238 protein-coding genes, 1 other RNA gene, 2 pseudogenes and 1 riboswitch (1 of these 242 running past the window's edge) are annotated in these 230,686 nt (G+C 34.9%); of the genes and pseudogenes, 197 read left to right on the forward strand and 44 right to left on the reverse strand.

What is annotated here, in order from left to right; all coding sequences use genetic code 11:
- Positions 1-233: 233 nt before the first annotated feature.
- Complete coding sequence (gene rnc, locus C794_RS08145) at positions 234-920, forward strand: ribonuclease III (RefSeq protein ID WP_017796640.1); 687 nt, start codon at positions 234-236, stop codon at positions 918-920.
- 45 nt (positions 921-965) lie between these two features.
- Here rnc and C794_RS08150 read toward each other — a convergent pair whose 3' ends face one another.
- Positions 966-1,187: a DUF1128 domain-containing protein gene (locus C794_RS08150; protein WP_017796641.1), complete on the reverse strand. Its 222-nt coding sequence runs from the start codon at positions 1,185-1,187 to the stop codon at positions 966-968.
- Between the two features lie 365 nt (positions 1,188-1,552).
- On the opposite strand from C794_RS08150, the gene smc reads away from it, so the two are divergent.
- From smc to hfq, 111 genes are all read left to right on the forward strand, one after another.
- The gene (gene smc / locus C794_RS08155; RefSeq protein WP_017796642.1) at positions 1,553-5,119 is read left to right on the forward strand and encodes a chromosome segregation protein SMC; all 3,567 of its coding nucleotides are present in this window, start codon (positions 1,553-1,555) and stop codon (positions 5,117-5,119) included.
- 13 nt (positions 5,120-5,132) lie between these two features.
- Positions 5,133-6,134: a signal recognition particle-docking protein FtsY gene (gene ftsY, locus C794_RS08160; protein WP_017796643.1), complete on the forward strand. Its 1,002-nt coding sequence runs from the start codon at positions 5,133-5,135 to the stop codon at positions 6,132-6,134.
- An 80-nt stretch (positions 6,135-6,214) separates the two neighbouring features.
- On the forward strand, positions 6,215-6,532 hold the full coding sequence (locus tag C794_RS08165; protein WP_017796644.1) for a putative DNA-binding protein: 318 nt from the start codon (positions 6,215-6,217) through the stop codon (positions 6,530-6,532).
- A 13-nt stretch (positions 6,533-6,545) separates the two neighbouring features.
- On the forward strand, positions 6,546-7,892 hold the full coding sequence (ffh, locus tag C794_RS08170; protein WP_017796645.1) for a signal recognition particle protein: 1,347 nt from the start codon (positions 6,546-6,548) through the stop codon (positions 7,890-7,892).
- Positions 7,893-8,094: 202 nt separating this feature from the next.
- Entirely contained in the window at positions 8,095-8,367 is a 273-nt protein-coding gene (rpsP, locus tag C794_RS08175) for a 30S ribosomal protein S16 (protein WP_011065932.1), read from the forward strand.
- Positions 8,368-8,380: 13 nt separating this feature from the next.
- A complete protein-coding gene (locus tag C794_RS08180) occupies positions 8,381-8,608 on the forward strand; it encodes a KH domain-containing protein (protein WP_017796646.1) in 228 nt (75 codons plus the stop codon).
- A gap of 244 nt (positions 8,609-8,852) precedes the next feature.
- Positions 8,853-9,242, forward strand: a complete 390-nt coding sequence (locus C794_RS08185; protein ID WP_017796647.1) for a YlqD family protein — start codon at positions 8,853-8,855, stop codon at positions 9,240-9,242.
- 15 nt (positions 9,243-9,257) lie between these two features.
- Positions 9,258-9,773: a ribosome maturation factor RimM gene (rimM, locus tag C794_RS08190; RefSeq protein ID WP_017796648.1), complete on the forward strand. Its 516-nt coding sequence runs from the start codon at positions 9,258-9,260 to the stop codon at positions 9,771-9,773.
- A complete protein-coding gene (gene trmD / locus C794_RS08195; RefSeq protein ID WP_017796649.1) occupies positions 9,773-10,513 on the forward strand; it encodes a tRNA (guanosine(37)-N1)-methyltransferase TrmD in 741 nt (246 codons plus the stop codon). The genes rimM and trmD overlap by 1 nt, the downstream gene beginning before the upstream one ends.
- A 128-nt stretch (positions 10,514-10,641) precedes the next feature.
- Positions 10,642-10,986, forward strand: coding sequence for a 50S ribosomal protein L19 (gene rplS / locus C794_RS08200; protein WP_017796650.1), 345 nt, complete (start codon positions 10,642-10,644; stop codon positions 10,984-10,986).
- A 149-nt stretch (positions 10,987-11,135) separates the two neighbouring features.
- Positions 11,136-11,717: a signal peptidase I gene (gene lepB, locus C794_RS08205; RefSeq protein ID WP_017796651.1), complete on the forward strand. Its 582-nt coding sequence runs from the start codon at positions 11,136-11,138 to the stop codon at positions 11,715-11,717.
- A gap of 2 nt (positions 11,718-11,719) precedes the next feature.
- Positions 11,720-12,577, forward strand: a complete 858-nt coding sequence (gene ylqF / locus C794_RS08210; RefSeq protein ID WP_017796652.1) for a ribosome biogenesis GTPase YlqF — start codon at positions 11,720-11,722, stop codon at positions 12,575-12,577.
- Positions 12,578-12,734: 157 nt separating this feature from the next.
- On the forward strand, positions 12,735-13,523 hold the full coding sequence (locus C794_RS08215; RefSeq protein WP_017796653.1) for a ribonuclease HII: 789 nt from the start codon (positions 12,735-12,737) through the stop codon (positions 13,521-13,523).
- Positions 13,524-13,537: 14 nt separating this feature from the next.
- Entirely contained in the window at positions 13,538-15,295 is a 1,758-nt protein-coding gene (locus tag C794_RS08220) for a hypothetical protein (protein ID WP_017796654.1), read from the forward strand.
- Positions 15,292-15,570, forward strand: coding sequence for an EscU/YscU/HrcU family type III secretion system export apparatus switch protein (locus C794_RS08225; RefSeq protein WP_017796655.1), 279 nt, complete (start codon positions 15,292-15,294; stop codon positions 15,568-15,570). Before C794_RS08220 ends, C794_RS08225 begins: the two co-directional genes overlap by 4 nt.
- 145 nt (positions 15,571-15,715) lie before the next feature.
- The gene (sucC, locus tag C794_RS08230; RefSeq protein WP_017796656.1) at positions 15,716-16,876 is read left to right on the forward strand and encodes an ADP-forming succinate--CoA ligase subunit beta; all 1,161 of its coding nucleotides are present in this window, start codon (positions 15,716-15,718) and stop codon (positions 16,874-16,876) included.
- A gap of 45 nt (positions 16,877-16,921) precedes the next feature.
- Positions 16,922-17,824, forward strand: coding sequence for a succinate--CoA ligase subunit alpha (gene sucD / locus C794_RS08235; RefSeq protein ID WP_017796657.1), 903 nt, complete (start codon positions 16,922-16,924; stop codon positions 17,822-17,824).
- 122 nt (positions 17,825-17,946) lie between these two features.
- Positions 17,947-18,831, forward strand: coding sequence for a DNA-processing protein DprA (gene dprA, locus C794_RS08240; protein WP_017796658.1), 885 nt, complete (start codon positions 17,947-17,949; stop codon positions 18,829-18,831).
- Positions 18,832-18,933: 102 nt separating this feature from the next.
- Positions 18,934-21,012: a type I DNA topoisomerase gene (topA, locus tag C794_RS08245; RefSeq protein WP_017796659.1), complete on the forward strand. Its 2,079-nt coding sequence runs from the start codon at positions 18,934-18,936 to the stop codon at positions 21,010-21,012.
- A gap of 113 nt (positions 21,013-21,125) precedes the next feature.
- Positions 21,126-21,446: a hypothetical protein gene (locus tag C794_RS08250; RefSeq protein ID WP_017796660.1), complete on the forward strand. Its 321-nt coding sequence runs from the start codon at positions 21,126-21,128 to the stop codon at positions 21,444-21,446.
- Positions 21,447-21,731: 285 nt separating this feature from the next.
- Complete coding sequence (gene xerC / locus C794_RS08255) at positions 21,732-22,649, forward strand: tyrosine recombinase XerC (protein WP_017796661.1); 918 nt, start codon at positions 21,732-21,734, stop codon at positions 22,647-22,649.
- Positions 22,650-22,659: 10 nt separating this feature from the next.
- Positions 22,660-23,205, forward strand: coding sequence for an ATP-dependent protease subunit HslV (gene hslV / locus C794_RS08260; RefSeq protein ID WP_017796662.1), 546 nt, complete (start codon positions 22,660-22,662; stop codon positions 23,203-23,205).
- Between the two features lie 17 nt (positions 23,206-23,222).
- On the forward strand, positions 23,223-24,620 hold the full coding sequence (hslU, locus tag C794_RS08265) for an ATP-dependent protease ATPase subunit HslU (protein ID WP_017796663.1): 1,398 nt from the start codon (positions 23,223-23,225) through the stop codon (positions 24,618-24,620).
- A 27-nt stretch (positions 24,621-24,647) separates the two neighbouring features.
- Entirely contained in the window at positions 24,648-25,427 is a 780-nt protein-coding gene (codY, locus tag C794_RS08270) for a GTP-sensing pleiotropic transcriptional regulator CodY (protein ID WP_017796664.1), read from the forward strand.
- A gap of 436 nt (positions 25,428-25,863) precedes the next feature.
- Positions 25,864-26,256, forward strand: coding sequence for a flagellar basal body rod protein FlgB (gene flgB / locus C794_RS08275; RefSeq protein WP_017796665.1), 393 nt, complete (start codon positions 25,864-25,866; stop codon positions 26,254-26,256).
- Position 26,257: 1 nt separating this feature from the next.
- Positions 26,258-26,713: a flagellar basal body rod protein FlgC gene (flgC, locus tag C794_RS08280; protein ID WP_017796666.1), complete on the forward strand. Its 456-nt coding sequence runs from the start codon at positions 26,258-26,260 to the stop codon at positions 26,711-26,713.
- A gap of 16 nt (positions 26,714-26,729) precedes the next feature.
- Positions 26,730-27,038, forward strand: coding sequence for a flagellar hook-basal body complex protein FliE (gene fliE / locus C794_RS08285; RefSeq protein WP_017796667.1), 309 nt, complete (start codon positions 26,730-26,732; stop codon positions 27,036-27,038).
- A 54-nt stretch (positions 27,039-27,092) separates the two neighbouring features.
- Complete coding sequence (gene fliF, locus C794_RS08290; RefSeq protein ID WP_017796668.1) at positions 27,093-28,682, forward strand: flagellar basal-body MS-ring/collar protein FliF; 1,590 nt, start codon at positions 27,093-27,095, stop codon at positions 28,680-28,682.
- An 11-nt stretch (positions 28,683-28,693) separates the two neighbouring features.
- Entirely contained in the window at positions 28,694-29,707 is a 1,014-nt protein-coding gene (fliG, locus tag C794_RS08295) for a flagellar motor switch protein FliG (protein ID WP_017796669.1), read from the forward strand.
- Complete coding sequence (gene fliH / locus C794_RS08300) at positions 29,700-30,437, forward strand: flagellar assembly protein FliH (protein WP_017796670.1); 738 nt, start codon at positions 29,700-29,702, stop codon at positions 30,435-30,437. The genes fliG and fliH overlap by 8 nt, the downstream gene beginning before the upstream one ends.
- Positions 30,437-31,756, forward strand: a complete 1,320-nt coding sequence (gene fliI, locus C794_RS08305) for a flagellar protein export ATPase FliI (protein ID WP_017796671.1) — start codon at positions 30,437-30,439, stop codon at positions 31,754-31,756. The genes fliH and fliI overlap by 1 nt, the downstream gene beginning before the upstream one ends.
- A complete protein-coding gene (gene fliJ / locus C794_RS08310) occupies positions 31,756-32,202 on the forward strand; it encodes a flagellar export protein FliJ (RefSeq protein WP_017796672.1) in 447 nt (148 codons plus the stop codon). The genes fliI and fliJ overlap by 1 nt, the downstream gene beginning before the upstream one ends.
- A gap of 5 nt (positions 32,203-32,207) precedes the next feature.
- A complete protein-coding gene (locus C794_RS08315) occupies positions 32,208-32,804 on the forward strand; it encodes a MotE family protein (protein ID WP_017796673.1) in 597 nt (198 codons plus the stop codon).
- Positions 32,805-32,843: 39 nt separating this feature from the next.
- A complete protein-coding gene (locus C794_RS08320; protein WP_230199342.1) occupies positions 32,844-34,142 on the forward strand; it encodes a flagellar hook-length control protein FliK in 1,299 nt (432 codons plus the stop codon).
- 12 nt (positions 34,143-34,154) lie between these two features.
- Entirely contained in the window at positions 34,155-34,646 is a 492-nt protein-coding gene (flgD, locus tag C794_RS08325) for a flagellar hook assembly protein FlgD (protein WP_017796675.1), read from the forward strand.
- Between the two features lie 2 nt (positions 34,647-34,648).
- Positions 34,649-35,017 carry a TIGR02530 family flagellar biosynthesis protein gene (locus tag C794_RS08330; protein WP_017796676.1) on the forward strand — a complete coding sequence of 123 codons (369 nt, stop codon included), beginning with the start codon at positions 34,649-34,651 and terminating at the stop codon, positions 35,015-35,017.
- 73 nt (positions 35,018-35,090) lie between these two features.
- Complete coding sequence (gene flgG, locus C794_RS08335; protein WP_017796677.1) at positions 35,091-35,945, forward strand: flagellar basal body rod protein FlgG; 855 nt, start codon at positions 35,091-35,093, stop codon at positions 35,943-35,945.
- A 48-nt stretch (positions 35,946-35,993) separates the two neighbouring features.
- Positions 35,994-36,212, forward strand: a complete 219-nt coding sequence (locus C794_RS08340; RefSeq protein WP_017796678.1) for a flagellar FlbD family protein — start codon at positions 35,994-35,996, stop codon at positions 36,210-36,212.
- Entirely contained in the window at positions 36,205-36,624 is a 420-nt protein-coding gene (fliL, locus tag C794_RS08345; protein ID WP_017796679.1) for a flagellar basal body-associated protein FliL, read from the forward strand. Before C794_RS08340 ends, fliL begins: the two co-directional genes overlap by 8 nt.
- Positions 36,625-36,657: 33 nt before the next feature.
- Positions 36,658-37,650, forward strand: a complete 993-nt coding sequence (gene fliM / locus C794_RS08350) for a flagellar motor switch protein FliM (protein ID WP_017796680.1) — start codon at positions 36,658-36,660, stop codon at positions 37,648-37,650.
- Positions 37,640-38,812, forward strand: coding sequence for a flagellar motor switch phosphatase FliY (fliY, locus tag C794_RS08355; RefSeq protein ID WP_017796681.1), 1,173 nt, complete (start codon positions 37,640-37,642; stop codon positions 38,810-38,812). Before fliM ends, fliY begins: the two co-directional genes overlap by 11 nt.
- A gap of 22 nt (positions 38,813-38,834) precedes the next feature.
- Positions 38,835-39,197: a response regulator gene (locus C794_RS08360; RefSeq protein WP_017796682.1), complete on the forward strand. Its 363-nt coding sequence runs from the start codon at positions 38,835-38,837 to the stop codon at positions 39,195-39,197.
- Between the two features lie 106 nt (positions 39,198-39,303).
- Positions 39,304-39,882: a flagellar biosynthetic protein FliO gene (locus tag C794_RS08365; protein ID WP_017796683.1), complete on the forward strand. Its 579-nt coding sequence runs from the start codon at positions 39,304-39,306 to the stop codon at positions 39,880-39,882.
- Entirely contained in the window at positions 39,875-40,540 is a 666-nt protein-coding gene (gene fliP / locus C794_RS08370; protein ID WP_017796684.1) for a flagellar type III secretion system pore protein FliP, read from the forward strand. The genes C794_RS08365 and fliP overlap by 8 nt, the downstream gene beginning before the upstream one ends.
- 15 nt (positions 40,541-40,555) lie before the next feature.
- A complete protein-coding gene (gene fliQ / locus C794_RS08375) occupies positions 40,556-40,825 on the forward strand; it encodes a flagellar biosynthesis protein FliQ (RefSeq protein ID WP_017796685.1) in 270 nt (89 codons plus the stop codon).
- Between the two features lie 3 nt (positions 40,826-40,828).
- Positions 40,829-41,608 (forward strand): flagellar biosynthetic protein FliR, encoded by a 780-nt coding sequence (fliR, locus tag C794_RS08380; protein ID WP_017796686.1) that lies wholly within the window; start codon positions 40,829-40,831, stop codon positions 41,606-41,608.
- 1 nt (position 41,609) lies between these two features.
- Positions 41,610-42,689: a flagellar biosynthesis protein FlhB gene (gene flhB / locus C794_RS08385; RefSeq protein WP_017796687.1), complete on the forward strand. Its 1,080-nt coding sequence runs from the start codon at positions 41,610-41,612 to the stop codon at positions 42,687-42,689.
- A gap of 19 nt (positions 42,690-42,708) precedes the next feature.
- Positions 42,709-44,742: a flagellar biosynthesis protein FlhA gene (gene flhA / locus C794_RS08390; RefSeq protein WP_017796688.1), complete on the forward strand. Its 2,034-nt coding sequence runs from the start codon at positions 42,709-42,711 to the stop codon at positions 44,740-44,742.
- A complete protein-coding gene (flhF, locus tag C794_RS08395; protein ID WP_017796689.1) occupies positions 44,739-45,857 on the forward strand; it encodes a flagellar biosynthesis GTPase FlhF in 1,119 nt (372 codons plus the stop codon). The genes flhA and flhF overlap by 4 nt, the downstream gene beginning before the upstream one ends.
- Positions 45,847-46,701, forward strand: coding sequence for a MinD/ParA family protein (locus C794_RS08400; protein ID WP_017796690.1), 855 nt, complete (start codon positions 45,847-45,849; stop codon positions 46,699-46,701). Before flhF ends, C794_RS08400 begins: the two co-directional genes overlap by 11 nt.
- 4 nt (positions 46,702-46,705) lie before the next feature.
- Positions 46,706-47,764: a protein-glutamate methylesterase/protein-glutamine glutaminase gene (locus tag C794_RS08405; protein ID WP_017796691.1), complete on the forward strand. Its 1,059-nt coding sequence runs from the start codon at positions 46,706-46,708 to the stop codon at positions 47,762-47,764.
- A gap of 19 nt (positions 47,765-47,783) precedes the next feature.
- The gene (locus C794_RS08410) at positions 47,784-48,257 is read left to right on the forward strand and encodes a chemotaxis protein CheW (protein WP_017796692.1); all 474 of its coding nucleotides are present in this window, start codon (positions 47,784-47,786) and stop codon (positions 48,255-48,257) included.
- The gene (locus tag C794_RS08415; RefSeq protein WP_017796693.1) at positions 48,254-48,892 is read left to right on the forward strand and encodes a chemotaxis protein CheC; all 639 of its coding nucleotides are present in this window, start codon (positions 48,254-48,256) and stop codon (positions 48,890-48,892) included. Before C794_RS08410 ends, C794_RS08415 begins: the two co-directional genes overlap by 4 nt.
- Positions 48,885-49,385 (forward strand): chemotaxis protein CheD, encoded by a 501-nt coding sequence (locus C794_RS08420; protein ID WP_017796694.1) that lies wholly within the window; start codon positions 48,885-48,887, stop codon positions 49,383-49,385. The genes C794_RS08415 and C794_RS08420 overlap by 8 nt, the downstream gene beginning before the upstream one ends.
- A 33-nt stretch (positions 49,386-49,418) precedes the next feature.
- Positions 49,419-50,195, forward strand: coding sequence for a FliA/WhiG family RNA polymerase sigma factor (locus tag C794_RS08425; protein WP_017796695.1), 777 nt, complete (start codon positions 49,419-49,421; stop codon positions 50,193-50,195).
- Positions 50,196-50,278: 83 nt separating this feature from the next.
- Positions 50,279-51,643: a DUF342 domain-containing protein gene (locus C794_RS08430; RefSeq protein WP_017796696.1), complete on the forward strand. Its 1,365-nt coding sequence runs from the start codon at positions 50,279-50,281 to the stop codon at positions 51,641-51,643.
- A 17-nt stretch (positions 51,644-51,660) separates the two neighbouring features.
- Entirely contained in the window at positions 51,661-51,951 is a 291-nt protein-coding gene (locus C794_RS08435) for a hypothetical protein (RefSeq protein WP_017796697.1), read from the forward strand.
- Between the two features lie 14 nt (positions 51,952-51,965).
- Positions 51,966-52,412 (forward strand): DUF6115 domain-containing protein, encoded by a 447-nt coding sequence (locus C794_RS08440; RefSeq protein ID WP_017796698.1) that lies wholly within the window; start codon positions 51,966-51,968, stop codon positions 52,410-52,412.
- Between the two features lie 178 nt (positions 52,413-52,590).
- Positions 52,591-53,355: a 30S ribosomal protein S2 gene (rpsB, locus tag C794_RS08445; protein WP_017796699.1), complete on the forward strand. Its 765-nt coding sequence runs from the start codon at positions 52,591-52,593 to the stop codon at positions 53,353-53,355.
- A gap of 90 nt (positions 53,356-53,445) precedes the next feature.
- Entirely contained in the window at positions 53,446-54,330 is an 885-nt protein-coding gene (gene tsf, locus C794_RS08450) for a translation elongation factor Ts (protein ID WP_017796700.1), read from the forward strand.
- Positions 54,331-54,493: 163 nt separating this feature from the next.
- Positions 54,494-55,216, forward strand: coding sequence for a UMP kinase (pyrH, locus tag C794_RS08455; RefSeq protein WP_026133765.1), 723 nt, complete (start codon positions 54,494-54,496; stop codon positions 55,214-55,216).
- A gap of 2 nt (positions 55,217-55,218) precedes the next feature.
- A complete protein-coding gene (gene frr, locus C794_RS08460) occupies positions 55,219-55,776 on the forward strand; it encodes a ribosome recycling factor (RefSeq protein ID WP_017796702.1) in 558 nt (185 codons plus the stop codon).
- Between the two features lie 362 nt (positions 55,777-56,138).
- Positions 56,139-56,897: an isoprenyl transferase gene (locus C794_RS08465; RefSeq protein ID WP_017796703.1), complete on the forward strand. Its 759-nt coding sequence runs from the start codon at positions 56,139-56,141 to the stop codon at positions 56,895-56,897.
- Positions 56,898-56,912: 15 nt separating this feature from the next.
- Entirely contained in the window at positions 56,913-57,701 is a 789-nt protein-coding gene (locus tag C794_RS08470) for a phosphatidate cytidylyltransferase (protein ID WP_017796704.1), read from the forward strand.
- 117 nt (positions 57,702-57,818) lie between these two features.
- Positions 57,819-59,093 carry an RIP metalloprotease RseP gene (rseP, locus tag C794_RS08475; protein ID WP_017796705.1) on the forward strand — a complete coding sequence of 425 codons (1,275 nt, stop codon included), beginning with the start codon at positions 57,819-57,821 and terminating at the stop codon, positions 59,091-59,093.
- A gap of 282 nt (positions 59,094-59,375) precedes the next feature.
- On the forward strand, positions 59,376-63,662 hold the full coding sequence (locus tag C794_RS08480) for a PolC-type DNA polymerase III (RefSeq protein ID WP_017796706.1): 4,287 nt from the start codon (positions 59,376-59,378) through the stop codon (positions 63,660-63,662).
- 300 nt (positions 63,663-63,962) lie between these two features.
- Entirely contained in the window at positions 63,963-64,433 is a 471-nt protein-coding gene (gene rimP, locus C794_RS08485) for a ribosome maturation factor RimP (protein WP_017796707.1), read from the forward strand.
- Between the two features lie 20 nt (positions 64,434-64,453).
- A complete protein-coding gene (gene nusA / locus C794_RS08490; protein ID WP_017796708.1) occupies positions 64,454-65,548 on the forward strand; it encodes a transcription termination factor NusA in 1,095 nt (364 codons plus the stop codon).
- Between the two features lie 14 nt (positions 65,549-65,562).
- Positions 65,563-65,844, forward strand: coding sequence for an RNase P modulator RnpM (gene rnpM / locus C794_RS08495; RefSeq protein ID WP_017796709.1), 282 nt, complete (start codon positions 65,563-65,565; stop codon positions 65,842-65,844).
- Positions 65,834-66,136: a YlxQ family RNA-binding protein gene (locus C794_RS08500; protein WP_017796710.1), complete on the forward strand. Its 303-nt coding sequence runs from the start codon at positions 65,834-65,836 to the stop codon at positions 66,134-66,136. The genes rnpM and C794_RS08500 overlap by 11 nt, the downstream gene beginning before the upstream one ends.
- Before the next feature lie 16 nt (positions 66,137-66,152).
- Complete coding sequence (gene infB, locus C794_RS08505) at positions 66,153-68,234, forward strand: translation initiation factor IF-2 (RefSeq protein WP_017796711.1); 2,082 nt, start codon at positions 66,153-66,155, stop codon at positions 68,232-68,234.
- Positions 68,231-68,509: a DUF503 domain-containing protein gene (locus tag C794_RS08510; RefSeq protein WP_017796712.1), complete on the forward strand. Its 279-nt coding sequence runs from the start codon at positions 68,231-68,233 to the stop codon at positions 68,507-68,509. The genes infB and C794_RS08510 overlap by 4 nt, the downstream gene beginning before the upstream one ends.
- 26 nt (positions 68,510-68,535) lie before the next feature.
- Positions 68,536-68,877, forward strand: coding sequence for a 30S ribosome-binding factor RbfA (rbfA, locus tag C794_RS08515; RefSeq protein ID WP_017796713.1), 342 nt, complete (start codon positions 68,536-68,538; stop codon positions 68,875-68,877).
- A gap of 91 nt (positions 68,878-68,968) precedes the next feature.
- The gene (gene truB / locus C794_RS08520; protein WP_017796714.1) at positions 68,969-69,880 is read left to right on the forward strand and encodes a tRNA pseudouridine(55) synthase TruB; all 912 of its coding nucleotides are present in this window, start codon (positions 68,969-68,971) and stop codon (positions 69,878-69,880) included.
- A gap of 9 nt (positions 69,881-69,889) precedes the next feature.
- Entirely contained in the window at positions 69,890-70,831 is a 942-nt protein-coding gene (locus C794_RS08525; RefSeq protein WP_017796715.1) for a bifunctional riboflavin kinase/FAD synthetase, read from the forward strand.
- A gap of 125 nt (positions 70,832-70,956) precedes the next feature.
- Positions 70,957-71,226 (forward strand): 30S ribosomal protein S15, encoded by a 270-nt coding sequence (gene rpsO, locus C794_RS08530; protein ID WP_011066003.1) that lies wholly within the window; start codon positions 70,957-70,959, stop codon positions 71,224-71,226.
- 193 nt (positions 71,227-71,419) lie between these two features.
- Positions 71,420-73,534, forward strand: a complete 2,115-nt coding sequence (gene pnp / locus C794_RS08535) for a polyribonucleotide nucleotidyltransferase (RefSeq protein WP_017796716.1) — start codon at positions 71,420-71,422, stop codon at positions 73,532-73,534.
- Positions 73,535-73,693: 159 nt separating this feature from the next.
- The gene (locus C794_RS08540) at positions 73,694-74,644 is read left to right on the forward strand and encodes a polysaccharide deacetylase family protein (RefSeq protein ID WP_017796717.1); all 951 of its coding nucleotides are present in this window, start codon (positions 73,694-73,696) and stop codon (positions 74,642-74,644) included.
- A 25-nt stretch (positions 74,645-74,669) separates the two neighbouring features.
- On the forward strand, positions 74,670-75,890 hold the full coding sequence (locus C794_RS08545) for a M16 family metallopeptidase (protein ID WP_017796718.1): 1,221 nt from the start codon (positions 74,670-74,672) through the stop codon (positions 75,888-75,890).
- Positions 75,891-76,098: 208 nt separating this feature from the next.
- On the forward strand, positions 76,099-76,344 hold the full coding sequence (locus C794_RS08550) for a YlmC/YmxH family sporulation protein (RefSeq protein WP_026133767.1): 246 nt from the start codon (positions 76,099-76,101) through the stop codon (positions 76,342-76,344).
- Positions 76,345-76,487: 143 nt separating this feature from the next.
- Positions 76,488-77,372, forward strand: a complete 885-nt coding sequence (gene dpaA, locus C794_RS08555) for a dipicolinic acid synthetase subunit A (RefSeq protein WP_017796720.1) — start codon at positions 76,488-76,490, stop codon at positions 77,370-77,372.
- Entirely contained in the window at positions 77,369-77,959 is a 591-nt protein-coding gene (gene dpaB, locus C794_RS08560) for a dipicolinate synthase subunit B (protein ID WP_017796721.1), read from the forward strand. Before dpaA ends, dpaB begins: the two co-directional genes overlap by 4 nt.
- Positions 77,960-78,017: 58 nt before the next feature.
- Positions 78,018-79,070: an aspartate-semialdehyde dehydrogenase gene (asd, locus tag C794_RS08565; protein ID WP_017796722.1), complete on the forward strand. Its 1,053-nt coding sequence runs from the start codon at positions 78,018-78,020 to the stop codon at positions 79,068-79,070.
- Positions 79,071-79,132: 62 nt separating this feature from the next.
- Positions 79,133-80,368: an aspartate kinase gene (gene dapG / locus C794_RS08570; protein ID WP_017796723.1), complete on the forward strand. Its 1,236-nt coding sequence runs from the start codon at positions 79,133-79,135 to the stop codon at positions 80,366-80,368.
- A 273-nt stretch (positions 80,369-80,641) separates the two neighbouring features.
- Complete coding sequence (locus C794_RS08575; protein WP_017796724.1) at positions 80,642-81,376, forward strand: ClpP family protease; 735 nt, start codon at positions 80,642-80,644, stop codon at positions 81,374-81,376.
- Complete coding sequence (locus C794_RS08580) at positions 81,373-81,579, forward strand: YlzJ-like family protein (protein ID WP_017796725.1); 207 nt, start codon at positions 81,373-81,375, stop codon at positions 81,577-81,579. Before C794_RS08575 ends, C794_RS08580 begins: the two co-directional genes overlap by 4 nt.
- A 109-nt stretch (positions 81,580-81,688) precedes the next feature.
- Complete coding sequence (locus C794_RS08585) at positions 81,689-84,028, forward strand: FtsK/SpoIIIE family DNA translocase (RefSeq protein ID WP_017796726.1); 2,340 nt, start codon at positions 81,689-81,691, stop codon at positions 84,026-84,028.
- A gap of 165 nt (positions 84,029-84,193) precedes the next feature.
- Positions 84,194-84,919 (forward strand): GntR family transcriptional regulator, encoded by a 726-nt coding sequence (locus C794_RS08590; protein WP_017796727.1) that lies wholly within the window; start codon positions 84,194-84,196, stop codon positions 84,917-84,919.
- A 369-nt stretch (positions 84,920-85,288) separates the two neighbouring features.
- Positions 85,289-85,843, forward strand: coding sequence for a YkoP family protein (locus tag C794_RS08595; protein ID WP_017796728.1), 555 nt, complete (start codon positions 85,289-85,291; stop codon positions 85,841-85,843).
- 149 nt (positions 85,844-85,992) lie between these two features.
- On the forward strand, positions 85,993-87,102 hold the full coding sequence (locus tag C794_RS08600; protein ID WP_017796729.1) for an MGDG synthase family glycosyltransferase: 1,110 nt from the start codon (positions 85,993-85,995) through the stop codon (positions 87,100-87,102).
- 81 nt (positions 87,103-87,183) lie between these two features.
- On the forward strand, positions 87,184-88,650 hold the full coding sequence (locus tag C794_RS08605; protein WP_017796730.1) for an alkaline phosphatase family protein: 1,467 nt from the start codon (positions 87,184-87,186) through the stop codon (positions 88,648-88,650).
- A 171-nt stretch (positions 88,651-88,821) separates the two neighbouring features.
- On the forward strand, positions 88,822-90,111 hold the full coding sequence (yfmF, locus tag C794_RS08610) for an EF-P 5-aminopentanol modification-associated protein YfmF (RefSeq protein ID WP_017796731.1): 1,290 nt from the start codon (positions 88,822-88,824) through the stop codon (positions 90,109-90,111).
- Positions 90,104-91,387 (forward strand): EF-P 5-aminopentanol modification-associated protein YfmH, encoded by a 1,284-nt coding sequence (gene yfmH / locus C794_RS08615; RefSeq protein WP_017796732.1) that lies wholly within the window; start codon positions 90,104-90,106, stop codon positions 91,385-91,387. Before yfmF ends, yfmH begins: the two co-directional genes overlap by 8 nt.
- A gap of 9 nt (positions 91,388-91,396) precedes the next feature.
- A complete protein-coding gene (ymfI, locus tag C794_RS08620; RefSeq protein WP_017796733.1) occupies positions 91,397-92,113 on the forward strand; it encodes an elongation factor P 5-aminopentanone reductase in 717 nt (238 codons plus the stop codon).
- Positions 92,114-92,193: 80 nt separating this feature from the next.
- Positions 92,194-92,442, forward strand: a complete 249-nt coding sequence (locus C794_RS08625) for a DUF3243 domain-containing protein (protein WP_017796734.1) — start codon at positions 92,194-92,196, stop codon at positions 92,440-92,442.
- A gap of 205 nt (positions 92,443-92,647) precedes the next feature.
- A complete protein-coding gene (locus C794_RS08630; protein WP_017796735.1) occupies positions 92,648-93,433 on the forward strand; it encodes a DUF3388 domain-containing protein in 786 nt (261 codons plus the stop codon).
- Positions 93,434-93,461: 28 nt separating this feature from the next.
- Positions 93,462-94,376 (forward strand): helix-turn-helix domain-containing protein, encoded by a 915-nt coding sequence (locus C794_RS08635; protein ID WP_017796736.1) that lies wholly within the window; start codon positions 93,462-93,464, stop codon positions 94,374-94,376.
- 252 nt (positions 94,377-94,628) lie between these two features.
- A complete protein-coding gene (pgsA, locus tag C794_RS08640; RefSeq protein WP_017796737.1) occupies positions 94,629-95,207 on the forward strand; it encodes a CDP-diacylglycerol--glycerol-3-phosphate 3-phosphatidyltransferase in 579 nt (192 codons plus the stop codon).
- The gene (locus tag C794_RS08645) at positions 95,207-96,469 is read left to right on the forward strand and encodes a competence/damage-inducible protein A (protein ID WP_017796738.1); all 1,263 of its coding nucleotides are present in this window, start codon (positions 95,207-95,209) and stop codon (positions 96,467-96,469) included. Before pgsA ends, C794_RS08645 begins: the two co-directional genes overlap by 1 nt.
- Before the next feature lie 158 nt (positions 96,470-96,627).
- Positions 96,628-97,671, forward strand: coding sequence for a recombinase RecA (gene recA, locus C794_RS08650; RefSeq protein WP_017796739.1), 1,044 nt, complete (start codon positions 96,628-96,630; stop codon positions 97,669-97,671).
- A gap of 320 nt (positions 97,672-97,991) precedes the next feature.
- Positions 97,992-99,554 (forward strand): ribonuclease Y, encoded by a 1,563-nt coding sequence (gene rny, locus C794_RS08655; RefSeq protein WP_017796740.1) that lies wholly within the window; start codon positions 97,992-97,994, stop codon positions 99,552-99,554.
- A gap of 252 nt (positions 99,555-99,806) precedes the next feature.
- Positions 99,807-100,604, forward strand: a complete 798-nt coding sequence (locus tag C794_RS08660; protein ID WP_017796741.1) for a TIGR00282 family metallophosphoesterase — start codon at positions 99,807-99,809, stop codon at positions 100,602-100,604.
- A gap of 91 nt (positions 100,605-100,695) precedes the next feature.
- Positions 100,696-100,956 carry a stage V sporulation protein S gene (locus C794_RS08665; protein ID WP_011066027.1) on the forward strand — a complete coding sequence of 87 codons (261 nt, stop codon included), beginning with the start codon at positions 100,696-100,698 and terminating at the stop codon, positions 100,954-100,956.
- Between the two features lie 136 nt (positions 100,957-101,092).
- Positions 101,093-102,652, forward strand: coding sequence for a tRNA (N6-isopentenyl adenosine(37)-C2)-methylthiotransferase MiaB (miaB, locus tag C794_RS08670; protein ID WP_017796742.1), 1,560 nt, complete (start codon positions 101,093-101,095; stop codon positions 102,650-102,652).
- Position 102,653: 1 nt separating this feature from the next.
- Positions 102,654-103,082: a YlbF/YmcA family competence regulator gene (locus C794_RS08675; RefSeq protein WP_017796743.1), complete on the forward strand. Its 429-nt coding sequence runs from the start codon at positions 102,654-102,656 to the stop codon at positions 103,080-103,082.
- Between the two features lie 440 nt (positions 103,083-103,522).
- Positions 103,523-104,095, forward strand: a complete 573-nt coding sequence (locus C794_RS08680; RefSeq protein ID WP_017796744.1) for an outer spore coat protein CotE — start codon at positions 103,523-103,525, stop codon at positions 104,093-104,095.
- 116 nt (positions 104,096-104,211) lie between these two features.
- Complete coding sequence (gene mutS / locus C794_RS08685; RefSeq protein WP_017796745.1) at positions 104,212-106,812, forward strand: DNA mismatch repair protein MutS; 2,601 nt, start codon at positions 104,212-104,214, stop codon at positions 106,810-106,812.
- Positions 106,813-106,828: 16 nt separating this feature from the next.
- A complete protein-coding gene (mutL, locus tag C794_RS08690; protein ID WP_017796746.1) occupies positions 106,829-108,727 on the forward strand; it encodes a DNA mismatch repair endonuclease MutL in 1,899 nt (632 codons plus the stop codon).
- A 71-nt stretch (positions 108,728-108,798) separates the two neighbouring features.
- Positions 108,799-109,242 (forward strand): Dps family protein, encoded by a 444-nt coding sequence (locus C794_RS08695; protein WP_017796747.1) that lies wholly within the window; start codon positions 108,799-108,801, stop codon positions 109,240-109,242.
- A 23-nt stretch (positions 109,243-109,265) separates the two neighbouring features.
- Entirely contained in the window at positions 109,266-110,207 is a 942-nt protein-coding gene (gene miaA, locus C794_RS08700) for a tRNA (adenosine(37)-N6)-dimethylallyltransferase MiaA (RefSeq protein ID WP_017796748.1), read from the forward strand.
- Positions 110,208-110,240: 33 nt separating this feature from the next.
- The gene (hfq, locus tag C794_RS08705; RefSeq protein ID WP_011066035.1) at positions 110,241-110,465 is read left to right on the forward strand and encodes an RNA chaperone Hfq; all 225 of its coding nucleotides are present in this window, start codon (positions 110,241-110,243) and stop codon (positions 110,463-110,465) included.
- Positions 110,466-110,683: 218 nt separating this feature from the next.
- On the opposite strand, the gene C794_RS08710 is transcribed toward hfq, so the two are convergent.
- The 6 genes from C794_RS08710 to C794_RS08735 all read right to left on the reverse strand — a co-directional run bounded on the left by C794_RS08710 (position 110,684) and on the right by C794_RS08735 (position 117,445).
- On the reverse strand, positions 110,684-111,142 hold the full coding sequence (locus C794_RS08710; protein WP_017796749.1) for a hypothetical protein: 459 nt from the start codon (positions 111,140-111,142) through the stop codon (positions 110,684-110,686).
- Between the two features lie 32 nt (positions 111,143-111,174).
- Positions 111,175-112,878 (reverse strand): sodium:solute symporter family protein, encoded by a 1,704-nt coding sequence (locus C794_RS08715; RefSeq protein ID WP_017796750.1) that lies wholly within the window; start codon positions 112,876-112,878, stop codon positions 111,175-111,177.
- Between the two features lie 19 nt (positions 112,879-112,897).
- Positions 112,898-113,200: a DUF4212 domain-containing protein gene (locus C794_RS08720; protein ID WP_017796751.1), complete on the reverse strand. Its 303-nt coding sequence runs from the start codon at positions 113,198-113,200 to the stop codon at positions 112,898-112,900.
- 209 nt (positions 113,201-113,409) lie between these two features.
- Positions 113,410-114,150, reverse strand: a complete 741-nt coding sequence (locus tag C794_RS08725) for a LytR/AlgR family response regulator transcription factor (RefSeq protein WP_017796752.1) — start codon at positions 114,148-114,150, stop codon at positions 113,410-113,412.
- A 20-nt stretch (positions 114,151-114,170) separates the two neighbouring features.
- Positions 114,171-115,946 carry a LytS/YhcK type 5TM receptor domain-containing protein gene (locus C794_RS08730; RefSeq protein ID WP_017796753.1) on the reverse strand — a complete coding sequence of 592 codons (1,776 nt, stop codon included), beginning with the start codon at positions 115,944-115,946 and terminating at the stop codon, positions 114,171-114,173.
- Complete coding sequence (locus tag C794_RS08735) at positions 115,943-117,445, reverse strand: solute symporter family protein (protein ID WP_017796754.1); 1,503 nt, start codon at positions 117,443-117,445, stop codon at positions 115,943-115,945. Before C794_RS08735 ends, C794_RS08730 begins: the two co-directional genes overlap by 4 nt.
- Positions 117,446-118,083: 638 nt before the next feature.
- On the opposite strand from C794_RS08735, the gene C794_RS08740 reads away from it, so the two are divergent.
- The 7 genes from C794_RS08740 to glnA all read left to right on the forward strand — a co-directional run bounded on the left by C794_RS08740 (position 118,084) and on the right by glnA (position 125,391).
- A complete protein-coding gene (locus tag C794_RS08740) occupies positions 118,084-118,794 on the forward strand; it encodes a DNA alkylation repair protein (protein ID WP_420872747.1) in 711 nt (236 codons plus the stop codon).
- 403 nt (positions 118,795-119,197) lie between these two features.
- On the forward strand, positions 119,198-119,521 hold the full coding sequence (locus C794_RS08745; RefSeq protein WP_017796756.1) for an antibiotic biosynthesis monooxygenase family protein: 324 nt from the start codon (positions 119,198-119,200) through the stop codon (positions 119,519-119,521).
- Between the two features lie 533 nt (positions 119,522-120,054).
- Entirely contained in the window at positions 120,055-120,921 is an 867-nt protein-coding gene (gene spoVK, locus C794_RS08750) for a stage V sporulation protein K (RefSeq protein ID WP_375544843.1), read from the forward strand.
- A 44-nt stretch (positions 120,922-120,965) separates the two neighbouring features.
- Positions 120,966-122,207, forward strand: coding sequence for a GTPase HflX (hflX, locus tag C794_RS08755; protein ID WP_017796758.1), 1,242 nt, complete (start codon positions 120,966-120,968; stop codon positions 122,205-122,207).
- A gap of 5 nt (positions 122,208-122,212) precedes the next feature.
- Positions 122,213-123,451, forward strand: a complete 1,239-nt coding sequence (locus C794_RS08760; protein WP_017796759.1) for a methionine gamma-lyase family protein — start codon at positions 122,213-122,215, stop codon at positions 123,449-123,451.
- A 138-nt stretch (positions 123,452-123,589) separates the two neighbouring features.
- On the forward strand, positions 123,590-123,964 hold the full coding sequence (locus C794_RS08765; protein ID WP_039819771.1) for a MerR family transcriptional regulator: 375 nt from the start codon (positions 123,590-123,592) through the stop codon (positions 123,962-123,964).
- 89 nt (positions 123,965-124,053) lie between these two features.
- Positions 124,054-125,391, forward strand: a complete 1,338-nt coding sequence (gene glnA / locus C794_RS08770) for a type I glutamate--ammonia ligase (RefSeq protein WP_017796761.1) — start codon at positions 124,054-124,056, stop codon at positions 125,389-125,391.
- Between the two features lie 88 nt (positions 125,392-125,479).
- Here glnA and C794_RS08775 read toward each other — a convergent pair.
- A pseudogene (locus C794_RS08775) lies at positions 125,480-125,758 on the reverse strand (tyrosine-type recombinase/integrase); the annotation flags it as partial.
- Positions 125,695-125,943, reverse strand: a complete 249-nt coding sequence (locus C794_RS20680; RefSeq protein WP_139136361.1) for a hypothetical protein — start codon at positions 125,941-125,943, stop codon at positions 125,695-125,697. The pseudogene C794_RS08775 and the gene C794_RS20680, both read right to left, overlap by 64 nt.
- A gap of 571 nt (positions 125,944-126,514) precedes the next feature.
- Between C794_RS20680 and C794_RS19800 the strand changes: the two are divergent.
- Positions 126,515-126,756, forward strand: a pseudogene (locus C794_RS19800) (phage holin).
- 60 nt (positions 126,757-126,816) lie between these two features.
- A complete protein-coding gene (locus tag C794_RS08800) occupies positions 126,817-127,656 on the forward strand; it encodes an N-acetylmuramoyl-L-alanine amidase (RefSeq protein ID WP_017796765.1) in 840 nt (279 codons plus the stop codon).
- A 410-nt stretch (positions 127,657-128,066) separates the two neighbouring features.
- Here the strand turns inward: C794_RS08800 and C794_RS21180 are convergent, their stop codons facing one another.
- A complete protein-coding gene (locus C794_RS21180; protein ID WP_268258096.1) occupies positions 128,067-128,195 on the reverse strand; it encodes a hypothetical protein in 129 nt (42 codons plus the stop codon).
- A gap of 539 nt (positions 128,196-128,734) precedes the next feature.
- Between C794_RS21180 and C794_RS20690 the strand changes: the two genes are divergently transcribed.
- Both C794_RS20690 and C794_RS08805 read left to right on the forward strand, forming a co-directional pair.
- On the forward strand, positions 128,735-128,905 hold the full coding sequence (locus tag C794_RS20690) for a hypothetical protein (RefSeq protein ID WP_154648744.1): 171 nt from the start codon (positions 128,735-128,737) through the stop codon (positions 128,903-128,905).
- Between the two features lie 320 nt (positions 128,906-129,225).
- On the forward strand, positions 129,226-129,807 hold the full coding sequence (locus C794_RS08805; RefSeq protein WP_017796766.1) for a DUF5067 domain-containing protein: 582 nt from the start codon (positions 129,226-129,228) through the stop codon (positions 129,805-129,807).
- Positions 129,808-130,412: 605 nt separating this feature from the next.
- On the opposite strand, the gene C794_RS21285 is transcribed toward C794_RS08805, so the two are convergent.
- Entirely contained in the window at positions 130,413-130,916 is a 504-nt protein-coding gene (locus C794_RS21285; RefSeq protein ID WP_083900524.1) for a M23 family metallopeptidase, read from the reverse strand.
- A gap of 9 nt (positions 130,917-130,925) precedes the next feature.
- A complete protein-coding gene (locus C794_RS08820) occupies positions 130,926-131,354 on the reverse strand; it encodes a hypothetical protein (protein ID WP_017796769.1) in 429 nt (142 codons plus the stop codon).
- Between the two features lie 65 nt (positions 131,355-131,419).
- Between C794_RS08820 and C794_RS20420 the strand changes: the two genes are divergently transcribed.
- The 12 genes from C794_RS20420 (at position 131,420) to C794_RS21240 (ending at position 144,228) form a co-directional block, all read left to right on the forward strand.
- Positions 131,420-131,644 carry a hypothetical protein gene (locus C794_RS20420; RefSeq protein ID WP_230199324.1) on the forward strand — a complete coding sequence of 75 codons (225 nt, stop codon included), beginning with the start codon at positions 131,420-131,422 and terminating at the stop codon, positions 131,642-131,644.
- Between the two features lie 366 nt (positions 131,645-132,010).
- Positions 132,011-132,733 carry a phosphoadenylyl-sulfate reductase gene (locus tag C794_RS08825; protein ID WP_017796770.1) on the forward strand — a complete coding sequence of 241 codons (723 nt, stop codon included), beginning with the start codon at positions 132,011-132,013 and terminating at the stop codon, positions 132,731-132,733.
- Between the two features lie 122 nt (positions 132,734-132,855).
- Complete coding sequence (locus tag C794_RS08830; protein WP_017796771.1) at positions 132,856-134,694, forward strand: assimilatory sulfite reductase (NADPH) flavoprotein subunit; 1,839 nt, start codon at positions 132,856-132,858, stop codon at positions 134,692-134,694.
- Positions 134,695-134,723: 29 nt separating this feature from the next.
- Positions 134,724-136,451, forward strand: a complete 1,728-nt coding sequence (gene cysI / locus C794_RS08835; protein ID WP_017796772.1) for an assimilatory sulfite reductase (NADPH) hemoprotein subunit — start codon at positions 134,724-134,726, stop codon at positions 136,449-136,451.
- Positions 136,452-136,482: 31 nt separating this feature from the next.
- Positions 136,483-137,259 (forward strand): uroporphyrinogen-III C-methyltransferase, encoded by a 777-nt coding sequence (gene cobA, locus C794_RS08840; RefSeq protein ID WP_017796773.1) that lies wholly within the window; start codon positions 136,483-136,485, stop codon positions 137,257-137,259.
- A gap of 15 nt (positions 137,260-137,274) precedes the next feature.
- The gene (locus C794_RS08845; protein WP_017796774.1) at positions 137,275-138,039 is read left to right on the forward strand and encodes a sirohydrochlorin chelatase; all 765 of its coding nucleotides are present in this window, start codon (positions 137,275-137,277) and stop codon (positions 138,037-138,039) included.
- The gene (locus C794_RS08850) at positions 138,039-138,683 is read left to right on the forward strand and encodes an NAD(P)-binding protein (protein WP_017796775.1); all 645 of its coding nucleotides are present in this window, start codon (positions 138,039-138,041) and stop codon (positions 138,681-138,683) included. The genes C794_RS08845 and C794_RS08850 overlap by 1 nt, the downstream gene beginning before the upstream one ends.
- On the forward strand, positions 138,673-139,482 hold the full coding sequence (locus tag C794_RS08855) for a uroporphyrinogen-III synthase (RefSeq protein ID WP_017796776.1): 810 nt from the start codon (positions 138,673-138,675) through the stop codon (positions 139,480-139,482). The genes C794_RS08850 and C794_RS08855 overlap by 11 nt, the downstream gene beginning before the upstream one ends.
- A gap of 19 nt (positions 139,483-139,501) precedes the next feature.
- A complete protein-coding gene (sat, locus tag C794_RS08860) occupies positions 139,502-140,689 on the forward strand; it encodes a sulfate adenylyltransferase (RefSeq protein ID WP_017796777.1) in 1,188 nt (395 codons plus the stop codon).
- A 12-nt stretch (positions 140,690-140,701) separates the two neighbouring features.
- Entirely contained in the window at positions 140,702-142,480 is a 1,779-nt protein-coding gene (locus tag C794_RS08865; RefSeq protein ID WP_017796778.1) for an SLC13 family permease, read from the forward strand.
- A 10-nt stretch (positions 142,481-142,490) separates the two neighbouring features.
- A complete protein-coding gene (gene cysC, locus C794_RS08870) occupies positions 142,491-143,102 on the forward strand; it encodes an adenylyl-sulfate kinase (RefSeq protein ID WP_017796779.1) in 612 nt (203 codons plus the stop codon).
- 286 nt (positions 143,103-143,388) lie between these two features.
- Complete coding sequence (locus C794_RS21240; protein ID WP_017796780.1) at positions 143,389-144,228, forward strand: peptidoglycan DD-metalloendopeptidase family protein; 840 nt, start codon at positions 143,389-143,391, stop codon at positions 144,226-144,228.
- A 90-nt stretch (positions 144,229-144,318) separates the two neighbouring features.
- On the opposite strand, the gene C794_RS08880 is transcribed toward C794_RS21240, so the two are convergent.
- The 3 genes from C794_RS08880 to lexA all read right to left on the reverse strand — a co-directional run bounded on the left by C794_RS08880 (position 144,319) and on the right by lexA (position 146,508).
- Positions 144,319-145,149 carry a manganese catalase gene (locus tag C794_RS08880; RefSeq protein WP_017796781.1) on the reverse strand — a complete coding sequence of 277 codons (831 nt, stop codon included), beginning with the start codon at positions 145,147-145,149 and terminating at the stop codon, positions 144,319-144,321.
- Between the two features lie 344 nt (positions 145,150-145,493).
- Positions 145,494-145,754, reverse strand: a complete 261-nt coding sequence (locus C794_RS08885) for a hypothetical protein (RefSeq protein ID WP_017796782.1) — start codon at positions 145,752-145,754, stop codon at positions 145,494-145,496.
- Between the two features lie 130 nt (positions 145,755-145,884).
- Positions 145,885-146,508: a transcriptional repressor LexA gene (gene lexA / locus C794_RS08890; protein WP_017796783.1), complete on the reverse strand. Its 624-nt coding sequence runs from the start codon at positions 146,506-146,508 to the stop codon at positions 145,885-145,887.
- Between the two features lie 284 nt (positions 146,509-146,792).
- On the opposite strand from lexA, the gene C794_RS08900 reads away from it, so the two are divergent.
- The 9 genes from C794_RS08900 (at position 146,793) to C794_RS08940 (ending at position 154,727) form a co-directional block, all read left to right on the forward strand.
- Positions 146,793-147,431 (forward strand): YneB family resolvase-like protein, encoded by a 639-nt coding sequence (locus tag C794_RS08900; protein WP_017796785.1) that lies wholly within the window; start codon positions 146,793-146,795, stop codon positions 147,429-147,431.
- An 85-nt stretch (positions 147,432-147,516) separates the two neighbouring features.
- Positions 147,517-147,750 (forward strand): DUF896 domain-containing protein, encoded by a 234-nt coding sequence (locus C794_RS08905; protein WP_017796786.1) that lies wholly within the window; start codon positions 147,517-147,519, stop codon positions 147,748-147,750.
- An 83-nt stretch (positions 147,751-147,833) separates the two neighbouring features.
- Complete coding sequence (gene tkt, locus C794_RS08910; protein WP_017796787.1) at positions 147,834-149,834, forward strand: transketolase; 2,001 nt, start codon at positions 147,834-147,836, stop codon at positions 149,832-149,834.
- 156 nt (positions 149,835-149,990) lie between these two features.
- A complete protein-coding gene (gene sirA, locus C794_RS08915; RefSeq protein ID WP_017796788.1) occupies positions 149,991-150,449 on the forward strand; it encodes a sporulation inhibitor of replication protein SirA in 459 nt (152 codons plus the stop codon).
- A 144-nt stretch (positions 150,450-150,593) separates the two neighbouring features.
- Positions 150,594-151,052 (forward strand): DinB family protein, encoded by a 459-nt coding sequence (locus tag C794_RS08920; protein WP_017796789.1) that lies wholly within the window; start codon positions 150,594-150,596, stop codon positions 151,050-151,052.
- A 129-nt stretch (positions 151,053-151,181) separates the two neighbouring features.
- Entirely contained in the window at positions 151,182-152,879 is a 1,698-nt protein-coding gene (locus tag C794_RS08925; protein WP_017796790.1) for a methyl-accepting chemotaxis protein, read from the forward strand.
- A 142-nt stretch (positions 152,880-153,021) separates the two neighbouring features.
- Positions 153,022-153,246 (forward strand): YneF family protein, encoded by a 225-nt coding sequence (locus C794_RS08930; protein WP_011066077.1) that lies wholly within the window; start codon positions 153,022-153,024, stop codon positions 153,244-153,246.
- Positions 153,247-153,477: 231 nt separating this feature from the next.
- Complete coding sequence (locus tag C794_RS08935; RefSeq protein ID WP_017796791.1) at positions 153,478-154,182, forward strand: cytochrome c biogenesis CcdA family protein; 705 nt, start codon at positions 153,478-153,480, stop codon at positions 154,180-154,182.
- 77 nt (positions 154,183-154,259) lie between these two features.
- Complete coding sequence (locus C794_RS08940) at positions 154,260-154,727, forward strand: CcdC family protein (RefSeq protein WP_017796792.1); 468 nt, start codon at positions 154,260-154,262, stop codon at positions 154,725-154,727.
- 19 nt (positions 154,728-154,746) lie between these two features.
- Here the strand turns inward: C794_RS08940 and C794_RS08945 are convergent, their stop codons facing one another.
- Positions 154,747-155,208, reverse strand: a complete 462-nt coding sequence (locus C794_RS08945) for a DUF2621 family protein (RefSeq protein ID WP_077596621.1) — start codon at positions 155,206-155,208, stop codon at positions 154,747-154,749.
- A gap of 226 nt (positions 155,209-155,434) precedes the next feature.
- Here C794_RS08945 and C794_RS08950 point away from each other — a divergent pair, with 226 nt between their 5' ends.
- The 6 genes from C794_RS08950 (at position 155,435) to C794_RS08980 (ending at position 161,379) form a co-directional block, all read left to right on the forward strand.
- A complete protein-coding gene (locus tag C794_RS08950; protein ID WP_017796794.1) occupies positions 155,435-156,529 on the forward strand; it encodes an ATP-binding protein in 1,095 nt (364 codons plus the stop codon).
- A gap of 221 nt (positions 156,530-156,750) precedes the next feature.
- On the forward strand, positions 156,751-159,462 hold the full coding sequence (gene acnA / locus C794_RS08955; RefSeq protein ID WP_017796795.1) for an aconitate hydratase AcnA: 2,712 nt from the start codon (positions 156,751-156,753) through the stop codon (positions 159,460-159,462).
- Between the two features lie 191 nt (positions 159,463-159,653).
- On the forward strand, positions 159,654-160,247 hold the full coding sequence (locus C794_RS08960; RefSeq protein ID WP_017796796.1) for a peroxiredoxin family protein: 594 nt from the start codon (positions 159,654-159,656) through the stop codon (positions 160,245-160,247).
- Positions 160,248-160,305: 58 nt separating this feature from the next.
- Entirely contained in the window at positions 160,306-160,449 is a 144-nt protein-coding gene (locus tag C794_RS20425) for an FbpB family small basic protein (RefSeq protein WP_017796797.1), read from the forward strand.
- Between the two features lie 201 nt (positions 160,450-160,650).
- Positions 160,651-161,073, forward strand: a complete 423-nt coding sequence (locus tag C794_RS08975) for an acyl-CoA thioesterase (RefSeq protein WP_017796799.1) — start codon at positions 160,651-160,653, stop codon at positions 161,071-161,073.
- A gap of 3 nt (positions 161,074-161,076) precedes the next feature.
- Positions 161,077-161,379 (forward strand): hypothetical protein, encoded by a 303-nt coding sequence (locus tag C794_RS08980; protein ID WP_017796800.1) that lies wholly within the window; start codon positions 161,077-161,079, stop codon positions 161,377-161,379.
- Between the two features lie 249 nt (positions 161,380-161,628).
- Here the strand turns inward: C794_RS08980 and C794_RS08985 are convergent, their stop codons facing one another.
- The 4 genes from C794_RS08985 to plsY form a co-directional block, all read right to left on the reverse strand.
- The gene (locus tag C794_RS08985) at positions 161,629-161,922 is read right to left on the reverse strand and encodes a HesB/YadR/YfhF family protein (RefSeq protein ID WP_017796801.1); all 294 of its coding nucleotides are present in this window, start codon (positions 161,920-161,922) and stop codon (positions 161,629-161,631) included.
- On the reverse strand, positions 161,912-162,184 hold the full coding sequence (yidD, locus tag C794_RS08990) for a membrane protein insertion efficiency factor YidD (RefSeq protein ID WP_017796802.1): 273 nt from the start codon (positions 162,182-162,184) through the stop codon (positions 161,912-161,914). Before yidD ends, C794_RS08985 begins: the two co-directional genes overlap by 11 nt.
- A 13-nt stretch (positions 162,185-162,197) precedes the next feature.
- Entirely contained in the window at positions 162,198-163,124 is a 927-nt protein-coding gene (folE2, locus tag C794_RS08995; protein ID WP_017796803.1) for a GTP cyclohydrolase FolE2, read from the reverse strand.
- A 122-nt stretch (positions 163,125-163,246) separates the two neighbouring features.
- Positions 163,247-163,828 carry a glycerol-3-phosphate 1-O-acyltransferase PlsY gene (gene plsY / locus C794_RS09000; RefSeq protein WP_017796804.1) on the reverse strand — a complete coding sequence of 194 codons (582 nt, stop codon included), beginning with the start codon at positions 163,826-163,828 and terminating at the stop codon, positions 163,247-163,249.
- A 160-nt stretch (positions 163,829-163,988) separates the two neighbouring features.
- On the opposite strand from plsY, the gene C794_RS09005 reads away from it, so the two are divergent.
- The 16 genes from C794_RS09005 to C794_RS09080 all read left to right on the forward strand — a co-directional run bounded on the left by C794_RS09005 (position 163,989) and on the right by C794_RS09080 (position 184,526).
- On the forward strand, positions 163,989-165,056 hold the full coding sequence (locus C794_RS09005) for an ABC transporter ATP-binding protein (protein ID WP_017796805.1): 1,068 nt from the start codon (positions 163,989-163,991) through the stop codon (positions 165,054-165,056).
- Positions 165,053-166,579, forward strand: a complete 1,527-nt coding sequence (locus C794_RS09010) for an ABC transporter permease/substrate-binding protein (protein ID WP_017796806.1) — start codon at positions 165,053-165,055, stop codon at positions 166,577-166,579. Before C794_RS09005 ends, C794_RS09010 begins: the two co-directional genes overlap by 4 nt.
- A gap of 17 nt (positions 166,580-166,596) precedes the next feature.
- A complete protein-coding gene (locus tag C794_RS09015; protein WP_017796807.1) occupies positions 166,597-167,013 on the forward strand; it encodes a CoA-binding protein in 417 nt (138 codons plus the stop codon).
- A gap of 229 nt (positions 167,014-167,242) precedes the next feature.
- A complete protein-coding gene (gene parE, locus C794_RS09020; RefSeq protein ID WP_051042511.1) occupies positions 167,243-169,237 on the forward strand; it encodes a DNA topoisomerase IV subunit B in 1,995 nt (664 codons plus the stop codon).
- 58 nt (positions 169,238-169,295) lie between these two features.
- Positions 169,296-171,746: a DNA topoisomerase IV subunit A gene (gene parC / locus C794_RS09025; protein ID WP_017796809.1), complete on the forward strand. Its 2,451-nt coding sequence runs from the start codon at positions 169,296-169,298 to the stop codon at positions 171,744-171,746.
- A gap of 159 nt (positions 171,747-171,905) precedes the next feature.
- Complete coding sequence (locus C794_RS09030; protein ID WP_017796810.1) at positions 171,906-173,048, forward strand: acyl-CoA dehydrogenase family protein; 1,143 nt, start codon at positions 171,906-171,908, stop codon at positions 173,046-173,048.
- Between the two features lie 15 nt (positions 173,049-173,063).
- The gene (locus C794_RS09035; protein WP_017796811.1) at positions 173,064-174,404 is read left to right on the forward strand and encodes an acetyl-CoA carboxylase biotin carboxylase subunit; all 1,341 of its coding nucleotides are present in this window, start codon (positions 173,064-173,066) and stop codon (positions 174,402-174,404) included.
- A 13-nt stretch (positions 174,405-174,417) separates the two neighbouring features.
- Positions 174,418-174,627, forward strand: a complete 210-nt coding sequence (locus tag C794_RS09040) for an acetyl-CoA carboxylase biotin carboxyl carrier protein subunit (RefSeq protein WP_017796812.1) — start codon at positions 174,418-174,420, stop codon at positions 174,625-174,627.
- A gap of 19 nt (positions 174,628-174,646) precedes the next feature.
- Positions 174,647-175,426, forward strand: a complete 780-nt coding sequence (locus C794_RS09045) for an enoyl-CoA hydratase (RefSeq protein ID WP_017796813.1) — start codon at positions 174,647-174,649, stop codon at positions 175,424-175,426.
- Between the two features lie 21 nt (positions 175,427-175,447).
- Positions 175,448-176,977 carry an acyl-CoA carboxylase subunit beta gene (locus C794_RS09050; protein ID WP_017796814.1) on the forward strand — a complete coding sequence of 510 codons (1,530 nt, stop codon included), beginning with the start codon at positions 175,448-175,450 and terminating at the stop codon, positions 176,975-176,977.
- A 260-nt stretch (positions 176,978-177,237) separates the two neighbouring features.
- Positions 177,238-180,873 carry a dynamin family protein gene (locus C794_RS09055; RefSeq protein WP_017796815.1) on the forward strand — a complete coding sequence of 1,212 codons (3,636 nt, stop codon included), beginning with the start codon at positions 177,238-177,240 and terminating at the stop codon, positions 180,871-180,873.
- 6 nt (positions 180,874-180,879) lie between these two features.
- Positions 180,880-181,752 (forward strand): 5'-3' exonuclease, encoded by an 873-nt coding sequence (locus C794_RS09060; RefSeq protein ID WP_017796816.1) that lies wholly within the window; start codon positions 180,880-180,882, stop codon positions 181,750-181,752.
- Between the two features lie 281 nt (positions 181,753-182,033).
- The gene (locus C794_RS09065; protein WP_017796817.1) at positions 182,034-182,459 is read left to right on the forward strand and encodes a PH domain-containing protein; all 426 of its coding nucleotides are present in this window, start codon (positions 182,034-182,036) and stop codon (positions 182,457-182,459) included.
- Positions 182,460-182,468: 9 nt separating this feature from the next.
- Positions 182,469-183,392: a cysteine synthase A gene (gene cysK, locus C794_RS09070; protein WP_017796818.1), complete on the forward strand. Its 924-nt coding sequence runs from the start codon at positions 182,469-182,471 to the stop codon at positions 183,390-183,392.
- Between the two features lie 339 nt (positions 183,393-183,731).
- Complete coding sequence (locus C794_RS09075) at positions 183,732-184,058, forward strand: DUF2254 family protein (protein ID WP_017796819.1); 327 nt, start codon at positions 183,732-183,734, stop codon at positions 184,056-184,058.
- A gap of 42 nt (positions 184,059-184,100) precedes the next feature.
- Positions 184,101-184,526 (forward strand): pyridoxamine 5'-phosphate oxidase family protein, encoded by a 426-nt coding sequence (locus C794_RS09080; RefSeq protein WP_017796820.1) that lies wholly within the window; start codon positions 184,101-184,103, stop codon positions 184,524-184,526.
- A 208-nt stretch (positions 184,527-184,734) separates the two neighbouring features.
- On the opposite strand, the gene C794_RS09085 is transcribed toward C794_RS09080, so the two are convergent.
- Positions 184,735-185,970: an MFS transporter gene (locus C794_RS09085; protein WP_017796821.1), complete on the reverse strand. Its 1,236-nt coding sequence runs from the start codon at positions 185,968-185,970 to the stop codon at positions 184,735-184,737.
- 15 nt (positions 185,971-185,985) lie between these two features.
- Positions 185,986-186,486 carry a DUF3231 family protein gene (locus C794_RS09090; RefSeq protein WP_017796822.1) on the reverse strand — a complete coding sequence of 167 codons (501 nt, stop codon included), beginning with the start codon at positions 186,484-186,486 and terminating at the stop codon, positions 185,986-185,988.
- Between the two features lie 314 nt (positions 186,487-186,800).
- Positions 186,801-186,981, forward strand: a riboswitch (Lysine riboswitch).
- A gap of 102 nt (positions 186,982-187,083) precedes the next feature.
- On the opposite strand from C794_RS09090, the gene dapA reads away from it, so the two are divergent.
- From dapA to C794_RS09155, 13 genes are all read left to right on the forward strand, one after another.
- A complete protein-coding gene (dapA, locus tag C794_RS09095) occupies positions 187,084-187,971 on the forward strand; it encodes a 4-hydroxy-tetrahydrodipicolinate synthase (RefSeq protein WP_017796823.1) in 888 nt (295 codons plus the stop codon).
- 157 nt (positions 187,972-188,128) lie between these two features.
- Positions 188,129-189,355 carry a DUF819 family protein gene (locus C794_RS09100; RefSeq protein ID WP_017796824.1) on the forward strand — a complete coding sequence of 409 codons (1,227 nt, stop codon included), beginning with the start codon at positions 188,129-188,131 and terminating at the stop codon, positions 189,353-189,355.
- A gap of 293 nt (positions 189,356-189,648) precedes the next feature.
- Positions 189,649-191,295 carry an FAD-binding dehydrogenase gene (locus tag C794_RS09105; protein WP_017796825.1) on the forward strand — a complete coding sequence of 549 codons (1,647 nt, stop codon included), beginning with the start codon at positions 189,649-189,651 and terminating at the stop codon, positions 191,293-191,295.
- A gap of 189 nt (positions 191,296-191,484) precedes the next feature.
- Positions 191,485-192,663 carry an amino acid deaminase/aldolase gene (locus C794_RS09110; protein ID WP_026133771.1) on the forward strand — a complete coding sequence of 393 codons (1,179 nt, stop codon included), beginning with the start codon at positions 191,485-191,487 and terminating at the stop codon, positions 192,661-192,663.
- Complete coding sequence (locus C794_RS09115) at positions 192,660-193,982, forward strand: D-arabinono-1,4-lactone oxidase (protein WP_017796827.1); 1,323 nt, start codon at positions 192,660-192,662, stop codon at positions 193,980-193,982. The genes C794_RS09110 and C794_RS09115 overlap by 4 nt, the downstream gene beginning before the upstream one ends.
- 15 nt (positions 193,983-193,997) lie before the next feature.
- On the forward strand, positions 193,998-194,354 hold the full coding sequence (locus C794_RS09120) for a VOC family protein (protein WP_017796828.1): 357 nt from the start codon (positions 193,998-194,000) through the stop codon (positions 194,352-194,354).
- A gap of 73 nt (positions 194,355-194,427) precedes the next feature.
- Entirely contained in the window at positions 194,428-194,784 is a 357-nt protein-coding gene (locus tag C794_RS09125) for a VOC family protein (RefSeq protein WP_017796829.1), read from the forward strand.
- Positions 194,785-194,812: 28 nt separating this feature from the next.
- Positions 194,813-195,451, forward strand: coding sequence for an HAD family hydrolase (locus C794_RS09130; RefSeq protein WP_017796830.1), 639 nt, complete (start codon positions 194,813-194,815; stop codon positions 195,449-195,451).
- Positions 195,452-195,463: 12 nt separating this feature from the next.
- A complete protein-coding gene (locus C794_RS09135; RefSeq protein WP_017796831.1) occupies positions 195,464-196,081 on the forward strand; it encodes an NUDIX hydrolase in 618 nt (205 codons plus the stop codon).
- 112 nt (positions 196,082-196,193) lie between these two features.
- The gene (locus tag C794_RS09140) at positions 196,194-197,117 is read left to right on the forward strand and encodes an ABC transporter ATP-binding protein (protein ID WP_017796832.1); all 924 of its coding nucleotides are present in this window, start codon (positions 196,194-196,196) and stop codon (positions 197,115-197,117) included.
- A complete protein-coding gene (locus tag C794_RS09145) occupies positions 197,110-197,976 on the forward strand; it encodes an ABC transporter permease (RefSeq protein WP_017796833.1) in 867 nt (288 codons plus the stop codon). Before C794_RS09140 ends, C794_RS09145 begins: the two co-directional genes overlap by 8 nt.
- A 119-nt stretch (positions 197,977-198,095) precedes the next feature.
- On the forward strand, positions 198,096-199,220 hold the full coding sequence (locus C794_RS09150) for a serine hydrolase (RefSeq protein ID WP_017796834.1): 1,125 nt from the start codon (positions 198,096-198,098) through the stop codon (positions 199,218-199,220).
- Positions 199,221-199,325: 105 nt separating this feature from the next.
- Positions 199,326-201,341 carry a copper-translocating P-type ATPase gene (locus tag C794_RS09155; protein ID WP_017796835.1) on the forward strand — a complete coding sequence of 672 codons (2,016 nt, stop codon included), beginning with the start codon at positions 199,326-199,328 and terminating at the stop codon, positions 201,339-201,341.
- A 68-nt stretch (positions 201,342-201,409) separates the two neighbouring features.
- On the opposite strand, the gene C794_RS09160 is transcribed toward C794_RS09155, so the two are convergent.
- A complete protein-coding gene (locus C794_RS09160) occupies positions 201,410-202,255 on the reverse strand; it encodes an SDR family oxidoreductase (protein WP_017796836.1) in 846 nt (281 codons plus the stop codon).
- Positions 202,256-202,387: 132 nt separating this feature from the next.
- On the opposite strand from C794_RS09160, the gene C794_RS09165 reads away from it, so the two are divergent.
- The 11 genes from C794_RS09165 to C794_RS09210 all read left to right on the forward strand — a co-directional run bounded on the left by C794_RS09165 (position 202,388) and on the right by C794_RS09210 (position 209,136).
- Positions 202,388-202,831 carry a GNAT family N-acetyltransferase gene (locus tag C794_RS09165; RefSeq protein ID WP_017796837.1) on the forward strand — a complete coding sequence of 148 codons (444 nt, stop codon included), beginning with the start codon at positions 202,388-202,390 and terminating at the stop codon, positions 202,829-202,831.
- 66 nt (positions 202,832-202,897) lie between these two features.
- A complete protein-coding gene (locus C794_RS09170; RefSeq protein WP_017796838.1) occupies positions 202,898-203,278 on the forward strand; it encodes a hypothetical protein in 381 nt (126 codons plus the stop codon).
- Positions 203,279-203,427: 149 nt separating this feature from the next.
- Positions 203,428-203,958, forward strand: coding sequence for a GNAT family N-acetyltransferase (locus tag C794_RS09175; RefSeq protein WP_017796839.1), 531 nt, complete (start codon positions 203,428-203,430; stop codon positions 203,956-203,958).
- 105 nt (positions 203,959-204,063) lie between these two features.
- Complete coding sequence (locus tag C794_RS09180; protein WP_017796840.1) at positions 204,064-204,465, forward strand: hypothetical protein; 402 nt, start codon at positions 204,064-204,066, stop codon at positions 204,463-204,465.
- A 32-nt stretch (positions 204,466-204,497) separates the two neighbouring features.
- Positions 204,498-204,689: a hypothetical protein gene (locus tag C794_RS20695; RefSeq protein ID WP_139136328.1), complete on the forward strand. Its 192-nt coding sequence runs from the start codon at positions 204,498-204,500 to the stop codon at positions 204,687-204,689.
- A gap of 83 nt (positions 204,690-204,772) precedes the next feature.
- Positions 204,773-205,099: a DUF3221 domain-containing protein gene (locus C794_RS09185; RefSeq protein ID WP_017796841.1), complete on the forward strand. Its 327-nt coding sequence runs from the start codon at positions 204,773-204,775 to the stop codon at positions 205,097-205,099.
- A gap of 20 nt (positions 205,100-205,119) precedes the next feature.
- Positions 205,120-205,638 carry a ClbS/DfsB family four-helix bundle protein gene (locus tag C794_RS09190; RefSeq protein WP_017796842.1) on the forward strand — a complete coding sequence of 173 codons (519 nt, stop codon included), beginning with the start codon at positions 205,120-205,122 and terminating at the stop codon, positions 205,636-205,638.
- 68 nt (positions 205,639-205,706) lie between these two features.
- The gene (locus tag C794_RS09195; RefSeq protein WP_017796843.1) at positions 205,707-206,537 is read left to right on the forward strand and encodes a GNAT family N-acetyltransferase; all 831 of its coding nucleotides are present in this window, start codon (positions 205,707-205,709) and stop codon (positions 206,535-206,537) included.
- A 198-nt stretch (positions 206,538-206,735) separates the two neighbouring features.
- Positions 206,736-207,707, forward strand: a complete 972-nt coding sequence (locus tag C794_RS09200) for an SDR family oxidoreductase (protein ID WP_017796844.1) — start codon at positions 206,736-206,738, stop codon at positions 207,705-207,707.
- A 13-nt stretch (positions 207,708-207,720) separates the two neighbouring features.
- Entirely contained in the window at positions 207,721-207,885 is a 165-nt protein-coding gene (locus C794_RS20835) for a hypothetical protein (protein ID WP_017796845.1), read from the forward strand.
- A gap of 183 nt (positions 207,886-208,068) precedes the next feature.
- Positions 208,069-209,136: a saccharopine dehydrogenase NADP-binding domain-containing protein gene (locus tag C794_RS09210; protein ID WP_017796846.1), complete on the forward strand. Its 1,068-nt coding sequence runs from the start codon at positions 208,069-208,071 to the stop codon at positions 209,134-209,136.
- Between the two features lie 584 nt (positions 209,137-209,720).
- Here C794_RS09210 and C794_RS09215 read toward each other — a convergent pair.
- Entirely contained in the window at positions 209,721-211,250 is a 1,530-nt protein-coding gene (locus C794_RS09215; RefSeq protein ID WP_017796847.1) for an FAD-dependent oxidoreductase, read from the reverse strand.
- A gap of 107 nt (positions 211,251-211,357) precedes the next feature.
- A complete protein-coding gene (locus tag C794_RS09220) occupies positions 211,358-211,597 on the reverse strand; it encodes a 4Fe-4S dicluster domain-containing protein (protein ID WP_017796848.1) in 240 nt (79 codons plus the stop codon).
- Positions 211,598-211,730: 133 nt separating this feature from the next.
- Between C794_RS09220 and C794_RS09225 the strand changes: the two genes are divergently transcribed.
- Positions 211,731-212,921 (forward strand): M14 family metallopeptidase, encoded by a 1,191-nt coding sequence (locus tag C794_RS09225; protein WP_017796849.1) that lies wholly within the window; start codon positions 211,731-211,733, stop codon positions 212,919-212,921.
- On the opposite strand, the gene C794_RS09230 is transcribed toward C794_RS09225, so the two are convergent.
- The 9 genes from C794_RS09230 to C794_RS09270 form a co-directional block, all read right to left on the reverse strand.
- A complete protein-coding gene (locus C794_RS09230) occupies positions 212,912-213,463 on the reverse strand; it encodes a histidine phosphatase family protein (protein ID WP_017796850.1) in 552 nt (183 codons plus the stop codon). The genes C794_RS09225 and C794_RS09230 overlap by 10 nt on opposite strands.
- A gap of 132 nt (positions 213,464-213,595) precedes the next feature.
- The gene (locus tag C794_RS09235) at positions 213,596-213,799 is read right to left on the reverse strand and encodes a DUF6501 family protein (protein WP_017796851.1); all 204 of its coding nucleotides are present in this window, start codon (positions 213,797-213,799) and stop codon (positions 213,596-213,598) included.
- 39 nt (positions 213,800-213,838) lie between these two features.
- Positions 213,839-214,798 carry a peptide-methionine (S)-S-oxide reductase MsrA gene (msrA, locus tag C794_RS09240; RefSeq protein WP_017796852.1) on the reverse strand — a complete coding sequence of 320 codons (960 nt, stop codon included), beginning with the start codon at positions 214,796-214,798 and terminating at the stop codon, positions 213,839-213,841.
- A 79-nt stretch (positions 214,799-214,877) separates the two neighbouring features.
- The gene (vrrA, locus tag C794_RS09245) at positions 214,878-215,399 is read right to left on the reverse strand and encodes a VrrA/YqfQ family protein (protein WP_017796853.1); all 522 of its coding nucleotides are present in this window, start codon (positions 215,397-215,399) and stop codon (positions 214,878-214,880) included.
- 218 nt (positions 215,400-215,617) lie between these two features.
- Positions 215,618-215,845 carry a YozE family protein gene (locus C794_RS09250; RefSeq protein WP_017796854.1) on the reverse strand — a complete coding sequence of 76 codons (228 nt, stop codon included), beginning with the start codon at positions 215,843-215,845 and terminating at the stop codon, positions 215,618-215,620.
- Positions 215,846-215,867: 22 nt separating this feature from the next.
- Positions 215,868-216,638 (reverse strand): twin-arginine translocase subunit TatC, encoded by a 771-nt coding sequence (gene tatC / locus C794_RS09255; protein WP_017796855.1) that lies wholly within the window; start codon positions 216,636-216,638, stop codon positions 215,868-215,870.
- Positions 216,639-216,702: 64 nt separating this feature from the next.
- Positions 216,703-216,873, reverse strand: coding sequence for a twin-arginine translocase TatA/TatE family subunit (locus tag C794_RS09260; RefSeq protein WP_017796856.1), 171 nt, complete (start codon positions 216,871-216,873; stop codon positions 216,703-216,705).
- 160 nt (positions 216,874-217,033) lie between these two features.
- Positions 217,034-217,525, reverse strand: coding sequence for a dihydrofolate reductase (locus C794_RS09265; protein ID WP_017796857.1), 492 nt, complete (start codon positions 217,523-217,525; stop codon positions 217,034-217,036).
- Between the two features lie 53 nt (positions 217,526-217,578).
- Positions 217,579-218,532 carry a thymidylate synthase gene (locus tag C794_RS09270; protein ID WP_017796858.1) on the reverse strand — a complete coding sequence of 318 codons (954 nt, stop codon included), beginning with the start codon at positions 218,530-218,532 and terminating at the stop codon, positions 217,579-217,581.
- Between the two features lie 164 nt (positions 218,533-218,696).
- On the opposite strand from C794_RS09270, the gene C794_RS09275 reads away from it, so the two are divergent.
- Positions 218,697-219,731 carry a C40 family peptidase gene (locus tag C794_RS09275; RefSeq protein WP_017796859.1) on the forward strand — a complete coding sequence of 345 codons (1,035 nt, stop codon included), beginning with the start codon at positions 218,697-218,699 and terminating at the stop codon, positions 219,729-219,731.
- A gap of 10 nt (positions 219,732-219,741) precedes the next feature.
- Here C794_RS09275 and C794_RS09280 read toward each other — a convergent pair whose 3' ends face one another.
- Entirely contained in the window at positions 219,742-220,344 is a 603-nt protein-coding gene (locus C794_RS09280; RefSeq protein WP_017796860.1) for an HD domain-containing protein, read from the reverse strand.
- 294 nt (positions 220,345-220,638) lie between these two features.
- Here C794_RS09280 and C794_RS09285 point away from each other — a divergent pair, with 294 nt between their 5' ends.
- The 4 genes from C794_RS09285 (at position 220,639) to C794_RS09300 (ending at position 223,460) form a co-directional block, all read left to right on the forward strand.
- Positions 220,639-220,839 carry a cold-shock protein gene (locus C794_RS09285; protein WP_011066143.1) on the forward strand — a complete coding sequence of 67 codons (201 nt, stop codon included), beginning with the start codon at positions 220,639-220,641 and terminating at the stop codon, positions 220,837-220,839.
- 276 nt (positions 220,840-221,115) lie between these two features.
- The gene (locus C794_RS20430; RefSeq protein WP_017796861.1) at positions 221,116-221,250 is read left to right on the forward strand and encodes a cytochrome c oxidase subunit 2A; all 135 of its coding nucleotides are present in this window, start codon (positions 221,116-221,118) and stop codon (positions 221,248-221,250) included.
- Between the two features lie 18 nt (positions 221,251-221,268).
- On the forward strand, positions 221,269-221,772 hold the full coding sequence (locus C794_RS09295; RefSeq protein WP_017796862.1) for a cytochrome c oxidase subunit II: 504 nt from the start codon (positions 221,269-221,271) through the stop codon (positions 221,770-221,772).
- On the forward strand, positions 221,772-223,460 hold the full coding sequence (locus tag C794_RS09300; protein ID WP_017796863.1) for a b(o/a)3-type cytochrome-c oxidase subunit 1: 1,689 nt from the start codon (positions 221,772-221,774) through the stop codon (positions 223,458-223,460). The genes C794_RS09295 and C794_RS09300 overlap by 1 nt, the downstream gene beginning before the upstream one ends.
- A 395-nt stretch (positions 223,461-223,855) precedes the next feature.
- On the opposite strand, the gene C794_RS09305 is transcribed toward C794_RS09300, so the two are convergent.
- The 9 genes from C794_RS09305 to C794_RS09345 form a co-directional block, all read right to left on the reverse strand.
- Positions 223,856-224,368, reverse strand: a complete 513-nt coding sequence (locus C794_RS09305; RefSeq protein WP_017796864.1) for an isoprenylcysteine carboxyl methyltransferase family protein — start codon at positions 224,366-224,368, stop codon at positions 223,856-223,858.
- The gene (locus C794_RS09310; protein WP_017796865.1) at positions 224,365-225,456 is read right to left on the reverse strand and encodes a type III polyketide synthase; all 1,092 of its coding nucleotides are present in this window, start codon (positions 225,454-225,456) and stop codon (positions 224,365-224,367) included. Before C794_RS09310 ends, C794_RS09305 begins: the two co-directional genes overlap by 4 nt.
- A 162-nt stretch (positions 225,457-225,618) precedes the next feature.
- Positions 225,619-226,746 (reverse strand): THUMP domain-containing class I SAM-dependent RNA methyltransferase, encoded by a 1,128-nt coding sequence (locus C794_RS09315; protein WP_017796866.1) that lies wholly within the window; start codon positions 226,744-226,746, stop codon positions 225,619-225,621.
- Between the two features lie 152 nt (positions 226,747-226,898).
- Positions 226,899-227,283: RNase P RNA component class B (rnpB, locus tag C794_RS20435), an RNA gene on the reverse strand.
- Between the two features lie 62 nt (positions 227,284-227,345).
- Positions 227,346-227,666 carry a cell division regulator GpsB gene (gene gpsB, locus C794_RS09320; protein ID WP_017796867.1) on the reverse strand — a complete coding sequence of 107 codons (321 nt, stop codon included), beginning with the start codon at positions 227,664-227,666 and terminating at the stop codon, positions 227,346-227,348.
- Positions 227,667-227,844: 178 nt separating this feature from the next.
- Positions 227,845-228,249 (reverse strand): cytidine deaminase, encoded by a 405-nt coding sequence (locus C794_RS09325; RefSeq protein ID WP_017796868.1) that lies wholly within the window; start codon positions 228,247-228,249, stop codon positions 227,845-227,847.
- A gap of 65 nt (positions 228,250-228,314) precedes the next feature.
- Positions 228,315-228,668 carry a YppE family protein gene (locus C794_RS09330; RefSeq protein WP_017796869.1) on the reverse strand — a complete coding sequence of 118 codons (354 nt, stop codon included), beginning with the start codon at positions 228,666-228,668 and terminating at the stop codon, positions 228,315-228,317.
- A gap of 56 nt (positions 228,669-228,724) precedes the next feature.
- Positions 228,725-228,946 (reverse strand): hypothetical protein, encoded by a 222-nt coding sequence (locus C794_RS09335; protein WP_017796870.1) that lies wholly within the window; start codon positions 228,944-228,946, stop codon positions 228,725-228,727.
- Between the two features lie 420 nt (positions 228,947-229,366).
- The gene (locus C794_RS09345) at positions 229,367-230,314 is read right to left on the reverse strand and encodes a DUF2515 domain-containing protein (RefSeq protein ID WP_017796872.1); all 948 of its coding nucleotides are present in this window, start codon (positions 230,312-230,314) and stop codon (positions 229,367-229,369) included.
- Between the two features lie 87 nt (positions 230,315-230,401).
- On the opposite strand from C794_RS09345, the gene recU reads away from it, so the two are divergent.
- A protein-coding gene (gene recU / locus C794_RS09350) for a Holliday junction resolvase RecU (protein WP_017796873.1) crosses the window boundary here: on the forward strand, positions 230,402-230,686 show its beginning. The gene runs 306 nt beyond the window's last position; only the first 285 of its 591 coding nucleotides appear in the window; it begins with the start codon at positions 230,402-230,404; the stop codon falls past the right edge of the window.

Below are 230,686 nucleotides of genomic sequence, written 5' to 3' on the forward strand. Positions count from 1 at the left end.
GAAATATACGTTAATCCTTAGAGGAGGGACATGTCTTCTCTAAAGAAAAGCGAAGTATTCTTTAAAAGTTATGTTTTAGTTTACCTTTATTTAAATTCTCTTGTTGTCTCAACCTTTTATCTTTTAATGTAAAAGTTTTTGGGACCACCTAGCTAAAGCTCTAAGTTTCCGACTAGAAGAAAACAAATTCGTCACTTATGTAAGTTTTATTTTATTAATTAGGAGGTGTCTAAATGGATATACGTCCATTAGAGGAGCACTTAGGTATCTCTTTTAAACAAAAAGCATTGTTAAAGGAAGCCTTTACCCATTCATCGTATGTGAATGAGCATCGGAAACAACGACTATCGGATAATGAGCGTCTAGAATTTTTAGGAGACGCAGTTTTGGAATTAGCAGTATCACAGTATTTATATCGTAATAACAAAGATATGCCAGAAGGAGAAATGACTAAGCTTCGAGCGGCAATTGTATGTGAGCCTTCCTTAAAAAACTTTGCAGAAGAGTTGGAATTTGGTAAATTTCTGCGGTTAGGCAAAGGAGAGCAGCAAACTGGAGGAAGAGAAAGACCTGCTATTTTAGCAGATGCTTTTGAAGCATTTCTTGGGGCGCTCTATTTAGATCAAGGCTTTGACAACGTGTTAGATTTCTTAAATATTCATGTGTTTCCTAAATTAACAACGGGTGCTTTTTCGCATGCGATGGATTATAAAAGTCAGTTACAAGAATTTGTTCAGCAACATAAAGATCAAAAAATTGAATACAGAATCATCGAAGAAAAGGGACCATCTCATAATAAAGAGTTTGTTGCGGAAGTTGTTATTCAAGAAAAAGCTGCTGGAAATGGTACTGGTCGTACCAAAAAAGAAGCGGAGCAACGAGCTGCCAAAAATGCGCTTGATGCTATCAATAACAGTTAATAAAAAATCTCAAGGTAAAAGTTATCCTTGAGATTTTTATGTATATTATTTACGTATACTTGATAGTTCTTGAATAAATGCTTGTTTTTCAAATGCGCTTAATTGTCCCTTGCTTTTAACCATTTCATACATCATCTTTAGATCTTCATATTTATCAAGGTTGTAATCTTCCACTTCCATAATAGATCGATTAACAATTTGAAGTTCCTCTGATAGTGTATCCAATATATATTTCATATTTTCAGTGCTAGGTTGATCTAGATTCATCATCTTCCTCCTTCAAATACTTACCTTTTTGTTCTATATCATAACATAGGTTGATCCATTCAAGACTACTATTTTTCAAGAAAATATTAAAAAGCTCTATATGTCTGTCGAAATTAGTGAAATATAGGAACCAATTGGTCTCAACCATATGCGAAATAATGATAATATGGTAAAATAAATTAGTTAAAAACGTATAAATTGGGTATATAATAACTCGTTTACATAGATATTTTTGCTGACTCAGAGATGTTATCTTAAAGTTTAAACAATTGATTCTATTACAAAGTATAAAAGAATCAAATCTAATCCTTTTTGAAAAGGTAACCTAAAGAGAGTACAGCTGGTTTAAAAATAGGAGAATGATAATGTATTTAAAACGTTTAGAAAGTAAGGGATTTAAATCATTTGCAGAGCGAATAAGTGTTGATTTTGTTTCCGGAGTAACAGCGGTAGTAGGTCCAAACGGAAGTGGAAAGAGTAACATTACAGATGCAATACGTTGGGTGCTAGGCGAGCAATCTGCAAAATCATTACGTGGCTCTAAAATGGAAGATATTATATTTCAAGGTAGTGATACGAGAAAAGCATTAAATGTAGCTGAAGTAACACTTGTACTAGATAATCAAGATCAGCGTGTTCCACTAGATTATGAAGAAGTTAGTGTAACAAGACGAGTCTATCGATCTGGAGAAAGTGAGTTCTATATCAATAAACAACCATGTCGTTTAAAAGATATAATTGACTTGTTTATGGACTCAGGCTTAGGGAGAGAAGCTTTCTCGATTATTAGTCAAGGAAAAGTGGAAGAGATACTAAGTTCTAAGGCGGAAGAACGTCGAACAATATTTGAAGAAGCAGCTGGAGTCTTAAAATATAAACAACGAAAGAAAAAAGCGGAATATAAACTTGCAGAAACACAGGAAAACTTAAATCGTGTGGAAGATATCATCTATGAGATTGAACAACAAATAGATCCTATGGAAGAACAAGCTGATCGCGCAAAACGCTATCAACAATTACAAGAACAATTAAGAGATACAGAAGTAGCACTATTAATAACAGAAATAGAACGAATTCATTCTGATTGGCAAATAGTGTTACAAGATTTAGAGTCAGAAAAAGATAATCAAGTAAAGCAGCAGCAGCAAGTGAAGACAATTGAAAATAGATTATTTGAACAAAAACAGGTTTCTTCAACCATTGATGAATCGTTAGAGAAATTACAATCTACGCTATTACAATCGACTGAGCAATTAGAAAAGTATGAAGGAAGAAAACAGTTACTTGATGAACGGTCGAAGCATTTCGGTGAAAATCGAGAAAAGTTAACGCAGCAACTACAAGAAATCGAACAACAAATAGTAGTACTTGCTAACGATTTAAAAACCGAACAAAGTAAATTAACGGATATTCAACAGTCTAAAAAACAAACCAAAGACAATGTGGAATTACTTCAGCAAAAGTTATCTACCAGTCAAGAAAAAATTGCAGACCAAATTGAAGACTTGAAATCCGAATATATTGAGCTTTTAAATCAACAAGCTGCTAAAAGAAATGAACTACAATCCGTATCACAACAAACTGAACAGATTGAACAAAAAAATAAGCATCAATCATCAAAATTCAAGGATCTAATTGCAAAAAGAGAGCAATTACAATCGGAGAAAGAAGAAGTCGAAAAAGTATTAGAAACCATTGATACAGATTTAAAAGCAAAAGAAAAAGAAATGATGACTTTAAAACTCGAACTACAGTCAGAGCGAGGAAATTACGAAGATGCACAATCTAAATTGTACCAAGGTTATCAATACATCGAAAAACTAAAATCTAAAAAAGAAATGCTTGAAGAAATGAAAGAAGATTACCAAGGGTTCTTTCACGGTGTAAAATCCATTTTGAAAGCAAGAGAAGACAAGAAACTTACAGGAATTGAAGGAGCAGTTATCGAATTAATGGAAGTCCCAAAACAGTATGTGACTGCAATGGAGACTGTACTAGGTGGTCAAGCACAGCATATTGTAGTTATGGATGATCAAGCAGCAAGAAAAGCAATTGGCTGGTTAAAACAAACCAATAATGGTCGTGCGACATTTCTTCCTCTAGCTTCTATTCAGGAAAGATTTATTGCAAATGAGTGGTTAGGGAAGATTAGAAAACATGAAGGTTTTGTAGGTGTTGCTGCAGAATTAATTAAAATCGATGACAAATATAAAAAAGTACTTAGTCATTTAATGGGGCATGTAATTATCACGAAAACATTAAAAGACGCGAATGAAATTGCCAAACAAGTGCAACGCCGTTATCGAATTGTTACGTTGGAAGGGGATGTGGTCAACCCTGGAGGATCGATGTCTGGTGGAGCACAAAAAAAATCCAATCAATCTTTATTTACGAGAGAAAAAGACTTACAAGATATTGCTGAGCGATTAGAGGAATATCAACAAAAAGCCCAACAATTTGAACATACAGTAAAGAAACGTAAAGAACTTGTGCAACAACTGGATAACAAACTTTCAGAAGGGGACAAAGACAAGTCTTCATTGCAAGAACGATTACAATCCCAAAGAAACACGATGAATGAATTAGATATAAAATTGACATCTGTTAATGATAATTTATCTATTTATGATATGGATAAACAACAATATGCCCAAGACGTGGATCAATTATCTTCTAGGAAAAATAAATTAACAAATGAGTTAGAATCTATTAAACAGCAGTTGATAAAAATACAATCAGAAATCGATAAGTTAACAGAAGAAGAATCTCTTTGGAAAGAAAATCAAGAAAAACTTCAAGATGAATATCATCATTTACAAGTATTATTAGCAGAGCAAGAAGAGAGACTAAAGCATCAACAGTTAAAAACAAAAGAATTACAAGATCAATATGCAGAAGCAATAGAGCGAAAAGATGATCAGGTTGCTGAATTAATAAATCTAGATGAAATCCATGCCACCGATGAGTCGGAGGAACAAATAGACGAAATTATAGCAATAAATCGAAAGAAGAAACAAGAAGCTTCAACGAAAATAGCTGAGCAACGAGAAAAAAGAATGCAGCAAGTTCAGTATTTAGATCAATTGGATGAACAATTGAAAAAAGAAAACCAACAACTTGAAGAAATAAATGAAAGAAAACAGCAGTCTGAAGTGAAATCCAATCGACTTGATGTAGAATTAGAGAACCGATTAAGTCAATTAGAAAAAGACTATACCACGACGTATGAGAGAGCGTGTGAAGAATTTGACAAGGTAGAAAATATACAACAAACTCAAGTGGAAGTAGACCAGTTAAAAGCGGATATTGAAAGACTTGGCACTGTTAATTTAGGTGCGATTGAAGAATTTGAACGTATTTCCGAACGATATAATTTCTTGTCAGAACAAAAAAATGATCTAGTTGAAGGAAAACAGACATTATACTCCGTTATTAGTGAAATGGATACAGAAATGAAAAATCGTTTTGAAGAAACATTTAATAATATTAAAGAGGAATTCGCAACGGTATTTGTACATTTATTTGGCGGTGGGCATGCAGAACTAAAGCTAACTGATCCAGCCAATTTATTAGAAACCGGAATTGACATTATAGCTCAACCACCTGGAAAGAAACTACAACATCTTGGGTTATTATCCGGCGGTGAACGGGCATTAACAGCAATCGCTTTACTATTTGCGATATTAAGAGTTCGACCAGTACCATTTTGTATTTTAGATGAAGTAGAAGCAGCATTAGACGAAGCAAATGTAGCTAGATTTGCTAAATATGTAAAACAATATAGTAAAGAAACCCAATTTATTGTTATTACTCATCGTAAAGGTACAATGGAAGAGGCAGATGTATTATACGGGGTTACGATGCAAGAGTCGGGAGTATCAAGATTAGTTTCTGTTCGCCTTGAAGATACAAAGGAATTAATTAGTTCATAGGAGGAATGTACTGATGGGATTTATGGATAAGTTTAAGCAAAAATTTAAGCAAGATAATGAAACAAAAGAAGTTACAGAAAAGTATCAAGAAGGAATGAAAAAAACCCGTAGCTCTCTCTCTGGAAAACTCAATAATTTAATTGCTCGTTATCGAAAAGTAGATGAGGACTTTTTTGAAGAATTGGAAGAAGTGCTTATTACAGCAGACGTTGGTGTGACAACTGTCATGGATCTTGTGGAAGAATTGAAGATGGAAGTTAAGCGCCAAAATATAAAAGATTCAGAGCAAATGAAAGACGTTATATCTGAGAAACTTGTTGAGATTTATTATGGGGATGAAGATGAATCGATTGAAAAACTTCAAATAGATGGTGATGGTTTAAAAGTAATATTGGTTGTTGGAGTAAACGGTGCTGGTAAAACAACAAGTATTGGGAAATTGGCTCATCAATTAAAGCAAGAAGGTAAGAATGTAGTGCTAGCTGCAGGAGACACATTCCGTGCAGGTGCAATAGATCAATTAGAAGTGTGGGGAGAACGCGCAGATGTACCTGTAATTAAACAAAACGAAGGTAGTGACCCTGCTGCTGTAATTTATGATGGGATTCAAGCTGCCAAATCTCGTAATGCAGATGTCTTGATTTGCGATACAGCAGGTAGATTGCAAAACAAAGTTAATCTAATGAATGAATTGTCAAAAGTAAAACGTGTGATCGAGCGAGAAATTCCAGATGCACCTCATGAGGTATTGTTAGTATTAGATGCAACAACTGGTCAAAATGCACTTAATCAAGCTCGTACCTTCTCTGAAGCTACAGATGTTTCAGGAATTGTATTAACCAAATTAGATGGAACTGCAAAAGGTGGAATTGTATTAGCCATTCGAAATGAATTACAATTACCAGTGAAATTTGTAGGGTTAGGAGAAAAAATAAACGATCTGCAACAATTTGATGCATCAGCATTTGTCTATGGTCTATTTTCAGATATGGATATTGAAGCAAAAGAAGATTAATCTATTATTTCCTTGACAATAAAACATTCTGTTCGCTATGATGTTCGTAAAGGAAAATCACTTAACAAGAGGTGTTTCCATTGTTAGATAAAACGACACGTATTAATTATTTATTTGATTTTTATCAAGAACTATTGACACCAAAACAACGAAATTATATGGAAATGTATTATCTAGAGGACTATTCCTTAGGAGAAATTTCCGAGTTGTTTCAAGTATCAAGACAAGCGGTTTATGATAATATAAAGCGAACAGAAGCAATGCTTGAATCATATGAAGAAAAACTTCATTTGTATTCAAAGTTTGAACAACGTGTTAAGCTGTTAGACAAGTTGAAATTACTGACAACAGATAACCATGTACATGAATATATTCAAAAACTAAAAGACTTAGATTAGGGGGACACCTTCTATGGCGTTTGAAGGATTGGCTGACCGCCTGCAGAGTACGATTAAGAAGATAACAGGTAAAGGGAAAGTATCTGAGCAAGATGTAAAAGAAATGACAAGAGAAGTTCGTCTAGCTTTATTGGAAGCAGATGTAAACTTTAAGGTAGTTAAACAACTTATAGCACGAATTAAAGAGCGTGCAATTGGACAAGAGGTAATGGAAAGTTTAACTCCTGGCCAACAAGTTATAAAAGTAGTAAAAGATGAACTAACCCAATTAATGGGTGGCGAGCAAAGTAAAATTGCTGTTGCTGATCGTTCTCCTACAGTTATCATGATGGTTGGTTTGCAAGGTGCAGGTAAAACAACAACAACTGGAAAGCTTGCAAATCACCTACGTAAAAAACACAATCGTAATCCACTTCTAGTCGCGTGTGATGTTTACCGACCTGCTGCAATTAAGCAATTAGAAACATTAGGTACTCAGCTAGATATGCCTGTGTTCTCAATGGGAACGGAAGTGAATCCTGTTGATATTGCACATAAAGCGATTGAGCAAGCAAAGGAAGACCATCGTGACTATGTGATTATTGATACAGCTGGACGATTGCATGTAGATGAAAATTTAATGGATGAGTTACAGTCGATTAAAAATGATGTGAAACCTGATGAAATATTTCTTGTTGTCGACTCGATGACAGGTCAAGATGCAGTAAATGTAGCTGAAAGTTTTAATGAACAACTTGATATTACTGGAGTAGTGTTAACAAAACTTGATGGCGATACTCGTGGAGGGGCTGCGCTATCTATTAAGTCGGTTACGGATAAACCAATTAAATTTGCCGGTATGGGAGAGAAACTAGATCAATTAGAAGCTTTCCACCCTGAACGAATGGCTTCCCGTATTTTAGGTATGGGAGACGTATTATCGTTAATTGAAAAAGCACAAACAAATGTGGATGAGAAGCAAGCAAAAGAACTTGAAGAAAAAATGCGTACCATGTCCTTTACATTTGATGATTTCCTAGAACAGATGGGACAAGTAAAGCAAATGGGTCCACTGGATGAATTGATGGACATGATTCCTGGAGCAGGAAAAATGAAAGGATTAAAGAATGCACAATTTGATGAAAAACAACTTGGGCAGGTAGAAGCAATTATTCAATCGATGACAAAAAAAGAACGTCAAGAACCAAGTATTATTAACGGGAGTCGCCGTAAGCGTATCGCAAAAGGTTCAGGTACATCCGTTGCACAAGTGAATCGTTTACTCAAGCAATTCAATGAGATGAAAAAAATGATGAAACAAATGACCAATATGCAAAAAGGGAAAAAAGGAAAAGGCGGATTTAATTTTCCTTTCATGTAACTCTTGATTTATAGACGGTTATATACTAAAATAACCTTGTAATGGAAAAACACTTTACAGACTTTTATATTTCTGATAGAATTTAAACTTGTCAGGATAAAAGTTATTGCCTGTATTAATTACAACTAAGGCACTCGTCATTAAAAGCTGACGATTAAGCTGAGTTTAAAAATGAAAAACAATTTATTGGAGGTGCAAAAGCATGGCAGTAAAAATTCGTTTAAAACGTATGGGATCTAAAAGAAACCCATTTTATCGTATTGTAGTAGCTGATTCACGTTCTCCACGTGATGGTCGTTCCATTGAGCAAATTGGTACGTATAATCCGGTTGTGAATCCAGTAGAAGTTAAAATAGATGAAGAAAAAGCTCTTGATTGGATGTCAAAAGGCGCTAAACCAAGTGATACTGTTCGTAATCTATTCTCAAATGAAGGCATCATGAAAAAATTCCACGAACAAAAAAATTCAAAATAAGTAGTGTGATATCATGAAAGCCCTAATAGAATCGATTGTTGCCTCGTTAGTTGATTATCCGGAAGAAATTGTTATTAATAAGACGGAGGAAGAATCCAAAGTCGTGTATCATTTAACAGTGCACCCGGATGATGTAGGAAAAGTAATTGGTAAGAACGGTCGAATTGCTAAAGCGATTCGAACAGTTGTTTATGCTGCAAAAACGGAAGGTAATAAACGTATTTATTTGGATATTATGTAAAGGGAAAGTTGACCCAAATATTGGGTTCTTCTTTCCCTTTTTACACTTCAGTTTCAGTTCAGTGATTAAAGTAATTGAGTTTATTTCATACTACGTTTAAAATGTTAAGATCAGGATTTCTTACAATATATATTAATATGAATGGATTTGTTTTGCCTATATAATAATGTTTGTACTTATACCTTGTGATAATATTTTGTGAAATAGAAAAATCTATTAGTGTAGGGTAGGAGCTGTAGTTGTTGTGAAAATAGTAAAGAAAATTACAGTAAAACAAGTCGTTACCGAAACAAGTAAACAACGTATATACCAAGGCTTTTATAATCATAAATTGCGTCTTGAACAAGAGTGTCAACAGTTAAAGTTTGAAAAGCGCAAGTTACAGCATAAAGCTTCTGTAAATCCTCAAGAGATAGAAGATCGATTTGAACAAGAAATTAACAATCGAAAAGAAAAGATAAAACTTCTTGATTTTAAAATCGAACAACTTAATGAAATCCAAATTGGAAGTGAAATTATTGAAGATGAGGTTGAAGCTCTTGTTGAGGTCGAAGTTGGTACAAATTGGAGTAAACTAATGAAGGAACAAGCAATTATTATTAAAGATGATAAGGTTATACGTATTGATGAATAAAGCAGGTGATTAAAAATGAGTGAAGGTAAGTTTAACATAGGAAAAATTGTAAATACTCATGGTATACGTGGTGAAGTGAAAGTTGTTCGAATTACAGATTTTGAAGACAGATTCTCCTCAGGTAATACAGTGTATTTACAAGATAATCAGGGGGAATATAAGCCATTAGTAATTGCTACACATCGAGTCCATAAAGGGTTTGATCTTTTACAGTTTAAAGGCTATAAAAATATTAATGAAGTTGAAGCTTTTAAGGGATTGATGTTATCCATTGATGAAGATCAATTAACTGATTTGGAAGAAGGAGCGTACTATTATCATGAAATAGTAGGCTGTAAAGTATTTACAACTGATGGAGAGGAATTAGGAAAAGTAAAAGAAATACTCTCCCCTGGAGCAAATGATGTATGGGTTGTACAACGTATAAATGCGAAAGATTTGTTAATCCCATATATTGAGCAGGTTGTGAAAGAAGTAGATAATGAAAACAAAATAATCAAGATTCAATTAATGGAAGGAATGCTTGATTAATGCATATTGATATATTGACATTATTTCCAGAAATGTTCCATGGCGTATTTCAGTCCTCCATTTTGAATAAAGCAGTAGAACGACAACAATTTACTTACGAACTTGTGAATTTTAGAGAGTATAGCAAGAATAAACATCAAAAAGTGGATGATTACCCCTATGGTGGCGGAGCAGGAATGGTACTGACTCCTCAGCCAATTTTTGATGCGGTTGAGGCAGTAAAAAGTAAGCGAAATTCAAATCCTAGGGTTATTTTAATGTGTCCACAGGGTGAAACATTAACACAACAAAAATCCGAAGAACTAGCAAAAGAAGATCATTTAATTTTTATTTGTGGACATTATGAAGGTTATGATGAGCGGATTAGAGAGCACATCGTTACCGATGAAATATCAATTGGTGATTATGTTCTAACTGGAGGAGAATTAGGGGCGATGGTAGTAGTAGATAGTGTGGTTCGACTATTACCTGATGTACTTGGAAACCAACAATCTGCCCCACAGGATTCGTTTTCTACAGGCCTTTTGGAACATCCTCATTATACAAGACCAGCCGATTTCAGAGGGTATAAAGTACCGGATGTATTACTTTCCGGGAATCATGCTAATATTTCCTCCTGGAGAAGAAAACAATCGCTTCTTCGAACATGGAATCGTCGTAAGGATTTATTGGATAACATGGAATTGACTGATGAAGACAAAAAAACGTTAAAGAATGATAAATCCGATGAAATTTTGTAAATAGCTAGTTGAACAATCTATTTTGTTATGGTATATTAATAATTGTGCTTATGTGCGTATAAGTACGATAAACGATGTTCCGCTGTCCTTACTTGTTCATGAGCATTAGTTTGGAAGGAGTGAAAGTCATGCAACAATTAATCGCTGACATTACAAAAGATCAATTACGTACGGATCATCCTGATTTTCGACCTGGTGATACTTTAAAAGTACACGTAAAGGTTGTTGAGGGTAACCGTGAGCGTATTCAGGTGTTTGAAGGTGTTGTAATTAAACGCCAAAACGGTGGAATTAGCGAAACATTTACAGTAAGAAAGATTTCTTACGGTGTAGGTGTGGAACGTACATTGCCATTACATTCACCAAGAATTGATAAAATTGAAGTTTCTCGTCGCGGTATCGTACGTCGTGCGAAACTTTACTATCTACGTAATCTACGTGGAAAAGCAGCTCGTATTAAAGAACGTCGATAAGAGTCGAGCAAACAAGGATAAACGAAAGAAAGGAGCTTTGCTATTGATAGCAGAAGCTCCTTTTTACATATCTATTATATTTGAGTTGTCTAGAAACACATATTTAGCTTACAATATATAGTAGAAAGATAAGACACGGAGGGGACTGGATGGCTAGGGATAAAGAAAATAAAAAGAAAAACGAATGGTTAGATTGGATTAAAGCACTATTATTAGCTTTTGGACTAGCATTCCTTGTAAGAATGTTCCTATTTGCACCAATAATAGTTGAAGGGCCGTCGATGTTCCCGACGTTGCATGACCGTGATCAAATGATTGTCAATAAGTTATCTTATACAATTGGTGAACCAGAACGGTTTGATATTGTTGTGTTTCACGCACCTACCCAAAAAGATTTTATTAAAAGAATAATCGCTTTACCTGGGGAACATGTAGCTGTAGAAGATAATACGTTGTACATTAATGGAGAAGAAGTAGAAGAGCCATTTCTAAATGAACAAAAAGAGAACTTGCAATCTTACCAAACACTTACAAATGATTTTACGCTGGAACAGCTTCCAGGAAATTATGATGTAGTACCAGAAGGACATGTTTTTGTATTAGGAGATAATCGTAGTAATTCAACCGATTCTCGTATGATAGGTGTTGTACCAATGGAAGAACTGGTGGGAGAAGCAAGCTTTGTTTACTGGCCATTTGATCGAATTCATCTGATAGGAAAAGGAGAATAAAAATGGCTATACAATGGTTTCCAGGCCATATGGCAAAAGCAAAAAGAGAAGTAGAAGAGAAATTAAAATTAGTTGACTTTGTAATTGAATTAGTAGATGCAAGAGCACCTCTTTCATCACAAAATCCAATGCTAAAACAAGTGTTAAATAATAAACCGAAATTAATTGTACTAATGAAAAAAGACCTTGCAGATCAAGAAGTAACAAAACGATGGGTTGAAAAATTTAACCAGGAAGGCATTCAAGCGATTGATGTGAATGTAAATCATAAAGCAGACATACAAAAGGTTATCCAACAAGCAAAATTACTTGGTCAGGAAAAAATAGAGAAATTAAAACGAAAAGGTATACAACCTCGACCTGCACGAGCAATGATTGTGGGAATACCAAATGTTGGAAAATCAACGTTAATTAATCGCTTAGCAAATAAAAAAATAGCTAAAACAGGAGATCGTCCAGGGATAACGAAACAACAGCTTTGGATTAAAGTGAAAAAAGACTTTGAATTATTAGATACTCCCGGAATACTATGGCCCAAGTTTGAGGAAGAAGTGGTAGGATATCGTCTAGCTGCAATTGGAACAATAAAAGATCAATTATTACCACTACCCGATGTGACTGCATTTATTATTCGTTACATGGCAGAGCATTATCCAACTCAATTAAAAGACAGATACCAATTAGAGGAAATGGAAGATATGGTTGAAGTATTCGAATCCATAGGTAGGATTAGAGGCGCTTTGGAAAGCGGCGGCCAAGTAAACTATGATAAAGTAGCTGATATTGTTATCCGTGATTTACGTGTAGGACGATTAGGGACAATAACATTGGAACAACCAGAGGATAGCCCTGTATCATAGCAGATATGATAATAGGAACACGAATAATACATCCATGAATAGTTGGCATTTTGTCATCTTCATGGATGTTTGCGTGTGTATTGGATCGTCCAGGAGAGAAATGAAATTATTTATATGTAATCATAATGAGCCGATAAATAATGAAAGAAGGAAAAATATGAAATCAGCTTCTATTGCAAATATAAAATCACAATTAAACAACGGAGAACTAAATAATAAGGACATAGAAGAATTATACAAAGATAGTAGAAAAGGTGTGCAAGCATTACTAAAACGTTATGAAAAACAACAAGAAAAACAAGTTGCACTAGAACAAGCGTTCATCAAAATGAGTACTTATGAAAATGAAGCTTATCGTAATGGAAATCATTATATTGCTGGTGTGGATGAAGTAGGGCGAGGTCCATTAGCTGGTCCAGTAGTTGCCGCAGCAGTTATCTTACCAAAGGACTTTTACCTTTTGGGTATTAATGATTCAAAGAAATTGTCTGAAGAACAAAGAAATACATATAGTACCTACATTAAACAACATGCAATCGCCTATCAAATTTCATTTGTTGATAATACCATTATTGATGAAATTAATATATATGAAGCATCAAAACAGGCAATGAAACAAGCAATTAGTGGACTAGAACCATACCCAGACCATGCATTAATAGATGCTGTCCCGTTAGAAGGACTAAACTGCACATATGAAGCAATTATTAAAGGCGACGCTGCTAGCGTACATATAGCGGCAGCTAGTATTTTAGCAAAAGTTGCACGTGACAATTGGATGAAAGAGTTACATGAGGAATATCCAGTATATGGATTTAATTCCAATATGGGCTACGGTACTAAGGAACACCTCCAGGCTTTAGAAAACTATGGTGTTACTCCTTATCATCGTTATTCGTTTGCGCCTGTACATAAATATCCATTTACATCATCATTGAAAAAATAATCGGAGGTGATTCTATGAGTATTCATCGTTTATTAGGTGATAAAGCTGTACAACAAGTCCATTTACCATCACATCAACAGTTGAAATCCGGAGATGTTGTTCAAGGAAAGGTAATAAAGCTTTTTCCTGATCATAAAGCAAAAATTAACCTAGCTGGTAAGCAGATGATCGCGCAGTTGGAGACACCTCTAATTATAGGAGAACGATATCATTTTCAAGTAAAACATACGCAGGATCAAATTCTTCATCTCCAAGTATTAGCAAATAACTTCAAAAATAATACAGAGCAATCTGCAATACAATTGATTCAGCAATTAGGATTAAAGCCGACAAAGATATCAGTCGCATTTATGCAGTCCTTAATCAAGCAGCAAATGCCATTTAATCAGAACTCATTTATACAATCTGTTCATTTATTGCAATCAAGAGTGGCTAAAGAAATTCCAATAAAACAACAGTTTGGAGTATTACATAATCTAATGGAAAAAAAGCTGCCTATTTCCCATGCCATATTTCAATCGACAATGAAATTATCTACCGGTGGTATTAGTAATTCGATAGAAGCTTTATTAAAGGAAAGTCGAAATCAAAACATAAGATTTAACCCTCTCTTATATCAACTTGAACAAGTAAATTCAGGGTTTAAAACTGAAAATATGTCGATTATTAAATACATGGCTTCTGATCTAAATAACACTCAAACTAACGGAAATTTATATCATATATTTAAAAATCTCGGTATGATTTCACCATCGATAACTAAAAATCAGTGGAATCAAGCATGGATGTCAATGGTGGAAAATACCCCTAAATCATTGGTAGAAGGTAGAGCTCTTCCTTTTTCTATGGATCATTCAGCGTTAATGAAAGGGATCGACCAATTAACAGCAAATCAATCAAAAATAATCGAGCTTACTCGTTCAATGTTACAAGTGAATGATGGGAGTGTGACGCACTCAAAAAATCTTATTAATTTCCAAAAAATAGCGGATTTATTACCCGAATCAATATCCCTTCGGTTTTCTGAAGCCTTGATGAAAGGACAACCAAGGTCTTTCTTAGAAACATTAAACAATCCTAATACGTACCATGAACTTGATAATATGTTGAAAACATTACAGAATCCTGTACTAAATCATTCACCGCAGTTAGGAAAAATACAGCAATTATTTTTACAACAAGTACAATGGATGAATCAACGTGCGGGGCTAAATTATGAGCACCAGTTAGCACATCAGCAAATAGATATAAATAATGTAAAGGCTCAATTGATACAACTTGTCCAGAGCTCTAGCGGTAGTTTAGCTGAAAAAGCACAACAACTTTTAAATCATATTCAAGGGATTCAAATTAATTCCATAACAGAATCTAACGGATTTTTACAGGCTTTTTTACAAATACCAGCTCAGAAATTAGGTTTAGCAAAAGATATAGATTTACAGTTTGAAAGTAAAAAAACAAAAGATGGAAAGATTGATCCGGAGTATTGTCGTGTTTTATTTTATTTAAGTTTGAATAATTTAAAAGATACAGTAATTGATATGCATGTTCAAAAGAGAAATGTAACAGTTACGATTTATAATGATTTCACCGATCTAGAAAATTTTGTAGGAGCGATGAAAGAAAATTTAAATCAAGGTTTGAAGCAAAATGATTATAGACTATCATCTGTACATATTAAAGCAATGGATAGTTTGAATGAAGGTGATAAAGAACATCGGGAAAAGCGATATCATCCATCATCATATCAAGGAGTTGATTTTAGAGTATGATAGAAAAACGACATAAGGCAGCAGCACTTCGTTATAATCAAGACAATAATATAGCACCAAAAGTTACTGCAACTGGGAAGGGATTAGTCGCTGATGAAATTATAAAGCGAGCAACAGAAAATAATGTTCCAGTTATGAAGGATGAATCTTTAGTAGAAATACTTGCAGAATTAAACATTAATGAATCTATTCCAGATGAGTTATACATGGCAGTTGCGGAAGTGTTTGCATTTGTTTACAAAGCAGATAAAGAATTTAAGAATACTGATTCATAAAGTTAATCTTGACTACATAGGGGACGGTTCGTTCTTCCTTTATCTAATGTTAGTTGAAATTATCAAACGTTATTCGCTAATTCTTGTTAAATTCTCATTTTTTTAATACAATGGTAATGCATTGAATTTGATAGGAGGATGGAAGATGAACATTCACGAGTATCAAGGTAAACAAGTTTTACGGGAATATGGGGTTAAGGTTCCTAACGGCTATGTTGCATATACAGTGGACGAAGCTGTACAAGCTGCGGAAAAGCTTGGCACATCTGTAAACGTTGTCAAAGCACAGATTCATGCTGGTGGCCGTGGTAAAGCAGGTGGAGTTAAAGTTGCAAAAAGTCTTGATGAAGTTCGTACATATGCGGATGAAATATTAGGAAAGACATTAGTAACTCATCAAACTGGACCTGAAGGAAAAGAAGTAAAACGTTTACTTATTGAAGAAGGCTGTGACATTCAAAAGGAATATTATGTTGGGGTAGTATTAGATCGTGCCACTTCTAGAGTTGTTATGATGGCATCAGAAGAAGGTGGAACTGAAATTGAAGAAGTTGCTGAAGCGACTCCAGAAAAAATCTTTAAAGAAGTAATAGATCCAGTTGTTGGATTAACACCTTTCCAAGCTAGAAGACTAGCATTTAATATAAATATTCCAGAAGAATTACTAGGGAAAGCAGTGAAATTTATGTCTGCTTTATATGATGCCTTCGTTGCGAAAGATTGCTCTATTGCTGAAATTAATCCATTAGTAACAACTGGTGATGGTGAAGTGTTAGCGCTCGATGCAAAATTAAACTTTGATGATAATGCTCTTTATCGTCATAAAGATATCCAAGATTTAAGAGATTTTGAAGAAGAAGATGAAAAAGAAATCCAAGCTTCTAAGTATGACTTAAGCTATGTATCCCTTGATGGAAACATTGGTTGTATGGTAAATGGAGCAGGACTTGCTATGTCTACCATGGATATTATTAAACATTATGGCGGAGATCCGGCTAACTTCCTTGATGTAGGGGGCGGTGCTACTGCAGAGAAAGTAACAGAAGCATTTAAGATTATTCTTTCAGATAAAAACGTAAAAGGTATTTTTGTTAATATTTTTGGTGGAATTATGAAGTGTGACGTTATTGCTGAAGGTGTTGTAGAAGCTACAAAACAAATTGGTTTAGAGATTCCACTAGTTGTGCGTCTTGAAGGTACAAACGTTGATGCGGGTAAGAAAATTTTAGATGAATCTGGATTAAATATTACTTCTGCAACATCTATGGCTGATGGGGCAGAGAAAATTGTTGCTGCAGTAAAATAAGCGTATTAAACCGAGAACTTTACGATAAGGAAAGGACGGACGAAAATGAGTGTTTATATTAATAAAGATACAAAAGTGATTGTCCAAGGAATTACTGGCGGAACTGCACGTTTTCATACAAAACAAATGCTAGATTATGGCACTAAAATCGTTGCAGGTGTAACGCCTAAAAAAGCAGGTACAGAAGTTGAAGGAGTACCTGTATATAATACGGTAAAAGATGCTGTCGTTGCTACTGGTGCGACTGCTTCCGTTATTTATGTTCCAGCACCTTTTGCAGCAGATGCAATTATGGAAGCAACAGATGCAGAATTAGATCTTGTCATTTGTATTACGGAACATATTCCAGTATTAGATATGGTCAAAGTAAAACGTTATATGGAAGGTAAGAAGACACGCTTAGTTGGACCAAATTGTCCTGGTGTGATTACTGCAGATGAAACAAAAATTGGTATTATGCCTGGCTACATTCATAAAAAAGGTCATATTGGTGTTGTTTCTCGTTCTGGTACATTAACGTATGAAGCTGTACATCAATTATCAGAAGCCGGTTATGGTCAAACTACAGCAGTCGGTATCGGTGGAGATCCTGTAAATGGTACGAACTTTATCGATGTGTTGGATGCATTCAACCAAGATCCAGAAACAGAAGCAGTAATCATGATTGGTGAAATTGGCGGTACTGCAGAAGAAGAAGCTGCTGAATGGGTGAAAGCTAATATGAATAAACCAGTTGTTGGCTTCATTGGAGGAGCAACTGCACCTCCAGGAAAACGTATGGGACATGCTGGTGCAATCATTTCTGGTGGAAAAGGTACGGCTGATGAAAAAATACGTACGATGGAAGCTGCTGGCATCAAAGTAGCTGATACTCCTGCTGTGATGGGAGAAACGATGATTGAAGTACTAAAAGAAACAGGCTTAGATGAAAAGTGTAAAACACATTAAATAAAAAATAGAGATTGGGATATTCTATACTAAGAAAACGAGCGATTTCAATAAGTCAATTCGTTTGGTTTCTTTTATTTCAATCTCTATTTCCAATATATCTAATTAAAGGAAGTGGTAGCTTGGAATTATTGAAAGCGAAAATTGTCCATCTTTCTAGATGCCGTTCTATTACTCGCTCATTACTACGTAACATTCTTCAACTTGATCCTTCATTAAATAAAACTTATCAATCCTCTGCAAGTCAACTTTCCGGTTGGTTACATATTTCCTTGAAAAAAGCGGAATATATTTATTCTGATCTTCATAATGTAGGTTTACAAAAACAAGTAATTAAAGATATGCAACTTTATCAAACTGTAACCATAGTTGACGAATATTATCCACCTATGTTAAATACTATTAAGGACGCTCCTATCGTTTTATACACGTTAGGTGATGTAGATATTTTAAAGAAATTACCTAGTTTAAGTGTGATCGGAACAAGGAATCCTACATCACAAGCTCAAAGGAAAATGGCTGTTATTTTACCATTAATTCAACAAGGCTGGGTAATTGTAAGTGGTATGGCTAGAGGTATTGATAGTTTTGCTCATCAAATGGCTTTATATCACAATGGAAAAACAATCGCTGTCTTAGGGGGAGGATTTCATCATATATATCCAAGCGAGCACTTACCATTGTTTCATGAAATAACACAAAAGGGATTAGTGATTACAGAATATCCCCCTGACCAACCACCAAAACGTCACCAATTCCCAGAAAGAAATCGTATCATCAGTGGCTTGACGATGGGAACACTTGTTATTGAAGCGATGGAACGAAGTGGTACACTTATTACTGTAGATCAAGCCCTTGATCAAGGAAGAGAAGTATTTGCGATACCAGGAAATCCATGGGTGCAACAAACAAAGGGCTGTCACCAAATGATTCAAGATGGTGCAAAATTAGTCCAAGAAACAAAAGATATTACTATAGAATATGAAGGAATTTTACTTGAAAATTAAAAATGTTTTAACTGAAGTGTTTGACAAAACAGAGATCTATATTTAGTATTAGAAAAGATTTCATTTCGTAAAATTGTCAACCTCATTTTGGGAGGAAGGTACATGTCAGATTATTTAGTTATCGTTGAATCTCCAGCAAAAGCAAAAACGATTGAGCGATATTTAGGAAAAAAATATACAGTAAAGGCTTCCATGGGTCACATCCGTGATTTACCTAAAAGTCAAACAGGTGTAGATGTTGAAAATAATTTTACACCGAAGTATATAACCATTCGTGGTAAAGGTGATATTCTTAAAGAATTACGTAAAGCAGCAAAAAAAGCAAAAAAAATCTATCTTGCTGCCGACCCCGATAGAGAAGGAGAAGCGATTGCATGGCATCTTGCATATATTTTAGGTGTCGATCCCTCCTCTAATTGTCGAGTTGTCTTTAATGAAATTACAAAAGAGGCAATTAAAGAGTCATTCAAAAATCCACGAGCAATTGACTTAGATCTAGTTGATGCCCAACAAGCTAGAAGAGTGTTGGATCGATTGGTTGGTTATAATATTAGTCCATTACTATGGAAGAAAGTAAAAAAAGGACTAAGTGCAGGAAGAGTGCAATCAGTTGCTTTGAAAATGATTATAGACCGTGAAAAAGAAATACAAAATTTTAAGCCAGAAGAGTATTGGTCTATAGATGCAAAATTCCAAAAGGATAAGGAAACATTTGAAGGATCCTTCTATGGAATAAATGGAAAAAAAGTAGCACTAAAAAACGAACAAGATGTAAAAGATATTAAACAACAATTAAATGGGAAAACATTTGCAGTAGATAAAGTGAAGAAAAGGGAAAGAAAGAAAAATCCTGCTCTACCTTTCACTACCTCATCTCTACAACAAGAGGCTGCAAGAAAGCTAAACTTCCGTGCAAAGAAAACGATGATGATTGCGCAACAATTATATGAAGGTATTGACCTAGGTAAAAAATCCGGAGGGATTACTGGTTTAATCACATATATGCGTACTGACTCTACTAGAATATCCAATACCGCAAAAGAAGAAGCAAAGAACTATATTAAAGATAATTATGGAGAGAAGTATTTAGGTAAACAAGGATCAACGAAGAATAAAGAAGGAGCGCAAGATGCGCACGAAGCGATTCGACCAACTTCTGCTGTAAGAGATCCGAAAACTTTAAAGAATACTTTATCTAGAGACCAACTGCGTTTATATAAACTGATTTGGGAACGGTTTGTAGCTAGTCAAATGGCTCCAGCAGTGATGGATACAATGACCGTCCATTTACTAAACAATAACATTGAATTCCGAGCAACTGGATCAAAAATTAAGTTTAAGGGTTTCATGAAAGTTTACGTAGAAGGTAACGATGATAACAAGAAAACAGAAGATAAATTATTACCTGATTTAGAAGAAGGTATGCAGGTTGATTCAAAAGAAATTAAACCGAATCAGCACTTTACACAGCCGCCTCCTCGATACACAGATGCACGTCTCGTACGTACAATGGAAGAGATAGGCATAGGAAGACCATCTACCTATGCTCCTACACTAGACACTATTCAACGTAGGGGTTATGTATCGATGGATAATAAACGCTTTATTCCGACTGAGCTTGGAGAAATTAAATGTGATCTAATGATTGAATTTTTCCCTGAAGTAGTCGATGCAGCTTTTACTGCAAAAATGGAAGATGATTTAGACTCTATTGAAGAAGGAAAGATAGAGTGGAAACAAATTATTGATAGTTTTTACAAAGACTTTAAAGTAAGGCTTGATAAGGCAGAAGACGAGATGGAAAAAGTTGAAATAAGAGATGAACCAGCAGGAATCGATTGTGAGAATTGTGGTCATGAAATGGTTTATAAAATGGGGAGATATGGAAAATTCCTCGCTTGTTCAAACTTTCCAGAGTGTCGTAATACAAAACCAATCTTAAAAGAAATTGGTGTGGATTGTCCAAAATGTAAAGAAGGCAATGTGGTTGAACGAAAATCAAAGAAAAAGCGAACATTCTATGGATGTGACCGCTTCCCTGAATGCGACTTTGTTTCATGGGACAAACCAATTGCTAGAAAATGTCCAAAATGTGAGTCTATGCTAGTAGAGAAAAAGAATAAGAAAGATACACAGGTCCAGTGTACAAATTGTGAATATAAAGAAGTAGCTCAGACTTAAATTGTATGACTTGTAGAGTTGGATTAGCTCCCCTCTATAAGTCTTTTTTTGTTTTAATACGTTTTACTTAAATATGCAATGGGAATACTTACGTATATAAGGAGTGGATTACAGTGGATACTCACAATATATATTATGTAACCATTGATACCAAGGAAATTAGAACCTTCTCTGTTCCAGACAATGAAATTGAATTTGAAATTAAAGCGACGGATGAACAAGTACTGGAAATAAAGGAAATATTCTCTCGTCTTGATAAAGAATCCAAAAATGCAATGAAGTATATTGGTTTTAAACCCTTCGATGAATGGGGTGCTGATGATGAGCGAGATAGTTATAAGGAAGATATAAATAACTTATTCTCGATAATAAAAAAACTGGGAACCAAAGACACACAAAGAAAATTATCTGAAATGGGTATAAATAATTCTTAAATTGGAAATATAGAGACTATGTAGTTCACAGAATATTCAACGATATCGACTTTTTTTATGTTTATAAGATTTGATATTTGACTAGGAGCCATTTTCTTATTATAATCACTCTTTGGTAAGGTAAAATACTTTACACACGACAATCGGCTATTTTGCAATAATATCATTGCAAAGTCATTAAGATTGTATATCATTCTGAATTTTGTTACAATTTAGTTAAGTTCATTGCTTTATCGGTTAGAGTGTGTTATTATTTATTCGCTGTGCAATGAGGTGGACGTAGGTATGAACCCATTAGAAATATATATAGACACATTTGTAGAATTTCTACAAATAGAAAAAAACGCTTCACCTTACACCGTGAAATATTATCGGAATGATCTGGAAATTTTCGCGGATTTCCTTCACTCAGAGGGGATATCTCATATTGCAAATGTAACATATAAAGATGTACGCATTTTTCTAACTTCTTTATATAAGCAAGAACTTAGCCGTAGATCCGTTTCAAGAAAAATATCTACATTAAGAAGTTTTTACAGATTTCTAGAAAGAGAACGATATGTGGAAGGAAACCCTTTTGTACAGTTACATCTACCGAAAACAAGTAAACCGGTTCCTGGTTTTTTGTATCAAGAGGAATTGGATAAATTGTTTGAGGTTAACGATATAACAATTCCATTGGGGCAAAGAGATCAAGCTTTATTAGAGATGTTATATGGAACTGGAATTCGTGTGAGTGAATGTCAAAACCTACGTTTACAAGATATCGACTTTTCAATCGGTACTATTTTTGTTCGAGGGAAAGGACGTAAAGAACGTTACGTACCATTTGGAAGTTTCGCTGAAATAGCGTTAGAGACTTATCTTCAAGAAGGAAGAAACAAGTTATTACAAAAAAGTAATTCAGACACGGAATTTATTTTTTTAAATTCCCGTGGACGTCATCTAACCACTCGAGGAATTCGTACCATTTTAAATAAAATCGTCGAAAGAGCCTCTTTGACTGTACATGTACATCCTCATAAGTTGAGACATACATTTGCAACGCATCTATTAAATGAGGGTGCTGATTTAAGATCCGTACAGGAGTTGCTCGGCCATGAAAGCCTATCCTCGACACAAATATATACACATGTGACAAAAGATCATTTGCGGGAAGCTTATATGAAAAGTCACCCTAGAGCAAATGGGAACAAAAGATGAGGTGAGGGTAATGACAATGGAAATGCATGCAACAACTATTTTTGCTGTGCAACACCTGGGTCAAAGCGCCATGTGTGGAGATGGTCAAGTAACATTAGGTAACTCCGTTGTAATGAAGCACAAGGCGAAAAAAGTTCGAACTCTCTATAATGGAAAAGTTCTTGCAGGGTTTGCTGGTTCGGTAGCGGATGCGTTTACCTTGTTTGAAAAGTTTGAGACCAAGCTACAATCATTTAATGGTAATTTAACAAGAGCTTCGGTAGAACTAGCTCAAGAATGGCGTACAGATAAAGTACTTCGTAAATTAGAAGCAATGTTAATTGTGATGAATAAAGAACATATGTATTTGGTATCTGGAACTGGTGAAGTGATAGAACCTGACGACGGCATATTAGCTATAGGATCAGGTGGGAATTATGCTTTAAGTGCTGGAAGAGCGCTTGTCAGACATGCTGATAATATGTCTGCTGCTGATATAGCTCGTTCTGCATTAGAAGTTGCAGGAGAAATATGTGTGTTCACTAATGATCAAATTACATTAGAAGTACTTGAATAAAAGGAGGCTATCCATTAATGGGAATGGATTATACCCCAAGGCAAATTGTTGAGCAGTTAGACCAGTTTATTGTTGGTCAAAGGCAAGCAAAAAAATCAGTAGCGGTTGCACTTCGTAATCGTTATCGGAGAATGAAATTAGATGAAGGGTTCCGGGATGAAATTGTCCCTAAAAACATTCTCATGATTGGTCCAACCGGTGTAGGAAAAACAGAAATTGCTAGAAGACTTGCGAAATTGGTGGGAGCACCTTTTATAAAAGTTGAGGCAACAAAATTTACTGAGGTTGGGTATGTTGGTAGAGATGTAGAATCCATGGTAAGAGACTTGGTTGAAATGGCAGTGCGTATGGTAAAAGAAGAAAAAATGGCTGGAGTAATGAGTGAAGCGGAGGAAGAAGCTAATAAAAAGTTAGTAAAACTATTAGTTCCTGACTCTAAAAAGAAATCAGCTATGAAAAATCCATTCGAAATGTTATTCCAATCAGATGGATCTGATGGAGAAGATGAAGCGACGGAACAAGATTCACATGATGAAATTCGTTCAAAACGAAAAAGAATCACTCATCAATTATCTCTTGGAGAACTCGAGGATCATCTTGTTTCTGTAGAGATTGATGAAGTTCCTCCATCCATGTTTGATATGTTACAAGGATCGGGTATGGAGCAAATGGGAATGAATATGCAAGATGCTTTTGGTCAGTTTATGCCAAAGAAAAAGAAAAAAAGAAAATTACCAGTATCAGAGGCTCGTAAAGTACTCACACAACAAGAAGCTCAAAAGCTTGTAGATATGGATGAAGTAGCTCAAGAAGCTACTGCTCGTGCAGAAGGATCTGGTATTATCTTTATTGATGAAATTGATAAAGTAGCTGGTAAACAAGAGAATGCAGCAAATGTATCCAGAGAAGGTGTTCAACGAGACATTTTACCAATTGTTGAAGGTTCTACTGTTGTAACAAAACATGGAACTGTAAAAACGGATCATATGTTATTTGTTGCTGCTGGAGCTTTTCATATGTCAAAACCTTCTGATTTGATACCGGAATTACAAGGGAGATTTCCAATTCGGGTAGAACTTGAAAAATTAACAGTGGAAGATTTCAAACGTATTTTAACGGAACCTTCCAATGCTTTAATTAAGCAATATCAGCTTATGCTGCAAACAGAAGGTATAAATGTTGAATTTACTGACGAGGCTATAGAAAGACTAGCAGAAATTGCTTATCAAGTAAATCAAAACACAGATAATATTGGTGCTCGACGATTACATACGATATTAGAAAAACTTTTAGAAGATTTATCGTATGAGGCGCCAGAAGTAACAATGGAAAAAATTGAAATTACGGTTGGTTATGTCGATGATAAACTATCATCTATTGTTCAAGATAAAGATTTAAGCCAATTCATACTATAATTTAAAATATTGAATGGAGGAAATATCATGGATTTATTAAGTAGAGCAAGAAAAATCAATGCAATGTTACAAACAGCAACAGGGAAGTCAGTGAATTTTAACGAAATGTCTGCATCATTACGCGACGTTATTCGTGGGAATGTTTATATTGTAAGTAGACGCGGAAAGCTATTAGGGTTTGCTGTAAATCAAGAGATTGAGAACGAGCGTATGAAATCTATGTTAGAAGAGCGTCAATTCCCAGAAGAATATACAAGAGGATTGCACGATATTCGTGAGACTACGGCTAACTTGGATATCGAAAGTACTCACACAGTGTTTCCGGTAGAAAACAAGGAATTATTTAAAGATGGACTTACAACAATTGTTCCGATTATCGGTGGTGGAGAACGTTTAGGTACGTTAATTTTAGGTAGAGTTAACGAAAGCTTTAGTGATGATGATTTACTATTAGGAGAATATGGTGCAACAGTAGTAGGAATGGAAATTCTGCATGAAAAAACAGAAGAAATAGAAATGGAAGCACGTAGTAAAGCTGTAGTACAAATGGCGATCAGCTCACTTTCTTACAGCGAATTAGAAGCTATTGATCATATCTTCGAAGAACTTAATGGTAAAGAAGGATTACTGGTTGCAAGTAAAATCGCAGATCGAGTAGGAATTACTCGTTCCGTAATTGTAAATGCACTACGTAAATTAGAGAGTGCCGGAGTAATTGAGTCTCGTTCACTAGGTATGAAAGGTACGTATATTAAAGTACTGAACGATAAATTCTTAGTAGAGCTAGAAAAGTTACGTACAAGATAAAGCGAGTTTCTAGTAGGAGAAGTTACAGATGAAGATTTATGTTGGAAATTTGAATATAATGTAAAGTTTTCACAAATATGTAAAGGAGTCGATGAAAATCGACTCTTTTTTTTGTTATACTAAAGATACATTATGTGGGTAATAAAACCCAGTATATTAGACTAACTATATACATAAATTTTCCAATTTACCTTTAAAACTATGATATTATTCCATATATTACCAAAATTAAATAGCGGAAATTGTCGTCTAGTGTATCTAATTACAAAAAAAGGAAATAATTAGGGATAAAAGACCTAGTTAATTATGGTCATTTTTGTTTCAAATGAAGGAAAATGTCGAAAATACATAGACTTTGTAAAACATTTAACTTAAAATGTTCGTATCAGCATAGGAATTTTTGGGTGTTAAAAATAATGAAGGGGTTGATTAAGAGGTGGATTTATTTTCAGGTACTATATCTAAGTTACAACACTCACTAGATTATTCAACAGCGAAGAATAATGCAATTTCTAATAATATTTCAAATGTAGATACGCCCGGGTACAAATCGCAAAATGTTGTTTTTAAAGATACATTAGAAAATACAATGGCTACGATAGATGCAAAAAGAACGAACGATCGTCATTTGTGGTTTAATCAGTCATTCTCATCTCCTTATCGATATGTAACTAATCACTCTACGGCTTATAACCACAATGGGAATAATGTTGATGTTGATAAAGAAATGGCCGAGTTGGCAAAAAATCAAATCTATTATAACGGTTTGATTGATCGAATAAATGGTAAATTTGGAAGTCTGCAAACCGTGATTAGAGGAGGTAACTAGAATGTCCATATTTAATTCTATGAATACGAGTGCTAGTGGATTAACAGCGCAGCGATTAAGGATGGATATCGTTTCTTCAAACGTTGCTAATGCTCAATCTACTAGAGCAACGATAAATGAAGATGGGGAATTTGAGCCATATCGTAGAAAAATGGTTACTTTACAATCAGATCAAACTCAGTTTAAAAATGTTTTAAAACATGCAACATCTTCTGCGTCTACATCTGCGTCTGGTGTAAAAGCAACATCCATTACCGAGGATGATGAACCTTTTAAATTAGTGTTTAATCCTCAGCATCCGGATGCAAATGAACAAGGGTATGTCGAAATGCCTAATGTGGACCCTTTAAAAGAAATGGTTGACTTAATGAGTGCGACTAGGTCCTATGAGGCGAACATTACAGCTTTGAATGCTAGTAAAGGCATGTTAATGAAAGCATTAGAAATTGGTAAATAGATAAGGAGTGATCGATATGACTATTTCAATTATGAGCAATAATGTCACTCCGATTCAATCAAAAGAATTGGTTAATCAAGTTAAACAATCACCTAGTGAAGTGCAAGCGAATTTTGCTTCTACATTAAAAAATGCGATTGAAGACCTAAACCATATTCAATTAGAATCGGATAAAAAGACAGAAGCATTTGCAAGTGGGAAGATTGACGATTTGCATGATGTTATGATTACTGCACAAAAATCGAGTGTAACACTTGAAACTACTGTTCAGATGCAAAAGAAAGTGATTGACGCATATAACGAAGTAATGAGAATGCAAGTATAACTTAGTGGATATCATTAATTCTTTTAATTTATATGTGTTTAGTGGGGGAAGTATATGAAGGAAAAATTTTTAAAAGGGAAGGATTCCTTAACGACATTTTGGGCTTCCCGTTCCAAAGTTCAAAAGGGAAGTTTCATAGGGGGATTTCTTCTAATCATTTTACTAATAGGTGTAATTACTTTTGCATCGACAAACACAAACTATGTACCACTCTATAACAACTTATCAACGCAAGAAGCTGGTCAAATTACTACCGAGTTAGAGTCTCGAGGCGTTCCTTTTGAGTTAGAGAATGGAAGATCAACCATTACAGTTCCGGAAGAGCAGGTTGATACATTATTGTTAGATTTGGCAGCCATGGGACTTCCAAATAGTGGTAGTATTGATTATTCATTTTTTAGTGAAAACACTTCTTGGGGCATTACAGATAATGAGTTTAACGTAATGAAGTTAGATGCCATGCAAACAGAACTTGCGAATTTAATCAAAAGTGTTGAAGGAATTCAAGATGCACAAGTAATGATAAATGTTCCAGAAGAACCAGTGTTTGCTACGGAGGTAACGGGTGAAGCAAGTGCTTCGATCGTCTTAAATACACAACCGGGATATCAGTTTGAAGGGAATCAAGTAGAAGGACTATATCATTTAGTTTCTAAAGCAGTTCCAAATTTACCGGCAGAAAATATTGTTATTATGAATCAATATTTTGAGTATTTTGATCAAAATACTCAACAAGCGGCGAATCAAGATACATATACACATCAACAAACTGTGAAAAAAGAAGTGGAAAGAGATATACAACGAAGATTGCAACAAATGCTAGGAACGATGGTAGGTAATGAAAATATTGTTGTCTCCGTTACAGCAGACATAGATTTTACGCAAGAGAATCGAACAGAAGAATTAGTGGAACCAGTAGACATAGAAAATATGGAAGGATTACCAGTTAGTTTAGAAACTATTCAAGAATCTTACGTTGGTGAAGGTGCAGCAGAGGCTGGAGCAGCAGGTACTGGTGAGGAAGACGTAGCCAACTATCCAGCTGGTGATAATGGAGACGGAGAGTATGAACTAGATAAAGAAACGATTAATTATGAATTTAATCGAATTCGTCGTGATATTGTAGAAAGTCCTTATAAAGTTCGAGATTTAGGTATTCAAGTGGCAGTGAACAATACGAGAAATGTAAATAATGAGGTAGAGTACCTCTCACAACAAGAGCAGACCTCTGTAGAGGAAGGGATAAGTTCCATTTTAAATTCGATTATTACTTCATCTATCGATGGTGAGTACAACCAAGATTTAGTACCTGATGATAAAACCTCAATCGTATTTCAAGAATTTACAGAAACAACTACACCAGGCTCAGAAGGTACAGCTGGTATTCCAACTTGGTTGTATGTTGTAGCAGGAATCTTACTACTCGTTATTATTGTATTATTGTTCTTCTTAATACGAAATCGAAAAACATCCGAAGAAGTAGTCGATGAGTATGAAGAAATAAATGAGCAAACACCGATACCGGACTTGCCAGAAAAAGAAGAATCAGATGCTACCATCAGAAGAAAGCAATTAGAGAAAATAGCAAAAGAAAAACCAGAGGATTTTGCAAAACTATTGCGTAGCTGGATTGGTGAAGATTAGGAGGATGTGAAGTGGCTAGAACAAAAGGTGCGTTAACAGGAAAACAAAAAGCAGCAATTCTTCTAATATCTCTAGGACCAGACGTTTCAGCACAAGTATATAAATATCTATCAGAAGAAGAAATTGAAAAATTAAGTCTTGAAATTTCTTCGGTTAAAAAAGTTGACTCCAATTTAAAAGAAGAGGTATTGGAACAATTTCATCAAATTGCTTTAGCTCAAGATTATATAACTTCTGGAGGTATTGGTTATGCCAAAACGGTATTAGAAAAAGCATTCGGAAAACAGGAAGCATCTAATATCATTAATCGGTTAACATCATCATTGCAAGTTAGACCATTCGATTTTGCAAGGAAAGCAGACCCTCAACAAGTACTTAATTTTATACAGGGAGAGCATCCGCAAACGATTGCACTTATATTATCTTATTTAGATCCTGAACAGGGTGGACAAATTCTTTCCTCTCTACCGCAAGAATTGCAAGCTGATGTTGCTATAAGAATTGCGACGATGGACTCAACATCACCAGAAATAATCAATCAAATTGAACAAGTGCTGGAAAAAAATATCTCTTCGTCTGTAACCGAAGATTACACTCAAACAGGCGGAATTCAAGCAGTTGTAGAAGTGTTAAACGGTGTAGACAGAAGTACAGAACGTACAATATTAGATGCACTTGAAATTCAAGATCCTGACTTAGCTGAAGAAATTAAAAAACGTATGTTTGTCTTTGAAGATATTGTTATTCTTGATAATCGTGCTATACAACGTGTTGTGCGTGAAGTAGATAATGAAGATCTTCGTTTAGCATTAAAAGTAGCTAGTGAAGAAGTGAAAGATATTGTATTTCAAAATATGTCAGAACGAATGGTACAAACCTTTAAAGAAGAAATGGAATTCATGGGACCAGTTCGATTACGAGATGTCGAGGAAGCTCAAACTCGTATCGTAGGGTTGATTCGTAGATTAGAAGATATAGGTGAAATTGTAATTGCAAGAGGTGGAGGAGACGATATCATTGTCTGATCAAACAAAACAAATCTCAATCAGATCAATTGAATCCATTGTTCCAAAGCGATTAGAACCCGAACAAACGGAAGAAGTAATTATCCAAAACTTACAACAAAAGATACAAGAAGAGAAAAAATATTTGCAATCACTTCAAGAGAAACAAAATTCGTTAATTCAGGAAACGAAAGAAAAAATTGCTACAGCGCAAGCACAGTGGCAAGAAGAAAAGAAAAAACTTATGAAAGAAACAAAACAAGTCGGTTATCGAGATGGTTACGAACATGGTAAACAAGAAGGCTATGATTCTTACAAAGAAAAATTAATCGAAGTAAATAATATAGTAGACGCAACAATAAAAGATTATCATAGTGAACTTGATAAAAGTACGGAAACAATATTAGGACTATCCGTATTAGTCGCAGAGCGCATTATAGAGAATCAACTCACTGAGCATCCGAGTCAATTTTTAAATATTGTAAAAGCGGCGGTTCATGATATAAAGGGTCAACCAAAAGTATCGATTATTTTACATCCAACAAATTATGAACTAGTTTCCACTCACAAAACGGAATTACAACGCATAATTGGTAAGGATAGTAAACTGGCTATTTATGTAAATGAAGATTTGAAAGAAACAGATTGCTTAATTGAACATCCTTTTGGACAAATTGAAGCTAATATAGATAGTCAACTGACAAAGATTCGTGAAGCATTAATGGATTTCTTGATGGAGACGAAAGCATAATGATAGATCAATATAGAGAAGTTATAGCTAAAGTAGATACGTATAAACGTTATGGAAAAGTAATCAGAGTTGTAGGATTAATGATTGAATCTGAAGGCCCGACGGCTAATATTGGAGAGGTTTGCTATATAAAAACTTCTCCAAATACGGATCATGCGTTATTAGCAGAAGTTGTCGGATTTCGAAATGAAAAAATAGTATTAATGCCTTATACAGAGGTTACTGAAGTTGGTCCGGGTTGCCTTGTTGAAGCAACAGGAAAACCTTTAACAGTGAAGGTTGGCAGAGGATTAATCGGAAAAGTTCTAAATTCACTAGGAAAACCGTTAAATGAGTCAGAAGAATTACCGAAAGGTTTAGCTAATTTTATGACTGAACAAGCCCCTCCAAATCCACTTGATCGTCCGCCAATTCGAACGCCGTTACAAGTTGGAGTAAAGGCAATTGATTCTTTACTTACCATGGGGGAAGGGCAAAGAGTTGGCTTATTTGCGGGAAGTGGAGTAGGAAAAAGTACACTTCTTGGAATGATTGCCAGAAATAGTAGTGCCGATATAAATGTTATTGCGTTAATAGGCGAACGAGGAAGAGAGGTTCGAGAATTTATTGAAAATGATCTCGGTCCAGAAGGACTAAAGAAATCAATTGTTGTTGTCGCAACTTCTGATCAGCCTGCACTAATGAGAATAAAAGGAGCTTATACAGCTACTGCAATTAGTGAATATTTCCGGGATTTAGGGTACAAAGTTAACCTAATGATGGATTCGGTAACTAGGGTCGCAATGGCACAACGTGAAATTGGACTTGCTGTTGGTGAACCACCAACAACCAAAGGTTATACGCCGTCTGTTTTTTCCATTTTACCTAAACTTTTAGAGCGTACTGGAACGAATGCTAATGGAACAATCACTGGTTTTTACACTGTTTTGGTAGATGGGGATGATATGAATGAGCCGATTGCCGATGCGGTTAGAGGAATTTTGGATGGGCATTTTATTCTTGATAGAAAGTTGGCGGAGCGTGGACAGTTTCCAGCAATAAATGTACTGAAATCAATTAGTAGAGTTATGAATGTTATTGCAGATGAGGAACATAAAGACCTAAGCCAAACATTACGCAAGCTGTTGTCTACCTATGAAGAGAACCAAGAGTTAATCACGATTGGTGCATATAAAAAAGGAACCAATCATGAAATTGATAAAGCTATCAGTTTTCAACCTTATATTCAAGAATTTTTAAAACAAGGTATACACGAAAAACGATCGTTTGTTGAAACAATACAAATGATGAAGAATCTACTACATGGAGGGGTGTCCTGATGGTAGAAGTAGTTGGTTTAAATAGAATAAGAGAAATTAGAGAAAACGAGAAGAAGGTTGCACAATCGGCATACAGTCAGTCAATGGAAACATTCGAAAAAATAGCAACGGAACTTTATAACTTGTTACGAACAAAAGAGAGTGCGGAAGCTTCATTTGAATCGTATATTCAAAATACAACTTCAATTGAAAAAATAAAGGAACAAGCTGCCTATATTGAAAAATTAAATCAGCGTATTCAAAGTGTTCAACTTCTCGTACAACGAGCAAGAAATGACATGGAAATAAAACAAGAAAAACTGTCAAATGCTTATGTTGAAGTGAAGAAGTTTGACAAGATTATTGAATTTAAACAAAAAAATGAAATAGAGGAAGCGAAAAGAAAAGAAGCAAATTGGATGGATGAAATGTCCATGCAACAATATTTAAGCCATAAGTCTAGGTGAATATTATGAACAATAATGAAGAAAAGAAAAAAATGAATCCTTTTATCTTGGTGTTATTTGCTGGTGTCATTCCACTATTCGTTGTTGCTATATTAGCTGTTTTTGTTCTAGAAATGGCTGGGGTGGAAGTGGTTGATTGGGCAAAAGAAAAAACAAGTAATGTACCAATTGTTGGTGAGATGATTAAAGAAGATCAACCTACTGAGGAATCCACACAAAAATTAGAAGCTGCACAAGCAAAATTGCAAGAAAGACAAGATGAGATAACGGAATTAGAAAATTCTATTGGAGATTTAGAATCTACTATAAAGCAATTAGAAGATGAAATTCTTCGCCTTGAACATAGGAATGATTCGAATAATAACACTGAAGAAAATCAAAATCCCGAAGAAGATGTTGCGAATGAAATGATTCAATCATTTACCGAGATGAAAGGAAAGCAAGCTGCTCAAATTCTTGAATCAATTGATGATGATCAATTAGTTGTTCGTATACTTACAGGAATGGAACCCGGAGATCGTGGAGAAATATTACAACGTATGACTAAAGAAAAAGCAGCCAGATATACTGAACTCGTCATGGCAACAATGGAGAATGAATAATTAAATCCACAATTGAAAGGAGGTGAAAAAGTGAATGTCATGATGTTGCAAGCAATGCAATCTATGTCAAGTACGCCAAAGTCTGATTCATCTTTAATAAATAAAAAAGTAGAAAACTTTCACAATTTATTAGCGAATACTGATACAAAAAGCAATGGATTATCGATGGACAAAGAAAATGGATTCACTTTAACTGAAAAACTAGTTAATGAAGAAGTTCCTGAAGAATTATTACAATTTCTTCAAGAGACTGATTTATTTGATTCTTTAATGAACCAAGTTCAATTGATGCTCTCTGAAAGTGTAGAAGAAAATAAATCTTTAGTACAAATTCAAGAGTCGGTTGCTGCATTAAATATTGAACAATTAGCTTATAAAATTATCGCTGATCATGATTACTTTCATGCATATGTGGATAAGTTGGTTTCACCAATTAATCTTAGTTGGACGGAAGATATTGTAGAAGTAGCTGGAAATATGAAATCTTTGACGCCGCAGCAGATACAACTGACTGCAATAGAATTACTACAAAATATTTCGAATAAAGGGGATATTCATACGGTTGCCCCGAAGATAGCATTATTGTTAGAGCAGTGGAATCAGCAGTTAAATAATCAACAGATTAAATTACCAGCAATACAACATACACAGAGTTTTATATCTAATCAGGTGAATACTGTTAATGAATTAGAATTAGAAGGAATTTGGTCGAAGCTCTTGCAAGTAAGTGATCAACACCTTCAACAAAGAAATGGACCAAAAATAACATCAACGGATGTCAGCTTGTGGTTAAACAAGATAATTGATTTCGATAAACCACTTACCTATACATCAATGAATCAGTCAGTTCCGATTTCTAAACTAGAGCAATTTTATATTCATTTAAGTACCAATTCTGTAAACCAGGCTCAAGAACACCAGTTGATCGATAAATTCAAACAAATTATACAATCAAATAAATTGCAAAACTTCTGGAATGGAAGTGGTGGACTATCTATTAAGTTAAGTCCACAACAACTGGGTGATATGACGATAAGAATGGCGCAAGTCAATGGAGAAATGACTGTGAAAATATTGGTCTCTTCTATGGCTGCAAAAGAAATGCTTGATTCGAATTTACATCAATTGAGAAATATCTTCTCACCGCATCAAGTAATGATTGAAAAACAGGATGTATTAATGAGTACAAATAGCTTACAAGAATCTAAAGATAGCACCGAAGAGCAACTTAAAGAACAGACGAATGGTTCTAATCAACAAACTGATGAAGATGAAAAAGATACTGGCACACATGATTTTGAAGAGTTTATGGCAGAATTACTCAATGAACAAATTTAGGTAGGTGAAAAAATGACATCAATTGATTCATCTTTATATTTAAATAATCAACAGAAGGTACGCACACCAAGTCAAGAATTAGGAAAAGAAGAATTTTTAAAATTACTGATGGTTCAGTTGCAAAATCAAGACCCAACTAGCCCAATGGACGATTCTCAATTTATGTCACAGATGGCGACTTTTTCATCCTTAGAACAAATGATGAATATGTCCAATTCTATTGAAATGTTAGTAAACAATTCACTCGTATCTCCTGTTCTTCAATACAGTCACATGATTGGAGAAGAAGTCTCCTATATGACATTTGATGAAGAAACAGGGAAAGAAACAGGCGTGGAAACTAGTAAAGTAGTTGGAGTGACTCAAAACCAAGGATGGGCAGTTTTTGAATTAGAAAATGGTGAACGTATTTATGCAGATGCTGTGGTACAAGTCGGGAAATCAAACATTGACGATGGTGAACAAGGTGATGCGGATCCAGATAATGAAGAGGAAAGTGAATAGTAATGGATCATCGTATTTATCAGACAATACCATTTGTTATACCACCAACAAAAACGAGTCAATCTAAGCAACAATCAACTGTCTCGTTTAAAGATGTCCTGCATGAACAAAATCAATTAAAGATAAGTAAGCATGCTTCGGAAAGAATGCATGAACGCAATATTTCAATAGATGATAAGCAATGGGACTTGATCCAAGGAAAGATGCAAGAAGCAAAAGAAAAAGGAGTAACTGATTCTCTTGTTGTTTTAAATGACGCAACACTTGTTGTAAGTACAAAGAATAATACAGTAGTAACGGCAATGAATCGTGATGAATTTGCAAGTAAGATCTTTACAAATATTAATGGAACGATTTTAATTCAAGATTAAGCTGGACCCCATAGGGAGGCTTAATAAACTGCAGAATGACAGACGCAGAATAAAGAATAAAGGGGAAATAATCATGTTACGGTCAATGTATTCAGGTATTTCTGGAATGAAAAATTCACAAACGAAACTAGATGTTATCGGTAATAATATCGCTAACGTTAATACAACTGGTTATAAAAAAGCAATGGTAAACTTCCAAGATATGATGAGTCAAACAACTTCTGGTGCACAAGGGGCAACAGCAACCCGAGGTGGCGTGAACGCTTCTCAAGTAGGTTTGGGTTCAACGATTGGTGCTATTTCTAACATTCACACACAGGGCTTTCAACAAGTTACAAATAACCCATTAGATTTTGCTATTGAAGGTGATGGTATGTTTGTGCTGGTAGAAGGTGTAGATGCCAATGGAGGAACAACGAATATAGATTTAGACAACGTCACAACTGCGTATTCCCGCGCAGGAAACTTTTTCTTAGACGATAATGGAAACATCGTCAATTCTCAAGGACTATATTTAGTTGGTTTTGTTGGTGATCCGCCACAGGAATCAACAATAAATATTCCAGAGACTGCACAAAGCTTCAGTGTACAGTCCAATGGAACGATCAACTATATTGATGCAAATGGAGATACACAAGTGGCTGGTCAAGTTGCTTTAGCCTCTTTTTCGAATCCATCTGGATTGCAAAAAGCAGGAAATAATTTATATTTAGATTCACCGAATGCAGGACTAGCTGATCAATTATATACACCAGAATCTGAGAATCTAGGTTCTTCCGTTGTCAGTGGTTCATTAGAAATGTCAAATGTAGATTTATCTGAAGAATTTACGGAAATGATTACAGCACAACGTTCTTTTCAAGCGAACACACGAATCATTACTACTTCAGACGAAATATTACAGGAACTTGTAAACCTAAAACGATAAAAGGGAGGTAGGGAGTGACGACATTGCTTCGTTACTCCCGCCAAACAGATGATTCATTTAACGAGATTAAATAATGAAAAATTCGTTTTAAATGCAATTTATATTGAACAGATACAATCACTGCCAGATACAACAATTTCATTGATAAACGGAAAGAAAATTGTTGTAAAGGACAATGCTAGTGAGGTACTTCAACAAGTTACAAGCTATTATCAAACGATTGGCTTACAACAATTATCTTCCAAGGTAGGTGAAATAGATGAGTAAACTTATGAAAACAATGATTACTTCTTTAGTAATTTTACTTGCAGGCGCGATTACAGCATTAGTAATAGTTATAAATATCAGTACACCAGAAAAAGTGAGTGGGGAACAATCGATTGATGACATGGTGGAATATTCATTCGAGTCGCCTGAAGTTACCACGGATTTAGAGGATGGTGCCTTTGTTCGTGTCCAATTTCAAATTATTGCTGACAGTAGTGATGCTAAAAAGGAATTAGAAAAACGAGACTTTCAGTTGAAGAATATTTTAATAAAAGAATTGGCGAAAAAGAATAAAGAAGATTTTCAAGCTGGATTAGGAGATATTGAAGAAGCTCTGAAGAATGAATTAAATAATTTAATGACAGAAGGCAACGTTACTGAAGTCTATACGATAAGTAAGATCCTTCAATAGAAGCTAGCTCCTGCTAGGAGGTGAACGTAATACATGGATGAAGTTTTATCGCAGAATGAAATTGATGCTTTATTGTCCGCTATTTCTTCTGGAGAGATGGATGCAGATGAATTGAAAAAAGAAGAAGAAGAGAAAAAGGTTCGAGTTTATGATTTTAAACGTGCGCTTCGTTTCTCAAAAGATCAAATTCGAAGTATATCTCGGATACATGAAAATTATGCTAGAATGCTAACGACATTTTTTGCTACACAATTACGTAGTTTTGTAAATATTTCTGTTACATCTGTTGATCAAGTACCGTATGAAGAGTTTATTCGCTCGATTCCAAAGAAAACCATCCTTAATTTATATAGTATGGAACCATTAGATGGTAATTTGATTATGGAAATTAATCCTAATATTGCTTACGCGTTACTTGATCGTTTACTGGGTGGAAAAGGAAGCACAATTACAAAAGATGGCAATTTAACAGAGATAGAGAAAACATTACTTATGCAAATGTTTGAAAAAGCAGAAGACGCATTAAAAGATGCATGGAGCTCGGTTGTTGATATCGAACCAGTATTAGAAGAATTTGAAGAGAATCCGCAGTTTATGCAAAAGATTGCACCTAATGAGACAGTAGTTGTCGTATCTCTTACAACGATTATCGGAGAAACAACAGGTATGATTAACATGTGTATACCTCATGTTATTTTAGAACCGATTATTCCGAAACTGTCAGTACATTACTGGATGCAGTCAAAATCGAATAAAGATGAACAAGCTTATGGTAAAATGCAGCAGAATTTGAAGAAGACAGAGGTTGAGTTAAAGGCCATTCTTGGGGCAACAACGATATCAATTCATGATTTTCTCCACTTTCAACAAGGGGACATTATATCGCTTGATCAACCTATTGATGCACCATTACTGTTATCGATATATGATCAACCGAAGTTCTTTGCACAGCCAGGTAAATTCAAAAACAAAATGTCTGTTCAAATTTTAGAAGAAATTAAAGGGGTGAATGAAGATGATGAATGATGGAATGCTTTCTCAAGATGAAATAGATGCTTTACTTAAAGTATCAGAGGATGATTCTGAAACATCAAATGAAGAAACATCACAAGCCTATTTGTCTAGCATCGAGATTGATGCTTTAGGAGAAATTGGGAATATCTCATTTGGTAGTTCTGCTACAACATTATCCACATTATTAAATCAAAAAGTAGAAATTACAACGCCAAATGTAGAAGTAATTGAAAAAGCTGACATTGATAGCGAAGTTACGTTTGAACCTGTCAGTGTACAAGTGAATTACATAGATGGATTTTCTGGTAAGAATGTATTTGTAATAAAAGCGCGTGATGCAGCAATTATTGCTGATATTATGCTAGGTGGAGATGGAACAACTCCAGATGAAACATTGAATGATATTCACTTAAGTGCTGTCCAAGAAACGATGAATCAAATGATGGGGGCGGCTGCAACTAGTATGTCCACTGTCTTTGATATGAAGGTTGATATTTCACCTCCTGAAATTATAAATGGAATTGAAGATAATGCTGATAAGATTGTGTTTGATGAAGATGTATACGTTAAGGTGTTTTTCAGATTAACAGTAGGAGATTTAATAGATTCTAACATGATGCAATTAATTCCATTAAGTTTTGCAAGACAACTTGTGGATCGACTATTACATGCTCCAACAGAAGCTGCTGCTGTATTAGAACTAGAAAAAACAGCTTCAGAAGTTTCACAACCTAAAATGGATCATGGAACCAGGAATGAAGATATAACCCAAACTTACGAAGAACAGCCAATTCAAGAGGAAATAAAAAGAGAAACAAATTATTTAGGTAATTCATCTGTTTCTAGTAATCCAACTGTGCAAGAAGCGGCATTTTCTAATTTTGAAAGTTCTACATTGTCCAAACAAGAACACAGAAATCTAGATATGCTATTAGATGTTCCTTTAAAAGTGACTGTGGAATTGGGGAGAACAAAACAATCAATTAGTGACATTCTTGATTTATCAGCAGGATCGATTATTGAATTAGACAAACTAGCAGGTGAACCAGTCGATATACTAGTGAATGAAAAACTCGTTGCTGAAGGTGAAGTAGTTGTTATTGAAGAAAATTTCGGTGTAAGAGTAACGGATATTATTAGTCCAACCGATCGAATTAAAAACCTAAAAAAATAAAAGATGGAAAGGGAGTTTAAGAATGGGACAACGAATTTTAATAGTGGATGATGCAGCTTTCATGCGAATGATGATTAAAGATATTTTGACAAAAAATGATTTTGAAGTAGTAGATGAGGCACAAGATGGAAACGAAGCAATAGAAAAATTTAAAGAACATAAACCAGATTTAGTAACAATGGATATTACAATGCCAGAAAAAGATGGTATTAGTGCGTTAAAAGAAATTAAACAAATTGATTCAGAAGCAAAGATTATTATGTGTTCTGCAATGGGCCAACAAGCAATGGTAATTGATGCTATTCAAGCAGGAGCAAAAGATTTTATTGTAAAACCATTCCAAGCGGATCGTGTAATTGAAGCTATTCAAAAAGCGTTATCTTAAAAGTGAGTTGAGTAAAGTGAACTTCAATAGAATCTTACTAACATGGGGAGCAGGAATACTTTTTATCTTATGTATACTGCCCCTTCCTGTGGGGGCGGCCCCAAATGTGTCAGATTGCATTAAAAATGATGAAGAATGTTCAGAAGAAGTAAATTTCGAAGAAGAACCTGAAGTGATAAATGAAGATAGTAATAACGGTATGGTCGTTAATGGAGATAATTCCAGTCCGTCATTAGTGTTTGAAATTATTAAAATGTTTTTTGCATTAATACTTGTAATAGGTTTAATTTATGTCGTATTAAAACTTCTTGGAAAACGAAACAAGTTAGGTAGTAACATCAAATCTTTGGAAAATGTCGGCGGAATTTCCGTTGGACAAAATAAGTCGATACAAATTGTACGAATTGGGAATCAGGTTTACATGGTTGGAGTAGGCGACAATGTGGAATTACTTCAAGAAATAACTGATGAAGAGACAATTCAACAAATTCTAAATGATGAACAACAGTCAGAGGATTTCCTTGGAGCCAACTTTATGTCTATGTTGACAAAGAATAAAAAGATAAACACGCGAGAAGATGATTCAGACCAATCATTCGAAAAGCATTTTGAACAAGAACTGAATAACCTTAAATATAATCGAGGTAAAATGATTCAAAAGTATAAGGAAGATTCTCATGAATGAATTTATTGATATTTTTTCCAGTTCCGACCCAACCAACATATCGACTTCTATAAAATTATTATTACTACTAACGATTTTTTCATTGGCGCCAGGAATTTTAATTTTAATGACAAGTTTTACTAGAATTATTATTGTTCTTTCATTTGTGAGGACTTCACTAGCAACACAACAAATGCCTCCTAACCAAGTATTAATAGGAATTGCATTGTTTATGACCTTTTTTATTATGGCTCCTACTTTCTCAGAAGTTTATGAAGAGGGGTTGGCACCACTATTTAATGAGGAAATCACCTTGGATGAAGCATATGAGAATGCTAGTATGCCATTAAAAGAATTTATGGCTCAACATACTAGGCAAAAAGATTTGGATTTGTTTTTAAATTATACTCAAGCTGATCCTCCGGAGACTGTAGAAGATATACCACTCACTACATTAGTACCTGCATTTGCAATTAGTGAGTTGAAAACTGCTTTTCAAATGGGATTTTTGATATTCATTCCCTTTTTAATTATTGATATGGCTGTAGCAAGTATTTTAATGTCTATGGGTATGATGATGCTTCCGCCTGTAATGATTTCACTACCGTTCAAAATATTATTATTTGTACTTGTGGATGGTTGGTATCTTATCACCCAATCATTATTAGGTGGCTTTTAGAAAGGAGCATGTGTCATGAGTAGTGAATTAGTGTTAACGTTAGCTGAACAAGGCGTCGTTACTATCTTATTAATTACCGTTCCATTATTGTTACTTGCCTTAGGAGTTGGTTTACTCGTAAGTATATTTCAAGCAACGACACAAATTCAGGAACAAACATTGGCATTTATTCCAAAGATAATTGCAGTGTTGGTCGGATTAGTATTTTTTGGACCTTGGATGTTAACAACAATTGTGGAATTTACATCAAATTTATATCAGAATTTAAATCAATTTGTAGGTTAAAACATGTTAGAGTATATAGATTTGAATACGTTACCTGCATTTTTATTAATATTTGTCCGAGTCCTAGCATTTTTTGTGATTATGCCGTTATTTTCTTATCGGTCAGTTCCCGTACAATTTAAAATAGGAATTAGTTTTTTTCTAGCAATTATTATGATATCTACTGTTGATACTACAGGAGTAGCTGTTAATAATTTATATGTTTTTTTAATTGTAAAAGAGATACTAATCGGGATATGTATTGGCCTGATTGCTTATATTATTGTTGCCGCTATACAGGTTGCCGGCGGATTTATAGATTTTCAAATGGGATTTGCAATCGCGAATGTGGTTGATCCTCAAACAGGAGCACAAAGTCCATTAACAGGTCAGTATCTTTATATCATTTCATTATTATTTTTATTATCCGTTAATGGACATCACATTATCTTAGATGGAATTTTTAATAGTTATTCTTACATACCTTTAAATCAATTTCTACCTTTTGGAGAAGAGTCGATTGTTCAGTTTGTGATAACGACTTTTAATACGATGTTTTTAATTGCATTTCAAATTGCGATTCCTATCGTTGGATGTTTATTTTTAGTTGATGTTGCTCTTGGGATCATTGCCAGAACTGTTCCACAAATGAATGTGTTTGTTGTTGGATTACCATTGAAAATTCTTGTTAGTTTTGCTGCTATATTAGTATTCCTTGCGCTTTATATGAATCTAGCACAACGCCTTTTTGAGACAATGTATAGAGTTATGAATGGCTTAATGTCATTGTTTGGAGGTGTATAACTTGCTTTTAAAATTAGATTTGCAATTTTTTGCAGGTGAAAAGACAGAGAAGGCAACTCCAAAAAAGAGACTGGATGAACGAAAAAAAGGTCGAGTAGCCAAAAGTCAAGATGTTAACACGGCATTATTGCTTTTGGGATGTTTTATCGGTTTGTTCGTATTTGGAAGCTATATGCTTCAATACATGACTGGATTTTTCGAAAAATCTTTTACTGAGTACATTCATTGGGACATTACAGAAAAAAACGTTCAACTAATGTTTAACAGTGCCTCATTAGATGCAGGGTTGATGTTGGCACCAATAATGATTATTGCGATCATTACTGGAATGGCAGCAAACTTAGTGCAAGTAAGGTTTTTGTTTAGTACAGAGCCATTAAAATTTGATTTGAAAAAGATTGACCCAATTAAAGGTGCAAAGCGTATATTTTCCATTCGAGCTCTAGTAGAGTTTCTAAAATCTATGTTAAAAATTGTGTTTGTTGGTTTAGTAACATTTTCTGTGATTTGGATTTTTAAAGATGACATGTTAATGACAGCATTTCTCGATGCAAAAGGTGCGCTAGGTTTTTTCGCCTCTGTCACAGCAATTATGGGGTTTGCCGCAATTATCTTACTCATCTTTCTTGCGTTATTTGATTATTGGTATCAGAAATTTGATTTTGAAAAAAATATCCGGATGTCTAAACAGGACATAAAAGATGAATATAAAAATGTTGAGGGAGATCCATTAATCAAATCAAAAATTAAAGAAAAGCAACGACAGATGGCAACGAGAAGAATGATGAGTGAAGTACCTAATGCAGACGTCATAATTACCAACCCTACCCATTATGCAATTGCAATTAAATACGATGAAGCGAAAGCAAACGCACCATATATTTTAGCAAAAGGGACAGATCAAATTGCTCAAAAGATTAAAGAGATTGCTAAAAATCACGGTGTAATGATGGTAGAAAATCGCCCTTTAGCACGGGGACTACATGATGCTGTAGAAATTGGTGAATTAATCCCAGAAGCATACTTTCAAGCAGTAGCAGAAGTATTAGCTTATGTTTACAGGGTGGAGAAAAAAGCATAACAAGTTAGGAGAGAGTTGTATGAAAGCGCGAGATATATCAGTACTTCTGGGAGTTATATTAGTAATTATCATGTTAGTGATTCCACTGCCAGGAGCACTTCTTAGCTTTTTTATATTAATTAATATTATCTTAGCGCTAATTGTTATTTTAGTTGCAATGAATACTACAGAACCATTGCAGTTTGGTGTATTCCCAACATTAATCTTATTGTTAACATTATTTCGACTTGCGTTGAATGTATCTACAACTAGATCGATACTTTCTGAAGCAGAAGCTGGTGGAGTCGTTGATACGTTTGGAACGTTTGTTATTGGAGACAATCCATTTGTTGGTTTTGTAGTATTTATCATATTAGTAATTATTAATTTCTTAGTTATTACAAAAGGTTCTGAGCGAGTTTCTGAAGTGGCTGCAAGATTTTCCCTTGATGCTATGCCAGGAAAGCAAATGAGTGTAGATGCTGATTTGAATGCTGGACTTATTTCCGAAGCGCAAGCAAAAGAACGTCGTGAAAAAATTGAAAAAGAAGCAGATTTCCATGGTTCGATGGACGGTGCTAGTAAGTTTGTAAAAGGGGACGCCATTGCTGGAATTATTATTGTTATCATCAATATATTATTTGGATTAATTATCGGAATGGTGCAAATGGGAATGTCCATGGATGAAGCAGTAAATACATTTATGAGATTAACAGTTGGTGATGGATTGGTAAGTCAGATTCCCGCACTTTTAATTTCAACTGCAACAGGTATTGTAGTTACACGTTCTGCAGGTAACAATAACTTAAGTGCTGATGTTATGGATCAATTATTACAGTTTCCGAAGCTACTTTATATTGCAGGAGGAACTATTTTCTTATTAGGTCTAACTCCAATTAATTTTTTCTTAACAACTAGTTTGGCGGCGATTTTAATATTAGGTGGGTATTGGATGCAAAACCGGGCAACCAAAGAGGAAGAACCAACGGTTGAAGAAGAGGAAGAAACCGAATCTACTGCATTAAAACAACCAGAAAATGTAGTCAGTTTATTAAATATGGACCCTATCGAGTTTGAATTTGGTTATGGGTTAATTCCACTAGCTGACACAGCACAGGGTGGGGATTTACTTGATCGTGTGATTATGATACGTCGTCAATTAGCAATTGAGTTAGGATTAGTTATCCCGGTTGTAAGAATTAGAGACAATATCCAATTAAATCCAAATGAATACCGGTTGAAAATTAAAGGCAATGAAGTCGCTAACGGGGAACTAATGTTAGACCATTATCTAGCAATGACTCCAGACTTTGGCGAAGAAGAAATAGAGGGAATTGACACGAAGGAACCCGCTTTTGGACTACCTGCAAAGTGGATTAATGAGGAGATAAAGGATGAGGCGGAATTATCTGGCTTCACGGTGGTTGACCCACCTTCTGTAGTGTCTACACATATCACAGAAGTAATTAAGCGTCATGCACATCAGTTATTGGGTAGAGAAGAAACAAAACAATTAATTGATCACTTGAAGGAAAGTAATCCAATTTTAGTTGAAGAAGTAACACCAGAACCATTATCTACAGGTGATGTACAAAAAGTTCTTGCGAAACTGTTACGTGAAAGTGTCTCTATTCGTAATTTACCGATCATATTTGAAACATTAGCTGATTTTTCTAAAATGACTAATGATACAGAGTTACTCGGGGAATATGTAAGACAATCACTGTCTGCACAAATTACGAAAAATTACGCACAAGATAATAATCAAATGAAAGTTATAACTGTATCAGGAAAAGTAGAAAAAACCATTGCTGATAACATTCAACAAACAGAACATGGAAATTATTTGTCTTTAGACCCAGAAACACAGCAAGAAATAGTAAAATCAATTCATGCCGAAGCAGAAAAGTTATCATTACAAGAAGAAACAACCATTCTTATATGCTCTCCTGCTATAAGAATGTACCTAAAACAGTTACTAGATCGATTTTTACCTCAAGTTGTTGTTCTATCGTACAATGAACTCGAACCAACTGTTGAAGTTCAAAGTGTAGGGGTGGTGAATATTGCATGAAGATAAAAAAATATACAGCACCAACAATGCCAGAAGTGATGAAAGAAGTAAGGAAAGATTTTGGAACAGATGCAGTAATTTTGCAATCCAAAGAAGTAAAAAAGGGTGGTTTCCTTGGTCTGTTTAAAAAGACATTTATTGAAGTTGTAGCTGGAGTAGATCCAGAACCAATTATTAGTAAATCATCCCCTAGTGAGAAACAAGTTACAGAACATACTCAACAAAGTCATAACAGAAAAGTGAAAGAAGAAAATCCACTTCGGGAAGAAATTCTAAATTTACAGCGTTTGATTGAAGTACAAGGAAGAACAAGTAAACAAGAATTTACACCTGTTTATCAATTAGCCTATGAGCACCTATTAGCGCAAGAATTATCGCCATCAATTGCTGGGCAATTAATTAAAGACGTAAAAAATGATGAAACGAATCAAGATAAGTACCATGATCAAGAGACAATTTTAATTAAAGTAAAACAATTAATATCTAACAGACTAGAGCAAGTGGATATCGGGTTTACTTATGATCATCGAATTATTCAATTTGTTGGACCGACAGGGGTTGGGAAAACGACAACCATCGCAAAAATTGCAGCGAAACTTTATTTAGAAGATAAAAAGAAAGTTGCATTTATTACATTAGATACTTACCGTATAGCGGCAGTAGAACAGTTGAAAACTTATGCAAAAATATTACACATCCCCGTAGAGGTGGCATATAGTAAGGAAGATTATCGAAAAGCAGTAGAGAAATTTTCTTCTTTTGATGTAATTTTAGTAGATACTGCAGGTAGGAATTATCGAGATAATCAGTATATGAACGAAATAAAAGAATGGCCAAGTTCTCTTAAAGTGACCAATTATTTAGTGTTATCGATGACCTCTAAGCCTAAAGATATGTTGGATATATATAGGCGATTTCAATTACTCGATGTTCATGGTGTTGTCTTTACAAAATTAGATGAGACGGAACAATACGGGAACATTTTAAACATTTGTTGGAACAATAAAATAAGAATTGGTTATTTGACAAATGGACAAGATGTTCCAGAAGATGTCATACAACCATCTGTCGAAGAAATGTCGCATCTAATTCTAAGTGATAACAATGAAAATTGACCAAGCAGAGGGGTTGCGAAAAAGGCTAAGTGATTCCGTTCACCAAGCGAAAACAGTAGCTGTTGTAAGTGGTAAGGGAGGAGTAGGGAAATCAAATTTTGTTGTTAATTTTTCTCTACAACTGATAAAACGAAATAAAAAAGTATTAATCTTAGATTTAGATATCGGAATGGGCAACATTGATATTCTAATAGGAAATCGTTCTACTTATTCTATTGTTGATTTACTCAAAAACGATATACCACTTAATAGTTTAATAGAAAAGGAATCAAATGGTTTACATTATATTGCCGGTGGTTCGAGTTTATCCCAGTTATTCAAATTAACTGATCTTCAAAAAACTAGATTTTATGAAGCTTTTGATACGCTTATACATCAATATGATTATATTTTTTTTGATATGGGAGCAGGAGCTACTGAAGAGTCCTTATTTTTCACACTATCAGCTGAAGAATGTATTGTTATCACAACGCCAGAGCCGACATCCATTACAGATGCATATGGGATGGTAAAGCATATCGTATCCAGAAATGATCAACTTCCTATTTATGCAGTTTTAAATAGATGGAACAAAAGAAGTGATGGGATAGCCTCATTAAAAAAATTCCAAAATGTTATCCAACAATTTTTATCTGTAGAGGTAAAAGCTCTTGGGGTTATTCCGGATGATGTATTAGTTGTAAAGGGAGTTACCGCACAACAGCCGTATTCTGAAGTTTACCCAAGATCTAAAGCCTCAAAAGCTATAACACATTTAGCAGATGTTTACTTGCAAGAAAAAAGGAAGAGTAATTCCGCAGACACAAGCTTTCTAGGTAGGTTAAAGAACTGGATGGAAGGGTGATCTTATGAAAAAAGTTCGAGCAATAGTGATTGATGACTCGGCATTTATGAGGAAAATAATTTCCGATATTTTAGATAACGACCCAAGAATTGAAGTAGTAGCTGTTGCTTGCAATGGAGAAGATGGACTAAACAAAGTCATACAGTTATCTCCAGATGTGGTAACGCTTGATGTCCATATGCCTAAAATGAATGGCCTGCAAGCTTTACAACGAATTATGAATGAACATCCCGTTCCTGTTGTAATGTTATCCAGTGTTACGAAAGCAGGAGCAGAAAAAACAATTCAAGCCATTTCAAGTGGTGCAGTAGATTTTATCATGAAGCCTTCGGGATCTATTTCATTAGATATTCGAGATGTAGAAGAAGAAATTCGTAAGAAGGTTATATTGGCTTCTACGGTAAAGGTGAATCCTACCCAAGAAACCGCGGAAGATAATATACAATCAACAAAGACCATAGCTAATATAGATAGAAAAAAAAGATATCGAAGAAGTATAGTTGCTATAGGTACTTCTACCGGAGGACCAAAAGCATTACAAAAGGTGTTAATGGAATTGCCTAAAGATATACAAGCTCCAATCGTTATTGTACAGCACATGCCGCCTGGATTTACAAAATCATTAGCTGACCGATTAAATTCGATTTGTGCAATTTCAGTTAAAGAAGCTGTTCACGGAGAAATATTGCAATCTGGAACAGCTTATATCGCACCAGGAGGATTTCATATGAAGGTGGAGAATGTAGGCATGTCCTTAGCAATAGCATTAGATAAATCTCCTCCGTTAAAAGGGCATCGACCGTCTGTAAATAATCTTTTCAGTTCTCTTCAACATATTAAAAACTACAACAAGATTATCTGTATTTTAACAGGAATGGGCAATGATGGAACAGACGGTTTACAGCAATTGAGATTACATGATGCATCTGCTATTTCGTTAGCTGAATCTGTAGAGACTGCGATTGTATATGGCATGCCAAAAGCTGCGGTGAATGCTGGATTAATCGATTATGAAATCTCATTACAGGAAATACCTGGTTTGATTGTAAAACAATTAAGATAAATTATAGGAGGTATACAAAATGGAACAAGGAACAATAAAGAGCATTAAAATGATTGTTTTTGACTTAGATGGTGGGGAATACGCACTTCCTGTTGAATGGATTGGCTCTATAGAGAGTATGATGCCTATTACTCGCATACCTCATAAGGAAGATTATGTGAAAGGAGTCATCAATCTACGCGGAGTGGTTATTCCAGTTATTGATTTACGTCTAAGGTTAGAAAGAACGAAAACAGATATTAATGAAAATAAACGAATTATCATTTCAAGAGTCGGAGATCAAGAAGTAGGATTAATTGTTGATGAAGCAAATGATGTAATAGATATCCCAGTAAATATTATAGAGGATGCTCCTGAAGTTATTGATTCTGTAAAACCAGAATATCTAAGTGGAGTAGCAAAAATAGATGATCGACTATTAATCTTACTAGATATGCATCACGTCTTATCACTAGACTCAGAAGATTCTACTTGGTTGGAAGAAGAGGAATGAGTAGAAAGCGATTAAATGAAGATCAACGTGACGTGTTGAGAGAAATTGGCAATATCGGTGCTGGAAATGCTGCGACTGCCTTATCCCAGTTGCTTAATCAAAAAATTGACATGAAAGTACCGAAGGTAAACGTAGTTGGTTTTGATGAAGTCATGGATTTGATTGGTGGTCCGGAACAAACAATAGTAGGATTAATGTTTCGTATTAATGGAGACATTCCTGGGACAGTGTATGTAATATTACAAATTGAAGAAGCAGAATATCTTGTGCGTAAATTGACAAATAATCCAGATTACTCTTTGTTTGATAATACGGAAAACCAAGAAATTGCAATATCTGCATTAAGTGAGATTGGCAATATTTTGACAGGTACTTATTTATCCGCATTGTCCGATTTTACTACCATGAATTTGCAACCTTCTGTCCCTTATTTAGGCATCGATATGGCAGGTGCAATTTTAACTGTAGGATTAATTGAGATATCTCATACAAGTGATTATGTGATTATTATCGATACAGAAATGCATCAAGATGATAAACAATTTGAAAAAATTAGTGGTAAATTTCTTTTTATACCGGATCCAGAATCTTTCCATAATCTATTTACAAAGTTAGGAATTGACTATAATGACTAGCGTAAAAACCACTGTTGTTAAAGTTGGTATTGCGGATTTGAAAATTATCCAATTTCCCCAATTGATTCGTACATCTGGATTGGGATCTTGTGTTGGGACTGTTATATATGATGAAATAAAAGAAATTGCGGGATTATCGCATGTATTGTTACCGAATTCGCAACAAGGAAAGCAAACAAACACTAACCCCTATAAATATGCAGATACGGCTATTCCTTATCTATATCAAGAACTTATTAAACGAGGAGCAGAAGAATCATCATTAAAAGCTAAATTAGCCGGGGGAGCTCAAATGTTTCAATTACGAACTGGTACTGACATGATGAGAATTGGCCCTAGAAATGTAGAATCCGTAGAGCAGGCATTAACCGAACTTGGTGTACCTATTGTAAGTAAGGATGTTGGTGGTAACGTTGGTAGGACAATTGAGTTTGATCCAAGATCTAAACTACTTGCTGTTCGAAAAATAAATCAAGAATCAATGATGATTTAAATCCAGAAATAAGAATAGAAAGGGGAGCTTCAAGTGAATATGACAAATTCTCCTCTGGAACAAAAACTGTGGGACAAATGGAAAAATGATCAGGACGGGGATGCAGCCAATCAGTTAATTAATAATTATATGTATCTTGTTAACTACCACACTGAACGTATTGCAAGTCATCTTCCAAATAACGTAGTGAAAGATGAAATAAGAAGTTTTGGTATTCTCGGACTTTATGATGCGCTAAAGAAATTTGACCCCTCCAGAGATTTAAAATTTGATACGTATGCTTCTTTTCGGATAAAGGGTTCGATTATGGATGGCTTAAGAAAAGAAGATTGGTTACCTCGATCTATACGGGAAAAGACAAAAAAAGTAGAACAAGCAATTGAAGAATATGAACAAAGCCATCAAAGAGAAGCAAATTCTTCAGAAATTGCTAAACTAACAGGTATGAGCACCGAAGAAGTAGAAACTACGATGAAAGATGCGTTATTTAGTAATATTTTATCCATTGAAGAAAAACCAAAAGGTAACTCCGATCAATTAAAAGAAGGCATTGGATATTCGATTTCTGATGAAAGAGCTATATTGCCAGAAAACCATATTATTAATGAAGAGTTAAAAGAGGAGCTTATTCAAGGAATTAAACTATTAAATGAAAAAGAGCAGTTGGTTGTTAGTTTGTTTTATAATGAAGAACTTACATTTACTGAAATTGGCCAAGTCGTTGGATTAACTACTTCAAGAATCTCACAAATTCATAAACGATCTATCTTTAAATTGAAAAAAACGTTAGAAAAAATACAAGCTATGTAGTAGCTTGTACAAAAGCGATAAAGTGAAACTTCATTCAGTGGGGTTATTACTGCCCGTCATATACGGGAAAAGGGGTAAAAGGGATGAAAGTAGATAATTCGTGGAGAATTTATACGAGTAAAGACAAAATGGCTGCCTATATAGAAATAGAAAAAGAGGCATTATCAGAAGAAGATATAGCATTGTTTCATGAATCAATTGAAAACCAACTTCATGAACATGGAATAGTTCATGGTATCAAGGAAGATATATTAACTAGCATCGATTTAACTGTTATAGAACCTATTCTTATAGCAGAAGGTACGAAGCCAATAAATGGTGAAGACGGTAGGCTAGAAATTCTAGCAAACTTAGACACTTCTATTAATCGAGAGGAGCATTGGGATTATCGAGAAGTTATGCGAATACCGAATGTCACAAAAGGTCAATTGCTTGCCAAATTAATCTTACCTAAAAAAGGTGTAGATGGGGTAGATGTTACAGGAAGAGATTTAAAGGCGAAGGATGGAAAACAGAAGAAGATTCGAGCGGGAAAAAATGTTGTTTGGAAAGAAGATGTTCATTCTTTTTATGCTGTTAGTGATGGACAAATTAGTATTAACAATCAGCAAATTCAAGTATTACCTGTATTTAAGGTGAATGAATCGATATCCATGAAAACAGGGAATTTGGATTTTGTTGGTAACATTGAAATACAAGGGGATGTACCGTCTGGTTTTGAGATTAAAGCAGAAGGTGATATACGTATACAAGGCATGGTAGAAGGGGCAACAATAATAGCTGGTGGATCTGTTTTTATTATGGAAGGTATAGCTGGGAAAAATATCGGAAGTATTCAAGCTGGAAATGATATTGTACTTGGTTATTGTAATCACTCTCATATACAGGCTGGGAATGATTTATATGTAGAAAAATCGATTCTTCATAGTGATTGTACAGCAATCGGGCATGTGTTTTGCAAACTAGGGAATATCATAGGTGGAACAGTATCTGCTGGGAAAACAATGGAAGCGAAAGACATCGGAAACCGATTAGGAATTACGACAGAGATTGCATTTGGAATTAATAAGAATGAATATGAAAAAGAAAAACAATTACTTAATCGAAAAAAGACTTTAGAAGAAGATGTTGAAAAAATACGAAAAGTTGGTGACAGATTACGTAATGGAAGTATAGATAATGACCCGAAATTACGCTTATCATTGTTGCGACAAAGAAAATTATTAAAACAAACAGAAGAAGAACTGCAATTAATTGATCAATCTTTATTCGTAATTCAATCGACAATTGGTTCTGAAAATAAAGCATCTTTAACTGTCCGAAATTTCATTCATCCAAATGTTATTATTTCTTTTGGAAAATATAAAAGAATTATTAAAAGTGCTCACCATTTTGTCAAAATCCAAGTATCAAAGAATGAAATTGAAATTATTCCGTTATTTGAATAATTAAAGGAGATGCTTGTATGGGTTGGAAATCAATTGAGATGCAAGTAGCGTTACCTCGAGTTCAAGATGCAGGAAAGATACAGGATCAAATGGATAAACAAGGACAACATCTTCAGGAATCGCTAGCGCAGTTACAAGCGAAAAAACAAGAACTGAGAAGTAAAAAGGTGAATGAATTGAATCATACATATAAAGTAGATTCAAACAACAAACGTAAACATGAGAGTAAAGATGAAAATAAAGATGACAATCAAGAGCAAAAGTCAGAGCATCCGTTTTTAGGAAGCAAAATTGATTATAATGGATAGTTTAGGGGTGAATTATGTCTTCTCTTTTATGGATTATCAGTTTTTTATTACACATGATTGCCTTATTAGCAATTTATAAATTATTACAACAAATTCAAGTCTTAAAGCAACGACCTGCTTCTGAATCGAATATAGATTCAAAACTAAAACATTACATAGAAGAAATTAGACAAGAGAACCAAAATCTACAAGCGTTAATACAGAAGGGGGCTACTCCTGATCAAAAGCAGCAAAGTAATGGTGTATTAGAAGAATTTAATCTCCAAGAGGAGCCATTTAGTGAACAAATAAAAGAGAACTTCTCAAGTGAAGATGCAGAAGATACAGTTGAGGCATCATTGGAAGCACGAGTATTACAACTTTATAATCAAGGCAAAACAATTGACGAAATTGCAAGTGAATTGGAATGTGGCAAAACAGAAGCTGAGATTATTATAAAGCTTCATCAAAAAAATGTTTGAAATAACTTGCTTCACTAATCATGTTGTGGTATAGTAACTTTTGGTGTAAATAGTCTAGTCATGAACGATTAGAACAAAAAACACACGTATAGGGATTTGTAGGATTGGTGCTGATATGAATCAGTGTTTCTACAAAGAAGATCTATACGGAGGAAAAAACCATTAGGAGGAATGCAACATGGCAGCAATTTCAATGAAACAATTGCTAGAAGCTGGTGTACATTTTGGACACCAAACTCGTCGTTGGAATCCGAAAATGAAGAAATATATCTTCACGGAGCGTAACGGCATTTACATCATCGACTTACAAAAAACAGTTAAAAAAGTGGATGAAGCATACAACTACGTAAAGGAAATCGCATCAAATGGCGGTACAATCCTTTTTGTTGGTACAAAAAAACAAGCACAAGATTCTGTGCGTGATGAAGCAATCCGTTCAGGTATGTACTTTGTAAATCAACGTTGGTTAGGTGGAACATTAACAAACTTCCAAACTATCCGCAAGCGTATTAATCGTTTGAAATCCATTGAGAAAATGGAAGAAGATGGTACATTTGAAGTATTACCTAAAAAAGAAGTTGTAAATCTATTAAAAGAAAAAGAACGTTTAGTGAAATTCCTTGGTGGAATTAAAGAAATGACTAAGCTTCCAGATGCATTATTTGTAATCGATCCTCGTAAAGAGCGTATTGCAATTGCTGAAGCTCATAAACTAAACATTCCAATCATCGGAATTGTAGATACAAACTGTGATCCAGATGAAATTGACTACGTTATTCCAGCTAATGACGACGCTATTCGCGCCGTGAAGCTTTTGACTTCAAAAATGGCAGATGCTATTTTAGAAGTGAAACAAGGGGAAGAAACAGAAGTAGTTGAAGAAGAAGCAAACGAAGCTGTTGCTGAAGAAGAAGCGGCAGAAGAAGTTTCAACTCAAGAGTAATCATTGAAAAGGTGAGGGTGATAAGAGGATAGAAGCCTTTTATCACCCTTTTTTAAAGAATTAAATTATTGATTTTAAGGAGGACCATACATGGCTATTACTGCACAAATGGTAAAAGAACTACGTGAAAAAACTGGTGCTGGAATGATGGATTGTAAGAAAGCACTTCAAGAAACAAATGGTGACATTGGACAAGCAATTGATTTTCTACGTGAAAAAGGAATGGCAAAAGCTGCGAAGAAAGCAGACCGTGTAGCAGCAGAAGGATTAACTCATATTGAAGTTGATGGTAACAAAGCTGCTATTATTGAAGTAAACTGCGAAACTGATTTCGTTACAAAAAATGATCAGTTTAAACAATTATTAACGGATCTTGGAAAACATTTAGTTGCTCACCAACCTGCTTCTGTTGAAGAGGCTCTTCAACAAAAACTGCACGGTGATGGAGATACAATTGATTCTGTAATTACAAATGTTGTTGCAAAAATTGGTGAAAAAATCTCTCTTCGTCGTTTCGAAGTAATTGAGAAAACAGACAATGATGCATTTGGAGCATACTTACACATGGGTGGGCGTATTGGAGTTCTTTCATTACTTGAAGGTACTACAGATGAAGAAGTAGGTAAAGATATTTCCATGCATGTAGCAGCAGTAAATCCTCGTTACGTATCTCGTGATGAAGTAGCTGAAGAAGAAGTGAACCGTGAACGTGAAGTATTAAAAACACAAGCATTAAATGAAGGTAAACCAGAGAAAATTGTTGAAAAGATGGTAGAAGGTCGTCTAGGCAAGTTCTTTGAAGAAATTGTATTATTAGAGCAAAGCTTCGTAAAAGATCCAGACCAAAAAGTGAAAAAATATGTAGCAGATAAAGGTGCTACTGTAAAAACTTTTGTTCGTTATGAAGTGGGCGAAGGAATGGAAAAACGCGAAGACAATTTCGCAGAAGAAGTAATGAGTCAAATTAAAAAATAGTTGCAACAAATTAGGGGACATTAATTTGTTCCCTATTTTGGCAAGTAAGGGTATTTTTAAGCTTTACCATATAAGTGTAACTGGAACTTTAACGTATGGTTTACCAAGCTTATTAATTAGTAAAAGTGATATAATAGTAAAAACTTTTTCTCTGGAGGTTATTATGACGACAGCACGTTACAATAGAGTTGTGTTAAAATTAAGTGGAGAAGCTTTAAGTGGTGATCAAGGATATGGAATCGATCCAAAAGTAATCCAATCTATTTCAAAACAAGTAAAAGAGGTTGCCGACCTTGGTGTTGAAGTTGCCATTGTTGTAGGCGGAGGAAATATTTGGAGAGGTAAAGTCGGTAGTGAAATGGGAATGGATCGTGCATCCGCTGATTACATGGGAATGCTTGCTACGATTATGAACTCTCTTGCATTACAAGATGGTTTGGAAACAATCGATGTTGAAACAAGAGTGCAAACATCCATTGAGATGAGACAAGTTGCAGAACCTTACATAAGAAGAAAAGCTATTCGCCATCTAGAGAAGAAACGTGTTGTCATTTTTGCAGCAGGAACGGGTAATCCATATTTCTCAACAGACACTACTGCCGCATTAAGAGCAGCTGAAATCGAAGCGGAAGTAATTTTAATGGCAAAAAATAATGTTGATGGAGTATATACGGATGATCCTAAGATAAACAAATCAGCTAAGAAATACGAATCGTTATCATATCTTGAAATGTTAAATGAAGGTTTAGGTGTAATGGATTCAACGGCTTCTTCATTATGTATGGATAATAATATTCCATTAATTGTATTCTCAATTATGGAAGAAGGAAATATTAAACGGGTCGTTCAAGGTGAGACGATCGGAACAACAATAAGGGGGAAATAAAAATGTCAGCTTCTGTATTAAAAGAGATGGAACAAAAAATGGATCAAGCGGTACAAGCTTTTTCTAAGAATTTAGCTTCCGTAAGAGCAGGACGTGCTAACCCAAGTATTTTAGATAGTGTGTTTGTAGATTACTACGGTGCTTCTACACCTTTAAACCAATTAGCAACAGTTGGAGCTCCTGAAGCAAGACTCTTAACAATCACTCCATATGACAAAACTGCATTAGGTGATATCGAAAAAGCAATTCAAAAAGCAGACCTCGGTCTATCTCCATCTAGTGATGGTAATATTATTCGAATTAATATTCCTGCACTAACACAAGAGCGACGTAAAGATCTTGTTAAAGTGGTTGGAAAGTACGCAGAAGAATCTAGAGTTCAAATCCGTAATATTCGTAGAGACACAAATGATCTGTTGAAAAAAATGGAGAAAAATGGTGACTTGACGGAAGATGATCTTCGAGGTTTCCAAGATGATGTTCAAACATCTACAAATGATTATATTAATAAAATTGATCAATTAGCTAAAAATAAAGAAAACGAAATTATGGAAGTGTAATTACGGCCTTTTATCCTCAGTTTATTCTGTACAAGTTACTGATTGTAAGAATGAAATAGGATGCTTAATTAATGAATTTCTCTTAAGTTTTAATTACAAATTCCAAAAGGTATTTCACTTTGGTAAATTATTCTATAAAAAAATCGATTTTCTAGATGACAGTTTTCTTCTTACGTAGTAAGATGCCATTAAGCCCTCTTATTAAAGGGGGCTTTTGTATTCTGTTAGGAAAGTCGTTATAATTGGGTAAATGAGAATAGTCATTTACAATATATTCATTTGGCATGGTCATGCCTTTCATACCTTTTTCTTCAAGTTAGAAAGAAAGGTTTGTGAATTAACAACCATTCGGGGGACGGATTATGTCTATCAAAATTCCTTTTTTATCAAAACAAGTAAAAGAAACGGAACTAGAAGATTGGGATAACATTCCCAGTCATGTTGCTATCATTATGGATGGTAACGGTCGTTGGGCACAAAAACGAGGATTACCTAGAATCGCTGGACATAGAGAAGGTGTGTCTACAGTAAATCGAATCGTCAAAGCCGCTGTTAATGCAAATGTAAAAGTATTGACACTTTATACATTTTCTACAGAAAATTGGAAACGACCGAAATCTGAAGTTGATTTTATATTGAAATTACCAAAAGAGTTCCTGCATGTATATTTACCAGGTTTAATAGAAAATAATGTTCGTGTACAAACAATTGGTGATTTTAATGCAGTACCTAAGCATACACAGGATGCGATAGAATATGCCATGGAGAAAACGAAGGACAACGATGGTTTAGTACTTAATTTTGCGCTAAACTATGGAAGTAGGTATGAAATCATACATGCAGTAAAACAAATAGTGCAAGAGACGAAAGCATCTGAATTTGACGTAGAACAATTAGATGAAAGTTATTTCGAGAAACATTTATTTACGAACGGTTTATCTGATCCAGATTTATTGATTCGTACTGGAGGAGAGTACCGTCTGAGTAATTTTATGCTTTGGCAGCTTGCTTATACGGAATTTTGGTTTACCGAAAAACTCTGGCCGGAATTTGATGAAGATACATTTCTTCAAGCGTTGATGGAATATCAACAACGAAAGAGGAGATACGGAGGTATATAAGGTGATGATTTTTTAATGAAGCAAAGAACAATTACAGCATTACTCGCACTATTAATCTTTGTCCCATTCATCCTTATCGGTGGACTTCCATTCATGATATTGATCTATCTAGTAGCTACAATTGGTTTATTAGAGCTATTACGGATGAGGCATATTGGAAATTATATATTTCCTTATATTTTATCAGTTTGTTTAGTTTGGCTAATACTATTACCGACTTACTATGGTGCAATATTTAATTGGTTTACAAGATATGAGCTAATTGCTTTATTAATCTTAATTTTATTAGGTTATACCGTATTAGTGAAGAATCGTTTTACGTTTGACCATGTTGGTTTTGTAATTTTAGCCGCATTCTATGTAGGTCTTGGATTTTATTATCTGTTGGAAACACGAAACGGAGATAATGCATTAAATAATATTTTATTTGCCTTCTTCATTGTTTGGGCAACGGATACTGGAGCTTATCTATTTGGTAAAAAATGGGGAAAACGTAAGCTTTGGCCAACCATTAGTCCAAAGAAAACAGTAGAGGGGGCATTGGGTGGAATACTAACAGCTTGTATCGTAGCAACTGTATTTCATTTGATTTCCCCATTTGAACATACATGGTTAATTGTAATTATTGTAACGATATTGGCATCGATTTTTGGGCAAATTGGTGATTTAGTGGAATCAGCATTTAAACGAAATTATGATGTGAAAGATTCAGGTAATATACTACCTGGTCATGGTGGAATATTAGACCGATTTGATAGTATGTTATTTGTTTTTCCGTTATTACATTTTATACATTTTTTCTAAAATAAATTTAGACGATTTTAGTCGAAAAGGTTAATCTTAACCTTTTCATGAATATAATTAACGGAGAGCTTGTATACTTAATTCGAATGCCTGCTCCACTAAAAGGAAGGTGTTATTATGACAACGGTTGTTGCATTTATACTAATGTTTGGAGTTTTAGTTTCCATTCATGAATGGGGACATTTAATTTTTGCAAAACGAGCAGGTATGCTCGTAAGAGAATTCGCAATCGGTTTTGGGCCTAAAATCTTTTCCTTCACTAAGAATGAAACCTTGTATACGATTCGTTTAATTCCTGCTGGTGGGTACGTTCGTGTAGCTGGTGAAGATCCTGAAATTATTGAATTAAAACCTGGACATCATATTGGTCTTGAATTTAATCAAGATGGTAAAGTGTCTAAAATCATTGTAAATAACAAATCAAAGCATCCTTATGCTAGAGTCATTGAAGTAGAAAATGTAGACCTAGACCATAAATTAATAATTGAAGGATACGAATTAGATGATGATGAAACCCGATTATCTTTCGATGTTGATGAAAAAGCAATGTTTGTAATGGACGAGCGTGAAACACAAATCGCTCCATATAATCGACAGTTTGCTTCCAAGTCTACAGGTAAACGTGCTATGCAATTATTTGCTGGGCCAATGATGAACTTTGTATTAGCGATAGCGATTTTCCTTATTTTAGGGATTATTCAAGGTGTGCCAGTGGAAGAAGCTAAACTTGGTGAAATTCAACCTGATACACCAGCTGAACAGGCTGGTTTCCAACAAGATGACGTTATTACACAAATAGGTGATCAGTCCATTTCTACTTGGGAAGAATTCACTTCCATTGTTCGTGAAAACCCTGGACAAGAATTAGATATGGTGGTTCAACGAAATGGTGAATCACAAGATATATCTGTTGTTCCAGGTGAAGCGGAAGCCGTGAATGAAGTTGGGGATCCTATTACAATTGGGCAAATTGGGGTGTATCAAGGGTTTGAAAAAGACGTATTAGGTACGTTTGTTTATGGAATTGAAAGAACGTATGATACAACCACCATGATTATACAAAACTTATTTATGTTAGTAACAGGGCAAGTTTCTATTGAGCTTTTATCGGGGCCGGTTGGTATTTATGACGCTACAGACCAAGTGGTTCAGACTGGTTTTTCAAACTTCCTTTTATGGACAGCGATGTTAAGTATTAACTTAGGAATAATTAATCTAGTTCCATTACCAGCTTTGGATGGTGGACGTTTGCTCTTTGTAGGGCTCGAAGCTGTTCGCGGGAAGCCGATTGCTCCTGAGAAGGAAGGTATATTCCATTTTGTAGGGTTTGCTTTACTAATGTTACTAATGATTGTAGTTACATGGAATGACATTCAGCGATTATTCTTGTAAAATATATTAAGAGAAACTAGAGGTTGGGACTAAATAAAAAGTTTTGTTCAAAAGACGAACGGATATTTTGAATTAGTGTAAGAAATATACTTAGACTATGGAACAAGGACAAGGTAATCCACCGTAAAGCAAACGGAGGTTTCATCTGCCACCCATTAGATAAGCGAAGTATATTTTTGAAGCTATTTTCAAACACCGTTCATTGGAAGATATCTTTTGATTAAAAACTTTTGTCTCAACCTCTTCCTTTTTGATTCATCTTTCTTTAGAGGAGGGCAAGAAGTGGACATTTCAAAGAAGGAAAAGCTAAAATTATTACTAGAGCAAATTCAGATGCCAGAGAACGAAATCGAAGCACATTTTTCTGATTCATCTCTACAAAAAGTAGAAGTACATAAAGCAGATAAGAAATGGAATTTTTATATAAATATAGATCATGTACTTCCTTTCCAAACTTATCAATTGTTTCATCGTTCTCTTAAAGACTCCTTCGCATCCGTTGCAGAGGTAAGTTTAACTTTGTCTGCTGCAAATAAACATTGTCCGGAAGGCGATATACAAATATATTGGAAGCATTTTATTGCACAAACCTCTTTGTCTCCTGCTTACCGTGATCTAGTATTGGATCAAGCTCCCAAAGTTTCCAATAATAAGATTATGTTAACTGCTAGAAACGAAGCGGAAGCATCAGCATTGAAGAAAAGGCTTGAAACTAAATTTCATCAGTTCTGTTTGTCAATCGGAAGTCTACCATACACGCTTGAAGTTGAAGTGAAAACTAACACAGAAGCAATGAAAGAATTTCGAGATAAAAAAGCACTCGAAGACCAACAGTTAGTTATGAAAACTGTACAAGAAAAAGAGAAAAGAGATAAGGATAAGTCTGTTCCAGATCAGCAACCATTAGCAATTGGTTATAAGATTCAAGATGAACCAATCACAATGGATCAGATCATCGATGAAGAGCGTCGCATAACTGTCCAAGGATATGTATTTGATGCAGAAGTGAGAGAATTACGTTCTGGAAGAAGTCTACTAATTATTAAAGCAACAGATTATACAGATTCAATCCAAATAAAAATGTTCTCCAAAGGTGATGAAGATGCAGCTAAATTTGCATCAGTGAAAAAAGGCATGTGGGTAAAAGCAAGGGGAAGTATTCAAACCGATATGTATACGAATGAACTAGCTATGATGGCCAAAGACATTCATGAAATTCATGTAACACAACGTATGGATGAGGCTGCGCAAGATAAAAAGCGTGTTGAACTTCACACACATACGACGATGAGTCAAATGGATGCAGTTGTTTCTCCTGAAGCCTTAGTAGAAAGGGCTGCGAAATGGGGACATAAAGCAATTGCTATAACAGATCATGCCGGCGTACAAGGATTTCCCGATGCGCATAATGCAGGGAAAAAGCATGGTATTAAAGTACTTTATGGAGTAGAAGCGAACCTTGTCGATGACGGCGTACCGATTGCTTATAACGAAGCGGATCGAGATTTATATGAAGATACATTTGTTGTATTTGACGTAGAGACAACCGGTCTTTCTGCTGTTTACGATACAATTATAGAATTAGCAGCAGTAAAAATTAAAGGCGGAGAAATTGTTGATCGATTTGAGTCATTTGCAAATCCACATCATGCATTGTCTCAGACAACTATAGATTTAACTGGTATTACAGATGATATGGTAAAAGATGCTCCTGAAGTAGCTGATGTTCTAAAGGATTTTCATACATGGATGGGCAACGATATATTAGTAGCACATAATGCTAGCTTTGATATGGGATTTCTTAATCAAGGATTTCAAAGAATCAATTATGAGAAGGCATCCAATCCGGTAATTGATACATTAGAATTAGCACGATTTTTATTACCTGAACTACGAAATCATCGCTTAAATACACTTTGTAAGCATCTTGATATCGAATTAACACAGCATCACCGTGCAATCTATGATGCTGAAGCAACAGGATATCTACTTTGGAAATTGGTTCAACGTTTAGTAGAAAAAGAAATTAGCAATCATTTAGAATTGAACAATCATATGGGTGAGAATAATGCATATCAACGTTCAAGACCATACCACTGCACATTATTAGCACAAACTGAAGAAGGCTTAAAGAACTTATATAAATTAGTATCTAGAGCTCATATTGATTTCTTCTACCGGGTACCTAGATTACCTCGTTCTGTATTGCAAAAACACCGCGAAGGAATTTTAGTTGGAACAGCTTGCGATAAAGGGGAAGTATTTGAGACCATGATGCAAAAATCTGAGGAAGAAGCAGAGCAAGTTGCTGATTTCTATGATTATATTGAAGTACAACCACCTGAGAACTATACCCATCTTATTGAAAAAGATCTAGTTCAAAACGAATCGCAAATCTTAGACATTTTACGAAAACTCGTCAATCTCGGAGATAAAATGAAAAAAAACGTAGTTGCTACTGGTAATGTACACTATTTAGATAAACATGATAAGCAATATCGTCAAATCTTAATAGGTTCGCAAGCAGGAAATCCATTGAGTCGCCATAAGTTACCAGATACTCCATTCCGTACAACGAATGAAATGATTAAATGTTTTCACTTCTTAGGTGAGAAAAAAGCGAATGAAATTGTCGTTGAAAACAGTCAACAACTAGCAGATTCCATTGAAGAAATTTCACCGGTGAAAGATGGTTTGTTCACACCAAATATTGAAGGCGCTGAACAAGAGATGCGTGATTTATGTTATAACAAGGCCAAAGAGGTATATGGAGATCCTGTTCCACAAATTGTTGTCGATCGTTTAGAAAAAGAACTTGAAAGTATCATTGGTAATGGGTTTGCAGTCATCTACCTCATTTCTCAAAAACTTGTAAAGAAATCTTTAGATGACGGATATCTTGTGGGATCACGTGGTTCAGTTGGTTCTTCTTTTGTAGCAACCATGACAGAAATTACAGAAGTAAATCCATTGGTACCGCATTATGTTTGTAAAGAATGTCATTACCATGAATTCTTTACCGATGGTTCTGTTGCTAGTGGATTTGATTTACCGGATAAAGAATGTCCTGAGTGTGGGAAACCCTTAACGAAAGATGGACAAGATATTCCATTTGAGACATTTTTAGGGTTTAAAGGAGACAAAGTTCCTGATATTGATTTGAACTTCTCTGGTGATTACCAACCTCGTGCACATAATTACACGAAAGAATTGTTTGGTATTGATAATGTATATCGTGCAGGAACGATAGGAACTGTTGCTGAAAAAACTGCTTATGGATATGTAAAAGGATACGCTTCAGATAATCAGTTTGTGTATAAAAATGCTGAAGTAGACCGGCTTGTACAAGGATGTACTGGAGTAAAACGAACAACAGGACAGCATCCTGGAGGAATTATCGTTGTTCCTTCTGATAAAGAAATCTATGATTTCACGCCAATACAATTTCCTGCAGATGACCGTAATAGTGAATGGAGAACAACGCACTTTGATTTCCATTCCATTCATGATAATTTGTTGAAACTTGATATACTAGGACACGATGATCCAACAGTCATACGTATGTTGCAAGATTTAAGTGGCATGGATCCAAAAACTATTCCGACCGATGATGAAGAAGTAATGAAAATCTTTTCTGGTACGGAATCATTAGGAGTAACACCGGAACAAATAAATTGTAAAACCGGTACATTAGGAGTACCTGAGTTTGGTACCAAATTCGTTCGACAAATGTTAGAAGATACGAAGCCAAAGACCTTTGCAGAGCTACTCATTATTTCTGGATTGTCACATGGTACGGATGTATGGCTTGGAAATGCCCAAGAGTTGATTAATGATGGCATCTGCCAATTACCAGACGTAATTGGATGTCGTGATGATATTATGGTTTATTTAATGCATAAAGGATTAGAACCATCGATGGCATTTACAATTATGGAATTTGTTCGTAAAGGAAAAGGGCTTAAAGATGAATGGATAGACGAGATGAAAAAACATGATGTACCAGATTGGTATATCGAATCTTGTAAAAAAATCAAGTACATGTTTCCGAAAGCACACGCGGCTGCATATGTGTTAATGGCTGTTCGAATCGCTTATTTCAAAGTTCATCATCCGATTCTATTTTACGCTGCATATTTTACAGTACGTGCAGATGATTTTGAACTTGATACGATGATCAAGGGTTCTGAAGCAATTCGTAAACGAATGGAAGAAATTTCTGTTAAAGGTAATGACGCATCTCCAAAAGAAAAGAATTTACTTACAGTACTAGAAATTTCACTAGAAATGTGTGAACGAGGTTTTTCTTTTAAGAAAGTTGATCTATATCAATCAAGTGCGACCGACTTTATTGTTGATGGAGAAAGTTTATTGCCTCCATTCAATGCAGTGGATGGATTAGGCACAAACGCAGCATTAAATATAGTAAAAGCGAGAGAAGAAGGGGAATTCTTGTCTAAGGAAGATTTAAGAGAGCGTAGTAAAATTTCGAAAACGGTATTGGAATACTTGGACAATCATGGTTGCTTAGAAGGAATGGAAGATAAAAACCAGTTATCCTTATTCTAATACGTATTGTATAGCATAGTTTTTATAATAAAAGGATATCCTATAAACAGATGTTGACTAGATTAATAAATCGTTCTATTACACAAGTACTAGAGCCGTTTGCATTGGTAAGATAACTATGCTATACTATTTTTTGGAAAGAACGTTCGATACGTACGGTTTAAAAGAGTGGGTGAATCGCCCACTCTTTATTCTTACCCATTTCCATGAAGAGTTTAGCTTCCCCCTAGCCGATACATCTGGCAGGGGTTTTATATTGAATGAATTTAATTTAAGTCGGAATTTAAGGAGGATGAGAGTATGAGTTCTCATGTGGTTTCTTTAACGGAAGAGTTGGTTACTCCAATTTTAGAAGAAAAGAATCTAGAATTAGTAGACATTGAATATGTAAAAGAAGGCAAAAATTGGTTTCTACGTGTATATATAGATAAAGAAGGCGGTATTGACATCATGGAATGCGGAGAAGTTTCAGAACTTCTAAGTGAGAAGCTTGATGAGTCAGATCCAATTACAGAAGCATATTTCTTAGAAGTGTCTTCTCCAGGAGTAGAACGTCCACTCAAGCATAAAGAAGACTTTGACTCCAGTATAGGGAAAAATATCTTTGTGAAATTATATGAGCCTATTGATGGAAGTAAAGAGTATGAAGGTACATTACAATCCTTTGATGGAGAAATTGTAACAATGGAATATAAAGTGAAAACGCGTAAGAAGCAAGTAGAGATACCTTATAACAAAATTGCCAAAGCAAGAATTGCTGTTACGTTTTAATAAAAGGGGGAAAAGTAAAAGTGAGCATGCAGTTATTTGATGCGATTGAGAATTTAGCAAAAGAAAAGGGAATTGATAAGGATATCTTAATGGAGGCCTTAGAAGCAGCCTTAATCTCAGCGTACAAGAAAAACTTCAAATCTGCTTCCAATGTAAGAGTAGAGTTGAATGAAGAAACCGGAAAAATGGCAGTTTATGCACGTAAAACAGTAGTAGACGAATTAGAAGATGTACAACAAGAAATTTCTTTAGATGAAGCAAAAAAAATTGATCCAAACTATGAAGTGGATGATGTTATCGAGGTAGAGGTAACACCAAAAGATTTTGGCCGTATCGCTGCACAAGCTGCAAAACAAGTTGTGACTCAACGAGTTCGAGAAGCAGAAAGAGGTGTGATTTTCTCTGAGTATGTTGATCGTGAAGAAGATGTCATGACGGGTATAATTCAACGAAAAGATCCACGCTTTGTATATGTTAATTTAGGTAAGATTGAAGCAAAACTAGCTGAATCTGAGCAGATGCCTACAGAGGAATATCATGTGCATGACCGTTTGAAAGTGTTTGTTACGAAAGTAGAAAATACAAGTAAAGGTCCACAAATCTTTATTTCTAGATCCCATCCTGGTCTATTAAAACGACTATTCGAAATGGAAGTTCCAGAAATTTATGATGGAACTGTAGAAATAAAGTCAGTAGCTCGTGAAGCAGGAGATCGCTCTAAAATTTCTGTGTATGCATCTGATCCGGAAATAGATCCAGTTGGTTCTTGCGTTGGACAGCGTGGACAACGAGTTCAGGCAATTGTAACTGAACTAAAAGGTGAAAAGATAGACATTGTTCAATGGTCAGAAGATCCAGTAGTATATGTATCTAATGCATTGAGTCCATCAAAAGTAGTTAAGGTGTCCGTGAACGAGGAAGAAAAATCAACGACGGTGGTCGTTCCAGATTACCAGTTATCCCTAGCAATTGGTAAGAGAGGCCAAAATGCCAGATTGGCAGCTAAATTGACAGGGTGGAAAATAGATATTAAAAGTGAATCCGAAGCAAGAGAAGAAGGATTACTCGATGAAGGTGAATCCTATTCTGACAATGAAAATGACTTGTTTGAATAAGGAGGTAAATGTCATTGGTTAAGAAGAAAAAGGTTCCAGAGCGTAAATGTATAGTCACCAATGAAATGAGACCGAAGAAAGAATTAATACGTGTCGTTCGAAATAAGGAAGGGGAAGTATTCGTCGATCCATCAGGTAAGAAAAATGGTAGAGGAGCGTATCTTTCCAAAGATAAAGAAGTAATTGACCAGGCAAAACAAACAAATGTATTGAATCGAACTTTTAATACAGAGATTGATGAATCTCTTTACGAAGATTTGTTACAAGTAATAGAAGGCACGTATCATGAATCCTAATTACCTAAATATTCTTGGGCTCGCAGTACGTGCACGTAAATGTGCTTTTGGTGAAGAGACAATCTTAAAAGAAGTTCGTTCTAACCGTGCAAAATTGGTCTTGTTAGCAAGTGATATTGGACCACAAACGAAAAAAAAGATAACGGATAAATGTAATTATTATAAAATTCCGTTTCGATTTGTTGATGATCGTGATACTATTTCACATTCAATCGGAAAGACCCATAGAGTAGCTGTCGCTATTTTAGATGCAGGCTTTGCAAAAAAGCTCATATCTCTAATTGGGGAATAAATTCGGGGGTGAACGTATGAGTAAAATACGTATATATGAATATGCAAAACAAAATAATATAGCAAGTAAAGAAGTAATTAACTTCTTAAAAACAGAAGATGTTGAAGTTACGAATCATATGTCAGCAATTTCTGATGAAGTTGTCAAAAAGCTAGATAATAAATTTAAGGCAAAACCAGAGAAAGCTGACAAAGAACAACATCAACCTAAAAAACAACAACAGAATAAGCAGAAACCAAATCAGCACAAACAAAAGAATCAATCCAAACTGAATAAAAACAAGAAACAAAAAGGACCAAAGAAAAATCAACAGCAAGAGAGACCAGCTGCTAAACCAGCAGAAACTCCAGGGAAAATAACTTATCATGGTACACTAACTGTACAAGATTTAGCTGATAAGCTTAATAAAGAATCTGCTGAGCTTATTAAAAAGCTAATGTTCCTTGGTGTAATGGCTACAAAAAATCAAGACATCGATGATGATGCTATTGAATTAATTTGTGGTGAGTATGGTGTAGAAGTTGAAAAAGAAATCATACTAGAAGATACAGATTTAGACAAATATATTGAAGAAGATGCTGAAGAAGATAAGCAAGAACGTCCCGCTGTTGTAACAATAATGGGGCACGTAGACCATGGGAAAACGACATTGTTAGATTCCATTCGTCATACAAAAGTTACAGCAGGTGAAGCAGGTGGAATCACCCAGCACATTGGTGCGTATCAAGTGGAAAATGATGGTAAGAAGATTACTTTCTTAGATACACCTGGACACGCTGCGTTTACTAGTATGCGATCTCGTGGCGCACAAATTACTGATATTGCTATCTTAGTTGTTGCTGCAGATGATGGTGTGATGCCTCAGACTGTAGAAGCAATTAACCATGCTAAAGCGGCTGAAGTTCCAATTATTGTTGCAGTTAATAAAATGGATAAAGAAGGAGCAAATCCTGACCGTGTTATGCAGGAACTAACAGAGCATGAACTAATTCCTGAAGATTGGGGCGGTAACACAATTTTTGTTAATCTTTCTGCGATTAAAAATGAAGGTATCGATGACTTATTGGAAATGATTCTTCTTGTTTCAGAAGTAGAAGAATTAAAAGCAAATCCGAATGCAAAAGCGTTTGGAAGTGTTATTGATGCTCAACTCGATAAAGGTAGAGGTTCTGTTGCGACGTTACTTGTTCAAAATGGTACCCTGCGTGTTGGAGATCCATTAGTCGTAGGGAATACTTATGGTAAAGTACGTGCAATGGTGAATGACATTGGAAATCGTGTAACAGAAGTTGGACCATCTACACCAGTAGAAATCACTGGTCTACATGGTGTACCACAAGCAGGAGATCAGTTCCTTGTCTTTAAAGATGAGAAGAAAGCTCGTCAAATCGGTGAAGCACGTGAACAAAAACAAATTGACGCGAATCGTGGCTCCCAATCTACCGTTAGCTTAGATGATTTATTTGAACAAATTAAGCAAGGTGAAATGAAAGAATTAAATATTATTGTAAAAGCAGATGTTCAAGGATCTGTTGAAGCACTTGCTGCATCTTTACAAAAAATTGAAGTAGAAGGCGTAAACGTTAAGATCATTCATACAGGTGTAGGTGCTATTACAGAATCAGATATTATTCTTGCTTCGGCATCTAAAGCGATTGTTATTGGATTTAATGTTCGTCCGGATGTAAACGCGAAAAACGCAGCGGAATCAGAAAAAGTAGATCTGCGCCTTCATCGTGTTATCTACAATGCGATAGAAGAAATTGAATCTGCAATGAAAGGATTACTTGATCCTGAGTATGAAGAAAAAGTAATCGGTCAAGCAGAAGTACGTGAAACTTTTAAAGTTTCACGAATCGGTACGATTGCTGGAAGTTATGTAACAGATGGGAAAATTACAAGAGATGCTGGCGTTCGATTAATTCGTGACGGAGTTGTATTATATGAAGGAGAACTTCAAGCTCTTAAACGATTTAAAGACGATGTGAAAGAAGTTCAAACAAACTACGAATGTGGTATTACAATCTCTAATTTCAATGATATTAAAGAAGGAGATATTATCGAAGCATTCGTTATGGAAGAAATTGAACGTAAATGATTGTCTATGCAGAAATAGAATGTATGCTATATGATGGTCATTCCTTAAAAGATAAACGTTCTATTATTAAGAAGGTAATATCTAAACTTCGTCAGACGTCCAATGTATCTGTTACAGAATTAGATTTTCATGATTTATGGCAGCGTACCAAGTTTGGTATCGTATCGATTTCTACTGACTATGTGCATGCCGAGAAAATCATTCAACATGCGATTGGTCAAATTGATTCGTTTTCAGAGTTAGAGAGAACAATTACAAATGTGGAAAGATTATAAACCACAGACGTACAGAGGTGATAGATATGGCAGAATTAAGAGCTCATCGGGTCGCAGAGCAAATGAAAAAAGAACTTGGTGAAATTCTCTCTAGAAAGATAAAAGATCCACGTGTTGGATTTGTAACCGTAACTGATGTGGAGGTTACTGGTGACCTTCAACAGGCAAAAGTGTATATTTCTGTTCTTGGAGATGAGAAGAAGAAACAAGATACACTATTAGGTCTTTCAAAAGCAAAAGGATTTATTCGTTCTGAGATTGGTAATCGAATTCGTTTAAGAAAGACACCAGAATTAACATTTGAATTTGATGAAGCATTAGAACAAGGGAATCGCATTGAAACAATTCTTAGAGACTTAAATAAGTAAATCAGAATCTGATCCAGCTATCAGCGTTGGGTCAGATTTTTTATACGTGGAAAAATCCATATTAGTAATGAAGAAGAAGGGAGACTTTAAGATGAATGGTATTCTTCCGTTATGGAAACCAAAAGGACTAACGTCACATGATTGTGTGATACGTTGTCGTCGATATTTTAAGACTAAAAAGGTTGGACATACTGGAACATTGGATCCAGAAGTTGAGGGGGTATTACCTATATGTATTGGACAAGCTACAAAAATTGTTCCGTTTTTGACAGATACGAAAAAGGTATATGAAGCTACGGTACAACTTGGAAGTTCAACCGAGACAGAGGATGCGACAGGAAAAATAGTAGAAACAAAGGAAGTATCTGATTTTCCTACTATAGAGAAATTACACGAAGTACTTCAAACTTTTCTAGGAAGAACGAAGCAAATCCCGCCAATTTACTCCGCTGTAAAGGTAAACGGAAAAAAATTATATGAATATGCTAGAGCAAATGAAACAGTGGAAAGGCCTGTGAGAGAAATTGAAATATTTGAATTAACGCTTACCAGTGTTAATGAGAAAAATCATTCGTTTGACATTCGTATCGTTTGCTCTAAAGGTACTTATATACGTACGTTATGTGTAGATATAGGAAAAGCGTTGGGGTATCCAGCACATATGTCTTTACTTGTTCGCACAAATACTGGGACATTTTCTGAGAAAAATACGATAACTTTTGATATGATAGAAGAGGCTGTTTCCAATCAATCCGAAGAAAGATTATTAGTTCCAATTATAAACGGTTTGCAACATTTGGATCAGATTGAAGTAAATGAAGATATGAAAAAAAGAATTTTAAATGGCCAGAAACTTTCATTACAGAGAAATCATCACGAGCACACAGATCCGTTTGTATTTGTCCATAGAGGAAATGTACTGGCTATTTATCAATCGCATCCAACAAATGAAGATCAGATAAAACCAGTACGTGTATTTGCAATTGAAGATAAAAAAGTGTAGGTGAAGAAGTTGAGGACAATAGAATTAACATATCCACATAGCTTGCATATAGAAGAATTACCAGAAACCGTAAGTGCAATTGGATTTTTTGATGGTATTCATCAAGGTCATCAAAAAGTAATTACAACCGCAGTACGAGAAGCCGAAAAAAAAGCGATGGATAGTGCAGTGATTACATTCCATCCACATCCTTCCGTAGTATTAAAGAAAGATACGAAACAGGTTCAATATATAACTACGTTGAAAGAAAAACAGGAAGTTTTACAGGAGCTTGGTGTAGATCGTCTTTATATTATTACTTTCAATGAACAGTTGTCCAAACTAAGTCCACAAGAATTTATTGATCACTTTATCGTTGGATTACATATAAAACATCTAGTTGCGGGTTTTGACTATTCATTTGGTTATAAAGGGAAAGGAAATATGAATAATATTTCAGATTACTCCAACGAAAAATTTACTTGGCAGAAGGTAGACCAGGTATCTCTAGATGAAGAGAAAGTAAGTTCAACACGGATCCGGCAAGAATTAAAAGAGGGTAATGTAGAAAAAGTACACCAATTATTAAATAGACCGTATCAATCAACTGGCATGGTAATTAAAGGGGCACAACGTGGAAGGGAACTTGGTTATCCTACAGCAAACATTGATGTTCCAAATGATTCACTTTTACCACGCCAGGGTATTTATGCTGTATATGCGTGGATAAAAAACCAACGTTATGAAGGCATGGCGAATATTGGCACTAACCCAACTTTTACTGAGGACAGGCAGGACGTATCTGTCGAGGTATATATTTTTGATTACTCTAATGATTTATATGGAGAAGAATTAATCATTGAATGGCTGGATTATGTTCGCCCCGAAGAAAAATTTGATACAGTTGAAGCATTAATCGATCGAATGAAACAGGATGAACAGGAAATTCGATCCTATTTAACAAAAGAATAATTATCTTACTTGATTTTTTTCGTCATAAGCTGTATGCTTATATTCGTACAACCGTCGCTTGGCATCACGTAACTCCGACGTATGCTAGGGGACTGGGGATCAAGAATTTTTAGGAGGTGTGCCATATGGCAATTACACAGGAACGTAAGAATGAAATTATTAGCGAGTACAAGGTTCACGAAACCGATACTGGTTCTCCAGAAGTACAAATCGCTGTACTAACGGAAGAAATCACTTCTTTAAATGAACATTTACGAGTTCATAAAAAAGATCATCATTCTCGTCGCGGTCTTTTAAAGATGGTTGGTAAACGTCGTAATCTATTAACGTACCTACGTAACAAAGACGTTACTCGTTACCGTGAATTAATAAAAAAACTTGGCTTACGTCGATAATGTTAAAAAAAGCAGGAGCAATCCTGCTTTTTCTATTACCTATAATTGTTGTTACATATGATTCTGGATTGATTCCTATTTATGGATAGTTTATGCTATAAAAAGAGAATGTTTTTGATGTAACACCGAAATGCATTTGAATATAGAACTGCTACAGATATATTGTCGTAGCATGAAAGGAGAAATAGAAATAATGGCAGAAGAAAAACAACTATTCTCCACAGAAATTTCCGGGAAGAAATTTACCGTGGAAGTTGGAGAATTAGCAAAGCAAGCAAATGGTGCTTGTATGATTCATTATGGCGATACATCTGTCTTATCCGTAGCAACTGCTTCCAGTGAACCAAAGGACCTTCCTTTCTTCCCACTAACAGTAAACTACGAAGAACGACTATATGCAGTTGGTAAAATACCAGGAGGATTTATAAAGCGAGAAGGACGTCCAAGTGAAAAAGCGATCCTTTCATCTCGTTTAATAGACCGACCTATCCGTCCATTGTTCCCAGACGGTTTTCGAAATGAAGTGCAAGTAATTAGTACGGTAATGAGTGTAGATCAAGACTGCCCATCAGAAATTGCCGCTATGATTGGCTCTTCAATTGCGCTTGGCGTGTCTGATATTCCATTTGAACAACCAATCGCTGGTGTGAATGTTGGACGAGTAGACGGGGAATTTATTATAAACCCAACAATTGAGCAAGAAGCAAAAAGTGACATTGAATTAACTGTCGCTGGTACAAAAGATGCGATTAACATGGTAGAAGCAGGAGCAAATGAAGTTCCAGAAGATATTATGTTAGAAGCAATTATGTTTGGCCACGAAGAAATTAAGCGCTTAGTTGCTTTCCAAGAAGAAGTTGTCAAGGCATGTGGAAAAGAAAAATTTAAAGTTATATTATCTGAGTCTGAAGAAGAGCTAGTTAAAAATGTTCATTCAGAAGCAAAAGATAAGATTGTAACTGCAATACAGGTACAGGAAAAACATGCGCGTGATGAAGCGATTAAACAGGCAAAAGAAGAAATTGTTGCTCATTATGAAGAACAAGAAGTCGAAGAAGATGTAATCAAACAAGTAAAATCAATTCTAGATAGTATGGTAAAAGAAGAAGTTCGTCGGTTAATCACGAAAGAAAAAATTAGACCTGATGGACGAAAAGTGGATGAAATTCGACCGTTATCTTCCAGAATCCACGTATTGCCACGTACACATGGTTCTGGACTATTTACTCGTGGACAAACACAGGCACTTAGTGTGTGTACACTAGGCGCACTTGGTGATGTGCAAATTTTAGACGGTTTAGACTTAGAAGAGTCAAAAAGATTTATGCATCATTACAATTTCCCGCAGTATAGTGTAGGCGAAACAGGTCCAATCCGTGGGCCAGGTCGTCGTGAGATTGGTCATGGAGCACTTGGGGAACGTGCTTTAGAAAAAGTAATTCCGGATGACAAGGAGTTCCCATACACAATTCGACTTGTATCAGAAGTTTTAGAATCTAATGGTTCTACATCACAAGCAAGTATTTGTGCTAGTACATTAGCAATGATGGATGCTGGAGTGCCAATTAAAGCGCCGGTTGCAGGTATTGCTATGGGACTTGTTAAATCAGGTGATGATTATACGATTCTTACAGATATACAAGGTATGGAAGATGCACTAGGAGATATGGACTTTAAAGTAGCTGGAACCGCTAAAGGGGTAACTGCTTTACAAATGGATATTAAGATTGACGGGCTATCTCGAGATATTCTAGAAGAAGCACTTTCTCAAGCTAAAAAAGGTCGTATGCAAATACTAGAATCGATGTTAGCGACAATTAAAAAACCGAAAGAAGAACTATCTGAGTTTGCACCGAAAATCTTAACAATGGCAATTGATCCAGATAAGATTCGTGATGTTATTGGACCAAGTGGAAAACAAATCAATCAAATTATTGATGAAACTGGTGTGAAAATTGACATTGAACAAGATGGAAGTATCTTTATTTCCTCAACAGACAACGAAATGAACAAAAAAGCGAAACAAATTATTGAAGATCTTATACGTGAAGTGGAAGTAGGACAGATCTATCTTGGTAAAGTAAAACGAATCGAGAAGTTTGGAGCTTTCGTAGAATTGTTTAAAGGGAAAGATGGTCTCGTTCACATTTCAGAGCTTGCAGAAGAACGCACGAACAAAGTGGAAGATGTTGTTTCCATAGGTGATCAAATTATGGTTAAAGTAAAAGAAATTGATCGTCAAGGTCGTGTGAATTTATCTAGAAAAGCAGTTATTCAAGATGAGAAGAAAGCAAAAGAACAGGCGTAATTAATCATTAAAAGGCGATAAAAAGAAGCTGAACCAATTTATTTTCAGTTTCTTTTTTGCATGCGTCTTGTTTTTACATATGAAAGGCAAAAAAATACATATCATAGGTAGTACATACTTGTCCTCCTTTTGCATAGACATGTAAGGGGAGGGGTTTGTATGAGGCGCTATCAAAAATTTGTAAATTTATTTGTTTTTATTATTTTAGTCTTTACTGTAATCGATCTTAACTATAATCCATTTCAGTTAAATCCTTTAGAGGTATCGATGGAAGTACCGACTTCTTCCACTGATGAACTTTATATGGAAATAGAACAAAAAAGTAAAGAATATAAGGAAGAGCCGCAGAATGCCTATATAGATAATGTGTGGAAGAAAACACCGGGTAGAAATGGTAGACAAGTGGATGTGAACGCATCCTATGAGAAAATGAAAGATGATGAAAATCGTTTTAACGATGATTTATTTGTATTTGATGAAATTCCACCTAAAGTGTCTTTGGATGATTTGCCTGCTTCTCCTATTTATCGAGGTCATCCTGAAAAACAAATGACTGCTTTTTTAATTAATGTTTCTTGGGGAGAAGAGTATATTCCTGAAATACTACAAGTGCTAAAGAAACATGAAGTAAAGGCCACTTTTTTTATTGAAGGTAAATGGGCAAAAGAAAATTCGGAGATTGTACAAATGATTGATGAACAGGGACATTTAATTGGCAATCATGCATACAATCATCCCGATATGGCAACACTTTCCGAGGAGGAAGCTTATAATCAAATTAATCAAACGAATCAAATTTTAAATGCGATCACTGGTGAGACTCCTAAATGGTTTGCTCCACCAAGTGGTAGCTTTAGTGATACTGTTGTACAGACTGCTGCAGATTTAAATATGGAAACCATCCTTTGGACGGTAGATACTATTGATTGGAAGAATCCGTCTGTATCTGTGATGGTCAATAGAATAAGAGAAAAAATTCATCCTGGGGCAACCGTATTGATGCATCCTACAGCTTCTAGTACACGAGGTTTAGAAGAGATGATAACGATCATTAAAGAAAAAGGATATAAAATTGGTACGATTGAAGCATTATTAAGTGAAGATAGATAACCTGAGGATTTTAGGAGGAAATTTTGTGATAGAAAGACATACATGCAATAACGGTTTACGAATTGTACATGAACAAATTCCAGCAGTGCGTTCAGTAACCATTGGTATTTGGATATTAACAGGATCTAGAAATGAATCCAATCAAAACAATGGAATCTCTCATTTTTTAGAGCATATGTTTTTTAAAGGGACTGCTACAAGATCCGCACAAGATATTGCAGAAGAGTTTGATTCTATTGGTGGTCAAATAAATGCATTTACTTCCAAAGAGTATACATGCTTTTACGCGAAAGTGTTAGACACACATAAAGAATATGCCTTGGAAATATTAGCTGATATGTTCTTTAACTCTACTTTTGATCCAGAAGAGATGGAAAGAGAGAAAAAAGTAGTATTAGAAGAAATAAAAATGTATGAAGATACACCAGATGATATTGTACATGACTTATTAGCAAAAGCATCATATGGGACACATCCATTAGGTTACCCAATATTAGGTACAGAGGATCAATTACTTTCTTTTGATTCAGCTCAATTGAAAGACTATATTGAACATGCATATTCTCCGGAACGTGTAGTTATTTCAGTAGCTGGAAATGTAGACGCTTCATTTATGAAGACGATTGATTCTTCATTTGGTAGCTACACCGGTAAATCAAATTTAGTTGAAATAATTAAACCTACATTTTTAGCTGAGTCGATTGATCGTCATAAAGATACAGAACAGGCGCATCTATGTCTTGGTTATCAAGGATTAGAGCAAGGTCATCCGTTATTGTATAGTTTAACAATTATGAATAATGTATTAGGTGGTAGTATGAGCTCGAGATTATTTCAAGATGTACGTGAAAAACAAGGTCTCGCTTATGCAGTATTTTCTTATCATTCCACATTTATTGATAGTGGATTACTAACGATTTACGGTGGAACAGGTAAAGAACAATTATCGGTCCTTGAAGATACGATTCAATTGACGGTGAATACATTAATTCAAAATGGCTTAACAGATAAAGAACTAAGGAATAGTAAAGAGCAATTAAAAGGTGGCTTAATGCTAAGTCTTGAAAGCACTAATAGCCGCATGTCTCGAAATGGTAGAAATGAATTGTTATTAAAAAGACATCGTACTCTAGATGAAATGATACAAGAAATTGATGCAGTGAGTCATGATACGATTCAACAAGTAATTAATGAGGTATTTAAAGAAAAAGCTGCTCGTGCCTTAATCGCACCTAAAGCCAACTAGACAAGATAAATAATCAAAAGTAAATCCGTTCCGTTTTTTGAGGAGCGGGTTCTTTTTTTGTTTAAATATAAATGTTTTGTATTTAACTTTTGTGTTAACACTTTTCTACCAACCACTTGTTCTTTGTTTTAGAATTTCTGCTATCATGATTACTTCTTGTATTGCATAGAATTGATTTAATAGTAAGTATTAAAGGAGTGATATTTTGGTGCGATTTCGAGATATGAGCGATAAGGAAATAATTAATGTAAGCGAAGGGAAACGTCTTGGTGTTTTAGGACAAACAGATCTAGAGATAAATGAAGAAAATGGACAGATTGAGGCTTTTATTATCCCAAGTTATAAATGGTTTGGACTTGTTAAAGAAGGAGAAGAGACAAAGATTAACTGGAAATCCATACGAAAAATTGGTGAAGATATGATTATGATCGATACGGAATTGATGGATTCTTAAATATGGCTATTTGTCACGATTAGAGTGACAATAGCCTTTTTCTTTGCATTAATCGTTGGAAATATTCACTCCCTGCCGCTAAACACATAAGCTATAAAGAAAAATGAATAAAGGAATTGGGAGTTTGGAGGTTTATAATCCTTATGAATCGATTAATAGCAGTAATTGGTGGAGATGCAAGATATTTAGAGCTTATTAAGCAATTAAAAAATGTGCCAAATAATAAGCTTCTTTTATGTGGATTTGATAAATTAGAACAAGGTTTTACAGGTTTAAATGAATTAGAATTAGATGAGCTAGATCCCTCGACTTTAGACGTGGTTATATTACCGATTACAGGTATAGATCAGAATGGAAAAGTCGAAACGGTCTTTACTGATAAAGAGATTCATTTAGAACCTAATTGGTTTCAACAGTTGAAGAAAACGTGTGTTGTGTTCACAGGAATAACGAATGACTATTTAACAGAACAAACGAAAAATTCAGGAGTAAAACTAATTCCATTATTAGAACGGGATGATGTGGCCATTTATAATTCCATTCCAACAGCAGAAGGTGCAATTATGATGGCATTTGAACAAACAGATCAAACGATTCATTCATCACGGGTGATGGTGGTTGGTTTTGGAAGAGTAGGAAACACAGTAGCAAATAAGTTTTCTGCTTTAGGTGCACACGTGTCTGTATGTGCTAGAAGTATAAAGGATCTGGCGCGTATTACGGAAATGGGCTTACAAGCAATTCCGTTGAGCAAGATGGCAGAATATACGTCTGAGTGTGATATTTTGATTAACACAATCCCTGCACTCGTTGTTACGAAGGAATCTATACAACATTTACCAACCAATGCAGTGATTATAGATTTAGCATCAAAACCAGGAGGTACAGATTTTACGTATGCAAAGAGAAGAGGTATTAATGCTATATTAGCGAGAAGTCTTCCGGGAATTGTTGCTCCAAGAACAGCTGGGAAAATCTTGGCAGATGTCGTTAATCAGATATTAGATGAGGAGAGGAGCGAATCATGACTCTTAATGGTAAACGAATTGGATTTGGGTTAACTGGTTCTCATCATACGTTTGAACACATATTTCCTAAAATTGAGGAACTTATCTCACTGGATGCTGAAGTGATTGTTTTTGCTACAGAAACCGTTCAATATACAGATACGAAGCATGGAAAAGCAGCTGATCATATAGAGCGTTTAGAGGAAATTACAGGACATCCCGTCATTCGTACCATTCCAGAAGCAGAACCTTTTGGTCCTGATCGTCCGTTAGATGTTATGGTTGTCGCTCCACTAACAGGTAACTCAATGAGTAAATTTGCACATGCTCATACGGATAACAGTGTATTAATGGCAGCGAAATCAACATTACGAAATAATCAACCTGTCGTATTAGGTATGACAACAAATGATGCATTAGGACTAAATGCTGTAAATCTAGCTACTTTATTAAATAGCAAAAATATCTATTTCATTCCGTTTGGGCAAGATCATCCTTTTAAAAAACCAAACTCACTATCTGCAAAATTAGATTTTCTAATCCCTACAGTAGAAGAAGCGTTACAAGGGAAACAACTTCAGCCGATAATTGTACCTTATCAAGAGTAAAGTATGTTAGAATAGTTTACTAGAGAACAGAATTAGAATGTGGAAGGGAGTCATTTTAATGACACAGGAAACAAAGTATAACGTGGCAGTAGTTGGCGCGACAGGCGCGGTAGGACAAAAAATCATCGAATTATTACAAGACAAATCATTCCCAATTAACAATTTAAAATTACTCTCGTCAAAACGTTCAGCTGGTTCTACTGTTACCGTAAATGGCAAAGAAATTATTGTAGAAGAGGCTACACCCGAATCTTTTGAAGGGGTAGATATTGCTCTATTTTCTGCTGGTGGTTCTGTATCCAAGCGACTTGCTCCAGAAGCAGTAAAAAGAGGTGCAGTAGTAGTAGATAATACGAGTGCTTACCGTATGGATCAGGATGTACCTTTGGTTGTTCCAGAAGTAAATCCGGAAGACTTAAAAAAACATCAAGGAATTATTGCAAATCCTAACTGCTCTACTATACAAATGGTAGCTGCATTACAACCTATCAAAGAAAAGTACGGTTTAAATAAAATTATTGTTTCTACCTATCAGGCAGTTTCTGGTGCGGGAAATGAAGCAATTGATGAATTAAAGACACAATCACAGCAACAACTTAATGGCGAAGCATTGGAAGCAAATTTACTTCCTGTAAAAGGTGATGAAAAACATTTCCCTATCGCTTTTAATGCTTTACCACAAATTGATGTATTCCAAGAAAATGGATATACATTTGAAGAAATGAAAATGATTAATGAAACAAAGAAAATCTTACATGATGATGCATTACATGTAGCAGCAACATGTGTACGTCTTCCTTTTGTTACTTCTCATGCAGAGAGTGTGTATGTGGAAATAGATGAAGCCGGAGTACAAGTAAAAGATATTTGGAATTTATTAGAATCCGCAGATGGAATTATCCTAGAGGATAATCCAACCAGTCAGACATATCCTACTCCGTTATCAGCTGAAGGAAAAGAAGAAGTGTTTGTTGGTCGTGTGCGTAAAGATTTAGATGAAGATAAAGGATTCCATCTCTGGGTAGTATCTGATAATCTATTAAAAGGGGCAGCTTGGAATACAGTCCAAATTGCACAAACATTAATTAAGAATCAATGGTTAAAAAAATAATCGAATACAAAAATACAATCATCCAATAATCAAACTTGGATAACTTATAGAGGTGTTTTAAAGTGCAAGTGATGGTCCAAAAATTTGGAGGAACTTCGGTACAATCCGCAGAAAATAGAGAGCATGTCATTCGTCATATTCGTGAGGCATTAGTGCAAGAATATAAACTCGTAGTTGTAGTATCTGCTTTAGGTAGAAAACCAGATCCTTATGCGACTGATAGTTTACTTGGACTTGTAGACTTCCCAACCAATACAAATTCACCACGTGAACTTGACTTACTTATGTCTTGTGGAGAGGTAATTTCTTCTGTAGTTTTATCGAATGAACTTCAAAAAAACCATATTTCTACGGTTGCTTTAACTGGAGCGCAGGCAGGCTTTGTTACGAATGAAGATTTCAATCGAGCAAAAATAAAAGAAGTGAATCCTTCTAGAATCTTAAAAGAATTGGAAACACACGATGTTGTAGTTGTAGCTGGATTTCAGGGACAAAGTGAGTCTGGTGAAATAACTACTATCGGACGTGGAGGTAGTGACACTTCTGCTGCAGCTCTAGGTGTTGCTTTAGCTGCAGAAAGAATTGAAATTTTTACGGATGTGGAAGGTATAATGACTGCTGATCCACGTGTTGTAAAAAATGCCAGGCCACTCGATGTTGTAACGTATACAGAAATATGTAACTTGGCCTATCAAGGAGCAAAAGTAATTCATCCACGTGCAGTAGAAATTGCAATGCAAGGGAAAATTCCGATGCGAATCCGGTCAACCTATTCCGAACAGTTAGGTACATTAGTTACTTCATCTCGAGTTCATGAGCTTGGAATGGATATACCTGATCGGATGATTACTGGTATTGCACATATTTCACCAGTAACGCAAATTAAAGTTCAGACGAAAGAATCAGCTTATCGTGTCCAATCAGAAGTATTTAAAGCGATGGCCGAAGCAGGTATATCGGTTGATTTTATTAACATATCACCGACTGGTGTCGTCTATACAGTTCCAGAAAATTTAACAACCAAAGCAATTGAGATACTAGAAATGTTAGGTTTCCATCCAGAGGTAACGGAAGGGTGTGCCAAAGTATCTGCAGTAGGAGCAGGAATGAGTGGCGTTCCTGGTGTTGCATCTAAAATCGTGCAGGCATTAACCGATTCTGGTGTGCAAATTCTGCAGTCTGCAGATAGTCATACCACGATTTGGGTATTAGTGCATAATGATGATTTAGTCACTGCAGTAAATGCATTGCATGATGTATTTGACCTTAGTGTTACCGAAGAACTACAAGAAAGCTAAGTGAATAAATCGAAGCAAAAAACGGCTGGACGAAAAGCAGAAATAATCTGGATCGTTCAGCTTTTTTTAATATTGACGATTTTAAAGTAATAACTATGATGTAAAAGAAAGAATTGATATATACCGAATTTAACTTTGAAAAAAATTGAATCATCCTAAACACTACTTTGATCGAATGTAATACCGTAATATCAATAATTAGAAATAGATGAAGTATGTTTTACTTGTTTGTGCTCATACTAGGAATAAGTAGTAGGAAAGGGGATTTTTAGTATGAGTTTTCAAATGAATGATGATGATAACAAACCAGAAAAGGAAAAAGGTAATAATTCGTCTTCGTTGGTTGAAAAAATCCAACAGCTTGGACAATCAAATGTTCCACAAGCACCGGATTCGAATATTCATGTGCTTTCTATTATTGGTCAGGTAGAAGGACATGTGCAGCTTCCTCCTCAAAATAAAACAACAAAATATGAACATCTGTTACCACAATTAATTGCGATTGAACAAAATCCTAAAATAGAGGGACTTGTTATATTGTTAAATACAGTTGGTGGGGATGTAGAGGCCGGTTTAGCACTTGCTGAAATGATTTCTTCCTTATCTAAACCAACAGTGTCTATTGTACTTGGTGGCGGGCACTCTATTGGGGTTCCTATAGCGGTTGCTACTGATCACTCCTTTATCGTACCGACAGCAACAATGACCATACACCCAATACGTTTAACCGGTCTAGTAATTGGTGTACCACAGACATTTGAATACTTAGATAAAATGCAAGAAAGAGTTATTGACTTTGTCGTAAATCATTCGAACATTAAAGAAGACAAATTCAAGGAATTAATGTTTGCGAAGGGAAATTTGACACGAGATATTGGAACAAATGTAGTTGGCAAAGATGCAGTTGAGTTTGGTTTAATTAATGATGTTGGTGGTGTTAAAGAAGCAATGGAAAAATTAAATGAGTTAATTGGACCAAAACAAAAGGCAGGAGAAGATAAATCATGATTTTATACACGCCACTAAGTTATCATGATGTATTCCCGGCTGATCCAAGTTCCTATCAGAATGTGGAACCGGTAGTGTATCAAGGAAAAACCGTTTATGCTACACGCCAAGAAAATGGCAACTATCAAATTAATCAATTATTATCAACAGATCCAAATGATTACTTAAATGATGATTTTTTACCTGGAAGAATTATTAGCTGATACCGATTTTTCCCAAATCTATGCTATAATGGAAGTAGAATAACCCTTGCCGTTTTTTTGTGGGCAAGGGTTTGCTATTCGTAAAAGTAATAGATGTTGGGGTGAGAAAATGGCCGCGAAAAAAAGAAAGAAAAAAAGAAAAAATTCTAAGCAAGTAAAGCGATTAAAGATAGAGTTAGTTGGCCTACTTCTTATATTTCTTGCAATATTTGGTAGCGGAGCAGCTGCGCTAAGTGATGGTGCTATACCAGGATGGCTGGAGAATTTATTTCAATTCTTCTTTGGTATTTGGTACTTTATTGCATCTGTATTTCTACTTGTAGCAGGATTTTACTTATTGATAAAACGAAAATTACCAGATTTTCTACATCGTAGAATGATTGGATTTTATATTCTTTTAGCTGGTGTACTGATGTTAACGCATATTCAAGTATTGGAAAGTTTACTAGTAACAACAGAAAACACCTCTATTATTGGAATGAGTTGGACATTATTTTTTGATTATGTAAACGGAACAGGTACGTTGGTTCAAACTGGTGGAGGAATGTTCGGGGCAATTCTTTTCACGTTTTCACATTATATGTTTTCCATTACTGGATCAAAAATTGTTGTTGTCTTTTGTTTGTTAATTGGTGCTATTTTCCTTACGAATTTATCAATTGGAGAGGTGACTTCTAAGATATTCACTAAGGTAAAAGCGCTTATAAATTTAACTAAGGAAAAATGGACGCAGTATCAATCTGAAAGAAAAGAAAGAAAGCATCAGGCATATATTGATGATGAAAGCAGACAAGCTGAGAATGAAATAGAAGATAATCTGGTGACAGAGATTGATGTTTCAGAAAGGGAAGAACCATTTATCAATGATTTTACAGATGTAGCATATCAAGATAATGTACCGCAAGCCACAGAGAATAAAGCACCAGCTAAACAAAAACAAGCCCAAAGTACGAAAATTGATCAAAGTTTAGCTGATGATAGTAAAGACGAAGCAATGCCAATGACAGCTAGGGAGAATCACGATTATGAACTTCCTATGCCAGATTTATTAGCAGATCCATCTTATAACTCGCAACAGCAAGAAAAGTCACAAATTCAAGCTACAGTACGTAAGTTGGAAAAAACATTTACAAGCTTTGGTGTGAAAGCAAAAATTACGAAGGTACATGTTGGCCCAGCTGTTACGAAATATGAAGTATATCCTGAAGCCGGGGTAAAAGTTAGTAAGATCGTCAACCTTCATGATGATATTGCACTTGCTTTAGCAGCAAAAGATATTCGTATTGAAGCACCAATTCCAGGGAAATCTGCTGTTGGAATAGAAGTTCCAAATAAAGAAATTGCAATGGTTTCTTTACGAGAGGTGTTAGATAAAACCTGGTCTAATAAGACATCTAAACTTCTTTATGCTCTTGGTAGAGATATATCGGGTGAAGCTGTTGTTGGTGAATTGAATAAAATGCCCCATCTATTAATTGCAGGTGCGACCGGAAGCGGAAAAAGTGTTTGTGTCAATGGCATAATTACGAGTATTTTAATGCGTGCAAAACCTCACGAAGTTAAAATGATGATGATTGATCCTAAAAAGGTAGAACTTAACGTCTATAATGGTATTCCCCACTTGCTAGCACCAGTTGTAACTGATCCAAAGAAAGCATCAAGAGCACTGAAAAAGGTTGTAGCTGAAATGGAAAGACGTTATGATTTATTTTCTGAAACAGGAACAAGAAATATTGAAGGATACAATGAATATATTCGAAAGCAAAATCTAGCATCTGAAGAACAGCAGCCACACTTACCTTACATTGTTGTTCTTGTAGATGAGTTGGCAGATTTAATGATGGTAGCCTCAAATGATGTGGAAGATTCCATTACGAGATTGGCACAAATGGCTCGTGCAGCAGGAATTCATTTAATTATTGCTACACAACGTCCTTCGGTAGACGTTATTACAGGTGTTATTAAGGCAAATATTCCATCACGTATTGCATTTAGTGTATCCTCTGCGACAGATTCACGTACCATCCTTGATTCAGGAGGAGCTGAGAAATTATTAGGAAGAGGCGATATGTTATTTATGCCCGTAGGTTCTTCAAAACCAACACGTGTTCAAGGTGCATTCTTATCTGATGAAGAGGTAGAACGTATTGTAGACCATTGTATTGAACAACAAAAAGCATCTTATCAAGAAGAAATGATTCCAGAAGAAACAAATGAAGTAGTTGAAGAGGTTGATGATGATCTTTATGAGGATGCAGTTCAACTCATTTCAGAAATGCAAAGTGCTAGTGTATCAATGTTACAGCGTCGATTCCGGATTGGTTATACTAGAGCTGCAAGACTGATTGATGCTATGGAGGATAGAGGAATAGTAGGTCCTTATGAAGGGAGTAAACCAAGGGCAGTCTTGGTTCCTAAACCTACAGAAGAACAAACGACTTCCTCGTAATGACCTTAATGTGATCCTTATTCTAGTGTTATCATGAATAAGGATCACATTTTTGATGAAATTTACCATGGTATTAGGGATTTATTTCTTTTAAGAAGAGTGGTAATATAAATTCTAGTATGCAAGAAAACGATTTCGTAGTTGGCATTAGTGGAGGTGAATTATATGTCTATTCGTGCGGATGCAAGACATTTATATTTACAAGTTATTGATGAAATTCGAAAAGAAATTGATAGAGGCGTTTACCTAGAAAATGAAAAACTCCCATCGGAATATGAATTGTCAAAGCATTTAGGTGTTTCAAGAGCTACCTTAAGGGAAGCACTTCGTATTTTAGAGGAGGATAATGTAGTAACTAGGAGACATGGTGTAGGAACTTTTGTAAATCCAAAGCCGATTTTTTCATCTGGGATTGAAGAGCTAACGAGCGTTACACAGATGATTGAACAATCTGGAAAAGTAGCAGGTACACAATATTTATCTGCTGAAGTTGTCCAAGCAACCGATGAAGATCGCTCCAAATTTAACAATCAGTCATTAACATCATTATCTAAAATTGAACGTGTTCGTACGGCTGATAATGATCCTGTAGTGTTTTGTATTGATAAGATTCCAACTAAGTTGATTCCGATTGAAGTATTACGAGATGAAGCGTCCATTTTTAATGTGTTTGAATCCTATACGAAGAAACGTGTTGCATATGCGGTTACATATATTGAACCGGTAAGCTATCATGACCGAATTTATAGTATTTTAAATTATGCATCTGATCAACCGTTACTATTATTAAAGCAAGTGCATTATACGAGTGATGATGAACCAGTTCTATATTCATCTAATTATTTTCGAGCAGATACATTTAGCTTTTATGTATTACGAAAACGTGTTTAATAAAGGAGGTGATTTTCGTTTCTTACGAAAATCACCTCCTTTAATGTAATTATCTGTAGGCACTTCTTATATTAAGACTTTAAGAAGGTTAGAAAATGTCTCAATAAGAATTAACAAATCAAGGTTTTGAATAGAATCATACCGATCCGTAGCAATGGAAATCTTACTTTAATTAGAACATTTAAATTCCCCAACGGATAATAATTCTTTAATCATAATCCTTGTTCAAATTAAATTTATTAAGATACATATGATTAAAATACTTATAATTAGTAAAAAATAACAGCATATAAATTAAAATCGATTATCACTGATAAAAGGTTTTGGGGAACAAGTTATATATAATTAACTTAATGTAGGGAGAATCTAATGAGAAATTATTTATTAGATGTCTGGAATATAATTGATCCAATATATTACACATGTTCACGATTACATAGCGTATCTGAAAATGATCAGAAGAATAGTAATAATACGTTGTTTCGAGTTCGGTTAACTAATTATCTAGGAAATGACGTAGTTCTGCAAGACGGCACTATTATTCATAAACATGATCTATTGTTGAAAATACATCTTCATAATGTAAAGATACTAAATGAATTGCGTAAAACCGATAATCAGTTTAAAAAAGCTTTATATATTTACCATGAAATAAAACGTGGGCTACCTATGTTGGCAAATTATATAAGTCTTCATGAAAAAAGTAATGAAATTAAGGGGATCATAGGAATTACCTCATTGTCCCAGGGTGCGAATAAGTTAGGATTTGAAGTATTTGACATTAAGAATACTTACTATCGTACGTATAAAAAATACGCAATCTCTCCAATGAATTTTATCGCAAATACAAGTATCAAAGCTCCCGTTTATTTATTGATGTCTAAAAACAAATTAATTAATACTTACCATTTTTCTAGGATTTGAAGAATTATGATAACAACTTCTAAAGCAAATATGAAATAAGCAAACTGAGTTTAATACTGATTTTTGGGCAGGTTAGCTAGCCTTGTCCAAATAATATGTATTAATTTATATTTTATTGGAAATTAAAGAGGTCATATGGAGTTGAGCCAATGAAAAGTAATAATGGAAAGGCATTATTTCTACCTTTTATGCAAATTCCTACAGGTCATCATCATGTAGCGGAGGCTTTAATGGATGAACTTAATAAGAGTAATCATTCTATTCAATCAGAAAAAGTAGATATCCTCGCATATAGCTATGGAAAGTTAGAAAGAATAGTTTCAAATACCTATCTATTGTGGATTAGGTTTATTCCACATACATATAATTGGATGTATGATCAAGTGGCTAATAGTGAACTAACAAGTAATAGAAAAATCTTGTTTGAGTTTTTGTTTCTATCTTTTTTTAAACGACTAATAAAAGAAACCAAACCTGAAATACTTTTTTGTACGCATGCGCTACCTTCTTATCTTGCAGGTCGCTTAAAAAGTACGCATAACCTTAGTGCTATTATCGTAAATGTCTATACGGATTATTTTGTTAATAATATATGGGGAATAGATGGTATAGATTATCATATTGTTCCTTCTGTACAGGTAAAGTTTCATTTAATGCGTAAAGGAGTGAAGGAACAAAATATATTTGTAACCGGTATACCAGTACATGGAGCATTTTATCCAAAACCTATTGCGTTTCAAACCAATAAGATAAACATATTGGTAACTGGTGGAAGTCTCGGAATAGGAGATATAGATGAATTACTGCCACATAAATCTTCACTTAAAAATCTTCATTATTATGTATTATGCGGAAAAAATAAACGTTTGTATGAAACATTAAAGAATAGGAGAAATATAAGGATTACCCCTATCCCTTATATTAATAATAAACAGGAAATGAATAGGATTTACGATAAAGTAGATGCTGTACTAACAAAGCCCGGCGGTGTTACTGTAAGTGAATGCTTGAAAAAGAAGAAAGTCATATTTATTAGCAATACCTTACCTGGTCAAGAGAGAATCAATTTAGATCAATTAAAATATTTAGGATTAGTTATTCCGATCAATCTACATAACCAAACAGTGGAAAATCAGATTGTAAGTTTTTTTTCTAGCAAATCAAGAAGAAGACAATATCAAGCTAATATGGAAAGATATCATAGCAGCTTAGAAAATAAATCAATGATAGAAATATTAGATTTGATCATAAAAAAATAATCTGTATTTCATTGTAGATAAATAAATATCAGTTGGTTCAATTTTGTAATTATTGACTCATAGATAGGATGAAAATAAATAATGGAAAACTATTCAAAAAATCATAAGCCAATTATCTTATTAAATATCGACTCTTTAATGTCCATGCCATTAGAAACAGCGGCTCAAACAGGACATGCACCTGCCTTACAATTTTTAATGGAAAAAGGTTCATATATCCCCAATTTGGTCAGTTCATTTCCAACAATGTCGGTAACAATTGACAGTACACTTATAACAGGAACATATGCTGATAAGCATCACATTCCAGGATTAAATTGGTTTGATGATGCTAATAAGCAAATCGTTAATTATGGGACAGGCTTACGTGAGACGTTTCGGCTGGGGATGCGTAAATCTATTCATAATATGCTTTATCGTCTGAATAATGAACATTTAAGTAATACTGTTTCGACAATATATGAAGACTTAGCTAATAAGGGAATTCCTTCAGCGTCGATTAATTCATTTGTTTACCGTGGGAATAGTCCAAAACGACTTCAGGTTCCTCGATTACTATCTACATTTACGCGATTTGAAGATGGAAAATGGACAACTAATACTTCTCCGATTTTCTCATTAGGTCTTTTTTCTAAACTACGCAAGAGGGGATTTACAAAACAAATCGCAGCGGGTAATCATAAATTTACAGCTAAAGAATTACGTTATTTAATTAAAAAAAATAAATTACCAAGCTTTACATTTTGTATTTTTCAGGATTTGGATGCTCGAATGCATTTTCGAGGTCCCATGGATATCAAAGGCATTGCAAAAATAGATAGGGAAATTCAAAAAATATTGAATTTGTATCCGACCTGGGAAGAAGCAGTTAAACAAAATATTTGGATGGTAATGGGGGATAACGGACATTCTCCAACAGGTGGAAATTATCGCAAATATGTCATAGACTTACGGAAATTATTGAAAAAATTTCAAATATCTAGAATTGAACGCCCAGTCAATAATAAAGATCAACTTGTCATATGTGTAAATCAGCGAATGGCATATATTTATGTATTGGACAAAGCGCTTCCCTTGTATAAGGTTAGTGATGTACTTAAAAATGATCCTCGAATTGATATAATTGCCTGGAAAGATAAAAATTCAGTTCATGTTTCTTCAGGCGTAAAAGACGGTGAGTTGCACTTTTCTCCATCAGGACAATATAAAGATGAATATAATCAAACATGGAAGTTAAAGGGAAATCATGAAATTCTAGATTTACGACTTACAAATGACAATGAGGTGTTCTACGGGCAATACCCAGATGCATTAGCTAGGCTTAATAGTGCTTTGAACTCTCACTCTGGTCGTTTTATTGTTGTAAATGCGAAACCTGGCTATGATTTTAAGGCACAGTTAACACCTTTTCATATAAGTGGTGCAGCTCATGGTTCTTTGCATAGACAAGAATCCCATGTTCCATTAATAATTGCAGGTACAAGCATAAAACCAAAATATTTCCGTCTAGTGGATATGAAAGAATATATTCTTCAATTAATCTTATAACATTAAATTGTAAATAAACTTCGTTTTTTTACGGAGGGTAATTTGCTTTTTTAGTAATTATTAATAGGTGATTTCGCTCTCACGACAACATTATTATTTTCCTGTATAATGGATGACAGCTGGAAAAATAGTGCAGAATAGGAAAGATGAATATTTTATTGGAGGGTGCCCATGAAAGTACAAGTTAAACAACAGACCATTGATGGGATGAAGTTTCATTTAGTTCCAAATAAAAAACATAAAACAATTTCTCTTATTGCAAAATTACGTGCTCCATTACAGCGTGATACAGTAACAAAACGCGCGTTACTTCCATATGTACTAAAACAAGGTACGGCGTCTTTCCCTACTCGAATGGATTTACAAAAAGAATTGGATGAATTATATGGTGCAACTTTAGCTATAACTGGCGGGAAAAAAGGAGAAAATCATATCCTGACGATTCGACTAGAAGTAGCAAATGAAAAATTTATTCCAGATGCATCTACAGTAATGCGTCGTGCTGCAATGTTATTTGAAGAAGTACTTTTTCAATTGAATGGGGAAGATGCATTTAAAGAAGAAATTTTTGAACGTGAAAAAAAGACATTGTTACAGAAGATACATGCTCTAAAAGACGACAAAATGAATTATGCAAATACACGATTAATGGATGAAATGTGTGAAGTTGAACCTTATTCCTTACATGTACAAGGGTATGAAGATGATCTGATTTCCTTGCAAAATGAAGATTTATTTGCATATGCAAAGTCTATTATCAAAGAAGACACGATGGATGTTTATGTGACAGGTGATTTTCAAATAAAAGAAATGATGGAATTAATGGAAGAGCTATTGTCTGGAAAAACAAATCAATCGAATAAGCCAGTGGCTCCAAGTAAATCAGAATCATCGTCTAGCTCTTCTCCAAAAGAAATTGTTGAAGAAGATACTGTACAACAAGCAAAGTTGCATATTGGTTACCGAACGAATATTTTGTTTGAGGACCCAAAATACGCAGCTTTACAAGTGTTTAATGGTTTATTTGGAGCATTTCCAAGTTCTAAGTTATTTATTAATGTACGTGAAAAGAATAGCTTAGCGTACTATGCATCTTCACGATTAGAAAGCCATAAAGGTCTTATGGTCGTAATGAGTGGTATTGCTCCTGAAGATTATGTAAAAGCTCGAGACATAATCCGAGAACAAGTAGAGGAAATGAAAAAAGGTTCCTTTACCGATGAAGAATTTGAAGAAACAAAACAATTAATTATTAATCAACTTTTAGAGACAATGGATCATCCGCAAGGTTTAGTAGAGCTTTTGTATCAACAGGAAGTTGGCGGGAAAATCCTTCCACCAGAACAATTAATTAAAGATATTAAATCCGTAACGAAACAACAAGTGATAGAAGTTGCTAAGGAAATTGAAGAAGATACAGTTTATTTGTTAACGAGTAAGGGTGGTGAAAAAAATGAATAAAGAAGTATTTCAAGAATTAGGTGAGACCCTTTATACAAAACAATTACCTAATGGATTAAACGTATATTTATTACCAAAGTCAGAGATGTCGAAAACATATGGAATTTTCTCTACAAACTATGGTTCCGTTGATCAAACGTTTATACCACTCGGTGAAAATAAAAAAATAACAGTTCCTGAAGGAGTTGCTCACTTTTTAGAGCATAAGTTATTCGAAAAAGAGGATAGAGATGTTTTCGCTGATTTTAGTAAACAAGGCGCTTCACCAAATGCGTTTACTTCATTTACACAAACAGCATATTTATTTTCTGCGACAAGTCAAATTGAAAAAAATGTGCTCACGTTAATTGATTTTGTTCAGGACCCATATTTTTCTGAAGCGTCCGTTGAGAAAGAAAAAGGAATTATCGCACAAGAAATTAAAATGTACGATGATCAACCGGATTGGCAATCCTTCATGGGGACGATTAAAGCAATGTTTCACGAGCATCCAGTGAACATAGATATTGCTGGGACCGTAGAGTCTATATCTTCTATAACTAAAGATGATTTATATACTTGTTATCAAACGTTTTATCATCCTGAAAACATGAGTTTATTTGTTGCTGGTAATTTTAATCCTCAGTCAATGATGGATTTAATTACAGATAACCAATCCAAGAAAGATTTCCAAAAGTTGGAGAAGATTCAACGATTTTTACCAAATGAATCTGATCAGGTAGCAGAAAAAAATAAAAAAATTACAATGCCTGTGTCTATACCTAAGTGTACAGTGGGGATTAAAGAACCAATAAATAATTTAAAAGGAAACGATTTTCTCCAAAGAGATATGTTAGTTGGAATGTTTTTAAGCCACTTTTTCTCAACAGGAGGACCATTTTACCAAGAATTATATGAAGATGGATTAATTGATGATTCCTTCTATTTTGAGACAAATTTAGATGCAACATTTGGTTATTCTTTGATAGGAACAAATACAGATCAACCAAACCGATTTAGTGATCGGGTAAAAGATTTATTGCTATCAACAAAAGATATCAGATTAGATGAAGAAACATTTACAAGAATGAAGAAGAAGAAAATAGGACAGTTATTACGTTCGATGAACTCACTGGAGTTTACCGCAAATAAATTTACTTCTTATTTAAATTTAGGTGTGAATTTGTTTGAAATCGTTCCATTTATACAACAATTAACTGTGGATGATGCAAATCAATTTTTACATGAGTGGATTGTTGAAGAAAGATTAGCTACATGTACAATTTCTGCAGAATAAGGTGAAAATATGAGGGGAAATGTACTTGTTATTGGTGCGAGTGGAGAAATCGGTATTGCTATTGCTCTTAAACTCGCTCGAGAAGGATATTCATTGTTATTACATTACCATCAAAATGTTGAACCGATATTACAATTACAACTTGAATTAAATGAAGATGCTATCTTAGGATTTTATCAAGCTGATTTAAGTACCAATGATGGAATACATCATTTAATTAATCAATTGGACCTTGAGATTGATGGTATTGTGTTTGCTGGTGGTAATGCACATTTTAATATGTTTCAAGAAAGTTTAGAGACAGAAATGGATGAAATGTTACATTTGCATGTTAAAGCTCCTTGGATGATTACTAAACACTTATTACCTAATATGATACGAAAAAATAAAGGTCATATTGTATTTATCACTTCTATTTGGGGTGACCGTGGTGCAAGCAATGAGGTGATGTATTCTTCTGTAAAAGGTGCTCAAAACAGTTTTGTAAGAGCCTTAGCGAAAGAGGTGTCTTTAAGTGGTATCTCGGTTAATGGAGTAAGCCCTGGTTTTATTCAGACAAAAATGAATGCACATTTATCAGCAGAAGAAGTTCACTCCATTATCGAAGAAATCCCTCTTAATCGTGCTGGCTTACCTGAGGAAGTAGCAAATGCGGTTCACTTTTTGATAAGTGATCAATCGAGTTATATTCGTGGTGAAATTATTGAAGTTAATGGAGCATGGTAAAAATATACTTTTTCATGAATATTTTCGATCGAATCCTCAAATAATAAGTTTGACTCTATGAATATGAGGAGGAAATCGAAATGTCTATTTTAGATAATTTTGACTCATGGAAAGGTTTTTTAGCTGATCGACTCGAGCAAGCTCAGGCTAATGGAGCAGATCAGAAAACAATTTCTGGGTTAGCAGCTGAAGTGGGAGACTATCTTGCACAAAGTGTAAATGCTCAAAATCCGGAAGAAGAAGTTCTAAAGGAATTGTGGAATGCAGCTTCTGAAGAAGAACAACAAGCTCTTGCTAATACAATGATCAAACTTGTTCAGAAAAAATAATTATGATGAATAATTAGAGGAAAAGTTGTATAGTTGTAACTGTACAACTTTTTCTTTTTTATCGATTCGACAGTTTTTTTAGAAAATCATTTAAAGTTATTTTGAAAAATAGTAAAAAATGTTATATTCTAATAGAAAATTTTACATAAATTCGTTATGATAATACATAGTACTGAATATAACCTATTATATAAAGGGGTACATTATGGAAAGAGTAGAGTGGTATTTAGAATATGAGAACCTAAAAAACCGACCAGGCTTACTTGGAGAAATAGCTTCTTTGCTTGGAATGCTTTCCATTAATATAATTACAATCAATGGTGTAGAAAATTCACGAAGAGGAATGCTATTGTTGTCGAAATATGATGAAAATATTATGAGATTAAAGTCTATACTAAGTACTATGGATGCAATAAAAGTGCATAAAATTAGAAAACCTAAGCTCCGTGATAAGATGGCAGTTCGTCACGGTAAGTACATTCATACGGATAGTGATGATCGAAAGACCATTCGATTTGTAAGAGACGAGTTAGGTTTACTTGTTGATTTTATGGCTGAATTATATAAAGTTGAAGGTCATAAACTAATTGGAATTCGTGGTATGCCACGGGTGGGAAAGACAGAATCAATTGTTGCAGCTAGTGTTAGTGCCAATAAACGATGGTTATTTGTTTCAAGTACGATGATAAAACAAACTGTTCGTAAAAGTTTAATCGAAGGTGAATATAATCCAGATAATATTTATATTATAGATGGGGTAGTCTCAAAAAGAAAGGCGAACGAACAACATTGGCAATTAATTCGTGAAATAATGCAACTTCCTACTATTAAAGTAGTTGAGCATCCTGACATATTTGTTCAATCTACGGAATATAGTATGGATGATTTTGATTATATCATCGAATTACGCACGGATGAAAATGAAGAGATTACATATGAAACAGTAGAAAAGCAAGATTTTCATCAGCAGGACGGGTTTTCTATGTTTTAATATTTTTTGATTATGGAAGGTGTTTTATATGGATGTTGGTGCGAAATTAAAAGAGGCACGTTTATCTAGTGGGATTTCACTAGATAGTTTACAGGAAACGACAAAAATTCAAAAAAGATATTTAGTGGCAATTGAAGAGGGTAATCTTCATATTTTACCTGGTAAGTTTTATGCAAGAGCTTTTATAAAAGAGTATGCAACTGCTGTAGGATTGGATCCAAATGAACTTCTCGAAGAACATAGAGAAGAATTGCCTAGTACGGAAGAGGAAAATGTTCAATATACACGTATTCAACGAACAAGAAGAGAAAATAATAGTAATGATAAAGGTTCACGCATTTCTTCAAGTATTCCTTCAATTATTGTCGTTCTATTAGTAATTGGTATTATTATTGTTGCTTGGTTATTTATCCGTGCTAATTCTTCTGATGCTACAGATCCATCTGAAGAACCTCAGGAAAACAATGTTATTATTGAAGATGGAACCAATGATTCTAATACTGATTCAGGTGAAGGAACATCTAATGAGGGTGAAGAAGAGAATAATGAAGAAAATGGTGATGCTGCTGAAGATAATAACGAATCTGAAGACAGTCCATCTGAAGAACTATCTGTTGAAGTAATCGAGGAAGGAACCGGAAGTTCACCAAATTCAGTTATTGGTGTAAGCAATTACGGTGATGAAGTTACTGTTTCTGTAGATGTAACTGGCGATGGCGAGGAATCGTGGTTAGAGGTTACAAGTGGAAGTGGTGAATCTTTATTTAGTAGTGTCTTCAACGCTGAAGCAGCTCCTCAAGAATGGGACGCTTCTGATTTTGATTCTATTTCATTAAATGTTGGATATGCGCCAGCCGTAACCATCTCTATTAACGGAACAGAAATAGAATATCCAGTAGACATGTCTACCGTACACCAAAAATTAGAAATTCAGTTTAATTAATCGTAGAAAGAGGCTGGGACATAGCTAAAAGATTTGGTCAAAAGACGAATGTTATTTTGAGAAATTTTAAGAAATATACGCAGACTCTTGTGAGGACCGCGGGATTGCTTAAGCAAACGGAGAATCATCGATTGTACTAGCGAAGCATATTTCTGAAGAAGCTTTTCAAAATACTTTATTTCGATTTATCTTTTGATTAATTCTTTTGTCCCAGCCTCTGTATTTAGTAATTAAAAGATGGAGGTAGACAGAATGAATTTACCAAATAAGTTAACGTTTTCCAGAATATTAATGATTCCAATTTTTATATTATTATTATCTATTCCTTTTCCTTGGGGGGCTTGGGATATTGGAAGTACTGAATTACCAGTTACCCATTTTCTAGCAGCACTGATTTTTATTATTGCAGCTGCTACGGATTGGGTTGATGGTTACTACGCTAGAAAACATCAATTAGTTACGAACTTAGGAAAATTTATGGATCCACTTGCAGATAAGTTATTAGTATCTGCAGCACTGATACTATTAGTGGAAATGGAAATTGCTCCGGCATGGATAGTCATCATTATAATAAGTAGAGAATTAGCTGTAACTGGTTTAAGATTAGTGGCTGCTGGTGAAGGAATCGTCCTTGCAGCAGGAAGTATGGGTAAATTAAAAACTGCAACACAAATGATTGCGATCGCAGTATTATTACTACATAATTTCCCATTTTCTTATATTGATTTTCCTTTTGGAATAATCATGCTTTATCTTGCATTAATTTTCACTATTATCTCCGGAGTTGACTATTTTGTTAAAAACTGGCATGTGATGAGGGATTCAAAATAATGAAAAATTATCAAGCTGAAATAGTCGCGGTTGGAACAGAACTGTTATTAGGTCAAATAGCGAATACAAATGCACAATGGTTATCCGAAAAATTAGCTTCTTATGGTATTAATATATACAATCACACAGTAGTAGGAGATAATCTAGGACGAGTTGAGCAGGCTTTCGAGCTTGCTCAATCGCGTTCTGATATTGTCATTGTTACAGGTGGCCTTGGACCGACTGCGGATGACCTTACTCGTGAAGGATTCCAACAGATGACAGGATTAGCATTAGTTGAAGATCAAAAAAGCATGGAAAAAATAGAGACATTCTTTCAAAATCGCGGACAAACGATGACACCAAATAACCGAAAACAGGCTCGTGTATTTGAAGGGTCTACAGTATTAACAAATAACGCAGGAATGGCACCTGGAATGTACGTTCATTATCAATCTTGCCATTGGTTCTTTTTACCGGGAGTGCCTCGTGAGATGAAACATATTTCGCAAGAGGAACTATTTCCATTTTTAGAGACATTAACTGGTAAACAACGAATTATACAATCCGTTGCCCTAAAATTTAGTGGTATCGGTGAATCAGCATTAGAGCATGCATTATCAGACTTAATTGAAAAGCAAACTAATCCAACCATTGCTCCACTTGCACAAGATCAAGCCGTTGTCATTCGTCTAACTGCAAGTGGAGAAACAAAACAAGAAGCAGTAGAAATGTTAGAACAAACAAAAACACTAATTTTAGCAAGAATTGGAGAGTTTTGTTTTGGTGAGGATGATGAGTCAATAGAAGAGGTAGTTGTTCAACAACTAAAACATTTAGGTTATTCAATTAGTGCAGCAGAAAGTATTACCGGCGGAATGTTTTCTCAAAAAATTGTATCTGTGTCTGGAGCTTCGAATGTGTTTGCAGGTAGTTATATAACTTACCAGACCCGTATCAAAAAAGAAGTGTTAGAAATTCCTAGTGAAACTATAGATTCTCATGGTGTGGTTAGCCATGCATGTTCAGATATAATGGCATCAAATGTTTCTCGAAAAATGCAAACAAATTTAGGGATTTCATTTACTGGAATAGCAGGACCGAATGAACAAGAAGGGAAACCAGTCGGTACAGTCTATATCTCACTAGTAGATGATGATGAAGTGGTTGTTTCTAAAAAATTTAACTTTACTGGAAATAGAAATCATATACGGGATAGAGCTTGTTTAAAAGGATTTGAAATTATATATCAATATTTAAAAAATAAAAGTATTAAGAGTTAATAGTAGAAATCTATATTTACTAAACTATTTTTATAGCTTTTTTCTATATTTGATTATAAATAGATTATTAAAAAATAAGAACATCCATTCGTTTTTTTCTTGTTAAATACATAAAAACATTGTATGATAGATACAGATATGTGAAGGAGGTAGTTTCTTTGAGTGATAGAAAACAAGCGTTAGATATGGCTTTAAGACAAATAGAGAAGCAATTTGGTAAAGGTTCCATTATGAAAATGGGGGAAAATGAAATTCCAAAAATCGCTACTATCCCGAGTGGATCATTAGCATTAGATGTTGCCTTAGGTATCGGTGGTTATCCTCGTGGTCGTGTAGTCGAAATATATGGTCCGGAGTCCTCAGGTAAAACAACCGTTGCACTTCACGCTATTGCTGAAGCACAAAAACAAGGTGGACAAGCGGCATTTATAGATGCAGAGCATGCTCTTGATCCAGTATATGCGAAAGCTTTGGGTGTAAATATTGATGAATTACTATTATCTCAACCAGATACAGGAGAACAAGCTCTAGAAATTGCAGAGGCACTTGTTCGAAGTGGAGCTGTAGATATTATCGTAGTTGACTCTGTAGCTGCGCTTGTACCAAAAGCTGAAATTGAAGGTGAAATGGGAGATTCTCATGTCGGTTTACAAGCACGTTTAATGTCACAAGCTTTACGTAAATTATCTGGAGCGATAAATAAGTCAAAAACAACGGCAATATTTATTAACCAAATCCGGGAAAAAGTCGGTGTTATGTTCGGAAATCCAGAAACAACACCTGGTGGTAGAGCATTAAAATTCTATTCTTCAGTACGTTTAGAAGTAAGAAGAGCAGAAACATTGAAGCTTGGTAATGATGCGGTAGGAAATAAAGCACGAATTAAAGTTGTGAAAAATAAAGTTGCCCCACCGTTTAAACAAGCTGAAGTGGATATTATGTACGGAAAAGGGATTTCTAAAGAGGGAGAAGTATTAGATATTGGTTCTGATCTAGATATCGTTGTGAAAAGCGGTGCTTGGTATTCCTATAATAATGATCGTCTAGGACAAGGCCGTGAAAATGCAAAACAATATCTAAAAGAAAATGAAGAAGTATTAACTGAAATCCATCAGTCTATTCGTCAGCATTATGAGCTAGATAAAGTGGATGAAGATAAGACGGAAGAAGAACCTTCTCAAGAGAGTCTTGATTTAAAATAAACATAGTCCGGCTTGTATAAAACTCTAAGATCATAAACAAATGGTCTTAGGGTTTTTTTATAAAATTTGTGTGCTGTGGATAACGGGCGTTTGCGTCTTTGTTCTATATTTGTGATTTCTTTGATTTCAATATTCAGAAGAGCTTGGCAACATGGATATTATTTCCGGCGATTCCTTGACATTCAACCAATTGAGAATTAATATTAGAAGTGTATAATTTTATAATATCCATTATGAAATTAATATTTGATGCATTTAGAAAATGTTACATGCCGACACATATGAAATGTACAATTTTATAGGCAATAGGAGGTGAAATCATGGACATCGTTATCGTCGTCATCTCCATTTTGCTTGCTCTGATCGTCGGTATTGTTGTTGGTTATCTGGTACGCAGATCTATTGCAGAAGCAAAGATCTCTAGTGCGGAGAGACTTGCAAAGCAAATTGTCGAAGAAGCACACAGAAATGCAGATGCCGCCAAGAAAGAAGCGCTTCTTGAAGCAAAAGATGAAAATCATAAATTCCGTCAACAAGCGGAGGATGAAATAAGAGAGCGCCGTATGGAAGCTCAGAAGCAAGAAAATCGTCTGATGCAAAAAGAAGAGAATCTGGACCGAAAAGGTGAAACCTTAGACAAACGTGAGTCGAGTTTAGAGAGTAAAGAACAATCTCTAACCGAACAACAACAACAAATTGAAGAAATGAAAAGCAAAGTGGAAGCTATGAAAGACGAGCAGCAAACTGAGCTTGAGCGCATTTCAGGATATACTTCTGAACAGGCGAAACAGATTATTTTAGAGCGTATCGAAAAAGAGGTACAGCACGAATCAGCAGTAATGATTAAAGAGTCTGAAACACGTGCAAAAGAGGAAGCTGATAAAAAAGCCAAAAACATTTTATCTCTTGCCTTACAGCGATGTGCTGCAGACCATGTTGCTGAGACAACGGTTTCTGTTGTTAATTTGCCGAATGATGAAATGAAAGGTCGTATCATTGGTCGTGAAGGTAGAAACATACGAACTCTAGAAACCTTAACTGGAATTGATTTAATTATAGATGATACTCCAGAAGCAGTTATACTCTCCGGTTTCGATCCAATTCGACGTGAAATTGCTCGTATGGCATTAGAGAAGCTCGTGCAAGATGGTAGAATACACCCTGCACGTATCGAAGAAATGGTTGAGAAATCTAGACGCGAAGTGGACGAATATATTCGAGAAGTAGGTGAGGAAACTACTTTTGAAGTAGGAGTTCACGGCTTGCATCCGGATTTAGTGAAAATCTTAGGTCGTCTAAAATATCGTACAAGCTATGGTCAGAACGGACTGAAGCACTCAGCGGAAGTTGCTTACTTGTCAGGATTGTTAGCGGCTGAGCTAGGAGAAGATGTGACATTAGCTAGAAGAGCTGGTCTACTACATGATATCGGTAAAGCTATCGACCATGAAGTAGAAGGAAGTCATGTTGAAATCGGTAAAGAGCTAGCAATGAAGTATAATGAACACGAAGTCGTGATTAATTCAATTGCTTCCCACCATGGAGATGAAGAAGCGACATCAATTATTGCAGTATTGGTTGCTGCTGCAGACGCATTATCTGCAGCGAGACCTGGTGCTAGAAGTGAAACGCTGGAAAATTACATTAAACGACTAGAAAAACTCGAAGAAATCTCAGAATCCTTTGATGGCGTTGAAAAATCATTTGCTATTCAAGCGGGTAGAGAAATTCGTATCATGGTTAGACCTGATGAAATAGACGATATTGAATCTGTGCGCATCGCACGTGATATTCGTAAGCGAATTGAAGGCGAACTTGACTATCCTGGACATATAAAAGTTACTGTAATAAGGGAAACAAGAGCAGTTGAATACGCGAAATAAAAGCAGCGGCTGGAATATATTCTGCCACTGTAAGAAGAATTCCGGTTATCCATTAGATAACCGGAATTTTTTAATCATATCTGATTAGTACAAAATGGTTATTATTTCATATACTACATAAGTTTAATGGAGTAAGCATAGCTTTACTTGTATTTGATTATTCTTGTGCATCTAATTACCGAATTGTTTTTGACAATCGCTATTAGGTGTGAAAAACTAAATATATATATTGTAGATAGGATGATTGTTAGAATGAAAATTTTATTTATAGGTGATGTTGTTGGATCACCTGGTAGAGATATGGTATTTGAGTATCTACCTAAACTAAAGGATAAATATAAACCCCACATGACAATTATAAATGGGGAGAATGCTGCCGCTGGTAAGGGAATTACAGAAAAAATTTATAAACAATTTCTTGAAGCTGGTGCTCAAGTTATAACAATGGGAAATCATACGTGGGATAAGAAAGAAATCTTTGAGTTTATTGATGATGCTCATAATATGATTCGTCCAGCAAATTTTCCAGATAGTAATCCTGGTAAAGGAATTGTCTACTCAAATTTTAACGGTAAAGAGATTGCGATAATTAATTTACAAGGAAGAACCTTTCTACCGCCTGTAGATGATCCTTTTAAAAAAGCAGACGAACTTATTGAAGAAGCAAAGAAGAGAACAGATGTTATATTCGTTGATTTTCATGGAGAAGCAACGAGTGAAAAACAAGCAATGGGTTGGTATCTAAATGGCAGGGTATCGGCGGTTGTTGGGACACATACCCATACACAAACTGCTGATGAACGAATATTGCCAGGCGGTACCGCATATATATCTGATGTGGGGATGACAGGCCCGTATGATGGTATTTTAGGTGTAGAAAGAGAGACGATATTGAAAAGATTCTTAACATCTCTTCCGGTACGTTTTGAAATTGATAAAACGGGAAGAACACAGTTAAATGGAGTAATTATTACCATCGATGATACAACGGGCCAAGCGAAAAACATCGAGCGGATTATGATTAACGAGGACCATCCATTCTTCTCGTAATAATGATTTGTTGCTCCTAAAGGGAATATGCTAACATCTCCAAGAATATAGTAGCAGTATAATTACAATAGTGCATGAGGAGGTACTAGTAATGGAAGTTTTAAAAGTTTCAGCTAAATCGAACCCAAATTCAGTAGCAGGAGCCTTGGCAAATGTACTAAGAGAACGTGGTACAGCAGAGATACAAGCTATAGGTGCCGGGGCACTAAATCAATCTGTTAAAGCAGTAGCAATTGCACGTGGTTTTGTTGCTCCGAGTGGTGTCGATTTAATTTGTATTCCCGCATTTACGGACATCTTAATTGACAACGAAGAACGGACAGCGATTAAATTAATCGTTGAACCTCGATAACAGCGGAAAAACCTTCCTTTTAAGGAAGGTTTTTGTTTGTGTATAGGCTTTCAATATTGTACTATTTGGAAAGAAGCTTTATACTATAGTATTGTACATATGTAACAATGATTCGAATGAAGAAAGGGGATACCTGATGAACGAACAGCAACGCAAACAGCAGTCCCAGATTCGTACAGAGCAAGCAAATGTAGAAAGAATTAAAAATACGTCCAGTGAAGATATGATTGCTAAGTATTTCCAACAAGAGTACGAGCCGCAGTCACCTGATATAAAAAAAGCTAGAAAACGTAAAAGAGAAGATGTTCAATTTCATTATGACTTTTCGATTCCAGAAGATATGGAGAAGATAGGACGCGGGAAGAAATTTTTAATTCGAACTTACGGTTGTCAGATGAACGAACATGATACAGAAGTAATGGCTGGAATTCTATCGGAAATGGGATATGAATCGACAACCGTTACAGAAGAGGCTGATATAATCCTGTTAAATACTTGTGCAATCCGTGAAAATGCAGAAAATAAAGTATTTGGTGAGATTGGTCATTTAAAACCATTAAAATTAGAAAATCCAGATCTCATTATTGGGGTTTGTGGTTGTATGTCACAGGAAGAGTCTGTAGTAGATCGAATTCTAAAGAAACACCAACATATCGATTTAATTTTTGGAACACATAACATTCATCGTCTACCACACCTTGTTAAAGAAGCATTATTTGGAAAAGAAATGATTGTAGAGGTATGGTCTAAAGAAGGTGATATTATTGAGAATTTACCGAAAGCTCGCAAAGGCAAAATTAAGGCTTGGGTAAACATTATGTATGGATGTGATAAATTCTGTACTTACTGTATAGTTCCAATGACGCGCGGAAAAGAAAGAAGTCGCCGACCGCAAGACATTATTCAAGAGGTCCGTCATTTAGTAGCTCAAGGTTATCAAGAAGTGACACTTCTCGGCCAAAATGTAAATGCCTACGGGAAAGATTTTGAAGATATCGAATATGGCCTTGGAGACTTAATGAATGATATTCATAAAATTGATATTCCTCGTGTTCGATTTACGACATCACATCCAAGAGACTTTGATGACCGATTAATTGAAGTATTAGCTCAAGGTGGTAACTTATTAGATCATATCCACTTGCCTGTTCAGTCAGGAAGTAGTGAAATCTTGAAGAAGATGAATCGTAAATATACAAGAGAAGATTATTTAGAATTGGTTCGGAAAATACGTATTGCAATGCCAAATGCAACGTTAACAACGGATATTATTGTAGGATTCCCGAATGAAACAGAAGAACAATTTGAAGAAACGATTACCTTAGTGGAAGAGGTTGGCTTTGAAGCAGCATATACGTTTATTTACTCACCACGTGAAGGTACACCTGCTGCTCGTAAAAAAGATGATGTACCTGAAGAAGTGAAAAAGCAACGTTTATACCGTTTAAATGAACTAGTAAACAAACAATCTGCAGCATCCATGAAAAACTATGCTGGTAAAAAAGTGAAAGTTCTAGTTGAAGGTGAAAGTAAGAAAGATCCAGACGTGTTAGCTGGTTATACAGAAAAAAATAAACTCGTTAATTTCAAAGGTCCCAAATCATCTATTGGAAAGATTGTAGAAGTAGAAATTACAGAAACCAAAACATGGTCTTTAAATGGCGTGATGGTTGAAAATACAGTTGAGGTGAACTAGTATGACAGAATATACTCGCAAAGAAGTATTGGATGAAGCAAAGAAGTTAGCTAATATGTTAGCAAGTACAGAAGAAATTGACCGTTTTAAACAAGTGGAAGCAAAGCTTAATGAAAATAAAAAAGTTCAATCGCTCATCCAAAAAATTAAAACATTACAAAAACAAGCAGTAAATTTTCAAGCATATGAGAAGAGAGAGGCTTTAAAACGTGTAGAAGAAGAAATCGATCGTTTACAAGCTGAAATTGATGATATACCGATTGTTCAAGAATTTAAAGAAACACAAATTGTCGTTAATGACGTATTACAGTTAGTGTCTAAAACAATCGCTCGTGAAGTGACAAATGAAGTGATTGAATCAACAGGTGGAGACGTACTAGCGGGAGAGACAGGTTCTAAAACAAAAAATAAGTCAGGATGCTCACATTAAGCAACGTCTGTACTCTGAAATAATGATGAAACTATATTGATCGAGGAAACCGTTATAGTGGATTTATTCCAACGGAAAGCTTGGGAGAAAACTAAATCAAAAGAAATGTAATAATAAGAACATTAAATTGGAATTGTACATAGGCTCTCTGTAAGAGAATGCCTAAAAGTGCTAAAGGAAAACTTAACAAAGCGTACATGCATGACGTACATTTTCATAGTTCTTTTACACTGATTTTTCTTTTGAATAATTTCTTTTACCCAAGCTTTTTATGTGTGTGTATAACTAATATACAGCGATTATGTTCATAATAATTTTCATTGGATAAGATAATCTAATCATTAAAACTCCTTCTTTTTTTCATTATCACGAAATGCTATGCACTTTAGGTATTTGTCTTGCATAAAATGACTATGAAAAAAGAGGAGGTAAAAGTAATCATGACTTTTCTTGATAAAGAATATAGAGAAATCATAACAAAAGCAGTCTGTGGTAAAGGTAGAAAGTTTACCAAAGAAAACCATACGATCTCCCCATCACATCGACCAACTAGTATATTAGGATGCTGGGTCATTAATCATTTATATCATGCTACGAAAAAATCCGAGGATACTGTAGTTGTCACTGGAAGCTATGATATTAATGTATGGTATTCGTATAACGACAATACGAAAACCGAAGTAGTTACAGAGAGAGTAGAATATAAGGATACAATTCCACTTTCGGTGAAGGATGATAATTGTATTAATGATGAGTATGATGTGATTGCAAAAGTATTGCAACAACCAAATTGCCTTGAATGCAAAATCAGTGGAAAAGGAAGTAATATTTCTGTTGAGATTGAACGTGAATTTGTTGTTCAAGTTATTGGGGATACAAGGGTTTTTGTAAAGGTTAATCCGAAATTAGATCATGATGATGACGATGAAGAAAGTGTTTGGGATCATAAGATGACGGATGATGAAGCAGAAAAAGTAAAACCAGACTTTTTTAATCATATTCATAAGGATTAATCAGAAGACGAGGGTATAATTACTCTCGTTTTCTTTTTTCGACAGAATTGGACAAGTATAGGGTCAAATTATGCTATAATGGATGGAAAAAGATACGGTAAGTTGGAGGATTTAACATGGCAAAGCTCACGCCGATGATGGAACAATACATACAAATAAAGAATGAATACAAAGATGCATTCCTTTTTTATCGACTAGGTGATTTCTACGAATTATTTTATGAAGATGCTACACGTGCAGCACAAGAGTTAGAGATAACCTTAACAAAAAGAGCGGGTGGCAAAGGGGATCCAATTCCAATGTGTGGAGTACCTTATCATTCTGCTGAGAATTATATAAAAACATTAATCGATAGAGGATATAAGGTAGCGATTTGTGAACAGGTAGAAGACCCTAAAACAGCTAAAGGTGTTGTTAAAAGAGAAGTTGTCCAAATGATAACACCTGGAACTGTTATGGAAAGCACAATGTTAACCGATGGAGAAAATAACTATATTGGGAGTTTATCTCATTTTCAAGATGGTTCTTATGTTATCGTGTATAACGATTTATCTACTGGTGAGAATCGTCTAGCTTTAATTAATGATGGATGGGATGCTGTCATCCATGAATTTTATAATCAACCAATCAAGGAAATTGTTATCTCAAGCAACCTCCCAGAAGAAATGCAACTTCAATTAAAAGAACGTTTGAATGTGACACTGTCTTATCAAGATGAAGTTACCTTTAATGCAGAGTTTCGTGAATTAAGTGAGAACTTAAATGATGAGCGATTAATGAAAGCATTCAGTAGGCTATTAAACTATATTCAAACGACACAAAAAAGATCATTACATCATTTGCAAAAAGCAGAAGTTATTGAATTAAAACAGTATATGAGTCTGGATATGTACTCCAAAAGAAATCTAGAATTAACAGAGACAATCATGAAAAAATCAAAACACGGTAGTCTTTTGTGGGTACTTGATAAAACTGTAACAGCAATGGGAGCAAGAACATTAAAAAAATGGTTAGAACGACCATTGTTAAGTAAGCAAAAGATAAATGAGCGATTAGAAGTGGTGCAAGGTTTTTATGATGGTTTTATGGAAAGAGAGAGTCTTCGTGATTTATTAAAATCAGTATATGATTTAGAACGACTTTCTGGACGTATTGCATTTGGTAATGTAAATGCCAGAGACTTAATTCAATTAAAACAATCTTTATCTCGGATTCCAGCTTTACAAGAAACTTTAAAACAATTCGATCAACCTGAAATTACAAGATTAGCAGAGTTGCTTATTTATCCAGAGCAGATGGTTGAATCTCTTGAAATGAGTATTGTAGATGAGCCACCCATTTCCATAAAAGAAGGGTCATTAATCAAGGAAGGTTACCATGACCAATTAGATACCTACAGAGATGCTTCTAGAAATGGGAAGAAGTGGATTGCCCAACTAGAACATCGAGAACGTGAAGAGACAGGTATACGTTCCTTAAAGGTCGGTTATAATCGTGTATTTGGATATTATATCGAAATAACAAAACCGAACCTTCATTTATTACCTGAAGGACGTTATGAGCGAAAACAAACTTTAACGAATGCTGAACGCTTTGTAAACGAAGAACTGAAAGAAAAAGAAAAACTTATTTTAGAAGCAGAAGAAAAAAGTGTGGAGCTTGAATATGATTTATTTATTCAAATAAGAGATCAAATTAAAGAAGAAATTCCACTGATCCAACAATTAGCTCATATAATTAGCCAAATTGATGTTTTACAAAGTTTTGCTTCTGTTAGTGAATCGAATAATTACGTTCGACCAGAATTTAATGACGAACAGTTACAAGTGACTAAAGGGAGACACCCAGTAGTTGAACAAGTAATGAAAGATGGAACCTTTGTACCGAATGATGTTGTCTTTGATAAGCTTCAAAATATGCTATTGATTACAGGACCGAACATGTCTGGTAAGAGTACGTATATGCGCCAGGTCGCGTTAACTGCAATTATGGGACAAATTGGTTGCTTTATTCCAGCAGAACAAGCTACGCTATGTATATTCGACCAAATATTTACTAGAATCGGAGCTGCGGATGATTTAGTATCTGGTCAAAGTACCTTTATGGTAGAGATGTTAGAAGCTAGACATGCAATTTCCAATGCTACCGATCGAAGTTTAATATTATTAGATGAAATCGGAAGAGGAACTAGCACGTATGATGGTATGGCATTAGCTCAAGCGATTGTAGAATATATTCATAATAACATTGCCGCAAAAACGTTATTCTCTACACATTATCATGAGTTAACAGCATTAGAAGATTCTCTTCACCATTTAAAAAATATTCATGTTCGTGCACAAGAGCATGAAGGGAATGTCATATTCCTTCATCAAATTAAAGAAGGTGCAGCTGATCAAAGTTATGGTATCCATGTTGCTAAATTAGCGGAGTTGCCTAGTGAACTTATTGAACGGGCTTCGGTAATTTTAGAAGAATTAGAAGATGATTCAAATAAGAAGCTTACACCGATAAAGGATAAATTAGAGTCTGGGCAGCTATCTTTCTTTGTAGAAGAATCGAATAAGAAAAAAGCCGAAATGCCGAAACAGGATAAACTTCACAACAACCAAGAACAGTCTGTAATTGAGGAGTTAAAGAATGTAAATGTATTAGATTTAACGCCATTAGAAGCAATGAATGAATTGTATCGCCTACAAAAAGGATTAAAGCAATAATAGAGAGGGTGATATCATGCCAATAATTCAAATGCCAGATGCACTCGCAAATAAAATTGCAGCTGGTGAAGTAGTAGAAAGACCAGCATCGGTTGTCAAAGAGCTCTTAGAAAACAGTATTGATGCAGGTGCAACGTGGATAAGAGTGGAAATAAAAGAGGCAGGACTGGAAGAAATTCGTATCACAGATAATGGTGCTGGAATGGAAGAAGATGATGTGGAACGGGCTTTTCTGCGTCATGCAACTAGTAAAATTAAAAACGAATCAGATTTGTTTCATGTTAAAACACTTGGTTTTCGCGGAGAAGCATTAGCAAGTATTGCATCTGTTAGTAAACTATCTGTGCAAACTTCCCAAGGAGATCAAGCAGGTACTCTCTTGCAGTTAGAGGGAGGAAGTCTCAAGCATCGAGGAAAAAGCGATGCAAGGCAGGGGACAGATATCACTGTCAGTGAATTATTCTATAATACACCTGCACGATTAAAGTATATGAAGAGCCTTCATACAGAATTAGGTCATATTTCGGATGTATTAAATAGAATGGCTTTAGCACATCCTGAGGTTCGGATAGAAGCCCTGCATAATGACAAAGGACTTATTAGAACAACTGGAAATGGTGATATTCTCCAAGTCATTTCTCAAGTTTATGGCATGAGTGTAGCAAAACAAATGTTACCGGTCGAACTTAAAACGTTAGATTATAGCGTACATGGTTATATCGCTAAACCTGAAGTGACAAGGGCTTCTCGAAATTACATGTCGACAATTATTAATGGACGATTTATACGAAATATCGGATTAAATAAAGCGATTTTACAAGGCTACCATACGTTATTGCCTATTGGACGTTCGCCGATTGTTGTACTCAATGTTGAGATGGATCCGATACTTGTGGATGTGAATGTACATCCTGCGAAATTAGAAGTTCGATTTAGTAAGGATAAAGAGCTTTTTACTTCAGTTGAAAATATGATTCGTGATCGATTTAGAGAGATTACATTAATTCCTAAAGTAGAGAAACAACCCACTCAGAGACAAAAATCGGAGCAATCTTCTTTTCGATTTGATACAAATAACCGTAAAGGATTACCCATGCATTCTGAATCTTTTTCATCACAAGATTCCCGTTCTATCATACGTGATCAAACAGAAAAATTTGATCAGCCTCAAACTGAAGATGGAGCGATTAATCATGAAATCGAGCGAAATTCAAATCTGACTGATAACTATAAACCAGAGGTAACTGAAGAAGTATCGGTGGATATGTCGACATCTCCATTTGAAGAAGTTGATAATCCAATACAAGAAGAGCAAACTAAAACATTTGATAAACGTGTCCCGATGATGTATCCAATTGGACAATTACAAGGTACTTATATTTTGGCTCAGAATGAGAATGGATTATATATGGTCGATCAGCACGCAGCTCAAGAACGTGTGAAATATGAATTTTTTCGTGATAAATTAGGAAAACCAATGAACGAATCACAGGAATTATTGATTCCAATGACGTTTGATTTCTCCAAGCAAGAATCATTGTTTATTGAAAATCATAAAGAAGATCTCGAACAAGTTGGACTATTTTTTGAGGCTTTTGGTAATCAAACTTATGTAATTCGCTCTCACCCCACTTGGTTTCCAAAAGGATTTGAGGAAGAAGTTATCCGTGAGATGGTTGATCAGGTGATGCATGAATCAAAAATAAGTGTAGAGGGTATTCGAGAAGAAGCAGCTATTCTGATGTCTTGTAAACGATCGATAAAAGCGAATCATTATTTAACATCAGATGAGATGTACCAACTTCTTGAAGATTTAAGAAATACAACTGACCCTTTTACTTGCCCACATGGAAGACCGATCATCGTTCATTTTTCGACGTATGAATTAGAGAAGATGTTTAAACGTGTAATGTAGCAGTATAAACTTACTCCTTTATGTCAAACCTAGAAATATTAGTACGTAGGTTAACATTTGGAGTGAGAGACATGGACAATCAACGATTAATAAATTTTTTAAATCAATTACTTTCAAATTACTTTGTGTTATATGTAAAATTACATCGTTATCATTGGTTCGTCAAAGGCGTTCATTTTTTTACATTGCACGATAAATTTGAAGAGATGTATGAACAAATTGCTGTTCAACTTGATGAAATTGCAGAACGTATTTTAATGATTGGTGGAAAACCCTTAGCAACAATGGCAAAATATATCAAAGAGTCTACAATAGAAGAAGCGGCTGCAGATGATGAAGAAGCGGAGATTATTCAACAATTAGTAAAGAATATAACTCAATTAATCAGTGAAATCCAAAAAGAAGGATATTCTCTTACAGAAGAGTTTCATGATCATCCTACAGAAGATTTATTGACAAGTCTACATGCCGATTTAGATAAAAAGAAATGGATGTTAGAATCCTATCAAAAATGATGGGTTCATTTAGGGGAATGTATATGAAAGAAACAGTTATATCGATTGTCGGACCTACTGCGGTAGGGAAGTCATTACTAGGTATTGAAATGGCCAAGCGATTTAATGGAGAAGTCATTAGTGGGGACTCTACACAAGTATATACTGGCATGGATATTGGCACTGCAAAAGTTACAAAAGAAGAAATGGATGGAATCACACATCATATGATAGATATTATTTCTCCAGATGAATCTTTTTCAGTTGCTGATTTTCAATTACATGCGAAGAAATGCATTGATGACGTATTACGAAGAGACAAACTACCTATATTGGTTGGTGGTAGTGGATTATATATTCAGGCTGTGTTATATAATTATAATTTTTCAGAGCAACGTCGTGATGAATCCTTTACAAAACGAATGGAAGAAATGATTAAACTAGAAGGGCCTGACCAATTATATAAAAAATTAAAAGAAGTCGATCCTGTACAAGCTGCAAAAGTACATCCAAATAATCATCGTAGACTAATTCGTGCACTAGAGGTTTATGAAACTACTGGAATGACAATGACAGAGTACCAACAACAGCAACAACTTGAATCACCTTATAATCCAATCATAATTGGCTTAGATATGGATAGAGATGTATTATATGATCGAATAAACCAACGGGTTAATCATATGATTGATACTGGTTTAATAGAGGAAGTAAAGAATCTAATAGACAGAGGATATGAAGACTGTCAATCTATGCATGCGATTGGTTATAAAGAAATTATCCAGCATATTTCTGGTAATCAACCGATTGAATACGCAATCGATGATTTAAAGCAAAATTCTAGAAAATATGCAAAACGACAACTTACTTGGTTTCGAAATAAAATGAATGTCCAATGGTATAAGATGGAACCGATGTTAATCGAGGAAAAAATTGAATTTATTTTAAAGGATTTAGCAGGAATTTTAGAAGAAAAATCGAATTAATTATTATAGATAGAAAAGAGGAGGAACTTTCCCATGGCTCAATCCGTCAATATTCAAGATCAGTACTTAAATCAGCTAAGAAAGAATCATATTTCCGTTACTGTATTTTTAACAAATGGTTTTCAATTACGAGGTTTAGTCAAGGCATTTGATAACTTTACAGTTTTATTAGAAACGGATGGAAAACAGCAGCTTATCTTTAAGCATGCTATATCCACGTTCTCACCGGTTAAAAATGTTTCACTCGATAAAGAATAAGATGTAAAAGCCAGCAGCGAAAAAACTGCTGGCTTTTTAAATGGCTCTAAAATGAAAAGTTATAATCAAAAGACAAATGGTAGTAAAATGGTAAAAAAATAGGTAGCGTAGGAGAGGGATTCACCATGTCCTATTCTGTTCGCTTAAACCGAAGCCACCATTCTAAGTTTGTTTACTTTATCTCTTGATTAAATATATTTGTTCCAACCTTGATTAGTTTATGTCTCTATCAGTTTATGTTTCACAGTCTGATTCGTTTCATTAGCATTCTTCACAAAGTGTCCAGATCCTAACCAAGCAGACAGCGCGAATATTAAGTAGATAGCTTGCGTGGCAAATGCACCTTGTAAAAATACTTGTAATCCCATTCCTAATCCTAGAGAAGGTACAACGATTAAAAACGTTCGAAAGATCCTCTCAAATCCTTTATTCTGAGGAAGGGGCCAAAGCCGCGAATAAAATATTCCTAACGCAACCCCCAATCCGGTAACAACGAATAGTTGCAATAGTATTATTGGCGCAGGAAATGGCCATCCCATAATATAATGTCCAAGCAAGTAAAATATCTCCAAAAACAAAGTGATCCCTATTACTTTACGAAATGCTATAAGATTCAACCAAGGGTGTAGAAGAAAGAAAACTACCACTAAAGCTCCTAATAATATTGTCCACTCCATCATTTTTCCTCCCTTCTTTAAGATAGCTAGTATTACTTATCATCTTTTGTAGCAGCTATTTCTTCTTCATCTATTTCCGGCGCACGAACATTCTCAATCAATTGTTGAATTTCAATAGGTGGTGCTTGTGTATTTCTAGAGACAATAAAACTGACAACAAAGTTCAACAACATTCCGATTACACCCACGCCTTGCGCGTTAATTCCAAAGAAATTCTCAATGATTGGACCATCTGTTCCAAATATAGATTCGGATAAGATTAAACCTATGGTTATTAATGTAAATGTCAAACCGGTTAGAATACCTGCAATTGCACCCTCTTTATTCATACGTTTATCGAATATACCTGTAAGGATTACTGGAAATAAGCTGGCTGCACCTAGTCCGAAGGCAAGTGCCACAACTTCACCCGCAAATCCTGGTGGTCGAATCCCTACATAGGCAGCAATTAGTAATGCGACAAATAATGTGATTCTACCTACTCTAAGTCGCTGTTTCTCAGATGCTTCTTGATTAAATATTCGGTAGTATATATCGTGTGAAACAGCACTTGTCATTGTTATTAGTAGTCCAGATGCCGTTGATAGGGCAGCTGCCAGTCCACCTGCAGCAACTAATGCAATGACAAAAGGTGCTAAATTTGCAACCTCTGGAGTAGATAATACAATAATGTCACCATCAATGACTACTTCATTATCTGGTCCGCTCGTAAAATTAATCATACCGTCCCCATCTAAATCATTGAATTGCAGTAATCCAGTTGTTTCCCATTTATTAACCCATTCAATATCCTGGACTTCTTCAAGTGGTTCATCAGCAATTGTATTAATCAAGTTATACTTTGCAAAAGCACCAACAGCAGGAGCAGTTAAATAAAGTAAAGCAATGAATACAATTGCCCAAACCGCAGACCATCTTGCAGATCGTACGCTTTTAACTGTATAGAATCGTACAATAACGTGAGGAAGTCCAGCAGTTCCAGCCATTAAAGCTAATGTAATCATAAATACATTGAGTAAAGATAAGTTGGTAAAAGGCTCCATATACTCATTCATACCTAAATCAATCTGGATTTGACCTAGTCTTTCTACAATGTCACTTCCGATTAACGAGATTTGTGGGATCGGATTCCCGGTTAATTGGAAAGATATTGCGATAGCAGGAATAAGAAAAGCGATGATAATAACAAAGTATTGTACTGCTTGTGTCCAAGTAACCCCCTTCATTCCTCCTAATAAAGAGAAGAACCCAACGATTGCCATTCCAATTAGAACACCTACAATAATGTCGACTTGTAAATAACGACTAAATACAATACCAACTCCGCGCATTTGACCAGATATATAAGTCAAAGATATAAAAATTGTAGCAATCGCAGCAACTGCACGTGCGCTGTTAGAATAAAAACGATCTCCAATAAAGTCAGGAACGGTAAATTTACCGAACTTACGTAAATATGGGGCTAATAGTAACGCTAATAATACGTAGCCCCCAGTCCATCCCATCAAATAAATCGTTCCATCATATCCTAAAAATGCTACTAGTCCAGCCATTGATATAAATGATGCAGCTGACATCCAGTCCGCCGCAATGGCTGCACCATTTGCTACAGTTGGAACATTTTGACCAGCTACATAAAAGCTTGACGTATCACGTACACGGGACCACCATCCGATCGCAGTATATACAAGAAATGTAAACAGTACTAACGCAATAGTAATTGCTTCTACACTCAAATTAAAAACCCCCCTTTATTTATTCGTGTGATTGTCTCTCATTTTTTATTGAATCTAAGTATTCTTTGTCTAATCGATCCATTCGAATGGCATATACCAAAATTAATAATATAAAAACTAAAATGGCTCCTTGCTGAGAAATCCAAAAGGAGAGTGATACCCCAAAGAAAGGTACATTACTTAAAGGACCCGCGAATAAGACTCCGCCACCAAAGCCAACAATAGCCCAAATAGCAAGCAGAATCGTTATCAATTTTAAATTTTTCTTCCAGTATTTTTGTTGATTATCATCTAATGTTTGGTAATTTTGTTTATTCTCCAATATTAACCCCTCCTTAAAAAATGAAAGAAAAAGTAAGCTTAAGAAACCTCCTCCTCCCAAAACAGAAAACGCTTACATAATTTCAATAAAAAATATACTGAACATTCAGCTATGAATTCAGTATATTGTAAATACTTCTATTTATTTTAAATTTAAACCTAAAATGTAGGATATGAGGGTTAAGTTGTAGTATAGCGTTTTAAAATGTATTATTGATTTACACCTTGTAGTGCATCAAATAAACCTTTAGCAGCAGTTCTGCTAACTGGTATTGTTGATTCGTCTTGATCTTTGATTACTAAATTATAAGCGCCATTAAACCATGGTGTAATTTCTTTTATGCAGTCCATATTTACTAAATAACTTCGATGTGGGCGATAGAAAGGAAAGCCAGATAGCTTTTCTTCTAGCTCTTTCAGGTTCATTTTTGTTTCAATAACTTCATTCGATAAAAAGTGTATTTTTAATGTTCGTCCTTCGCGAGCAGCAAAGCCAATTTGATTGGGGTCAATAACAATCATTTTTTCATCAAGATTTACGACTAATTTATCGATTTTCGGCTTTCGTACTTCTTTATTAGGGAGTGCCTTTCTAATTCGATTCATAGCGATCTTTAACCTTTCTTCATCAAATGGTTTTAATAGATAATCAGTTGCTTGTATCTCAAAAGCTTGTACACCATAGGATTCATATGCTGTAGTAAAAATAATAATTATATCTCGATTTTCATACTCATTCCGTAATTTTTTTGCAATTTCTATGCCATTTATCCCAGGCATATGAATATCAAGAAAAATAACATTCGGATTGTATTCTCGATACAATTTAAGTAATTGATCTCCATTTTCTGCACTAGGACATAATATAATATCATTTTCTTGTTGCAAGAGATATGTAAGCTCTTCTCTTGCTAATCTTTCATCCTCTGCTATCATTACATGAATCTTCAACTATATACACCTCCTTGGTTTTAATACGTGTTCATATGAAATTGTTCGACCTTCTTACAATCACGATTTGGTATTATAAATTGAACCATGCTTCCATTATCTATATTTTGTATTTGAAGTTCACTTTCGTCACCTAATAAACTTATTAAACGTTGATTAATATTATACAATGCAATTCCATTCCCTTTATTTTGTTGATGTAAAGGTTCCTTACCTAATAATGGAAGTAAGCTTTCTTCAAATCCTTGCCCATTATCCAATAATTCTATCAAGACATTATTTTCTATCTTACTTATATTGATCGTAAGTATCCCTTTGGTTGTAGCCAGAGACAAACCATGTTGAATGCTATTTTCAACAAGAGGTTGTAGTGTTGCTGGTGGAATTTCGATATTTAATAAATGATCATCGACATGAATAGAGGTAGTAATTTGATCTGGAAAACGTGCTTGAACAATTTCTAAATATGCTTGTAGATGTTCCAGCTCTTTATGAAGTGGAACAAGAGATACGCTTGCAATTTTTAAATTTGCTCTCATAAACTGACTTAACTGTACGAGAATATGTCTTGCTTTTTCTGTATCCACACGTAATAGGCTGTGAATTAAATGAAACGTATTGAACAAGAAGTGTGGATTAATTTGAGCTTGTAGATTACGCATTTCAGCTTCTTTTAATAATTTCTTCACTTTCTCTGCTTCAAGCCCGCTAATTTGATTGGAAATAATTGTTCCTAAACCTTTTGCTAATGTTATTTCGACTGCTGTTATCTGTTGAGAATGTCGGTAGTAGAGATTGATTAAACCAATTACTTCTCCTGATCGATAAATAGGTACCATAATGGCAGTTTTCAACTTACAATTGTCTACACCACATTGGATATCACTTTGATGATAAGCAATCTGAATTTTTCCTTCTTTTACTGCTTTACGAGAAAGTCGCATCTTTAATGGTTCTTCAGGTCGATGGTGGTCATCTCCTAATCCGACATGGCTTAATACTGTTGTTCGGTTTGTAATCGATATAGCTGCAATATCTAACTCATTAAATAATAACTTAGCCATCTTATTAGCATTCATTGTACCAGGTTCTTCACTTAACAAAGGGAGTGCTTTTTCTGCAATTGTTAATGCACGATTTGTTTCTAAAGCTGCTTCTTTTTCTGTTTCATTTAATGCTAATCGTATCATCATTGTAAAAATAGCCAATGCAATAGAATTCGTAACTACTAGCGGAATACCGATCGTATTTACAATTTGTACTCCAATTTGTTGATCAGGCAACATAATGAGTAATAATCCCATATGCAAAACAGGAGGAAATATTCCAATAAATAATGCTTTATTGGGCGACATTACTCTATCATCTGAAAAGAATTGACCAGCCCATCCTGTTAATAAACCAGCTAAAGGGTTAATCAAACTATTTGCTATCCATCCTCCGCCACCTAAGAAAATGATATACAATCCAGCTACCATTCCTGAGCCTAATCCGACAAATGGTCCTCCAAGTAATCCTGCAATCATAACTACAACGACACTAAATCCAATTAACACTTCATCTACTGCAACATTCATGATCCAAGCTTGCATGATTAACTCATTACCAATCATAACGACTCCAGCGTGTGCACCGATAATACTAATTAAGCCGAATATAAGCGAATGAAGGATGACAGTTTTTAAAGTAATATCTTTATCTAACAACGAACGAAATAATGGTATTCTCGTTAAGATAAATGCCATCAATAATAACAAACCGATACGTTGAAATAAAACAATCGTTAGTTCTATCAAGAATTCTTCACTCCAATCCCCGTGTGAATCTTCATCAACATATCTTGATAATTTCCACGATCACCATTTGGATCTAGAAAAGTTCCAATAATACAACCTAAAAATCCTATTGGTATTGCAACTATTCCAGGGTTATTGAGGCTAATTAATTTCATGCCCTCTGGACCGAGGAGAAATAAAGCTGCGGATATAATCAAACCGGAGAATAATCCAATATAAGCTCCAATTTTAGTGAAGCGCTTCCAATAAAAAGTGAAAATTAGTAAAGGAAATATAGTAGAGGCAGCAAGTGAAAATGTCAAAGATACTAAATAAGCAACATTTGTATTTTCTAAACCAATGGAAAATCCAATAGAAATAACTCCGATGATAATCGCTGTTGTTCTAGCAACGAGTAATTTTTTCTTCTCACTGGTATCTTTCTTATTTAAATAATGGACGTAAATATCATATGCGAAAGAAGAAGTAGCTGCAAATATAAGTCCGGTAACAACAGCAATAATTGTTGCAAATGCAATTGCCATAACAAATGCAACAAGAAAATCTCCGCCTAAAACATCAGCTAGTAAAAATACGGTTAAATTGCCTGTTGAATCCGATTGTGTTAATGCGTCCCAGCTAACAAGACTAATTGCACCTAGTCCTAAAATCAAGGTCATTAAGTAAAAACAGCCAATTAGCCAAGTCGCTGAAATTGCTGAGAGACGAGCATGCTTAGTATTTCTTACGGTTAGAAAGCGTATTAAAATATGAGGGAGACCAGAAGTGCCTAAAATTAACGTTAGCATAAGAGAAAACATTTCAATATTATTATGTAGTAAATTACCAGGTGAGAAAAAATCCTCTCCAAGTGGACTATTAACGGGAGCTTGATTTATTAAAAATGGAATATCCCATTTAATCCATGATAATAAAATAAACAATAACATCAATGTTCCAGACATGAGAAGCACTGTTTTTATAATTTGCACCCATGAGGTTGCAACCATACCCCCAAAAACAACGTAAATGGTCATGAGAATACCTATAATCCAAACCGATGAAATATAATCTACTCCTAATAACAAACGGATTAATAATCCAGAAGCTACTAATTGTGGAATTAGATATAAGATGGAGATAATAATTCCTGTAGCTGCCACAAACAAGCGCATATTTCTTCCTGAAAATCTTGAAGATACTACATCACCAACAGAATATGTACCCAAGCTATGTACGGGTTCAGCAATTAATAGTAGTAGAATAATATAGGAAACAAGGAATCCAGTCGCATATAAAAATCCATCAAAGCCGTAATAAGCGATTAAACCAATTATCCCTAAAAAGGAAGCGGAACTAATATAATCTCCTGCAATAGCAAGTCCATTTTGAAAACCTGTTAAACTACCACTAGCAATATAAAATTGCTCTGTAGTTTTACTTCGTTCCGCTGCCCAATGCGTCATAATTAATGTGCCTGCAACAATAGCTAAGAAGAAAATGAAATAAGTGAAATTCATTAAAAAGCTCCTCTTTTGGATATCGATTTTAGCTTTACTATTTATCTGCTCATTCGTCTCCAATAAAGCCAACCAATTAACCAAGTAAGTGGAAAGAAACATAAAAGGTATATCCAAAGAGCTACAGTATTTATATCTAGGAATGAAATGATCAATGGGAGAGATATAAATAAACAAAGAAAGATTATTGTGGTCATAAAATGTAAACGTTGTCTTCTTTGTTTATGCAAAAGTTCTATTTTTGCAGTTTCTGTGTAGTGTACTTTTTTAGAACCATTCCTCATTTTCTCACCACTTTATTGTAATAGGTAACTTGAAATAATTATAATTGAACTCATTAATTTTAGTCAATATTTAAAAAATTCTTATATGTATAGTGATACAATAAAAAGGACTTACCTGTTGTGTTAAACTACAGGTAATAAGTCGGTACTGCAAGGGTTATGTTCACAAAGCGAACTATGAGGATAGATTGTTCGAAGTATCTGAGGAAATTTAGAAAGAAAATACTTTAGATGTTAATTATGTATTTTTTAATTAGCATATAAAGTTTGAATTACCAATAAAACTAGAGCAATATGAAAGAAATTTTCGATTTATATTTGCATTATAATTTTAAGGAATACATTTAATTAGAGGTGAAAACATTGAAGGATACAAATGCTAAAGAATTTATAATAGAATTAGAAAAGCATCGAAATGAGGAAGATGTAGAAAAAATGAAACGATTCATAAAGAATTCTGATTCTAGCACATTATGTATGGGGTTACATATGCGTACAGTTTTTCAGATTGCAAAGCGATTTATGGAAACGCCTTTGACTGAGGTCGAAAAGTTGCTAGATAGCTCCTATTATGAAGTGAGAATGGGCGCTGTTAGTATCATGGATTACCAGGCTAAAAAAAAGCAGATTACTGAAAGTCAAAGAAAAAGCTTGTTCGATCTCTATCTTCGTAGACATGATCGTATCAATAATTGGGATCTTGTAGACCGATCGGCACCTTCTGTAATTGGCATATATTTAATAGATAAACCAAAAAACATATTATATGATTTAGCTCGTTCAAACAATATGTGGGAACGTAGAACGGCAATCGTTAGCACACATGCATTTTTAAAAAAAGGTGAAATTGATCATACTTTCCGTATCGCTGAAATACTGCTTGATGACCCTGAGGAACTCATTCAAAAAGCTATAGGTAGTTGGATTCGAGAAGCAGGTAAACAGAATGAACAAGCTTTAAAACGTTTTTTGAACAAACACGTATCCACTATGTCTAGGATTACACTAAGATATGCCATAGAAAAATTTGATAAAGAAACGAGAAGATTTTATTTGTCTAAGTGAATAATTCTATAGTAACTATTTATTAAGGAGCAATTATTTTTAATAGAAATTAGGTAAGGAGTAAAAAGGCTTAAAGTGTGAACTGTAAACCGTAATAAAAGAAAATATTTAAGCAATGTATAGTTGAAAAGAAGAGTTTTATGATGAAGAATAGTTCGGTTAATAAGATAAAAATTTTGTTGCTTAAATTACATTCTATATATAAAGATGCGTAAAATGATATTTTCAGTTTGTCATTCAGTAATGGTAGCAAGATTCTCTTGTATTAATTTTAAGCCCACAGTGTGATTCGCTGTGGATATGAAAATGCATGACAAATAGTAGGTGCTGATGTAAGAATATTCATTTGAAGGGAAGGGAAAATAATGATTTATAATTTAATTTCTATTTGGAGGTTTAATTGATGAATGCGAAAATAAAACAACAAATACCGTATTATGCAGTGATATTTACTTCACTAAGGACAGGAAGTGATAATGGATATGGAAAAATGGCACAAGCAATGGAACAGTTAGCTTCGAAGCAAAAAGGATTTCTAGGTATTGAAAGTGTTAGGGATAATAAGATAGGTATTACTATTTCATATTGGGAATCACTAGAGGACATTGATAATTGGAAAGAAAATTCATCTCATAAAGTAGCTCAAGAGAGAGGGGAAAAAGAGTGGTATAAACATTACAACGTTCGAGTTTGTAAAGTTGAGAGGGACTATTTTTATCATATGTAATCCTTTCTTAATGATAGTTATAAAAGGTTAGAACGGAATTTTAATGGAGATGAATCTTTACAAAATCGATAACTGAATATAAGGCCAATTTCTAAAAAGTTACTGATGATATGGAGAAGGACAAAAATAAAAATAAGTTTGATATTTCTTGCTTAATTAACGAATCTTTTTTTAAAATCATGCCTATATAGAAAAGATACAATGTATCTAATTAAGAGCATAAGTAAAAATGAAAATACTGCTGTAATCGTATGTCAATTTAGATATTCTCCTGAACAATAATTTCAGAAGTTTTCTTCATAGTTAACAGGGATTGGTTATATTTGAAAATAAATTTCTAAAGTGGATTAATGATATGCTAATATAAATAAATTTATCATTTAGACACAAAATACATAAGAATTTCTAGGCATTTGTCACCCCTTTAGGGCGTTTGCGTATACTGTTAAGGAGTAAGGGGTGATGGTTGATTGGCACAAGTTCAAGGATATAAAAACGGAAGAATAAATATCATCTTGCAAGACCAAAAGGTGATGGAGCAGCCAAAAGCAGAATCACGTACTGCAGTAGCGAAACGGACGAATAGTCCTTTACAATTAGTCGACAGAGAATTTTCCTCTTTTGTTGGGTTAAAGGATTTAAAAACATCGATTAAAGAAATATATGCGAGTATACTCATTAATGAGAAACGAAAAGAATCAGGGTTAAAGGATTCAAAGCAAGTGCTTCATATGTTGTTTAAAGGAAATCCTGGCACGGGAAAGACAACGGTAGCTCGTAAGCTTGCAAAGATTTATCATGAAATGAACATTCTATCCAAAGGTCATTTTATTGAAGCGGAACGTGCAGATTTAGTAGGAGAATATATTGGGCAGACAGCACAAAAAACACGAGCGATTATTCAGCGTGCTATGGGAGGTGTCTTATTTATTGATGAAGCGTATTCGCTTTCCCGTGGAGGAGAAAAAGATTTCGGTAAAGAAGCAATTGATACGCTTGTCAAACATATGGAGGATCAACATCAAGATTTAGTGCTTATTTTAGCTGGATATCCATATGAGATGGAACGATTTCTAACGTTTAATCCTGGATTGGAATCACGATTTCCATTTATACTAGAATTTGATGATTATGGTGTGGAAGAATTAATGGAAATTGCAAAGCGTATGGTAGATGAACGAGAATATAAATTTTCTAGAGAAGCAGAATGGAAGCTGAGAAATCATTTAGCGAGAAAAGTTCGCGCCTGTAGTGCGAATTTTTCAAATGCTCGTTACGTTCGAAATGTGATTGAACGTGCGATACGCCTTCATGCGGTCCGTTTATTATCCGAGGATAATTATAGTTCAAACGACTTAATGTTATTGACTGGAGAAGATATGTTGTTAGATATAGAATAAGGGTATACTAATAATAGTGAAAAACACAAGAAAGAGGTTCATACATGACGCAAGAGAAAGTATTAGTAATTGCCGTAAATCAAACAAAACAAGAAGATCACCGATTTCAATCTTCTTTACATGAACTTGTCTCGTTATGTAAAACAGCTGGTGGTACGGTCGAAGAAATAATCACTCAAAAGCGCGACCGTATTCACCCTGCTACATATATGGGGGAAGGGAAGCTACATGAAATTCATGAAATTATAGAAACTAAAGAGATAGATATCGTTGTTGCCAATAATGAATTATCTGCGGGTCAAATTCGAAACTTATCAGATGTATTTGGTGTTCGAGTGCTTGATCGTAGCCAGCTGATTCTTGATATATTTGCAATGCGTGCGCAAACCAAGGAAGGGAAACTCCAAGTAGAACTAGCGCAGTTGGAGTATTTGCTTCCTCGCTTGCATGGACAGGGCACACAATTATCTCGGCTTGGAGCAGGTATTGGTACGAGGGGGCCTGGTGAAACCAAATTAGAGACAGATCGACGCCACATTGAACGAAGGATTTATGATATAAAACGTCGCCTTCAGTTAGTGGTTAAACAGCGTAGTCAATATAGGAAACGTAGGAAAGAAAATGACGTATTTCAAATCGCAATTGTTGGATATACCAATGCTGGAAAATCAACACTTTTCAACCGATTAACCAAAAGTAGTTCATTAGAAGAAGATCAATTATTCGCTACACTAGATCCGTTAACAAGAAGAGTAAAGTTACCGTCGGATATGATTTGTTTAATAACAGATACGGTTGGATTTATTCAAGATTTACCCACAGCGTTAATTGCAGCATTTAAATCTACATTAGAAGAAGTTGCTGAGGCAGACTTCTTATTGCATGTGGTTGATGCGTCTGATTCTGATTTGAACCAGCAGCAAAAGACAGTGCAAAAATTATTAGAAGAACTTAATGCAAATCATATTCCGATACTTACGGTTTATAATAAAAAAGATTTAGTACATGGGGAAGATTTTATTGCTAATCAATTTCCGAACGTATTAATTAGCGCTTATGATGAAAATGATCTTTATCATATGATGTTACAGATAGAATCTATTTTAAAAGAAGAATGGGGTTTTTACACTACGCATGTACATCCGGAAGAAGGAGATTTACTTTATCGACTAAAAACAGAGACACTGATAACACATAGAGAATTTAATGAGGAAAAGGAACAATATGTTGTACAAGGATTTGTTCGATATAACCATCCTTTGAATCGTTTGGTAGAGGAGAAATAGTCATCATGATGGAGTTACTTATGGAACAAGCAGAACAAGATTGTACATTACAGCATAAAGATATACAAAAAAATGTAGAAATCAACCAAAAGCGTGTGCTTAATGCATTTCGTCATCATCGCATCAGTGATACCCATCTCCAAGGAACGACGGGGTATGGATACGATGATATTGGCAGAGATTCTTTGGAGGCAGTATATGCGGAAGTTTTTGGTGGTGAAGACGCGCTCGTTCGCCCTCAATTAGTTTCCGGCACTCATGCTATTACGACAGCTTTATTCGGTGTGCTTCGACCAGGGGATGAACTGGTTTATATTACTGGTAAGCCATACGACACAATGGAAGAAGTAATAGGAAAGCCAGGAAAACAAGAAGGATCTTTATATGACTTTAATATAGGATATCGTGAAATTTCTTTACTTCCTGATGGGACTGTGAATTACAAGCAAGTGAAAGACAGCTGGACAAGCAATACAAAAGTAATTGCCATTCAACGATCGAAAGGATATGATCAGCGTCCATCTTTTACTATAGATCAGATTGGTGAAATGATTCAATTTGTAAAGGAAATAGACCCGTCTGTTACTGTATTTGTCGATAATTGTTATGGGGAATTTACGGAAACGAATGAACCACTTCATATAGGAGCAGATTTAATGGCAGGGTCGCTCATTAAAAATCCAGGAGGTGGTCTGGTTCGTGCTGGGGGGTATATTGCTGGAAATAAGGAATTAATCCACCTATGCGCTAATCGTTTAACTGCCCCAGGACTTGGTAAAGAAACGGGAGCGTCATTAGGGATGTTGCAAGAGATGTATCAGGGATTTTTCTTGGCTCCTCATATTGTTGGAGAAGCGTTGAAAGGAGCAATTTTAACTGCTAGATTTTTAGAGTTAGCAGGATTTCAGACATCACCGTCGTATTTAGATAAAAGGACAGATCTAATCCAAACAGTTACATTTGATGAAGCAGATCAGATGATCGCTTTCTGTCAATCTATACAGGAAAATTCTCCGATTAATTCCTATGTAAAACCATATCCAAGTGATATGCCGGGTTATGAAGATCAAGTCATCATGGCTGCTGGTACATTTATACAAGGTTCAAGCATAGAACTTTCTGCTGACGGGCCAATTAGAGCTCCTTATACAGCTTATGTACAAGGTGGTCTAACCTATACTCATGTTAAAATTGCGTTATTAGAAGCAATAAAAACATTAAAAGATAAGGGTTTAGTTTCGTAAAATTAGGGAAAATTTAAATGGATAGATAATTTCATGTTAGAAATGCTAACATTTGTTTGACATATAAGCTAACGTTGAATATAATAGCATTATAAATGAAAAGGGGGTCATCTTTTGAATGATAAAGATCGGCGTTCCATGCCCTTGTTTTCCATTGGTATTGTTATCAAACTTACAGAGTTAACTGCAAGACAAATACGATACTATGAAGAAAATGAATTGATAGCACCAGAACGTACCAAAGGTAACCAGCGTTTGTTTTCATTCAATGATGTTGACCGTTTACTAGAAATCAAGGATTTACTTGATAAAGGCTTAAATATGGCTGGGATAAAGCTATTATTGGCTGAAGGACAAAAAGTTGTTGAGACATCTAAAAAAAATGACTCCAACATATCTGACAGGGAACTTCGAACTATTTTAAGAAATGAGTTGAACGAAGCTGGAAGAATGGGGAAAACTAGTATTCGACAAGGGGAACTTGCTCGTTTCTTTACGAGCCAATATCAGTAGTAAGTTAGAAAAATGATTACTACATACAAAGAACGTAGTGGGATTTTTTCTGATCATAAAAATCAAATTAAATTATAGGAGGAGAACGAATGGGTAAGTCATTTACGAAAGAAGAAGTTATTAAGCAAATACAAGAGGAAAATGTTAAGTTTATCCGATTACAATTTACAGATATGCTAGGAACAATTAAAAACGTGGAAATTCCTTATAGTCAATTAGATAAAGCTTTAGATAATAAAATGACGTTTGATGGTTCTAGTATTGAAGGTTTTGTACGTATTGAAGAATCTGATATGTTATTATACCCAGATTTAGATACTTTTGTAGTATTTCCATGGACTTCTGAAAAAGGTAAAGTAGCACGATTCATTTGTGATATATATAATCCGGATGGTACTCCATTTGAAGGTTGCCCACGCTATAACTTGAAGCGCAATCTAAAGAAAATGGAAGAGTTAGGATTTGATGCATTCAACATTGGAACGGAACCAGAGTTCTTCTTATTTAAATTAGATGAAAAAGGCGAACCAACTCTTGAATTGAATGACCACGGTGGTTATTTCGACCTTGCACCAACAGATTTAGGTGAAAATTGCCGTCGTGATATTGTGTTAGAATTAGAAGAAATGGGCTTTGAAATTGAAGCTTCTCATCACGAAGTTGCTCCAGGGCAGCATGAAATTGACTTTAAATACTCGGATGCAGTAAAACATGCAGACGATATTCAAACTTTCAAACTAGTAGTTAAAACAATTGCTAGAAAGCATAACTTACATGCTACATTCATGCCGAAACCATTATTCGGTGTAAATGGATCTGGTATGCATGTGAATATGTCCTTGTTTAACGGGAAAGAGAATGCATTCTATGACACTAGCGGTGAGCTAGAATTAAGCAAGACTGCATATCAATTTATCGCTGGTATTATTAAGCACGCGACTAACTTTACAGCAGTAACTAACCCAACTGTAAATTCGTATAAACGTCTAGTACCTGGATATGAAGCACCTTGTTATGTTGCTTGGTCTGGTTCTAACCGTAGTCCTTTAATACGTATTCCAAGTTCTCGTGGATTAAGTACACGTGTTGAAGTACGTAGTGTAGATCCATCTGCTAACCCGTACATGGCTCTAGCAGTACTACTTGCATCAGGATTAGATGGTATTGAACAAGGTTTAGAAGCTCCAGAATCTGTAGACCGTAACATCTATGTTATGGATAAAGCTGAACGCGAAGCTAACGGTGTTCAAGACCTTCCAGCAACATTGAAAGATGCAATGGATAACTTGAAACAAGATGAAGTATTAGTAGCTTCTCTTGGTGAACACTTATTCGAGCACTTTATTGAAGCGAAAGAAATTGAATGGGATATGTTCCGTACAACTGTACACCCTTGGGAACGTGAACAATATCTATCAAACTATTAAGCTTGATAGAATAGAGTTTTTAAGGTAGTGGTTTGGTGGGTGTGCTTTTATGATTTATATTGGCACCCCGAAACACCCACGAAAAAATTTATTTTAAAATACCTTCCATGTATTTTTCAAATTGGGAGGTATTTTTTGTTTCTAGTTTACTTGAAATGTAGGAATATACATCAGACGTTATTTGAATGCTACCATGCCCCAGTCTTTCTTGAATATATTTCATATCTGCCCCAGCTTCTAATTGTAAAACTGCATGAGTGTGTCGTAGGGAATGTATAGGTAAAGGTTTCAATTTTGCTCACTTTAATATGCAAGTAAAGGCATTAAACAAACTTGATTTTGGCATGAAATTACCATCTTTTCTACAGGAAGATTACTGGATAGATCGAATAGAATGATGGTGACGGATAAAACTTCTTTGTGTTTGCAACCAACTTGATTGAAACAATGAACAAATTCATTGTAATCACTTAATTTGACGTATACATCTCTACCTTTCATGCCATCATATGGTTTAATGACAACAAGTAAAATAGATTTTGCCCATCCCACGCTCTATTAAATTCTTTATTTATAAATTCAACATTTTCCGGAGCAGGGATACCTTTTCCTCTTAGCATTCTACTAGTAACTTCTTTCCTATTAGTTCTTGTGCCGCAAGTGCAGTATTAAAAACTACTTAGAATTTCCCCTCGTCTAATTAAATATGACTTTTTGTTATATGCCATTTTGAATCTTTATTTAGGCAAAGGTTGAAATTCTATTCCTCTTTCGTAAGCTCTAGAAGAGTATGTATCTGGAAATGAATACGGTTTCACTTTTGTCAATAATGAAATTGTGGGAATTGCCAATAGACTTCATAAAGAGAGGGTACCGAGATTTGTATGTGAAGATTGTCAAATCGAAATATTAATTAAATAAAATAGGGGGAGCTACGACTCCCCTATCCCGTGTGGAGGCAGCTGCACTGGGTTATTTATATTGTAAGTTTTGGTGTTGGATTGTTAGGGGGGTTAAATTGGACAAGACGGATGATTACAAAACAATTGTTACCGCAGTGATAACAGGAATTATCAGCGGAGCTATTGCTTTATTTTTTGCTAAATTTTAAGACTTGAAGAAGGTGAAAAGCATGGATAAAGCGACACTAACACGCACCATAGTATTAGTTATTGCATTGGTTAACCAGTTCTTGGTGATATTTGGATTAAACCCTATACTGGGACAGAACAACTATGGGGAGAAGTAATAGCAATGATTATTACTGCTGTAGCTGCTACATGGGCATGGTTCAAAAATAACTATGTAACTGCTAGAGGTAAGAGTCAAAAAGAAGTATTACAACGAAATAGCCTTATTAAATAGGTGGCTAGTCCAAACGGGCAAGCCACTTTTTTAATACAAAATATTAAGGAGGAATTTATAATGAGTAAAATTTATTTAGATCCAGGACATGGTGGAACAGACCCGGGTGCAGTAGGAAACGGACTGCAAGAAAAGAATGTTAATTTAACAATTGCACTTAAAACTAGAGACATTCTTAATCGTGATTATGAAGGGCATAGCATTCGTATGAGTAGGACAAGCGACACGACTCGGAGTCTTGCACAACGTACAAATGATGCGAATAGTTGGGGCGCTGATTACTTTGTGAGTATTCATATTAATGCTGGTGGTGGAACTGGTTACGAGGATTATATTTACAATGGCAGTGTTTCCAATAACACAGTGACTTACCGTGATAGAGTTCATGCAGAAATTATGAGACAAGTGGATTTTAGAAATCGGGGTAAAAAGCGTGCTAACTTCCATGTATTACGTGAATCAAATATGCCTGCTGTATTAACAGAGAATGGATTCATTGACACAGTAGCTGATGCAAATAAGTTGAAATCAGATGCTTATCTTAATCGTATTGCGCTAGGTCATGCCAATGGTATTGCACAAGCGTTAGGGTTAAGAAGAAAATCTGGTGGAGGTAGCACCTATACGGTACAATCAGGAGATACTCTTTGGAGCATTGCCCAAGCCCACAATATGACTGTGCAACAATTAAAAGACTTAAACGGATTAACTGACGACACTATTTATCCGGGGCAAGTTTTAATTGTTAGCAGTGTCGGGGCTGTTTATCATACAGTTCAATCCGGTGAAACGCTTTGGGGAATTGCACAGCAGTATAATACAACGGTTAGCGCAATCAGAAGCCTTAATGGATTGACTGGTGATATTATTCGGCCTGGTCAGAGATTACGGGTAAGATAAATTAAAATAAAAATCCTGCTTTTGGTAAATTACCAGAGGCAGGGGGTTATTTGTATATTACTTATCTATTACATGAAAAATACTATATTACTAAAAAAACTATGTATGAGATAATTAAGTATTAGGAAATTAGTTTATACGTTATAAGCTTTCACATATAAAAAGACTCTGATATCAAAACCTTAACTGTACCCACCTCTGATGGGAAAAACTAAAATGAAATTAGTAACATCTCAGTTTATTTTGAAAGTAATGGGGAAATCTTACATTATTCAGAGCTTTATGTTTGAAAATCTGAAAAAACACATTTAAGTTGAACTATTACTTAATGGTGAAGTTCAAGAACACGGAGTTACAAATGAGGAATTCACCACCGCTGAAAATTACCAAAAAAATCAAGAGGGAGCTATTCAACCTGCTGGAGTGGATTGGAATGCCTTTCTAACATGTATGGGCATTACAGGTGTAGCAACTTCTCTTATATCATCTGTTTGTGGTCTTGCATGTGCAGCTGGTGTATTAGTATTTAATGCGGTCACTGTTTCAGGCTGTATAGCTGGAAGTTGGATATAATTGATATAAGGTAGGTGAATAATGTGGAGATAATTGCTTCTCTTCTATTAGCTTCAGCTTTGATTTTAATAGAGGCATCTTCAAAGAGAAAAGAACAAAAAATCAAATTACAGCTGCATATTTACTTTTAGGATCTGCTTCCATACCGCTAGCTATATTCTTCGATAATATGTGCAAGTGAAATACAAGATAAACAGGAGAAAGTTTCATGGCACAAAAATAATTGATATATAGAATACTTATGTTTTTACCGGAAGAAAGATTGAATGAAGCGTTATTAGGTGAAAAATATAATAAGGCAAACCTGCGTAAGTTTTTTAAGGGCCTCTGAGTATGAAGTAAGCGAAACAAAGAAAGAAACAGATAATTTTTTAAAGCTTTATGACCAAAAGTAGACAATTAAATAAAAGAATTTCCTTATCAAAAGTATCTAAATTCATTTGTACTATGTTTATTGGTGGATATAAATGCTATCTGAAAAGGAGAAGAAATAATAAGAGAGCAATTGTCGAAGTCAGATCCAGATGCACTGAATACCTGCTTATCAACGATAACTTCGGAGTTAATGATGACATTAAGACATCACAACGAAAACGCAATGACAACAAAAGTAGTCAAAGTAATGGAAAGGACTGAGTATAACGCTCTGTCAGATGAAGTAAAAGACAGAGTATGAGGTGGAGAAATGCAATCTTCCAAGCCGCTGTGGAAGTTTTAGGATGGAGATAGTAAAAAAGCAAGGGATTATTTAATGCCCATACTTTTTTGCCATTTAGAACTATTACCATAAATAGTTTAAATTGTATATAAGTGAGTTTATTATATAATCGTGGTCATTGATTAAGTATTCAAAGAATATTCGGGAATAGACATCTCAAAAGTTCTCAAAGGGAGATGTTTTTTTAATTTATATTGATATGTATTTTTTGAAAAAAACTATTAAACTTTGTTTATAACTAACCGATAAAAGAATTAACATACAAGGAGGTTTTATACATGAAAAAATATTTGTTTACTTTAATTGCCGGATTGTTACTTATCTTAGCTGCTTGCGGTGATTCTAGTGATAGTGAAGATGCTACAGCAGAAGCAAGTGATACAAGTAATGAGACTACAGAAGAAAGTTCTACCAACGACAAAGAAGAAGCGGGGGAAGAAAATACCGAAGTATATTTTAAAGACAATGAAGCTAAAATTGAAGATTTAAAAATCCAAATCAAAGATACTAAAGTAATAGATGTAGGCGAACCAGGAAATGAATATGGAGAGAAACCAGTGTTCGCTATCTGGTATGAAGTAACCAATCTTTCTGACAAAGAGCTAGATCCTACCACTGCTTGGATGGCAATGTTTACTGCTATACAAGACAATGATCCTAATGCAGTAAATGAATTAGGCGTCGGTATGTTACCTGATCAAGCTCATTCTGACACACAGTTAGCAACTATTAAAGAGAACGGTACAGTAGAAAATTCTATAGCTTATGAACTAGATGATTTAGAAACACCAGTAACATTGGTTGCTACTCAAGGAATCATGGGTGATGAAATAGGAAGTCAAGATTACGAAATTAAATAAAGAATAATTTATTAAGGCATCTCATAATGAGGTGTCTTTTTAAATAGAACTGATACTATTTTAAAGTTAAAATATAACCTGATATAAATACAGGGTGAATTAAATGGTGAGAGATTTTACAAAAGACCTTTAAATTTGATTTATGATACATTAGCCCTCAAAAAACAGCTAAGGGAATTTTTATTTCTTTATTTTAAAATAGTGTAAAAAGCAGGTTAAGAGTGTTCAATATACATTGTACAATCACTAAGGTCCAGTTATTATTGCACTATAAAGGAGTGATTCAATGGAGTTAATTACTTTATCTATAATGCTTTTGACAATTATAATTATTGCCATTTTATCAAAGAGGAAAAAGTTTAGATTTTATTACGTAGTAAGCTATCTTTTGCTGGGTATTTTCGCAATATATATAGGTATTAAATTTAATAACGTATATTCTGTTATATTATATGGAACAGCATTTATTTCTAACTTATCAGGATTTGTACTCTCACTTACTATTAAGGATGACTATGCGACTCAAAATTAAGTCCCCTATCTGGGGGATTTTTATTTCATACAAAAAATAAAAAAGGCCACCCACTTAGAGTGGCTTCTTTAATCTAAAAGTTTATAAATAGTTCTGGATCAATTCCATTACGTGATTGCCAAGAGCCTTCATGTATTTCAAAATGTAAGTGTTGTCCGGTAGAATTACCTGTATTGCCCATGTAACCTAATAACTGCCCTTGTGGGACAGTTTGTCCGACGCGTACTTGTAAATTACTTCTCATATGTGCATAAACAGTAGTGTATTTTTTATTAATAATATTATGTTCTACATAAACCACGTATCCATAACTGGAGCTATAATCAGCTCTTGTGACTTTTCCAGAAGCTGATGAAACTATTTGGCCACCATTTCCTCTAGCTGCAAGGTCAATCCCATAATGAAAACCACTTCCCCTAGGTCCATAAGTACTGGTTACGGTATAACCACCGTTTACCGGTACTATAAATTTTGACTGATTGTCTTTTAGACTAATCCATTTTTTGCCAAGCCATGTTTCAATTTGATACCATCCATCAGACGTTACATTAAAAAACTTTACAGTTTGAGCTCCAATAGATGCCGGTCATTTAGAATTGAAAGAGGGCTCGTCATATAATTTATATTGTTTATCTAAAGTTAGATTTTGTCTGTAAGGTGCTATCCACTTATTCCCTAACCAAGTTTTTACTAACCACCAACCACTCTCTCTTTTTGCGATTACAGTGATTTCTTGCGGCTTAATAGAGGCTCCGGTTGATTTTGTGAAATTAGGTTCGTTATAAATTTTTACAGTCTTACTTAAATTTTCTTTGATACCGTTAGGTGCAATCCATCTTTCTCCTAGCCATGTATCAACTCTCCACCAACCATTGTCTTTTTGTTCATATACTGTTATAGTCTGTTGTTCTATAAAAGCAGAAGTACTTTTTAAAAGATCTGCTTCATTGTATATTCTAGTTGCAAAGCTGAGTTCAACTTCTACTCCATTAGGAGCAATCCATTTTTCACCCAACTAAGTATCTACTTTAATCCAACCATTGGTTCTTTCATCTAGTATTTCTAGAGTTTGAGGTGCTTGTGGCTACTTTACTAGGTTATTATTGGTGCGGTACATGTAGAAGAGAATTAGAACCAAAAGACGGAGTAATGGTAGGTGAAGTAAGAACAATGATGCATATAACTTATGATTGTCTTGGAAAGAAAAAGAGATTGACAGAGGATACGCAGAAGATATTATACTTAAATATAATTTTGGTGAGTCACTCGAAGATTAAGAGTGGCTTTTTTCATCATTCTCATTAAAATATAGTTCGTCTACTATACAATTTAACAAGTTTATAACAGTTTAGTAATAGAAATGAATTATTATTATCCAACTCGATATAACAACTTGGCTAACACCTATCCAGTCTGTAACCATTAATATTGGAAAAAGGAACGTTTGTTAATTAATATCCATAAATAGCATTTTTGAAATGTGGGTAACGTAGTCTATACAGTTATTTAGTGCTAATTATCAAACTTTTTTAAATTTACTGTTGACTTCGTTGGTTTTTAGCGGTAAAATGCTTACAATTCATATTGTATTACTATGAATAATTTTCTCTAAAAAATACTAAGAAAACGGGAATAAGCTGAATGTATTATAACGTCTGGGAGGGATGTTAAATGGGTGGCTATTCAGTTACCTATAGTAATTTTGTTAAAGACCCTTATAAAGACTGGGTTCCTGATGATGAGACAAAGGGTGCTTCGAAAATTCTGCAATGGGCCTATAAAGAGTACGGAACTAATATCGTATATGCTTGTAGCTTTGGGGCAGAAGGAATTGTTCTGATTGATCTTATATCGAAGACACAAAAGAATGCTGATATTGTTTTTCTAGATACTGATCTTCATTTTCAGGAAACATATGACTTGATAAGAGATATGGAAGTTAAATACCCAGCACTGAACATTCATATCAAAAAGCCCGATTTATCCTTGGATGAGCAGGCGGCAGAGTATGGTTCAGCCTTATGGAAACGTCAGCCTGACCAATGCTGTTATATTCGAAAAATTAAGCCGTTGGAAGATGCATTAAGTGGTGCACCTGCTTGGATTTCTGGACTTCGGAGAGAACAGTCGGTATCAAGAAGCAAGACAGATTTTGTCAACAAAGATGAACGATTTAAATCAATTAAAGTCTGTCCCTTGATTCATTGGACGTGGGATGAGATATGGGACTATATTAAAGACAACGACTTGCCTTACAATGAATTGCATGATAATGGCTACCCAAGTATTGGATGCATTCCTTGTACTTCACAAGTGAGTGATTCCGATCATTCACGTGCTGGAAGATGGGCGGGCATTCAAAAGACGGAATGTGGTCTTCATACCTCTGATTAATTACTAAAAACCCTCTATTGTATCTAGAGGGATTGATTGTTTAATTAATTCCTAGTAAATTGGTCCGCAAACTTATAAAAGTAGTATTTACTTGATGTATCTATAATGTGAGGTGAAATATTTTGCTGCTACAGGAAACAAACAGTCCGTTTAATAAAGAACAATCTGATTATCTTAATAAGCTATTACCGACGTTAACGGAAAGTCAGCGTATTTGGTTAAGTGGTTATCTGTCAGCTACACAGTTAGCTGATAGTAATACCGAGGCCCAACCAATCAATTTGATTTCAGACCATGAAGAATTACTTAAGTCAGTCAAAGAAACAAAATTAAGGGATGTAACCATACTTTACGGGTCGGAGACTGGCAATGGTCAGACCATTGCAAAGGACTTGGGCAAAAAAATAGAATCAAGAGAATTTAAAGTCACTATTTCTTCTATGGATGACTTTAAACCAAAAGACCTCAAGAAAGTGCAAGATCTCTTCATCATTACAGCAACACATGGTGAAGGAGAACCTCCTGAAAATGCAATATCTTTCCATGAATTTCTACATGGCAGAAAGGCGCCAAAGCTGAAAGATGTTAGGTTTTCTGTTCTCTCCCTTGGCGACCAGTCGTATGAATTCTTTTGCCAGACTGGAAAAGAATTTGATAAGCGTTTGGAAGAGCTGGGAGGGGATAGGCTCTATCCGAGAGTTGATTGTGATGTGGATTTTGATGAACCCACAGCTGAATGGGTGGACGGCATTCTTCATGAACTGTCTAAAGCAAAACCCACCCATGACACAGTTCTGAACGTGCAATCCGCTGGTATTGTTACGGAAAGCCCCGTTTATTCAAGAACCAATCCATACCATGCGGAAGTATTGGAAAATTTGAATCTTAATGGTGAAGGATCGAATAAAGAGACCTACCATATGGAGTTATCTATTGAGGATGCAAACCTTGAATTTGAGCTAGGTGATAGTCTTGGTATTTATCCTAAAAATAATCCTGAAATGGTGGAACAGCTTATCACTAGTTTGAATTTCGAACCTGAAGAAAGTGTTTCGATCAATAAGCATGGGGAAAGACGATCGTTACGAGAAGCATTGTTGTCCAATTTTGAGATATCAAGAATCACAAAACCATTATTGGATAAAGCCGCACAGTTTTTTAATAATGATAACTTAAAAGAACTTATGGCTCCGGAAAAAGTTGAAGAACAGAAAGCCTATATACAAGGGAGGGATGTCATCGATTTGATTACGGATTACCCGCCAGTAGATATGACACCAGAAGAATTTATTCAAATTCTCAGAAAAATGCCGGCAAGACTGTATTCTATTTCCAGCAGTTTTAAGGCGAATCCGGATGAAGTACATATCACTGTCGCAAAAGCCATTTATACAGGTCAAAGGCAGGAACAGGCTGGTGTTTGTTCTGGCCAGTGTGCGGAAAGGGTAAAGCCTGGAGATCTATTGCCGATTTACATCCACCACAATCCAAACTTTAAGTTTCCTAATGATGTTGACACACCTGTAATTATGATTGGACCTGGTACAGGAGTCGCGCCTTACAGATCCTTTCTGGAAGAGCGTGAAGAAACAGGAGTTAAAGGCAGAACCTGGCTGTTCTATGGAGATCAGCATTTTGCCACTGACTTTCTCTATCAGGTGGAATGGCAAAACTGGCTGAAACACGGAGTACTGACCAAGATGGATGTGGCCTTCTCACGAGACAGTGCTGATAAGGTTTACGTGCAACATCGAATGTTGGAGCATAGCAAGGAACTCTATCAATGGTTGCAAGATGGAGCAAATATCTATGTATGCGGTGACGAAAAGCATATGGCACATGATGTACACCAAACACTTTCAACAATTATTCAGAAGGAGGGCTGCTTCAGTATTGAGGAAGCGGAAGCGTATTTGACTGATATGCGAAAACAGAAACGGTATCAACGCGACGTTTATTGAAATAAGCATACGAAAAAGGGGCTGAAAGAGTGACGAAGTCTAATATTTCAAAAGATAATGATCCATTGGATGAAGTGGAGGACATAAAGGAAAGAAGTAACTTTTTGCGGGGTACAATTGCAGAAGGATTGGAAGACCGAATTACTGGAGCGATTTCTGATGATGATAATAAACTATTAAAGTTTCACGGAAGTTATCAACAGGATGATAGGGATTTACGAGATGAAAGACGTCGGAAAAAACTAGAGCCTGCTTACCAATTTATGATTCGAGTCCGCACTCCAGGAGGTGTTACGACGCCGGAACAATGGCTGGTGATGGATGACTTAGCTCATAAATATGCTAACGGATCGATGAGATTAACAACCAGACAGACATTTCAACTACACGGTATTTTGAAATGGGATCTGAAAAAGACTATGCAGGGAATGAACCAGGCTTTGATGACCACAATTGCAGCCTGCGGGGATATTAATAGGAATGTCATGTGCAATGTTAATCCCGAACAGTCTGATGTACATGCTGAGGTATATGAATGGTCGAAAAAAATCAGTGATCACTTGCTGCCGGAGACAAATGCTTATCATGAGATCTGGCTAGATGACAAAAAGATTGTAGACAGCCGTGAGGAAAATGAACCGATCTATGGATCTACTTACCTTCCAAGGAAATTCAAGATTGGTATTGCGGTTCCTCCATCGAATGATATCGACATCTATTCTCAAGATTTGGGATTTATAGCAATCGTGGAGGAAGGAAAATTGTTAGGTTTTAATATTGCTGTTGGCGGTGGAATGGGAATGACACATGGTGATACAAATACCTACCCACAAATATCTCGGGTAATTGGTTTTTGTCTGCCTGAGAAAGTTACAGAGGTAGCTGAAAAAGTAGTAACGATTCAAAGGGATTTCGGTAACCGTTCGAACAGAAAGAATGCCCGTTTCAAGTATACGATAGATGCCAGAGGAATTAACTGGTTTGTAGAAGAATTGAATGAAAGGTTAGGCTGGGATTTGGAAGATAAACGATTCTATGAATTTGAAGCTAATGGTGATAGTTATGGATGGATAAAAGGAAAAGACTATTGGCATCTAACCTTATTCATTCAGAATGGTCGGATAAAGGATTTTGAGAACTATCCACTAATGACAGGTTTGCGAGAAATTGCAAAGGTCCATAAAGGTGATTTCCGTCTGACTCCGAATCAGAACCTGATAATTGCAAATGTATCCAGTAGCAACAAGAAACAAGTCAATGATCTGGTAGAAAAATTCAAACTTACTGAGGGAAAGACTTATTCCGGGCTCAGAAGAAATTCAATGGCATGTGTTGCCTTCCCAACATGCGGGCTTGCCATGGCGGAATCGGAAAGATATTTGCCGGAACTTTTGGACAAAATCGAGGTCATACTTGACGAGTCAGGTCTTAAAGAAGAAGAAATAGTCATCCGCATGTCAGGTTGTCCGAATGGTTGCTCACGTCCTGCATTGGCAGAAATCGCCTTTATTGGCAAAGCTCCTGGAAAATACAATATGTATCTTGGTGGTAGCTTTAATGGAAGTCGACTCAACAAGCTTTACAAGGAAAATATCGGCGAAGAGGAGATTTTGGAAACCTTGCGTCCTATATTTTTAGACTTTGCTAAAGACAAACAGAAAGATGAGCACTTTGGTGATTTTGTGATTCGTGCGGGGTATGTGGAAGAAGTTAAATCCGGTTTGGATTTTCATGCAAGTAAGGAAGCACGGACGTAGTTGATAACGATTCGGGAAGGGAAGTGAAAGAATGGGAAAGGTTTATTTGGTGGGAGCCGGTCCTGGTGATCCGGAACTGATTACGCTTAAAGGCTTAAAAGCGATTCAGCAATCTGACATTATTTTATATGATCGATTAGTGAATGAGGAGTTATTAGGCTATGCTTCGGAAAAAGCCGAATTGATTTATTGCGGTAAAAGTCCGGAACACCATTCACTTTCACAGGACAATATAAACAAATTACTCTGCAGATATGCGAAAGAGGATAAAATTGTTACAAGACTGAAAGGCGGCGATCCGTTTATTTTTGGAAGAGGTGGAGAGGAGGCGATGATTCTAAAAGAAAATGGATTCATTTTTGAAATCGTTCCTGGAATAACTTCTGGTTCCGCAGCACCTACCTATGCAGGAATACCTTTAACGCATCGGGATTACAGTTCCTCCGTATCTTTTGTTTCGGGTGTTAGTAAAACTGGTGAGGATCATGAAAAATATTGGGAACATCTCGCGAAGAGTTCGGATACCCTTTGTATTTACATGGGAGTAAAAAGCTTGCCTGAGATTTGTGAACGTTTAATACGCTATGGCCGTCATTCTACAACTCCGATTGCAGTGATCCATTGGGGAACGACAGTAATGCAGCAAACCGTGACAGGGACGTTGGAAAATATCGTTCATGCTGCAGACAGCTTAAAAAATCCTTCCATGATAATTATTGGAGATGTAGTGCGGCTAAGGGAACAGATTCAATGGTTTGAAGAGGAAACCACTGAACATGATTTCAATCCAGAAGTGGTGATTGGTTAGTTGGGAGGTGCAGTTGTGCAAGGAGTACTTTATGTCAGTCATGGCAGTCGTATACCCGAAGCAACAGCAGGTGCAATTGCTTTTATCAACGAAGTGAAAAAACAGATTGATATCCCATTGCAGGAAATTTGTTTTCTAGAGATTTCCAAACCAGACGTCGGGCAAGGGGTAGATAATTTGATCAAACAAGGAGCTACGAAGATTGCTATTGTACCTGTTCTCCTGTTGCGAGCGGGGCATTACTATCAGGATATTCCAGAAGAAATCAAACAACTTAAAAATAAATATCCACTCATACAATTCATCTATGGGGAGCCACTTGGCGTACAAAATCGCTTGACGAATGTTTTGGTAGAACGAATTGAAGAAACTAATATCCAGCCAGATGAAGGATCAAAAATCCTGCTTGTAGGCCGAGGTAGCCGTAGTCCCCAAACACAAAAAGATATTGAGCAAATTGCATCGAATTTACAGCTGAAAATGAACCTCCATGTCGATGTATGTTATTTGGCTGCTTGCAGTCCTTCCTTTGAACATGGATTAAGGTCCTCATTGGAGGAAAATTACTCACGTGTTTTTGTCGTTCCTTATCTATGGTTTACAGGAGTACTGCTTCAGTCGATGGAAAGAGAAATCAACGTGATGGAAAAGCAGGGTAAGGATTTCATTCTGTGTAGTGAGTTATCTAAACATCCGATTATGGTCGAAGCATTGAAAGACCGGGTTCAGGAAGCAATTCACTCAAACAAAATTTATAACTCTACAAGGGAGGTTAGATGATGGCTTTCACTCCAATGATGATTGATTTATATGACAGGCATGTGGTGATAGTTGGAGGAGGCAAAGTAGCCCTACGAAGAGCAAAAACACTTTTGAAAAATGATGCTGTAGTAACAGTAATTAGTCCGAAAGCAGTGGAAGATATTGTATATCTGTGGACAAAAGGACAATTGCTTTGGAAAGAAAAGTATATAGAATCCACGGATCTTAAAGGTGCCTTTCTTATTATTGTCGCAACGAATGATCCAATTGTTAATTACAATGTAATCAACTGGGCACCAGAAGAATCACTAATCAACGCTGCCGCAGATGTAGAAAAGGGAAATGTCGCATTTCCATCTTTTTTTAGACGAGGAGATCTCTCTATCAGTGTATCAACGAACGGAGCGAGTCCGCAATTTGCTGTCAAAATGAAAAAAGAGCTTGAATGTTTATATAATGAAGACTACGGAGATTATGTCGATTTTTTATCTGTGTGCCGTCAGCTTATTAAGGAATCATTTTTAGATAGATACCAACAGAAGTTGTTGTTAAAAGAGATTTTGTCAGAAGAATTTTTAGACAGAGAGAGACAGAGAAGTTTTATTGAGTCGTTGAATAAAAATGGAAAAATGATCGAAAGAGTGAATCAGAATGATGGATAATGATTCTAAAAGAATTGGCATTGCAGCGAGCCGAAGATCGAATGAAATCTCAACACTTGTTAAAAAGATTAATGGCACACCTGTTGTGTTTTCCATTCAAGGAGAACAGGTTTTAAATGATGAAACGAGTGAACGAGATGTGGAGGAATTAATTGCCAACGCTTTTGATTTCGTTGTGCTTACTACCGGAATAGGAGCTTCAACATTGGAAGAAGCTTCATGGCGTGTCAATCGTTTCCCCGAATTTATCAGAAAGCTAAGTAGTATACCGTTGGCAATACGTGGAAGTAAAACTGAGAAATGGCTTAAAAAGCATTCCTTGAATGCAAAAGTTGTTTCAAAAGATGGAACAATGGAAAATCTGCTAAATTCCTTGACGCCGTTAATAGGAAGAGAGAGCAATAAAGTTTTTCTTCAGACATATACTGAGGACGATTTGGTATTGAAAGAAAAACTAGAAAGTATCGGCTGTAATGTATATATGTCAAAGCCATATCGTTACAGAAATCCAGATAAAGAAACCATAGACAAATTGGAGTTAAATATAGTTGAGCAAAATCTAGATGCCGTAATTTTCACGAGTAAAACCCAGGTCAAGAATTTATTCCGAACGGCTATTGATACAGAATTATTAGCAGAAGCATTTAATAATCATGTAACTGCTGTAGCCGTTGGTAAAGTGACCGCCAATCAATTGAATCAATATGGTATCGGGCGTGTGGTTCAGCCCGCAAATCAAAAGATGGGCGCCATGATAATCGAACTTAGGGATTATCTATCGGCAAATCCAAATCAATAACTTGATGGAGGTTTTGAATATGAAATCTGTAAAAAAGAAAGAACGGGTAAACATCCTGCCTCATGGTGGCAAGCTCATCAATAGGGTAATAACCAGTGAGAAAAAGGAATCGTATCTACATAAATCAAAATCATTGCCCACATTAAAACTAGACGCATGGAGCTTATCAGATTTGGAGCTCATTGCCAATGGTGGTTTCAGCCCGTTAACTGGATTTATGGGAGAGGAGGATTATCGAAGTGTCATCGAACATGTACACTTGAAAGACGGAACAGTCTGGAGCATTCCTATTACATTGGCCGTAAATAAAGAGAAAGCAACCTCCTATGATATTGGTACGACGATAGCTTTGTTTGGAGAGGACGATATTTTATATGGTGTGCTTGAGTTGGAAGAAAAGTATACCTATGACAAGGAAAAAGAAGCAAATCTCGTTTATGGTACGACAGACACTGCTCATCCTGGCGTTAAAAAACTTTACGAAAAAGGAGATGTGTACCTTGCTGGGCCGATTTTCATGTTGAATCGTCCGAGTCATAGTAATTTCGAAAAGTTTTATTATGATCCGAAAGAAACAAGGGAAATGTTTGCTGACTTAGGGTGGAAAACAATTGTTGGTTTCCAAACACGTAACCCAGTTCATCGCGCCCATGAATATATTCAGAAAAGTGCTTTAGAATCTGTTGATGGATTGTTGTTGAATCCATTGGTGGGTGAAACAAAATCAGATGACATTTCTGCGGAAATACGTATGGAAAGCTATCAGGTTATTCTAAAAAATTATTATCCAAAAAACCGTGCAAGACTTGTCATTTATCCAGCCGCTATGCGATATGCCGGACCTAAGGAAGCAATTCTTCATGCGATTGTTAGAAAGAACTATGGATGTACGCACTTTATTGTCGGTAGAGATCATGCTGGTGTAGGAGATTACTATGGAACGTATGAAGCACAGGAATTGATTTCCCATTATGAAGAAGAACTAGGTATCCAGATATTTAAATTTGAACATGCTTTTTATTGTGCCAAATGCGAGAATATGGGCACTGAAAAAACGTGTCCGCATGGAAAAGAATTCCATATCCATTTGAGTGGTACCAAGGTCCGTGAGAAGCTTCGCAATGGAGAGCAGCTACCTAAGGAATTTTCCAGACCAGAAGTTGCATCCGTACTTATGAAAGGATTGAGCAAGAACAATACAAATTAAAGGGTGTTTCCCGTGTCAGCAGAAATGATATTCGTACTCCTGATGGTTATTGCCATGCTGGGAGCCTTGCTTTTTGAAATGGCAAGTCCATCGATTGTTGTTTTTACGGTCCTTACTATATTCCTGATAACGGGTATTCTTAATCCGTCTGAAGCTTTGAGCGGATTTTCCAATGAAGGGATGATTACTGTTGGTCTCCTTTTTGTTATGGCAGGAGCAGTAAGGAAAAGTGGAATTCTTGAAGACCTTATGAAATCATGGATGGCTGGAAGCGATAAAATGATCGGTTCTGTTGTGCGTTTTTTCATTCCTGTTTCACTTCTTTCAGGATTCCTGAATAATACACCAATCGTCGTCACTTTTATGCCGATAGTAAAAGGCTGGTGTGAAGAAAAGGGGATTGCACCTTCGAAGTTCTTGATCCCCCTTTCTTACGTAACAATACTAGGGGGAACTATAACAGTCCTTGGAACATCTACCAATCTAGTAGTTCACGGAATGCTAATCGATTATGGTTATGGCGGTTTTACTTTATTTCAACTAGCAATCGTAGGTATACCGATAACTATAGTTGGTCTTATATATATTTTTACGATAGGCTACAGGTTTCTTCCGGAGAATAAAGGTCTTCAGCAACAAATTGATGATGATCCTAGAGAATACTTGGCAGAATTAATTGTGGATCAATCTTTTTCATTTGCCAATCAAAGTATTAAATCTGCTGGATTAAGGGATTTAAAAGGTTTGTACCTAATCGAAATCATCAGAGAAAATGAACGAATTTCCCCTGTAAGGCCGACAACAATCATCCAGTCAGGTGATCGATTAATCTTTACCGGACTAATTGAGACTCTTAGAGATGTGCAAATGATAAAAGGATTAACATTACGAACAGGTACAAATCTGGAACTTAGTGAACTGAAAAATGGTAATACTGAGATTGTGGAAGTAGTTATAGCGCATCAGTCATCGCTGCAATCAAAAACGATTAAACAATTAGAGTTCCGTTCAAGATTTGATGCAGGTGTGATAGCCGCTCATCGAGAAAATGAACGAATTGAAAGTAAAATAGGAGACATTGTCCTAAAACCAGGAGATACGTTGCTACTATTAGCTGACAAGGATTTTGTTGAGAAGTATAAGCATTCCAAAGACTTTTATATCTTAACTTCTCCAGGTACTACGGAGACATTAAGAATAGACCCTATAAAAGGGTGGTTTACTCTCCTTCTGTTTTTTGGATTGATAGCACTCGTGACATTAGGTGCGCTATCCATGTTTAAAGCTATGACCATGGCAGTTGTTCTGTTGCTGCTGTTCAAGGTAATAACTCCAGAGGAAGCAAAGAAATATATCCATTTTGACGTATTACTATTGATTGCAAGTTCATTTGGCATCGGATTGGCCATGTCGAAAACAGGTTTGGCTGAGTATATTGCGGAAGGCATGTTGATGTTGGGAAAATCAGCAGGTCTGATTTTGCTCTTACTATTGATTTATATTTTGACAAATATTTTCACAGAGATAATTACGAATAGTGCTGCAGCAGTCTTGATGTTCCCTGTTGGGATGGAAATGGCAAGGAGCCTTCATGCTGAACCAATGGGATTTGCAGTAGTAATTGCTATTGCAGCTTCAGCTAGTTTTATTACGCCAATCGGCTATCAAACAAATATGATTGTATATGGCCCTGGAGGCTATAGATTTATAGACTATCTAAAAATAGGGACACCACTCAGTCTGATAGTGATGGTTTTGACTGTTAGCATTGTCATTTACTGGTGGTATTAGGAGGGAAACCATGAATAAATCTACTAATATCGTATGGCATCAATCCAGTGTAAAGAAAGCAGACAGAGAAAATTTGAACAATCATAAAAGTGCTGTATTGTGGTTTACTGGATTATCGGGATCAGGTAAATCTACCTTATCTTCGGCATTGGAGAGTGAATTGTTTTCAATTGGGACACACACCTATCGTCTTGATGGGGATAATGTCCGGCATGGGTTAAATAAGAATCTTGGCTTCAGTCCGGAAGACCGGACAGAAAATATTCGTCGTATAGGAGAGGTTTCCAAATTGATGGTTGATGCGGGATTGATTACTTTGACAGCATTTATCTCTCCTTACCGGGAAGACAGGGATCGTGTAAGAGCAACTCTTGCACAAGGTGAATTCATTGAGATTTACGTGAAGTGTAGTCTAGATATATGTGAAGTTAGGGATCCGAAAGGGTTATACAAAAAAGTTCGTTTGGGTGAAATTAACAATTTCACTGGAATTGATGCTCCATATGAAGAACCACTTCATCCAGAAATTATAGTAGATACGGAAAATCAGACGCTGGAAGAATCCGTTCAAATGATTATTCAATATTTGAAAGAAAAGCAATACATCAAAGGCACGAGTTGAAAATGAAGCTTGTGTTTGCTAAAAGCGTTCTTCTGCATTTGGCACAGTGGGGTTATCCATGGGGTTTACTGCTGATTTAAGTGAAAGAGGAAAATTGTTATTATATATTGATGTTAGCAGGAAGAATTGAAGAAATTCTAAAGGTAATATAGGCTGGAGATGTCTTTACCGGATAAATCATGTTAACAAAAGAGGAAAAAATAGACAATTTATTTAGGTGGCTAGTCCTGTCGGGCAAGTCACTTTTTTCATATAAATGGTAGAAAAGGGAGGAGAGTTATATTATATGCCATTTCGAGATTATAGAGTAACATCTAAGTTTGGTTATAGAAGAGATGTGTGGACAGGAATCGGATTCACTTTTCATACAGGGATAGACTTAGTTAAGTATCATAAAGCAAGTATTCAAGCATTTACAGATGGGGAAGTTATTTTTGCTGGTATGGGTAGAACTGGAACTGGTTTAGGCGGTTTTGGAAATGTAGTACTTCTTCAGGATAAAAATAACCGAGGGCAATTATATGCTCATTTGGATAGTGTATCCGTACAGCGTGGTCAATATGTAAAGAAAGGGCAAGTAATAGGAGAACAAGGGGATACAGGAAAGACAACTGGTTCTCATTTGCACTATGAAGTGCGTAAAAAAGCTGAGACTCAACCTCCATATGGCTGGACCTCAGATAGGACGAATAACTGTTTAGATCCTACGAAATATTTACAAAACTATCGGGATAACAAGCATATTATTCAGGATATTCAGTCTGGGTTAAATACTAAATATGAAACAGGTTTATCCATAGACGGTATATCAGGTCCGTTAACAATTAAAGCAGCAATCAAAGGATATCAAATAGAATTAAATAAACAATTCAATGCAAAACTAAATGTTGATGGTATATGGGGGCAAAAAACAAAAGCCGCTACAGTTACAATAGCAAGTGGCGCTAAAGGAAATATTACCTGGATACTTCAAGCGATGCTTTATATTAAGGGAGAGAATCCAAAAGGATTAGATGGTATTTTTGGTACTAATACAAATAATGCAGTGAAATCTTTTCAACAAAAGGAAAGTATCCTCATTGATGGGAAAGCAGGAAAAGTTACTTGGGAGAAATTATTTTTGTAAGTCTAAATTGTATTAATAAACATCAAAGTTTGGTGAATATTAACTTTGATGTTTATTAATTACATGTAATTTATTTTAAGTAGGGGTTTTCTACATTTTAGATGGGGGTGTATTGTAATATAGTGGAGGAGCTGGTGGTAATTTAGGTGCACTTCCCCAAAAAACGGGTTCACTTACATATTTATATTCTCCTCTTCCATCAAAACTTGGGCCATGTGCCCACCTACCTTTTTTACTTTCTTCGCCTTCTGAGAAATTAAATAGTGTATATGATACTTCTTGAAATTCTTTTGATCTAGGGAAAGTTGAAGGAACCACGATATCATTCTCACGTTCTTCGAGCTCTCTTATCGCAGCAAACCACTGATTTTGATGATATGTATCTCTTGCAATAAGAAAAGATAACATATCTCTTACACCTGGATCATCGGTCATATTATATAAGCGAGTGACTTGTAATCTTCCTTGTGACTCCGCAGTAAGGTTAGCACGAAAGTCCGCTAATAAATTCCCGCTGGAAATGATGAAATTTGCAGTCCATCGATTTCCATTGCTATCTGCTGGCATTGCTCCAAGTCCACTAACAATCGCATGTTGTGGGTTAGAACCCCCTAATATAGCTGCTAGAGCAGGATCTGTGTCATAAGCATTCTGCTGCGTCTCAAATGGTGCATCGTTTAATAACCTAGCTATCATTGTAGCTAACATTTCTACATGACCAATTTCTTCTGTTCCAATATCAAATAACAAATCACGATATTTAGGCTCTGCTCTACTGTTAAATCCCTGGAATAAATATTGCATCATTACACTAATTTCTCCATACTGTCCACCAAGTACCTCTTGTAATTTTCTAGCAAATACGGGATCAGGCCTACTTGGTTTTGCCTCGAATTGCAATTCTTTAAAATGATAAAACAATGCTTATTCCTCCTTCCATATAATAAACAATTAAGTATATGCAGATAAAAAGTCGAATATTCTATACTAAACACATTGTTACACAATAAATTTTAAGTATAAGGAGAAGTTGTATAAGATTAAAATATCTCTTTGAAAATAATTTGAATGTTGATACCGGTAGTCCAGTTTACTAGACGTTTAGTATGGGAATTATAAAATAGAATTACTGAGCTAAATGTGTTTTATTACCATTGTTTCTGATTTTTAGAGGGAGATATTAATAACTTGCGGTAATTAAAAATAGTTTTTATATAGTTATTACAGTAATCTAACTTACTTATATTATTAGTTATTTAATAAATTCATAGAATGAATACGGTGATTTGGTACCATGTAGCCAAAGCGATTAATAATCCGGCAGATCCTAATTTTAGAATATTTTCTTTTGACTTAATTTTTTTAGTTTCGATTACTTCTAACGTAGTAACGATGATTAAGATTATACATAAGAAAGGTAATGTTAAAAAATCTACATACTTAGTTAGATAATATATCCCTAGAACCATTGCTATAAGGGCAGTTGGAATATAAAAACTTCGTCGTTGATAGAATTTATCTGACATTTCATTTCTCTCCTTTCATTTCTTAATATTATAATATTAGTGTAATTCTAGATTTATGTACAAACTATGCAGACGGATAAATTCTATCGATATAAAAAGAGTTTAGCTATAGAAAGCCAAACTCTTTTTATTAGAAAATATTTCGATATAGACCTATCACTTTTCCAAGAACTGTTACATTCTCATAAAATAAAGGTTCCATTGTAGCGTTTTCTGGTTGTAGTCGTATACGTTTTTCTTCTTTAAAAAATCGTTTTACTGTTGCTTCATTTTCCTCAGTCATTGCTACAACAATCTCTCCATTTAATGCTGTGTTTTGTTGTTTAACAATTACCATGTCTCCATCTAAAATGCCTGCCTCAATCATACTTTCACCATCAATTATAAGTACAAATACATTATCGTCTGGACCGGCACTCGAACTTGGAATTGGAACAAATTCTTCGATATTTTCAACCGCTGTAATTGGTATCCCTGCAGTAACTTTACCAATTACAGGTGCATAACGTGCTTCGTCTTTTGGAAGCTGTTGTTCCATTTCTGGATCAATAATTTCAATTGCTCTTGGCTTAGTAGGATCTCTTCGTATGTATCCTTTGTTTTCTAACCTTTCTAAATGCCCGTGAACAGTTGAGCTGGAAGCGAGTCCAACTGCTACAGCAATTTCTCGAACTGATGGTGGATATCCTTTTAACTTTACTTCGCTTTTAATAAAGTCAAAAATCATTTGTTGTCTTTTTGATAGTTTCGTCATCAAACGTTCACCTCTAGCATAGGTTTTTATTAATGATAGTTTATCATTTTACTATTAAATAAGCAAACACTCGTTCTAATTTTTGTTGACAAGATCATATGTTCGGTATATACTTTGAATCAAATAGGAACAATTGTTCGATAAACGGATGAAAGGAGCTTTTAATTATGCTGAAGAAAATTACTAGAACCGATGCATTCTATGTGATAGCATTTGCTTTAGCGCTCGCTTTTTTATATTTCTCTATGGTAACGAGCGGTTAATTAAACAGGAGGAAGTTAGGATTGAAAGCAGTAGTATATTGTCGAGTCAGCACGGATAAACATACACAAGAGTCTTCCCTTATACGCCAACGGGAGGAATTGCAATCATTAGCAAACAAGCTAAACTTTACGGTTATTGATTGTATTGAAGAGCAGGCAAGCGGGTACGATATCGAACGAGAAGGACTCTTTCAACTTCTCGAATATTTTTCAAGTAAAGAAGCGGATTGTTTATGTATTCAAGATGAAACTCGTTTAGGTAGAGGGAATACAAAAATTGCACTTTTTCATCAATTAGCTAAGCTAAATATCCCTATATATACTGTAGCTCATGAAGGTGAATTGGTACTGAATGAAGCCGATTCGATGGTATTACAAATTGTTGGAATTGTAGAAGAATATCAGAGGAAAATTCAAAATATGAAAATAAGAAGAGGAATGCGAAGAGCAGTACGTGAAGGATATCGACCTGAAAAAAATTTAAAACAAATTAATCAGTCTCCTGGTAGAGATCGAACGGAAGTGCCCATTGAAGAAATTGTTCGATTGCGGCAGAATGGGTTAACATTTAATGAAATTACAAAGGTGCTCAATGGTTTAGATTATAACGTTTCAAAAGCTACTGTACACCGTAGATATCAAGAATATCAAAATACTTGAATCTGGATTCGAGGTAGAGTACGATAAGAGGCAGGATATGAAATCCTGTCTTTTTGTCATTTTTAATAGTGGGGAGGTTGACACCATGTTATCTAAAGATAAATTAGAGAGAATTAATTTTCTGTCTAAAAAATCTAAAGAAGAAGGATTAACAACAGAAGAAAAAGCAGAACAAAAGAAGCTTCGTGAAGAGTATTTAAAGAATGTACGTAGCTCTTTTAAGAACCAATTAAGTACAATGACAGTTATTGATCCAAAAGGTAATGACGTTACTCCCCAGAAGCTTCGTGATTACCAAGACCGAAACAAAAAACATTAAATTCTATTGGTCATGCTTGTTGTCATGATAAATTCAATATAGAATGAAGAAGTAAAGGCTTTATTTTGAAAGGGGTAGACAAAATGTCAGGCAATGTAGAACAATTATCAATAAATACGATTCGTACGTTATCCATTGATGCTATTGAGAATGCAAACTCAGGACACCCAGGATTACCAATGGGTGCGGCACCAATGGCGTACACATTATGGACAGATTTTATGAATCATCATCCAAAAAACTCAAAATGGTTTAACCGTGATCGCTTTGTATTATCTGCGGGACACGGATCAATGCTATTATACAGCTTATTGCATCTTTCCGGGTATGATGTATCTATTAAAGATCTAAAAGAATTTCGTCAGTGGGATTCAAAAACTCCAGGACATCCGGAAGTACATCATACCGATGGTGTAGAAGCAACTACAGGACCATTAGGACAAGGTATTGCGATGTCTGTAGGTATGGCTATGGCAGAAGCGCATTTAGGTGCAACGTTTAATAAAGACAGATATTCTGTAGTAGATCATTACACGTATGCCCTTGTGAGTGACGGCGATTTAATGGAAGGGATTTCTCATGAAGCAGCTTCTTTAGCAGGTCACTTAGGATTAGGTAAATTAATCGCACTTTATGATTCTAATGATATATCGCTAGATGGAGATTTAGACCGTTCTTTCTCTGAGGAAACAGAAAAACGTTTTGAAGCTTATGGTTGGCAAGTATTACGAGTGGAAGATGGAAACGATGTAAACGCAATTCGTGAAGCGATTAAACAAGCGCAAAGTAATACGAAACAACCAACACTTATTGAAGTGAAGACTATTATAGGATACGGTTCTCCAAATAAATCAGCTTCTGCTGCTTCACACGGTGCTCCATTAGGAGAAGATGAAATAATATTAACAAAAGAATTTTATAAGTGGAATCATGAATCATTCCATGTACCAGATGAAGTATATGCTGATTTCCAAGAAAAAATCGTAAACGATGGAGAGAAGAAGGAAGCTGCTTGGAACAAGCTTGTTGAAGAATATAAAGAATCTTATCCTGAATTAGGAGAACAATTTGATCTAGCAATTAATGGTCAACTTCCAGAAGGATGGGAAGAGGAACTTCCGGTATATGAGCCTGGTAGCAGTATTGCAACTCGTGCATCTTCTGGTGAAGTACTAAATGCAGTAGCTAAAGCAATACCTAACTTCTTTGGCGGAAGTGCAGATTTAGCTGGTTCAAACAAAACAACAATAAATGAAGAAGGCGACTTTACAAAAGAAGATTATTCTGGTCGTAATGTATGGTTTGGTGTACGTGAACATGCTATGGGAGCGGCGTTAAATGGTATGGCCTTGCATGGCGGTTTACAAGTGTTTGCTGGAACGTTCTTCGTATTTAGTGATTATCTTCGCCCTGCTATTCGACTAGCAGCAATTATGAATATGCCTGTAAATTTTGTATTTACTCATGATTCAATTGCAGTTGGTGAAGATGGTCCGACTCACGAACCAATTGAACAGTTAGCATCATTAAGAGCAGTTCCAAACTTATCACTTATTCGTCCGGCGGATGCTAATGAAGTACAAGCTGCGTGGAGATTAGCTCTTGAATCTGAACATCAGCCAACAGCGCTTGTTCTTACTCGTCAAAATCTTCCAACACTAGAAGGTACGAAGGAAAATGCGTACGAAGGTGTGAAAAAAGGGGCTTATGTAATTAGTAAATCTGGGAAAGAAACTCCAGATGCATTATTACTAGCTACTGGTTCAGAAGTTCAATTGGCAGTACGTGCGCAAGAAACATTAAAAGAAAAAGGTATCGATGTTCAAGTCGTTAGCATGCCTTCATGGGATCGTTTTGAAGCTCAAGAAGATGCATACAAGAATGAAGTACTACCAAAAGAAGTGAAAGCTAGAGTAGGAATTGAAATGGCAACTTCATTTGGATGGGAACGTTATGTAGGTCTTGATGGAAAAGTAATCGGTATTAATCGCTTTGGTGCTTCTGCAAAAGGTGAAAAAGTTATTGAAGAATATGGATTTACAGTAGATAATGTTGTAAAACATGTGGAAGACTTGTTAAAATAATATTTCTGTTTAGAAGAAAGACGATTCCGTTAAGGTTTCGTCTTTCTTTTTATGATTTTAGTTGAATTCGACAAAAGAAGAAGTTATTTGCGAACTAATTTGACAACATTTGAATGTCTACCTTTCTATAATAGTTAATAGAAGGGGGAATACGGTATGAATGCATACTCTATTTATTGGATTAAAGAACCAGTGGCAAAAAGCTATTTTCATAAGAGTGATTTATTGCATCGATTTTTTAATGAATATGAGAACGACCCCGAAAGAAATTATTTGAGTAAACAGTTTTCATTTATAACTCAGAGGTTTCACTTGTATAAATTTGCTATGCATTTAAAACAGTTTTCATCACCGAACCTTTATGTGAAGCGAATAGGCAATCGAATTCAAATAAAACGGGATCAAGAAGTGTTATTTCTTTATGTAGAAAATGGGGGATTATCGTTACGTTGTTCCAATCTCGAAGCTGCTGTATCGATTTTATTTCCTGTACTAGAAGACATTCATCCATTCTTTTTTGTACAGGGACAAGATAATAAGCATTTTGGATGGATTTCTCCAATGACTCATGATAATAAAAATGAGCTACAACAGGTATTGTATTCATATTTTTAATTGATTTAGTGAAAATTGAAGAACGGAATTACAATCTAAGTAAATTTAGATTGTAATTCCGTTTTTTAGTACTGGTAAAGAAGGGATAATCTAAATTATGTAGAATAATATCTATTATTAATAACGAGAAGGAAGGTTATCCTTATGAAAAATGAGCATGAAGTATTGTTTAATCAAGTAAAAACGTATCGTAATGATGTTCTATCAGTTGTTGAAGATGTATCGGAGTATGAATCAGAAATCATACCCAAATATTTTAAAAACAATATTCGTTGGAATTTAGGACATATCTATTTAGACCAATTTTTGTGGATAGAGACATTAACGAAAGAGTATTCAAGTATTACAAAAAATTTAATGAAGTGGTTTGGATTTGGAACTTCACCCGATAACTTTACTTCTGAAACCCCAAGTTTTGAGGAATTAAAATATTTGCTAAAGCAACAACCTATAGAAATTGAAAATTGTTATAGACACCAGCTCTCAAAAGAGTACCCTCCTATTGAAATGGAGATGTATACAATTGAACAAGTATTAATTCGTACGATTTTTCACGAAGGAATGCATTTACAAGCAATTATAGATATTAAGAAACATCTGTAACTCCAAAATGCTCATCAATTTTAGTTATATAGTTTTATATACCAAATTTTAACATTAAATTAATAATATATTGGTACAATACGTAAGTATCAGGACTATAGAACTATTAAAAGGAGAGAGATGAGCTGCATGTTATCATATTTAAAAAGAATTTTAGAAAAGACTTCATTTAGGTTGCGATTACTTATATTATTTATCATTTTAACTGTGCTTTCTGTATCCATGGTTGGAATTATCTCTTATTATCAAGCAAAAAATATTACCTTAAATACAATAGAAGAACGATTGATAAGTGAAACGGAACTAATGGGTTATATTGCTGAAAATTTACACTTTACATACATAAGTGACCCCGATTACTTTATGCAACAACTGAATTCAAATATACGAACGCAGAGGGAAAGGCTGGAGTCAGATGGGATTGATTCAGAATATCTGTATATTCGTAATGGAGATGTTACTGCTTTTCCAGTTAGTGAAGGTGAACTACCATCCATACCTACTTCACTTGTGACTGAAATAGAAGAGAATGGAAATGGGCAGATTACTAGAAATATTGATGGAGAAGTATTTACCATTTCTTTTCAAACAATGGAGGAAGTGAGTGGAAGTTATGTTGTGTTAGTTCGTAATGCTTCTTTTATGGCTCCAATTACAAATATGGGAAATATATTAGTATTAATAATTATTGCCAGTGTTCTTATCTCTCTGATTTTATTAATAAAGTTTATCAAATCATTAACGACTCCATTAATTGATTTACAGGAAACGATGAAGGAAGTAAAAAAGGGGAATTTCATAATTTCTTCACCTAATACAACGATTCCTGAAATTAAGTCCTTACATAGCAGTTATGATATTATGATGAAATATATTCAGCAGATGCTTCAAGAATTGAAAAGAAGTATGACCTCATTACAAGCAACTGGAAACCAGCTGAAAAGTTCATCTACACTTACATTACAATCGAGTAAAGAACTAACGAATTCCATTTCAATTGTAAACAAGGGAGCAAAACAAACAGCAAGCAGTTCGGAAAATAACTTGAAAACTACGGTGGAGATGAAAGATAAAATTGAAGAGCTGTTTAATAATATGAATAATATCCTTCATACTTCTAAGAAAATGAATAGTACTGCAAATAAAGGAGACAAAAGTATAAAGAAGTTAATATCTACTTTTGAAGACTATGAAAAAGATGTAAATGAATTAACAAAGACTGTAGAAGCGGTATTTCATCAATCATTGTATATTTCTGAACTAGTACAGTTAATCCAAAAAGTTTCAGAACAAACAAAATTATTATCATTAAATGCTTCTATTGAGGCAGCACATGCAGGTGATAGAGGTAGAGGTTTTGCAGTAGTAGCCAATGAGATTGGTAAATTAGCTGAACAATCATCTGAAGCGGCTAATAAGATCACTAATTCAATAGCTCATATGGAAGAGTTAACGACGAATGCATCCGATGAATGTAAGCAAATGCTAATGAATTCAAAAGATAATTTAAATATTGCTACGGGATCCAAAAATGAATTGAATTATTTAATGTCGGATATTACTGATACGATAACAACTATTGTAGATATTCAACGTGAACTTCATTCTTTAGAGTCTTACTTACCTGTACAAAAAGAATCTTCAGAACAGCTTGTGGCTTTATCGCAACAAACTTTGGCAAGTACGGAAGAAATGCTTACAAATAATAAATTACAAAATGAGCAGACGAGTAGTACTCTTAGTATAGGAATGGATCTCATACAATTGTCTAGTTCATTAACTAAAATAATAAATCGATTTAAATTTGAAAGTAACAATATAAAGTGATAGTAGATATCATTAATTAGGTATTATGAAATAGTTTAGTTAGGATATTATAGTAAATAGTATTTTTTGCGAAACCGTTGTATTCTTAACTGTAATCTAATATACTGTATTAGAGACAACACGAAGGAGGAAATTCAGTAACATGAGTACTATATGGGTAGTATTAATTGCAATCGCAGCATTGGTTGCAGGTGTTGCTCTAGGATTTTTTATTGCTAGAAAATATATGATGAGCTATCTTAAAAAGAATCCACCTATTAATGAGCAAATGCTTCGTACGTTAATGATGCAAATGGGTCAAAAGCCATCACAAAAGAAAATTAATCAAATGATGCGTGCCATGAATAACCAATCTGGTAAAGAATAAATTCACTTACTATGTAAGTGAATGATTACATAGAGTTCATTTGGTATTATGTGATCTAGACTCGCAGAAAGCCACTTTATAATAAGTGGTTTTTTATTTTGTTTTAGAAAAATGAATCGCATGTTCTTACTTAAAAATGAATAAAATGTATATATATTGTCATATTATCTTCTTTTAATTAGTAATACATCTGTTAGAATAGAATATGACTTGTTAGGGGGCAGTTAGCTTATGTCAGAAATTAATATTTTTCTTGCCTTTAGTGCGGGATTTCTATCATTTATATCGCCTTGTGTGTTACCGCTTTATCCAGTGTTTCTTTCATACATTACTGGTATGAGTATGAATGAAATTACAGATGACAATAAACGAATGGATAAAAAAGCAATATTACACACGCTTTGCTTTCTAATCGGATTTTCTAGTATTTTTATTATGATTGGGTTTACAACAACTTTTATTTCTGAATTTTTAATGACCTATCAGTCAACAATTAGACAAGTTGGAGCAATACTTATTATTTTCTTTGGACTTGTAATTGTTGGTATCTTAAATTTTGAGTTTTTAATGAAGGATCGAAAAATTCAATTTAAAAATCGTCCGGCAGGTTATATAGGTTCTGTTTTAATTGGGATGGCTTTTTCTTTAGGGTGGACACCATGTACTGGACCAATATTAGCAATAGTCTTATCACTAGCAGCTACACAACCTGATATTGGTATGGTTATGATGATAAGTTACATATTAGGTTTTTCTATTCCTTTCTTTGTACTCGCTTTTTTCATTGGAAAATTAACTTGGTTTAAAAAACATAGTCAGTTATTAGTAAAAATAGGTGGCTGGGTGATGATTTTTATGGGGATAGCATTATTCTTTGATTGGATGACGAAGCTAACCTCTTATTTAGCTTCATTATTTGGATTTTCGGGTTTCTAATCATACTATATCATGTATAATAGATTGTAGAATAACCATAGTAAACATTTTAGTTCAGCTTAGGGAAGAGTGATACCATGTATTGGGCAATAGCAAGTACCGTCGTATTTGCTCTCATGGCAATTACGATGGTTTTCGTAAGAATGCGTGCGTCAAAAAAACCTGCGACAATAAAGAAGATTATTTTACCTCCAATTTTTATGAGTACAGGAGCGTTAATGTTTGTTCTACCAATATTTCATATTTCATGGTTGCAGGTGTTAGAAGCACTTGTTGTAGGAATGATATTTTCTATATTTTTAATTAAAACCTCACGTCTTGAAATAATCGGTAACGATATTTATGTGAAACCGTCTAAAGTTTTTCCTTTTATTTTAATAGGGTTATTAGTGATTCGAATTACTATTAAGATTATTATAGGAAGCACGATTTCTGTAGGAGAAACAACAGGAATGTTCTTCTTATTAGCACTTGGAATGATAGGAACTTGGAGGCTTGCAATGCTCTATCAATATTTGCAGCTTAATAAAAAACAATGTGCTTAAGATAGTGGCACATTGTTTTTTATTTTTGATATTTTTCTCTCCAATCGAAGTCATAATTATCTTTTGACTGTTGGAAAAGTGGTTCATATGGAGTTGTATCAATACTCTTCTCCTTTAATTTTTTTCTTAAAAATTTATGATCGCGTTTTGGTGTAGCAATAATATATCCTTCGATTATGGTTGAACGTTGAATGATATTTTCTTGTTTATTAATAGATAGCTCACCGATTTTACTGGCAATTCTTTGTCTTGCCACATCTCGAAATAGTTCGGGTACGGGTGAAACAAGTTCTTCCAAGAATTCTTTTTCTTCATCTTTCCATTTATGTCTAGTCTCTTCTAAATAGTGTTCTTCCCAGTCCATAATGGACTTTCCATCTTCTTTTGGAAGACGTTTCAAAAACTTACGAAACATAAAGTAACCACCTATAGCCATAAGGCTAATCAGCAAAAATCCCCATATAACTAATATAATAGACATCATAATAACGCATCCTGTTCTTAAATTAAAAAAACTTATGAATATTGTTTAATATTATAATAATTAATTTATTTTTTAATGTTTTTGTAGTAACATAAACATAATCATTGGATAAAATTGTCTTTGATTTCATTATAATGTCAATTAATCTTAATAACAAGTGTCATATATCAATCGTCATAATCATACATATTATGTAAAAGGTAATTCTGGAAGGAGCACAGTTATGAAAAATAAAAAAGATAACTATGTAACAGAACGGAACTCGAAAACTCCTGAAAGTCTTAAAAATATACAGCATGCAACAGACTTGCCTGACGAAATTATAAATTGGATAGATAAGAAGAGTGATGGAATATTTGTTTTATTAGATTCAGTTGGTGAAATATTATATATTACAGAATCTATCGAACGGATTTTAGGTTTTTCTCCATCAAAACTAGTGGGATTACATTGGGATGAAATGGTTTCTGGAAAGGATGTAGAATTCGCTAGAAGAAAAGCTGAGTTAACAAAGAAGACTATGAGAGATTTCAATCTAAATGTTCTTAATAACGATGGAGATTATGTTCCACTCACTTGCGAATTCGAATATTATAGAAATGTTGATAATCAAACTTATGTATTAGTTTATTTGAAAGATCTTACCGTAAAGAAGGAATTAGAAGATATGATGGTTCGTTCAGAAAAAATGAATGTTGCAGGTCAATTAGCTGCCGGCATAGCACATGAAATTAGAAATCCACTCACATCATTAAAAGGTTTTCTACAATTACTTCAAGCTGGAGTTAACCATAAAGAAGAATACTTTAATATTATGATAGAAGAGATAGAAAAGATAGAATCGATAACTTCTGAGTTATTATTTATTTCAAAACCACTAACAGATAATCGTTCGGAAGAAATTATAAGTGACATGATCAATGACGTTATTATGTTATTAAGTCCTCAGGCAAAACAAAAAAATATAAGTATTATGAAGGTAGGTTCTTGTAATCAAGCAATCGAATGTGACCGTTCACAAATCAAACAAGTGTTGATTAATTTAGTGAAGAATGCACTCGAAGCGATGGAAACAGGTGGGGAAATAATATTAACTAGTGAGGAAGTAGGAGATAATGTTATTGTATCGGTTATTGATGAAGGAATTGGTATTCCAGAGGAGATACTACATAAGCTAGGGGAACCTTTTTTTACTACAAAACAAACTGGTACAGGCTTAGGATTATTAATTACGAAACAAATCTTAGAAGCGCATAACGCAAATTTTGAGGTGTACAATAATAAAGGGAAGGGTAGTACATTTAAACTTGTATTCTGATAAATTATAACTTTCCTTATAGTACTAATATAAGCTTATGTTATAGGGTTACATAACTAATTCGAATATAGTTTTCAAGGATTTATAATTGTTTTATTGTTTAGATTCCTATATTATAAGTATGTAAGGTCGACTAATTTAAAATATGTGTTTGATTAAAAAAAGTAATACCTCATTAACTTAATTTTAATGAGGCTGAGCAAATGAAAGGGGTAACATATATGACTGACAACAATGCGTTTAACGCAAGGAAGCAGTTCGAATTAAACGGTAAAAAGTATAACTACTACCGTTTAAGAAACTTAGAAGAAGCTGGTAAGGGCAAATTAGATCGTTTACCATTTTCTGTTCGAGTTCTTTTAGAATCCTTACTTCGTCAACATGATGGGCATCAAATTAAGGACGAACACGTGGAGTCCCTAGCGAACTGGGGAACAAAAAAGGCAAGTGGGGCAGATGTTCCTTTTAAACCTTCACGTGTAATATTGCAAGATTTTACAGGTGTTCCTGCAGTGGTAGACCTTGCTTCCTTACGTAAAGCAATGGTAGATCTAGGTGGCGAACCAAACAAAATCAATCCAGAAGTTCCAGTAGATCTAGTTATTGATCACTCCGTACAAGTAGACCAATATGGAACTCAAAATGCATTAAAAGCAAATATGGATCTTGAATTTGAGCGGAATGCAGAGCGTTATGAATTCCTTAACTGGGCACAAAAAGCATTTAATAATTACCGCGCAGTTCCACCTGCAACTGGTATTGTCCACCAAGTTAATTTAGAGTACATCGCGAACGTTGTGCATGCTTTAGAAACCGAAGATGGCACGTATGATGCATTTCCAGATACTTTAGTTGGTACCGATTCGCATACGACAATGATTAATGGTCTTGGTATTCTTGGTTGGGGTGTAGGTGGTATCGAAGCTGAAGCTGGAATGCTAGGACAGCCTTCTTACTTCCCAGCACCAGAGGTTATTGGTGTTAAATTTACTGGTACGTTCCCTAACGGAACAACTGCTACAGACCTTGCTTTAAAAGTAACTCAAGTATTACGTGAGCAAAATGTAGTTGGTAAATTTGTGGAATACTTTGGACCAGGATTAAAAGATATGCCACTTGCAGATCGTGCAACCATTTCTAACATGGCTCCAGAATACGGTGCAACTTGTGGTTTCTTCCCAATTGACCAGGAGTCATTAGATTACTTGAAGCTTACTGGTCGTGACGATGAGCTAATCGCACTTGTTGAAAAGTATTGTAAAGAAAATGATTTATGGTATGATGCAGATCAAAAAGATCCAGAGTATACACAAGTCATTGAAATTGACCTTTCTGATCTTGAGCCAAATCTATCCGGACCAAAACGTCCACAAGATTTGATTGCATTATCTGATATGAAAAAAGAATTTAATAAAGCGATTACTGCTCCAGAGGGTAATCAAGGCTTTGGCATGGACAAATCTGAGTTTGATAAAGAAGTTACTGTAAATCATCCAAATGGTAAAGAATCTGTGATGAAAACAGGTGCGCTTGCTATTGCTGCAATCACTTCTTGTACAAATACATCTAACCCTTATGTAATGTTAGGTGCGGGCTTAGTGGCGAAAAAAGCTGTAGAAAAAGGACTTCATGTGCCAGAATACGTAAAAACTTCGTTAGCTCCTGGTTCCAAGGTTGTTACTCGTTATCTTGAAGATGCCGGATTACAAAGCTATCTAGACCAACTAGGATTTAACTTAGTAGGTTACGGTTGTACGACTTGTATAGGTAATTCTGGTCCATTACGTGAAGAAATAGAGCAAGCTATTATGGATAGTGATTTAATTGCTTCTTCTGTACTTTCTGGTAACCGTAACTTTGAAGGTCGTATTCACCCACTTGTAAAAGCAAACTATTTAGCATCTCCACCATTAGTGGTTGCTTATGCTCTAGCAGGTACAGTAGATATCGACCTATCTAAAGAACCTCTTGCAAAAGACAAAGACGGTAACGATGTTTACATGAATGATATCTGGCCAACATTAACTGAAATTAAAGAAGAGGTTGAAAAAGTAGTTACGCCGGAAATATTCCGTAAAGAATATGAAGATGTATTCACTTCTAATGATAAGTGGAATGAAATTGATACGACTGATGAACCATTATTCGAATGGGATGATGATTCTACGTATATTCAAAATCCTCCGTTCTTTGAAGGGTTATCTGCAGAAGCCGGTAAAGTGGAAGCTTTAAACAATTTACGTGCGATTGGATTATTTGGGGATTCTGTAACAACTGACCATATTTCACCTGCTGGTGCGATTGCAAAAGATATGCCTGCAGGTAAGTTCTTGCAAGATAAAGGTGTATCTCCAAGAAACTTTAACTCTTATGGTTCTCGACGTGGTAACCATGAGATTATGATGAGAGGTACATTTGCAAATATCCGAATCCGTAACCTTTTAGCTCCTGGGACAGAAGGTGGTTATACTACTTACTGGCCAACTGGAGAGATTATGCCAATCTATGATGCTGCTATGAAGTATCAAGCAGATGGTACAGGTCTAGTAGTTATTGGTGGTAAAGACTACGGTATGGGGTCATCACGTGACTGGGCTGCAAAAGGTACAAATCTATTAGGTATCAAAACGGTTATAGCTGAGAGTTTTGAGCGTATTCACCGTTCAAATTTAGTAATGATGGGTGTATTACCATTGCAATTTGAAAAAGGGGATAGTGCGAAGAAATTAGGTCTGACTGGAAAAGAATCATTTGATGTGACAATTTATGAATCAGTTAAACCAGGAGAACTTGTAGAAGTAACTGCTACAGATGAAGAAGGTAAAGTAACGAAATTTAATGCAGTTGCACGTTTTGATAGTGATGTAGAAATTGACTACTATCGTCATGGTGGTATCTTGAGAATGGTATTACGTGATAAAGTTCAAGTATAATTGAATGAATAACTAAAAAGGAGTCCTTGCATAGAATTGCGGGGGCTCTTTTTTATTATGAACCTGTTTTTTCTTTCACTGTATTGTTGATAAAATATGTCTATTTTTTTAACTGCTATGTATTTACTTTACAAAGCGTAATTACCAACTTAGGATAGAATTAACTGGAAAATAAGATGGAGTTGGCAAACATGTTTAAGAAGATTTTTGGATTCATGCTTCTATTAGTATTAATAGGAATATTACTTAGCAATATCATTCAAAGTAATTACGAGGGAAACCATTCAGAACCCGATTATCATGTAACAGGTGATGATAATATGCAGGGTGGCACTATTGCACCTGTAGAAAGTGTTGGACTTGAACCAGGGGATAAAGCTCCTGATTTTGAGCTAGAAACATTAGACGGGGAATCATTTCGTTTGTCGGATTATCAGGGCAAAAAGGTAATCCTTAATTTTTGGTATACATGGTGCCCACCGTGCAAAGAAGAAATGCCAGAGATGCAACAGTTTTATGATGATTATAAAGACGAAATCGAAATAGTAACGATTAATATGACAGAATATGAAAAAAAACAACAGGATGTTCAAGAATTTATTGATGAGTATGATTTTACTTTTACTGTTCCATTAGATAAGAATTCAGAGGTGGCAGATGCATATACGATATATGCTGCACCGTCTACATATTTTATTGGAACGGATGGTACAGTTCAACAACCAAGAAAGATCGGACCAATGGATTATGAATTTATGCAAGAAATGGTTGAAGGTTTAAATTGATAACATGATTATAATTGTTTAAATAATTGGTAATACTTCACAAAAAGGAGGTATTGCCATGTCTTTAAAAAAGAAACTGAATTTTGAAGAATTGGTAGCAGAAAATAGAAAACAAATATTAGCAGATCGTTTAATAATGGAGAAAATTGAACAATCAATGGATCAACGAATGGAACAATCCATTAAGAAAGTACAAGATTAATAAAAGGGGGGCATCCGACAACATAATGTTGGAGCCTTTTTTTATAGAGCAGTCTATTTTATTATTACTATTACCTAATTTTGTATTAAGTGGATTCCAGGCCTGGTTTTTAAAGCAACAAATAGAATAAATGAGTTTAATTATTTCATCTTCCAAATCCGTTGTGATAGGATAATATCAGGATGAATAGGGGGAAGGACATTGTTAACAGTAAAAACACCAATAGAAGTACGTTATCAGGAAACAGATCAAATGGGAGTCGTATATCATGCAAACTACTTAGTTTGGTTTGAAATAGGAAGAACCAAGTATATAGAAGCAATAGGCCTAAAATATAATGATATGGAAAATCATGGGGTAGTTTCACCTGTTATTGATGCAAATATATCTTTTAAAAGACCAATACGCTATGCAGAAGAAACGTATGTTGAAACCTGGTTAGAATCTTATGATGGAGTTCGAACGGTTTATGGCTATAATATCATTAATGAACAAGGGAAAGTAGCTGTAGAAGGAACAACTACACATACAATTGTCAATAAAGAAACATTCCGACCTTTATCCGTTCGCAGGACTTTTCCAGAATGGCATCAAGCATATCAAGAACAATTAGAAGGGGAATAGTTAATGGCTTTTGGCTTAAAGCGAGAAGAACTTCAAAGTTGGAAAGAAAATGTCCGGTCTGGAAAAATTGATTTTTTAACGCATTATTGGTTAGACGATCGTTTTCCCGGGTGTAATACAGTTACAAAAGTAGGCTGCAGCGATCTAAACAAGTTAAAAGCATGGGGAAGAAAGCATGGCCTACAAGATAACTGGATTGATATGAATGAAGAATTTCCTCATTATGATTTGTTTGGAGATTTTCAAATTAAAATTCTGAGAGAAGAAGAACAATGGAATCAAATCCAGAGGTTTAAATTAGAATAGAAAGTGTACCATACCAAAAATCCGAGTTCTTTTTAACAAGAACTCGGATTTTTAAGTAGATCAAATTCATTATAATATATTTTGCATGAAATCCGAATGCTGCTCTATTTGATTTCCATTGCAGTCGGACGTTTTTAGCAGGGAGTTGTTCCAGTAATCCTAAACATAAATATTTAACTATCACTGCATATTTGTTTATAAATGGACCTTGCTAATGGAATCTTAGCAGCATTTTCATTAAAATATTGATTAAGCGTCTGGGTATTCTATTTTCGGTTCGCCGTTTTTGGTATCAAAGGAAACGGAAAGGTTACTATCTTCAAAATACCATGCATCCGATTCTTCTACAAAGAATTGGATATTATCTAAAGTCGTAGAGGCATGCGCATTTTTAGGAGATTCTTCTTTAACACCTAATGAGAATCCAGCAATCCGACCACCGACTCCACCGTACCGTACAAAAAATCGAAGGGATGATTTTTCTGATAAATTTAATTCTTCTTTGTACCAAATTGCTGCTTCTTCCGATACATTAATCTTCATGTCGAACAACTCCTTTTTCTAGCTCATTTTCGTTGTTGTTTTTTTCTTTTTTATCTGGAACAACATCCACTCCACCAGGGTGAAAAGGGTGACATTTACTAATCCTTTTTATAGTTAATATACCACCTTTGAAGGCACCGAAACGTTTGATTGCTTCTAATCCATACTCTGAACAAGTTGGATAAAAACGACAACTAGAAGGAGTGAAGGGGCTAATAGCACTTCGATAAAATTTTATTAGTCCGATAAAAATAAATTTCATGAAATAATCTCCTTTATTCGGAGCTTTTATCATATGTTATTGATGCGATTGCGTCATGCATATGAATGGATTCTTCATTGCGACAAGAAACGTGAAACTTACTCACAAATGGCATCTCATATAAATCTGCTGCAATGAGACGAACCATATCTTCTACAAAGCGTGGGTTCTCATATGCTTGTTCCGTTACCATCTTTTCATCAGTTCTTTTGAGTACAGGGTGGAGTCTTGCACTTGCATTACTTTCTGCAGCTTCTAATAATGCTAATTTCCAATCAATATTATCTTCGTCAAAATCTTCTATTAAAGTAGCCTCAAGAGTAACATTACCTCTCTGATTATGTGCACTATATTCACTAATTTCCTTTGAACATGGACATAACGTCGTAATCCAAGCTGATAATGAAACTTTTAGGCTGTATCCAGAATCTTTATCGTAGGTAATAGATAATTTAGCATCTGCATGATTCATTCCAGTGGATTGGGATTCTGGACCTTTACGTTCATAAAACCAAGGGAAGGCAACTTCTATAGTTGCATCATTTTGTTCTAATTTTCCAGAAAGCTCTTTTGTGAATCGTTTTAATTCTGATATAGAAATATTCATTCTATTAGAACTATATTCTTGAAGTAACTCCATAAAACGACTCATATTCGTCCCTTTGGACATTGTAGGAATGCTAGATGAAAATTCAAATGTACCAATACTTGTTTGTTCTTTTGGTGCTAAATCACTGTAAATAAGAACAGGATATTTAACATTTGATACTCCGACTGCATCTAGCTTAAATAAAAAGTCTTTTTTGGTATTTTGTAAATCAGCCATTTTATTTTTTTCAATTGGTTTCGTTTTTTCAATTGGTGGTACAGAACCGAATAATTTATGTCGTTCTTCCTTTGGTGGAAGTTGTTTTTTCGGTATTGATTTCATTTGTTGCATGGTGAAACACCCTTTCCTAGCAAAGAAGTGCTGTTTTTGTCGTATGAAGTCAAACATATTGACTAGGGTTTAGTATACTTAATAGAAAACAATTATTCAATTTATCGGTCTTCTATTGCTTTTTACATCCAGCTAATTTTGGGCTCAGTACCGTTCTTAATTCTTTTAATATTTTCTCTGTGACGGTAACAGACGACACTGGATAATAAGAATACTACGATAGAAAGTCCTAAGTCTTGGTAGAAGATTGTAACAAGTAAAGACACTAGTCCTGTAATAATGGAAGAAAGTGATACATATTTCGATAAATACAAGGTTAGTAAAAATGTAGCTACCATTATTACAAATAGTAATGGATACATTCCAAGGATCATTCCTCCAGAAGTCGCTACAGCTTTTCCACCTCTAAATTTTGCAAAGATAGGATACATATGCCCTACTACTGCTAATAGACCAATTGCTAGCACATATACATTGGCATCAAATAATTGTGGCAATACAGTTGCAAGGGTACCCTTTAATATATCTGCCAATGTAACAATTGCTCCGGCTTTTGTTCCTAAAATACGAAAGGTATTCGTTGCACCTAAATTACCACTTCCATGTTCGCGAATATCTATGTTATAGCCTACTTTTCCAACAATTAATGCAGATGGAATAGAGCCTAATAAATATGCAACAAGTCCAAAGATAACATAATCCATTCCTTTTCCTACTTTCCTCATTCAATGTTAGCTTGCAAACGCTCTACCGCTATTTTAGCACGAACTACTAAGATTAAGAACAAAAAATCAAAAATAAATAGTTGATTACGGTGTTTATATTAATTTTAATGGGGGAATATTTAACCGAAGGAGGTAAGAGATGATTACATTTAAAGATATAAAGAAAACATATCCAGATGGTACAACTGCTGTAAGTAATTTTAATTTACAGATTAAACAAGGGGAACTAGTTACTTTAATTGGACCAAGTGGTTGTGGTAAAACAACTACTATGAAAATGATTAATCGACTAATTGATCCTACTGAAGGTTACATATACATAAATGATAAGCCTGTGTCGAATTATTCGATTCATGAACTTCGTTGGAATATCGGCTATGTGCTGCAACAAATTGCATTATTCCCACACATGACAGTTCGAGAAAATGTAGCTATAGTCCCTGAATTAAGAAAATGGAAAAAGAAGAAAATTGATAAGCGCATTGATGAATTATTAACAATGGTTGGGATGGAGCCTTCCATATTTAGAGATAGGTATCCAAGTGAATTATCTGGTGGACAACAACAACGTATTGGTGTGATTAGAGCACTTGCTGCTGATCCAGAGATTATTTTGATGGATGAGCCATTTAGTGCTTTAGATCCAATCAGCAGAGAACAATTACAAGAAGATATATTAAAATTACAAAAAGAAATTAAAAAGACGATTGTTTTTGTTACACATGATATGGATGAAGCCATAAAACTTGCAGATCGGATCTGTTTAATGAAAGACGGAGAAGTTGTTCAAGTTGGCACACCGCAACAATTGATGAAGTCACAGGAAAAATCGTTTGTTCAAGAATTTATGGGAGATTATCAGTCGCCATGGGTTATGAATGTGAAAGAACTTGTTTCACAAGATTCTAAATATACCATGATTACCGCTCCTACAAACGACTATTCTGAAGTGTTAGGTTTTAAAGTTCTTTTAAATGAAGATTCTATCTTTCAAGGTGTTATTCAAAATGGGAAAGTATTGGAAGAACCGATAACAATACCAGAAAATGCAACGATAGAAGAATCTTCCGCTTTAATGCAAGGTCAAGATCAATCAAGATTCCCTGTACTTGATGAGAATGAAAAACTAGTAGGTATAGTTAGTTCTCAAGCGATTGTTCAATATCTGTATGAACAGGAAAAGAGTCGGGGAGGAATTCCATCATGAATGAATTTATTGAGGTATTTCAAAATCGACAAGAGATGTTTTACCATGCCGTTTGGCAACATCTACAAATATCCTTATTATCTTTAGCAATTGCAATAATAATTGCTGTTCCGATAGGGATTATATTGACCAGATATAAACGTTTAGCAGAACCAATCATTGGTGTATCTGCCGTTTTACAAACCATTCCAAGTCTTGCTGTTTTAGCGTTTTTAATTCCTTTTTACGGTATTGGTACTACCCCAGCAATTATAGCATTAGTACTTTACGGACTATTACCGATATTAAGAAATACGTACACAGGGATTGTTGAAGTGGCCCCTGCACTACGTGAGGCTGCCAGAGGCATGGGAATGAATACAGTAAAGCGCCTGCTTAAGGTGGAATTACCACTGGCAATGCCTGTAATAATGGCAGGAATACGTACGTCAATGGTATTAATTGTTGGTACAACGACAATAGCGGCATTAATTGGTGCTGGAGGACTTGGGGATATAATTTTACTAGGTCTTGATCGAGGTGGAGACATTCCTTTAGTATTACTGGGAGCAATTCCGGCAGCCTTATTAGCAATTATTTTAGATGTTATCTTACGATTGTTTGAAAAGCTATCAAAGAAATATGGAATACAGGCATTCTTGGTTATGCTTGCAGGAGTTATAATTATTTCAGTAGCCCCATTTATATTACAACAAGAAAGAGAACCAGATATAGTAATCGGCGGAAAGTTAGGTGCGGAGCCAGAAATTCTTATGAATATGTATAAGTTACTTATAGAAGAAGAAACAAATCTTCAAGTCGGGTTGGAACCGAACTTGGGAAAGACCCCAATGGTATTTAATGCATTACAACAAGGTAGTATTGACATATATCCTGAATTTACAGGAACAGTTATTGTTTCTCTATTAGATGAACAGGCAGAATCGAATGATTCTCGAGCAGTATATGAACAAGCAAGAGATAGTATAAAGGAAGAATTCAACTTAGAATTATTAGAACCAATGGAGTTTAATAATACGTATGCAGTTGCTGTTACACAGGAGTTAGCAGATCAGTATGATTTAGAAACGATTGGAGATTTAGAAACATACCAGGATAACTTGACAGCAGGTTTTACACTAGAGTTTAATGATCGATATGATGGATATGTAGGCATGCAAGAAGTATATGACATTAACTTCTCTGATGTTAAAACAATGGATCCAGGTTTAAGACAAGGTGCAATAGAAAGTGGAGAAGTGGATGTGATCGATGCTTATGCTACCGATAGTTATATGGTAGACTTAGAATTAATTACACTAGAAGACCCAGAGAATTTATTTCCACCTTATCAAGGTGCACCGCTCATGAGAGAAGATACGTTAGAACAATATCCAGAGTTAGAAGATATATTAAATCAATTAAGTGGAAAAATCACTGATCAAGAGATGCGAGAAATGAACTATTTAGTTGATTACGAAGATGCCTCAGCAGATGATGTAGCGAGAGATTATCTCCTGCAAGAAGGTCTATTGTCTGAATAAAAGAAGGAGGAGAAAACATGACTTGGCAAAATCCAACCAATGAAAAATTAAGCAGTATTTTACAAGCAGCTAAAACGATTGCAGTAGTAGGTTTGTCCAATAATCAAGATAAGACAGCGTATCAAATTTCACAGCGAATGCAACAATTAGGTTATAAAATTATCCCTATAAATCCTAATGTTGATGAAGTGTTAGGTGAAAAAGCTTATCCAACTTTAGCTGAAGTTCCAGAGAAGATAGATATTATTAATGTTTTTAGAAGGCCAGAACATTTACCTGACGTAGCGAAGGATGCCGCAAATACGGACTGTCGAATGTTTTGGGCACAACAAGGGATAGTAAACGAAGATGCTTATCATTTCCTGAAAGATCAAGGGTTCGAAGTGGTTATGGATCTTTGCATAAAGGTTGTTCATTCAGTTTTAGTGAAGTAAAATAAATCATTAAAAAACTGCTTTCCGTACTAGTATAAAAATCTAGTAACGGTAAGCAGTTTTCTATTCAAAGATAATTTTATTTATTATTTTAAAATGTTATGTGATATGGTTATTCATGCATGAATTTGCCAATTATAGTATACTAAGTAGCATCGTTTACGGTAATATTAATGTAAAAGTGAAATTACATCGAGAGATATTTACAAAAAAGAACAGTTGTTCTAAGATGATTGTTAAGGTAAGTTGGGGAAGGAGAAGATGGCACGTGACTAGTGATTATCAATATTCAGACAGCTCCATACAAGTATTAGAGGGGTTAGATGCTGTTCGTAAAAGGCCAGGTATGTATATCGGGAGTACGGATATACGAGGTCTTCATCACTTAGTGTATGAGATAGTAGATAATGCAGTAGATGAAGCACTTGCTGGCTATGGTAATGAAATTCAAGTAACTTTACATAAAGATGAAAGTGTATCAGTAAAAGATAGTGGGCGAGGAATGCCTACTGGAATGCACCAAACTGGAAAGCCGACTACTGAAGTAATCTTCACTGTACTCCATGCAGGTGGAAAGTTTGGACAAGGAAGTTATAAAACAAGTGGAGGGCTTCATGGTGTTGGTGCTTCAGTAGTAAACGCCTTATCCGAATGGTTAGAAGTTACGACGTTTCGTGATGGTTTCCAATATCAACAACGTTTTGAAAATGGTGGTAGACCGGTAACTACACTAGAAAAAAAAGGTTCTACTCGAAAAAAAGGGTCAATTATTCGCTTCAAGCCTGATCCAACTATTTTCTCAACAATTGTTTATAATTACGAAACAATATCCGAACGATTACGTGAGTCTGCCTTTTTATTAAAAGGTCTAAAAATAGAATTAATTGATGAACGAAATGAAAAACATGACGTATATGAATATCCAGAAGGGCTGAAGTCATTCGTAGAATATCTGAATGAAGAAAAGGATTCTTTACACCAAATTGTCTTTATCGAAGGTGAACAACAAGAAATTGAAGTAGAGTTTGCTTTTCAGTTTAATGATGGTTTTGCAGAAAACATGCTTTCATTTGTTAACCATGTGCGTACTCGAGATGGAGGAACACATGAATCGGGAGCTCGTTCGGCTATCACTCGTACGGTTAATGATTATGCGAGAAGGCAAGGCTTATTAAAAGAAAAAGATAAAAATCTGGAAGGTACAGATATACGTGAAGGATTGACAGGGGTTGTTTCTGTTCGTGTACCTGAAGATAAACTTCAATTTGAAGGGCAAACAAAAGGAAAGCTCGGTACAACAGAAGCGAGATCTGCTGTAGATTCTGTTATATCCGAACATCTAAATTACTTTTTAGAAGAAAATCCTGATATCTCTGGAATGCTAATTAAAAAGTCAATTAAAGCAAAAGAAGCACGAGAAGCAGCTCGAAAAGCACGAGAAGAAGCAAGATCAGGAAAAAAAAGGAAACGTAAAGATGCCCTGTTAAGTGGGAAGCTTACACCCGCACAGTCCAGAAACCCAGAAAAAAATGAATTATATCTAGTGGAGGGTGATTCAGCTGGTGGATCAGCAAAACAAGGAAGAGATCGAAAATTTCAAGCTGTTTTACCACTTAGAGGTAAGGTAATCAATACGGAAAAAGCCAAATTGCAAGATGTATTTAAGAATGAAGAAATTTCAACAATTATCCATACGATAGGCGCTGGTGTTGGTGGAGATTTTAATCTTGCTGATGTTCAATATGACAAAATAATCATCATGACTGATGCTGATACAGATGGAGCGCATATTCAAGTATTATTACTTACTTTCTTTTATCGATATATGCGTCCACTTGTTGAAGCAGGAAAAATCTTTATTGCATTACCTCCTTTATTTAAAGTATCCAAAGGAAAAGGGAAACAAGAAAAGATTCGTTATGCATGGGATGAACAAGAATTAAAAGTTGCCATTCAAGAATTAAAACAAGGATATACTATTCAACGCTATAAAGGTCTCGGTGAGATGAATGCTGACCAATTATGGGAAACTACGATGAATCCTAGTTCTAGAACGCTTATCCGAGTGTCTATCGATGATATTGCACGTGCAGAACGTAGGGTAACTACTTTAATGGGTGATAAAGTTGAGCCTCGTAGAAAATGGATAGAAGGACATGTTAAATTTGGACTTGAAGAAGATGCGACTATACTTGAGAACGAAAATATTCATACAGAAGAGTAATGTGCCTGACTTATAGATGAAGGTCCGTTTGAACACGCAATAATAGGGGGGATTCAATTTGTCTCAAACAGAAAAATATCTCGATCTACCTTTAGAAGAAGTAATCGGAGATCGATTCGGTAGATATAGTAAATACATTATTCAAGACCGTGCCCTTCCTGACGCGAGGGATGGGTTGAAACCTGTACAACGACGTATTTTATATGCTATGCATATGGAGAGAAATACACATGATAAACATTTTCGTAAATCAGCTAAGACTGTAGGTACCGTAATTGGTAATTATCATCCACATGGTGATTCTTCTGTTTACGATGCCATGGTTCGATTAAGCCAGGACTGGAAAGTAAGAAATGGATTAATCGAGATGCATGGAAATAATGGAAGTATTGACGGCGATCCACCTGCAGCAATGCGTTACACAGAAGCGCGTCTATCCAGTATTTCTGCAGAGCTATTACGGGATATTGATAAAGAAACAGTAGATTATATACCCAACTTTGATGAAACAACAGATGAACCGGTTGTATTACCATCAAAATTCCCCAATTTACTAGTGAATGGATCTACGGGTATTTCAGCAGGTTACGCTACGGACATACCACCTCATAATCTAGAGGAAGTCATGGATGCGGTAATTTTGAAAATTGATAAACCTGAAGCTTCTATAGATGATTTAATGAAGTTAATGAAAGGACCAGATTTTCCTACTGGTGGAATAATACAAGGGGTCGAAGGAATTCGAAAAGCGTATGAAACAGGACGAGGAAAAGTTATTGTCCGAGGAAAAGCTACTGTAGAAACTATGAAAGGCGGCAGAGAGCAAATTGTCGTCACCGAAATACCATATGAAGTAAATAAGGCTACAATGGTTAAGAAAATGGATGAATTACGTATTGACCGTAAAGTGGAAGGAATCGCTGAAGTTCGTGACGAGACAGACCGAACTGGGTTAAGGGTGGTAATTGAACTCAAAAAAGATGCCAATAGTGAAGGTGTTCTCAACTATTTATATAAAAATACGGATTTACAAATTACGTATCACTTTAATATGGTAGCGATTCAAGATAAAACACCAAAACTATTATCATTACCTTCTTTGCTCGATGCTTATATTGCTCATCAAAAAGAAGTTGTAACAAGACAAACCACCTTTGATCTAAACAAAGCAAATGCACGCGCGCATATCGTAGAAGGGTTAATTAAAGCCATCTCAATACTTGATGAATTGATTGCTACCATTCGTGCATCAAAAGATAAAGGTGACGCGAAAGCACAAATTAAAGCAAAATACGACTTTACAGAAGAACAAGCAGAAGCAATCGTCATGCTCCAATTATATCGTTTAACGAATACTGATATCGTTGAATTAGAAAAAGAAGCAGCTGAATTACAAGAAAAAATCAAAGAATATGAGTCGATCTTAGATAGTGAGAAAAAGCTTTTCCAAACAATCAAAAAAGAGTTACGACAAATTAAAAAGAAATTTGCTGATCCTCGTAGAACAGTTATCGAAGAGAAAATAGAGGAACTAAAAATTAATATTGAAGTAACTGTCGCTAGTGAGGATGTACTTGTTTCAGTGACGCGAGACGGTTATCTAAAAAGAACCAGTTTACGTTCCTATGCTGCTTCAAATGAAGAAGAGTTACCGGTAAAAGACGATGATTATCCTATATCTTTACTAGAAGTAAATACAACGGACAACTTGCTGTTATTTACAAATAAAGGTAAATACATTTTATGTCCTGTTCATGAATTACCAGATATTCGTTGGAAGGATATGGGTCAGCATATTTCTAATATCGTTCCGTTGGATAAAGAAGAATACCTGATTCGGTGCATGCCGGTCCGAGATTTTAAAACAGCTGATGGATATCTGATCTTCTTTACGAAAAACGGTATGGTTAAGCGAAGTGAGTTCCAGTTATATAATGCTCAGCGGAGGTCAAAAGCATTAATTGCTCTAAACCTTAAAGGGGACGATGAAGTTGTTCATGTTAGCCATACCAATGGAAATATGGATGTATTTATCGCTACGTATAAAGGGTATGGGTTATGGTACCATGAGTCAGAAATATCGATAGTCGGACAACGAGCAGCTGGAGTTAAATCAATTTCATTAAAAGACGATGATGAAGTTGTAAATGGACAAGTATTTGATGATTTATCAGAACCATCTTTAACATTAATTACACAACGAGGCTCTTGCAAACGAATGAAATTGAAAGACTTTGAAAAAACTACCCGTGCAAAACGGGGTGTAATGATGCTTCGTGAGCTGAAAAACAAAGCACATCGTGTAAAAGGCTTTTTCGCTTTACAAGATCATGAGGGACAACCGGTTTGTTTCCAGACAGCAAATGGAAGTATCCACGAAATTGTGCCACTAACATTAAAGGCCACAGATCGGTATAACAATGGGTCCTTTATTATTGATACGGATCATGAAGGAGAAGTCATTCATGTATGGAAACGAGCAAATTATGAAAAACCGTTCGATGAATAATTAAATAACTACAAATTTTAGGCAAATGTAGGAAATCTACATTTGCCTATTTCATTCCTTTTGATAAAATAGAATGTAGAATCGAATGTATGATAATTCTTAACCATTTGATTTTTATGACTGAGTAACAGCTTGTTGCTTGAAAAAAGGAGGATGTACATGAATTTTGAGCTTACGAAAGAGCAGATCATGATTCGAAAGATGGTTCGTGATTTTGCAGAAAGCGTTATCCAACCAAGGGCTATCGAAATTGATACGAAAGCTGAATTTCCACAAGATATCTTTAAACAAATGGGAGAGTTAGGATTACTTGGAATCCCTTTTCCTGAAGAATATGGTGGTTCAGGTGGAGATACGATATCTTATGCACTTGCAGTGGAAGAGATTGGTCGTATTTGTGGAAGTACAGGACTCAGTTATGCTGCTGCAGTCTCCTTAGGTGCAAGTCCAATTTATTATTTCGGAACGGAGCAACAAAAGCTGGATTTTTTGAAACCGCTTGCATCAGGAGAGGGTCTTGGAGCGTTTGGATTAACTGAACCAAATGCTGGATCTGATTCTGGTGGTACAAAAACAACAGCTAAAGTTGATGGTGACGACTATATCATCAATGGGGAAAAATGTTTTATTACAAATGCAAGCTATGCTAAATTCATAACCGTTACTGCAGTAACCGAAATAAATGCTAATGGTCGAAATCGAATTTCAGCAATTTTGGTTCCAACAGATACACCCGGAGTAACTATTACAAGTAATTATGACAAAATGGGAGTTAGAGGATCCGATACAGCAGAAATCGTACTAAATGATGTTCGTGTACCACGTAGTAATTTATTAGGTACAGAGCATAAAGGACATCCTCAATTTCTTCAAACACTAGATGGGGGGAGAATTTCCATAGCAGCATTAGGGGTTGGTATTGCTCAAGCAGCGTTAGATAAGGCATTAGCATATGCAAAGGAACGTAAACAATTTGGAAAATCTATATCTAACTTTCAAGCGATTCAATTTAAGCTTGCAGATATGGCAATGGAAGTAGAACTGGCCCGAAATATGGTATTTAAGGCAGCTTGGCTGAAGGATGAAGGAAAGAACTTCTCTAAAGAAGCTGCGTATGCAAAACTTTTTGCTACAGAAACAGCTACACGTTCAGCTAATCAAGCAATCCAAATTCATGGTGGTTACGGATATATGCGTGAATATGAAGTAGAAAGATACTTACGTGATGCAAAATTATTAGAGATTGGTGAAGGAACATCTGAGATTCAAAGACTAGTAATTGCTAGACAGTTAGGATGTTAATGTGAGGAGGATTCTATGATTAAGAGATTGTTAATTGCCAATCGAGGTGAAATTGCTCGGAGAATCATTCGGACATGCAAACAATTAAATATTGAAACAATCGTCATTTACTCGGAAGCCGATAAAGATACTTTATTTGTTAAAGAAGCAGACGAATCTTATTTAGTTGGTGGAAATCGAGTACAGGAAAGTTACTTAAATGTAGATAAAATCTTTGAAATAGCCAAAGAAGCAAATGTTGATGCTATTCATCCTGGTTATGGCTTTCTTAGTGAGAATGCAAGTTTTGCTAACCGTTGTTTTAAGGAGAATATTACTTTTATAGGGCCATCTCCTGAAATCATTGATTTAATGGGGGATAAAATAGCAGCTAGAAAGACAATGAAACAGGCTGGTGTACCGATTGTTCCGGGTACAGAAGAGGCGATTTCCTCTGTTGAAGAGGCTGTAATGTATGCAACGGACATTGGTTATCCAATTATGCTTAAAGCAGCTGCTGGAGGCGGCGGAATTGGAATGCAAATTGTTCATAATAATGATGAATTAGTTAAAGCATTTGATAGCAATTCAAAAAGAGCTGCAAACTTTTTTGGTGACGGTTCCATGTTTTTAGAGAAAAAAATAGAAGAAACAAGACATATCGAATTTCAAGTTTTGGCTGACTACCATGGGAATGTTGTTCACTTATTCGAAAGAGAATGCTCCATTCAACGAAGAAACCAAAAAGTAATCGAGGAAGCCCCTTCTCCATTTGTAACCGATATATTACGTAAAGCAATGGGAGAAGCATCTGTTCGAGCAACAAAACAAATTAACTATACGAATGCTGGAACAATTGAATTTCTAGTTGATGGGGAAGGAAACTACTATTTCTTGGAAATGAATACTCGTGTACAAGTGGAACATCCAATTACAGAGGAGACAACGGGTATTGATATTGTTGAACAACAAATTAAAATAGCCCAAGGTGAACCGTTGCAATTTAAGCAAAATGACATACTGCAAACTGGCCATGCTATTGAAGCTAGAATTTATGCAGAAGACCCGATTACGTTTTTCCCTTCACCTGGTAATATTACTCACTTCTCTTTACCAAAAGGAGAGTGTATTCGAAACGAATGTGCAGTAAAGGAAGGGGATCAAGTAACGCCATTTTACGACCCGATGATATCAAAGCTCATTGTCAAGGGTGATACAAGGACAGAAGCTATTGCAAACTTAAAAGGTGCTGTGAATCAATTTAAAGTAGAAGGAATTAAAACAAATATCCCGATGATAAAAGAAATAATTGATTATCCCGCTTATGTAGAGGGGAATACGACTACAACATTTATCCAAGATTACTATCAAAAATAAGGAGGAATTATCAATGGAAGTGAAAGCAAATATGGCAGGAAATGTATGGAAGATCACAGTAGAACAAGGAAGTAAAGTAGAATCTGGGCAAGATATTGTTATTTTAGAATCAATGAAAATGGAAATTCCAATTGTCGCTGAATCAGCTGGTACATTGAAGGAATGGAAAATAAATGAAGGTGATTTTGTAAACGAAGGTGATGTCCTAGCGATCGTCGAGTAACTGTTATTAGGAGGATTCGATGGAATATTTAAATTATGAAATAGTAGAGAAGTATACCGGAATTATAACTTTACAGCGGCCTTCGGCAGCAAATGCGTTGTCCCAAAATCTATTAAATGAATTTAATCAATTACTTGATGATATCGAGCAAAATAAAATGATTCGTTGTGTTATTGTAACAGGTGCAGGAACGAAAGCTTTTTGCGCTGGTGCAGACTTAAAAGAGCGAAAAGGTATGAGTGATGATCAAGTGATTCAAGCAGTCAAACGAATTGGGGAGACGATTAATCGAATAGAGAAATTACAAATACCAGTAATTGCTGCAATAAATGGTGTTGCTCTCGGTGGAGGATTAGAACTAGCTTTAGCATGTGACATTCGAATAGCCGCGGAAAATACGAAGCTAGGCTTAACAGAAACATCTTTAGCGATTATCCCTGGGGCCGGAGGGACACAACGATTACCAAGAACAATTGGTGTCGGTCATGCTAAAAGACTTATATACTCTGCTGTTCCAATAACTACAGAGGAAGCTTTACGTCTTCATTTGATTGAGCGGTCAGTCAACGAAGATAAATTAATAGATGAAGCTCTTCAATTAGCAAAAAGAATTTCATCTAATGGACCGCTTGCTGTGCAGCTAGCGAAGAATGCTATCAACAATGGTCTAGACACAACATTAGAAAAGGGACTAGAAATGGAACATCTATCTTATCAGAAAGTAATACCTACTCAAGATAGATTAGAAGGCCTTCAAGCATTTGCAGAAAAGAGAAAACCGGATTACCAAGGCAGATAAGTTAAGAAAGGAGAGGGTAAAATGGATTATATTCAGGAATTAAAACAACGAATAGAAAAAATAGAACAAGGTGGAAAGCAAAAGTATCACGACAGTAACGCTGATAAGGGCAAATTATTTGCTCGAAAACGGATTGAACTTTTATTCGATCAAGATGTTATTGTAGAAGATGCGTTATTTGCCAATCATTCAGCAGAAGATTTACCTGCTGATGGGGTTGTTACTGCAATCGGAAAGATTAACGGACAGACGGTATGTGTAATGGCGAATGATTCGACTGTAAAAGCGGGTTCTTGGGGGAAACGAACGGTAGAAAAAATACTGCGAATTCAGGAAACCGCCGAAAAAATGGAAGTGCCGATCCTCTATTTAGTAGATTCAGCTGGTGCAAGAATTACCGACCAAGTCGAAGTGTTTCCAGGTCGCAGAGGAGCGGGGCGCATTTTTTATAATCAAATAAAACTTTCTGGTAAGGTACCACAAATTTGTTTATTGTTTGGTCCTTCTGCTGCAGGTGGAGCATATATTCCAGCCTTTTGTGATATTGTCGTAATGGTAGATGGCAATGCTTCTATGTATTTGGGGTCACCGCGAATGGCGGAAAAAGTAATTGGTGAAAGAGTTACACTGGAAGAAATGGGCGGAGCTAATATGCATTGTTCTGTTTCTGGGGTTGGAGATGTGCTAGTCGAATCTGAGGAAGAGGCTATCGCTTTCGCAAGAACTTATTTAGAGTATTTCCCTGCGAATTTCCGTCAAAAACCAGTGCCTAAAGAAGCGAAAGCGCCTAAGAAACTAGATAAAACTATTGATGAAATAATACCAACAAACCAGAATGCTGCATTTGATATGTATGAATTAATTAATCGAACGATTGATGAAAATAGCTTTTGTGAAATCAAGAAAAAGTTTGCACCAGAATTAATAACTGGTCTTGCTAGATTAAATGGAAAGAGTGTTGGTATTATTGCAAATCAGCCAAGGGTAAAAGGAGGAGTTCTTTTTACTGATTCAGCGGATAAAGCGGCGAAGTTCATTCAACTTTGTGATGCATTTGAAATACCACTGCTATTTTTAACAGATGTTCCAGGATTTATGATTGGAACAGGAGTAGAAAAGCAAGGGATTATTCGGCACGGTGCAAAAATGTTATTTGCGATGAGTGAAGTTACAGTTCCAAAAATATCGGTAATCGTGCGAAAAGCTTATGGAGCCGGACTTTATGCAATGTCGGGTCCAGCATTTGAACCCGATTGTTGCCTAGCTTTTCCTAACGCACAAATTGCGGTTATGGGGCCAGAAGCTGCAGTCAATGCTGTAGAAGCGAATAAAATTGCTAATTTACCTGAAGAAGAAAGAGCTGACTATATTAAACAGAAACAAGATGAATATAAGGAAAATATTGATGTATATCGACTTGCTTCTGAAATGGTAATTGACGATATTATCAATCCAAATGAACTGCGTAAGGAATTAATTCAACGCTTCAGTATTTATGAGAATAAAAGAATGACATTCACAGAAAGAAAACATGGTGTTTATCCTGTTTAATATTGTATATATTTATCCCGAATGAAGTAAATTACATTCGGGTATTTTTGTGTTTTTTATATGAATTTTAATTCCATAACAAAATATTTTTTATGAAATACGAATGTTCGCTGTTCTACAACTATTACTTGAATTAACTTTTAAGTTTACCATATTTTTATTATGTAAACTAATGTTATGCGATTTTTGGTGGCGAATGTTCTTATAATTACGTATAATAGGGGTAAAATGCGGGCAGGGAAAAGGAAGGGAAGACAGTCATGGTCGTTCAACATCAGAATACGATTAATCAAAATCAGATTATTGCATTATATGAAAGAATGCGTGAATATAGTGATTTTATTCATGCGGATCGAATGATTGATGTATTAGAAAAATATCAAAACCAAGAGCTGATTATCGCATTAGTGGGACATTTTTCAGCAGGGAAATCATCGATGATTAATCATTTAATGGGGTTAGAATTACTTGCGAATAGTCCAATACCAACAAGTGCAAATATCGTTAAAATTACTTCCGGCCAAGGGGTTGCCAACGTCTATTTCCATAATGGCGATAAAAAAGTGTATACAGAACCATACGATTTACAAGAAATTAAGCAATATTCCACAGACAAACGACAAATTAGTAGGATTGATATTAGTACGAGCACACCTATCTTACCAGAAGGAACAGCGATATTAGATACCCCAGGAATCGATGCTGCAGATGATTCAGATCGGATGCTTACAGAATCTGCATTACATTTAGCTGATTATATGCTTTATATAACAGATTATAATCATGTCCAATCAGAAGTTAATTTACAATTCTTACAAACAATGGAAGAGAAACAGCTTCCTTATGTTGTAATTGTTAATCAAATCGACAAGCATGACGATGAAGAATTAACGTTCGACGAATTCCAACAAAAAATCAAACAAACATTTGATCAATGGAATTTACATCCTTCGAAGGTTTTCTACACATCTCTTAAAGACCCACAAGCAAACTATAATCAATGGGATGAGCTATATGCATTTGTTTACCAGATGCTTACCAATAAAAAAGACTATCTTAATACATTCACTAGCATGATGCATATTTTAGAAGATCATAAGTCTTATGTACATAGTGACACCGATAAGAAGTTAGAATTATTTGCAGCGGATACCGAAAATTGGTCAGAAAAAGAGGAGAAATGGAATGAATTGTCAGATCGCCTACAACAACTTACACAACAAGGTGAAGATTTAAAAGAGTCATTTACAAGAGAACTTCAGCAAACTTTAAAAAATGCTTATCTAATGCCTGCTGAACTTCGAGAAAAAGCAAAAACGTATTTAGAATCGCAACAAACTGGCTTTAAAGTGGGTGGTATTTTCAAATCACAGAAAAAGACGGAAGAGGCAAAACAAGAACGGGAGCAACAATTTTTAGATGGGCTTAACGAATCCATACAAACAGCTTTAAAATGGAAAATACGTGATAAATGGTATGAAGAGATAAATAAACAACAGTTACCTAGTAGTCTTCGCGAACAAATTCTTCCTTATATAGAATTACAATTAGATAAGCAGGACCTAGCTAAAGCTATCCGCAAAGGAGCAGAAGTAAACGGCGATTTTGTTTTGCTTTATACGAATGATTTGGCAGAGCAGATAAAAGGCAAATTCAGACGTCAAATGAGAGTGATGCTTAATGAAGTGTCAAAACAATTACAACAACATAATGCTCAAGAAATTTCTAACATAGAAAAGGAGCTAAACCATTTAAATCAGTTAAAAGAAACAGTTGAAAATAAAGAAGTAATTATTCAAGAGAAAAGAGAGTATCTTCATCTTTTAGAAGTGACGCTGGTTGATCCTAAGCCTTCTAAAGAAACGTTGGAAGAAATGCAGAATCAAATTCATGTGCGTAAACCCAATGGCACGTATAACGAAGAGGACACTACTGAGCAAATGGCTGATACGAAATCAGAAATACAAAAGATTGATAATTATGTGGAACAGAATAGTGCTCAGCTTTCCCAAGTTAGTATACGAACATTACAAAAGTCGATGATTGAAGCGAGTTCAATTTTGAATCTGTCAGGTTTTGAAAGTTATCAAAATAATCTAAATAAACGAGAGTATAGCTTAAAAAACCGTTCTTATACGATTGCATTATTTGGTGCTTTTAGCGCCGGAAAATCATCATTTGCGAATGCGTTGATTGGTGAAGAAGTTTTACCTGTGTCGCCTAATCCAACTACGGCAGCTGTAAATCGAATTCGTCCAGTACAAGAGCCTTATGAGCATGGTCAAGTAGTTGTATCAGTAAAAAGTGAGGCTGCGATGATTCAAGACATACAGCGGATAACAAAAGCCTATCGTCCCCCAGAAGGTACACTAGAGGAACTTATTGAATGGGTAGACAAAAAAACAATTACAAAAGATGAAAATCTTCAGCGCATGTATCGTTCTTATTTAGCAGCGATCGAAAGTGGTTATCAGCAAATGAAAGATTATCTGGGTAGTGAGATGATTATAACTTTACAGGAGTTTTCTTTTTTTGTAACAGAAGAATCAAAAGCATGCTTTATAAAAGAAATGGACCTGTACTATGATTGTGGTATTACGCAACAAGGAATAACTTTAGTGGATACTCCTGGAGCCGATTCCATAAATGCTCGCCATACAAATGTATCATTTGAATACATTAAGCACGCAGATGTAATCCTTTATGTAACGTATTATAATCATGCCTTATCGCGAGCAGACAAAGATTTTCTAATGCAATTAGGAAGAGTGAAGGATGTCTTTGAATTAGATAAGATGTTCTTCATTGTGAATGCTAGTGATTTAGCTGTAGATCAAACAGAACTTGCGATAGTGAATAACTATGTAGAAGAACAATTAATCCAATTAGGAATTCGCCATCCACGATTATATCCTGTTTCGAGCAAACGGTCATTACAAGAAAAAAGAGCGAAAGAACCGTTAAATGATGAAATGATGAAGTTGGAGGAGTCGTTTTATAGTTTTATTCATAATGATCTTACTTCTTTAACAAAACAGGCTGCTGTGAGAGATCTAGAAAGAGCGTACCATGCTTTAATAGAATACATTCGATCATTACAAATGGATGAATCTGGAAAAGAGCAACGCAAAAAAGAAATAAATGATGCTAGAAATGAAATAATTCAATATGTTTCAACATTTAATGATGATTCGTATATTACTCGATTGAAGCAGAAATTAGAAAAACAAACATTTTATGTTGCCCAACGTTTCGGTATTCGTTTTCATGATTTATTTAAAGAAATTTACAACCCGACAACTATTACGGAATCTGGTTCAGCAGGCAGAGATCAACTTTATCGTCAATTTGATGAGTTAGCCGTCTACATTAATCAAGAATTAAAACAAGAATTGCAAGCAATCTCCCTACGCATGGAGCATCTAATCCATGAATGTATGAAAGAGATTCATGAAGAAATTACTTCTTTTGCTTTCCATAGAGATAGTATTTTTGAATTATCCAGTGTAGAGTTACTGGAAATGAGTACACCCGAAAAATATCCATCGATTTTATTAGAAAAGAATGCAAGTTTGAAAAAAGTATTTTCTAACTATAAAGATACGAGAAGTTTTTTTGTTAAAAATCAAAAAGAGACGATAAAAGATCAATTGTATGCTATAATTGAACCTTATGTAAAAGCATATATCGATGAAGGAAATACGATGTTATATAAAGACTACAAAGAGCAATGGACGTCAAAGTTTAGCCAATTGAAAAGTCAGTGGCAAGTTGAATTAGAGGAAATTGCAGATCAATATATTAATCGGTTGTTTGTTTCAGTTGATATTGAGATGATCGTAGAACGTTCTAAGCAGCTGGAAAAGCTATTGCTCGAAATAAGAGGAAAGGATTGATCTTACATGGCTACAAATAAAGTATTACTTGTAGATGGTATGGCATTATTGTTTAGAGGTTTTTTTGCAACGTCATTCCGTGGTAATTTTATGTATACATCGAAAGGAGTTCCTACTAATGGCGTGTACCAGTTTTTACGCTATCTAATGGATTCCGTTCAGAAATTTGAACCTACGCATGTTATTTGTTGTTGGGATATGGGAAGCAAAACTTTCCGAACAGAGTTATATGCTGGTTATAAAGCAAATCGTGATGAACCACCAAAAGAGTTGATTCCGCAATTTGATTTAGTGAAAGAGGTAGTAGAAGCTTTCAATATGCCGAATGTAGGATTAGAAAATTTTGAAGCAGATGATTGTATTGGTACTTTAGCACATGCGTATAGTATGGAAAATGAAGTTACCGTACTAACTGGTGATCAAGATCTTTTGCAGTTAGTCAAAGAAAATATTCGAGTTGCTATTATGCGTAAGGGTCAAGGGAATTACGAGGTGTTCGACCAAGGTAATTTTTATGAGAAAAAAGGATTATCGCCAAAGCAAATTATTGATTTAAAGGGATTAATGGGAGATTCATCGGACAATTATCCAGGAGTGAAAGGAATAGGCGAAAAAACTGCAATTAAACTACTACAAGAATATGAAACCGTTGATGACTTGTTAAACAATATCGAAAACTTACCAAAAGGTGTACAAACTAAAATAAATGCCAATCTAGAAATGCTTCATCTTTCCCGGTCATTGGCAGAGATTAAATGCGATGTTCCTATAAGTTGTTCGTTAGATACATCTAAATGGAATGTAGACCATGTGACTGCGACAAATAAATTGAATGAGCTAGAATTTAAAAATATAGATCGCTGGTTTATTACTTCTTAAAAGAATAAAGATAGAAATACTTAAAAAGACTGTGCTGTTCTCATAGCGCAGTCTTTTTTGTGATAGTCATAAGGGGGGTATCTTATATACGGTACAGGGGTATGCAGGATACCCTCTTTAACTTATGATCTCCTTGTGAAATATTGTAAAGAAACTGTACAATTGATATTCTTAATGACGATGGTTGATTTATGAGTTACATCACAATGAAAGTTTTGCTAAAAATAACAATACATGTCTATAATAAACTTATTGGATACAAGGAAAGAGGAGGAGCTACATTGTACTTTCGTTCAAAAAAAGACAAATGGTTAACGATTATATTGTGGGTTATCGTATTACTAGGGGTTATTGCTCCTCTGTTAAACCGTCAATGGTTTGCTTCTGGGTTGATGATTATAATTGGACTTTTTTTACTGTGGTTTTGGTTTCGTACAGGCTATCGAATTGACAATGATAAAATACTTATTTATTATGGTCCCGTTAAGCAAACTGTAAAAATCAAAGATATAGAAATTATTTTTAAGACAAAATTTCCGTTGACTTCTCCAGCACTTTCATTTGATCGAATGCAAATTAAGAGTGGAAAGTATGATATCGTTACAATCTCACCTGAAGAGAAAGAATCATTTTTACAGCAATTAATGGATATTAATCCTGACATATCTATTGATAAACGCTTATTAGAAAGTACGGATAGAAAGTAGGGATGTCTCATGCGTGTAGTCAATGATATAACTGAATTAATTGGTCAAACACCAATAGTAAAATTAAGTTGTCTTCAGCCAGAAAATGCAGCTGATATATATGTAAAGCTAGAAATGTTTAATCCGAGTGGTAGCGTAAAAGACCGAGCTGCATCCCATATGATACATGTAGCAGAACAAGAAGGGTTAATAAAGCAAGGAGCAACCATTATAGAACCTACAAGTGGAAATACAGGGATCGGGTTAGCGATGGCTGCATCTGCTAAAGGATATAAAGCGATTATGATTATGCCGGATAATAGTACGATGGAACGTCGTAATATATTAAAGGCTTATGGAGCAGAAGTCGTACTTACACCAAGCGAAGAAAAAATGCCAGGATCGATCCGTAAAGCTCTAGAACTTCAGGAATCCATTCCAAACAGTTTTATTCCACAACAATTTGAGAATATAGCTAACCCGGATGTTCATCGTATTAGTACAGCTTTAGAAATCTTAGAACAGATGGATAACCAATTAGATGCATTTGTATGTACTGCTGGAACTGGTGGTACAGTAACAGGCACAGGAGAAACACTAAAGGAAAAGTTACCTCATCTACATGTTGCGGTAGTGGAGCCAGAAGGATCGCCGGTTTTATCGGGGGGAAAGCCAGGACCGCATAAACTCGTTGGAACAAGTCCAGGATTTGTACCCGACATTTTAAATACGGATGTATATGATGAAATAATTCAAATTAAAGATGAACAAGCTGTTACTTTATTAAAAGACCTTGCTCATAAAGAAGGAATCTTTCTAGGCCCATCTGGAGCAGCTGCTGTATATGCGGCAATGGAAGTAGCAAAGAAAATTGGCCCAAATAAAAAACTTGTTTGTATTGCACCAGATACAGGGGAACGTTATCTATCAATGGATATATTCGATGAAGAATAATACCTTTTAATTAATAGTGGAAAAGTTCATCAGTGAATGATGAACTTTTCCACTATTTTTTTTTAGAGTTATAGTAACAGAGAATGAAGATCTGTGTTATCAGATGATTATTCCTCTGTCATAAAGCCCAAAAACAGCTTCTAAATTCCATTGGAATGTACAATAGACGTGCTAAAATCCAAAACACTTTTGAAAATTTACGAAGGTCTATAAAAGAAAGGCTAAAGGGTTAATCAAAATTACTTATTAGGCTAAGTTACTAGTGTTAGAATTGACTATTCCGGGTAAGAACTATATGAAACACACCAGTGTTAAAAACAAAATAGAGGAGAAAAAGATATGTTTGTAAAATTATTACCACCTTCAATCCGTAAGTATTTGCAAATGTCTAAACCGGAAAGGCAATATGAACTTCGTTTAACATTATGGCGGACACCATTACTTTATATACTTGCAACATTCTTATTTGTAGCAATTACCTTGTATCTTGATGTTGGGATAGGGTTAGCGCAATACGTGCCTGTTTTTTTTAAGGCGGAATTTGAAACCACTCGTTTACTTATTAGTTCGCTAATTGGCGGAATTTTAACATTAAGTGCTTTTACATTGAACTCTTTACTTGTTGTTCTTACTACATTTAGTGGACAGTTCTCATTAAGATTATAGGAATATTAATTATATATACGAGGTTGCAAAGGAGATATGTTAATGTGTCAAGAAAATTTAAAACTACAAATCGAGCAAATATTAGATAGTAGTTCTGTAGGAACGATGGCAACGGTAAAGAAGCAAATGCCTCATTCAAGGTATATGACTTTTTCGCATGAAAATTTAACGCTTTATACCCCAACAAATAAGGAGACCGATAAAGCAGAAGACATTGAAATCAATCCATATACCCATATTATTTTGGGTTATGAGGGCGAAGGGGTTGGTGACAAATATGTAGAATATGAAGGAAAGGTTTCGTTTAATGAGTCGCAAGAATTAAAAAATCAACTTTGGAATGATCGAATGAAGATTTATTTTGACGGTCCAAATGACCCAAATCTTACTATTTTAGAAATAAAACCATTGCATATTCGCTTAATGAATAAAAAGGGAGAAAGTCCACAAGAATTGAATTTTAATTAACCAAAAGAGGATGAGACAAAAGTATTTAATCAATAGAGAAATCCGAATGAATGGGTATTGAAAATCCGCTTCAGAAATATACTGCGCTTATTTTAGCTATCATTCGTCTTTTGACCAAATATTTTCGTTATGTCTCATCCTCTTTTGGTGTGTCAATATAGTCAGATTAAGTCATTTTATTTCATAATTTTTACTACTTAAATAGTAGTTAGTAATAATTATACGTAATCTTCGTTCGCTTATCTCTTCCATCCATGCCGTTTACATGGAGCAGTAGTAAGACTAACATTGCTACAAGAAAAGTAAAGCAAGCTACTGATAAGAATAATCCAGTTCTAGACCAATCCATTAACCAGCCAAATAATAAAGGTCCAAGAGCAACACCGATATATCTTACTGAGCCATATAGTGAAGTAATAAAACCTCTTTTTTCTTTTCCAACAGCACCGGCAATCATTGTATTTACACAAGGTAAAACTAAACCCGCTCCGATACTGCTAAAACATAATGCGAATATAAACCATATTAATGGTTCGATCCAAACTAAAGACAAATAGGATGCTGTCATTAATATAAACCCAATTACAGCTAAGCGCTTCATTTTTACAAAATTCTTTCCAATTATACTCCCTGTACGATAGGAAGTGGTAACCAAGACGAGTAGTGGAATAGCAAGAATAAGTCCCTTCCATACTCCAGTAATATGATCCTCTGTTTCTAGTTTATCGGATAAGTAAAAAAGAATACCGAAGATAGTAAGTAAACACGTTCCGCCCGCTAGATATACAGTAAATAACCATCGTCCTTCCTGTTTAAATACCAAAAACAGACCTTTAACGTATTGATTAAAAGGAGGTGGAGTTTGTCTATTTCTTCTTTCCTTAATTAAAAAGAAAACCAGTATCGCACAGAGAAAACTAATCACAGGAAATGTAAAAAATACAAAATACCATGTAATAAGCGCAAAAGCAGCACCAATAATAGGAGATAGTACCTTTCCAAGTTCATTAGATGCTTCATAAATCCCTAACATTTTGCTTTGCTCACTACCTTTAAAAAGATCTCCGATTAATGCCATGGCAATCGGAAACGTCCCTGCAGCTCCAATACCTTGAATAATTCTACCGATTAATAACCATATAAAAGCATTTGAAAAAAACGCAGCACCTATTCCGGCTAACAATCCACCAGCACCAAAAATAACTAAGGAAGGTACGATAATCGCCTTTCTAGAAAAGCGATCTGATAGGTAGCCTGCTGCAGGAATACAAATAGCCGCTGCTATAGAAAAAAGAGTGATGGTTAAGCTAACTTGAATATTGTTTAAGTTTAAGGCTTCTTTCATTTCAGGTAGTATTGGAATTAATGTTGAATTACCGAGAGTGGTAATAAAAGGTATAGAACCCAGTGATAGGATCGCAGCACCTGTATGATTCTTTCCCATGCTATTTGTTCCCCTTTATTTTATATTAATTGGTGGTATAACCAGCCATCCTTTTTGTTTCATTACATGGAGTATTTTTTGTTCATATTCCATACGTTGATTAATACATTCTGTAAATAAATCACGTATATCTTCTCTAAGAGCAACAGAGATAACTGTATTCGCAAGTATTCTTCCTGCCATCAATTCATTTTGTACAAGGATAGCCAGTTCATTATCATTAAATTTTGCTCCGGCTGGGATATCATGTTGATCTACATTTGGTCGATCGGGAGGTGAAGGAGGTAATCTAATACCAGCTTCTTTCAAAATGCCTTCAATTTGTTCGCTTTCTTGGGTAAAACAACTTTCTAATAAATCTTCAACTAATACTCGAAAGTCATGATCGACACTATGATTTATAAAAATTTGCAGTGATACTAAGGATGTTTTGACTTGATATAAATAACTCCATAAATGATATACTTCACCTGAGTGGAATGGCTCATCTTTTTCTTTAAAACGATGCATAACCATACTAATTCTCCTTTACGACATATTACGATATAGGTTTTCCTGTTTATGCAAAGTTATGCTTGAATAAATGAAAGGATTTCGCACGACTAATAAATCTACGCATAAGTTATACTAAAAAGTAAATCAATCTGTATTTTTTATAAAGTGTTTTTTCGATATTTATAACAGTAACTAGTAAAGTTATGTATCTGTGCGGTTATCTCCATATATAATTAGAAATAGTTATTCGATGAGATTGTATATTGTGAAAAAATGTTTGTCTTTCGTGATGGTTCCTGCTATAATACACGTACCAAGTGAATCATAATTCATAGGTTTTGGATAGAGGTGCGGAAACCATCAGTATATACGTGGAAGGGAATGAGCCCTGGTGAAGCGTATAGAAAGGGGGATCTGCCGAAGCGAGTGAAATACTCATTCATTAACTCGTTGGTGCTGCTATTGAACAAATACAGTGCTGTCATATAGGAGACTATATGGAGGGCTATCGAGCTGGGAACTAATTTGTTCAGCAGCAACGGGCTTCCGTTGGTGCTTTTTAATTTGGCCCAACCCTCTTAAGCAAGTTTGTTCAAATTATAAAAAGGGTGTGTTTACATGAATTTTGGAAAAGTATTAACAGCGATGGTGACGCCTTTCGATAAACATGAAGAAATCGATTTTCAAGCATTGGACTATTTAATTGACCATCTAATTAATAATGGTTCAGATGGTTTAGTAGTAGCTGGAACCACAGGAGAATCTCCAACGTTAACACATGGAGAGAGAATGAAATTATTCGAATATGTCGTAAAAAAAGTAAATGGAGTGGTACCAGTAATTGCAGGAACGGGCTCTAATTATACGAAAGCATCCATTGAACTGACAAAGGAAGTATCAAAAACTGGGGTAGATGGAGTAATGTTGGTTGCACCATACTATAATAAGCCTTCACAAGACAGTATGTACGAACACTTCAAAGTGATTGCTGAAAGCACCGAGTTACCAGTTATGTTGTATAACGTGCCAGGGCGAACTGGTGTGGACATGGATGTTTCCACTGTTGTACGTTTATCCCAAATCGATAATATTGTATCTATTAAAGATGCAAGCGGGAATTTAGAAAAAATGACAAATATTATTCGCCTTACTGACGAAAATTTCTCTGTATATAGTGGGGAAGACAGTCTAACTTTACCAGCTTTAGCTATTGGTGCTGCTGGAATTGTATCTGTATCATCTCATATTATAGGAAATGATATGCAAGAAATGATTCATCGTTTTGAACAAGGGCAAGTTGCAGAAGCAGCGAATATTCATCAACGTGTATTACCAGTCATGCAGGAAATGTTTGCAAATCCAAGTCCTGTTCCAGTTAAAACAGCATTAAATATACAATCTGTTCCTGTTGGAAAAGTTCGTTTGCCATTAATAGAGTTAAACGATGAACAGTTACAAAATTTACAGTCCGTATTATCGGATTTCGAACATTCTAAAATGATATAAGGTAAATGCTGAAAAGCTCATAAACATTTTATTTCGTGTTTGTGGGCTTTTTTACATTGGTTGATGATTAAACCTTTAAATAGGTAATCTATATCTAAACGAAAATTTACTTTCGTGATATTATAAATAAATATTATTCATATTAGGGGGGTTCACCTTGGAAAATACATTAATTCAAGCAGATGATACGATAACACTTTGGGGAATTATCATTGTCTTAGCCTCATTAAGTATTTTTTTAGAACAGCGTTTTAATTGGGCTTCTAAAGTTACTGGAGCAATTATTGCTCTTGTGAGTGCACTAATTCTATCTAATTTGGGAATTATCCCAACAGCCTCAAGCGTGTATGATGCTGTATGGAGTGTAATTGTGCCACTAGCAATCCCTTTGCTTTTATTTCATGTGAATTTCAAGAAAATTTGGAAGGAAAGCGGAAGGTTATTAACCATATTTTTACTTAGTTCGATCGGTACAGTTACAGGGGCAATAACTGCTTTCTTTATTTTTAAAGATCACATTCCAATGCTTGATAAATTAGGAGCGATGTTTAGTGGTTCTTACATAGGTGGAGGAGTTAACTTTGCAGCAATGGCAGCTAAATTTGAAACTCCGGGTGAATTGGTATCAGCTGCAGTAGTGGCGGATAATCTAATGATGGCGATATTGTTCTTACTATTAATGATGATACCGGCGATGAATTTCTTTCGAAAGAGATTCTCTACACCGCATGTATTAGAAGTAGAGAAGCAAAGTTCAGAAAATAAAGGAAAAACACAAGCAGAGAGTTTTTGGGAAAGAAAAGAAATCTCGCTAAAAGATATTGCAATGTCTGTTGGAACAGCATTTTTATTAGTTATTGTTTCTTTAAAAGTAGCTGAATTTTTTGCAGGTATTATTCCAAGTGGCGAACAAGCATCATTTTTCTTTCAATTATTACATGGTCTATTCGGAGATCACTATCTCGTGTTAACGACACTAACATTTATCGTTTTAGCGTTGTTCCCGAGTTATTTTGAAAAGCTAAATGGCAGTCAAGAAATCGGAACCTTTTTAATTCATATTTTCTTTGTAGTAATTGGTATTCCTGCATCTATTTCTCTAATCTTTGAAACGGCACCTTTATTATTAGTTTTTGCATTTATTATTGTTATTATCAATTTGATTATTTCTTTATTATTCGGGAAATTATTCAAGTTTGATTTAGAAGAGATTCTACTTGCTAGTAACGCAAATATTGGAGGACCAACAACCGCTGCGGCATTTGCAATTGCAAAAGGCTGGAGACAACTTATTGGCCCTATATTAATCGTCGGAACTTTGGGTTATATCATCGGTAACTATTTAGGCACTTTTTTAGGAACATGGTTTGGAACTATCATGTAAATTGAGAAGTTAAGAATTATTCATAAGAAAAAACGAATGGATTAGTATGCACACCTCGCTACAGAGAAATATACTCCGTTTATCTAGCGGCGGCTGGTGAGTCTCCGGAAGCTTATGTAACGGAAGGCTCACCCATTCTTTTCTTCCACTCTTCCACTTTCATCCATGTATCGCATCAGCTAGATATACCACAGAGAATGAAAATGTGAAAACGCATAGAAACTAGTTAATTAGTCTTTTTTCTTGGATAATAAGATATACTAATTCTATAAATGATTGCTAGGGGGAGTGTAATGAAAGCGGACGTAATTGTTATTGGAGCGGGGATTGCAGGTCTAGTTGCAACAGTAGAAATAGCACAATCTGGAAAGAACGTGATTCTGATTGATCAGGAACCTGAATCATCACTTGGAGGACAAGCTTGGTGGTCATTTGGTGGCTTATTTTTAGTAGATTCCAAAGAACAACGAAGATTAGGAATAAAAGATTCCTATGAACTCGCTTGGAATGATTGGAAATCTACCTCAAGCTTTGATCGTAAAGAGGATAAGTGGGGGAGAAAATGGGCGGAAGCATATGTCCAATTTGCCGCTTCGGAAAAAAGAGAGTGGTTACGTAGTTATGGAATACGTTTCTTTCCTGTTGTTGGTTGGGCAGAAAGAGGTGGTAGTCTAGCTTCTGGACATGGAAATTCAGTACCTAGATTTCATATTGTATGGGGAACAGGCCCAGGTATTGTAACTCCATTTGTAGAGCGCATGCAATCCTATGTAAAACAAGGATTAGTCACTTATTTACCACGTTATCGTGCGGAACATCTATTGGTTAAAAATGAAACCGTTTACGGTGTGGAGGGGTCCATATTGAAGGCCTCGTCAGCACAACGAGGAGAGGCAAGTAACAGAATTATAGTAGATAGCTTTTCATTGAAGGCAGAATATGTAGTGATTACATCTGGAGGAATTGGAGCAAACCACGAATTAATACGAAAAAATTGGCCGGAGCGGCTTGGAAAACCACCAAAAAATATGTTGAGCGGTGTTCCTGAGCATGTAGATGGAAAAATGTTAGAAATAGCTGAACATGCGGGAGCACGAATTGTTCACCGTGATCGTATGTGGCATTATACAGAAGGAATTAAAAATTGGAATTCGGTCTGGAAAAATCATGGGATTCGTATTTTACCAGGGCCATCGTCGATTTGGTTAGATGCAGAAGGAAATCGATTTAATGCACCAAACTATCCAGGGTTTGATACATTAAGCACATTAGAAGCGATACAAAAGACAGGGTATGATTATTCATGGTTTATATTAACGCAAAAGATTATTGAGAAAGAATTTGCCTTGTCTGGTTCAGAGCAAAATCCGGACCTAACCAATAAGCGAATAAGTGAAGTTTTAAAAAGAGCGCAATCTGGTGCTCCGGGACCAGTTCAAAAATTTCTGGATCATGGTGAAGATTTTGTAACAGCGTTAAATTTAGAAGACCTCGTTCAAAAAATGAATCAATTGACGGAAACGCCGTTATTAAAAGTAGAACATGTAATATCTCAAATCGAAGCAAGAGACCTTCAATTAGCAAATAAATTCACCAAAGATTTACAGTTAGCTGCCATGTATAATTCTCGTAAGTTTCTTGGAGATAAATTAATTCGTACTGCAAAACCGCATCCGATATTAAAAGCTGAAAATGGTCCATTAATCGGTGTAAAACTGCATATACTTAGTCGGAAAACCCTTGGAGGATTACAGACGGATTTATCGGGAAGAGTATTTAATCAGCAAAACAATTTCATCAAAGGGTTATATGCTGCAGGTGAAGTTGCAGGTTTCGGTGGTGGAGGAATGCATGGTTATAGAGCATTAGAAGGAACGTTTGTCGGCGGCTGTTTATTTAGCGGTCGAACCGTAGGAAGGTCAATTGCAAGAGGTGAATGAAGAAAGGCCATTTACTTCTGTTTAAATAATGTGTAATATCAGAATATATCGTCTTTATTGTATTAAGTTATCGATCGTAAAAACGCTTAACTTTCGAATGGAGAAACGGATGCTAATAATCTGATTAGAAATGCTAGCCATCAGTAGAGTATATTGATAGAAGCTTTTTTAAAAGTGGCAGGTGAAAAGATGGATTGGAAAGCAATCATAAAAAATGTACCATTAGATGCTAAGCCTCAACTATTGTTAGATCAAAATGCACTAGAATCAAATATAGTTAACATCGAAAAACAAGCGAACGGTAAAAATATTCGTTTAGCTACCAAGTCAATTCGTTCGATCCCTGTTTTACACAAAATTTTATCATCAAGTTCAACATTTAAAGGGTTAATGTGCTTTACCGCTTCAGAAGCTTTGTTTTTAGTTAAACACGGATTTGATGATGTTTTAATTGGATATCCAACATTCGACAAGAAATCTCTCCAAGAAATCGCAACGCTTAATCTTCAAGGAAATACAATCACATGTATGGTAGATAGTAAAGAGCATATTGAATTATTAACAAAAGTTCAAAAAGAAAATGGCGGACAATTTTACACGTGCATTGAAATGGATATGAGTAATAATTGGGCAGGATTCCATTTTGGCGTACGTCGATCTCCATTAAAGTCACCAAAAGAAGTAATCCACCTGGCAAAATTTATTGATTCTCAAGAAGGTGTATTTATTAAAGGGTTAATGGGGTATGAGGCACAAATTGCTGGTGTTACTGATAGTAATTCAGAAGAAAAGATGAGGAGTAATATTATTAAGCGGTTAAAGAAAAAATCAATTCCTACTATTGCTAAACGTAGAGAACAAGTGCATCAATTATTTCAAAAAAATAATATGCAAATTGAATTTTTTAATGGAGGTGGAACAGGAAGCTTACAAACAACTTCACAGGAAAAAACTGTCACCGAAGTAACAGTAGGTTCAGGTTTTTTTGCACCATTATTATTCGATCAATATCGAGATTTCCAATATGAACCTGCTTTATTCTTCTCGCTTCCGATTGTTAGGCAACCGAAGAAGCACATTTATACATGTTTAGGTGGTGGCTATATAGGCTCTGGTAGCATTGGAGAAGAGAAACAACCGCAACCAGTGTATCCATCTGATTCTACATTGATTTCTTTGGAAGGAGCAGGAGAAGTACAAACACCTATTCAAACAAAAGTTAACTTATCAATAGGAGATTCAGTTATTTTTCGGGCTGCAAAAGCAGGAGAAATTTGTGAACGATTCTCTGAAATATTAGTAATTGATAATGGCAAGTGGAGGCAGACATACCCAACTTATCGTGGGGAAGGGGAATGCTTTCTATGAAACAATTACAAAATTACAAGTGGCGTAATTGGTCTTCTACCTCCAACTGTTCACCAGAACGGATGTATTATCCTAGCTCCATTCATGATGTAGTTGCAATTGTAGAAGCGGCAACAAAAAATCATAAGAAAATACGAGTAGTTGGTGCAGGTCATTCTTTTACAAACTTAGTAATGACTGAAGAGTGGCTTGTATCTCTAGACAATTTAACAGGTGTTAAGGAAGTCGATGATAATAATCATACAGTCACAGTCTATGGAGGTACTCGGCTTTATGATTTAAGTAAAGCTTTGGAAAAACTGGGTTACGCACAGGAGAATTTAGGAGATATTAATCTACAAAGTATCGCAGGAGCAATTTCAACTGGAACCCATGGTACTGGGATTCAGTTCGGTAGCATCCCTACACAGGTGAAGGAATTAACCTTTGTTACGGCTGGTGGTAATCTTCTAACACTTAATGAGGAGAATAACGTAGAACTCTTCAAAGCTAGTCTAGTTTCATTAGGGATGTTTGGAATAATTATTGAAGTTAAACTCCAGGTGGTTCCTAGTCCTGTATATCGGTATATCAGTGATCATGTTTATTATCCGAACCTTTTAAATAACTTAGATAAGTATATACTAGATAATCAACATTTTGAATTTTTTATGTTTCCTTATGCCGAACAAGTTCAAACGAAAACAATGAATCCTACAAACACATCTCCGAAGAGCATAAAACTACATCAGTGGAATAACCTCATCTTGGAAAATTATATGTTTCAAGCAGTATCCCATCTTTGTTTATTAACCCCCAGCTTAAGTAGGTCGATAAGTCGTTTATCTGCAAAACTTGTTAATAAAGCTACTATCAATGCGAAGAGTTATCAATTATTTGCAACTCCTCGTAAAGTTCGGTTTATTGAAATGGAATATGGAATACCGTTAGAGCACTTTAAAGAAGCTATTCAAGAAATACGAGAGACAATCGTGCAAAATCAGTATACGGTTCATTTTCCAATTGAATGTCGTACGGTAAAGCATGATGATATATGGCTAAGTCCGTCGTACAAGAGAGACTCTGCCTATATTGCATTCCATGTCTATAAAGGGATGGAATACCGTACGTACTTTCGTGACATGGAAACAATTATGAAAAAATATAACGGCCGACCACATTGGGGTAAAATGCACCAACAAAAAACGAAAGACTTTCGTAAAATGTATCCAAAATGGGATAGATTTATCCAATTAAGAGAACTAGTTGATCCGGAGAAGATTTTCATCAATCGTTACTTAGATGAACTTTTTTATAACGATGAACGAGTAAAAGTATAAGTAAGGAGATGAACAATGGCAAAAGTGATAGGATTTGAGATTAGTAGTCAAGATCCAAAAAAAGCAATTGAGTTTTATAAGATGGTCTTTGGTTGGGAGGTAGAAGATTCTAATTGGAATTATTGGTCAATTATTCCTGATACTATTGGTGAAACGGGTGCATTTGTAGGTGGAATCAGTAAAGGGCCAGGTGATTTTCCACATGGAACCCGTATACAAATAGAGGTAGATTCTATAGATGAAACGTTAAGTCTAGCTTTACAACATCAAGCTCTAATTGTGCGAGAAAAAATGGAGTTTGAAAACTATTATTTAGCATATATTGTAGACCCGACTGGAATTGGAATCGGTCTAATTGAATTTAAACAATAATGGATTGTCTATGAGTTTTAAGTAGTTGAATATTTTATTAATGATAATCATTTGAATTAAAGGAGGAAATTTCATGAGTTTATTTAAAGAAATTGGTGATGTGTTTTTACACGTAAATGATTTAAAGCAATCCGCAGAATGGTATGCGAAAATTTTAGGGAAGCCCAATCCAGAAGTAAATACTTCTCACCCCGTACATTGGTTTGGACTTGGAAACAGAGGGGTGTTATTAGATGATAACCGAAATAATTCGGATTATATAAGACCCTCTTTTATGTTATTGACTGAAGATATCGACAGCGCTTATGATTGGATTAAAGAAAATGATGGTATCATCGAAAAAGAGATTTCTAGAGATGATATGGTTTCGTTTTTTGTCTTCTCTGATATGGATAAAAATATGATTATGGTCTGCGAACAACATCAATAATAAACGAAAGCAAAGGTGAGTTATAGCTATGGTGAAAACTATTCTGTTTGATTTTGATGGAACAATTGCAAATACTCTCCCATTGTGTTTTGAGGCATTTAGAACAGTATTTAAAGAGTTCGACCATATTTCTTTGACTAATGATGAGATAAAAGAGATGTTTGGTCCATCTGAAACAGAAATAATTCAACTAAATGTTAAGCATCCAGATAAATTACAAGCGATTGAACGATTTTATGAAGTATATGAAGTATTACATCAATCATATGTTAATCCGATGGAAGATCTTCACAATCTATTGGATGAATTAGATACGAATGGTATGAATCTTGGAATTGTTACGGGTAAAGCCAAAAGAAGTTTAGATGTCTCCTTAAAACAATTAAAAATACAATCAAATTTTGATGTAGTCATAACAGGAGATGATGTAATTAATCCGAAACCCAATGGAGAAGGTGTAATCCGGGCAATGGAAGAATTAAATGTTACACCGGAAGAAGTAGTGTTCGTTGGAGATAGTGAAGCAGATATTTTAGCTGGAAAAGAAGCCAATGTAACTACAGTTGGAGTTCATTGGAGTGCAGAAGTTCAATCTGCTAATTTCACTACGAAACCAGATTATTATTTTACTAGAATAGATCAGTTTAAAGTTGAATTATTTAAATAAAAGGAGACATCAATGAGTTATAAATGGTTACAGTGGGCAAAAAGGATACAAGCTATATCACAATCTGGTGTTAGTTTTACACAAGATAAATTTGATCAAGAACGTTATCAGGAACTTATAAAACTAAGTGCAGAAATAATCGCTGATTATAGTGATTATAATATGGAAGCGGTTGAACAGTTATTTCTATTAGAACAAGGTTATCAGACACCTAAAGTAGATGTTAGAGGGGTAGTTTTTAATAAAGATAAAATACTCCTAGTAAAAGAGGAGATTGATAATAAATGGTCTTTACCTGGTGGCTTTTGTGATGTTGGATTATCCCCAAGTGAAAATGTTATAAAAGAAATTCAGGAAGAAGCTGGACTAGAAGTTCAAAAAAAGAAATTGATGGCTGTATATGATATGGAAAAACATCAACACTCACCCCAACCATATCATTATTATAAATTTTTTATACATTGTGAAGTTTTAGGTGGAGCTTTAGCAGAAGGAATAGAAACGATAGATGTGGATTTTTTTGATGAAAATAGTCTGCCAAGTTTATCTGAGGGAAGAAATACTCTATCACAATTGAAACAAATGTTTCATTATTATCGTAATCCAGAAGAACCTACCTATTTTGATTAAGATGTAAAATAACCTCTATTACTTTTTAAGATAGAGGTTTTATTGATTTTTGAAACTTTTATTAATCGTCTTTCGTATGAAAAGTTGTAGAAAAATGTTAGGGGGTATCATGTTGTCAAAAGCAGCAATGGAACTAAAAAATGTTTCGAAACAAATTAAGAAAAAAGAAATCATCAAAGGGTTGAATTTTTCCATTGAAAGAGGAGAAGTATTTGGATTTGTAGGTCCGAACGGAGCGGGTAAAACGACGACAATTCGTATGATGGTTGGCTTGATGAGTATTTCTGAAGGAGAAGTATTGATTCAAGGGAAATCAATTCAATCGGAGTATAAGGACGCTATAAAAGAAGTTGGCGCAATTGTAGAAAATCCGGAGATGTATCCGTTTCTATCTGGATGGAAGAATTTAAAACAATTTGCCCGAATGATGCCAGATGTAACTGATGAACGAATAAAAGAAGTGATTCGATTAGTAGGTTTAGAAAAAGCGATTCACGAGAAAGCAGGACGTTATTCTTTAGGTATGCGTCAACGCTTAGGAATCGCACAAGCTTTGTTGCATCGTCCATCCATTTTAATTTTAGATGAACCTACCAATGGATTAGATCCGGCAGGTATTAGAGAAATAAGACAATACATACGTGCACTTGCGGAAAAAGAAAATGTAGCAGTCATTGTATCTAGTCATCTATTAACAGAAATAGAATTAATGTGTGATCGAATTGGTATTATTAAAAATGGAGAATTAATTGCAGTTGAATCTGTACGAAATGAGTCTAATGAAGAAAATATAAAACAAGTGATGCAAATCACTACGGATAACCCTGATAAAGCGCAAGAAATTCTTTCCGGTAAAGAATCATTATCCATTCATAAAGAAATCGACTCTATTACAGTGAATTGTGAACGAGATGAAATCCCATCTATTTTAAAAGAACTACTTAATCAAGGAGTACTTGTCTATGAAGTACAACAAGTAAAAGGGTCTCTAGAGGATAAATTCTTTGAACTGATTGGAGAGAATGTAATTGAGTAATTTTATTAATTTAGTCAAAAATGAACAAATCAAAATCTATCATTTAAAATCTACCTGGGCAATGTATATTCTTCTTGCTGTATTTGTTATTGGAGGAGCACTGATTAGTAAATTTTTTGGGCAAGAAGGTGTGGTTAGCTCTGACTTTCAACCCAATTTACATGATTATTACATGAATACACTTGGTGAAGTACCAGCTTATGATGCTTGGGCCTTTCTATATGAAAATATGTTTCTTATTTCAGTTATAAGTCTATTTACAATTATTATTGCATCCAGTATCATTTCCAACGAGTTTAAATGGGGAACGATTAAGTTATTATTAATACGCCCTAGTACACGCGCGAAAATACTATTATCTAAGTATGTTTCCGTGTTCTTATTTGCCATTACGATTATGATATTTATGATGATTTCTTCATTTCTAATCGGGTTAATTATGTTTGGTATAAATGGGGCCAATCCTACTTTAGTAGTCGAATCCGGAATGAGTTTCACAGAAACTACCTATTTAGCCCAAATACAAAAAGATATGGTGATAGGTAGTGCTTCGTTTATTCTCATAACTACATTGGCATTTACGATATCTACTTTATTCCGAAGTAGTGCAATGGCAATCGGAATCTCGATCTTTTTACTTCTATCAAATCAAATGATTGCATTCTTTTTAAGCCAATATGATTGGGCGAAATACATTCTATTCTTAAATATGGATTTAAATCAGTATACCGCAAATGGTACTCCATATATAGAAGGAATGACGTTAGGCTTTTCGATAACGATGTTAATTATTTACTATATTATTTTTATAGCTATTTCGTGGTTTTCGTTTACGAAAAGAGATGTTGCAGGTAATTAAACTTCTCTAGCTAGTTTGATAGTACAATTTCATATCTATAGCAACAACAGAGTAATAGTTCAACATTCAAACTTCTATATGTTGGACTATTATTTTTACAACAAATAAGGAGTGTGGGGATGGGACGTACATTTAAGATTTTTAGTTTATTACTGTTGCTTTGGTTAATCGGTTGTTCAAAAGAAAGTACGCAACAGTCTAAAGAAGAGGATAAGAAAGATAATGGTGGGGAAAATGATCCGATTATCAAGTTCATTCAAGATAATAAGAGAAGTGAGAATGTAGCTTTTTCAATGCATTGGAATGACCAGAATGTAGTAGATATTAATTCAAATAAAGCTTTGCCTCTAGCAAGTACTGCAAAAATTATCGTTGCGATAGAATATGCCAATCAAGCAGCGGAATCTCTAATTGATCCGAGAGAAGAAATTGCTTTAGAAGAATTGAATAAATATTATCTTCCATATACCGATGGTGGTGCTCATGAAGCTTGGTTGGATCAATTTGAAAATAGCACGGAATCTGTTTCATTAGAAGAAATTGCTAAAGGAATGATTGGATATAGTTCGAATGCAAATACAGACTATCTTATTGAAAAATTAGGTCTAGATGCCATTAATAATCGAGTTAATGAATTGAATTTAACCCACCACGAACCACTGTATCCATTTACGAGTACATTGTGGATTGGACACCATTTATTAAATGAAGGTGTCGAAGAAGAGGATTTAGTTGAATCATTACGAAATATGAGTGATGAAGCATACCGAAATACATCGAGAAGGATATTTGATGAGTGGCAAAAGACTCCTCTTACTGATCAAGAAAAAATGGACGGTTTAGAAGTTTTAACCATGGATATTCAACGAGTTTGGTCAGATAGATTACCAAAAGCATCTACGAACGACTATACTCAGATTATGAAAAAACTAAATGGTAAAGATTATTATTCAGAACAAGTTCACTCCTATTTAGATCCCGTAATGGAACAAATGATGAATAATCCTGTATATCAAACTGTCGCAGAACATGTTGGTTTTAAAGGTGGTTCAACAGCATTTGTCTTGACAATGTCTATGTATGCTACAGATAACAAAGGAAATCAAATGGAGATGGCCTTCTTTTCGAATGATTTAAATTCAGAAGAATTTGAGCTATTAAGTGAGCAGATAAGTAACTTTCAAGTGAAATTACTTACAGAAGAAACATTCCGTGATGAGGTTCAGGAACAATTAAATAAGTAATGTATATAAAAATCTTTTCTTCTAAATATAAACGGAGGAAGAGATTTTTTGTTTTGTTTATCAAATACCCTTACAGGGTATATTATGAAGTGAGGAGGGATAAACATGAATCATGAACATAACCATCAACACAGTACAAATGAATATAATAATCATAGCTCCCATAGTCATGATAGTCACCATGAACATATGATTGCAGATTTTAAGAGACGATTTTTTATTTCTTTAATTTTAGCGATTCCAGTCATCATTTTATCTGATATGATTCAAATGTTTTTTGGATATACATTATCGTTTTATGGAGATCATTGGGTAGAATTCATTCTTGCAACGGTTATCTTTTTCTACGGTGGATGGCCATTTTTAATTGGACTATTCAATGAGTTAAAACAAAAATCACCTGGTATGATGACATTAATTGGCTTTGCTATTTCAGTTGCGTATATTTATAGTGTAGCCACTGTATTTGGTGTCGAGGGTAATGACTTATTCTGGGAGCTTGCAACATTAATTGTGATTATGCTTCTTGGACACTGGATTGAAATGAAATCCATTAATAAAGCATCCGAGTCATTAGAGGCGCTTGCAGACTTAATGCCACAGGAAGCAAACAAAATTGATGCAGAAGGTAATACAAAAGTTATTTCTGTTTCTCAATTACAAACTGGAGACCACCTTTTAATTAAACCAGGAGAGAAAGTTCCAGCAGATGCTGTGATTATTAAAGGAAAGTCTTCCATAGATGAGTCAATGTTAACTGGGGAATCTATACCAGTAGAGAAATCTGTCAAAGATGAAGTAATTGGAGGATCCATTAATACATCAGGTTCGCTAACTGTGGAAGTTTCCAAAACAAATGAAGAAGGTTATCTGTCTCAAGTTATTCAATTAGTAAAAGAAGCGCAAGAAAGCAAATCGAAAACGCAAATGTTATCCGATAGAGCAGCAAAATTGCTATTTTATGTCGCTGTTATTGCCGGTATACTTACATTTATCATTTGGCTTGCGTTAGGATATGGACTTGCAGAAGCAACTACGAGAATGGTTACGGTATTAGTCATTTCATGTCCACACGCACTAGGGTTAGCAATTCCATTAGTCGTAGCTCGATCAACTGTGTTATCTGCTAACAAAGGTTTGTTTATCCGAAATAGAATTGGATTTGAAGATGCTAGAAATATTGATACAGTTGTTTTTGATAAAACAGGAACATTAACTAAAGGGGAGTTTGGTGTAACGGATATCATTACGGAAGGCAAACAATCTGAAGAAGATTTGTTGCGAATAGCAGCTTCGGTAGAATCGCAGTCTGAACATCCTATTGCAACAGGGATTTTGAATAAAGCGAAAAATAGGAATATCGATTTTCAATCTCCTGATGAATTTGATTCTATTACAGGTACGGGAATAAAAGCGGTATTAAACAATGAATCGATTCTGGCAGTTAGCCCTGGTTATATGAAGAAGGAAAACATACCTTTTGATAATCAAAAGTTTCAAGAGTTATCTGAAGCGGGAAAAACAGTCATTTTTATAGTGAAAAATGATTCGTTAATCGGTATGCTTGCGTTGGCGGATCAGGTAAAAGACTCTTCCAAAGAAGCGGTAGCTCGTTTACATGAACTTGGTATCCATGTACAAATGCTTACAGGGGATAACCAAAAAGTGGCTCATAGTGTAGCAGAAGAAATTGGTATAGACGAAGTTATAGCACAAGTATTGCCAGATGAAAAGGCAGATAAAATAAAACAATTAAAAAATGAAAATAAACGAATTGCAATGACCGGTGATGGAATCAACGATGCTCCTGCATTAGCAAATGCAGATTTAGGTGTAGCAGTTGGGGCAGGAACAGATGTAGCTATGGAAAGTGCGGATGTCGTATTGGTCAATAGTCATCCCGATGATGTTGTTTCAATCATCGAGTTGTCTCGGTTAACTTACCGTAAAATGATACAAAATCTTTGGTGGGCAGCAGGATACAATATTATTGCAATTCCATTAGCTGCTGGTATATTAGCCCCGTGGGGTGTTGTATTAGATCCTGCTATTGGGGCGGTACTCATGTCGTTAAGTACGATTATTGTAGCGATTAACGCGAGAACGTTAAATATGAAATAATCAAAATAGAGCTATCTCACTTTGAGATAGCTCTATTTGTTTTATGGACTAACTTCTTCTATAGCTTTCTAATTCAGTCCGAGCTCTTTTATGCTCCAATTCCATAATTTTTTAGCTTCATTTTCATTCACTTTTTTATATTTTGTAGGCTGTAATTTCTTTTTGTAAAAGTATCTACCAGAAAGGTGATCAATTTTAGACTCGGTTGCTAAATAAATAGCGGTTTCTGCGCCTTCTTCTGATGTAAGAAAGAAGGGACGGAGTAGGCTGTGTACTTTTTCACCAAACCCAGTTCGTCTGTCTACACCAAGGCTTGTTGAAACCGCACCTGGATGTAGGGCAAACGTAGATACGTTCGTACCTTCTAAGTGTTTATTTAACTCAAGTGTGAAGAGTATATTACATAATTTAGACTGTCCATAACCTTTAATTACGTTAAATGAACGATTTTTAAAATGCATATCATTATAATCTAGGGTTCCCGCTTTATAGGCTCCAGAAGCAACATTAATAATTCGAGCTTGATCCGATTTTTTTAACACATCTAAGAGAAGATAGGTAAGCAAGAAATGGCCGAGATGATTAACACCAATCATTGATTCAAAACCATCTTCTGTTCTGGTATGTTTAAGCGAAACAACACCTGCATTATTGATTAGCCCATCAATCAAATAAAAGTTTTCTTTTATTTGATCTGCAAAATTATAAATACTTTCCATAGAACCTAAATCACATTGATATAATGAGATATTCGTTGAGTTGCTTTCCGCCATTGCTCTTTCTTTTGCTTCGTTACCACGCTTGGTATCTCTACATGCCATAATTACATGAATACCTTCTTTTGCAAGTTCTATCGTCGTTGCTAATCCCATCCCAGCGTTTGCGCCGGTTACAATTATCGTTTTATTTTGCATGCAATTCTCCTATTGTTTAGTATAAAAGTCTATACCCGTATTAATAAACTTTAAAAAATATTGGTGAACCATGATATTATTATTATAATGGATATATTGAAAAAATTAAAAAATTAAGGAAGTTATTTTACGATGAATGTACATATTGAAGAGGTAACAAAAGAAAACTGGCGAGAGATTGCGACGTTATCAGTTGGATCTCATCAACAACATTTAGTGGAGAGTGTACCATATTGTATAGCAGAAAGCTTTATCGAACAATATACGATTTCTCTGGGATTGTATGATGATGATACACCTATAGGGTATGCAATGGTAGGATTTCACTCCAAGGAAAAGCAAAGCGCATGGTTTGATCGATTTATGATTGCTGCAGCACATCAAGGAAAAGGATATGCACATCTATATATACCGTTAGTCTTGGATTATATAAAAACTACCTATCAAGTAAGAACGATAAAGTTAAGTATCATATCTACAAATTATGTTGCAAAACAATTGTACGAGAAGTATGGGTTTGTGCTTACAGGGGAGACAGATCCGGAGGGAGAACTAATTATGGAACTATCCGTTTAAGATAGCGCTTTCTAAGGCAAGTATGTTATTTGGTTGTACAAGTAAAATATGAGGAGTATCCAACTATTGAAAAAGAAGATATTTATCACTTTACTTATTGTTAGTGTTTGTATAAACATTTATTTTTTAGGAAAATGGTTATTAATAGATCAATGGTATGTAGCAAATGAAGAAGATGAAACAATACTTGGAGAAATGGTAGTAAAAGCAATAAATTCGAACGATTATAGAGATGTCAGTGAAAGTGAACAAATTATTAGTATTAAAACTTCAGTAGACCGTAATAAGGGAGGAGTATTTCCTTATCATTATGATATATCTGTGTTAACGGATAAACAGACTCATATATTTAGTTGTGAAGATGATCGTTGTACCAAAGTAGAAAAATATGGTGAAATGTATTCAAATTATCGGGATGAAAGGTCGATATTACCATTAGGCAAATAATTTACCGTAACTATATTATGTCAACTAAAAAAGGTGAGCGATTAAAGAATTAGAATATGGTATGAAAAGGACAATTGATATGCCATCGATTGATTAATTTTTTAACATTATATATAAGTTATGTAGATACTGATAGGGGGCTACTTATAATGTTATTTTACGGGAAAAGAATTCGATTAAGAAAATTGTCCAATGAAGATGTCTCTATCTATCATAAGTGGAGAAATGATATAGAGGTCATGCAGTTTACCAATCCATCTTTAGATGTTTTCAGTTATGATGATACTGAAAAATTCGTCAATAGCATAACTGAATCTCATAATTCTAAAGGATACATGATTGAAGAAGTTAAAACTGGTAAAACAATTGGTGTCACATCGCTGATTAACATAGATTATGGAAACCGTAACGCAGAATGTATCATTGATATAGGAGATAAAGATTACTGGGGAGATGGATTTGGTCGTGAATCTTTCAAGCTTTTATTGGATTTTGCTTTTAATGAATTAAATTTGCATAAAGTATATCTTCGAGTTTTTTCTTTCAATGATCGAGCAATAAAATTATATAAAAATTTAGGATTTGCGGAAGAAGGAAAATTGAAGGAGCAGCTTTATCGAGATGGGGCCTGGCATGATATCAATTTCATGGGGCTTTTAAAAAGAAATTATAAGGAATAACACAATAGTATTTATGGTCCGTATGTAAATAAACTTGAAGTATCACTAAGGAATTACCACTTAGCTGGACACAAGATTGGTATGTATATGAGGTGAGTTAATCAAATGTTAGAGAAAATAGTGTTAAGGGATGAGAGTGTATTGCATTTTCCAAGAGGATGTAATAAAGCACCACGAAAAGAATCACTCGTTCAATTTTATGCCAACATATTAGAAAGTCGATCTAGTAATCTTAATCAATTCGTATCTCCTTCAATTACATGGAAAGAAATTCACAATACTTTCATAGAAGGAGCGGAGATCATAAATGTTTGGCTGATTGAGCGACATAAAGATATAGAAGAAATGTACATAGAATCCGTCATTACACATGGAAAAGAAGCAGCGGTTAAAGGAACGTATACATCAAACAATGAGCTAACCTATTTTTGTGATATATTCGAATTTAAAAGCGCAGGAAGACAAGCGCCAATTATAGAAGTGACTTCATTTAGAATGAATGAGTAAAATATAAGTTAGGGGATCGGGATATAGAAGTAATGACAAAACAACGTATAATAGATATTACTGTATTTATCATTGTTTTAGCGGTTCTTTGGTACATTATGGGTAGAGCTTTTCTGTATTTTACTTTAAGTACACTTACTATTTTTTCTTCTATATTTTTATTTTTAATACTGCCAATTATTATTACCATACTAATTTTAATTGTATCAAAACTGTTAGATTAGATGGAAAATTGCGACAAAGTGCCATTTTTCAGGGTGGTGAACGTTTGTTCTGTTTTTTATGGTATAGGGAGGAAAAGAGTGCTATGACAAGGAAAATCAGTTTTTTAACCGTATTTTTCTGCATAATATTATTAATCGGATGCTCTAGTAATCTAACGGGTTATATTGTTGGGATAGAAGACAATGATATTTATTTTTTGGACGGTATCACGCAGGAAGAATATAAAGAATATCAAGATAAATCAATCCAACAGTTATTAGATGATAATAACTCTTTAATTGTTCTAAATTATGATGGTAACGAAGAACTCGAACTTGGTGATTATGTAAAAGTAAAATTAGACGGAAATATTATGACATCTTACCCAGAACAAGCAAATGCAAAGGATATAACTATAGTTCAAGAATAATATAGGAAGGGATATTATTTATGTCTGCAAATAGCCAAAAAGAAGCTCTGTTAAAAGATAGCGAGGAAAATTTTAAGAAGTTATTTGACATAATTGAGTCAGTACCTTACAGAAAAAGAAAAATCTCTATTGAAACGGAAGAAAGAGATAAGAATTTCCGCGACGTCTTAATACATTTATACGAATGGCATGCGATGCTTGAGCGGTGGTATAGAGAAGGAATGCATAGTGATGTGCCTTCAATTCCTGCTCCTGGATATAAATGGAGAGATATTAGCCAATTAAATATACGAATTCGAGATAGCTATCAGGATGTAACAATAAATCATGCGATAAAAAAGTTAAAACTAAGTCATGACAGAGTGATGAAATTAATTGAGTCGCATTCGGACGAAGAAATAATGACAAAGAAATATTATAAGTGGACGAAAACAGGGAATCTCTATGCTTATTTTGCAGCAAATACTTCCCAGCATTACAAATGGGCAATAAAAAAATGTGAAGTGATTGCCAAAGAGATTATGAAAAAAGAAAATTAATAGATTAACGTGGTAGTGATATTTACTGTGGGAACACAACTGTAGTTAAAAAGGGGAGCAAATAATTAATGATTACAGAATTAAATAGTTCAGAATTTTATAGATGTAAAGCGCTTTTAAATGATCACGGACAAATAGAAGCAAAAGCAGTTGTTGAAAAAGTCAATCCTGGTCGCATTTTCGTAGATCATATTCATTCTCCCACTTCAGGAATTATTTGGTTAGGTAATAATGATGGTTTTATCTTTATAGGGAATGAGAGCAACAAAGAATTTAATTCCAACTTAAACCAATTCATTGATACAGTAATTATGCGAGAAGCACTAAAGGTAGGCTTAAATTGGTTTGAAGCTATTGGAAATCATAATAAATGGGATGAAACGATTAAAAGAGTCTTTGAAAATCGTAATATTGGAAGCTGGAATCAGAGAGTTTATTCATTGCAAAAAAAAGATTACAAGGACAACTATATACAACCTATTGCACAAGGATATAGCATTGTAAAGATTAGTGAAAAGCTCTATAACAATAGTCCTCGTTCAATAGAAAACATGGATTTTTTTCTTTCGAAAATACTAGAATTTTGGTCTTCTCCTGAGAAGTTTTTACGTAACGGTATTGGTTATTGTATTATTTATAAAAATGAAATTGTAAGTGTCTGCTTCTCTGGTTTTGTAGCTAATAAGATTCATTGTATGGATATTGAAACGCTCGAAGAACATCGAGGTAATAAGCTAGCTCAAAGGGTAGCATTAACTTTTGTAGAAGAATGTATGGATAAACATCTGATTCCGTATTGGGATTGTATGGAATCTAACAAGCCTTCGATTGCAGTTGCTGAAAGTATTGGACTTAAGAATGTATTTAATTATAAGGGGTATGAATTTAAGTTAGAATAATTTTTTCAAAAGAATTAAAATACATAAGATTGCTATTAAAGAGTGAAGAAGAAAACTGATTCACCAAAAATACTATATATTATCTTTTAGATAATCAAGGTTTATTTATCTATCAGTGTACATGAATATAGGTAAGTGAATAGTACAAGGAATGGTTCGCATATATTAAATAACCGCTTTATTTAAAGGAGGTTAATTATGCCTGAAAGTAATCCCGAAAAAAATATAGTCGACTTACAACAAGAATTTTTGGATCATCTTCGCAATGTACCTTATCCGCAATATCCACATTATGGAAAAATTACTCAATTTGAAGAAGTACCATTATCTAATCCTGAACAAAGACAATTACGACAGCCTGGAGTAGAGGAATTAATGGTTCCTTTACCAATAATAGAAAATCCAAATTATAAAGGTAGTGAAAAGCTTAAAGGAAAAGTAGCGCTCATAACAGGAGGTGATAGCGGAATTGGGGCTGCTACTGCCATTGCTTTTGCTAAAGAAGGTGCAGATATAGCAATATCCTATTTAGATGAACATAATGATGCAGAAAGAACAAAAAAACGAATTGAGCAGTTGGGGCAAGCATGTTTATTGTTGCCAGGAGATTTGGAAGACAAACAGCATGCAAAAGGAATTGTTGAACAAACAGTGGAACGATTTCGTGGGATTGATATAGTCGTTAACAATGCGGGTATCCAGTTTCAACAAAATGAATTAGAAGAAATATCTGATGAACAATTTGAACGCACATTCCATGTGAATTTCTTTTCGCACTTTTACACAACAAAGGCGGCGATACCTTATTTAGAACCAGGGAGCTCAATTATTGGTACAGCATCCGTTGTAACATACTCTGGTCAGACAGATCTTATTGATTACACTGCAACCAAAGGAGCGATTGTTGGTTGGACCAGATCATTGGCATTAAATGTTGTAAAAAAAGGAATAAGAGTGAATGCAGTTGCCCCTGGACCAGTCTGGACTCCGTTAATTCCATCCAGTTTTTCTACTGATAATGTAGCTATATTTGGTTCAAATAATCCCATGCAGCGTGCCGCACAACCATTTGAATTGGCTCCTACTTTTGTTTATCTCGCTTCTAATGATTCCAGTTATGTAACTGGCCAGGTACTTCATGTGGACGGGGGGCAGTCTACAAATTCTTAAAAGGGGTTTTTTTATGAAATATACATTTTCAAAAGAAGTTTATTGGCTTCTGGAACCTTATTCAGAAGAAACAGTATCTGTAAAATATCTTGATACTTCATTTTATTTACCTGTAATTGGAATGCGTCCACCGTTTTATTGCTATCCAGAATATGCGTTTAATTATCCTGTAGTGTAAATAAAAATAAGAGGAGGATGGGCATATTAAAATAGTGTGCTACTTGCCAATTGGTGAGTAGCACTTTTATAATTTTGCTACACAATAAGAAATGAGCAATGTCACAATAATACTAACAATATTGTTCAATATAGTATAATAAACTAAAGTAATAGTATTTTTCTCGAAAGCAGGTATAAGCTTATGGTGAAGATTATGGTTGTAGGTGCTTCTGGCTCGTTAGGTCAACTAATTTGTAAAGAAATTATAAGGATATTTGATAAACCATTTGAACTAATCGTTACAGACTATAAAGAAACCCGAGGTGAGTTATTTGCTTCTTCTTTGAAGCACAAATACACTTTTTTTAAGAAACTAGATATTAATAATGAAGAAGAAATACATAAAACGATAGTAAATTTAGATTTAGTTATTGTAGCCATTGAACAAAAACACCCAATGGTACAAGAAAAGTGCATAGAAAAACAAATTATGTGTATCGATGTAACTCCATATCAACCGTTCGTTGATATGGTTCTAATGTTAAATAGTAAGTGTGAAAATAATCAAGTTGCATCAATAGTAATGTCAGGTTTTTTGCCGGGGTTATCAGGATTAATGATAAAAGAGGGGATAAGAGGTTTTCAAGAAGTGGAAGAAGTAAATTTAGGATTTTTGCAGAGCACAAATGCAAAGGTAGGTGTTACGGGCATCGTTGATATGTTGTCTATCGTATCCGGCCCTGTAGATTTGAACAATCAAATAATTAAAGGTTTTTCTTTTAAAAAACGTATGCAGTTTTATAAAAAAGACAAGCAAAGTAATGTGAGGTTAATTCATCATGCTGAACAGAAGCACTTGAAAGAAAATCTAAAAATAAATAATTTGAGATATTGGACAGCATGGGATCAGCCGATATTTAATAAAGCCATATCACTTTTCAATAAAACTGGCTTCATAAATTTTATTACTCAAGCTCAATACAAACATACCTTGAGTAAGTTCGTTAAACATAACCCTCGAAAAAGCGAAAATGCCTATTTAACTGTCGAAATTAAAGGGAAAAGTAATAACGTTAAACATTCAAAACTTTTGCAGTTAGTTACACCTTCAGACTACTATACTACGGCTATGATAACAGCTGCGCTTAGCAATATTTTACTCAAGCATAATTTATCGGGTGCACGCTTTCCATTTCAGATAACAAACCTCGATAACATATTAAGAACAATTAAATCAGATAAAATACAGTTAAATATTAGGGATATATAGAGATTTTAAGGTGTTATCTAACAATACCAGCTAGTAGCCCTTAGGGTGTTCAAGAATAGGACGCGGTAATTGAATAAACGTGCTGCTGAAATGTGCAAGATTGCTTAAGAAGAAAGTCAGTTATTAAGAAGTATAGGAATATACATTATAGGTGTTGGTCAAGTAGGGAAGCAAAAGAATCTGAGAATGAGACATATAATTTTATCTTTAAAACGGCAATTGATCAGAACGATAAGAGAGCTTGTTAAAAAATAGAAAAAGTAATATTTGATGAAAATTACTATAAGAATCGTACATACGGTACAGCAAGAGCAAAATATACAAACAAGTATGGAATTGGTTTTAAAGAAGATGGACGTCAGCTTAAAGACTTGAATGACAAGGGTAAAGCAATTAAATGTTAGTTTTTTGTGCAACAAAAAAGTATATATATATTTTCTAGTTTACATAATATTTATTATAGGAAGTAAACGAAAAACAATGAAATCTTGTCTCATAATCAAAGTTAACTCTAGATAGTGAGACAAGATTAAAATTTAACAGGATTTAACAGCGATTTTCAAATAGATATAATTTTTAATTGATTAATCATCTATTGATATATTTTTTAAAGGTTGCTTTGCTGGACCTTCAATCACTTCTCCTGTGTAATTATATCTTGAACCGTGACACGGACAATCCCAAGTTCGATCTTCTTGATTCCAATTTACTTCACATCCTAAATGTGTACAAGTTGTATCAACGCTATAAATATTATCTTGTTTATCTTTATATACACCAATTCTAATTCCTTTATTGTGTGTAATCATAGCTTCATCCTGATTTAAATCGTCAACTTTTGTATCACCTGTAAAACTGAATTTCCCTTTTATAAATTCCTTCGCTGTATTCGCGTTTACGGTAAATAGCTTCTTGATCATTGGATCAGCCTTGAACCTACTTGGTGATAGTAATTCACGGTATTGATTATTTTCATGCTTCAATATATAACTTGCTAATACATTTGCGGCTAATGTTCCGTTTGTCATGCCCCATTTTCGATAACCTGTTGCTATAAGGATACTTGGGTCCCCATCTGTAATTGGACCGATATAAGGAAGTTTATCTAAAGTTGTAAGATCTTGTGCAGACCATCGATAAGCAATATGATTTACATCAAAATATGTTTTTGCGAACGATTGCAACTCTTCGTAATGAGCTATCGATGATTTTCCTTGTCCAGCTCGATGATTTTCACCAGCAATTATTATATAATCCTCGTTATCAATGGTTGCTGATCGTACAGATCTTGTAGCAGATTCGACATTAATATACATTCCTTTTACTTTCGAATCGGTTTTCCCAGCAATTACATAGGAGCGCTCTGCGTACATACGTGTGAAATATAATCCTTCATTATCATGAAATGGAAAGTGGCTTGCAGAAACAACATAATTACAAGTAATTCGATGGTCTCCTTTTGTAATTACTGTTGTGTGCTTATTTCTCTCTACTTCCATAGCGACGGTATATTCATAAACTTCTAATCCGTTATTAATTGCATCATGAAGTAAGAAATGTAAATATTTTAATGGATGAAATTGAGCTTGACCAGGCATTAATAATCCTTTTTTTATTGGGATTTGAATCGGTAAGTTATCGACTAGTTCTGCTTTAATATCCAGTACATTATATGCTTTGAATTCATTTTCAATTTTATCTACATAATAATAATCATTCGTATACAAATAAGCATCTTGCTCTTCATAACCGCAGGCTATACCTTGTTGTTGTATCGCGTTTTTTATAAAATTATTCGATTCTTTAGCAGCTTGATAATATTTTAATGCAACTTCTTCCCCAAGGTTTTTAATTAGTTCATCATAAATTAATCCATGTTGTTCTGTGATTTTTGCTGTCGTATGTCCAGTTGTTCCATTTAATATATTATCTGCGTCAACCAATATTACTTTAACTCCCTCTTTTGCTAGTAAATAGGCAGTAGTGATCCCTGTTATCCCCCCACCGACTATACAAACATCTGTTTTCACAGATTGCTGCAACTTATCGAATTTAGGAAGGTCAACATTTTTTCTCCATAATGGTTCTGCAGATGACAATGGTTTTTCTTTCATTATTCGGTCTCCTTACTCAAGAATTTATGTAATATCATTCCCTTCTAATGATTCTTTACTCAAAAAAACACCTGTTTCCACATGGAAATCAGGTGTTTTTTTACTATTTATCGATTTTCAAAAAATAGACGGTTTAGCGAAATATATTCATTTTCTTCTTCTGGAACTTCGTCTTCCATATAAATTGCCTCTACAGGGCATACAGCTTCACATGCACCACAATCAATACAAATATCCGGATCAATGTAGAACATGTCTTCGCCTTCTTCTATACAATCAACAGGACATACTTCAACGCACTCTCCTGCTTTTTCCGTTTTACAGGGTGACGTAATAATAAAAGCCAACGAATTTCTCCTCCTTCTTGCCGATGTTGTCAGATATTATCCTATTATAACTCATTATGTCTTAAAAATAAATGAATCATTCATTATCCAATCGCATCATAACATATAAAAAGCCGTATGAAAGGAGTTAAATATGCAAATTACTATTCGACCTGGAGACACTGCCTGGTATTATAGCCAATTATTTCAAGTACCGTTAATTCTTATTGAGACTTCAAATCCTGATAAAAATATTTTATCTTTAACGATTGGACAATCATTGGAAATTCCGGGGTATATGTTAAATGAATATAATGTACAGACAGGTGACAGTTATTGGTCTATTGCAAACCGTTATCAATTACCAATAGATAGTATTGAAATTGTGAATCCAAATAGTAACCCACAAGACCTTCAACCTAATCAAACTATATTGGTACCAGTAAGAATACAAGACTTACTTATAAATGATATCGATCAATATACGTATGAGAAATTTATACAGGATTTAACAATGTTACAACAAGTATATCCATTTATCCAACTAAGAAATATAGGGAATTCCGTATTAGGAAAAGATATTATTGAATTACAGATTGGGTCAGGCTCTAAACAAGTGCACATGAATGGCTCATCCCATGCAAATGAATGGATTACAACCCCGGTATTAATGAAGTTCATAAATGATTACGTGCTTGCTTTAACGAACGGTCAAACAATTCGCGGGTTACCGATGTTGCCATTCTATCAACAAACGCAACTATCCATTGTTCCGATGGTGAATCCTGACGGGGTAGATCTGGTAATCTTAGGTGCAGATGCTGCAGAAGAGTTTCGAGATACTGTGTTAAAAGTTAATAACCAAAACCCTGATTTTTCCGATTGGAAAGCAAATATACGAGGAGTAGATTTAAATAATCAATATCCTGCCCTATGGGGTGTTGAGGCAGAAAGAAAACTAAGTTCACCACAACCTAGAGATTTTCCAGGCTATGCTCCACTTACAGAACCAGAAGCTATAGCTATCACAGAACTAACGGGAGAACGTGATTTTAGTAGAGTAAATACACTTCATACCCAAGGAGAAGTAATTTTCTGGGGTTTTGAAGGATTAGAACCGCCTGAATCTTTAACAGTTGTAACAGAATTCGAAAGAGTGAGTGGATACATCCCGATCCAATATGTAGATAGTTATGCTGGTTATAAAGATTGGTTTATCCAGGAATACAGGCGTCCTGGCTTTACATTAGAATTAGGTCAGGGAACTAACCCGCTTCCAATCAGTCAATTCGATGAAATCTATGAGCAAACCTTAGGTATACTAATAGCAAACCTTTATTTATAAATAGATGTTAATTTCATATCTTTACTAGAATTAATATCCAAAACGTATACATCTGGGTTCCCAAGCGTTTTCCAATCTTCGAAACCAAAATCATTATTGTATTGTTGAAATAAATGAGACAATATATTGCCATGACTAACGATGATAATGGTATCTAATCCAGGATTATTCATTAAAGGAGTCAAAACTGCGTTTGCTCTTTGTAAAAGCATAGATGCAGATTCACCACCTGGTAAATAGAATTCAGGATCTTCAAAAGACTGTTTTAATGCGTCCATCCAATCTTCTGTTGGCTCAGCACATAATACTCGTTCTTTTAAACGATCATCAATATTTATCTCTATATTTAGTTGGTTAGAAAAAGGTTTTATTGTGTCAATTGCCCGTAAATAAGGGCTTGACCATATGCCACAGAAAGATTCATTCGTATTTTGAAGAAATAATGATAACTCTTTTGCTTGTTGCAAACCGGTATATGTTAAAGGAGCATCAGGATGTTGTCCTTCTGCAGAACAGTGTCGAATGAAATATATTTTCTTCATAGCAAAGTCACCTCATTATTCTAAATGTTACGTATCTTCATCAGTATACCATGAAAAACTAAGAAAGTTTACTATTTAATAAAACAACTTTTTGGAACATAGATACAAAAAAACAGGGGCATGTCCCCTGTTTTATAGTTCTTTAAAATATTCTTTATGAAATCCTGCCATTCGATTGCTATTATCAATCACAAAATAAAACTCTTCCGTTTCATTTTTTACATCATAACGTTTGCCAGGAGTTAATTTGTTTTCTACAATATATTTTTTTGCATTCGCATGCACACATTCAATTTGTTTTATAGTTGGTCGGTTCTCCCAATTTAAGTGAATCATAAAGGTTCTTCCTTTCTAGTTTACATAATATTATTATCGTTAATCAAATAAATACAAATATTTACTATAACCTTCTTCTTCCATCTTTTCTTTTGGAATAAAACGCATCGCTGCAGAGTTCATGCAATATCTTAGACCGCCTTTATCTTGAGGTCCATCTTCAAAAACATGTCCTAAGTGTGAATCTGATTGTTTACTTCGAATTTCTGTACGCACCATTCCATGTGTTTTATCTACCTTATCTTCTATTTGATAAGGGTCAACTGGTTTTGTAAAGCTTGGCCAACCGCACCCAGCATCATATTGATCCTTAGATGAAAATAAAACATTACCTTTTATAATATCGACATAAATTCCTTCTTGAGTATTGTTCCAGTATTCATTGTCAAATGGACGTTCTGTTCCATTCTCCTGTGTAACATGATACTGAATTGGAGTTAGCTTTTCTTTTAAATCACTTTTATTAATTGTATTTTGCCAATTATTTTTAATAAAATCTTGTCTTCCTGATCCTTTTTTATACATCCTGTAATGGAAGCTGCGTTTTTTATAATAATCTTGATGATCTTCTTCCGCTTCATAAAATGGTTTAGCTGGAAGAATCGGCGTCACTATTGGCATTTTAAAGCGATTACTCTCATCTAATGCTTTTTTAGAATCCTCAGCTATCTTTTTTTGTTCTTCCGTATGATAAAAGATAGCTGACTGGTATGATTCTCCACGGTCATTAAATTGGCCACCAGCATCAGTTGGGTCAATTTGTTGCCAAAAAGTTTCTACCAATTCTTGATAAGACATTATTTTAGGATCAAATGTAATTTGTACCGCTTCAACATGACCTGTTGTATTCGAACACACTTGTTCATAGGTTGGATTTTCTACATGTCCTCCTGTATAACCAGAACGAATATCTATAACACCTGGTCGTTGATCAAATGGCTCTACCATACACCAGAAGCAACCTCCTGCAAATGTAGCTATTTCTGTTTGTTTAGACATGTAACTCCTCCAGTCATATTTAATAAATCAGTTTATCCCTATTTTTCCCTTTTTAATAAAAAAAATCAAGCGCAAAGCATTATATATATAACTTTGGAGTAGATATCCCTGATTTCTTTTCTTTAACGTACTTTGGTGGATTGGTATTTGCGTCAGTCTCTTTATCTAAAGATTGATTTAAATGTATATTTTTAGTTATATCCTCTTCTGTATTAGAATCTGTATTTTCAAATGATTTATTTGAGGTATTCTCATCTTCCTCATTGGAGATCTCCTTAAAGGCTTTCATCATTTTATACATACTAGGAAGATTTTTAACCATAGGACCGTATTCCTGAATTAACGGTGCTGTAGATTGCAATATTCCTAAAAATTGTTGGACGCCTCCTAAGGTTTTAGATAAAGTTTGTAAACCACCAGAAGATGCCGCTCCTAATCCACCTACTGATTTGCCGCCTCCAAAAGAGGATAATAAACCAGCAAATCCTCTAGAATTAGTTTTACCTCTCATTTGATTATTGTTTAAAAACGGATTTCTATTTTGTTGAGGGTGCATAGGTTCAAAAGGTTGTTGTTGTCGTTCGGATGGTGGAAAAACCATTCTTATCCCCCTTATCATGATGTTCTACCTATAGATTACGCTATTACACTATAGAATGTGTAGGCTTGATTTAGAAACATTTCCCGGGAAACCGCATGAAATGGCATAATATACAAAATTCAGCATGCGCAGGCAAACTATTTGTCGAAAAAGTAAAAAATTAATCAAACGTTTGTTTGAATTATTAATAGATGTTCTTTATATAAAAAAGCAGCTCTTTAATGAGCTGCTTTTTTCCATTCGTATTCATTCCATATAGAATCGAATGCTACTATTGCACTTGGAAATGGGCTATTCCATTCTAAATAATCACTAATTTCATCATAGCTATTGGAGTGTTTAGGGAAATTATGATCTCGAAACGCCCATTCTGCGAGTTCTGAGTTAACATCCTTTTGTAACTTACCTCGATAGGTCATTAAAAACTGATAGAATGTTTGTTCCATCTGTGCTCCCCCTCTACTATTATCATTCATTCATAAATGCTTCATGCTTTTCTTGTTTCTTTTTATAAACTATTTTAGATAAATAAATACTAATTTCATAAATAACCATAAGTGGAACTGCAACAACAATTTGTAAAATAAAATCTGGAGGTGTAATTAATACACCAATAACAATCAATACAAAATAAGCATACTTACGGTTTTTCCTCATGAAATGTGGTGTTAATATTCCTAAACTTGTTAAAAACATTGCTATTAAAGGTAGTTCAAATAGAAATGCAAAAGGTAAAGTAATTTTCATTAAAAAGGTAAAATATCTATCAACCGTGAACATGATATTAAACATGTCTTCGTTTAGTGATAGCAAGAATGGAAATATTAGATGAATGAAAATGAGATATCCAAATATAAGTCCAATAATAAATAGTAAGAATAATGCTGGTATATAAGATAATGATATCTTTTTCTCACGAGAAGTTAAAGCTGGACTTATAAAAGCCCATATTTGATAAGCTAGAACAGGAATTGTCCCGACTATGGCAACCAAACCTGCCATTGAGAAATAAACCCAGATAATTTCTGTTGGACTAATTGCTGTTAATTCAAGATCTATATCATTAACGAAAAACCAGTAAATATCTTTCACATTTAGAAAACCTATAATAAATAGTATGATAAATATTACGGCTGTAACAATTAATCGATTACGCAATTCGGATAAATGTCCTACTACATTCATTTCTTTTTCTGTACTTTCCGTACTATTGGTATATTGATCTTCAGGTGTTGACATGTACAAGCACTCCTTATGTACGACATAAAAGAAGATGTAAGGGTATTTCCCCTACACCTCCATTTCATTGTTTCTTTTTATTGTGGTCATTCATAATATCTTGACTAGCATTTTTAAATTCTTTTAGTGTTGTTCCAAAAGCTCGTCCGATTTCAGGTAACTTATTTGGCCCAAATACAATTAATGCTACAATTAAAATCAAAATTAAGCCTGGAAAGCCGATATTACTAAACATCAAGCATCACTCCACCGTCGTAGGTATTTTAATAACATCAATTGTTATTATATTTCAGTATTAAAATCGATACTACCCAGAATAATCCATTAAATACATCTCTCTACTTTAACTTTATACATATCATAGCACGATTAGAAATAATTAAACAAGTTATTCATTAAACTTTTCGATCATATTGAATGAAGTAGTAATCATACGGATTTTTTTCATCTTTTTCACCTTTAATTTTAGATGATACTATCCAGTCTTCCTTATTAAATTCAGGAAAAAATGTATCTCCGGTAAATGAATCATCAATCAAGGTGATATACATCCGATCTGCAATATCCATAACTTGTTTAAATAAGTTTGCACCACCGATTATAAAATATTCTTCTTTCGGATTCTCCATGTTCCACTTTTTTATTTTGTCAATATGATGAATTATTTTCACATTTTCATACTGCACGTCCGTTCGCTTGGTTAAAACAATATTTTTTCGGTTTGGTAATGCGCCACCCATTGATTCGAACGTTTTTCTTCCCATAATTATAGTATTACCTGTTGTCTTTTCTTTAAAAAAACGTAAATCTTTTGGCAAATGCCAAGGCAATTGATTATTAACTCCAATTACATGATTGCGATCCATAGCAAGTAATAACGAAATCATATTATATCCTCAACTTCCTATTTTAGATTCATTGACTAGTATCTATTTTTTTACTATACAGCAATCGGTGCTTTAATACTCGGATGAGGATTATAATTTTCAATCACTAAATCATCTAAGTCCATTTCAAAAATAGATTCTTTGTCTTTATTGATTGTTAGTTGAGGGAAATCTCGGATTTCCCTTTCCAGTTGCGTTTTGACTTGTTCAACATGGTTAGAATATATATGTGCGTCTCCAAAAGTATGTACGAAATCACCTACTTCTAATTCACACTCATGTGCAATTAAGTGAGTGAGCAAAGCATAACTAGCTATATTGAATGGTACCCCAAGAAATACGTCCGCACTTCTTTGGTAAAGCTGACAAGAAAGCTTTCCATTTGAAACATAAAATTGGAATAATGTATGACATGGAGGTAGTGCCATTGTTGGAATATCTTCAGGATTCCATGCTGAAACAATATGTCTCCTTGAATTAGGATTCGTTTTAATGGAATGAATCACATCTTTTAACTGATCTATTGTATCGTTCTGAGTTGTTTTCCAATTTCTCCATTGTTTCCCGTATACAGATCCTAAGTCTCCGTATTTGTTTGCAAAAGATTCATCTTCAAGAATACGAGTTTTAAAGAGCTCCATTTGTTCTTGATATTGTTTATTAAAATTCTCATCTTCTTGACTGCGTAAGCCAAAATTCGTCATATCAGGACCATGATAATCAGCACTATTTATCCATTTTTCAAAAGCCCATTCATTCCAAATATTATTATTGTGTTTTAATAAATAACGAATATTCGTATCACCTTTTATAAACCAAAGTAGTTCACTTGCAACTAAACGGAATGGAACACGTTTCGTCGTTAGAAGAGGAAATCCCTTATTTAAATCAAATCGAATTTGATGTCCGAATATAGAATGTGTCCCTGTATTGGTTCGATCTCCACGTTGTTCTCCAGTCTCAAATATTTGTCTACACAAATTTAAGTATGCTTGTTCACCTTGCATTGTAATCTCTCCTAACAATATTGGAAATATAGATTATTACTTCTTAAATGATTTAATTATAACAGAAACTAGTCCTCTTTTGTTACATAAACGTAAAACATAAGCTCTTAGATTTGGACATAAAATTAGAGTAAAGCTAGGTTTTTCAAAGGAGGTTCTCAAATTTGAATACCACTTTAGAACAAATAATAAAAAATTCTATTGTATATACATATGTTGCTAGTCAACCATTTGTTGCGATGACTGGATTACCAGCCGATACAGAAATATCTGAACAAGTCGTACAAAGCGGTGATCATATTGAAACATCGAATGCATTAATAAAAAAAGAAGATATTTGGTTTGGTGAAAATTGGAACACGGAACAATATAGTATTACTCTAGATCAAATAGCTTATCAAATAGATGATGAAGGATTTAATGATGCACTTAGTATTACTGAATTAGAAGAAATGAAAAAAGCAGATTCTCTTTCTATAATTGAAGATAAAATAAACTCTATTCAACCAGGAATGAAGTCAGGTGAAATAAAAGAAGTCCAAAAGGCGTTAGTTACTCTGGATTATTATTCAGGTGAAATAGATGGTATTTATGGCCCTTTAACCCATGATGCTCTAGTTAGCGTAGAGAAAGATTATGACTTATCATTAGTAAGTACACAACAAGAGGAAAAGATTCAAGAAATCTATTTTGCTTTGGAGTCATCAACTATAGAAGAAGATTCCCAAAGTTCAAATGTAGAAACAATTGAGAGTGATGAATCATCCAATACTGAAAATAATAATGAGTCAGCCGAAGAGAAGAGTCAGGATCCCTACTACTCGAAACAACTCGAAGTAAGTGGAAATAAACAGCCTGTTATTAAAGCTGCTAAATCTTTAGTCGGGACCCCTTATGTTTATGGTGGTGACGGGCCTGGAGGTTTTGATTGTAGTGGTTTCATTCAATATGTCTATGAAAGTAATGATATCGTAATCCCTAGAACGGTTAGCGAGATATGGAATTTTAGTTCTCCTGTTGACAGTCCTTCAATTGGTGATATCGTATTTTTTTCAACCACACACTCAGGACCATCTCATGCAGGTATTTATATTGGCGATGGAAAATTTATTCATGCAGGTTCATCTAGTGGCGTAGTTATTACCGAGTTATCCAATCCATACTGGGAAGAGAGATATATTGGTGCAAAACGTATCTAAAAGTAAAAGGTTACTCCCCTTCCCATTCTTTGTAGAATTGATTTAGGAAGTTTTCGATGTATTGATGACGCTCTGCTGCTATCATTCTACCTGTATTTGTATGCATCGAATCTTGTAATAACAGTAATTTCTCGTAAAAATGGTGAATGGTAGAACCAGTTGATTTTGTTGGTTCATAAATAGTACGCTGTTTCGAACCTCCATATGCAAATGCTCTAGCTATGCCAATTGCGCCGAGTGCGTCTAATCGATCAGCATCTTGAACTATTTTTCCTTCTATAGTAGTTGGTATAACGCCTTTAGAATATGAAGTAGTATCGATAATCATCATTATAGCTTCAATTTGAGAATGTTGTAATCCTAATTGTTTAAGGAACTGTAAAAGCTCATTTAATTCTTTTTTTGGATTAGTGGTTAATTTATGATCAGCTATATCATGAAGCCATGCAGCTGCCATGGTTATAAATAGATTGGCATCCTCTTCTATAGCGATTTTATTCGCATTTTTCACTACTCGTTCTAAATGAAAATAATCATGACCAGTAGTCTCATTTGAAAATTTCTGTTTTACATATTCGCTAATTTTATCTAATTGATTATCTTTTGAATGCATTATTTCCTCCAAGATTAATAGAATATAAAATTACTTTATCATTCGTATTACTATTTGTAAATTTTAGTTAATTCATCTAAAATTAAACCCATTTCCTTGACTGATTTGTTTGAATAGGCTAATATTAGTAACAAGCAAAGAAGATGTACGGAATCATTAATTACCTAGGGCAACTTCTATAGAAGTGGATGATTTATGATCCGTACTTCTATAGAAGCAGCCCTTTTTTAATATTTCGTTGGTCAACTTTGTAATAACACGCGTTTTACGTGGAAGTATTAGGAGGAAATTTACATGGAAAACGGAGTAGTAAAATGGTTCAATGCTGAGAAAGGTTACGGATTTATCCAACTTGAAGAAGGTAATGATGTATTCGTACACTATTCAGCAATTCAAGAAGAAGGCTTTAAGTCTTTAGAAGAAGGACAAGAAGTTTCCTTTGAAATTGTTGAAGGTGAACGTGGTCCACAAGCAGCAAACGTTGTTAAAAAATAATTTCTTATATATATAGCGGAAGCTTAAAATTAAGCTTCCGCTTTTTTTGTGGGTAATTATAGTTTTTATCCCCTTATCTCTTCTCATCATTTTGTCAATCAAATCCCCTGTTTGTTCATCAATCGTTCACATACTTTTCTAACCAAAAAGTTAGTAAAACCAATACTTCACCTTATTTGTGTATTATTGAACATAGTGTGAATAGTCTGTGATGTGTACGAATAGGACCTTTGTATTGTGTATGATAAAACTATAGATTCAAAAGAGGTGATGATGATGAAAAATCTTTTCCATAAAGAAAACAACGAAACAGAGCCAAACCTTAAAGGAACATTTGCTTCCGTTCTAATTTTAGGTGGGCTGATCGTTATTTGCTGGGTATCTGTGTTTGCAATCTTTATGACTAGATAAGAAGAAAGGATGAGAAAAGTGCGCCTGCATAAGTTAGAAAAATGGTGGTTAATTCTTGGAGTTAGTGCATTAATTATGTTTTTAGTTGTATTAGGATTTGGAGCTTTTTATATGGGTACACATCCACAAAGTCATGGACTAACGATTGATCCAAATAATATCGAAGCAAATGAAGCTTTTCAAAAAGAAAATCTTGGTTTAACCAAAGTGGATACCGATCATTATATTGTTAATGTTGTTGCAAGTGCTTTTAATTATGACCTTGGAGTAGATGAGGATGGAAATTCTGTAAATCATATTAAGATTCCTAAAGGGGCTTCTGTTTTATTTCAAGTAGTCACTACAGATGTAATACATGGATTTAATATTGCTGGTACGAATGTAAACATGATGGTAGAACCAGGTTACGTTAGCAGCATGGAAGTTCAAATGAATAAAGTTGGAGAATTTACCTTGTTATGTAATGAGTATTGCGGTGTTGGACATCATATGATGTTTACGACTGTGGAGGTGTATGAATAATGGCTCTTGCTAACTTACTAACATTTGAAGAAATATCAACTGATCCTATAAAGATTACCAAAAAAGATTCTAAGTTATACTTATCATTTATTTATGTAGCAATTATATCCCTATTTTTAGGTGGCCTAATGGGGCTATTACAAGTATTAGTACGAACAGGTGAATTTACACTTCCATTTGGAATTGGTTATTATCAAATTCTTACTTTCCATGGTGTTGTGCTTGCTTTAGTATTAACTACCTTTTTTATTATTGGATTTCAGTTTGCTTTAATGGGAAAAACAGTAGGCATTTCTGAAAAACAGCGTAAATCTGCTTGGCTAGCTTTTTGGGTAATGACTATTGGTACATCTTTGACTGCTGTTACAATTCTCATAGGTAAAGCAAATGTGCTCTATACATTTTACGCACCATTAAAAGCACATCCCCTCTTCTATATTGGTTTAGCTCTTGTTGTCGTGGGGACCTGGATTGCAGCAATCGTAAATTGGAGACAGCTATTTGTATGGAAAAAACAAAACTCAAATCAAAATTCACCTCTCCTTGCTTTTATGGTTACAATCAATATGATTATGTGGGTTATTGCATCTTTAGGTGTGGCTGTCGCGGTATTAGTTCAATTTATTCCATGGTCATTAGGTTATGCAGAAACCATTAATGTCTTGTTAAGTAGAACGTTATTTTGGTACTTTGGTCATCCTTTAGTATACTTCTGGTTATTACCCGCTTATATGGCTTGGTATGCCATTATACCGAAGATTATTGGAGGTAAACTATTTAGTGATTCTTTAGCTAGACTATCCTTTATTTTGTTTTTATTCTTTTCAATCCCAGTTGGTTTTCATCACCAATTAACAGAACCTGGTATAGACCCTACATGGAAGTTTATCCAAGTTGTATTAACATTTATGGTTATTATTCCTAGTTTAATGACAGCATTCTCGATGTTCGCTACATTTGAAATCACTGGCAGAAAAAAAGGATATCTTGGTTTATTTAGTTGGTTTAAAAATTTACCTTGGCATGATGTCCGCTTCTTTGCTCCATTTGTAGGTATGCTTGCATTTATCCCTGGTGGAATTGGCGGAATTATTAATGCCTCCCACCAAATGAACACATTAGTCCATAACACGATTTGGGTAACAGGACACTTTCATTTAACTGTAGCTACGACTGTTCTACTTACGTTTTTTGGGATAGCTTACTGGTTAATTCCTCATTTAACAGGTAGGAAATTAACAAGAAAAATTCATCGTTTAGGCATTTACCAAACCGTAGTTTGGGCAATAGGTATGACGATTATGTCTGGAGCTATGCATATCCAGGGTTTATTAGGCGGTCCGAGAAGATCTTCCTATTCAGAGTACGGTGGATCCGAGCAAGCAGTTGAATGGGGCGCATATCAAATGGCTCAAGCGGTTGGTGGTACTATACTTTTTATTGGAATCCTTCTTATGGTATATATTTTTATTCATCTTGCATTTATTGCACCAGAAGGAAAAGAAGAATTTCCGATAGCTGAAATAGAGGATTATGCACCAATTACACCAAAATGGATGGAGAATTGGAAATTATGGATAGGTATAACTATAGCATTAATTCTATTCGCTTATACCATACCTGTAATTGATATTATTCAAAACTCACCACCTGGTTCACCACCATTTGATGCTATAATCGGTAATTAATTTTACAGAAAAAGTAATTGAATCAATTTCAATATTTATATATTTGGTATAAAATCCGAATGTTGTATTGTTTGATTTCCATTGCAGACGGCGCTTTCCGCAGGCACATCTTCAACTAACTAGGAAAAGAAGTCCCCCTTTTCCTAGTGGATTTTCAGCCCGTGCTCCTTCCTGCAGCAGACGCTGTCTTCCATTACAATCAAAGCCAAGAATATCCTACAATCCAAATGTTAATAACAATACTATTACTAACATACGTTTTAAAAAAACTTAGCAATTATGAAACTGATTCAATTACAGTAGGATAAATCGCTAAGGGAATATACGATCTGCAAAGTATATTCCCCTAGCAATTCACCTTAACTTATGATAGTCACAGTTTTTTATTTAATAGGTTAATCGTTTAAACTTGTAAGTGCTTTTTCTTCAGCTGGAATTCGCATACTCATTAAAATGAGATGGAAGAATGGAAATATAATCGCTGTCCAATATGCCCCAAACATCATAGGGATAACAAATAATTCAATCCCAACAATTAGATAGTTTGGATGTTTAATATATTTATAAGGACCACGCTTCACCAATGTACTACCTGGTAAAATAATAATTTTGGTATTCCAGTACTTTCCTAAGGAGGTAATACTCCATACTCGAATAAATTGCGTAGTTATAAATAAACCAAACCATAATGGGAAAAGTGCTGGAATTGATGCGTTATTTAAACTTAATTCTGTTATGATACTTATAAAAAACAACCCATGAACCATGATAAACCACTTATGCTGCTGCGGCTCTATTTCAACTCCACCCTTTGCTAGCATCCATTGTTCATTTCTTTTTGCAATTATTAGTTCAATAAGTCGTTGCAGAATAATAAATAAAAACAATATACTTAAGAAGATTTTCATACGTTTTTCCACTCCGCAAATAATAATTCAGAACTAAATCCGGGGCCTAATGCACTTATTATACTCCGCTCCCCTTCTTCTATTCCTTTCTTCATCCATTCACGAATGACATAAAATACAGTAACAGATGACATATTTCCATGCTTTTTTAATACCTCATAGGAATAATGTAGTTTCTCCGAAGTGCATGGAACTACTTCTTCCATTGCCTCCATTACCTTTCTTCCACCAGGATGAGCAATAAAGGATTGTATATCTTCACTTGTATATTGAATAGTTTGGAGAAATTCAGCGATATGTTTCTTCCAAAAAGAATGTACTAATGCTGGGATGCTTTTTTTAAATATGACTTCAAAACCTGTATCTCTTACATTCCACCCCATAATATCTTCACTGTGTTTCTTTAATAAGGAACTCTGTTCATGTAATTGTAATTTTGTCCCTTTTAAATGATTACAGTATTGTGAATTTTCTCCCATGAGAAGCAATGCACTTGCTCCATCACCAAACAATGCGGTACCAACCATATTGCTTTTTTTACTATCTTGTTTTTGAAATGTCAGGCTGCATAACTCACAGCAAACGATTAAGGCAATCTTATCTGGATGAGCTTTTGACCAATCCATTGCATTACTTAATCCTATCGCTCCACCTGCGCAACCTAATCCCCATAAAGGCATACGCTGTATGTTCTCTCTAAATGGACGCTCATTAATACAACTTACATCTAATGAAGGCGTCGCAATTCCTGTACTGGAAACAAAAACAATCATATCAACCGCTTCATAAGGAATCGGTTGATGTAAAAAATCAGAATCTGATAAGCATGTATCTATTGCATCTAAACAATGCTTTATCGCTTCTGTTTGATAAATATGATTTCTTTCTTCAAAGCTATGATCATCAAAAAACCAAGATGAGTCCACAACAAACTGCCTTTCCTCTACAGCTGCATGATCAAACACAGGAAGTAGTCGTTCAATTTGTTTTTCAGAATATGAAAATAGTTGCTTAACAATATGTTTCACATCCTGTTGAGGAATTCTGTGTGGTGGTACGCCTATTCCAACGGAACTTATGTATGTCATTATATTCACCTTGTTTCATAGGAATTTTTCTTCAAACAGTATTCCCATTACAAAATGATTCATACTAGACCTAAGAAAAACCTCCTTAAGGTCATGCCTCAAAAGGAAGAATTTAAAAATTCTACTAAGAAGGACAACTACTATGCAGGAGGTTTCAGTTATTTATTCTTTTCTTCCAAAGTATTGGTAATAGTTGGTTTGAATAAAACCATTAAATAGTTTTCTTTTTTTTGTTGCTTTTTTTCCATATGCTTGTTCAAATTTATCAAATGCTGTAATGGTGTATACACTCCAAGAAGGTTGTTGATTCATTATTTCCCCGAGATCACGATACATTTTCTCTACTTCTGCTTTGTCACTAAGCCGTTGTCCATATGGAGGATTTGTAATAATGTAACCATTTGGCTTTTTTATGGACATATCCTTCACTTGCATTTGTTTCCATGTAATTAATTCTCCTAGTCCAGCTTCTAATGCATTAGCTTTAGATGTTTCAATCATACGATGGTCAATATCACTTCCAACAATATTTAAAGGTTGATCATACTTAGCATAATCTTCTGCTTCCTGAAAGGCTTGATCCCAATGTCTTTGACGAATCCATCCCCAATCTTCAGCAGCAAATTCACGATTAAAACCTGGTGCGATATTCTGTCCAATTAAAGCAGCTTCTATTAATAATGTACCTGATCCACAAAATGGATCAATTAACGGAAATTCTGGCTTCCAATTGGTTAGTTGAACAAGAGCAGCAGCCAATGTTTCTTTTAATGGAGCTTCCCCTTGTCCTACTCGATAACCTCTTTTATGTAAACCAGTTCCGGATGTATCTATTGTTAGTGTTACTTTATCTTTCAGAATGGATACTTCAGTCTTAAATAAGGCTCCGGTCTCTGTTAATTTATTTATGAGACCATACTTACGTTTTAAACGCTCCACAATTGCTTTTTTTACTATAGCTTGACAATCTGGAACGCTATATAGTTTTGATTTTACTGATTTCCCAGAAACAGGAACTTGTCCATCTTCTGAAATATAATTTTCCCAAGGTAACACTTTTGTATTTTCAAACAGTTCATCAAAAGAATAGGCTTCAAATTCTCCTACAATTATTTTCACCCGATCAGCTGAACGGAGCCATAAATTACAACGAGGAATCGCTTGAATAGGAGCGTCAAAGAGCACTTTTCCATTCTCAACTTGCACATCATAACCTAAATTTCTAACTTCATCTGCAACAATTGATTCTAAACCCATTGCAGTTGTTGCCAATAATCTAACTTGTTTCATACGGGATAATTCCTTTCCGTTCAAAAGTAGTATAAGTGTAACATATTTTCATTTGAGCAACCAAGATAACCTAAATTCATATAAAAAACCCTTGTACAAACAACTTTCATACAAGGGTAGTTTTATTATATATATTACGTGACCATTAAATGCTCGATAAGCCATGTTCTGTACCATTGTACTACAATCGGTGGTCAACCTTGTACGCCGGTTGTAATCATCTATCTACAGACGATAATCTGTCCCTTTTTCGGTTCTATTTCCCTACTAAAGGATGCCCCTACCATTAATTTGGGTTGCTCACTCGTGGGGTTTACCGCGTTCCACCTAGAATGTTTCCAATCTAGCTACGTCACTGTGGCACTTTCAAGAATGAATCCATATTATCAATAGATAACTTAGGGTATCATATCTGCCGTTAGCATTATAGCTACCTTGACTTATGACTTCGTCAAGCACGAACACTACGAGCATCGCAGCTCGTGTGAGCATGGACTTTCCTCTACATCCAAAATGATGCAGCGATTACATGAGCAATTAATTGACTTGTAATATCTTATCATGGCTCTTTCAATAAATCAATATAAAATTATTTCCATTTAGGATTCTTCCTGCTCCGTATAACGCTTGCCAAACACAGCTTTTTCCAAATTAGAAAGACGCTTTAACACATCATAATTGACTTGGGAAGTTGGTGGTTGTTGCGATCTTGTACGAGATTGCTCTACAGCAGGTGTATTCTGTTTCAGTTTTTCGTTTTCTGCTTTTAATCGGTCAATCTCTTGTTTGAAATTATCATAATCTTGAATGATGATATCTAAAAATTCGTCTACTTCTTCTTGTGAATATCCTCTGATACCGGTTTTGAAGTCCTTTTCTAAAATATCTTTTCCACTTAATTGAATACGATTAACACTCATATAATCACCTCTTAAATCATTACAAACAATTTTTAATTGATAGCTTTCCTTGTCATTATATTTACTGAATATCTACTGAATTAGAACTTTTACTTATTATTATAACACAAAAAAAGAAACTGTTTGCCAGTCTCCTTCTTAAAATTAAAAATTCTCCATAGGAATAACAGAGGAATCCCTATTGATTATTCTCTAAATCATCTGGTTGAAAAGAAAAAGGTAATAATTCATCTGTTGTCAACGTTTTTACTTCTTTATTTAAATTCGTTAAATGGATCTTCATTGACGAAGTAAAAAATTCACTCATTACTTGTCGACAAGAACCACAAGGAGGAACAGGCCTATTTGTATTGGCCGCTACAGCCATTTCTTCAAATTGAGTCTCTCCTTCAGAAATCGCTTTAAATATAGCCACTCGTTCTGCACAACATGTAACAGGATATGCTGCATTTTCAATATTACAACCTGTATAAAGCTTGCCTGATTTTGTTAACAATGCTGCTCCCACTGGAAAAGCCGAATACGGTACATACGCACTATCCATCGCCTCCAGAGCAGCGTCTAATAATTGATTCTTGTTCATCCACTTCATCCTTTATTAGTAGTGTTCGTTATTATAGATTATTTTGAGAAAACTGTAAAGGTCTTTTACTGTTCCAAATCGTCTAATAATAGGTCAAACACATATAATATCGAACGATATAACTCCATATAACGCTTCTTTCTTGTATCCATATAGTAACTATGCATTAAAAGAAGTTCCATATTTTCTCTTGTCGAAACAACTTGGTTGGGATGAACATTCGCTTTTCTTTCCTTTACCAATATAAGAGCTTTCTCTTCCCATTGAGCAATTAATTGATAAACTGGAGTGGTCTCCTCCTTTACCATTTGGAAGTAATCTCTATCTTTTCTGTCTTCCGGGGGTTCAGAAGTCTGATATTTATATTTTAGTTTTTCCAGATCTTTTTTTAATTGTATGGTTATTTCTTTTACATTCATGATATATCCCCTTACCTTGTTATCTAATCATACTCTATCATGAATGTAGAATAATCTCATCCCTTATCGTTGCTACAAATGTTTTCAATAAATGCTTTTGTATGTTCAATTTGAGTGATTTCAGATTGAAATTGTAACCATACTTCCCTATCCACCTGGACTTTTAATTTGTGATGCATATACGATAATTGTGCTTGAAGTTCGTTCATCTTTGCCTCGGTTTCCTGTTTACTGTATCCTCTATTGGACATGGAATTTATTTTCTTCATAGCATGCATTATCTCAACACCTCTCCTTTATTATAAATATTAATTCTTTATTCTTGGCTCTTCTCCCTTCTCTATCGACAAAACTAGAAGTATTGATACAAAACTAGTGATTAAACTCATCAAATGATCAAGATTAGACAAACTAATATAAAAGGAGGTGTCTTTCATTGCGTAAATCTAAAAAAGAACAAAAAACCGACAAACATTTAAAAAAAGCACCACAAACTGGTGATAAAAAATTAGATGGACCGAATCGTCCGTCTACTTAATTAAAAAGATGAGAAGTATTGCTTAAAAACCGCATATTAGTTGTATAAGCTTAAGAAATATACGTGAATGACTTGTCGCCCAATGATAAGCAGCGTATATTTCTTAAGCATGCTTTTAATTACTTCATGGTGATGACCTATTTTTATTACGCACTATTTCTTATATATGAAGTTTTCCATAGAGGTATAATAATTTCCGTTTAAAGTTAAACTGGTTTTCAATAGGTGAATATTGGGAATCTGGTAAAGGAGTTAACCATTTTTTGTGTACACCCTTCCTTTTTGACCAGTCTTTTCGAATACTATCTTGATGCTGAACAATTGGATAAAGCTGTCGATATGGTAAACTAACTTCACTTGTAAATTTTCTTTTGCGAAACCTTTCATATTCAAATCGAGATCCGGTTGGTTCAATCGTTCTAATAAAATCTAAAGTATTTCTGTAAATTATTGGATCACTTAAAATCGTCGCAATTTGTCTACCTGTTTTAATTCGCCGATTTAAGGAGGTAAAATGATGAATGAATACCCCATAAGATGGTTGGTGCATCGCAGGAATCAATACGGCGTTCATCCATAAAACATTGATTATGTGATAAGGCAGGCGATGAAAAACTTCTTTCTTATATTTTGATTTTGTTATTAATGGATGTTCGATAACATTCTGTTCATTAATAATAAGAGCGAGCATTAATCTTTCTTTATCGTTTGTTTTCCAAAAATAATGCCACTCTCTAATCATAAACCTTGAAACTTGAAAATGTACTAATAAAGGAAATAAAGGCGTTTGAAACTCTTTCGATAATTCATATACTAGTAATTGAGGATATGCATCAGAGAATATTGTCCAATTTGCACGTTCATAAGTTTGAAATAAATACTCTCTTTCCTCTTTACCTAGCATTTTCTTATATGTTGATAAAGTTAGATCGGTCATATTATATCCTGCATTTCGAGATACAACAGTAGCGATTAGAGTCCATAGTATTTCTGGGTGTTTTTCGTAGTAGGACTGATAAGCTTTCGTTCTAGAAATGTTGTCTAGATTATGTGCTGCTGTTGAATTTGTTATATAATGGATGAGGAAAGAATGTTGTAGTTTGCTCATCAATTACCACATACTTTCTAAAAGAGTTATGAATTATCTTTTGCTTCTTTTCTTAATATCATGCAAAAGAAGCGAGGAGGGATTTTATTGAATTATCCGAACGGTCAACAAAGATTGGCAATCAACAATGTTGTTCGAAAAAAGGATAATCGTATGTTTAGCAATAGGGGAATGTCCTTAGAGGATGATATTAATGTAACAAATGAATTTTACTTGGAAACGAACCAAGCAGTTATACACAAAAAACCAACACCCGTTCAGATTGTTAATGTACATTATCCGAAAAGAAGCGCAGCAGTAATTACAGAAGCTTATTTTAAACAAGCCTCTACTACTGATTATAATGGTGTTTATAAGGGTAAACATATTGAC

The organism is Oceanobacillus kimchii X50, from assembly GCF_000340475.1.
In the GTDB taxonomy this organism is placed as follows: Bacteria; Bacillota; Bacilli; order Bacillales; family Amphibacillaceae; genus Oceanobacillus; species Oceanobacillus kimchii.

What these genes read in the sequence shown, in the direction of transcription:
- codY (WP_017796664.1), top strand. Translation starts at nt 24,648, where the DNA reads ATGGATTTATTAAGTAGAGCAAGAAAAATCAATGCAATGTTACAAACA.
- yidD (WP_017796802.1), bottom strand. Translation starts at nt 162,184, where the DNA reads ATGAAATTTATTTTTATCGGACTAATAAAATTTTATCGAAGTGCTATT.
- C794_RS08905 (WP_017796786.1), top strand. Translation starts at nt 147,517, where the DNA reads ATGTTATCTAAAGATAAATTAGAGAGAATTAATTTTCTGTCTAAAAAA.
- C794_RS09150 (WP_017796834.1), top strand. Translation starts at nt 198,096, where the DNA reads ATGGGACGTACATTTAAGATTTTTAGTTTATTACTGTTGCTTTGGTTA.
- C794_RS09115 (WP_017796827.1), top strand. Translation starts at nt 192,660, where the DNA reads ATGAAACAATTACAAAATTACAAGTGGCGTAATTGGTCTTCTACCTCC.
- lepB (WP_017796651.1), top strand. Translation starts at nt 11,136, where the DNA reads ATGGCTAGGGATAAAGAAAATAAAAAGAAAAACGAATGGTTAGATTGG.
- ylqF (WP_017796652.1), top strand. Translation starts at nt 11,720, where the DNA reads ATGGCTATACAATGGTTTCCAGGCCATATGGCAAAAGCAAAAAGAGAA.
- topA (WP_017796659.1), top strand. Translation starts at nt 18,934, where the DNA reads ATGTCAGATTATTTAGTTATCGTTGAATCTCCAGCAAAAGCAAAAACG.
- rpsB (WP_017796699.1), top strand. Translation starts at nt 52,591, where the DNA reads ATGGCAGCAATTTCAATGAAACAATTGCTAGAAGCTGGTGTACATTTT.
- C794_RS09225 (WP_017796849.1), top strand. Translation starts at nt 211,731, where the DNA reads ATGCAAATTACTATTCGACCTGGAGACACTGCCTGGTATTATAGCCAA.
- C794_RS08710 (WP_017796749.1), bottom strand. Translation starts at nt 111,142, where the DNA reads ATGGAGTGGACAATATTATTAGGAGCTTTAGTGGTAGTTTTCTTTCTT.
- sucD (WP_017796657.1), top strand. Translation starts at nt 16,922, where the DNA reads ATGAGTGTTTATATTAATAAAGATACAAAAGTGATTGTCCAAGGAATT.
- C794_RS08315 (WP_017796673.1), top strand. Translation starts at nt 32,208, where the DNA reads ATGAACAATAATGAAGAAAAGAAAAAAATGAATCCTTTTATCTTGGTG.
- C794_RS20430 (WP_017796861.1), top strand. Translation starts at nt 221,116, where the DNA reads ATGAAAAATCTTTTCCATAAAGAAAACAACGAAACAGAGCCAAACCTT.
- C794_RS08330 (WP_017796676.1), top strand. Translation starts at nt 34,649, where the DNA reads ATGGATCATCGTATTTATCAGACAATACCATTTGTTATACCACCAACA.
- flgD (WP_017796675.1), top strand. Translation starts at nt 34,155, where the DNA reads ATGACATCAATTGATTCATCTTTATATTTAAATAATCAACAGAAGGTA.
- fliI (WP_017796671.1), top strand. Translation starts at nt 30,437, where the DNA reads ATGATAGATCAATATAGAGAAGTTATAGCTAAAGTAGATACGTATAAA.
- C794_RS08940 (WP_017796792.1), top strand. Translation starts at nt 154,260, where the DNA reads ATGTATTGGGCAATAGCAAGTACCGTCGTATTTGCTCTCATGGCAATT.
- C794_RS09180 (WP_017796840.1), top strand. Translation starts at nt 204,064, where the DNA reads ATGTTAGAGAAAATAGTGTTAAGGGATGAGAGTGTATTGCATTTTCCA.
- C794_RS08410 (WP_017796692.1), top strand. Translation starts at nt 47,784, where the DNA reads ATGGAACAAGGAACAATAAAGAGCATTAAAATGATTGTTTTTGACTTA.
- C794_RS09030 (WP_017796810.1), top strand. Translation starts at nt 171,906, where the DNA reads ATGAATTTTGAGCTTACGAAAGAGCAGATCATGATTCGAAAGATGGTT.
- C794_RS08760 (WP_017796759.1), top strand. Translation starts at nt 122,213, where the DNA reads ATGATGGAGTTACTTATGGAACAAGCAGAACAAGATTGTACATTACAG.
- mutL (WP_017796746.1), top strand. Translation starts at nt 106,829, where the DNA reads ATGCCAATAATTCAAATGCCAGATGCACTCGCAAATAAAATTGCAGCT.
- C794_RS08360 (WP_017796682.1), top strand. Translation starts at nt 38,835, where the DNA reads ATGGGACAACGAATTTTAATAGTGGATGATGCAGCTTTCATGCGAATG.
- C794_RS08220 (WP_017796654.1), top strand. Translation starts at nt 13,538, where the DNA reads ATGAGTATTCATCGTTTATTAGGTGATAAAGCTGTACAACAAGTCCAT.
- C794_RS09330 (WP_017796869.1), bottom strand. Translation starts at nt 228,668, where the DNA reads ATGAATGTAAAAGAAATAACCATACAATTAAAAAAAGATCTGGAAAAA.
- truB (WP_017796714.1), top strand. Translation starts at nt 68,969, where the DNA reads ATGAATGGTATTCTTCCGTTATGGAAACCAAAAGGACTAACGTCACAT.
- flgG (WP_017796677.1), top strand. Translation starts at nt 35,091, where the DNA reads ATGTTACGGTCAATGTATTCAGGTATTTCTGGAATGAAAAATTCACAA.
- vrrA (WP_017796853.1), bottom strand. Translation starts at nt 215,399, where the DNA reads ATGGTTTTTCCACCATCCGAACGACAACAACAACCTTTTGAACCTATG.
- rimP (WP_017796707.1), top strand. Translation starts at nt 63,963, where the DNA reads ATGAGTTCTCATGTGGTTTCTTTAACGGAAGAGTTGGTTACTCCAATT.
- C794_RS09300 (WP_017796863.1), top strand. Translation starts at nt 221,772, where the DNA reads ATGGCTCTTGCTAACTTACTAACATTTGAAGAAATATCAACTGATCCT.
- tsf (WP_017796700.1), top strand. Translation starts at nt 53,446, where the DNA reads ATGGCTATTACTGCACAAATGGTAAAAGAACTACGTGAAAAAACTGGT.
- C794_RS09105 (WP_017796825.1), top strand. Translation starts at nt 189,649, where the DNA reads ATGAAAGCGGACGTAATTGTTATTGGAGCGGGGATTGCAGGTCTAGTT.
- hflX (WP_017796758.1), top strand. Translation starts at nt 120,966, where the DNA reads ATGACGCAAGAGAAAGTATTAGTAATTGCCGTAAATCAAACAAAACAA.
- C794_RS09210 (WP_017796846.1), top strand. Translation starts at nt 208,069, where the DNA reads ATGGTGAAGATTATGGTTGTAGGTGCTTCTGGCTCGTTAGGTCAACTA.
- C794_RS09160 (WP_017796836.1), bottom strand. Translation starts at nt 202,255, where the DNA reads ATGCAAAATAAAACGATAATTGTAACCGGCGCAAACGCTGGGATGGGA.
- C794_RS20695 (WP_139136328.1), top strand. Translation starts at nt 204,498, where the DNA reads ATGACAAAACAACGTATAATAGATATTACTGTATTTATCATTGTTTTA.
- C794_RS08745 (WP_017796756.1), top strand. Translation starts at nt 119,198, where the DNA reads ATGAATGCGAAAATAAAACAACAAATACCGTATTATGCAGTGATATTT.
- tkt (WP_017796787.1), top strand. Translation starts at nt 147,834, where the DNA reads ATGTCAGGCAATGTAGAACAATTATCAATAAATACGATTCGTACGTTA.
- C794_RS09045 (WP_017796813.1), top strand. Translation starts at nt 174,647, where the DNA reads ATGGAATATTTAAATTATGAAATAGTAGAGAAGTATACCGGAATTATA.
- miaB (WP_017796742.1), top strand. Translation starts at nt 101,093, where the DNA reads ATGAACGAACAGCAACGCAAACAGCAGTCCCAGATTCGTACAGAGCAA.
- C794_RS08430 (WP_017796696.1), top strand. Translation starts at nt 50,279, where the DNA reads ATGAAAGTAGATAATTCGTGGAGAATTTATACGAGTAAAGACAAAATG.
- yfmF (WP_017796731.1), top strand. Translation starts at nt 88,822, where the DNA reads ATGAAAGTACAAGTTAAACAACAGACCATTGATGGGATGAAGTTTCAT.
- C794_RS09310 (WP_017796865.1), bottom strand. Translation starts at nt 225,456, where the DNA reads ATGACATACATAAGTTCCGTTGGAATAGGCGTACCACCACACAGAATT.
- rplS (WP_017796650.1), top strand. Translation starts at nt 10,642, where the DNA reads ATGCAACAATTAATCGCTGACATTACAAAAGATCAATTACGTACGGAT.
- C794_RS09285 (WP_011066143.1), top strand. Translation starts at nt 220,639, where the DNA reads ATGGAAAACGGAGTAGTAAAATGGTTCAATGCTGAGAAAGGTTACGGA.
- rseP (WP_017796705.1), top strand. Translation starts at nt 57,819, where the DNA reads ATGACAACGGTTGTTGCATTTATACTAATGTTTGGAGTTTTAGTTTCC.
- C794_RS08855 (WP_017796776.1), top strand. Translation starts at nt 138,673, where the DNA reads ATGATGGATAATGATTCTAAAAGAATTGGCATTGCAGCGAGCCGAAGA.
- C794_RS09345 (WP_017796872.1), bottom strand. Translation starts at nt 230,314, where the DNA reads ATGAGCAAACTACAACATTCTTTCCTCATCCATTATATAACAAATTCA.
- tatC (WP_017796855.1), bottom strand. Translation starts at nt 216,638, where the DNA reads ATGTCAACACCTGAAGATCAATATACCAATAGTACGGAAAGTACAGAA.
- C794_RS09190 (WP_017796842.1), top strand. Translation starts at nt 205,120, where the DNA reads ATGTCTGCAAATAGCCAAAAAGAAGCTCTGTTAAAAGATAGCGAGGAA.
- C794_RS09055 (WP_017796815.1), top strand. Translation starts at nt 177,238, where the DNA reads ATGGTCGTTCAACATCAGAATACGATTAATCAAAATCAGATTATTGCA.
- C794_RS08920 (WP_017796789.1), top strand. Translation starts at nt 150,594, where the DNA reads ATGAAAAATGAGCATGAAGTATTGTTTAATCAAGTAAAAACGTATCGT.
- cysC (WP_017796779.1), top strand. Translation starts at nt 142,491, where the DNA reads ATGAATAAATCTACTAATATCGTATGGCATCAATCCAGTGTAAAGAAA.
- cysK (WP_017796818.1), top strand. Translation starts at nt 182,469, where the DNA reads ATGCGTGTAGTCAATGATATAACTGAATTAATTGGTCAAACACCAATA.
- C794_RS08575 (WP_017796724.1), top strand. Translation starts at nt 80,642, where the DNA reads ATGAGTTTTCAAATGAATGATGATGATAACAAACCAGAAAAGGAAAAA.
- C794_RS08675 (WP_017796743.1), top strand. Translation starts at nt 102,654, where the DNA reads ATGACAGAATATACTCGCAAAGAAGTATTGGATGAAGCAAAGAAGTTA.
- rimM (WP_017796648.1), top strand. Translation starts at nt 9,258, where the DNA reads ATGAGTGAAGGTAAGTTTAACATAGGAAAAATTGTAAATACTCATGGT.
- pgsA (WP_017796737.1), top strand. Translation starts at nt 94,629, where the DNA reads ATGAATTTACCAAATAAGTTAACGTTTTCCAGAATATTAATGATTCCA.
- C794_RS08935 (WP_017796791.1), top strand. Translation starts at nt 153,478, where the DNA reads ATGTCAGAAATTAATATTTTTCTTGCCTTTAGTGCGGGATTTCTATCA.
- C794_RS08540 (WP_017796717.1), top strand. Translation starts at nt 73,694, where the DNA reads ATGAGGCGCTATCAAAAATTTGTAAATTTATTTGTTTTTATTATTTTA.
- spoVK (WP_375544843.1), top strand. Translation starts at nt 120,055, where the DNA reads ATGGAGCAGCCAAAAGCAGAATCACGTACTGCAGTAGCGAAACGGACG.
- C794_RS08415 (WP_017796693.1), top strand. Translation starts at nt 48,254, where the DNA reads ATGAGTAGAAAGCGATTAAATGAAGATCAACGTGACGTGTTGAGAGAA.
- ftsY (WP_017796643.1), top strand. Translation starts at nt 5,133, where the DNA reads ATGGGATTTATGGATAAGTTTAAGCAAAAATTTAAGCAAGATAATGAA.
- C794_RS08980 (WP_017796800.1), top strand. Translation starts at nt 161,077, where the DNA reads ATGGCTTTTGGCTTAAAGCGAGAAGAACTTCAAAGTTGGAAAGAAAAT.
- hslV (WP_017796662.1), top strand. Translation starts at nt 22,660, where the DNA reads ATGACAATGGAAATGCATGCAACAACTATTTTTGCTGTGCAACACCTG.
- C794_RS08580 (WP_017796725.1), top strand. Translation starts at nt 81,373, where the DNA reads ATGATTTTATACACGCCACTAAGTTATCATGATGTATTCCCGGCTGAT.
- gpsB (WP_017796867.1), bottom strand. Translation starts at nt 227,666, where the DNA reads ATGAGTGTTAATCGTATTCAATTAAGTGGAAAAGATATTTTAGAAAAG.
- C794_RS08945 (WP_077596621.1), bottom strand. Translation starts at nt 155,208, where the DNA reads ATGTCTATTATATTAGTTATATGGGGATTTTTGCTGATTAGCCTTATG.
- C794_RS08180 (WP_017796646.1), top strand. Translation starts at nt 8,381, where the DNA reads ATGAAAGCCCTAATAGAATCGATTGTTGCCTCGTTAGTTGATTATCCG.
- C794_RS08150 (WP_017796641.1), bottom strand. Translation starts at nt 1,187, where the DNA reads ATGAATCTAGATCAACCTAGCACTGAAAATATGAAATATATATTGGAT.
- C794_RS08600 (WP_017796729.1), top strand. Translation starts at nt 85,993, where the DNA reads ATGAAAAGTAATAATGGAAAGGCATTATTTCTACCTTTTATGCAAATT.
- C794_RS08420 (WP_017796694.1), top strand. Translation starts at nt 48,885, where the DNA reads ATGACTAGCGTAAAAACCACTGTTGTTAAAGTTGGTATTGCGGATTTG.
- sirA (WP_017796788.1), top strand. Translation starts at nt 149,991, where the DNA reads ATGAATGCATACTCTATTTATTGGATTAAAGAACCAGTGGCAAAAAGC.
- C794_RS09250 (WP_017796854.1), bottom strand. Translation starts at nt 215,845, where the DNA reads ATGGAACAAACATTCTATCAGTTTTTAATGACCTATCGAGGTAAGTTA.
- C794_RS09235 (WP_017796851.1), bottom strand. Translation starts at nt 213,799, where the DNA reads ATGATTCACTTAAATTGGGAGAACCGACCAACTATAAAACAAATTGAA.
- sat (WP_017796777.1), top strand. Translation starts at nt 139,502, where the DNA reads ATGAAATCTGTAAAAAAGAAAGAACGGGTAAACATCCTGCCTCATGGT.
- C794_RS09185 (WP_017796841.1), top strand. Translation starts at nt 204,773, where the DNA reads ATGACAAGGAAAATCAGTTTTTTAACCGTATTTTTCTGCATAATATTA.
- C794_RS08400 (WP_017796690.1), top strand. Translation starts at nt 45,847, where the DNA reads ATGAAAATTGACCAAGCAGAGGGGTTGCGAAAAAGGCTAAGTGATTCC.
- C794_RS09335 (WP_017796870.1), bottom strand. Translation starts at nt 228,946, where the DNA reads ATGCATGCTATGAAGAAAATAAATTCCATGTCCAATAGAGGATACAGT.
- asd (WP_017796722.1), top strand. Translation starts at nt 78,018, where the DNA reads ATGACACAGGAAACAAAGTATAACGTGGCAGTAGTTGGCGCGACAGGC.
- C794_RS09125 (WP_017796829.1), top strand. Translation starts at nt 194,428, where the DNA reads ATGAGTTTATTTAAAGAAATTGGTGATGTGTTTTTACACGTAAATGAT.
- C794_RS08660 (WP_017796741.1), top strand. Translation starts at nt 99,807, where the DNA reads ATGAAAATTTTATTTATAGGTGATGTTGTTGGATCACCTGGTAGAGAT.
- C794_RS08630 (WP_017796735.1), top strand. Translation starts at nt 92,648, where the DNA reads ATGGAAAGAGTAGAGTGGTATTTAGAATATGAGAACCTAAAAAACCGA.
- lexA (WP_017796783.1), bottom strand. Translation starts at nt 146,508, where the DNA reads ATGACGAAACTATCAAAAAGACAACAAATGATTTTTGACTTTATTAAA.
- C794_RS08985 (WP_017796801.1), bottom strand. Translation starts at nt 161,922, where the DNA reads ATGAAGATTAATGTATCGGAAGAAGCAGCAATTTGGTACAAAGAAGAA.
- smc (WP_017796642.1), top strand. Translation starts at nt 1,553, where the DNA reads ATGTATTTAAAACGTTTAGAAAGTAAGGGATTTAAATCATTTGCAGAG.
- C794_RS09215 (WP_017796847.1), bottom strand. Translation starts at nt 211,250, where the DNA reads ATGAAAGAAAAACCATTGTCATCTGCAGAACCATTATGGAGAAAAAAT.
- C794_RS09315 (WP_017796866.1), bottom strand. Translation starts at nt 226,746, where the DNA reads ATGAAACAAGTTAGATTATTGGCAACAACTGCAATGGGTTTAGAATCA.
- C794_RS08950 (WP_017796794.1), top strand. Translation starts at nt 155,435, where the DNA reads ATGAAAAATAAAAAAGATAACTATGTAACAGAACGGAACTCGAAAACT.
- C794_RS09085 (WP_017796821.1), bottom strand. Translation starts at nt 185,970, where the DNA reads ATGGGAAAGAATCATACAGGTGCTGCGATCCTATCACTGGGTTCTATA.
- C794_RS08665 (WP_011066027.1), top strand. Translation starts at nt 100,696, where the DNA reads ATGGAAGTTTTAAAAGTTTCAGCTAAATCGAACCCAAATTCAGTAGCA.
- cobA (WP_017796773.1), top strand. Translation starts at nt 136,483, where the DNA reads ATGGGAAAGGTTTATTTGGTGGGAGCCGGTCCTGGTGATCCGGAACTG.
- miaA (WP_017796748.1), top strand. Translation starts at nt 109,266, where the DNA reads ATGAAAGAAACAGTTATATCGATTGTCGGACCTACTGCGGTAGGGAAG.
- parE (WP_051042511.1), top strand. Translation starts at nt 167,243, where the DNA reads ATGATTGTTAAGGTAAGTTGGGGAAGGAGAAGATGGCACGTGACTAGT.
- fliJ (WP_017796672.1), top strand. Translation starts at nt 31,756, where the DNA reads ATGGTAGAAGTAGTTGGTTTAAATAGAATAAGAGAAATTAGAGAAAAC.
- C794_RS08925 (WP_017796790.1), top strand. Translation starts at nt 151,182, where the DNA reads ATGTTATCATATTTAAAAAGAATTTTAGAAAAGACTTCATTTAGGTTG.
- C794_RS20425 (WP_017796797.1), top strand. Translation starts at nt 160,306, where the DNA reads ATGTCTTTAAAAAAGAAACTGAATTTTGAAGAATTGGTAGCAGAAAAT.
- C794_RS08605 (WP_017796730.1), top strand. Translation starts at nt 87,184, where the DNA reads ATGGAAAACTATTCAAAAAATCATAAGCCAATTATCTTATTAAATATC.
- rny (WP_017796740.1), top strand. Translation starts at nt 97,992, where the DNA reads ATGGACATCGTTATCGTCGTCATCTCCATTTTGCTTGCTCTGATCGTC.
- C794_RS09265 (WP_017796857.1), bottom strand. Translation starts at nt 217,525, where the DNA reads ATGATTTCGTTATTACTTGCTATGGATCGCAATCATGTAATTGGAGTT.
- C794_RS09015 (WP_017796807.1), top strand. Translation starts at nt 166,597, where the DNA reads ATGACTTGGCAAAATCCAACCAATGAAAAATTAAGCAGTATTTTACAA.
- C794_RS09005 (WP_017796805.1), top strand. Translation starts at nt 163,989, where the DNA reads ATGATTACATTTAAAGATATAAAGAAAACATATCCAGATGGTACAACT.
- fliY (WP_017796681.1), top strand. Translation starts at nt 37,640, where the DNA reads ATGATGAATGATGGAATGCTTTCTCAAGATGAAATAGATGCTTTACTT.
- C794_RS08850 (WP_017796775.1), top strand. Translation starts at nt 138,039, where the DNA reads ATGGCTTTCACTCCAATGATGATTGATTTATATGACAGGCATGTGGTG.
- C794_RS08465 (WP_017796703.1), top strand. Translation starts at nt 56,139, where the DNA reads ATGTCTATCAAAATTCCTTTTTTATCAAAACAAGTAAAAGAAACGGAA.
- C794_RS08625 (WP_017796734.1), top strand. Translation starts at nt 92,194, where the DNA reads ATGTCTATTTTAGATAATTTTGACTCATGGAAAGGTTTTTTAGCTGAT.
- sucC (WP_017796656.1), top strand. Translation starts at nt 15,716, where the DNA reads ATGAACATTCACGAGTATCAAGGTAAACAAGTTTTACGGGAATATGGG.
- C794_RS09110 (WP_026133771.1), top strand. Translation starts at nt 191,485, where the DNA reads ATGGATTGGAAAGCAATCATAAAAAATGTACCATTAGATGCTAAGCCT.
- infB (WP_017796711.1), top strand. Translation starts at nt 66,153, where the DNA reads ATGAGTAAAATACGTATATATGAATATGCAAAACAAAATAATATAGCA.
- C794_RS08680 (WP_017796744.1), top strand. Translation starts at nt 103,523, where the DNA reads ATGACTTTTCTTGATAAAGAATATAGAGAAATCATAACAAAAGCAGTC.
- C794_RS08320 (WP_230199342.1), top strand. Translation starts at nt 32,844, where the DNA reads ATGATGTTGCAAGCAATGCAATCTATGTCAAGTACGCCAAAGTCTGAT.
- C794_RS08225 (WP_017796655.1), top strand. Translation starts at nt 15,292, where the DNA reads ATGATAGAAAAACGACATAAGGCAGCAGCACTTCGTTATAATCAAGAC.
- ffh (WP_017796645.1), top strand. Translation starts at nt 6,546, where the DNA reads ATGGCGTTTGAAGGATTGGCTGACCGCCTGCAGAGTACGATTAAGAAG.
- fliM (WP_017796680.1), top strand. Translation starts at nt 36,658, where the DNA reads ATGGATGAAGTTTTATCGCAGAATGAAATTGATGCTTTATTGTCCGCT.
- flgC (WP_017796666.1), top strand. Translation starts at nt 26,258, where the DNA reads ATGTCCATATTTAATTCTATGAATACGAGTGCTAGTGGATTAACAGCG.
- msrA (WP_017796852.1), bottom strand. Translation starts at nt 214,798, where the DNA reads ATGTCTAAACAAACAGAAATAGCTACATTTGCAGGAGGTTGCTTCTGG.
- C794_RS09200 (WP_017796844.1), top strand. Translation starts at nt 206,736, where the DNA reads ATGCCTGAAAGTAATCCCGAAAAAAATATAGTCGACTTACAACAAGAA.
- C794_RS09035 (WP_017796811.1), top strand. Translation starts at nt 173,064, where the DNA reads ATGATTAAGAGATTGTTAATTGCCAATCGAGGTGAAATTGCTCGGAGA.
- ymfI (WP_017796733.1), top strand. Translation starts at nt 91,397, where the DNA reads ATGAGGGGAAATGTACTTGTTATTGGTGCGAGTGGAGAAATCGGTATT.
- rpsO (WP_011066003.1), top strand. Translation starts at nt 70,957, where the DNA reads ATGGCAATTACACAGGAACGTAAGAATGAAATTATTAGCGAGTACAAG.
- dpaB (WP_017796721.1), top strand. Translation starts at nt 77,369, where the DNA reads ATGACTCTTAATGGTAAACGAATTGGATTTGGGTTAACTGGTTCTCAT.
- C794_RS09090 (WP_017796822.1), bottom strand. Translation starts at nt 186,486, where the DNA reads ATGGTTATGCATCGTTTTAAAGAAAAAGATGAGCCATTCCACTCAGGT.
- fliQ (WP_017796685.1), top strand. Translation starts at nt 40,556, where the DNA reads ATGAGTAGTGAATTAGTGTTAACGTTAGCTGAACAAGGCGTCGTTACT.
- C794_RS08885 (WP_017796782.1), bottom strand. Translation starts at nt 145,754, where the DNA reads ATGTCAGATAAATTCTATCAACGACGAAGTTTTTATATTCCAACTGCC.
- C794_RS08510 (WP_017796712.1), top strand. Translation starts at nt 68,231, where the DNA reads ATGATTGTCTATGCAGAAATAGAATGTATGCTATATGATGGTCATTCC.
- C794_RS08500 (WP_017796710.1), top strand. Translation starts at nt 65,834, where the DNA reads ATGAATCCTAATTACCTAAATATTCTTGGGCTCGCAGTACGTGCACGT.
- plsY (WP_017796804.1), bottom strand. Translation starts at nt 163,828, where the DNA reads ATGGATTATGTTATCTTTGGACTTGTTGCATATTTATTAGGCTCTATT.
- hslU (WP_017796663.1), top strand. Translation starts at nt 23,223, where the DNA reads ATGGGAATGGATTATACCCCAAGGCAAATTGTTGAGCAGTTAGACCAG.
- fliP (WP_017796684.1), top strand. Translation starts at nt 39,875, where the DNA reads ATGAATGAATTTATTGATATTTTTTCCAGTTCCGACCCAACCAACATA.
- C794_RS08340 (WP_017796678.1), top strand. Translation starts at nt 35,994, where the DNA reads ATGATTCATTTAACGAGATTAAATAATGAAAAATTCGTTTTAAATGCA.
- C794_RS08825 (WP_017796770.1), top strand. Translation starts at nt 132,011, where the DNA reads ATGGGTGGCTATTCAGTTACCTATAGTAATTTTGTTAAAGACCCTTAT.
- trmD (WP_017796649.1), top strand. Translation starts at nt 9,773, where the DNA reads ATGCATATTGATATATTGACATTATTTCCAGAAATGTTCCATGGCGTA.
- hfq (WP_011066035.1), top strand. Translation starts at nt 110,241, where the DNA reads ATGGCTCAATCCGTCAATATTCAAGATCAGTACTTAAATCAGCTAAGA.
- xerC (WP_017796661.1), top strand. Translation starts at nt 21,732, where the DNA reads ATGAACCCATTAGAAATATATATAGACACATTTGTAGAATTTCTACAA.
- C794_RS08590 (WP_017796727.1), top strand. Translation starts at nt 84,194, where the DNA reads ATGTCTATTCGTGCGGATGCAAGACATTTATATTTACAAGTTATTGAT.
- C794_RS08800 (WP_017796765.1), top strand. Translation starts at nt 126,817, where the DNA reads ATGAGTAAAATTTATTTAGATCCAGGACATGGTGGAACAGACCCGGGT.
- C794_RS09155 (WP_017796835.1), top strand. Translation starts at nt 199,326, where the DNA reads ATGAATCATGAACATAACCATCAACACAGTACAAATGAATATAATAAT.
- C794_RS08585 (WP_017796726.1), top strand. Translation starts at nt 81,689, where the DNA reads ATGGCCGCGAAAAAAAGAAAGAAAAAAAGAAAAAATTCTAAGCAAGTA.
- C794_RS09130 (WP_017796830.1), top strand. Translation starts at nt 194,813, where the DNA reads ATGGTGAAAACTATTCTGTTTGATTTTGATGGAACAATTGCAAATACT.
- C794_RS09230 (WP_017796850.1), bottom strand. Translation starts at nt 213,463, where the DNA reads ATGAAGAAAATATATTTCATTCGACACTGTTCTGCAGAAGGACAACAT.
- C794_RS09195 (WP_017796843.1), top strand. Translation starts at nt 205,707, where the DNA reads ATGATTACAGAATTAAATAGTTCAGAATTTTATAGATGTAAAGCGCTT.
- C794_RS08470 (WP_017796704.1), top strand. Translation starts at nt 56,913, where the DNA reads ATGAAGCAAAGAACAATTACAGCATTACTCGCACTATTAATCTTTGTC.
- C794_RS09280 (WP_017796860.1), bottom strand. Translation starts at nt 220,344, where the DNA reads ATGCATTCAAAAGATAATCAATTAGATAAAATTAGCGAATATGTAAAA.
- C794_RS08695 (WP_017796747.1), top strand. Translation starts at nt 108,799, where the DNA reads ATGGACAATCAACGATTAATAAATTTTTTAAATCAATTACTTTCAAAT.
- C794_RS08635 (WP_017796736.1), top strand. Translation starts at nt 93,462, where the DNA reads ATGGATGTTGGTGCGAAATTAAAAGAGGCACGTTTATCTAGTGGGATT.
- flhF (WP_017796689.1), top strand. Translation starts at nt 44,739, where the DNA reads ATGAAGATAAAAAAATATACAGCACCAACAATGCCAGAAGTGATGAAA.
- dapA (WP_017796823.1), top strand. Translation starts at nt 187,084, where the DNA reads ATGAATTTTGGAAAAGTATTAACAGCGATGGTGACGCCTTTCGATAAA.
- fliF (WP_017796668.1), top strand. Translation starts at nt 27,093, where the DNA reads ATGAAGGAAAAATTTTTAAAAGGGAAGGATTCCTTAACGACATTTTGG.
- C794_RS08735 (WP_017796754.1), bottom strand. Translation starts at nt 117,445, where the DNA reads ATGAATTTCACTTATTTCATTTTCTTCTTAGCTATTGTTGCAGGCACA.
- rbfA (WP_017796713.1), top strand. Translation starts at nt 68,536, where the DNA reads ATGGCAGAATTAAGAGCTCATCGGGTCGCAGAGCAAATGAAAAAAGAA.
- pnp (WP_017796716.1), top strand. Translation starts at nt 71,420, where the DNA reads ATGGCAGAAGAAAAACAACTATTCTCCACAGAAATTTCCGGGAAGAAA.
- rpsP (WP_011065932.1), top strand. Translation starts at nt 8,095, where the DNA reads ATGGCAGTAAAAATTCGTTTAAAACGTATGGGATCTAAAAGAAACCCA.
- pyrH (WP_026133765.1), top strand. Translation starts at nt 54,494, where the DNA reads ATGACGACAGCACGTTACAATAGAGTTGTGTTAAAATTAAGTGGAGAA.
- C794_RS09175 (WP_017796839.1), top strand. Translation starts at nt 203,428, where the DNA reads ATGTTATTTTACGGGAAAAGAATTCGATTAAGAAAATTGTCCAATGAA.
- C794_RS08930 (WP_011066077.1), top strand. Translation starts at nt 153,022, where the DNA reads ATGAGTACTATATGGGTAGTATTAATTGCAATCGCAGCATTGGTTGCA.
- C794_RS09120 (WP_017796828.1), top strand. Translation starts at nt 193,998, where the DNA reads ATGGCAAAAGTGATAGGATTTGAGATTAGTAGTCAAGATCCAAAAAAA.
- yfmH (WP_017796732.1), top strand. Translation starts at nt 90,104, where the DNA reads ATGAATAAAGAAGTATTTCAAGAATTAGGTGAGACCCTTTATACAAAA.
- C794_RS09325 (WP_017796868.1), bottom strand. Translation starts at nt 228,249, where the DNA reads ATGAACAAGAATCAATTATTAGACGCTGCTCTGGAGGCGATGGATAGT.
- C794_RS08440 (WP_017796698.1), top strand. Translation starts at nt 51,966, where the DNA reads ATGTCTTCTCTTTTATGGATTATCAGTTTTTTATTACACATGATTGCC.
- C794_RS09165 (WP_017796837.1), top strand. Translation starts at nt 202,388, where the DNA reads ATGAATGTACATATTGAAGAGGTAACAAAAGAAAACTGGCGAGAGATT.
- C794_RS08765 (WP_039819771.1), top strand. Translation starts at nt 123,590, where the DNA reads ATGCCCTTGTTTTCCATTGGTATTGTTATCAAACTTACAGAGTTAACT.
- C794_RS09305 (WP_017796864.1), bottom strand. Translation starts at nt 224,368, where the DNA reads ATGAAAATCTTCTTAAGTATATTGTTTTTATTTATTATTCTGCAACGA.
- acnA (WP_017796795.1), top strand. Translation starts at nt 156,751, where the DNA reads ATGACTGACAACAATGCGTTTAACGCAAGGAAGCAGTTCGAATTAAAC.
- fliR (WP_017796686.1), top strand. Translation starts at nt 40,829, where the DNA reads ATGTTAGAGTATATAGATTTGAATACGTTACCTGCATTTTTATTAATA.
- C794_RS08960 (WP_017796796.1), top strand. Translation starts at nt 159,654, where the DNA reads ATGTTTAAGAAGATTTTTGGATTCATGCTTCTATTAGTATTAATAGGA.
- frr (WP_017796702.1), top strand. Translation starts at nt 55,219, where the DNA reads ATGTCAGCTTCTGTATTAAAAGAGATGGAACAAAAAATGGATCAAGCG.
- C794_RS09060 (WP_017796816.1), top strand. Translation starts at nt 180,880, where the DNA reads ATGGCTACAAATAAAGTATTACTTGTAGATGGTATGGCATTATTGTTT.
- C794_RS09135 (WP_017796831.1), top strand. Translation starts at nt 195,464, where the DNA reads ATGAGTTATAAATGGTTACAGTGGGCAAAAAGGATACAAGCTATATCA.
- C794_RS08805 (WP_017796766.1), top strand. Translation starts at nt 129,226, where the DNA reads ATGAAAAAATATTTGTTTACTTTAATTGCCGGATTGTTACTTATCTTA.
- mutS (WP_017796745.1), top strand. Translation starts at nt 104,212, where the DNA reads ATGGCAAAGCTCACGCCGATGATGGAACAATACATACAAATAAAGAAT.
- glnA (WP_017796761.1), top strand. Translation starts at nt 124,054, where the DNA reads ATGGGTAAGTCATTTACGAAAGAAGAAGTTATTAAGCAAATACAAGAG.
- C794_RS20835 (WP_017796845.1), top strand. Translation starts at nt 207,721, where the DNA reads ATGAAATATACATTTTCAAAAGAAGTTTATTGGCTTCTGGAACCTTAT.
- rnc (WP_017796640.1), top strand. Translation starts at nt 234, where the DNA reads ATGGATATACGTCCATTAGAGGAGCACTTAGGTATCTCTTTTAAACAA.
- C794_RS09075 (WP_017796819.1), top strand. Translation starts at nt 183,732, where the DNA reads ATGTTTGTAAAATTATTACCACCTTCAATCCGTAAGTATTTGCAAATG.
- C794_RS09270 (WP_017796858.1), bottom strand. Translation starts at nt 218,532, where the DNA reads ATGCAAGGTGAACAAGCATACTTAAATTTGTGTAGACAAATATTTGAG.
- folE2 (WP_017796803.1), bottom strand. Translation starts at nt 163,124, where the DNA reads ATGCAACAAATGAAATCAATACCGAAAAAACAACTTCCACCAAAGGAA.
- C794_RS21240 (WP_017796780.1), top strand. Translation starts at nt 143,389, where the DNA reads ATGCCATTTCGAGATTATAGAGTAACATCTAAGTTTGGTTATAGAAGA.
- dpaA (WP_017796720.1), top strand. Translation starts at nt 76,488, where the DNA reads ATGAATCGATTAATAGCAGTAATTGGTGGAGATGCAAGATATTTAGAG.
- C794_RS08645 (WP_017796738.1), top strand. Translation starts at nt 95,207, where the DNA reads ATGAAAAATTATCAAGCTGAAATAGTCGCGGTTGGAACAGAACTGTTA.
- C794_RS09040 (WP_017796812.1), top strand. Translation starts at nt 174,418, where the DNA reads ATGGAAGTGAAAGCAAATATGGCAGGAAATGTATGGAAGATCACAGTA.
- fliE (WP_017796667.1), top strand. Translation starts at nt 26,730, where the DNA reads ATGACTATTTCAATTATGAGCAATAATGTCACTCCGATTCAATCAAAA.
- C794_RS08435 (WP_017796697.1), top strand. Translation starts at nt 51,661, where the DNA reads ATGGGTTGGAAATCAATTGAGATGCAAGTAGCGTTACCTCGAGTTCAA.
- C794_RS09010 (WP_017796806.1), top strand. Translation starts at nt 165,053, where the DNA reads ATGAATGAATTTATTGAGGTATTTCAAAATCGACAAGAGATGTTTTAC.
- C794_RS09050 (WP_017796814.1), top strand. Translation starts at nt 175,448, where the DNA reads ATGGATTATATTCAGGAATTAAAACAACGAATAGAAAAAATAGAACAA.
- C794_RS09260 (WP_017796856.1), bottom strand. Translation starts at nt 216,873, where the DNA reads ATGTTTAGTAATATCGGCTTTCCAGGCTTAATTTTGATTTTAATTGTA.
- C794_RS08405 (WP_017796691.1), top strand. Translation starts at nt 46,706, where the DNA reads ATGAAAAAAGTTCGAGCAATAGTGATTGATGACTCGGCATTTATGAGG.
- fliL (WP_017796679.1), top strand. Translation starts at nt 36,205, where the DNA reads ATGAGTAAACTTATGAAAACAATGATTACTTCTTTAGTAATTTTACTT.
- C794_RS08215 (WP_017796653.1), top strand. Translation starts at nt 12,735, where the DNA reads ATGAAATCAGCTTCTATTGCAAATATAAAATCACAATTAAACAACGGA.
- C794_RS09080 (WP_017796820.1), top strand. Translation starts at nt 184,101, where the DNA reads ATGTGTCAAGAAAATTTAAAACTACAAATCGAGCAAATATTAGATAGT.
- C794_RS08595 (WP_017796728.1), top strand. Translation starts at nt 85,289, where the DNA reads ATGAGAAATTATTTATTAGATGTCTGGAATATAATTGATCCAATATAT.
- flhA (WP_017796688.1), top strand. Translation starts at nt 42,709, where the DNA reads ATGAAAGCGCGAGATATATCAGTACTTCTGGGAGTTATATTAGTAATT.